Below are 230,686 nucleotides of genomic sequence, written 5' to 3'. Positions count from 1 at the left end.
CCCCCATCCTTGAGTATTGCACCATCTGGTATGGCTAATTCGCCATAAGAGTAAACATGTACTTTAAAGCCGTTCTTTACGAATGACTCAATACACTTGGCTTCGTACAGTGATAGCGAATTCCCCACCCATAAAAAATTTGCAATATCTGCGTGCATGTTAAATATTCCAAGTCATCTAAATTAATTCACTCAAACCGTTTAAATTTTTTCAGAACTGTTGTTAAAACTTTCAAGAGTTCTGATTCAGGACCAGATGGCTTATTCATCAGTAGCCATAACAATAAATTCAAACCGGCATAAACAAGAAAAGCAGAGAGCACCATACCTATGACCTGTAGTGCTAACTCAAATGTGCTACTACTCTCAAATGAGGCATTTGTTTGAATCACTAAGAGAAAATACGCCATACCAAGCACACTGGCGATAGCTCTAGCATTTGAGTTCACTTGCTCCCATATGCTGATCCCTAACATCTTACTAATCAAATGCATATTAATCAGTAGCGATATTGACCCACTGATGGCACGGCCGAAAATAACGCCCATTAGTCCAAAATAAAACAAACCGCCGATAATTATTGGAAGCCTAATAATGAAGTTAAGCATATCTCTATAAAAAAGAGTTTTTGTTTTACCAACAGCCATTGCAATTGGGTGCACTTGGGAGCCAATTGTCTGCAAAACATATATACATGAAATAACTTGAATGACCTGAACTGAAGGCAGCCACTTTGCCCCCATAAGTAATAAAACCAAGGGGTAAGAAATCGCAGCAAAACCAATGCCGAGTGGTAATGCGATGGCTGTAATAAGTGTTTGAGATTTTACATATGCATTTCGCAATCTCTCCTTATCTTCAGCAATATGAGAGAACCCCGGAAAGAGAGTGTTTTCAAGTGGCTGGATGGCTTCACGTGTTGGAAGCCCAGCCAAGTTGTCGCCCACAGTATAGAAACCTAAAGATTTACTTCCTAGCTGACTTCCAATTAACAGTTGATCAAATTTCCAATTTAGGGTGTTTACAATTTTACCAAGTGTAAGCCAAATCGAAAAAGACCAGATATCACGAAGGTGCAGATAAGTAAACTTAGGTTTATAACTTATGATGAGATAAGAAACTAAAACCCCAACAAGTTGAGAGGTAATAACGCCAGCAATCAATGCCCAATAGCTGCGGAACAAAAAGGCAAAAACTACTGAAACAATAACTGACATTAATTTCTGCGAGACTGTGACCACAAATTCTTGCCAAAAAATTAACTTTTTAGTCAATACAACCATCTTAGGGTTTGTAAAGCCCGAGATCAGAATTGAGCCACTAATAATCCACATGATATTAGTCAGCCTAACGTCATGATAATAGTTGGCTATAAATTCAGAAGAAAGCCAAAATATAAAAGCAAGGAAAACGCCTCTTGTCAGATTCAGACTCCAGGCTGTGTGAAAGTGCTCCTCTGATGGTTCTTTGATATGAATTAAAGCAGATGCCAAAGATAAATCTGTTACTGCCTCTATAATTGCAAGTAAGGCTAGAACAATTGCAACTAAACCAAAGTCTTCAGGTGTTAATAATCTGGCAAGTATTATCGTGCTGATCAGGGCCAGAAAATTAATAATTAGTTTCGCGGCACCCAGCCAGAAAACTCCAATAAAAAGCTTTTCTTTCATTTATACCTGTCAGGAGTTTAAGTATCGGGCTCCCCTAAAAGCCAATACTTAATATTCAACTAATTTTATTTTTATGGAACGAGTAAACCGGGGCTTTTCTGCTCGACTGCCAGAACAAACTCTTTGATAAAGCGCTCTTGCAGCGCATAAGCCTCGCTAGCCTTCGCTTCATCAGAAATCGCTGAAGAAACCCGGACTAGAATGCCATCATCCAGACGTCCTTTAAGTAACCCGTCTTCAATAATTTTTGAGCGCATCTGCAATCCAGATGTCATGGTTCTATCACCGACTCGAATCCAATAACTGACAGCCTCAAGATGGTTTTGACCATAATAGAGCTGCTGCTTGCCAATAACTTGTGTACTTTTGCTTAGGTTGGAAAACACTTTCTCTTTAGACTTAAGCATTTGATAGCCTTGCGCCGGATAACAGATATCTGGCTGGTGTATTTTCACATCCTGGCGTTGCTCTTTGGCATAAGCTAGCGCAACCATTACTTGCTGACCATCCTTGTTTACATAAGTACGCATTAAGGTGTCATCGTACAACTGGTTAATCAAGCTTTTTTCATCACTAACCATACTGACTTGTGGTGCTGACTGTTGAATTTCCATCCAGTCGTTAATCACGCGTGGAATATTCTCTTCAAAATTGCTCTCATTCTTTGCAAAATGCGCATGTGGCTTTAGAAACGTTGCTAGCCCTGAAAATACGAGGCTAATTAGCAATAACTGTAGCGCTGATATCAGCTTTACATGTGGTAGTTTGAGGTACAGGTCTTTCATTGCTATCGCTAATCCTGGCTCAGCAAGCTCTTAATGTTAAATTTTTCAGCAATCTTTTGAATCACGGAATCAATCACGATAATCAAAATGAGTGCAGTCAGAAAAAGCACCATACCAGAGAAGTTATGCAAGAAACCCTGCCCTGCTTCGTCGCCCATGTGGTATGTAATCAGTGCCAGTGTGCAAACACGCAGCACATTGGATGTAAAAGATACAGGCACAATTAACACTGCCAGCAAGACATTTCGCCAGAAGGCCTGATGATTAATCACATTAATATACAGCAAGCCTATAGCCTCTAATGTGAACAAAGAGTTAAGCCCGGCACAGGCATCAGCGACCAGCAGTTTATATTGGCCAATTTGCAGAATTACCCCTGAACGCGCGATCGGGTAATCAAGCGCATAGAGCAGATGATCGGCAGCATAGGAGACGGCAATCTTCATGGGCTGAGTCAATATATCAATGACTGAGGCTGGCCATGGCATTAAAAATATAAAAAAGAATAATGCAAACCAATATTTGTAAGCGATTTGCAAGCCAAATAACAGGCAAATCACCCCGCACAATATTAAGACCAGTGACAGGATAGAAAAGATATAAACGCTTTGTGAATATCCAACAATGTAGATACTGGCGCCAATCAATATTAAAAACCAACCCAATATTGGAGATGGCTTAAAAGCCTGAGGCTTTTCCAAAATTTGTTTAGTTTTAAAATAAAAAAACCAGATACCAATACCAAGAACAATCGGGCCATGTGATTGGGTATCGTTATTCCAAACCGTGGTGAACAAATCATAAAAGACCGGTACAAACAGCACAAGGATTGACAGTAATATTGCCAAGTAGCCTAACAGTTTTTGGCGAGCGCCATTGTTGCCAGTCATTGGCAGGGACGATAGCGACATATTAACTAGTCCACATTCAATGCGACTTGCACTTCAATGCCTAACCCACGGCACGTTTCAATCGCATCTTGGGTATCTTTGAAGCTGGTTTTATGTTGTTGGGTGGAAACTAATACCCCACCTACTTTTTTGGCGACAATCTGTGCGTCAGAGGATTCGAGTATAGGGGATGTATCAATAATAATGACATCGAATTGCTCTGAAAATGTAGCTAGCAGTTCATCAAGTGTATTTTTATTTAGCAACTCTTGCGGGTTGGGTGGTACAGCTCCCGCAGTTAACACGCTCAGATTGAGCAAAGATGAAATCCTTACGACCACATCAATAGAAGCGCGACCAACCAAGATGTCTGACAAGCCATGATTATTATTGAGTTTAAATAATTTATGTTGTTGTGGTGATCTCAGGTTGGCATCAATAAGTAAGGTACGTTCACCAAGCTGAGAGAATACCACTGCCAAATTACCTGCAAGGTTACTCACACCATCGCCACCTTTGGGTGAGGATATGGCGATGGTTTTAAATCCACGCTCAAACCAGCGTAGCATCAAGTGTGTCCGTAATGAACGCAAAGACTCAACTTGCTTTGAAAAAGGATCAAAAGCGGCCACAAGGGTGTTGCTAAAAGAAGTTTTTTCCGGTGTTAAATACGGATAATCAAACTGATAAGATAAAGCTTGATTGATATCTTCCATCGTAACAAAGCCCAATGCCAGTGCCGCCTCTCCAAAGCGCATAGACTTTTCTTTCTGGAATTTCAATATGCGCTCAGCGTCTTTATCCGTGATTTTCCCCATATCAAGCAAGAGGTGCCCAATACTGGAAGACACCGTTTTCAACGGCGCTTTGTTTTCTGTTTCAATAATATTCATACGCGATCACTTTGCTTGATAAATTGTTTTGATGACAAGTGAGCCTTTAGGCGGTTTTGATACTGTATTCATAAACTGGAATTTCACCCAATGAAAGGATGTCATCTTTACTGCGCACACGGCGATCCAAAAACTCGGCCACTAACGCAAAAAAACAGCCTAGCATTGTGCCTACAATCAGTGAGAATGGAATAATCAGCAGTAAACTCGGGTTGTTAGGTGAGGATGGCGGTGTAGCCGTTTCCAATACGGCAATATCCGCCTGATTTGATTGGCCCTCTAATATGGTCTGACTGAAGCGGTTATTGACAGAGGCGAGTGCATTTTGAGCGATTTCAACCTCTTTCTCCATAATTGAAAGTTCTGAGCGGGATCTGTTTAACGTCAGCACCTTTTGTTTTTGGCGTTCCAATTGTGTTTTAACATCACCTAAACGCTGAGAGTTAATATTTGCACTGTTACTCAAACCAACAACAGTCCTGTCAATTTCTGTTTGCAGCTGGCTTCTGAGTTTTGAGGCCTCGGCTTCGGCAGCAATGTAGGATGGATGGTTTTTGCTATATCGCTGGCCCATTTCGGCCAGTTTTGACTCGGCCGTGACTAGGTTTACTCGCAAATTCTGGATGATGGGGTTGAGCGCAACATCAGGTGAGTCGCTCATATTTTTTGCGGCATCGTTTCTTCTGGAGTTAGCCTCAATAGATTGCGATTGCATCAAACTATACTGAGTGGATAAGTCCCTTAATTTAGAGCTCTCCACATCGTAAGTATCTAATATACTCGTCAACCCATGCTCCTGTTGATAGTTTGAAAGTTTTTCCTGAGCTTTCTGCAAGTTATCACGTAATACTTTGGTTTGCTCAGACAAATAATGTGAGGCTTTAATCGCTGGATCCATCTTTAACTTCAGGCTTACATTGATATAGGATTCAGCGAATGCATTTGCCATCGTTGCTGCAAATGTAGGCTCTACACCTTTATAGGAAATGTTAATGACACTACTCTCCCTTGAAGGTGTTACATCCAATTTGCTAGATAAGCGATCAGCTAACCAGTCGACAATGTCCGATTTAACATTGCCACTCTTAGTGGCATTGGCGTAGTCACGCTTGATAGAGTCTATCTCTATCAGATTTAAATGCTTAACTACATCAACTGCTACATTCTTACTTTTAATAATGTCAATTTGAGTACCCATATAGCCTGGTAATAATTGAGCCGGCATGGATACGCCAGTCACTGGATCTACCCCTTTGTAGTTAAGCAGTACTGTCGCTGTCGCTAAAAAGTTTTTCGGCAACAGCATGCTCACTGTCACTGCTGTCAGTAAAGTAATCACCGCTACCAGTAAGATGATGTAACGTCGAACTTTTAAGATTATTGCTAGTTGTAAAAAATTCATATGGCTGCCTGATTAAATTAAAGCAAACTTTCTTCGATGAACAACACATCTTCGTCCATCAGGGTGCTTGTGAGATCGGATGATTGTTTGACCAATGCGCCTTCCGCATTTTTACGATGCAACTTCACTGAACGTTGTGTTCCACGTACGGTTAAACCGCCTGCTTTTGCAATTGCTTGCATTATCGTCATATTCTTATCAATCTTGTACATGCCAGGGCGTTGTACTTCACCATAAATGTAAACTTGCGGCGCTTTCGGAATATAAACGACATCACCAGGCGTGAGCTCTTTATTTAATTCACTGGCAGGAGATCTAAACAAGTCATCGATATTGATCTCCTGAGTAACTGCCGTGCCAGATCGAGAGGTCGTAAAAAACAACGTTTCGCCAGCTGTTTCGTTTGCACCGCCAGCCAATGCGACGAAATCACTAATTTTACGCGTACCACCTTGAATGCCGTATTTACCTGGTCTCAATACCTGACCAGCAACAGCCACATCGCGCACACTAATATAAACGGTCTCTCCACCAACCAATCCTAGATCTTGCACATTCAAATTACGATGCTCAATTACTTCATTCAAATCATATTCGCTACGTTTTTCACCGCGCACTACAGTGATAATTTCTGAGGCTTCAGAGGTTAAACCACCAGCTTCCGCGAGAATATCTTTCACATCAGTTGGGTGCGTGATGGGATATCTGCCAGGTTTAAGGACACCACCCAATACAGAGACTGTTTTGCTTTTAAACTCGAGAATTAACACCGAAACCTGAGGATTGGCAATAAAGCCGCCACGTTTCAATTGCTCTGCAATTCTTTTTTCCGCTTGAATGGTAGTTAAACCACCTACACCAACCTCACCAATTAAAGGTAGTGTAATTTCACCAGTTTCAGCTACTCGCGTTTCCCGCGTTAAATCAGCATCGCCATATACAACTATTCTAAGAGAGTCCCCTGCACCGAGCGTATAGTCTGCATGGGCTAACGCACTAAACAGCGTAAACACCGCTACTAATAAATATTTAAAATATCGCGTCATACTCTTGTTCTCTTCAATTTAAAATTTCGGAATAGTTAACCACGAGAAGATTAACTTTTTATTTACTTTATTGGACGACTACTTTTTTTGAATCACTTGCAACTGAACCTGCTCTAGTTTCGAATACCTCAACTTTGGCAAGCGCCTTTAACCGATTAATTTCTTTTGCAACATACTCCTGCTGACGTTTGTCTGTGAGCATATGAGTCGCAATTTGTTCTGCTTGTGATGCTTGAACAGAGTATGGCTCAATTGACGATATAGACTTTACGATCACCTTATTAGTATCGTGAGCAAATAACAAATCCCCCGTTTTAAGATTTTTTATTTTGTCTAACAACGGGAGCGGTAAGCCATCCGTAGAAAATCGATTATTCACAGTCTGATATTTAATCCCTTTTTCATCCAGCAACTGACGCAGTAAGTCCAAGCTCGTCACTTCAGACTCTAACCAATGTAAGTCCAATTGATCAACGTTGTTCTCGAATACAGTGTCAACTGTATTAAATATTTTACGCTGAGAAAAGTATTGCGGATGTTCGCCAATAAACTGCTGTATTTCCTTATCGTTAGGAGGTGGCAATTTAGCCAGTTTTTTAGCAATATAGGCCTGAGCATAAACCTGAGCTTTGGCGGAGGTGATAGCCTCTTGCACCTCTGGGGTACGATCTAAATTTAATTTTAAAGATTCTTGTACCAAAAGCTGCCTGTCAATTAAACCAGTTATCAATTTTTGAGACAACTGCACAGGGTCATTTACTTTGGTTTTAATTTTCTGCAACTCTATCTTGAGCTGAGCAACTGTAATTTCATCTCCGTTAACTTGGGCAACTATTTGCGACGTTTGTTTAGTTGACTCATCTGATGAGCAAGCCGCCAGAAACACAGCATATGTGGCAGGATTAAGTAATATTTTAATTATTATTCTTTTATACAAAATGAATCCCATTAGTAAAGATTAAATTTTCAACTCAATATTCACACTGGTCAGTGTGTCATCAAAGTTGAATCTGGAGACATTTGAATTACGGCTAGACTTCGTACTTCTTAAGGAAAAACCTATGTTTTTTGTTGGATTCCATCCAATAAAGCCTGCAAAAGCATCCTCTTTATCCAACCGGCTAGAGTCAAATTGTCCTCGGCCACCAAAATCCCTTTCAGTGTATCTAAGATTGATACCTGCTTGAATTTTAGAAGTGACTTCATAAGAAATTTGTGCAGTAACCGTGTCTGAAATTGAGTACGCGGTAGATTCAGTTTCAAATGGGGCTAAAATTCTCGTCAAACCAAAACTCGACTTAATTTTGCCTGTAATCATTAAATCATAATTCAAATATCCAACATAAGATTGGTAGTTTCGAATAGTGAAGTTATCATATTCTCTTTCAAGATAGCCTATCTTGCCAATTAGTTTGCTCCTACCTGGATCCTGCAAAAATAAATCTACCTCATATTCCCTTTCAGAGTATCCATTATCAAAAGCAATTATAGGGTCAAGAGGTCGTTTTTTATATTCCCCCTTCCTTGAGTGACCAAGGAAGGTAATCATTGCTCCAGAAGGAAAGCTGTAAGCGGCTCCGTAATCTAAACCGGTAGAGTCAAAATCAGAGATTGCCGTAAATGTTTCAGTATTCTCAAGGCTTGCTTGGCTAACGCCTAATATCAAGCTCCAAACTTTATGAGGTGAGTATTGTGCTCTGAACTGATTATCTGTCAGCGTTCTAATATTTCTTGTGGTATTTAAGAAATCACCAAAGCTGTTGAGAGATTGGGTTCTTTGGGACGACAAAGTGCCAGTTAAATTTGGAGTTAAAGACCAAAGCCATGATCCATTGTAGTTGGTGGCTGCAAAGTCAAGATAGTCGTTTTCATTATATTTATTATCCACATACGAAATATCCAAAACGAATCGCTGCAAAGAATATGTTTTGTCTAATTTCACCCCAAAAATTGAAGTCGTGATTTGCTCAGCAACCTCATTATTAGAGCGTCTGAACAAATTACTATCATAGGTTTTATTCATTGAGGCTTTAAACTGTAGCGTATCTAGCTCATCAGCCATACTTATAAGTGGCATTGCAACAAAGATTAGTGCGGCCCAGTATTGAATTGGTCGATGTAGATTTACTTTATGGGATTGCTTGCAGGGTGACATGAGTTTTTAAGCAATAACAAATATGATATTTGAGTTACATTCTAACCTGTAAACATGCATTTATTGCTACCAAAATTTAACTTTTTGGTAGCTGCAATGAGAATTATTAAATCAGCTTTACAGTATACGCAAGCTTTCAAGTCGGTTTTATGACATTTAGGCTGCATTCGCACTGCCATTCGGCGATTGATGTTAAGCATTAATTTGGTTAAACTCAAACGGTATATAGAAATAAGTAATCCATGAAAAAAACTATCAGACCGCCAATTAGAACAATCTCCGGATTATCTTCGGGGCCCCGAAGCCCCCTTTACTTCATCGAATCCATTGTAGAGCCCCTCGTATTAGTCTTTTTTATGTGGGGCATTTTTATTTATTTCGAAGACAGAATTCCCATCTCTATCTTCTTCACCTCGATATTGCTGTTTTCGGTGACTTTTCCTAGCGGTGCAAAAATTCGCCTGGGATTTTGGAAAATGGTGCGGGATGTCATTTTTCAATGGCTTTTGCTTGCGGGCATGGTACTGGTATTTGCGCGGATTACGGGCTACATCACGCTGTATACCCCAGAAATTATATACACCTGGTTAATAGGAACGCCGATTGCCCAGATTCTTGCGTTAACGGCGCTGAAGGAGCTCTCTCCGTTCTTTATCAGCCTGCAGGGCCCTATCAAAAATGCAGTCATTATCGGCCTCAATGAACAAGGCCTGGCCGTAGCAAACAACTTGCTGGCAGATGAGTATAGCCGTGTTTCTGTATTAGGCTTCTTTGAGGATCGTGCGCCGGAACGTGCGCCGCAAGACCATGGCTTTGAAATTCTGGGCGCCCTGACGGACATTCCTGCCTATTGCAAGAGCAACCAGATTCATACGATCTATATTGCGCTGCCAATGTCTAGTCACCCGCGTATTTTGAAATTGTTGGATGATTTAAAAGACACCACCGCTTCCATCTACTTTGTGCCGGATATTTTCGTCACAGACTTGATTCAAGGCCGTGTGTCTGACGTCAATGGTATTCCGGTAGTGTCGGTATGTGAAACACCTTTTACCGGCGTGGATGGTTTAATTAAACGTACAGCAGATATTTTGTTCTCGCTGTTTGTATTGATATTGATTTCACCTATCTTGTTAGGGGTCGCCTTAGGGGTGAAGCTCACCTCCCCTGGCCCCATTATTTTCAAGCAACGGCGCTATGGTTTGGATGGTGAGGAAATTCTGGTCTATAAGTTCCGCTCAATGACTGTTACGGAAGATGGCGTTACAGTCACTCAAGCAACAAGGAATGACCAGAGGATTACTCCGCTGGGTGCCTTCCTGCGTAAATCGTCATTAGATGAGTTGCCGCAGTTTATTAATGTGTTGCAAGGACGCATGAGTGTGGTTGGCCCACGCCCGCATGCCGTGGCGCATAACGAAGAGTACCGCAAGCTGATTAAAGGCTATATGGTGCGTCATAAGGTAAAACCGGGCATTACCGGCTGGGCACAGGTCAATGGCTTCCGTGGCGAAACCGACACGCTGGAAAAGATGGAGCAGCGCGTGCACTATGACCTGGAGTATTTGCGCAACTGGAGCCCGCGTCTGGACATGCTGATCGTGGCTAAGACCGCATGGTTAACGATCGTCGGCCAGGATGGCGCTTATTAGTAATTAGTATATATCGTTAAAAATGCCCGCCGCATAATGGCGGGCATTTTTATTTAATCAAGCCCAAATAAATCTCGTGTATAGACTTTACTCATCACATCCTCTAACTCATTCGTTTTTCGGTTAGTGACAATCACATCAGCCACTTGTTTAAAGTGGTTTAAGTCACTTATCACCTTGGAGTGATAAAACTCTTCAGCCTCCAATGCAGGTTCATAAACAACCACCTCAATGCCACGCGCTTTTATGCGCTTCATAATGCCCTGAATAGACGATGCCCTGAAATTATCTGAGCCTGTTTTCATCGCCAGTCGATAGATACCTACCACCTTGGGGTTTTGTTTAATAATACTCATAGCAACAAAATCTTTGCGCGTCGTATTGGCATCCACAATGGCATTGATGAGATTCTGCGGTACCTGCGAGTAATTTGCTAACAATTGCTTGGTATCTTTAGGCAAACAGTAGCCGCCATAGCCAAATGATGGGTTGTTGTAGTGATTGCCAATACGTGGATCCATACAAACGCCTTCAATAATCTGGCGCGTATTCAAATTATGTGTCTCGGCATAAGTGTCCAGCTCGTTAAAATAAGCGACACGCATGGCAAGAAAGGTATTGGCAAACAACTTGATAGCTTCGGCCTCGGAGCTATTGGTTAACAGGACAGGTGTATCTGGCTTGAGGCTGCTATCTTTAAGTAAGTTGGCAAACTTCTGTGCTCGCTCAGACACCTCGCCAACCACAATGCGCGATGGATGCAAGTTATCGTATAGCGCTTTGCCTTCACGTAAAAACTCCGGCGAGAAAATCAAGTTGCCACAGTTGAGCTTGGCACGGATTTTTTCAGTATAGCCAACAGGAACCGTCGACTTGATTACCATGACTGCCTCAGGATTGATGGCCATCACATCTTTAATCACCGCCTCAACAGATTTTGTATTGAAGTAATTGGTTTCTGCATCGTAATCGGTGGGGGTAGCAATTACCACAAACTCGGCATTTGTATAGGCTTCGTTTTTATCAGTAGTTGCTTTGAAGTTTAATGATTTGTTAATCAAGAAATCTTCAATTTCATGATCAGCAATAGGAGATTTCTTTTGGTTAAGTAGTGCCACTTTCTCCGCCACAATATCCAGCGCGACAATTTCATTTTTTTGCGATAACAAAACCGCAAGCGACAAGCCCACATAACCAGTACCAGCAATAGCAATTTTCATTAGGACAGCTCACAGATCGTTAATAAAAAGTTCACAGATAATAACAATATAAAATATTTATGTTATTTAATTAGAATATGTGATGCCATTGCATTCAACATTCCCCCCACCCAATCCGTACGCAAGCAATCCAATACCTGCACATCGTCCATGCCACGTAACCAGGTGAGCTGGCGTTTGGCGAGCTGGCGAGTGGCGTATACACCATGCTCTCCCAAAGTAGCTAAATCAATATCACCATTCAAATATTGCAACGCTTGCCGGTAACCAACGCAGCGCATACTGGGACTATCCACCGTGAGTTGCGGATACTCAAGCAACAAGCTTTTGACCTCATCTACAAAGCCATGCTTGAGCATGATCTGAAAGCGTTCGGCAATGCGCTGATGCAAGACACTGCGATCACTTGGCATCAAGGCAAGTTTAAGGATATTGAACGGTAACGATACTTTTTGCGACTGCGCACGTAAAGCACTCATGGATTTACCGCTGATGCGGTAAACCTCTAATGCGCGTTCTATGCGCTGCGAGTCTGTGGTGTGAATCTTGGCGGCAACGGCCGGATCGATGCTAGCCAATTGCGCATGCATTGCTGGCCAGCCTGCAGCATTCGCCTCCGCTTCAATCTGGGCACGGATGGTTAAATCGGCTTCTGGCAGATCACTCAGGCCATGTTGCAAGGCATTGAAATACAACATAGTGCCACCGACCAGCACTGGGATACGACCATGAGCAGTCGCTGTATGCATCAGTGCCAGGGCGTCTTTGGCAAATTGTGCCGCAGAGTATTGTTCCAGCGGTGAAATAAGATCGATTAAGTGATGCGGCGCCTGGCGCAAGGTCTCGGCGTCGGGTTTAGCGGTGCCGATATCCATGCCGCGATATACCAGTGCGGAATCGACACTGATAATCTCAACCGGAAAGCGCTGTGCTAAAGCAATGGTCGCCGCGGTTTTGCCGCTGGCAGTGGGACCCATTAAAAAGATTGCCGGTGGCAAACCGGCATGATGATTGGTGCGCATACAGTTGAAACTGGGCTAACGAAAAATAGTGACGCAGAACACTGAAACTAATCGTATTTGACGTAGCTGAAGCGCAGGTCACTCTGTGGCGTACCTTCCAGTGCAGAGCCTGCTTGTAACTGCGGCTGCCATTGCACCACTTCTTCAATTTTGCGTGCCAGTTCGATGTCTTTCATCGTAATGCCTTTGGCGCTGTGTGTGCACAGTTTGACGATGACAAAGGCATAGGACACGGTTAAGTCTGGATGATGCCAGGCAGCTTCGGCCAGATGACCAACGGTGTTGACCACCATCAGTGTACCCTTCCAGCTGTTGGTTTTATATTTACGGCGGATCCAGCCATCCTCATACACCCAATGCGGTAATGATTCAGAAAAATGTTGCTGGATTTCTTGCTCGGTGAGTACCTGGTCGGTCATAACGCCCTCCTGACTATAGGCTACTAAAGCGTGACAGTATACCTCAGCTCGCCGTCGAGCTTAAGCGCGGCTTTCGTCCAGTAATGAAAGCATGGCGGTGATCACCGTCAGGTCGGCACTGGTGCCTGGATTAATTTTTTCCTGCTTGAGAGCCTGATCCCATTTTAGTAAATCAGGCATGTAGTGTTTCGGGTTCTCCAGGGCAACAAAGACCTGGTAATGCGCACTGGCGGCCTGCTGTACTTCTACTGCTCTGGCCTGGCCATATTTTCTGGCGATATGGCTGTCTGGTACGCTCGCCAGCCAATATAAATAAACGGCCGTTAACGCCCAGGCAGGCCGCTGCCAGCGCTGGTAACAATCAGTGTAAAGCGGTATCGCAGCCGTAAAAATACTGGCATAGCCATCCACGTACTGGCGTGCCACCATGTCATTCGCGCTGGCTAATTGCATGGCTTGCAGCAAGGTGATTTGCGGCGCCTGTGATACGTCATGCTCGTCGCGCTGACCCATGCCGGCCGGGCTGACCAGGCGGATGCCCTCATAGACCGAGGCTGCATCGTCCACGGTGGTTTGCTGTAACACTTGCTGCAAACCAGCTGACAGCGATAACTGTGGATATTGCAAATAAGCTTGCACCACGGGCGCAGCCAGCAAAATAATACCCAAATTGGTATTGCAACCTACTTTGGCGTGGGTCGCCTGCAAAGCGTGCAAGATACGCTGGCCCAGTGTCCGCGTGCCGAATAGCTGATCATCACACAATGCTGGCGCAGAAACTTCGGCGCTATGGATAAAGTCCTGTACCCGCATGCCATGGCCATCGGCAAAAATATGCACATTGCCAGACTTGAGGGCTTCCAGTTCGGCCAGGCAGGCGTTCAGGTAGGCTTGCTGTACGCCTGCGCTCATGGCTGGCCTTCTGCCACGTTGGCCAATTGCAGTAAATCATTCACCAATACATCGGCAATCTCAAAATGGGTAATACTTTGCAGGCCGCGCCAGGCTGGAATACTGTTGACTTCGATCACCCATAACTTGCCATGTTTATCGCGCATCACATCTACACCTGCATAATCAATGCCTACAGCCTGCGCAGCTTTGACGCCAATGTCAGCCACATCGACCTCATCACATGCGCTGCAGCGTGCACCACGCGCCACGTTATGCAGCCAGCTATCGCCCTGCCGTTTCATGACCGCAATGGGCTCGCCGCGCACTACAAATACGCGGTAATCATGCTGATAAGGACCGCAATCAATCTTCTCTTGCAGGTAATAAACGCCATCGACAAACTGGTCTTGCGGTAGTGCAAACTGCGCACGTGTTTCGATTAAGCGTACGCCCTTGCCTTGTGAACCGAATAGCGGCTTGATCACCAGTGTTTTTCCGGCATCCAGCGCTTGCTGCATAATGCCATGCGCCACGTCACGGTGCTCGCACACCCACGTATTAGGCGTGGCCACGCCCTGCTCAGCCAGCAATTGGCTGGTCAGGCCTTTGTCCACAGTGGTTTCAATGGCACGCGCGTGGTTATAAATGGTCATCCCCTGGCGTTGCAAGGTATGCAAAAGATTCATGCGCGTGATAATTTGCTGCGTAGTACCGGCAGCGACACCACGTACAAATGCCAATGGTGCGCGCTGACTCAAACCGGGAATATGTACAGTGACCTGCTGTTGAAGGATGCTGATATGGCAACTATCGAGTGACACCATATGTGCATGCCAGCCGCGGCGTGCAAATGCCTGTGCCAGGCTTTGGCCATGCCAGCCACCAGCCTGGGCCACTTCGTCAGTGAAAATGGGAATAACTTGCATGATAAAAATGACTGCGTGGGCGAATAACAGCGTTACGCGGTACTCGAAATCCTCATGTACTCAATGTACATTCCGGTTTCTGCGTTCCGTGCGCCTTGTTCTTCATCCCACTCGTACATTTTAATTAAGAAAATACGTTATAACTACCCACCAAATGATTGATTCAAAAGGTCTTCATTGAATTTTCCGGTAAAGAATGTTTTGCCGGATTTAAGGTTAGTCACGCTTACTTTGGCTGGCGAGAACAACATCGGGTCAATCTGGTAAAAGTCCATATTCACCGCTTTAAACACGTCGGCAAACGGACGACCATAGTCTTTAGAGGATGAAGAAGGTAATTGTTGTGCCAGCTGCTCAGCAGCGGCATCGTCAGTATTGACGAACAACTGCACAAAACCACCAAACAGGATGGCGTCATTGGTACGGCCCATGCCGACAATAAAGTCTGGCGATGGCGCAGGGATAGGTGCAACGCCATAGCCATCGACAATGGCACTCAAGTCAAAATGCAAGGTGTGGCATTTGTGCAATGCAACCTCCAGCACGCGCGCGGTCACTTGCAGTGAACCGGCAACGCTGCGTGTGGGCGTCAGAATAAAAGTCAGCTTGTTGGCAGCTAAACCGGTGTCCCTGGCGACTTTTTCAATAACTTGCACTGGCGGCACTTTATCGGTTTCCAGTACTAATACCGTTTGTTCGCCTTTGTCGCTGTAGTTGATATCCTTAAACACCTCTTCGCGCTGGGCAATGGCACGTGCCGGGCCGCTACCGAGTGAGAAAAATTTTTCGTGTGACAATGCCCAACCGGCATACTGACTGCCTAAACAGGCAATCACCGGCTGTTTGGCCGTCACCACGACACTCAGTGGCCAATTGGCAAACTGTGGCACATGGCGCAAAGCAACACTGCCCAAACCACCCATGCAAATCTCGGCAATAATACGACCAGCTTCCAGCCCGCCCGGCGCCTGAATGCCGGCGTCAACGATGGTCGCGCCGCTTTCATGCGTAGATACCGCACAGCCCAGGGCTGGTGCGTTGGCAATCAGCCCGGCCACCAGCGGTGCACTATATTCTTGTACGCTAATGGATGTTGAATTCGATGTTGTCACAGACATAAGTCCCCCATAATTTTTCTAAACGTGTTTTTTTATCCAGCAAAGCCTGTTGTACTTCGCGGTCTGATTGCCCTTCTGCATAGACACTGCAAATGGGCTGCCCAGCGGTGATATTGCCACCACAAGGCCTGTCTTCCAGCCAGTCTGGAAAGCTTAACTGGCTGACATCTATCGTTTTTCTCGCATACATGATGCAATGACTGGCCGCGTTTCTTTGTTGCGCTAGCGCAGGCACAGCCTCATGCAAGAAACTGGCCATATGCGCTTGTATTAATGGCAGCGCCATATATAAACGCATACTGGCACTCAGCCTTGGATTGACTTCAATGACATGTAATGTGCCTTCATGCCAAATCGCATCAATACTATTGATGCCAACCAAACCTAATGCTGGCACCAGTGCCTGCAATACATGATTTGCGGCTTCATATAGCAACGCATCATGCAAACGTGTGGCGCCAGCATAAGCGTAACTGCCTGCATGTTGCCTGAGTGCATGCACACCTATCAAGGTGACAGACTGCGCATGCGCTAAAAATAATATACCTATTACCTGCCCCGGCTGGAATGCTTGCCAGTAGCCACGCTCAACTTCATTTATCTCGGATTGCCAATGTTGTACATGGCAGCCACCGCACTGCCCTGCCTGCTTATATAACCACTGCCCTGTTGTTGGTTGAGTGTCAGCAATTGACGGCGATTGCACACTATGTGCATCGCAACATGCCTTTAGCCATTGCGGGGTTTTCACACGACCAACCGTTGCGGGCAGATTAGCAAGTAAAGCATAACGGGCAGACAACACACCGTAGCTTGCCAGATTGGCTTCCAATCCCGAGCCGATCAAGACTGCATCGGGCTGAAAAGCATCTAATGCTGCAAACAAACCTGCCATTTCATCGCCAGGCTGCTGTTCGCATAGACCTGGCCATTGATATACCGATTGTGCGGCCTGCCGCGTATCCGCATCTGCAAACGCATCGACGGCGAATACGCTAAATCCTTCTTGTTGCGCCATCTGGCTATAGATGCGCGCACTTTGAGACAAGATTGCCAGCCGCAAGAATCACCTTATTCTACGTGTGCACAGGCATATTCATAGGCCTGATGATAATCAATATGCATCGGGCTTTCGCTTTGCAGCATCTGCTCCAGCAATTTGTTCTGTGTGACATACTTCAGTTGACCAATGGCCAACGCGCCAAACCCTGCCACTTGCGTGCCTTCAATCAGACCGCCATTAGAGAAGGTATCGACACCCTCAATCCCGGAGGGCGGCACAGCGTTGACATCAGCCACGACTTTCAGTGTTTTGGAGTTGGCAAACTGGGCCACTTCCAGCACACGAATGCCTGCTGGTGTGGCGCACAACGCAACGGTTGCTTCATTTAAGACGGCAATTTTGGCGGCTTCAGTACTGCCATCAACGACTTGCAATGTCACGCCATAGCTGGAGGACAATTTATCCACATAGGCTTGCATGCTCTCTACGCCAGCATGCGCCACCATAAATACCGTTGATCCCTGGCGGGCAGCAATCAATGCGGCGGTGGAGCCAACGGTGCCACTGGCACCAAAAATAGCGATTTTTTCTTTGCCCAGGCCGCTGCCAGATTTTTGCAAATAGAAATCAACCTTGGCCAGCATGGCTGCCGCGGTAGTAAATGCACCAGAAGGATCAGAAAATGTGTGGCATTCAAATGGCTTAAACATGGCACTGCGTGCCTGTTTCTGCATCTCGAGGGCAACCTGGATATCGCGGCCACCAAAGAACAGCGCCTGTTGCTTTAAACCACTCGGACTGCGGGAGAAAATCGCATCTTGCGTCAGCGCAACGATTTCATTCAAGGTCACATCGGTGTAAGAAATAATTTTTTCGTAGCCGGCATCAAACGCCATATTCACATCAAATGGGCTGGCATTTTTTGCGGCTGTAAACAAATGCATAATACTGGTTTTTTTCATTATTCCCCCCGGAACCGTTCGTTAATCAAACCTACAGCCAATATACACACTTCCAGCGCAGTTCAAAATAAAGAGTAGACCGTGAAAATCATAACTTTTCAAAATTATCTTAAAAAGTTTTAATTTGCCACATCTTCTATCTTAATACATGCAGGCTGATTCACTGCCGCGCTGACCAGAAAACCGAGCGTGGTCTGCTCTGCATATTTTTTAAGGAATTGCATTTGCATGGCGATCGCCTCGGCACGCGATGGTAGCAGCACAAAACCTGTCGGCCCCCAGGAGGTTTGCCCGACACCGGCATAGCCCTGCTGCTGCAATGTTTGCAAGATGCCGGCGACCGCTTTGCTGGCATAGGCGCCGCCTTGTGCAGGCGCAAAGTACTCAGCATTGTAGGCTTGCAGTGCACCGATAAACTGGCTGAACCCGGCAAAGTCTTGCTCGATGAGTGCTGGCAGGCCCAGGCTCAATAACTGTTGCTGTATCGCTTGTGTGGCCGCCAATGATTGTGGTGCCAACTGTTTGAATGCGGTTTTCTCGCCTTGTCCATGCAAACCGTCGCGGCTGTTGTCCATAATCAATAAAAAATGCCAGTCAGACGGAAACGCATGACGCGCCAGCATAGGCGGCACTATCGTTTGCGCATTGCGGCCGCCATCAATCACCAAGCCACCATGTTTAAATGTGGCTATGCCGATGCCTGAACGGGCGCCACGCTGGTGAATCGCAGCAATCGCGGCGGCTTCTACTGGTCTATCTAATAAACTGTTGGCTGCTGCGCCTAACGCCAGGGCCATTTGTGTGCCTGAGCCCAGGCCGCCATGACGTGGAATCGCCTGTTGAATGGTCACGTTCAGCTCGGCTTGCGTTTCGCAGACAGCTAAATGGCGTTGCAAGATGGCAGAGGCCCATGGATCCAATGCCAGCTGTTGCGGGCCGCCACTAATACTTAATGAAGTTTGAAAGGCATCAATCGCGACGCCGACGCTGCCAAACTGACGTTGAGTCTCTCGACTCAGGTTGAAAAAACCGAGATGTAGGCGACCATAAGTGGTCACACTGACCCTGCGCTCTGCGGGAATTACTGCATTCATGGCGTTTTATTATATTGATGCTAAAAAAAATGAATTGCCACCCTTATGGCGACGTGACATTAAAACATGATTTTGGCATAATGACCGTTATAAAAGTCATTCTGTAATCAGACGATGTCCGGCAAACAGCCTCTATTTATCGAATTCAATCCGTTGCATTCCGCGATAGATTACCACCAGTTTTAAAATAATTAAGGGTTTTATATGGTAAGTCATGTTATTCCATTTGAGAATCTACGAAACACTGATGTGCCGTCCGTAGGGGGCAAAAATGCTTCTTTGGGCGAAATGATTTCTCAACTCACAGCCAAGGGCGTACGCGTACCTACCGGCTTTGCGACCACCGCAGATGCTTATCGTGAGTTTTTGGCGCAAGGTGGATTAAACAACAAGATCAACGACTTGCTTGATAAACTGAATGCAGACGACACTCAGGAATTGGCCCGTGTTGGCTCACAAATTCGCCAGTGGATTATGGAAGCCGAGTTTCCACAAGCCCTGCAAACAGCGATTGCTGAAAACTATGCCAAACTGATTGAAAGATCAGCACAAGGCACTACCTTCGCGGTGCGTTCATCTGCGACGGCAGAAGACTTGCCAGATGCCTCTTTCGCTGGTCAGCAAGAGTCTTTCCTGAATATCCATGGCCTGGAAAACATTAACCACGCCATTAAAGAAGTATTTGCTTCTTTGTATAACGACCGTGCGATCTCCTACCGCGTACACAAAGGCTTTGTGCATGCAGATGTGGCTTTGTCCGCAGGCGTGCAACAAATGGTGCGTTCAGACATCGGCTGTGCCGGTGTGATGTTTACCATTGATACTGAATCTGGTCACCGCGATGTGGCCTTCATTACCTCCTCTTACGGCTTAGGTGAAACCGTGGTGCAAGGTGCCGTCAACCCGGATGAGTTCTATGTGCATAAACCATTGCTGGCACAAGGCAAGCCAGCCATCGTCCGCCGCACTATGGGTTCAAAACTGATCAAAATGATCTTTTCTGATGCCACCCAGGCAGGTAAATCCACGCATACCGTGGACGTTGATGCTGCAGAAAGCAATCGTTACTCCCTGACAGACGCAGATATTCTGGAACTGGCTAGCTACGCGATGACGATTGAGCAACACTATGGCTGCCCAATGGACATTGAGTGGGGTAAAAACGGCCTGGATAACAAGCTGTACATCCTGCAAGCACGTCCTGAGACTGTGAAATCGCAAGAAGCGGCTAAAAACATCACTGAAACCTTCAAACTGCAAAAGCATTCCTCCGTGCCTGTGGTTGCCGGCCGTGCTGTGACGCAGAAAGTAGGCGTGGGCCCGGTACGTATCGTGCTGGATCCGGCCGATATGCATGAAGTTCAACCAGGCGACGTGCTGGTTGCCGACATGACCGACCCTAACTGGGAACCCGTGATGAAGCGTGCCAGCGCACTGGTGACCAACCGTGGCGGCCGTACCTGCCATGCGGCGATTATTGCGCGTGAACTGGGTATCCCGGCGATTGTCGGCTCAGTGAATGCCACAGATTTGCTGCGTGATGGCGAGATGGTGACAGTGTCTTGTGCTGAAGGTGAAACTGGTTTTGTTTACCATGGCGCCCTGGACTTCGAAGTGTCTACGCAATCTAACAGCGCACTGGCAAAACCGCCTTGCAAGATTATGATGAACGTCGGTAACCCTGACATGGCGTTTACCTTTGCTCAAACACCAAACGACGGTGTAGGCCTGGCACGTTTAGAGTTCGTGATTAACAACATGGTTGGCATTCACCCAAAAGCTATCTTGAATGTCGATGCCATGCCAGCGGCCATCCAGGCAACGATCAAAAACCGTGCACGTGGCTATGCCAGCCCGAAACAGTTTTATATTGATAAAGTGACAGAAGGTGTAGCGACCATTGCCGCGGCTTTCTATCCAAAACCAGTGATTGTACGTACCTCAGACTTCAAGTCTAACGAGTACAAAAAACTGGTTGGCGGTGACATTTATGAGCCGGACGAAGAAAACCCGATGATCGGCTTCCGTGGTGCGGCGCGTTATATGGCAGAAGACTTTAAAGAGTGCTTTGCCATGGAATGCCAGGCCATGAAAAAAGTGCGTGATGAACTGGGCCTGACCAACGTTGAGTTGATGATCCCATTTGTACGTACGCTGGAAGAAGCGCGCGCTGTGACTGAAATCATGGCAGAGAACGGTCTCAAACGCGGTGAAAACGGCCTGCGCCTGATCATGATGTGTGAAATCCCGGCCAATGCCTTGCTGGCAGAACAGTTCCTGGAATACTTCGATGGTTTCTCCATTGGCTCTAACGACCTGACCCAGCTGACATTAGGCATGGACCGTGACTCCGGCATTTTGGCAGACGGTTTTGACGAGCGTAACGATGCGGTGAAAGTATTGCTGAAAATGGCGATCAACACCTGTAACCGCTTGGGCAAATACGTCGGCATTTGTGGTCAGGGCCCTTCTGACCATGAAGACTTTGCCGAATGGCTGGTGGCTGAGGGCATCCAGTCTGTGTCACTCAACCCTGACACAGTGGTTGCCACCTGGCAGCGTTTGACCAAGAAGTAAACCTAGGCAGTAAACTTTAGCAATCAACTCAAGGCGTTACCATGAATCACCGTTCTGTTTTTATTATTTCTGATGGCACGGGGATTACAGCTGGCGCCTTGAGCAAACTGCTGGAACACTTTCCGAATACCAAGTTCACCACTACTCGCCTGCCCTTCACGGACAATGACGAGAAAGTGCAAGCCGCTTTTGAGCATATCCAGAAAGTGGCTGCCCAAGATGGTATTCGCCCGATTGTGATCATGTCTGTCGGTAATGGCGAACACCGCAATCACCTCAAGCAGGCCAATGCCTACTTTATTGATTTATTCCACCGCTTTATTTACCCGCTAGGCTCAGAGCTTAATCAGGAGCCACTGACTGGTGCCAGCATTGCGTATAGCGCCATGGGCAACAGCTACTCTGAGCGCATGGAAGCCATTAATTTCACGCTCAATCATGATGACGGCATGACCAATACCGGTCTGGATGAAGCTGAAGTGATCCTGATTGGTGTGTCCCGCTGCGGTAAAACACCGACCAGCATTTACCTGGCCATGCAGTTTGGCATTAAAGCCGCCAACTACCCATTGATTCCAGAAGACTTTGAACGTGGCGCCTTACCTGCGGCTTTGCAAAAAAATATCGACAAGATTTTTGGCCTGACCATCAAGCCCGAGCGTTTGCACTCTGTGCGTAACGAACGCCGCCCTGATAGTTTTTATGCCTCACTGGATAACTGCCGCAAGGAAATTGAAATTGCTGAAGGCATGATGCGCAGTGCAGGCATTCCCTGGGCAGACTCCACCAGTCGTTCGATTGAAGAACTGTCTGCGCTGATCCTGCAAAAAATTCGCCAGCGCTAAGGCTGGCGTTTTTTAAACCCTGACGGCGGCTTCTCGCCGCCTGACTTATCATGCAAATATTACGCTGCCATCGCCATTTCACGCATTGGCGTTGCTTGTACTCTTGCAGTTTGTGGTTTCAACATATCCCCACGCCAAAAGTAATAAAACTCACGACAAACACTGAGGAAAGTGTGCTGTGAACCCAGCGCATTAAACAATGGCAGGTTTCTGTCCACCATCTGGCGGTAACTATGGGATTGTTTGTGCGAAATATGGCGTAGCGACAGCAGCAGGCATTTTGCCATGCGCATGCGCTCTTTAAATACCGCGGGCTCAAAACCGCGAACCAGCGTGACTTGTTCAAAAGCATCCATGACTTGTGTTTCGTGGAGAGTCATCGCCGTCTTATCCAAATCATACCAATGCTTGAATAATTCATCCTGCGTGACCATGGCGACAGGCGTGCTGCCATTAAATACTTTGGCCTGGCTCATGGCCGCAATGGCTTTGATATCGCGCACCCAGAATGAGAAGAATTCGCGAATCACCGGCAAGATACTTGGAATTTCAGCAGGATCAATGCTGGCAATAAAACGGTCGACCGCATGTCGGTAATGGCTGCCATCACAAGGAATATCTTTCAGGAAAGCACTGACACGAATAATGATGAACTCGCGCTGTACCAGCACACGCTCACTCACACCCTGCCCGGTCAGCAACTTGACGTAAGCTTTTTGAGCTTCTTCTTCTCTGGTCATTTCCATGATTGACTCCCTTGTCGATTCTGAATAATGTCCTGCAAGCTCGCAGGCATTGACAGCTTTATATTAAAACAGGCAGTCCTTGTTCAAACATGTAATGAAATCGGTAAATGCCCCATATTTCGGGGCTTGCGCTTAAGTGGCAGTCGCTGCGACAGGCGGCTTGGGTTTGCGTGCCAACAGCAGTAACAGGCTGCTAAGCACCGTCATCCCCAGCATGGCGGCCGCCAAGGTGAAGGTCGAGTGCCATACCAAGGGGACAATCAATGCCGAGCTCACGGTAGAGCACAGCATTTGCATAAATGCCTGCGCCGAGGCGGCAGTACCGCGCAGGGTCGGATAGCAATCAAGGGCGGCGATTGATAACACAGGCATGGCTGCCGCCATACCCACGTTAAACAAGGCAATCGGTAAAATGGCTAGCCACCAGTCGCTGTGCGTGGTGGTGCTCGCCCACCATTGCACACCCACATTACAACTGGCAATGAATACCATCCAGGCAAATGCCCAGTGCAGAATGCGCGCTGGCGCCACTTTACCCGCTGTATGGCGTGAGATCCATGACCCAAGCATCATGCCAGTCACCGTAGGAATAAACAGATAGCCGAATTGCTGGCTGTTTAAATGCAAATGCTTGACCAGGAAAACCGGGCTGGCCAGCACATAAATAAAAAATGCAGAGAAGTTCAAGCCCAGGCAAGCGATGAGGCCAAGAAATACCTTATGCCTCAGCATCTTGCTATAGGTGGCGATAATCCCTTTCACCGAGAATACGATACGTTTTTCCGGTGTCATGGTCTCCGGCAGGTAGCGCACCGCCATCCATAGCGCAATCGCAGCATAAACAGATAAGAAAATGAAAATCGCTTGCCAGTGTATGCCCAGCAATACGCCGCCTAAAATGGGGGCCACTGCTGGGGCGATGCCGAATAATAACTGTACAGTTGCCATCACCCGTTGCGCTTGTGCACCAGAAAACAGGTCGCGCACCATGGCGCGTGCCACCGTGTTGCCCGCCCCGCCACTCACGCCTTGCAAGGCGCGGAACAGCCACAAGGTCTGCACGTTGGGGGCAAATGCACAGCCCAGGCTCGCCAGCGCGAAAATGGCCAGTCCCCATTTAATAGTGGTGATGCGCCCGATAGCATCTGAAATGGCGCCGTGACACAGCGTCATCATGGCATAGGGTAGCAAATACAAGGTCAGGCTCTGCTGGATCGCCAGTTCATCCGTACCAAACTCAGCGGCCATGACATGAAACGCAGGCAGATAGGTGTCAATTGCAAATGGCGCTAACGCAGCCAACCCAGCCAAGACCAGCACCAGGGTAGAAGAACGGGATTTCAACATGAACAACCTTGTAAAAAAGCAAAGGTGCCCTCAGGCACCTTTAAGATTATAAGCCACAATGGCAGGCATGCGCAGCCTTAAGGCAAGGCGTGAAACTGCTCGATTCTTTCCTTGCCACCTTCGACATATTTTTTGGAGTTTTTGTCCGTTCTGAAAATGATGGGCTGCTCACGTACCAACGGATTTTGTGAGTTGATCAACGCTTCATCAATCAAATGGCGATTAGGCGATTTAGTGCATACCGGATCCGCCATTTCAGCATCACCACTTAGCAAGTAGGACTGGCAACGGCAACCGCCCAGATCATTTTCTTTTTCGTCACAACTGCGGCAAGGCTCTTTCATCCACTCCATGCCGCGGTATTTGGTAAATGCTGGTGACTCTTTCCAGGCCCATTCCAGGCCATTTTCGCGCACATTCGGGAACGTCATACCGGGTAAGACTCGTGCCGAATGGCATGGCAAGACATCGCCATTGGCGGTCACAATCATGAATACTTCGCCCCAGCCATTCATACATTTCTTGGGCCGGTCAGCAAAGTAGTCGGGGACCACAAAGAATACCTTCATTTTATTGCCCACGCGCTCCCTGAACGCATTGGTAGCCGCTTCCGCACGATCTAATTGTTCGCGGGTAGGCATCAGTTGGTCACGGTTGACCAGGCTCCAGCCGTAATACTGCGTATTGGCCAGCTCGACATAGTCAGCCCCCAAGGCTTCAGCCATTTCCAGGATTTTGCCCACCTGGTCAATGTTATAACGGTGTATCACTACATTCAACACCATGGGGTAGCCATGCGATTTAATCATGGCTGCTACTTTTTTCTTCAACTCGAAAGTGCGCGTATTGGTAATAAAGTTGCTGATGTCTTCAGTAACATCGTGCATGGAGAGCTGGATATGGTCCAGGCCGCCTTCTTTAAACGCCTGGATACGCTTTTCAGTCAGGCCGACACCTGAGGTGATCAGGTTGCTGTAATAGCCTAACTTATGCGCTTCGGCGACAATCTCTTCAATATCATCACGCAACAAAGGCTCGCCACCAGAAATCCCCAACTGGATGGCACCCATTTTACGCGCATCACGCAAGGCGCTGATCCATTGCTCAGTCGTTAATTCATTTTTGGTGTGCTTGTCATAATCGGTCGGGTTATAACAAAACGCGCAATGTAGCGGACAGCGATAAGTGACCTCAGCCAACAACCATAAAGGCTGCTTCTGTGTGACGCTTGCTGCAACACCATTATTTAACTGTGCCATGATGCCCTCGTTTCGGATTAATTCAGCTTGCGCAACCAGGCTTTACCAACGGCCAGGTCAAACATGCCTAAAATATCATTCTCAATGTCTTCGGCATCGGGAAAGCTTGTTTTCAAATCAACAACAATCTCTCCGACCGTGGTTTTACCATCCACACGCTTCAGTATTTCACCGGCGCCCCCATGCAATTTCACCATGCCCTCAGGAAACAGGATGACGTAGCTTTGCTGCGCTTCTTCCCATTGAAAACGATGGTGCAAGGCGATGGCGTAGATATCTGAATGTTGAATGTTATTTTCCATAGAATTACTTTCGTCACTTATCTAAACTTGATCACGGGTTGACGTGTGTAGTCGCGGTCTTCCACCTTGATCTGGGTGCAGGCCAGCATAATGGCATCGGCCACTACCCATAACACATCCAGCTTGAATTGCAGGATATCCAGCGCACGCAGCTGCATATCGCGGCTCACACTGAAGTAATCCAGGGTAATGTCCAGGCCTTGCTCTACGTCGCGTCTGGCTTCTGTCAGGCGTTTTTTAAAGTAAATAAAGCCTTCTTCTTTGACCCAGGGATACATGGTTGGCCAGGAGCTGATGCGTTGCTGGTGAATATGCGGTGCAAACAGCTCGGTCAGGCTAGAGCAAACGCTTTCCTGCCAGGGGCGCTGACGGGCGAAGTTGACATAGGCATCCACCGCAAAACGCACGCCTGGCGAAACCAGCTCCAGTGAGGTGATCTGCTCGCGTGTTAAACCAACGGCCTCACCCAGCTTAACCCAGGCCTCGATGCCGCCTTCAGAGCCTTCGTAACCATCATGGTCGGTAATCCGGTGTATCCAGCCTTTACGCACCTCTTTGTCCGGGCAGTTAGACATGACTGCCGCATCTTTTTGCGGGATCATGATCTGGTAGTAATAGCGATTCGCCACCCAGCACTGTAACTGCTCTTTGCTTAACTTGCCTTCATACATCAGCACATGAATCGGGTGGTAGATATGGTAACCCTTCCCTTTTTCGCGGAGCTTGGCTTCAAACTCTTCACGGGACCATGGCAAGTTGTCGTTGCTGACTGCGTTCATATTGCTCTCCTATAGAATGATGTCCATGCCGTCGTACGCCACCTCAATCTTGTGTTGATCAAGCGTTGCGCGTTCGGCGGAATCTTCCCTTAAAATCGGGTTGGTGTTATTGATATGAATCAGCACCTTACGTACAGGCTTATCCTGACCAAACTTGTCCAACTCTTCTATCATACCGCCTGGGCCGGACTGTGGGTTATGACCAATACTGCGTGCAGTCTTGGTCATCAGGCCCATATCCAGCATCTCGGTATTGGTCCAGAACGTGCCATCGACCATAATGCAATCGGCCTGGTTCATCAAAGGCGGTAAATGTGGCTCGATTTCAGCCAGGCCAGGTGAGTACCAGCATTTTTTGCCGGTAGAAATTTCTTCAATCAACACGCCGATGGTGTCGCCAGGATGTGGGTCGTTACGGTGTGGTGAATATGGCGGTGCCGCACTCTTCAAGGCCACTGCAGTAAAGCGCAAGTTAGGCACGCCAGGGATTTCAAAACTGTGCGCGTTGCTGACATCATTGGCATCGATGGCAACTTCATGATGGTTAACGCCACAGTAATGGCCAAGGATATTCAAAATCTGGTTACCGGTGGTCAGGTCTTCGTAGACCATCTTAGTGCAGTAAATTTCACGTTTGACCTGACCCTCACGCAGCATGAACAGCCCGGTAGTATGGTCGATTTGCGCGTCAATCAATACAATGCCCTGAATGCCGGAATCACGAATGCCACGGCCAGGTTGCAACGGGGCAAATTCCTGGATTTGTTGCAATACATCAGGCGAAGCATTAAACAACACCCAGTCCACGCCATTGCTGGAGACACAAATCGATGATTGGGTGCGGCGTTTAGCCTTAATCGTGCCTTTGCGCAAACCATCACAGTTTTGACAATTACAGTTCCACTGCGGAAAGCCACCGCCAGCACCAGCCCCTAATACGTGTATATGCATAATCGCTCGTTATTCAATTCTATTCATTCATGTAAAGTTGCAAGACAGTTTCAAACTTCATCATACAACAATTGTTTGTGACTACTATGTGTTCATTGCAAGTCCTGTACAAGCTGCGTTTGCAATGTCTGTTAAGTAAGACTGGCATCATACGCATGCGTTGCATGAACAGCCTGCAACAGACAATGATTCCCTGCTCATGATTTTCATGAGCAGGCGTCAAATGGGATCATAACAGGCATAAAAAAGCCGCGCTCACTGGCGCGGCCGGTGTTTTGCCTGCTGATCGCTTACTCTTCAGCGGCCCGTTTTTCGCGACGTGCTTTGACAGATGCTGCCAGGATTTCCAATACAGTCACCGAGTCATCCCAGCCCAGGCAGGCGTCTGTAATCGATTGCCCATAATTCAGGCTGCAACCTGGCGAATGATCCTGGCGGCCTTCGTTCAAATGTGATTCCAGCATCACGCCAATAATGCGCGCATCACCCGCAGAGACTTGGCTGGCAACATCATCGACCACCGCGATCTGGTTTTTATATTGTTTTTGGCTGTTGCCATGACTGCAATCTACCATCAGCACAGGCGCCAGGCCGGCGTCCGCCAACTGGTCACACACTGCCGCCACACTTTGTGCATCATAATTAGGCGCTTTGCCGCCACGCAAAATCACATGGCAGTCTTCGTTACCCCTGGTGGCAAAAATGGCGGATTCGCCTTCTTTGGTCATCGACAAAAAGTGATGCGGGCTGGCAGCGGTTTTAATTGCATCAATGGCGACTTTGGCGCCACCATCCGTGCCATTTTTAAAGCCTACCGGGCAGGATAAGCCAGAAGCCAGTTCACGGTGGATTTGCGATTCTGTGGTGCGTGCACCAATCGCGCCCCAGCTCACCAGGTCGGCCGTATATTGTGGCGACACCACATCCAGGAACTCAGTCGCCGCCGGCATGCCAATCTCGTTCACATCCAGCAAGAAACGACGTGCTTTTTCCAGACCCAGATTAATGTCGTAAGTGCCATCCAGGTGCGGATCGTTGATCAGGCCTTTCCAGCCCACGGTAGTGCGCGGCTTCTCGAAATAAACGCGCATGACGATCAACAACTCACCTGCCAGGCGTGTGCGCACGTCCAGCAGGCGTTTAGCGTACTCCATACCGGCTTCGGTATCATGGATAGAACACGGGCCAACAATCACCAGCAGGCGGTCATCGCCCTGATGCAAAATGTGATGAATCGCAGTGCGTGTCTTCAGGATATTTTGCGTGCTGACCGTACTTTCCTGCAGGCGTGACAATAGTTCTGCCGGTTTCACTAGCGGCTTGATCTCCAGCACCCTTACATCATCGGTGGCTAATTTTTCGTATACAGTCATGACTTTAAAATCTTTTCCAGCACGTCTAAAAAGCGGGCATTTTCGCTAAACAACCCAATGCTGACGCGTAAATAATCCGGCATCTCGTAATTGGCGACCGGGCGCACAATCACCCCCTGCTTGAGCAAAGCCTGGTTCACCGCATTGGCATTGGTCACTTTAAAGCTGACAAAGTTGCCGTAGGATGGGATATAGCTCAAGCCCAGTTGCTCCAGCCCTTGTGTGATCTGTGTCATGCCCGCCTGGTTGGCAGCATAACTACGTGCTACAAAGTCCTCATCCTGCAAGGAGACGGTGGCAGCCACCTGCGCCAGGCTATTGACGTTAAATGGCTGCCGCACGCGGTTCATTAAGTCAGCCAGGGTGGCATGCATCAGGCCAAAACCCACGCGCAAGCCAGCCAGGCCATAGGCCTTGGAAAAGGTACGCGAAATAATCAGGTTTTCAAATTCTGCCAGCCAGCCAATCGCCTCAGACTTATCGACAGAAGACAAGTACTCGTCATAGGCTTCATCCAGCACCACCAGGATGTGCTTGGGCACTTGTTGCAAAAAGGCTTTTAAATCTGTTTTGCTGATCAGTGTGCCTGTTGGGTTATTTGGGTTGGCCACAAAAATCAGCTTGGTTTTAGGCGTGATCGCCTTAAAAAAACCTTGCAGGTCATGGCCAAACTCAACCGCAGGCACCACCACGCCAGTGGCGCCAACGGCTTGCGTCACCAACGGATACACCGCAAAAGCATGCTGTGAATAAATCGTTTCATCGCCTGCGCTTAGAAAAGCACGTGCTGCCAGTTCCAGAATATCGTTTGAGCCGTTACCGAACACAATCTGTGCCGGTTGTACGCCGTATTTCTGGCTCACGGCATCGCGCAAGGCAAAGCTGTTGCCATCCGGATAACGGGCAATCTCACAAATGGCTTCTTCTAATGCCATTTGTGCCTTTGGGCTCATGCCCAAGGGATTCTCATTAGAGGCTAACTTGACGATATCAGCTTCATTGAGCCCCATTTCGCGGGCTAATTCACTGATAGGTTTGCCACCCTGATATGGCGCGATGGCACGAATATTGGCAGGGGCTAATTCTGATAAAGACATAGATTGAATTAAATAATAGCGGTTGGGTAAGAGCCCAACACTTTGAGTAATGTGGCGCGTTCAGCGAGATCTTTGAGCGCTGCCTGTACGGATGGTTGCTGCTGGTGCCCTTCAATATCGACGAAAAACACGTAATTCCATAGATTTTGACGGGACGGACGGGACTCCAGCTTGGTCATGCTCACGCCATGGCGTGAAAATGGTTCCAGTAACTGCAATACCGCGCCAGGTTTGTTTTGTGCGCTCATGACCAGCGAGGTTTTGTCCTGGCCGGAAGGTGCCACGGCATGATTACCCACCACCAGGAAGCGTGTGGTGTTTTTCGGATCATCTTCGATGTTTTCGGCCAGGATATGCAAATCGAATAAATCGGCCGCACGTTTACTGGCAATCGCCGCCGCAAACGTGCCTTCACTCGCCACCAGCTCGTGGATCATTTGCGCCGCACGTGCATTGCTGGTCACCGCTTCACGCGCAGCATTTGGCAGGTGTTTATTTAGCCACTCATGGCATTGCGACAATGATTGTGCGTGAGAGAATACATGACTGATCTGGCGGATATCCTGCTGTGCGGACAACAAGCAGTGATGCACAGGCAAGGTAATCTCGCCAATGACCTGTAATGGACTGGACAACAATAAATCCAGTGTAATGCCAACGGCGCCTTCGGTAGAGTTTTCTACCGGCACCACGCCGTAATCGGCCTGCCCCGCTTCTACGGTACGAAACACTTCATCAATGCTCGCGCACACCACAGCCTGACGGCCTTCACCAAACTGCTTGAGTGCCGCCTCTTCGCTATAAGTGCCCAAGGGGCCCAGAAAAGCAATCGACAGCTCTTTTTCCAGTGCGCGACAATTGGACATCACGGCACGAAAAATATGACTCACCGCCTCAGGCGCCAATGGCCCCTGATTCTCTGACTGCAGGCGTCGAATCACTTGTGCTTCACGCTCAGGGCGATAAATCACCCCGTCATCTTTCAAGTGCCCGATTTCGCGTGCAAGCGCTGCGCGCTCATTGACAAGCGCCAGCATCTGCGTATCAATCGCATCAATTTTGTCTCTAAATTGTTTTAATAAATCAGACATTTGAAATTAATATTTAATGTAATTTATGAATGACTTTTTTCGAATTCTTGCATGAATTCGACCAAGGCTTTCACACCTTCAATTGGCATGGCATTGTAAATGCTGGCCCGCATGCCGCCTACTGAGCGATGGCCTTTTAATTGCAGCAAGCCACGTGCATCAGCTGCTTTCAAAAAGGCGTCATTGAGGCTTTCGTCACGCAAACGGAATGGAATATTCATGCGTGAGCGGTAAGCATGTTCGATGTTATTGTCATAAAACTCGGTTTGATCCAGGTAGTTGTATAACAAATCAGCCTTGGCAATATTGATTTTCTCAATCGCCTCTACGCCACCCTGCGCCAGCAACCACTCAAAGACCAGGCCAGCAATATAAATGCTGTAGGTTGGCGGTGTGTTAATCATGCTCTGGTTATCCGCCTGCGTTTTCCAGTGGAATACCGCCGGTGTTAACGGAGAGGCTTGCGCCAGCAAATCTTCACGCACAATCACCAGGCATAAACCTGCCGGGCCGATATTTTTTTGCGCACCACCATAAATCACACCATATTTGGAAACATCAATCGGGCGTGACAGGATATGTGAGGACATGTCCGCCACAATCGGCACGCCATGCGTGTCAGGGACATCCAGAAACTCGACACCGTTAATCGTTTCGTTGGTGCAGTAATGCACATAGGCCGCGTCTTTATTAAGCGTCCAGTCAGCAAAAGCGGGCACCGTCGTAAAGCCACCGACTTCAGCACTGGCGGCGATATTAATCTGACCGTAGGCTTTGGCATCTTCTACGCTGCGCTTGCTCCAGGAGCCTGTCACCACGTAATCCGCAGACTTACCGTTAAGCAAGTTCATCGGAATGATGGCATTTTCCCCAATTGCGCCGCCCTGCAAAAACAAGACTTTGTAATTGGCCGGGATGGACAGCAATTGGCGCAAATCAGCTTCGGTTTTTTCCAGGATACTGGTGAATTCTTTGCCGCGATGCGACATTTCCATCACGCTCATGCCAGAGCCATGCCAGTCAAGCATTTCGGCTTGCGCGCGCTCCAGCACTGGTTTAGGAAGCACTGCCGGTCCGGCAGAAAAGTTAAAGATCTGTTTCATGCGTGTGTTTATTCTTCGTTCTCGTCGCTCTCGACACCATCATCGTCAGTTTCTACAATTTTCTCCAGTCCTGACAACTTCTCACCTTCACCCAGGTTGATCAGGGTGACACCTTGTGCAGCACGACCCATATCGCGGATTTCCTTGACGCGGGTACGGATTAATACGCCACCGGTGGTAATCAGCATAATTTCATCTTCTGCCGTCACTAGTCTGGCCGCAACAGCCAAACCATTGCGTTCACTGATGGCAATCGCTTTCACGCCTTGTGTGCCGCGACCAGAATGGCGGAACTCGGACAATACAGTACGCTTGCCGTAACCATTTTCTGTTGCCACCAACACAGACTGTTGATCATTCTCAGCAATCAGCAAGGACAATACCTGCTGTTTGACCGCCAGCTTCATGCCGCGTACACCACGTGTTGCGCGGCCCATTGGACGGACGTCATCCTCCGTGAACCAGACGGCTTTACCACCATTGGAAACCAGCACAATGTCGTTCTGACCATTGGTCACTTCGGCACCGATCAGGTAATCACCTTCATCCAGGTTAATAGCGATAATGCCGGACTTACGTGGGTTAGCGAATTCCGTCAGCGCTGTTTTCTTCACAGTGCCCTTGGCTGTCGCCATAAATACGTAGTGACTCTCGTCGAACTCTTTCACCGGCAGGATGGCGTTGATTTTCTCGCCCTCTTCCAACGGGAACAGGTTTACAATCGGTTTGCCACGGCTGACACGGCTGCCTTGCGGTACTTCATAAACTTTTAGCCAGTAAACTCGGCCACGGCTGCTAAAACACAGGATGTAGTCATGCGTATTCGCGACAAACATCTTGTCGATAAAGTCGTCTTCTTTAGTCGCAGCCGCCTGTTTGCCACGACCGCCACGACGCTGTGCACGATACTCATCCAGCGGCTGGGATTTAACATAGCCAGTATGCGATAACGTCACCACCACATCTTGTGGCGTAATCAGGTCTTCGAGTGACAAATCTTGCGTGTTCTGCTCAATCTCGGAACGACGTTTGTCACCAAACTGTTTCTGGATTTCGTTCAGTTCTTCGACAATAATCGCGGTCACGCGCTCTGGCTTGGCCAGGATATCCAGCAAGTCGGCGATGACATCCATTACTTCTTTGTATTCGTTGACAATCTTGTCCTGTTCCAGGCCTGTCAGGCGTTGCAAGCGCATTTGCAGAATTTCCTGCGCTTGTACATCAGACAATCTATAGCCTTTTGGCGTCATGCCAAAATCGACAGACAAGCCCTCTGGACGCGAAGCTTCCATGGCAGCACGTTTGAGCATTTCCTCAACTACCGGAGAGTTCCAGCTGCGCGCCATCAACTCTTTTTTCGCTTCTGGCGGTGTTGGCGCGGCTTTGATGATGGCAATCATCTCGTCCACGTTGGCCAGTGCTACAGCCAAGCCTTCCAGCACGTGGCCGCGATCACGCGCCTTGCGCAGTTCGAACACGGTACGACGTGTCACTACTTCGCGGCGATGACGCAAGAATGCTTCCAGCATCTGCTTCAGGTTGAGCAAGCGTGGCTGGCCGTCCATCAGCGCCACCATGTTCATACCGAATGTATCTTGCAGCTGTGTCTGTTTGTAGAGGTTGTTTAGAATCACCTCTGGCACTTCGCCACGCTTCAGCTCAATGACGACGCGCATACCTGACTTGTCAGATTCGTCACGCAGATCAGAGATACCTTCAATTTTTTTCTCGTTAACCAGTTCGGCGATTTTTTCAATCAGCGTTTTCTTGTTAACCTGGTAGGGCAATTCATCAATAATGATGGACTGGCGCCCGCCTTTTTCCAAATCTTCAAAGTGGGTGCGGCCACGCATCACCACACGGCCACGGCCAGTGCGGTAACCTTCTTTCACCCCTACCGTGCCATAAATAATACCCGCAGTCGGGAAGTCAGGCGCCGGAATCAACTCGATCAACTCATCAATAGTGATTTCAGGATTTTTCAACAACGCGAAACAGGCATTCAGCACTTCATTCAGGTTGTGAGGCGGAATATTGGTCGCCATACCCACCGCAATACCCGAGCTGCCGTTAATCAGCAGGTTGGGAATACGCGCCGGCATAATCAGAGGCTCATGCTCACTACCATCGTAGTTAGGGCCAAAGTCGACGGTTTCCTTGTCGATATCTGCCAGTAACTCGTGGGCAATTTTGGACATGCGGATTTCGGTATACCGCATCGCCGCTGCATTGTCGCCATCAACCGAACCGAAGTTACCCTGGCCATCGACCAGCATGTAACGCAGGGAGAAATCCTGCGCCATACGTACGATGGTGTCATACACCGCAGTGTCGCCGTGCGGGTGGTACTTACCGATCACGTCACCAACAATACGGGCAGATTTTTTATAAGGCTTGTTGTAGTCATTGGACAGCTCGTGCATGGCAAACAGCACGCGTCTGTGCACAGGTTTTAAACCATCACGCACATCGGGAAGCGCACGGCCCACAATCACGCTCATGGCGTAATCGAGATAGCTGCGGCGCATCTCGTCTTCTAAGCTGATAGGCAGGGTTTCTTTAGCAAATTGATCTGGAGACTGACTCATTCTTGACCCAATTTATAGTTAAAAGTTATCACGCGATTTTAGCATATTTAGCGCAATCCGGCGCGCCTAATCGCGGCTGACAGGCCAATCGGGCAAAACTGAAAGGGAGTGATGATGCAAACCAGAGACGCGGACAACATTGAGGATGCACTGACGAACTATTTCTGTCAGCGCCAGTGAATGATGCTAAAAAAGGAATTTTAGAAAGCCGCGCAAATGAATGCGCGGCGCCATGAATTTAAAACTGGGTCAGCAATTGCAAATCAGCTTTTAAATCTTCAACATGCTCCAGTCCCACGGCAATCCGGACCAGGTTATCCTTGATGCCAGCTTCGACCCGCGCTTCGGCACTGACGCGACTGTGCGTGGTGGTAGCAGGATGCGTAATCGTCGATTTGGCATCGCCCAAATTGGCGGTGATGGAAATCAGGCGTGTCGCATCAATAAGAGCCCATGCAGCTTCTTGTGCTGTTTGGCCAGCACGTGGCTTCACTTCAAAGGTCACAATACCGCCGCCCAAGCGCTGCTGCTTTTGCGCGAGTGCGTATTGCGGATGCGATGGCAAGCCGGGGTAATAGACGCGCGCTACCCCAGGCTGTTGCTCCAGCCATTGCGCCAAAGCCAGGGCACGTGCGGCATGTGCGTCCATGCGCACTTGCAAGGTTTCCAACCCTTTGACGAACACCCAGGCATTAAAGGCACTCATGGTCACGCCTGCCGTGCGCAAAAAGGCATACACCGGCTCAATCAGCGCCTTGCTGCCTAGCACCGCGCCTCCCAATACCCTGCCCTGACCATCGATATATTTGGTGGCAGAATGGATGACAATATCAGCTCCCAGCTTGAGCGGTCGTTGCAATGCTGGCGTGCAAAAGCAGTTATCAACCGCCAGATAGGCGCCAGCCGCATGCGCAAGCTCCGCCAGCTTGGCAATATCACCGACTTCGGTCAGCGGGTTTGAAGGTGTTTCAGCAAAAAACAGCTTGGTATTCGGCTTGGCAGCCGCTTTCCAGGCATCCACATCTGTCAGGGAAACCAGCGTCACTTCCAGACCCCAGCGTTTCAGGATATTGGTGAATAATTGCACCGTTGTCCCAAAAATACTGCGCGATGCCACAATATGATCACCTGCACTGCAAATGCCCATGATGCAGGCGAGAATTGCAGACATACCACTCGAGGTTGCCACACACTGCTCTGCGCCTTCCAATGCGGCCAGTTTATCCTGGAACATGGTGACTGTCGGATTAGTAAAGCGTGAGTAAATATTGCCGGGCTCGGTGCCGCCAAATCGCGCTGCAGCTTGCGCTGCATTTTTAAAGCGGAAGCTGGAATTTAAAAACAGGGCCTCTGAGTTTTCGCCAAACTCGGTGGTCAAAGTGCCAGCACGCACAGCCAGCGTTTCCAAATGGTATTGATCGTTCATGATTCCTCAAACTTCTGTCCGGTGCGGACATTCCTGCACAAGCATCCTGACTTGCGCTCTGGACAATAAAAAACCCGTTTCAGCATTGCGCTAAAACGGGTCTTTGGGGCTCTCGCTTTAGCGGTATTTATAATGCGCTCGCAAGCTGAGTTTGGCTTCGTTTAAAGTTCGCCACTCAAATCAGCGCAATTTCATTAAACGCCTTTTGCTGGCGCCTGTCAACTTTTACTCGGCACCGACCAGGTCTGTAGATAACAGATTCAAATCCAGCTGCGTGGTCGAGTTAGGCGGCAATTGCTTTTTATTCATATCACTGCGCGCAGACTCAATACGGTTTAAGTAAGCCGCATCAATATCGCCAGTGACATACTTGCCATCAAAACAACTACAGTCAAATTCAGTCATGTGCGGATTGGACTTGGCAATGCTTTCACGCAAGGCATCCAGGTCCTGGTAAATCAGCGCATCAGCACCGATTTCGGCACAAATCTCTTCATCGGTACGATTAGTCGCCAACAACTCATGACGGCTAGGCATATCAATGCCATATACGTTTGGATAACGCACTGGCGGCGCCGCTGAAGCGAAGTAAACCTTGTTTGCGCCTGCATCACGTGCCATTTGCACGATTTGCTGCGAGGTGGTGCCACGCACAATAGAGTCATCTACCAGCAATACGTTTTTGCCCTTGAACTCAATGCCGATCGGGTTCAGTTTCTGGCGCACGGATTTTTTACGCAAGGCCTGGCCCGGCATAATAAATGTGCGGCCGATATAGCGGTTTTTGATAAAGCCTTCACGGTAATCCAGACCCAAGGCAATCCCTAATTGCAATGCACTCGGGCGGCTGGTATCCGGGATAGGAATCACCACATCAATTTTTTTATCCGCCCATTCGCGTTTAATCTTTTCGGCCAGCAAGGTACCCATGTCCAGGCGGGTCTGGTAAACAGAGACACCATCGATCACTGAGTCAGGGCGTGCCAGGTAAACGTATTCAAAAATACAGGAGGTCAGTTTTGGATTCGTTGCGCATTGACGACTGAATAAATTGCCGTCCATATCGATAAATACCGCCTCACCTGGCTCAACATCACGCACCATGGTGAAACCCAGTACATCCAGTGCGACGCTTTCAGAGGCGATAATATATTCAGTCCCCTTGTCGGTCACTTGCTTGCCAATCACCAGAGGGCGAATACCATGTGGGTCACGGAAGGCCAGCAAACCAAAGTTGGCGATCATCGCCACCACGGCATAAGCCCCCTTACAACGTCTGTGCACGCCAGCAACGGCATCAAACACCATATCGCTATTGAGCAAGGCGTTTTTGGATGTGCTCTCAATTTCATGTGCCAGCACGTTTAACAACACTTCTGAGTCAGAGTTGGTGTTGATGTGACGCAAGTCTTGCCTGAACATTTCAGACTTGAGTTGCTCGGAGTTGGTCAGGTTACCGTTATGGCCCAAGACGATACCGAAGGGTGAGTTGACATAGAACGGCTGTGCCTCAGCAGCACTAGACGAGCCTGCTGTCGGATAACGCACATGGGCAATACCCACATTACCGACCAGATTGCGCATATGGCGTGTGTGAAATACATCTTTCACCAGACCATTGTTTTTATGCATGTGGAAAGTGTTGCCATCACAAGTGACGATACCAGCGGCATCCTGACCACGGTGCTGTAATACCAGCAATCCGTCATACAACAACTGATTCACCGGGTTCTTGCCTACAATACCGATAATTCCACACATAGCGACATCCTATCAAACACTTGATTACAAATTAAATGGCAGATTCATCTACCCGCTGATGATCCAAATGTACGTGCCTAGCAATACTAGATGGCATCCATGGCAGTAATTTCAAGACCAACGCTTCTACTGGCGCACTGAATGTTGCATTTGTCCAGCGCGGATCCTTGGGCAAATCCGTCATGGCAGCCAGCATCACCAGGATACAGACCACCAACACGCCTTTAACAATACCAGCCAAACCGCCGAGTACTCTGTTCAGCCCGCCCAAACCGACCGCCTTGATCAAGGTAGTCAGCAACAAGGCGAGCAAGGCACTGACAAACAGCACCAGTAAAAACACCACTAAAAAAGCCGCCATGGCTTTTACCGCCTCGCCAGGAATCTGCTCTGGCATATAGGTGATGACCTCACCGTTAAAACGATTCGCCAGGTAAAAAGCCAGCACCCACCCCACTACAGAAAACAGCTCACGGATGGCGCCGCGCATCAGCCCGACCAAAATGGAGAAGCCGATAATGCCTAATACCAGATAATCAAAAACAGTCATGGCCTATATCAGGATTTGCTGGCCACAATACCGCTAAACCCGGCCGCTTCCAGTTTTTTCAAGGCAGCTGCCGCATCATTACGGGTAGCATAGGTACGCGTACGCAAGCGTAGTTTCTGACCAGCTGCATCCACTTTTTCGGTGGCTGACTCGAATCCTGCCTGCTTCAGCTTGCCTTGCAGGGTTTCCAGGTTTTTCGGGTCAGAGAACACGCCAAACTGCACAAAGAACTTACCAGTTTTTTTATCGGATGCAACAGGCTCTTCTTTAGTTTCAGGCTTGATTGCCGCAACTTTGGGTTCAACTTTGGGTTCAACTTTGGGTTCAACTTTGGGTTCAACTTTGGGTTCAACTTTGGGTTCAACTTTGGGTTCAACTTTGGGTTCAACGGTTGGTACGGGTTTAACTGGTGCAGGCGCGACAACAGGCTTGGCAGGCTCTGTTTTTACCTGTTTTTGTGGCGTTGCTACTACTGCGGGCGCAGAAACTGGCGCTTCTTCAATATTAGCCTCAGCCACTTCGGAAGCATTATTTTCTGATGTATTGGCCGCTGGTGCAGCTTCGTTATCCAATACAACTTCATCATCAGGTAACTCAAGGATAGGCTCACGGTTGGCCTGGCGATTCACCACCGTAATTTCAACGTTATCATGGCTGGATTCGATCACCCGGTCTTTAAGCACAAAGGGCAATACAATCAGCATCAAAACCACCAGGGTGATCGCACCTACCAACCGCCTGCGGGCAGTTTTCTTGAGCAACAGTTCGTTGTCTGTCAAAGCATCTCTCGCCATACTGTTTTGAGGTTCACATTCAGTTCTATGTATACACGTGGCGTTTTTACGCAACCCACTGATCAGGCGTTAATTCGAGTATTGCAGCTACAGTGAAGAATGAGCCGAACACAATAATTTTATCATTTTTTGCCGCATTTTTATAAGCCGTTCGCAATGCGGCGGGTAAATCAGCATGCAGGTGAATATGGGCCCGCGGCACTTTCTGACTTAAGCACGCTTGCAAGTAATCAAGCGCTGCTGCGCGCGGATGCTGGATGGGGGCAATATGCCACGTATCAATTACCGGGTGCAGGATGTCCACTACGCTGGCAATATCCTTATCAGACAACATGGAGAATACAGCAATCACCTGGCCGCCATCGGCACTCAGGCGCTGCAAGTTGTCACATAATGCGCGCGCAGCATGTGGGTTATGTGCCACATCCAGAATAACATCCGGCGCGTGCTGCAAGTATTGAAAACGGCCAGTGACCTCTGTGCCGGTTAACGCCTGCAACAGTTGACCTTCCGTGACTGGCAATGTTGCTTGCAAAGCACGCCCGGCAAATATTACGCTCGCGGCATTATTCCACTGGTAATGCCCAAACAAGCGCAGGTTGCCTATATCCAGCTGCCCTTGTGCATCCCGATAGTGTGCGTATTGGGTATCCGAGATATCAATCTGGTAATCCACGCCAAAACGGTTTAACTTTACCGCCAGCGTATCGGCATGCGCCAATAATGACGCTGGCGGCGCCACATCGCCGCAAATGGCAATCTGCTGCTGGCGATAAATGCCCGCCTTTTCGTGACCGATTAATTCGCGGGTATCGCCCAGAAACTCCATATGATCGAGATCAACATTGGTGACAATGGCGCAATCGGCATCGACAATATTCACCGCGTCCAGGCGCCCGCCCAGACCAACCTCAAGAATAACGACATCCAATGGCTGTTGCTCAAAGGCCCATAATGCCGCCAACGTACCCATTTCAAAATAGGTCAGTGTGATATCCCCACGTGCCTGCTCTACGGCGGCAAAGGCCTCACACAGCAACGCATCGGTAATGACATTGCTATTGAAACGAACACGCTCCTGATAATGCACCAGATGTGGCGAGGTATAACAGCCTACCTGGTAACCGGCAGCGCTATAAATACGTTCCAGCATGGCGCAGGTAGAGCCTTTGCCATTGGTACCACCAACGGTGATAACGGTAAACGGAAATTCTAGCTGCAGGCGTGCAGCGACTGTTTGCACCCTGCCCAAGCCCATCTCGATGGATTTGGGGTGCAGGGATTCGATGTAGCCGAGCCAATCCTCAACTGTTTGGGGAAGCTCGGGTATCACAAGTGGCATCAGGCAGCTTTGGTAATATTCAAGAAACTGGACAATACCTGGCTCAGTTTGGCACGCATTTCACGGCGATCAACAATCATATCGATGGCACCATGCGTCAGCAGGAACTCTGCGCGCTGGAAGCCTTCAGGCAAGGTCTCACGTACCGTTTGCTCAATCACGCGCGGGCCGGCAAAACCAATCAGCGCATTCGGTTCGGCCACAATCACATCCCCCAGCATGGCAAAGCTGGCTGACACACCGCCCATGGTCGGATCCGTCAACACGGAGACATATGGCAATCCGGCTTCAGACAGCTTGGTCAACGCGGCACTGGTTTTAGCCATTTGCATCAACGACAACAGGCCTTCTTGCATACGTGCACCGCCACTGGCAGAAATACAGATAAATGCAGACTTGTGCTGAATGGCATCTTGTACACCGCGTACGAAGCGCTCGCCAACAACAGAGCCCATGGAGCCGCCCATAAACTTGAATTCAAATACGGCAGCAACCACCGGCACGCCCTCAACCGTGCCACGCATCACAATCAGCGCATCTTTTTCTTTCACATCACGCTGGGCAGTTTTCATGCGCTCGGCGTAAGTTTTACTGTCTTTAAACTTTAAGGCATCCACCGGCGTGACGTCAGCGCCAATTTCAACACGGCCTTCTGCATCCAGCAATACATCCAGGCGAGCACGTGCGCCGAGACGGTGGTGATGACCACACTGCGGACACACTTCCAGGTTGGCATCCAGGTCAGTACGGTAAAGTACTGTTTGGCAGGCATCACATTTATGCCATAAGCCTTCTGGCACATTACGTTTTTGTACCGAGCCAACAGCACGTTTAATTTTTTGTGGAATCTTGTCTAACCAACTCATAGCTTCTCCTGCTTTTATATTGCGATATGCTGAAAACCTGAATACACCGGTCTATACAGAATCAATCGCCGTACGCAATTCTTTCGTTAATGTCTGCACATTGGCAATCAGGTTGTCGGCATTAGCGCTTTCAATCGCCAATACCATACGACTACCCACCACCACCGCATCGGCAATCGCCGCTACTTCACGTGCAGTCGCCGCGTCTTTGACACCAAAACCCACACCAATCGGCAAGCTGGTCTGCTGACGAATTTCTGCCACGCGTTTTTTCACCTCGACAATATCCAGGTTAGCCGCCCCCGTCACACCCTTGAGCGAGACATAATACAAAAAGCCTGTCGCCTGCTTCACGATCAATTCAGTACGTGATGGCTCGGTGGTAGGTGACAGCAGGAAAATACTATCAATATCCGCGCCTGCCAGTTCCTGGTTAAAGACTTCACACTCTTCAGGCGGATAATCAACCGTGAGCACGCCATCGACACCAGCCTCTTTCGCCAAGGCAACGAACTGGGTACTCCCCATCGCTTCAATCGGGTTGGCGTATCCCATCAGTACGATAGGCGTTGTTTGGTTGGTTGCGCGAAACGCTTTCACCATGGCCAATACTTTACGCAAGCCCATCTTGTGTACCAATGCACGTTCACTGGCGCGCTGGATTACCGGGCCATCCGCCATTGGATCAGAAAACGGCACACCCAGCTCAATCATATCGGCACCCGCTTCTACCAACGCATGCAACAAAGGCACCGTTTGATCAGGATGCGGATCGCCCGCTGTAATGTAGGGAATCAGTGCCTTTTTACCTTGTGCCTTGAGGGTGGCAAATACAGATTGAATGCGGGACATAAGAATGCTTTTTTAATTAATTCAAATAATGACAGTGGATCTGCAATGCATGGCTGCGCGGATGCGTTCGACAAGCGCAGTCATGCAGGCAAAAGGTCACAGGGTAATATTAGCCAAACGTGCCACGGTGTTAATGTCTTTGTCACCACGGCCAGACAGATTTACCAGCACCACCTGATCCGGAGACATGGTTCTGGCCAGTTTCTCAGCATGCGCCAAGGCGTGACTGGATTCCATCGCGGGGATAATGCCTTCAGTACGGCACAGGTTATGGAAAGCCGTCATGGCTTCCTCATCGGTAATCGCCACGTATTCAGCGCGCTTGATGTCTTTTAACCAGGCATGCTCAGGGCCAACGCCAGGATAATCCAGGCCGGCAGAGATCGAGTGCGTTTCAATAATATTGCCATCTTCATCTTGCATCAGGTAGGTACGGTTACCGTGCAACACACCGATCGGGCTATTCGCCGTTAATGGTGCCGCATGCTGGCCAGTGCTCAAACCATGACCGCCCGCTTCAACGCCAATCAGGCGCACACCTTCGACGTCAATATATGGATAGAAAATACCCATGGCATTGGAGCCGCCGCCGACACAGGCGACGATGGCATCTGGCTGACGCCCTATCATTTCCTGCATTTGATCTTTCGCTTCGATACCAATGACGGCCTGGAAATCGCGCACCATCATCGGGTAAGGATGTGGACCTGCCACAGTACCGATAATGTAGAAAGTATTGGAGATATTGGTCACCCAGTCACGCATGGCTTCATTCAATGCGTCTTTCAGGGTTTTTGAGCCACTTTCGACGGGCACCACAGTGGCGCCCAGCAGCTTCATGCGGAACACATTTGGCGCCTGGCGTTTGACATCCTCGGCTCCCATATAGACCACGCACTCCAGGCCCAGGCGGGCAGCAATCGTCGCGGTCGCCACGCCATGTTGCCCGGCACCGGTTTCCGCAATCACACGCGGCTTCCCCATGCGTTTGGCCAGCAACGCCTGGCCAATCGTATTATTGATTTTGTGCGCGCCGGTATGGTTTAAATCTTCACGCTTAAGATAGATTTGTGCTCCGCCCACTTTTTCAGACAGGCGTTTAGCATGGTAAATCGGGCTGGGACGGCCAACGAAGTGCTTGAGATCATAAGCAAATTCAGCCAGAAACTCAGGATCGTGACGGTATTTTTCATACATTACCCGCAGTTCTTCCAAGGCTTCCACCAGGGTTTCTGCGACAAAAACGCCACCAAAAGGGCCAAAATGACCGCGCTCATCTGGCATGTCATAGACTTGCATGCGTTACTCCGTATCTCGTTTTCTACTCAAACCGCCCATTACGTGCAGCATCACACTGCACCACCTGCTGCATGAATGCAGCTATTTTTTGCGGGGATTTTATCCCCTTTTGTGCTTCTACCCCGCCACTCACATCCAATGCATAAGGCTGCACCTGACGCTTGGCTTGCATGACATTTTCCGGATTTAAACCACCGGCCAATATCAATGGCTTTTGCAAACCTGCAGGGATTAGCGACCAGTCAAATGCCTCCCCTGTACCACCCACCGCTTTCTCAGAGTAGGTATCCAGCAACAAGGCTGAAGCTGACGCAAAATCAAGCTCGCATTGTACCAAATTTACCCCTGGTTTGACGCGGATTGCTTTGTAATATGGCAGATTAAATTGTGCGCAATAGTCTGCCGTCTCATCACCATGAAACTGCAAACAATCCAGCGCTGCACTTGCGATCACTTGCTGCACGTCTTCAACCGATGCATTTACAAACAGGCCAACTTTGCTTACAAAGGGCGGGAGCACTGCCATGATTGCCTGTGCTTGTGCCGCCGTGACCGCGCGTGGGCTAGGCGCATAAAACACAAAGCCCAACGCATCCGCGCCTGCAGCAATCGCTGCCAATGCATCTTCCAGGCGGGTGATTCCGCAAATTTTTACCCGGGTTCTTGTCATATGATTAATTACTCTCTTTAATCCCAGTGTGCCTCACACATTGGCAATTGCCAACTGTCGTCGTACTCGACACCGGTAAAATACAATCCATCCGGCATAAACGTGGGCGGTGACAGGCGCCTGTCTTTATGTTGCAGCAAATCGGTAAACGCGGCCGGACTTAACTTGCCCTGCCCGACATAGACTAACGCGCCCACCATATTACGAATCTGGTGCTGTAAAAAGGCATTCGCCTTAAAACTGAAAATGATGTATCGCCCATGTTGTGTAATATCGGCACGATGCATCGTGCGTATTGGCGTGCTGGCCTGGCACTCACTGGCACGAAAAGCGCTAAAATCATGCTCGCCCACTAAGCCAGGCACTGCCTGTTGCATCAATGCAATATCCAGCGGCCTGTGGTACCAGCCCACACGCCCGTGCTGGCTGGCTGGCGCCACAGCATGATTATGCAACACATACTGGTAGCTGCGCGCACGGGCACTAAACCTGGCATGAAAATCCTCAGCCACCTCAACCGCCCACAATATACGCACCCAGGCTGGCAAGTGCGCATTTGTGCCACGCACCCAGGCACTCAATGGTCTGACAACTGAAGTTTCAAAATGCGCCACTTGCATCAAGGCATGCACGCCTGAGTCGGTACGTCCGGCCGCATGTAAACGGACTTTTTCACCGCCGACCTGCTCAATGGCTCGCTCGATGGCATCTTGTACGCCTGCGGCATTTGGCTGACTTTGCCATCCTTGAAAATAGGCGCCGTGATATTCAATGCCAATCGCAATTTTCATGGCGCCTAGTATAAGGGCTGTCTGTAATTACGCCAAATCAGGCCACACTGCCGGTGAGTGGCAGTGAAAATGAACAAGGCCGGGAACCCGGCCTTGATTTACACTAATTTTGCCAGTAATTCGCTGGCTCGTTGCCGCTGACGCTCGCCACCTTCTGCGATCACCTCATCGATCAGTTCCTTGGCGCCCACCACATCTTCCATGTCAATATAGGCTTGAATCAAATCAAGTTTGGTGTTCACTTCTTCCGGTTCATCGGCGATCTCCTCAGCACTTGCCGTACCGCGATCGGCGACATCCAGGGATATCTCAGGGAAAGCAATACTATCGGCTGCGGCCTCTACGGCAGGTGTTTCATTTAACGCAGCATCCGCAGAGCCCAGGCTAATTTCCTCAATTTCCAGAGCATCGTCACTCACACGCTCGCCAATCGCATCATTCGGGCCGCCCAGCTCCAGTGACAACTCAGGCAATGAGTCAAACACGGCATCCTCACTCGACAGCGTTTGCTCACCAGTGGTTGCTGACAATGGCTTGCTGCTTGCAGCCTCTGCACTTTGCGGAACATCATCCAGGTTTAGCGAAGGCAAATCCAGGGCTTTAGGTGTCAGTGCGAGGTCATCATCAACATTTAAAGTATCGCTGACATCATCACTGGTTGGCTCTACACTTGCCACTGAGGCTGGTTCAACCTCAAAGCGTAGCGAATCCGCAGTACTGATAGCATCCTCTGAGAACGCAAGCGTTGTGTCATCTGCACGCTGAGTGGCTGGTTCGCTCGTAAACGTATCAAGCGCTAACGCATCGTCATCGCTTGTGGCAGGTAACGCATCAGCACTGGCAGCCGCCACGGCTTCTGAAGCCCCATCAAACTCCAAGGCAGGCGCTTCAAAGTTAAAGTGATATGCATCTTCTTCATTTTGTGTTTCTGCGACTGGCAGCACGGTTGCATCAGCTAAAGGTGCAACATCACTGACTGCTGCTGGCGTGGCCTGATATAGCGTGTTCTCAGGATCCAGTTTCTGCCCCATGGCGCTGACTTTGGACCAGGCAGCATCTGCCGGACCAGCTTTGGCATAGACATCACTGGCCAGGGACTCAAACGCAGCTTTATTACCCGTTGTCTGATAAATTTCCAGCAACTTCAACTTGAGCTCCTGACGCTCGGGATCTTTCTGAATCGCGTCTTTCAGAATCTCCTCAGCTTGTGCATCACGACCATAGGCCATGTACACTTCTGCTTCGGCAATCGGATCCACATCGTGCGAATCTATCATGCCACCGACACCGCTTTGCGAGAAATCCGTTAGGAAAGAAGTGTCGCCAGAAGCGGCAGCTTGCGTATCCCCGAACACCGTATTGTTCTGCATTTCGGTGGCTGGTGACGTGACAATCACATCTTCAAAATTATCGATTTGTTTTTTACGGCGAATACGGATCAATGCCCAGACACACAACAATACTGGCAAGGCGATCAATGCCAATGGCAACACCGGGCTGATGTTTTTCAGGCGTTCCAGCAATACATGCATAAACGAAGGCTGCTGTACAGTCTCTGCTGCGGGTTCCTCTACAGGCAACTCAGGCTTGGCTGGCTCTGCAGTTGGTGTCGGTTTTTCCGGCACAACCGCGGCTGGTGGCACTTTGGTTTGCTCTGCAGGCGCTTTGGCAGCCTGCTCCAACGGTTTTGGCTCTACTTTTGCATCAGGTTTTACTTCTGCTTTTGGCTCAGTTGCTGCCTGCGCAGCATTTTTCTCAGCCTGCGCCATGGCGCTATTCTTCATTTCCATCAGCTTTTTCATGTCTGCGACTTGTTTTTCAAGCGCCGCAGCACGAGACTGCTCCTCTTTGATGGCATTCGCTTTAGCGGTCGCATCCTCTGCTGCCGCTGATGCTTTAGCTGCGGCCTTGTCAGCTTGCGTGGTTGACTTAGCGTCACCGGCAGACAGCTTCAATACATCTTTGCCTGGTTTGGCTTGAGGCGCTGGTTTCTCACCTGCTGCACCAATCTTGCCTGCAGATTGCTGTGTATTGCCACCAGTTTGGCTAGCTTCGCTTTCCTTGACCACTTTTGCCAGTGAATTTTTATAGGCCTGCCAGTTGGTCGCATGCTCGGCAATCAGGCTTTTTGCCTGCGGGCGACTGACACTATCCAGCGTAGCCTGATCTGGCATGCGAATAATCTTGCCCACCTTAAGGCGATTCATGTTTTTACCATCAAACGCCTGCTGGTTAGATTGGTAAAGTGCCACCAGCATTTGCTCCACGCTGACGTTATCAGGCTTCATTTGCCTGGCAATGGCATAAAGCGTATCACCACGCTCAGTAGTCAACGCTTGCTCGGCGTTCGCAGCCTCATCCGCTGCCACCTGTTTCGGTGCGGGCACCGCTGCAGGCTTAGATTGTCGAGGTTTACTGGGTTCGGACCTGGGCTCTGGGGCGGGCTGCTGACTTGTCTCTGGCACTCGCGCCGTATTATTGGTAGTGGCTGGTGGCACTGACTGGCCTGTCACAGGTAATCCGGCCGATTCAGAAACATAATTAGAGTTAAAACCAGGCGGATCCAGTAACAAGGTGTATTCCTTGACCAGACGTCCGGTCGGCCAATCTACCTGAATCAACATATCCAGGAAGGCTTCGGTAATCGGCTGTGAGCTTGTCAGCTTAAGGATAGGCTGACCTTTGGTGTTGTTACCCACTTCAATTTTAATAAACGGATAAGAAGCCGGCTTTTCCAGCATCTGGTCCTGATAGACCTGCTCGCTGGCCAGTGTCGCCTGAATGCTGTTGAGCTCGGCTGGTGTCACCGCCAACAGCTCAATTTCCGCATTGAGCGGCTCACCAAGTTTTGAGCTGGAAATCATGCTACCCAAACCGGCAGCATGCGCCGAGAGGGCCGTACTCAAACTCAAGGCAAAGGCTATTTTTTTTAATTGAAATTTACTCACCGATTAACCCTTATTCATTCATGGCGCTTGTCAAAATAGCATCATTCACACAGCCACGCAAGCACGCCCAGGCGGCTTGGGAGCAATAAATACACCGATTTGAGGCTATAGTCCCCATTAAACCGCATTATATAAAAAGCAAAAGCCCGAAAAGACCATGATTTCATTAATAAATCATGGCTTTACGGGCCGCTATTTAATCAATTACTTAAGCTTCTACCAGAATTCTCAACATTCTGCGCAAAGGCTCTGCTGCCCCCCACAATAACTGGTCGCCCACCGTGAAAGCGGACAGGTATTCGCCACCCATCGCCAGTTTGCGCAAACGGCCTACCGGCGTGGTCAGTGTGCCGGTAATCGCCGCTGGCGTGAGCTCGCGCATACTGATCTCACGCTCGTTAGGAATCACCTTGGCCCATTCGTTGGCTTCGGCCAGCATCTGGTTGATTTCATCCAGTGGCACATCTTTGCGCAGCTTGAGTGTCAACGCCTGCGAGTGGCAGCGCATGGCACCAATGCGTACACATAAACCATCGATCACGATCGGGTTGGCTTCACGGCCTAAAATCTTGTTGGTTTCAACGCCGCCCTTCCACTCTTCTTTGCTTTGGCCATTACCCAGGTCTTTATCAATCCATGGGATCAGGCTGCCAGCCAGGGGCACACCAAAATTAGCGGTTGGCAGCGCTTCACTACGAATCGTCTCCGCCACCGTTTTGTCGATTTGCAGGATCGCAGAGGCAGGATCTGCCAGCAAGCCAGCCACAGAGGCATTCACCACCCCCATCTGGCTAATCAGCTCACGCATATTCTGAGCACCTGCACCTGAAGCCGCCTGGTAAGTCATGGATGTCGCCCACTCCACCAGATCAGCCTTAAACAGGCCGTTTAATGCCATCAGCATCAAAGACACGGTACAGTTACCGCCAACCCAGTTATTGCCGCCATTGGCTAATGCATCTTTAATGACATGCATATTGACCGGGTCTAAAATGATCACGGCGTCTTGCTCCATGCGCAAGGTTGAAGCCGCATCAATCCAGTGACCACGCCAGCCAGTCGCACGTAATTGCGAGAACACCTCACTGGTGTAATCGCCACCCTGGCAAGTCACAACCACGTCCATCTGACGCAAAGCGTTGATATCCCTGGCATCTTTTAATGCAGGAGAATCTTTACCCACTTTAGGTGCAGCACCACCTGTTTGCGAAGTCGTGAAAAATTGCGGCTCGATATCCGCAAAATCATTTTCCTGCATCATGCGCTGCATCAGCACGGACCCAACCATGCCGCGCCAGCCTACAAACCCTACTTTTAACATAGTGACTCGATATTTCAGCCGGATCATCCGGCATTAACAATAAATTATTTGGACGATTTCTGAACAGCTTCACCCGCTTGTTCAATATCTTTACCCATGCCATTAATGGTGTTGCAGCCTGCTAACACCAACACCGTCAATACTAATGTCATCCATTTCGCCATATTATTCTCCCAATGACTAATCCCTGAAGTTACCGTATTTCAATGGGAAATCGGTAATACTTTTTTTCACAAATGCGATCGCCTCTTGCAGTACATCGCGCTTGGCACCATTGACACGTACCGTATCCCCCTGGATGCTCGCCTGTACCTTCATGCCGCTATCTTTAATCAGCTTGGTGATTTTCTTGGCCAGGTCGCTATCAATGCCATCACGCACATGCAGCTCTTGCTTCACCTTGTTGCCTGAGACTTTTTGCACATCCTTGTGCTCCAGGCGCTTGGATGACTCAGGCTCTTTTTTTTCCATGGCTGGCAACAAGATGTCTTTCACCTGATCCAGCTGAAAGTCGTTGTCACCAAATAAGGTAATCACTTTGTCTTTTTCGTTAAAATCGACTTTGGCCGACGTGCCCTTGAAGTCATAACGATTGGTGATCTGCTTGACAGAAGCATCAATCGAATTTTTCAAATTGACCATATCGACTTCAGACGTAATATCAAAACTTGGCATATTTTAAAACCTCACAAGCGACGGCAGGACAAGGCGCAAGCGCGCAGACAGTACATTCAGTACGGCAAGCGCTTGCAACGCGGCCCTGCCGAGCAATCACAATTACTCGAAGTGGCAGACGTAGTCTACTGTCTCCAACACTTCAATATCGAAGCTGGAGTTACCAGGCACGGTGAATTTCTCGCCGCCCTTATAGGTTGTCCAGTTATCTTCGTCTTTTTGACGGACTTTGCACACGCCATCATTAATTTCCATCAACTCTGGTGAGCCGGTGTTAAAGGTCAATGTGCTAGGAAAAATCACGCCCACGGTACAGCGTGTGCCATTCGGGAACAACACCGTGTGGCTCACACATTTACCATCGAAATAAACGTTGGCTTTCTTTTTTACGCTGACATTATCAAATTGTGCCATTTTTAAATTCCTAATCAATACTAGTTACGACTATATCTTAAAACTGAACGGGCGGCATGAACAGCGCCGCCCGCAGAGCCTGCTTTACATGGCAGCGACGATCTGGTCACCCATTTCAGAGCAAGAAACTTTCTTGGTGCCCTCTTCGTAGATATCACCCGTGCGGTAGCCTGCTGCCAATACTTTTTTCACTGCATTTTCAATGCGGGTCGCGGCCGCTTCATTATCAAAGCTGTAACGCAACATCATCGCCACTGACAGAATCGTCGCAATCGGGTTGGCCAGGTTCTTGCCAGCAATATCCGGCGCAGAACCATGTGATGGCTCATACAAGCCTTTTTTGCTTTCATTCAAGGAAGCAGACGCCAGCATGCCGATAGAGCCGGTCAGCATCGAAGCTTCATCAGACAAGATGTCACCAAAAATGTTGCCGGTAACCATGACATCAAACTGCTTAGGATTACGAATCAGCTGCATGGCGGCATTGTCGACGTACATATGGCTCAACTCCACTTCCGGATACTCTTTAGCCACATCAATGACGATCTCTTTCCAGAACTCAGTGGTTTCCAGCACGTTGGCCTTGTCCACAGAACACAACTTCTTGCCACGCTTCATGGCGATGTCAAAAGCCACATGCGCAATGCGACGCACTTCAGGCTCGCTGTAAATCATGGTGTTGAAACCTTCACGCACGCCCTGCTCGTTAGTGCGCATGCCGCGTGGCTGGCCGAAATAAACGTCACCAGTCAGTTCACGCACGATCATGATATCCAGGCCTGCCACTACTTCTGGTTTCAAGGTAGAGGCATTCGCCAGCTCAGGAAACAGTACGGCAGGACGCAGGTTAGCGAACAAACCCAAGTCCTTGCGGATAGCTAGCAAGCCGCGCTCAGGACGCAATGGGCGGTCCAGGTTGTCGTACTGCGGACCACCGACGGCGCCCAGCAAGACGGCGTCAGCTTTACGACAGACCTCTTGCGTAAACTCAGGGTATGGATGACCGAACTGGTCATAAGCCTGGCCGCCCAAAGGCGCTTCCGTAAAGGTCATGTCCAGGCCGTCTTTTTTCAATACTTCCAGTACGCGCAACGCTTGCGCAATAATTTCCGGGCCAATGCCATCACCTGGCAATACAGCAATATTTAATGCCATTTAAAAATTCCTTTTATTTTTTGATGCATTCTCTTTGCGAGAGAAGACACGTTCCATTAAGCAAATAACCAGGGCTGACTTTGTTTGTGCTTTTCTTCAAAAGCACGGATCTCATCCGTATGCTGTAAAGTCAGGCCGATTTCATCCAGGCCGTTCAGCAGGTTGTGCTTACGGGTAGGCGTAATTTCAAAACTGAATGACTGGCCAGAAGGCGTGGTCACCGTTTGTGCGGCCAAATCGACATTCAGTGTATAGCCTTCATTGGCCAGGCATTCTTTGAACAGGCTATCGACTTGCTCAGCTGAGGCCACAATCGGCAAAATGCCATTCTTATAGCAGTTGTTAAAGAAAATGTCGGCAAAGCTAGGCGCAATAATTACGCGAAAGCCTTGGTCCTCAATCGCCCATGGCGCGTGTTCGCGCGAAGAGCCGCAACCAAAGTTATCACGCGCCAGCAGCACTTGTGCGCCCTGATAACGTGGCTGGTTCAGGACAAACTCTGTGTTAAGCGGACGGGTACTGCAATCCATGCCAGGCTCGCCATAGTTGGTATAACGCCACTCATCAAACAAGTAAGGGCCAAATCCAGAACGTTTAATCGATTTCAGAAACTGTTTCGGGATAATGGCATCGGTATCGACGTTGGCACGATCCAGCGGACAGGCCAGCCCATTTAAAGTAGTAAATGCTTTCATGATGTTCTCCTCTTATGCGCTGCGCACGTCCACAAAGTGACCGGCAATCGCAGCAGCGGCAGCCATTTCCGGACTGACCAGGTGCGTACGACCACCCGGGCCCTGGCGGCCTTCAAAGTTACGGTTAGAGGTAGAGGCACAGCGCTCACCCGGGCTCAAACGGTCTGCGTTCATGGCCAGGCACATGGAGCAACCTGGCTCACGCCACTCAAAACCAGCCTCAATAAAAATCTTGTCCAGGCCTTCAGCCTCTGCCTGGCGCTTCACCTGGCCAGAACCGGGCACGACCATCGCCAGTTTGATATTGCTGGCCACTTTTTTACCTTTGGCAACACCAGCCGCAGCGCGCAAATCCTCAATGCGGGAATTTGTGCATGAACCAATAAAAATCTTATCCAGCTGAATTTGATCAATCGGCGTATTCGCTGACAAGCCCATGTACTTCAAAGCGTTTTCGATACTGGTGCGCTTGGTTGCATCCACTTCTTTCGCCGGATCCGGCACCGTAGAGCCGATTGGCAGCACTTGCTCGGGTGAGGTGCCCCAGGTCACTTGCGGCGCAATTTCAGCACCATTCAAGGTCACCACGGTATCAAACTCTGCGTCAGCTTCAGAGTTCAGCGTAGTCCAGTAAGCCACTGCCTTGGTCCAGTGGTCACCTTTAGGCGCATGCAGACGACCTTCGAGGTAGGCCGCTGTTTTCTCGTCTGGCGCGACCAGGCCGGCACGTGCACCAGCCTCAATCGCCATATTACACAGCGTCATACGGCCTTCCATGGACAAGCTACGAATCACTTCGCCACCGAATTCAATCGCATAGCCAGTACCGCCAGCAGTTCCGATTTTGCCAATAATAGCCAATGCCACGTCTTTCGCGGTCACACCTTTGCCAAGCTGGCCATCAACACGCACCAGCATGCTTTTGGATTTTTTGGCTACCAGTGTTTGTGTTGCCAACACGTGTTCTACTTCTGAGGTACCAATACCATGCGCCAAGGCACCGAAAGCACCATGGGTAGAGGTATGGCTATCGCCACAGACCACAGTCATGCCAGGCAATGTCGTACCATTTTCAGGCCCGATGACGTGGATAATGCCCTGATCTTTGTTTTTAAACGGGAAATACACCAAAGCACCAAACTCTTTGATGTTATTGTCCAGGGTCTCTACCTGCAGACGCGAGATCGGGTCTTCAATACCTTTGTCCCAATCTTTGGTCGGTGTATTGTGGTCAGGGTTCGCCACAATACTGGAGTTACGCCATGGCTTGCGGCCAGCCATACGCAAGCCTTCAAACGCCTGCGGGCTGGTGACTTCGTGTACCAGGTGACGGTCGATATAAATCAAACAGGTGCCATCAGATTCCTCATGCACCACATGCGATTCCCACAATTTGTCGTACAGCGTTTTGCCTGCCATGACTGTTCCTTTCTTACCACGCAAATATTGATAAAACTCGCGCAGAATACCTAAGTTTTAATACCCTTACAAGAAGATAGTTTATACTAGTATTAAGACTAATAGGATAAACAAATCAAATGGATACGAGAAGGCAGGAACTGGCAGAATTTCTGCAAGCCATGCGTCAGCGTGGCACCCCGGAAGAATTCGGATTCCCTTCTGGTTCACGCCGCCGTACACAAGGTTTACGCCGCGAAGAAGTCGCACAACTGGCCAGCATCAGTGCGACCTGGTACACGTGGATAGAGCAGGCACGCGAAGTCAATGTCTCAGCCGAAGCGCTGGACAGGCTGGCAACAGCCTTGAAACTCAGTAAGTCTGAACGCAGTTATTTGTTTGATATGGCCGACAGACGTGATCCACAAGCACATCAAAACGAAGTCGATACGGCCCCGGAAACGCTGGTCGCCATGCTGAACCAGATACAGATTCCCGCCTATGTGATGGGCCGCACCTGGGATATCCTGGCCTGGAACCAGCCAGCAGGGTCATTATTTACCGGACTGCTGGACGTCGCCTGGCCAAAGACCCAGCGCCCAAACCTGCTGCGCTTTGTCTTTGCAAACCCGCAAGCCCGGCAGTTTGTCGTTAATTGGGAGATGCGTGCACGCCGCCTGGTGGCTGAGTTCCGCGCAGACTGCCGCTCGAGATTAGAGGAACCTGAGGTCAAGCAACTGGTCAGTGAGTTAAGTACCGCCAGTGTAGAATTTACCCAATTCTGGAAACAACATGATGTGCTGGAAAGGCAAGGCGGGCAACGTGAGTTCCAACACCCAGTCGATGGACTAATACATTTTCAACAGGTGACATTAAAACCCGTCGAGCAAGAGCAATTGAAATTGGTACTGTTACAACCAGCAAGCACCGCCATTTTGTGAGAAGATGTTAAGTTAACATTCAAGCATTTAGAAATATGATGAAAATAACCATACTCTTATTGATCAGCACACTCAGCCTTTGTGCAAATGCTGAAGATTCGGGCTCAGATATCCAAAACGGCTGGTATGCTCAGCTCAAAAACCACCTAACTGACGTGTGGCAAAAGGCTGATCAAACCGACTTATATGTCCCGCTGGTGACCTATCACAACAGAAGCATGTACTCGAAAGAGAAGATCGACTCGTTTAACGAGCGGCCATGGGGACTGGGCATCGGCAAGTCATACCGCGATGCTGATAGCAACTGGGATGGTTACTATGTGATGGCATTTAAAGACTCACATGACGACTGGGAACCCATTGTCGGTTATGGACATGTCAAAAATCTGGTCGGCCAGGCCAGTGGCTTAAATGCCGGCGTGGGATTAACGGCCGGGTTCACAGCCAGAAGTGATTACAACTACAAGCCGCTGCCTGTGCTGCTACCGATTGCAGCCATGGGATACGATAAAGTGATTGTCAACGCCACCTATGTGCCTGGCACAAAGGGCAATGGTAATGTGCTGTTTATGTGGTCAACGGTGGCATTTTAACTGGCGCGCAGATTAAACGCGGATCAGTTTATATTCAATCGCATCTTTCAGCGCCAGCCATGAGGCCTGAATAATGTCAGAAGAAACGCCCATGGTGGCCCAGGTGGTTTGCTGATCGGTAGACTCAATCAATACCCTCACCTTGGCCGCAGTCGCCAGGTTAGAGTCTAGCACGCGCACTTTGTAATCCACCAGCTTGATGTCCTTGATAGCCGGATAGAATGGCTCCAGCGCCTTACGCATGGCTTTATCCAGGGCATTGACCGGACCATCACCTTGCGCAGTGGCTGCCGCATCCTTGCCTTTGACGCTCAAATGGATGCTGACAGACGAGTTCAAACCATCTTCCGAAGGCTCGTAAATATTCACTTTGTAATGTTGCAAGCTGAAAAAAGGCTCAAACTTGCCCAGCAATTTTTGCATCAGCAAATCAAAAGAGCTTTCGGCATTTTCAAACTGGTAGCCTTCGTGCTCCAGCGCTTTGAGATGCTCCAGGATATTGACTGCAGCGTCAGACTCTTTGGTCAAGGCAGGATCTATTTGTTGCAATTTGCGCAAAATCGCGCCGCGCCCTGCCACCTCAGACACCAGGATATGGCGCTCATTGCCGACCGTCCCGGGATTAATATGCTCGTAAGATTTAGGGTTTTTATTCACCGCATCAATATGCATGCCGCCCTTGTGTGCAAAGGCATCATGACCCACATACGGCGCTTTATCGTTAAATGCCACATTGGCCACTTCACTGACAAAACGCGCCGCCGCCGTCAACTCAGACAATTGCGCCGGTGACACACACTCCAAGCCCAGTTTGAGTTGTACATTCGGGATAATTGATACCAGGTTGGCATTGCCACAACGCTCACCAATCCCATTGATGGTGCCTTGCACCTGTACTGCGCCTGCCTGCACGGCCGCCACTGAGTTCGCTACGGCCATTTCGCAATCGTTATGGCAATGAATACCAATTTGAACGGACGGGAAATGCTTCACCACGGTCTCTGTGATCGCAAACACTTCGTTCGGGAAGGTGCCGCCGTTTGTATCACACAATGCCAGCACATCAGCCCCAGCATCCACTGCGGCTTGCAGGGTTTGCATGGCATATTCGCGATTGGCCTTGTAACCATCGTAGAAGTGTTCAGCATCAAACACCACCTCTTTGCCCTGCGCTTTTAAATAGGCAATGGTGTCACCTATCATGGCCAGATTTTCCTGCAAGGTCGTGCGCAGGATATCGGTGACCTGGTAATCCCAGCTTTTGCCAAAAATGGCCACGGCTTGTGTGTTGGCAGAAAGTAGCGATTGCAAGTTCTTATCTTCGGCCGCGGCAATGCCGATGCGACGCGTACTGCCAAAAGCAATAATTTTGGCATGCTGCAATTGCAACTCACCGACGCGTGCGAAAAACTCAAGATCTTTAGGATTAGAACCCGGGTTTCCCGCTTCAATATAGCCTATGCCCAACTGGTCCAGGCGTTGCACGACCTTGAGTTTATCTTCAACGGAAAAAGACACGCCTTGCGCCTGCGCGCCATCACGCAACGTGGAGTCGTAAGCAATGACGCGTCGATTGGCCATAAAAATTATTTTTTACGGTTGTGCAAATTAGCCGCAATACGCATACGCAAAGCATTCAGCTTGATAAAGCCGCCGGCATCTTTTTGATCGTAAGCGCCTTTGTCATCTTCAAACGTTGCAATGGTTGAATCAAACAAGGAGTCGGTCTTGCTGTCACGACCCACGACAATCACATTGCCTTTGTAAAGCTTGACGCGCACCCAGCCATTCACCGTCGCCTGTGTATGGTCGATCAGCGTTTGCAAGGCAACACGCTCAGGGCTCCACCAGTAGCCGTTGTAAATCAGGCTGGCGTAACGTGGCATCAAGTCATCTTTCAAATGCGCCACTTCGCGGTCCAATGTGATGCTTTCAATCGCACGGTGTGCTTTGAGGATAATGGTACCGCCAGGCGTTTCGTAGCAACCACGTGACTTCATGCCCACATAGCGGTTTTCCACCAGATCCAGACGGCCCACGCCGTGCTTACCACCAATACGGTTTAATTCGGCCAGAATCTCGTGTGCTTTCATGGCTTTGCCATTCAAGGCCACGATATCGCCATGTTTGAACTCAATATCCAGGTACTCGGCAGCATCAGGTGCCTTTTCCGGTGAAACCGTCCAGCGCCACATATCTTCTTCAGCTTCAGCGGAAGGATCTTCCAGGTGACGGCCTTCATAAGAGATATGCAACAAGTTCGCATCCATGGAATATGGACTGCCGCCTTGTTTATGCTTCATTTCCACCGGGATACTGTGTTTTTCGGCATAAGCCAGCAGTTTTTCACGGGACAACAAATCCCACTCACGCCATGGCGCAATAATCTGGATATTCGGGTTGAGCGCATAAGCGCCTAACTCAAAACGGACCTGGTCGTTGCCTTTACCTGTTGCCCCATGCGAAATGGCATCAGCTTTGGTTTCATTGGCAATTTCAATCAGACGCTTGGCAATCAATGGGCGTGCAATCGAAGTACCCAGCAGGTATTCGCCTTCGTACACGGTATTGGCACGGAACATCGGGAACACAAAATCACGCACAAACTCTTCACGCAAGTCGTCGATATAAATCTCGCTCACGCCAAATTTCTTGGCTTTTTCACGTGCCGGTTCCAGCTCTTCGCCTTGACCGAGATCAGCGGTAAACGTCACCACTTCACATTGATAGGTATCTTGTAACCACTTCAAAATCACGGAGGTGTCCAGACCACCGGAATAAGCCAACACCGCTTTTTTAATATCGCTCATCTAAATTATCCCAAACTGAATTCATCTGGCTTGTGAAATCAAGCCACTTTTCCTAACAACAAATACTCCATGAGTGCCTTCTGCGTGTGCAATCTGTTTTCTGCCTCATCCCACACCACGCTTTGCTTGCCATCAATCACTTCGGCAGACACTTCCTCGCCGCGGTGCGCTGGCAGGCAGTGCATAAACACCGCATCGGCCTTAGCCACTTTCATCATGTCTTCATCGACTTGCCAGTCAGCAAAATCTTTACGACGCTCTTCGTTTTCGGCTTCAAAACCCATCGATGTCCACACGTCAGTGGTCACTAAATCTGCATCACGAGCCGCTTCCATCGGATCAGCAAAAGACTCAAAGTGCGAGGTGCCATACAAATTGGCGCGCTCAGGCTCAACTTCATAGCCCGGCGGCGTAGAGACATGTACATTAAAGTCGAGGACTTCTGCCGCTTGCAACCAGGTATTGCAGACGTTATTACTGTCACCAATCCAGGCCACGGTTTTGCCTTGAATCGACCCACGATGCTCGATAAAAGTGAAAATATCAGCCAGTATCTGGCACGGGTGGTATTCGTTGGTCAGGCCATTGACCACAGGCACACGCGAGTTTTGCGCAAAGCGTTCAATAATGCTTTGCTCAAAAGTACGGATCATAACGATGTCGCTCATACGCGAAATCACTTGTGCTGCATCTTCTACCGGCTCACCGCGACCCAGTTGTGAGTCACGCGTATTGAGATAAATCGCTGAGCCGCCCAATTGCTGCATACCTGCCTCGAATGACAGGCGCGTACGCGTACTGGCTTTTTCAAAGATCATGACCAGCGTGCGGTCGACCAGCGGCCAGTATTGTTTGTAGTCTTTAAACTGCGATTTAATCCATTTGGCACGCGCAAAGATATGTTCAATCTCGTCGCGCGTCAGGTCATTAAATTGCAAAAAGTGTTTAATACTCATAATGTGTTGGGCACTTGTTCAATCAAGCGCTTGCCTTTAAAAAATTCAATATCAGTGGCGTCAGCCTGCTAACCAGTTCATCCGCTTCTTGCTTGTTCATCACCAGGGATGGCAGCAAACGAATCACTTTTTCAGAAGTCACGTTAATCAGCAATTTGGCCGCCAATGCCTGCTTGACCAACTCTGCACAAGGCCTATCCAGCTCGATGCCTATCATCATGCCAGCATTGCGGATGTTGATGACGCCAGCTTCACCTTTGAGCGCGGCAGTAAATTGCTGGCGGATGTAATCACCCACCGTGTCTGCATTTTCGCGCAGTTTCTCTTCGGCAATAATATCCAGTGTGGCCAAACCAGCAGCTGTCGCTAACGGGTTGCCGCCAAAAGTAGAGCCATGCTTGCCTGGGGTGAAGGTTTCAGCCGCAATGCCACGCGCCACACAGGCGCCAATCGGCACACCTGAGCCCAGGCCCTTGGCCAGGGTCATGACATCAGGCACGATGCCAGTATGCTGGAACGCAAACCAGGTACCGGTTCTGGCAATGCCGGATTGCACTTCGTCGAGCATGAGCAACCAGCCATTGGCATCACAAATCTCGCGCAAGCCTTGCAAATAGGCTTTGAGGCTGGCCGGAATATGCACGCCACCTTCCCCTTGCACGGGCTCGACCAGGATGGCAACCACGTTGTTTTTGTGTGAAGCGATGGTTTTTACTGCCTCAAGATCATCAAATGGCACACGCAGGAAACCACTCACCAAGGGCTCAAAACCGGCCTGCACCTTGCGATTGCCAGTAGCAGACAAGGTTGCCATGGTCCGGCCGTGAAAGCTTTGATCCATGACAATGATTTCCGGGTGGTCTATGCCTTTGTTATGGCCATACAGACGTGCCAGCTTAATGGCCGCCTCGTTGGCTTCACAACCAGAGTTACAGAAAAACACACGGTCCATGCCGGACAATTCAGCCAGTTTATCGGCCAGCGCAGATTGCTCGGCGATCTGGTAAATATTGGAGACATGTATCAACCTGGCAATTTGCGCATTGAGCGCAGCCACAAACTTTGGATGGGCATGGCCCAAACCATTTACTGCCACGCCTGACAGCGCATCCAGATAGCGATCACCGGCAGTGTCTGTCAGCCAGACGCCCTCGCCTTTGACAAACGTCACAGGCTGCCTACCATAGGTGTTCATTAAGTGTTCCGAATGCATTTCAAACCCTTTTTCAAAAAACAAAAACGGCGGCTTAAGCCGCCGTAAACGCCTTAAACCCGCTAAAAACCTAATACTGCGCGATGACTCAATCCATTCGCCATAAAAAACAACATTGGCAATGAAAGCATCAAATTGGTACGCGATGCCAGCATGGCCACACGTCGCGCTTTATTTTTTGCCGCATCATCCGCGGCAACCATACCCAGAATCTTTTTCTGGTTGGGCCAAATCAGTGCCCAGACATTAAACAGCATAATCGTACCCAACCAGGCCCCTACGCCTATCAGCTCAAATCCGTTACGCAATGCAAAGGCATCAACAAAATGTGGCCCCAGCAAAGCCGCACCGGCCAGCCAGGTCACGACAGCCGACCAGCGAAACCATAACAAGGCGCGTGGGGCAATATGTTTATTAATCCCGGCGGCTGTTCCATCCGCAGCGGCAGCCTTCAGGCCTGCCATTTGTACCAGGTTGAAGTAATAAAGCAGGCCGACCCAGGTAATGCCTGCCAGAAAATGTATCCATCGCGCGAGTGCCGGTACCAGTTCCATGGATTAGCCCCCTGCCACAATGAAATTTTTAAGGAAAAAAACCAGAGCCAGGGTTAACAGCAACCCTGAAATGACGGACCCGACAACTGATTCCAGCGGATTTTTCATACGCACCCCAATCATGTGTTCCACAGTGAGCCTGACTACTTGTCACGCTTAGGGAAAACTTGCCGCATTACGACTCGATGACGCTTGCGAACTGTTTGCCCTAACTTCAAGTCAGGATTCGTTTTTTTCTAGTTTTAAACCATTTCTGGTGAATGTCAGAGATTACCGCAAAAGCCTTTTGTTGACAAGTTCGTGCAATCACGATTGCAGCGGCTTTACAGGCGATTCAATGTCGTCTATGCAGCGTGTTTTTCGATTTATATTATAATGCGCGGCGGCATTATGATTGTGCGTTTGACATCCAGGCGCCTCAACACGGGGGAATCACAAACCATGGCAACAACTGATCTCGATGTATTGTTGGTTGGTGGCGGCATTATGAGCGCTACGCTGGCAGTTCTGCTACATCGACTCGACCCAACCCTGCATATTTGCATGGTAGAGCAACTCGATGATGTTGCCCTCGAAAGTTCAGATGCATTGAACAATGCCGGGACCGGTCACGCCGGTTATTGTGAGCTCAACTACACCCCCAAAGATAAACATGGCGACATTCAGATTCGCCGCGCCCTCGAAATTAATGCGGCCTTCGAGGTCTCGCTGCAATGCTGGTCTAGCCTGGTCAAAGAAGGCGTGTTAAATGCGGCTGATTTTATTCAGCGCGTGCCACATTTAAGTGCCGTTTGGGGCGAAGAAGATACTGCATTCTTACGCAAACGCTTTGAGACATTACAGGCGCATCCACTATTTGCCGAGATGCAATGGAGTGACCAGGCCAGTCAATTAAGCGACTGGATGCCGCTGATGATGGCGGGTCGCCAGCCTGCCGGAAAAATGTCTGCTACCCTTGTCGCACATGGTTCGGATGTGAACTTTGGTGCCCTGACACGTCAACTGGTTGCCTATTTAAAAACACGCCCAAACTTCACCTTGCTGACGCAATCGCGCGTCACCAAACTCAAGCAGCAACAGCAACGTGAACAAAGCAGCTGGCAACTGCATATCCAGCATTTACCTTCAGGACACACGCAAACCTATCAATCCAAATTTGTCTTTTTAGGTGCTGGCGGTGGTGCTTTACCTTTACTGCAACAATCTGGCATCCCGGAAGCACACGGTTATGGCGGCTTCCCGGTCAGCGGCCAATGGCTGATTTGCAACAACACGAAACTGATCAACGCGCATCATGCAAAAGTCTATAGCCAGGCGGCTGTTGGCGCACCACCCATGTCCGTGCCGCACCTGGACACACGCATGATACAAGGCCAGCCCGCGTTGCTGTTTGGCCCCTATGCCGGGTTTACCACGCGCTTCCTTAAACAAGGGTCGCGTTTTGACCTGGCCAAATCGGTCAAACTGAAAAATATCAAAAGCTTGCTCGGGGTTGGCCGCCACAATATCGACTTAACCAAATACCTGATTAAAGAAGTCTTTCAGAACCACGAGCAGCGCATGGAATCCTTGCGCGTGTTTCTGCCCGAAGCAAACAGCAATGACTGGCAGCTCGCGCATGCCGGACAGCGCGTACAAATTATCAAACGCTGCCATCAGCATTGGGGCAAACTCGAATTTGGCACTGAAATTGTTGCCAGCGCCGATGGCAGCTTAGCTGCCCTGCTTGGCGCCTCACCTGGTGCCTCGGTTAGCGTGAAAGCCATGCTGGATGTACTGCAACGCTGCTTCGCCAACCGTATGCAAAGCCAAGATTGGCAAGACAGCCTCAAATCACTGATCCCTTCTTTTGGCGAATCACTGATTGATGATGCCGCCTTGCTGGCACGGGTACGCCGCGACACATTGAGTACTTTAAATCTGGGCTAATCCCTCGGAATCTGGGCCAGCCTCGCGCTGGCTGCTTGCAGCATCAGGGTGTCACAACGGCATGACACCTTGCATAAAATGAGGATAGAAAATGAAAAAAGTTGAATTTCATCCTCGCTATTGCGGTCATGTATAAAATGATTTTTCTTGGAAGCCACTTGTTTATGCGTTCTTTTTTGTCAGATCACTCAAGCTTTAATAGCGCCATCTTTAAAAAAACAATTGCGTTTAAAACACTGAGTGCGATGCTTGCCACCCTATTGCTTGGTTGCCAGGCGACTGAGGCGCAAAAAAACCAGCCCGTTACACCCGATTTTGGACAAAATGTCCTGATCCTGGACCCCGGCATGTCCTCGACGGATATCCAAAGCAAGCTGGATGCGCTATTTAAACAACAGGAAAGCAACCAGTTTGGCCCAGAACGCTATGCCGTCCTGTTTAAGCCTGGCGTTTATCACAACAAAGTCAAACTCGGCTTTTATACGCAACTGCTAGGCTTGGGACAGTTTCCTGATGATGTGATGCTGCAAGGTGGCATTCAGGTAGAAGCACGCTGGCATGAAGAAGATGCCACACAAAACTTCTGGCGCAGCGTAGAAAACCTTTCGGTGACCCCAGACAACGGCACCATGCAATGGGCCGTGTCGCAAGCTGCGCCCCTGCGCCGCATTCATGTGCGCGGCAATATGCTGCTCGATGACAATGGCGGCTGGTCCAGCGGCGGCTTTATTGCGGATAGCCTGATTGACCAGCAAATCAATTCAGGCACGCAACAACAGTGGTTGACCAGAAATTCAACCGTTGGCAGCTGGACCAATGCCAACTGGAATATGGTTTTTGTGGGCGTTAAAAATGCACCCGATGGCGGGCACTGGCCTACCCCGCCTTACACGGTGGTCGAGAAAACGCCCCTCGTGCGTGAAAAACCATTTCTCACCATAGACGGCACAGGTGCTTACCAGGTATTCGTGCCTGCCTTGCACACCGACACGCAAGGCATCTCCTGGCAACAAGCACACGTAGCAGGTGAAACTTTGCCGCTTTCGCAGTTTTATATTGCCAAAGCGGCGGTTGATACTGCAGACAGTATCAATACCGCGCTAAGCAGTGGCAAGCACCTGTTGCTAACGCCTGGCATTTATACCTTGAACAAGCCTTTGCAAGTCACGCAACCCAATACCGTCGTTCTGGGCTTGGGCATCGCCACCCTGAAACCCGTAGCGGGTAATGTTGCCATGTCGATTGCCGATGTGGACGGCGTAAAACTGGGCGGCGTGTTATTCGACGCCGGTGAAAAAAATTCTGACGTTTTGCTGCAAATTGGCGAGCACAAGGGTGCGGTCAGTCACGCCAACAACCCCACCACCTTACATGATGTATTTTTCAGGGTGGGCGGTGCGGCCGTTGGCAATGCCACGCACAGCGTCATCATCAACAGTAATCATGTGATTGGTGACAATTTGTGGGTATGGCGTGGCGACCATGGTAATGGTATCGGCTGGGCCAGCAATAAAACCAAGCACGGTATCGTCGTCAACGGGGATGATGTGACCATGTATGGCTTGTTTGTAGAACACTTTCATGATTACCAGACCGTGTGGAACGGCGACAATGGTGCGGTCTATTTCTACCAGAGCGAGGCACCTTATGATGTGCCTGATCAGCAAAGCTGGATGAATGGGAGTGTCAATGGTTTTGCTTCTTACAAAGTGGGGGACCAGGTGACGCGCCACAAAGCGATAGGCATGGGCGTATATTGTTTTTTCAATGACAATACCAGCGTCAAACTCAATAGCGCAATTGAAGCACCGGTGAATGCGCAGATTCAATTCCAGCGCATGACCAGCGTGTCATTAGGTGGTACCGGGGAAATTACCCATATCCTCAATAACCTGGGCGATGCCGCCAGGCCAGGTAATGAAGTGGTGAGATACGCTGACTAAACATCAGTGACCTGACACAGTTATATCAATGCTAGGGTGACGAGCATTATTTTCTGAGTGCATCAGAGTCAACCATCCATTTAGGCCATGACGCCAGCCAGCAACAGTGATGATCAAATGCTGGCACAATAATAACGGTTGGCTGTTTTCCTTCAGGAAAACGCTGCTGAAACGCGATGGTCAGCAAGGGGTCAATCACACGATCATGCTCACCAATCAGATGTAATTGAGGCACGGATAATAATGCCTGCCAGAAATCTGCCGGATTGAGTGATCCGGTCAACGGACTTAAATGTTGACTCGAAGCCCAGGCTGTCGTGTCCAAATTACCGGCAATTGTCATTAATTGTGCAATGTCATGTCGCCTTGCCGCAACGAGCGCTGCTACCGCCCCACCCCCTGAATATCCAACCAAAATCAGATGCTGTGCGCGATAACGCCGCTTGAGCTCAGCGATGGCTTGATCACTCGCCTCAATCACTTCAGGCGAGAAACGATGACTAGTCCAGTATTTTGTATCACAATGACGTTGTGCCTGTACCATCACGTACTGGCAAGGTCGCGCCAGATAAACTGCCGGATGTGCCGTGTCGCTTAAAGCCAGCTTTAATGCCAGAGGGTTCTGTGGGGTGGGATCAAACGATGGGGTATGCGCATTGAGCCAAGCCAAACCATCTCCTTCAATATAAATCGTAAGCGTTTCGGTCTGTACAAGCTGGGGCGGAACAAAAGCAGCCAGTACAAAACTACCAACATTCAGATCCATGCGCTGCCAACCTGCATCGGCAACCAACTGCCCTGCAGCCATATGCCTATCATTCACAGAAGAAAATACGGCACAGGCTGTCAGCACGCCGCTGCATAGCCAAATTAAGAAATATTTCTGATAACGCATTGCGACGAATCTTTCGGTATTTAATGCAAAAAAGTCTCAAACAAAAGCCCGCATTTGCGGGCTTTTGTTATCAAGTCAGAAACTAAAAAACATCAGAATGCCATGCGAACATTAATCGATGCTGTTTGCCCAACAAAGTCACTGCGACCATCGACATCGTAACGCGCAGTAATCTCTGCAAGCTCTGTCGCATGTACCGAAACACCTACACCTGCACGAGCAATCCATGGACTCAAACCAAGCCCTTGCGTACGGAAAGAAGGGCCGCCACCCACATAGCTGGCTGCAATGCTATTCTGATTATCAAGCAAATCATAGCCCAAACCCACGTTAGCAATCAATGCCGCACGCTCCGTCAGAAGGTGTCGCAAGCGCCCTTCTACCATGGCAATAAGTTGCTCACTGGTTGCGCTATCGACTTTAAGATTCAATGCTGATGCCCCTTTCTCGGTATAAGCATCATTGCGGATCCAGAAATAATCGGCACGCACAGAAGGTGTAAATGTCGTTTTTTCATTAAGTTGAATACTACGACCAACGCCTGCGCCAATATGCGCTGTTGTGCTATCAAAATCTGATTTGGCGACGCGGTTCAAACCACCAAAATTGATGCGACGATGTCCGTCATTTTTGTTAACCCCAAAGTCAGCCTGCCAGTTAATTTCAATATCAGGATTTGATAGCAGATTGAAGCTACCATAAGTGATCAGTTGGTAAGCATCAATATCTGCACGGTTATAGTGTGCAGTTGACCTCCCGTCGACATTGCTGTTCATATATGCAAAAGCCACACCCAAGCGATGGGTATCATTCAGCTCTGCATCAGCACCAGCAATAAAACCATAGGTATTCGCCTGATAGCCTGCTACCCCATTATGATTTCCCTGATTAGCATGTGAGGCGATCGGCTTCAACCAGACATATTTGTCTCCCAGAAACTGATCTCCGGATGCTCGACCGACATTTGCCTCTTGGCGAGCCTGAATAATGCGGTTAGTCGCTCGCATGCCATTGGTGGTAACCTGATCGATACTTGCGCTCATCAGCGGCAGGGTTTGTCCCACCGCATTCGAGACTTCACGCTCAGAGCCCAGATTGGCGAAAGCATCGACGACATTCACCATATCCCCGCTTGGAGTACCCGCCACAAAAGCATCCAGCACGCGTGCGGCACCTGTCGCCTGTGTAAACCCCTGTCCAATGATACTGCTGGAAACAGTGCGTCCAAGCACCGTTTCCAGATCAATGTTATTGCCATTAATGATGACATTAAAATTAAACAATGCACTATTGTCGCTCACACTAAAAGTATTTGCAGTCGCATTATGACCATTAGTCGTGATAACTGAGGAGATAACATCATTGACTGCCAAAGTATTCGCCTGCGATACATTGATAAACAATTTAGTCCCTGTTGCAAAATTAGCATTGCCGCTAATCCATAAGGCGCTGTAGTCATAAGCGTTAGCACTATTTACACTGATGGATAAAGTCCCGGAAGCTAATTGAGTGTAGTTACCAGCAATGATTGCTGCAGGGTTTGCAAGCGCCATCGTACCTGCGTTGGTAAATCCATTGCTGGTGGTAAATTCATGAGCCATATTGAAAATAGCGCCATTGGCAACATTGAACGACCCTACGTTAAAGTCACTTTCCGCTGTAAAAGTACCATTGACGGTCACGGAGGAACTTGTACCTCCGCTGACGTTACCGGTGATGCGTCCACTATTGCCGTTAAGCGCTAAAGCAGCGCTACCCAAACCAACAAGACCATCTAGCGTACCCGTATTAATAATACCGTTGGTGACTGTACCAAAACGATTGTCAACGGCATAGAAAGAGATTGATCCTGAAGTAATGGTGCCATGATTAGTGATCGAATCAATAGTACCCTGGTTAACAAATGCTGCATCTTGTTGACTGGTAATAGTGGCCCCCGCATTATTGACAAACGCCCCCATGGTTTGCAAGTTAACGAATGTCTCGAAATACGATACGTTGTTGATACTGCCATTATTGATGAAACTGTCAATGTTACCCACATTGACAACTGCACCAAAATCACGACTATCCATACTGCCATTATTGATAAAACTATCTATATGGCCGTAATTTTCGAGTGCAAAACGATCAGAAATAATGCTTCCATTATTAATAAAGGACACGCCAGTCGCTGATGACGGTGACTCTATCGCACTCCGATTAGTGTTAGCAGGTATATTGATCCCGCCTGTGCTAGTAATCGTAACCGTTTCGTTTGCAGTTGGCGCGCAATAGTCTGTTTCGATACTACTGATCTGTATGCTCCCGCCTGCGCCACAAGAACTGGCCGCCAGAGCATGACCAGCCAGCATAGGCATGGCAGCTATAATGGCTGAAGCCAGCAATGCCTGGCGGCTGAGTTTAGCCGTGTATCCGGCATCCGTCAGCGCTTGCTGGCGGATGTGATGTATTTTTTTCATTATGACTCCCCGAAAATGGACCCTTGATATAAGGCAATGCCAGAAAGGCATTGTGGAGAGACTCTAGCAAAGTCAAAAAATAAAACCCTACGAAACCCTACAAAAAGCAGGGTTAATCGAGCGCAGTCATCTTGATACAGAGCTGGTAACCATAATTACGGATGGAGCGGATAGGATTTTCAGTGTTAATGACTGGGAACATCAGCTTCTTTCTTAGACGTACAATCGTCACCTCAAGCGAAGCTTTGCTGTATTCAAGATGCTCATGGCTCAGCAGGTCTAGTAATTGCCATGTTTCCAGGCGTTGATCTGGCGCACGCAACAAAGCATGTAGCAGTATGGTTTCCTGCTGGCTGACTTTAACCGCCGTGTTGCCATGTTTCAACACCATTCCCTGCAAATGCAGGCTGATTGTAGTACTGGCTATCACCGCCGACGTACGCTTCAAGCGACGTGACAAAGCTTGAATGGCAGCATTAATTTCATCTAGCGAAGCTGGTTTGGTCAGGTAGAGATCAGCGCCACTGTCATAACCCTGCATTTTATGGCTGGGCAATTGATTGGCGCTGATCATAATAATACCAATATCAGGATATATATGGCGCAGACGTTGTGTGAGAGTGAGTCCACTTTCCCCTGGAAGATTTACATCAATAAGCATGATATCAATACTCCCCACTTGCTTTTGTTCCGGCAGTGCCTCAGCTGACTCTAGGCCAATCACTTGATGACCTTTATTACGCAAGGTGCTGACAGTGACCTCGCGCAAAATGTCATGATCCTCTACAACAATAATATTCAAGCCGGTAGCCATAAGTGAAATCGAATCTGCGGATTTTGCATGCTGGCTGTCAGCTTGCCGCCTAATGCCTGCGCGACTGCCCTGGATAAATACAAGCCAATACCAAAGCCACTATGCTTGCGCGATGCAGGTGCCCGGTAATACTTATCAAAAAGCTGCGGCATATCTGGCAGGCTATCTACATCGTTTTCAAAAATAAAGCTGACCCCAGCAGCGTCACCAACGCCTGCTTCAGCACGGATAACAATCGAAATTCTGCTACTGTTTGGCGCGTATTTAAATGCATTCTCGAGTAGATTGCGCAAAACAAGCCGAAGCATCAATGGGTCACAGAAAAAAGGAGGGATGGCATGTACCGAAAAATCGATGCGATCCAGGCAAGCATACTCCTCTGCCAGTATTTTCAACATAGTCAATGGATCACAATGCTCAGCACTGACTGAAATTACCTGCTGCTCGATTTTTTCCAACTGGGCACAGCGATCTATCATACTGCTGATATCTACCACGCTTTGCTCCATATGCCGTCTTGACTTGTCCTGCAATGGCACTTCCCCTAACAACAGGCGAATCACCGATAATGGCGTCTTTAACTCATGGGTAATCATAGACATAAAATAGCCCATTTCATCACGCTTCTGCCGTTCCAGCCCCAACTGCTGCTGGCTTAGCTGTAGCGCAAGCTTTGCATTAGTGGTTTCGGTATAAATAGCCGCTGAGCGTTGCTGCAAAACGATATACATCAATAAAGCAGCAATCAGGCTATGCACCAGGATTGCACTGAGACTCCATTCACTGGCTGGCGACCAACCCATCATAGGGAGGATGGAAATCAGTAGCGAGAGTGTATGCAAGGCATAAATCACTTTCAAAGTTCTGCGGCTGGGAACAACCTCAGCAGGCGTATCACGGCGTGCAGTTAGCGCCAACGGCAGCAGAAGTAAAGAGACCGCAAGTACGATATGCGCATTCAATCGTAACACCTGCGAGGCATAGCCGCTAAAAAGGCCAAGTAGCAAGACTGGATAAAACCCTGCCAACCCAATCAACAAGCGCATACCCCAGCGATTAGGTTGATAAGGGGTGAGCAATACATAATGAAAAAAGATGCTAACCCAGACGATGGTTAATACTGCAATACTGGTAAATTTGTCATTCAATGCAGAGTATTCCGTGGGAATCATGGGGGCGAAATAGCCCATGATGGCAACGGCATAAATCATGTGAGATATCTGATAAAGAATGAATAGTCCGGTGAGCCACTCGGGTTTTCCGAAAAACTCGTTGGCGGCCCAGAAGGCCAGCCATAGCATGATGGCCAGGTAAAACATGATCAAAACATGCTGACGAATTTCTTTCAGGTTAGCCTCCTTGCCGGAGAGGACCTCGACATACATTAGTGCCGTGCTACTGGTCTTTAACTTGAGGTAATACACCTTGGGAGTAGGCTGCCCCTGAATCACAAATCCATGTGTAATCGCATGCCGACGCTCCCTATCCTGATACGCATAACGATCTCCAGTAGTTCTTGACAACCATTTCCCAGGATGTCCAAGATCTGCCTGATATAAGGTAATTTGGTCGAGATAGGTCGGACGTATCCTGAGCTCAAGATGCTTTTCAGCCGTGCCAGCAACAGTGATACGCAGCCATTGCGTATTCGTCGTGTAGCCGGCGATCAGTAATTGGTTAATGGGCTTGAAGGATTGGTGGCTGACCTCATCAATCCCCATGTGACCAGTCGAATCACTAAATGCAGCACGCTGCAAAATAAAATCATCTGCTCTGCTTATGTTTGGCAGCAACAAGCCAAACCACAGCACTGCGAGAAATAATAATCGACTTAACAACACAGCAGACTTTTACAATCAAGCACACTGGCATTACGCCGTTTGCTGTCCATACAAACGTTGATAAACGCTGCCTGCTTGCTTAACCAGTGTCTCATGCTGCCCTTCTTCGATAATACGACCACCGTCAAATACCAGCACACGGTCAGCCTCTTTCACCGCCGATAAGCGATGGGCAATGATAATGGTGGTGCGGCCACGCAAAAATGTGCGCATGGCTTGATGCAGCAAAGCTTCGGTGTGTGTATCCAGCATCGACGTCGCTTCATCCAAAATCACGATTTGTGGCTGCTTAAGCATCATACGAGCAATCGCCAGCCGCTGACGCTGACCGCCAGACAGGCGTACGCCGCTGCGCCCAAGTTGGGTGTCCAACCCTTCGGGCAGATCACGAACAAATTGTGCTAACTGCGCGACCTCCAGCGCTTGCCATAACGCATCATCCGCATAAGGCTGATCCAGACTCAGGTTTTGCCGCACGCTATCGTTAAACAGCATGGGTTGTTGTAACACCACGCCCAGATGCTCGCGGATTTGTGCATAGCCCAATTGTTCAATGGCCTCGCCGTTGAACAGAATCTGCCCACGGCTGGGCGCATATAAACCGAGCAGTAATTGCACTAGCGTGGATTTGCCTGCGCCTGACACACCAACCAGCGCCACCTGTTCGCCCGGCGCAATATCCAGGGTCACATCCTCCAGAATCGGGCTGCCTTCACCATAGGCAAACGTGACCTGCTGCAAACGAATCGCCGCCGGACTTTGTGTAGAAAACCCATTGACCTGCGCGGGATAATGCGGCTCTTCGTCAGCGGCCAGCACCTGGTTAATCCTGCCTAGCGCGGCTTTGGCGGCGTAATAAGATACTTGCACCGACAACAGCTCTTGCACCGGCCCCATCATGAACCATAAATAACCAAACACCGCAATCATCTGCCCAACGGAAAGGTTGGAAAACACCACCATCAGCATCGCCACTGCGCGAAAAATTTCAAAGCCAAACAGGAAAATGCCAAACGATAACCGTGATAAAGCATCTGATTTCCAGCCGGAAGCGGTCGCCGCAGCCCTCACCGCTTCGGCAGCCTGTTTGGCTTTATCCAGAAAGCGTTTATCGCTGTTGCTGGCACGTAATTGCTGCATGACTTCCAGCGTTTCAGTGACAGATTGTGACAGCATTTCAAAGGCACTGTTTTCACGCTGCTTCCACACCTTGACCTTTTTACCCAGCACCATCGTCAGCCCGATCACAAACGGGTTCAACAGCAGGATAATCAGTGCCAGTTGCCAGTGCATCCACAGCAAAACGACGGCCACACCGATGACACTGAGGATGGCCACCAGCACTTTAGCGATGGTTTCACCCAGAAACTTGTCCAGTGTTTCAATATCTGTCAGCAAGCGTGCCGTGATCTGGCCTGCGCCCAGGCTTTCATAGACCTGCATGCGGATACGGGAGAGCTTGTCTAACAGTGTCTGCCGCACGCCCAGCGTCACCTGCTTGGACAGGCCGACAAAAATACGCGTGGTGGCGACGCCTAGCAGCACACTGCCCAGACGCAAGCTCATGGTCAGCAGCGTCACCAGCAGAATGATGGCAATCGGCCCCAGCGAATCCGCCGGCAGCAGCCAGGTCATGAGTTGCGTGAGTTTGCCTGGCTGATGCAGTAGTACTTCATCTACCAGCAAGGGCATCAGCAAGGGAATAGGCACTGCCACAACGGCGCCCAAAAACGCCAGCCACTGCCCCAGCCACAAACGCCGGGATTGCAGACGCAGCTGCTGCCACAAATCACGCAATGTCAACATCACAACGACCGGAAATTAAGCTTTACCGCCAGCCAACACACGCTGACGACGAATCTCATATAAGGCAATACCACTGGCCACACTGACGTTCAGGCTTTGTACCGAACCGAACATCGGGATGGTGATCAGTGCATCACAAGTTTCCTGGGTCAAACGGCGCATGCCATCGCCTTCAGCGCCCATGACGAGTGCGATGGGGCCTTCCAGCTTGGTATTATGCAAGGAGCCTGGCGCGTCCATGGTAGTGCCAATGATATACACCCCAGCCTCTTTCAATTCGCGAATGGTGCGGGCAAGGTTGGTGACCGAGATAAACGGCACGGTCTCTGCCGCACCACTGGCGACTTTACGTACGGTGCCATTGAGGCCGACAGAACGATCTTTAGGCGCAATAATCGCGTGTACGCCCATGGCATCAGCCACGCGCAAACAGGCACCCAGGTTATGCGGGTCCTGCACGCCATCCAGAATCAGGAAAAATGGCGGCTCATCAAGGTCTGACTCCAGCACATCATGGATGTCCTTGTACGGCATAGGCGTTTCCACCACACGGGCAATCACGCCCTGGTGACGGCCATGCGCGCCAATAAAACCATCCAGACGATGACGCTCGGCCTGAATGACACGAATATTTTGCGACTTTGCCATGTCGAGTAAATCGCGCATACGCGCATCGACACGGTCTTGATCAATAATAATTTCCTGAATGCTGCTGCCATGCTGACGCATGCGACTCAACACCGCATGAAAACCAAACAGAATGCGGGTTTCTGACATAGTAACTCCTAATTTTTCTTAATGACTTTTGCTAACCTATCTACAAAAGATAAACCGCGCAAAAGATAAAACACGAATCGCGCAGGCCCAGCAACATTTTAATATTTGCTGCGCACTGCGCGAATAAATGACAAATTAACTCCAGGCGCTATTATCGTGCTTTTGCCTTGGGTTTGCCTTTATTTTTTTGTGCCGAGTGGCGACCTTTATCCTTGGCTGAACGTGATTTTCCTGCTGTCGCTTTGCCTGTCGTGGGCTTATCGCCCTGGCTACGCGGTAATTTTGCGCCTGCACTGGCAGGTTTGGCTTTTGTAGTCGCAGACTTGGCCCAAGCCGCTGGCGCTGCTTTAACAGGCGTATTCAATCCTGCCGTTTTAGCAGACCGGCCTCTTGTACCGGCCGGTTTCTCATCATCAGCGGATAATCCACCTTCCAGCTCTGCCGAGCCTTCTACGGCGCCAACCAGCGTAAAATCGATACGCGAAGTCTCCAAATCAACCCGCACCACTTTCACGGTTAAACGATCGCCCAGCCGGTAACGTACACCCGTACGCTCGCCCACCATTTCGTGACGGGCTTTATCATGAATGAAATAGTCATTGCCGAGGTCAGTCACGTGTAACAAGCCTTCAACGTAGACCTCATCCAGCGCCACAAACAAACCAAAGCTGGTCACACCAGCCACCGTGCCGCTAAATACCTCACCAACCTTATCCTGCATGTAAAAACACTTCAGCCAGTTGGTCACATCACGCGTGGCATCATCGGCACGGCGTTCGGTCATCGAGCAATGCACACCCAGTTGATGCCAGTCTTTGGCTTGATAACGCTTGCCTTCAACCACAGCCTTGATGGCACGATGCACCAGCAAGTCCGGGTAACGCCTAATTGGTGAAGTAAAGTGGGTATAAGCCTCATAAGCCAGGCCAAAGTGGCCGACATTATCCGGGCTATACACCGCTTGCTGCATAGAGCGCAACATCACGGTTTGCAGCAACTGAGCATCTGGCCGTGTCTTGATACGCTGCATGAGTTTGGCATAGTCTTTGGCACTTGGATTTTCGCCACCGCCAACACCAAAGCCAAACTCGCCCATAAACAAGCGTAAGGCTTCCAGTTTTTCAGGCGTCGGACCTTCGTGGATGCGGAACAAACAGGTTTGTTCATTTTTCAGCAAAAAGTCGGCCGCACAGACGTTGGCCGCCAACATACATTCTTCAATCAGCTTGTGGGCGTCATTACGCACCACGGGCACGATTTTGTCGATTTTGCCATTGTCATTGAACACCATCATCGTTTCAGTCGACTCAAACTCGACTGCACCGCGCTTTTCACGCTGGGTCAGCATTAACCGGAACAGGCTATTCAGGTTTTGCACATGCGGCAATAACCAGGCATATTCTTCGGTCAGGGCAGGATCTTCACCTTGTAACAAGGCATGTACCTTGGTGTAAGTCATACGCGCTTTAGACAACATCACCGACGGGTAAAACTGGTATTGTTTGACCACGCCCTGTCCGTCCACCTGCATATCACACACCATACACAAGCGCTCGACATCCGGGTTCAGCGAACACAAGCCGTTAGACAACGCCTCCGGCAGCATTGGGATCACACGGCGTGGAAAATACACGGAGTTGCCGCGATCGTAAGCGTCTTTATCCAGCGCATCGCCAGGTTGCACATAAAAACTGACATCAGCAATTGCCACCACCAGACGCCAGCCTTTGCCTTGCGGCTCAGCAAATACGGCATCATCAAAGTCGCGCGCGGTTTCGCCATCAATCGTAATCAATGGTAAATCACGTAAATCTTTGCGACCTTTGTAATCCCTGGCTTGCACGGTTCTGGGGAAATCTTCGGCCTGCTTGACCGCTGCAGGATTAAACTGATGCGGCAAATGATGTTTACGCAAGGCAATCTCGATTTCCATGCCACTGTCGGCATAGTTACCTAGGATTTCCACAATTTTGCCCATGGGGCTGGAGTGCGAAGATGGATACTCCGTCAACTCAACCGTCACGATCTGGCCGACCTGTGCGTCCATATCCAAATGATAAGGAATCAGCACATCCTGGCTGATGCGCTTATCTTCTGCGGCAACAATCGTCACGCCTTGCGCACGAATCACACGCCCTACCAACGTTTTGTTCGCGCGTTCCAGCACCTCGACCAGCTTGCCTTCGGGGCGACCTTTACGATCCACACCCGCCAGGCGCACCATGGCACGATCGCCATGCATGACCAGGGTCATCTCTTTCGGCCCCAGAAAGATGTCTTCCGGGTTCTTGGTTTTATCATCGGGCACTAAAAAGCCATAGCCATCGGTATGGCCAAACACCGTGCCAGCAATCAGGTGGATCTTATCCGGCAGGCAAAATGCCCCCTTGCGATTACGCATTAACTGGCCATCTCGCTCCATGGCGCCCAGCCTGCGATTAAAAATGTCTCGTTCATCATGGCTAATGTCGAGTAATACATAAATCTGGTCGGCGCTCAGGGGGACTCCCTGGTCCGAGAGCAATTGCAACACCAACTCGCGACTCGGTAATGGTGTTTGATATAACTCAGCTTCACGCTGGGCCTGCGGGTCATTTGCACGCAGGGATTTTTTCGTTTTTCTGGTTGACAATATTTATTCTTCCTTTAAAATGCACAGCTTCTTTAGCCCAGATGGCGAAATTGGTAGACGCGCTAGTTTCAGGTACTAGTGTTTAACGACGTGGAGGTTCGAGTCCTCTTCTGGGCACCATCAAGCAGCTTACAAGCTGCGCCAAATACAGATTCCCAAGCACTCAATTTTTTGCGTTTTTGAATAATTGCTTTTGCTTCGTTCTGAATCACCATGGCCACAGTTTAACATCTTTCATGTTTGCGTCAGATTAAACTTTAAGGCTCTTCGGCAACAACGTTACGCCCCCTCCTTAGCTTTTAAATAGTACTTAGCAATACTTGTCGTTTTGTGACAACCATGGCTTAGCCATCCTTGCCCAACACTTGTCTGCAGCATTCTCAGCAACATTTCTTTTGTATCTCTGCTTCGCGCGTAAATCATCACACCGACCTAATGAAAAGTCTCAGCATTACTTAACGCTGATCAAACTGATATCTCTTTGCCATGTCGTAATCACCTTAAATGTGAATAGCGCTTAAAAATTAACTTGTTTTAATTTAAGTTTATAATTAACATTAATTAACACTTCGTCCATTAAGTAACGAAGTGTAGTGCGTCAGACATCCACGCGTTTCAACTGAGCGTAAAAATGACGTTTAAAGGTAATTCTCTCAGCAATGGCAGTCAGTGAGAAACAAGCACCACTGCCAGCAGATTGAATTCATGTTAACTTTTAAAGAGATCTAATATGGCGATTAATCAACTTTCCCAATCTGAAACACAAAGCATTTCTGGCGGCTCCGAGTTTTTTCCAGGTTATGCATCCAGCCCTTATATTACGGGTAGCGTCTTTAGTTACTTCAACCAACCCGGTCTCGATTACCGCCCGATTTCCTGGTATCACCCAGGGTATACCCCCACACCAAGCCCATCACTTTAACGTTACTGAGACTGACGTCTGAAGCATGATTTGGCAAGCCAGATCGAATGAATATTAACTTTTGAAAGGTAGAATATGGCCATCAATCAACTTTCCCAATCTGAAACACAAACGGTTTCAGGCGGATCACAATTTTTTCCAGGCTATGCCTATAGCCCTTTTATCATGGGCAGCGTCTTTAGTTACTTCAATCAACCCGGCCTCAATTACGGCCCTATCTCATGGTACAACCCTGGATATCACGGTGGATGCATACCAGCACCTAGCCCATGCACACCACCGCCTCCACCGCCATGCGGCAGCTGCCAGCCAAGTAACCACGACCACGGCTAATCAACGATCGTGTCATTAAAAGCGCTTATAAGCGCTTGAATGCTGACAGCCAACACCTGGTGCTTCACATATCAGGTAAAACAAAAAGCCCCCTGAGTTTAGGGGGCTTTTTATATCACCAGCTTATATCAGGTCAATTACACGCGGCGACGTGAAAGTGCCATGAGCGCCCCTAAACCGAGCATCATCATTAAAGATGAAGAAGCCTCTGGCACCGGAGTCACTGTCAGCGACGCATAGGAATGCCCAACCGTAATGCACAAATCGGTGGTGGCTGAAAGACTCGCAGTCCCTAACAGGCCTAATGAGTTGATACCGATATCATCCAGCGTAATGCTCAAGGCATTGGTTTGCACCGCGCAACTAAATGTGGCCGCACTGCAACTGCTGGCAAGCACGCCATCTGCCCAGTATTTACTTTCATTGGCCCAGATGGAAGCATGCCCCAGCGGCCCCAGGTCCAAATCAACGCCCCCCGAGGCTGCCGCCGCCAGGTCAATCGAATGCCCCAGAATGCTCAGACTGGCGCCCGTAAAAGTGCTATCCCCGTTTGCCGTGAACAAGCCAGTGCTTTCATTCACCGTGACGGTGGATATTGAACTGATTAAATCCGCTTTCAGCGCCAATGCGCTAGACACATGAAGATCCAGATTCTCTACGCTCCCAGTACCGATAGCGCTATTTGACCCAGGCACAGGATTGTTTTCAAGATAGGCCCCAGAACCTGAAAAAGTGGCAGACCCCGCTTGTGTTGGCATCAGCAGTGCCAAAATCGGGTTCAAGCTTGATAACACACCGTTGCCAGCGCCACTCGTGCTCAGGCCTAGATTCAGGGTTGAATTTGTTTGCGTTGGGATTGGCGTGCCTGCGCTTGCGACACTGATATCGCCCAGCGCCACCGGTGTTGTAATGCCCACGGTTGCCTGGCCTACGATGATAGAGCCGATTGGAAATAGATTGGCTTTTGCTGTCACCTGGGCGCTTAAATCCAGGTACATGCCATAGCCGTCTGCGGCATCTGCGCTGACAGCGACTGGCGCAGCAGATGCAGCGTGGCTAAAAGCGAATAAAATGGCTGTGGTAATCAGGGAATGCTTCATCATCAATACTCTCCTAAACAAAAATAAAAACAAACGTCAATACAAATATTAACATTTGTTTGTCCTTATGTTTACATTTTTTATCAATTAAAGGAGATTTAATGTCTTACTGTGATGAATGCACCCGGTATTCAAAGATGACAATTAATCCGCTCTGGGATGGTTTATTCTCGAGGCGAACGCTAGCCTGATGCTTTAAAGCTATTTCCTTTACGATTGCCAGGCCCAGGCCAGAGCCCATGATCTCGGATTGCTCTACGCGATAAAAGCGATCAAATACTTTTTCCAGTGCATCCGGATCAATGCCCGGGCCACTATCTTCTACTTCAAATCGTAATCCATCCGCTAAGGCCGTGAGTGACAGATTAATCACGCCATGTACAGGCGTGTAGTGAATCGCATTGACGATGAGATTATTGAGCAGGATTTCAACTTCATCTGGCAGCCCCATCATGGTCACCTCGTCGGCGCGCGTGAAGCCAATATCCAGTTGTTTCTTGCGATATAACGGACCTAAATCATTCAATACTTTGATCACCAAAGGGTTTAAATGCACAGACTGCATTTCTTGTTGCCTGGCATCAGGATCCACTTTCGCCAGCGTGAGCAGCTGGTGTACCAGACGCTCCATACGTGCAACCCCACCCTGCGCTTGCTGCAGGCAATGATCTAACTCAGCTTTGTCGCCATGCTGCATGGCACTGATTTGCAGCTTGAGCGCAGTCACCGGCGTCCTGAGCTCATGTGCTGCATCACCGGTGAAGCGTTTCTGCATGGCAATGGCATTACTCACTCTTTGCATCCAGCCATTCAGCGCCTGAATAATCGGCTTCAGCTCATCAGGCGGCTGGGCGATGGTAAGCGGCGTCAGTTGATCCGCGCGTCTAATATCAATTTCAGACGATAGCGCCAGCAATGGTTTAAAGGTTTTTCGTATCACCAGCAACGCACCCAAAATCAGAAACGGCACGATCAGCAACTGCGGGATAATCAGGTGGATAGCCACTTCGCGGATGGTACGTTGCCGTAGTTTAAAGTCCTGTGCGACCACACAGATAGTGTCGCCACGCTTGGCAACAAATACCTGCCAACGCTTTTGATTTGCCCATTGCGTGGACAACCCTAGCCGTGCCGTATCGACATCAAACGCACGCTGGTGCGACTGGTAAATCACCTTTCCCTGTTGCTGTAGTTGAATCAGGTAATCCTGCTCGCCACGCATTTTGGATGGAATACTGTGTTTTGCTGGGTCGTAACGCGTCGCAAGGCTTGCTAGTTGGTCACTGCCTATGATGGTCTCGGCCAAATGCTGTAAATTGGCATCATAAAGCTCACCCAGTTCGTCCGCCGTTGACTGGTAAGATAAAAAGGACAGCAAACCGATAATGCACACGATGGCAATCGACAGGTAGACGGCCAGCTCGACCCTAATCGACCGCATCATGGTGTTTTTTGCCCAGGGAATGCGTAGCCTATGCCACGAACGGTTTGAATAATCTCTGCGCCAAATTTTTTGCGTATGGTATGCACATGCACTTCGACGGCATTGCTGTCGACCTCTCCGCCCCAGCCATACAGTTTTTCTTCCAGTTGTGTTTTTGAAAAAATCATTCCCGGCTGTGACATGAGCGCGTGCATGATGGCAAAAGTCTTGCTAGAAAGCCGCTGACTGATATCGCCCATGGTTAAGGTATAACTGGCAATATCCAGCACCACATCATTAACCCGTATCTGGTTGGAGTGCCGCTCCTCTTTACGCCTGAAAATAGCGCGTAACCGGGCCTCAATCTCTTCGACAGAAAAAGGCTTTAATACATAATCATCAGCCCCAGCATCCAGGCCTTGAATGCGGTGTTCAATCGCATCCCTGGCGGTAATAATGATCACGGGCAGTGCATTGCCTGCTTTTCTTAAAGCGGACAACAAGGCCATACCAGACTTTCCAGGCAGGCCAAGATCAAGCAACATGGCATCAAACGTTTCACCGGCCAATGCCGCTTCAGCCTGAAAAGCATCTGGCGCCCAGTAAATCGCATGCGCCCGCATGGCCTGCTGCAGGCTTTCTGCGATCATGCGGTCGTCTTCTACCAGCAATAACTTCAACGGCTCATCCTCTCTTTGAATACTGCCATTCTAACCAAGCTAGCTTAAGGGATTCTTAAAAAATCGCTTAAGTTTGCCTTAAGAAACCGCAGGCAAGATGCAACCCTGTCATCATTCACAGGGATTTATCCATGCCCAATCAGTTCAAGCAAGCAGCAAGCATGAGTATCGCATTGCTACTGGCTGCCTGCCAAACGCCACAGACGATACGGCCAGCGCAAGTCGTCGATAACATCGTCGCTGCAGACTCAACGCTGCAAGCCAACCGTAACAACGATCAAACAGGCAACGCAACAACCTTATCTGAGTATGATGCCGTGCTGTTGGCACTTAAACAGAATCCGGCCTTCAAGTCGCAGCTCAGTGATCTGGAACTGTCAAATGCGGACGTACAACAAGCCAACCAGATCGCTAACCCATCACTTTTTTATGCCTTTAGCGCCGCCAACAAACCTTATCGTTACGCAATCGAGTTTCCGATTGAAGCCTTGTTGTTGCGCCCCATGCGTCTCAAGCAAGCCCAGGCGCAGGCACAAGTCACGCAGTACCAATTGATGCAATCCGGCTTTACCCTGATTCGAGATACCCGCGTGGCCTATGCCCAGGCCGTCATTGCAGCAGAAAAACGCGAGCGCTTAAAGCAGGGACTGCAACTCAACCAGACCATCGCCAGCCTGACCAACACACGTGAACAATTAGGCGATATCAGCGCACAAGAAACCTTGCTGGCGCAAAACGAAGCCCTGCTTGCAGCCAGGGATTTGCAACTGGCCGATATGGATGCGCAACTGGCACAGACCCAGCTCATGCATATGCTGGGCTGGATGGATGGACACAAGACATTATCCCTCAGCGAGCAATTGATACCAGCCTGTTCGGCCGTCGATATTGCGCAGCTTAAAAGCGTGGCACTGAATAGCCGCCCTGACATCCTCGCCGCAGAAGCAACGATGGCCGCGGCCAAAGAAAAGCACACCCTGAGCAAATTCAACTGGTTAGGCCCATCAGTCATTGCAGATGCAACCAGCGGCCAAACCAATGGCCATGTGCTTGCCCCGGCCATCCGCATGAACTTGCCGTTATTCAACCAGAACCAGGGCCAAATTCAACGCGCCGATGCCGAACTTGCAAAGGCCCAGCAAGATGCCGAGGCGGTCAAACTCAAAGCGTCACTGGAAATCAACACAGCGCACCTGAAGTACCAGCGCGATTGCCAGGAGTGGCAGCAATTGCATACGCAACTACAACCTAATGCGCGGCAAACCATACAGTACGCAGAAAGTGCCTACCGCGATGGCGAGATTGCCTATTTAAATGTGCTGGAAAGCAGTAAACGCTTTATCAGCCTGCAATTGCGCGAAACACAATTAAAGGCCGACCTGATCAGCAATTGGTCAGACTTGATGCGCAGTACCAGCCATGCCGCCACACGCCCCTGATTCCCTATAGAAAGTCACTCTTCATGCAGATTACTCAGCGCTTGCTTCACAGACAGTTGTTTCACCTACACAAGCCCCTTCCCCTGCTCATACTGATGGCGTTCCTGGATGCTGGCGCGGTCAGCCCGGTCATGGCCGCTGACACAGGCAAGCCTCAACAGACCACGATCGCTGAAAGCCAGTTAAACCAGGTCACCCTGTCGGCAGAAGCCATTAAAAAACTGGGACTGACGACCACGCAAGCCACCGTGTCACGCCAGACCGGCATACGCAACTACCCGGCACAAGCCAGTTTGGCTCCCGAAGCCCTGGCAGCTTACAGCACCCCCATGAATGGCTATGTAACTTTTACGCCAGGCAAGCATTTACAGGTCGGCAGCCAAGTGAAAGCCGGGCAAATTTTGTTGACGATCAACCCGGTAGTGACCCCGGAAACCCGCTTAGGCCTGATGACCAGCCTGGCAGATGCAGAAGGACAATTGCAGGCTGCAGATAAACAATTGTCGGCACATCTGTTAACCCTGGGTCGTACCCGGCAACTCTGGCAACAGCATGTCGGCAGCCAGAGGGCTGTAGATGACGCACAGGCGAATGTCGCGATGGCAGAGACTAGTCTGCGCACTGCCACACAAAAGCGCGACCTGTTAAAACAAGCGGTAGAGCAAGGCTCGGCGGGTACATATCATATTAAGGCGGCCAATGATGGCATCATCAGCAACATTTACTTCAGTGCCGGCCAGCTCCTGGTTGCCGGTGCCAAGCTGGTCGACATTGTGCAACCCGGACGTTTATGGGTCACCGCCTATGTCCCCTATGCGCAAGCAGGCCAGTTAAACCTCAATGCAGAGGCGTGCCTGGCGGGTAGCGCCGGAGTATCTGCTGACTATGCACTGAAACCGGTGGTCAGCCCGCAAGAAGCAGACCCGCTGACCGGGACCCGCAAGCTGCTATATACGCTGCAATCTCAAGGTGACATTGTGCCCATGCAGCGACTGACCGTGCAGATTCCACAACGTGGACAGGCACAAACACGCCTCAGCGTGCCTTGCTCGTCCACCATTGTCGATATGAATGGCAACACCTGGTTATACGTGCAGCAGGATGAAACACACTTTGCCCGCCAACTGGTGTTTGTCACCCAGTCCGGCAAACAAGGCTGTTTATTGGCTGATCAACGCCTGGTCGGCAAGGCGGTCGTCACGCAGGGCGCACAGGAACTGTTTGCCGTAGAAACCGGTTATACCCACTAAATACAACGGGATACACTATGTTAAAAAGATTCACCATGCGCGCCATCCAGGCGCGCTACCTGGTTATTGTGCTAGCTGTGCTGCTGATGCTGGCAGGCTTTAAAACCATCCCCAATACGCCTATGGATGTTTTTCCAGAATTTGCGCCTGTCAAAGTCGAAATCCAGACGGAGGCACCGGGGCTTTCCAGTGTTGAGACTGAGCAACTGGTTTCTATTCCGATTGAGCATGCCATGAATGGCATTCCGCATATGAAAACCTTGCGTTCAAAATCGGTGCTCGGCTTATCCTCCGTCGTCATGCTGTTTGAACAAGGTACTTCGCTGGCCGAAGCCAGGCAGGCGGTACAGGAAAGACTGCTGCTGGCTGCGCAACGCTTGCCTGCCATCGTCAAACCGCCGGTCATGCTGTCCCCTTTATCCTCCATGTCACGCGTATTGAAAATTGGCTTGAGCAGTACGCAATACAACATCGCCGAACTCAGCACCAAAGCTTTATGGACCGTGCGCCCGCGCCTGATGGCCATTCCTGGCGTTGCCAATGTGGCCATTTGGGGCTTGCGTGACCAGGAACTGCATGTACGTTTTAATCCGGTCAAACTGACGCAGCACCAACTCACTGCGACGCAGGTCAGCCAGCGCCTGGCCTCAGCCATCCGCCCGGACAGTGGCGGCTACCTGGATACTGCACAGCAACGGTTGGCCGTGGCATACGACAGGCCAACGCTAGATAAAGAAGATTACCTGCAAATGACCGTCGGACTGAGCAATGGCATCCCGGTCAAACTGGGCCAGGTTGCCGAGGTGGACTGGGCACATGCACTACCGATTGGCGATGCCGTGATTAACCAGGGCGACGGTTTGTTGCTGATTGTAGAAAAACACCCTGATGCCAATACTCTGAGCGTGACACGGCAAATAGATCAGGCGCTGACTGAGTTGACACCGGCACTACATGGCGTCAATGTCGATGCCGCCATCTTCAGGCCCGCCACGTTTATTGAACAGGCACTGCATCACCTGAATCAGGCATTGGTGCTTGGCATTGGCCTGGTAGCCATCATTTTATTCCTCTTCTTGCGTAAACCAAGGGCCGCCATCATTAGCCTGGTGGCCATCCCCTTATCTTTAGTCACCGCTATGCTGCTGCTGACCTGGCTCAATGTCAGCATCAATACCATGGTGCTGGCCGGGCTGGTGATTGCCCTGGGCGAAGTAGTGGATGACTCGATTATCGATCTGGAAAACATCCTGCGGGCCATGGCGCTAAATCAGCAACAACTGCAACCCAAGCCCCTGATCAAAGTGATTGCGCAGGCGTCCTATGAAGTCCGTGGCTCGGTGATTTATGCCACGCTGATTGTGATGTCAGTCTTTATTCCGGTGTTCTTTTTACAGGGCGTCGCTGGTGCATTTTTCAAACCACTGGCCTATGGCTATTTACTGGCTATTTCTGCCTCATTACTAGTCGCACTGATCGTGACACCGGTACTAGCCTATTGTTTTTTAAAGCAGATGCCACCGCAAACGGAGCACGCATTACGCTTGCCACACCGGATGGAGCAGTGGCTGGCAAGTCGTTTAGCGAAACCCAAAATGGTGCTTGCCAGCGCCTGCCTGTTTTTGTTTGGCACACTGGCTACCCTGCCCTTTTTAGGCACAGAGTTTCTGCCAGCCTTTAAAGAAACCGACTTCCTGATGCACTTTGTGGCGCGCCCCGGTACCTCGATTACCGAGATGAAAACCATGAGTTTACGCGCCAGCCATGAACTGATGCAGATTGATGGCGTACGCAACCTGGGGGCGCACATTGGGCGCGCTGAAGTTGCCGATGAAGTGGTTGGCCCTAACTTTGGCGAGCTTTGGGTCAGTATCTCGCCAACGGTCAACTATGCAGACACCATGCAGAAAATTAACCAGGCGATTGCCGGTTACAGTGGCATTTTTACCGATGTACAAACTTACCTGAAAGAACGCACCAAGGAGGTGATGTCGGGCAACAGTGCCAGTATTGTCATTCGGCTGTTTGGTGATGACCTGGATAGCCTGCGTGAAGAGGCTGAGCAGATCCGGCAAACCATCGCCGATATTAATGGCCTGACCGACCTCAAGGTGGAATCCCAAGTCCTGATTCCGCGCATTCATGTCCGCCTCAAAAACACCGCCGCAGATCATTATGGCGTGACTGAAGCAGATATCAAGCAAGCGCTCGCCTTGATGACGCAAGGACAGGTACAGGGCGAAGTGACGGTTGGCCAGGCTCGCTTTAATGTACGCCTGATCGGTGATAGTCCGGCACAAGATAGCGTGCAGGCGCTCCGGCAAATAGCCATCCAGAGCCCGGCCGGTGCCGTCATCACCCTGGCCGATGTGGCAGAAGTCTATGTGCAAGCCACGCCGAATGAGATTAAACGCGAAGGGGCTTCCAGAAAAATTGACATTTCAGCCAACGTCGCAGGGAACGATATCGGTAGCGTGGCGAAAGAAGTTGAGGCCCGCATCAACCGACTCAAGCTGCCCGAGGGCAATTACGTCAAATTCATGGGGGAATATACCGAGCAAAAAACGGCCACCCTGACATTAGTGATATACACCTTATTAGCCTTGCTGGTGGTCTTTTTGCTGATATGGATGAGCCTGAAATCCATGCGCCTCACCGCGCTATTGTTCGCCGTGTTACCGGTCGCAGTCGCTGGCGGCTTGATCGGTATTTGGTTCATTGGCGGCGTCATGTCACTGGGCGCCATGATCGGCCTGATCGCCGTCATGGGCATTGCCGCACGCAATGGTATTTTACTGATTTCACGTTATCAGCAACTGCGGCTGACTGACGGTATCACCACGCCGCGTTTATTACTCAACGCAGTGTCAGACCGTTTCCGTGCCATCAGCATGACCACCCTGGCAACGACCATGGCCTTATTGCCTATCATTTTAAAAGGCCCGGTGTCAGGATATGAAATCGAGCACCCTTTAGCCGTGGTGGTATTTTGCGGCTTGCTGGCGGCGATGGTCGTTAACCTGGTGTTACTGCCTGCACTGATTTTGATATTTCACCCGGGAGAACACCCACACTAGCATCAAGTAGGCTGTTTTGTGATCAAGCAACACGCATCATGGCACCAAGCACCTGAATAGCCGACAGTAAAATGGCAGCGACTGCCAGAGTTGTCGGCTTTCAGCGTGTGCCCTAGAAACCCTAGAAAAAACATGCGTACTGCGTTGACAAAATGGGAGAAACACCCATTGCGAGCCGCGTCCCTGCTCGAAGTTCAAAAAACGTACACTTGGCTAAAAACGCATAAAATCATAAACTTATCGTTTCTACCAAGATGCAATCCACCGTGTTATCCACAGTTTTTGTGGAAACGAAAAATCATCAAAATGAAAATAAGGCACAAAAAAAGCTGTGTATCACTACACAGCTTTTTCAACACAAGCCCAAATTAACGGTTATTGAAAAAACCGATATTCATTACGCGGTCATTGACAAAAGTCACTTCAGTTTCTTTATAAGTGTTTTTGTCATCATATTTCACCAGGTTTTTGTAGTACCACATTTCAACCTGCACTGGCTTGGAGTTATCTTGTTGTTTGCCCATGTTGCCTATCATATTATTGGCATTGCTTGGCTTGACTGATTGCTGCTTTTTAAACGGCTGTCCCAGCTTTTCTATGACCAGTTTTTTTGATTTGCCGCTAAAGCCGCTGATAAATTCGTTTTCATCATAGGTTTTGCCAGCAAACGCGGCCGTGGCTGCAAACAGTAATGAGGTGGCAACCATCACCGCTGAAATTCTTGCGTATAACTTCATGTTTAATTCCTGTTATCCAAAATCAAAATAGCAAATTATTTTTTTGTGTAAGTATAACGCTTTATCATCAATACCGGTTGACCGTTATCGTGCGCTGGCGGCATATCACACCATGGGCGCAGGCATTAGAAATCAAGTTTCAAGCCGTCATAACCCACTTGCACATTGGCTGGTACACGCGCCTGTAAAGCCTGGTATTCCAGCTCGTGCGTCATGTGTATTAATACATTACGCTTGGCCCCTATACGCGCGATCAGTGCCAGCGATTGCTCGACACTGACATGGGTCGGATGCGGTTTTTCGCGCAAACAATCAATGAGCAATATGTCCACGCCCTGCAACAATGCATAAGAGCTTTCCGGAATCTCCGACACATCGGTCATATACACCAGGTTAGCAATCCGGTAGGCGTAAATGCGAATCTTGCCATGCATGACCGGGATAGGCGTAATCGTTTGTCCGGCTGCTTCAAACGGCGCTTCGACCACATGTGCGGCTAACACAGGCAAGTCCCAATATTGTGGAATAGGATCACGTAAGGTATAGCCAAATTTTTCCTGTATATGTGCGATCGACTCCGGGTAGCTATACAGCGGAATCTGGCAGCGGTTGATCTGGCAAAACGCGCGCAGGTCATCAATACCATGCAGGTGGTCCGCATGTGTGTGGGTATATAACACCGCATCCACGCGGTGCATGTTTTCCCGCAACGCTTGTTGGCGTAAATCCGGTGAGGTGTCGATGAGGATGACGCGGCCATCATCCAGCGTGACCATGCTGGAGCAACGCGTACGTTTATTGCGGGCATCTGTTGAGGTACACGTCGCACACGTACAGCCGACGGCAGGCGTCCCCGCGCTGGAGCCTACGCCTAGAATAGTTAATTGCATGGCTGCGCGTGTTTGAACAGGGTGAAAAAATTAACCGTCGTCGCATCAATCACCTGCTGTAATGGCACATCACGCAAACGGGCGACTTCCTCGGCCACATGACGCACATACGCCGGCTGGTTGGTTTTGCCACGGAAAGGGATAGGCGCGAGGTAGGGAGAATCAGTCTCGACCAGTACTCTGTCTAACGGCACTTTTTGCGCCACCACTTTGAGGGCTTGCGCATTTTTGAATGTGACAATACCCGAAAACGAGATATAAAAGCCCATGGCGATCGCCGCCTGTGCCACTTCCCAGCTTTCGGTAAAACAATGCATGACACCGCCAACCTCAGCTGCACCCTCCTCTTGCATGATGCGCAGGGTATCTTCGGCAGCATTGCGGGTATGGATAATCAGCGGTTTACCAGTGGATTTGGCGGCGCGGATATGGGTACGGAAACGCTCGCGCTGCCACTCCAGATCACCAGTCAGGCGGAAATAATCCAGGCCGGTTTCACCAATGGCAACCACGCGGTCATGATCAGCCAAGCTGACCAGGCCATCTACGGTGGGCTCCTGGATATCCTCGTAATCAGGATGTACGCCGACTGAGGCGTAAATATTGGGATACTGCTCGGCAATCGCCAGCACTTCGGGAAACTTGTCCAGCGTCACTGACACACACAGGGCATGGCCAACCTGATGGCTGCGCATGCTCTCAAGCACCTGGTCCATATTCTGGACCAGTTCAGGGAAATTAAGGTGGCAATGCGAATCAACTAACATGTTTTTCAACCAAGACTAAATTCAGCGCGATTCAATAGGCGCTATATCGTATTTGAAGGACGGCTGGATTTAAGCGCAGCGCCAAGAATCGCTTCTATGCGTTTCTTCGCCTCGGCACCACCATCTTTATCAGTAAACTGGATTCCGATGCCCTGCGGCTTGTTATTGGCTGCCTGCGGCGTAATCCAGATCACTTTACCGACGACTTTGAGCTTATTCGGATCATTGAGCAAGGTCAGCAGCATAAAAACCTCTTCGCCCATTTTAAACGGCTTGCTGGTCGGAATAAACAAACCGCCGCCTTTGACAAAAGGCATGTAAGCGGCGAATAAGGCTGCTTTTTCGCGAATCGCCAGCGACAAAACCCCGGGTTTTGCGGCGGCTGGTGGTAGTGTATCTGTCATAGCCCAGGCTCCAGAATGTTTACTTTAATCACCATCAAACAAGCTGGCCTTAAGCAAACATTTTTTTGTATTGCAATAATAACTGCTCCAGCTGTAACTCCTGATTGAGTGGATGCTGTGCTGTCATTTTAAAACGATTTAGCTGTTGTTGAAACGCCAGTAAGCGTGACATATTGACCGCGCCCGCCAATACCTGCAATGGTGCAGCCTCACTGGGGTGATAACGCAAGGGTTGCTGGTGGCTAGAGAGCCAGACATCCAGCAGCCATTTCTGTAACACCTGGATCGCCTGCTCCATGCCCTGCTTGATCAGCACCGGCACAGCTGCGGCAATATCGATGGTCGCGCCGCCTACCAGGTGCGGGCGCAATTGCTGGTACCAGGCATGCCAGTCAAACTCATCTTGCTGTATCGTCGTTGGTGCACCACCGCTGTAATGCCAGATCCATTCAGGATTCGGCACAGACTGGGCTTGTAACCACTGCAAACCCTGCTCGCGGCTGGGCACCGGCATTTCTACCTGCATACAACGGCTTAAAATAGTCGGCAACAAGGCCTGACGCTGATGCGAGACCAGTAAAAACTGCGTGCGCTGCGGCGGCTCTTCCAATAGTTTAAGTAAAGCGTTAGAGGCCGCTACATTCATCGCCTCCAGGGGGTGAATCAACACCACACGAATACCATCGACACGATGGGAGGTCAGCGACAAATAGTCATGCAAGGCGCGAATCTGGTCTATGAGGATTTGCTGCCGTTTGCGTGTTTTTTTCTTGCCACTATCAGCAGCATCGTCATCTTCAGGCGTAATCTCCCTGAAATCAGGATGCGCGCCTTCAGATAGCCAATGACAGGATTCACATTCACCGCAGGCAAAGCCCTGTTGTGGTCGTAAACACAGCAAAGCCGCCGCCATCGTCTGCGCAAAATGCAGTTTACCAATACCGGTTTTACCATGCAGCAATAAGGCATGGTGACGCGTATCCCCCGCTTGCATCCAATGCGAGAACAGGGAATCCTGCCAGGGATAAAGCTTATTAATCATAAAGATGAAATAATTTCTTCAACTGACTTCTTCACTTCTTCAAGTGATCGATGCGCATCTATGACATGAAAACGCTGCGGAAATTCGGCAGCCCTGGCCAGGTATTGTGCACGCAATCTGGCAAAAAATTCAGCGCCTTGCGCTTCAAATTTATCTGGCGTCCGAGCCCCGGCCAGGCGCTGCAAACTCACCTCAACCGGCACATCAAACAACAGGGTGGCATCGGGCTGCAAATCACCCTGCACCCATTGTTCTAATTGCTGCATTTTTTGCAAAGGCAGGCCGCGTGCACCGCACTGATAGGCATAAGACGCATCGGTGAAACGGTCTGACACCACAATCGCATCGCGCCGTAATGCGGGCAAAATGACTTGCTGCAAATGCTCGGCACGCGCAGCAAACATCAACAAAGATTCTGTTTCCACATGCATCTCTCTATGCAACAGGATTTCGCGCAACTCTTCCCCCAATAGAGTACCGCCGGGCTCACGTGTAGAAACCACTTCGCGGCCGCGACTGGCCAGCATTTGTAAAATCGTCGGAATATGCGTGCTCTTACCGGCACCATCCATTCCTTCCAGCGTGATAAACAAGCCCGCCATTATTCAAGATTCCCCGTATGTATATCTTGGTGCATATCGTTAGTGTTTCTTTAATTGGTAGGCGCGCACCGCCTGATTGTGTGCGTCCAGCGAACTGGTAAACACATGCCTGCCCTGGCCGTTCGCCACAAAATACAAAGCATTGGTTTTGGCCGGATGCAAGGCCGCTTGTATAGAGGCCAGCCCTGGCAAAGCAATCGGCGTCGGCGGCAAACCACTGCGCGTATACGTGTTGTAAGGCGTATCCGTCAGTAAGTCTTTTTTGGTTATATTGCCCCGGTAACGCGTACCCATGCCATAAATCACTGTGGGGTCAGTCTGCAATCGCATGCCTTTACGCAGGCGGTTAATAAACACACCGGCAATTTGCGGCCGCTCTTCTTCCACCCCGGTTTCTTTTTCGACGATGGATGCCATCACCAGCGCCTCATACATGGAGCGGTAAGGCAAGCCCGCCTCTCGTGCCTCCCAGGCCGCCGACAAATGCTGCGCCATTTTCTGGTAAGCCCGCTTGTAAAGGTCGGCATCACTGCTCTGCGCATCCAAAAAATAAGTGTCTGGAAAAAACCAGCCTTCCGGGTGCATGGCTTGCCCGCTGATTTGCTGCATCAACTCGCTATCAGACAACATCACGGTGTCATGGCGGATGCCTGGCATCTGTGCCAGTTTCTGCCTGAAGTCGGCAAACGTTTTACCTTCAATCAATTGCAGTTTAAATTGATCAAACGTGCCATGCTTGAGGATATCTATGAGCGACATCACCTGCAATGGCGTATTTAAAGCATAATCACCGGCCTGCAATTGACCACCACTGCCTGTCACTTTCACCGTCAGCAGAAAGCTATACGGTTCAGTCAGCACGCCTGCGGCAACCAGCTGATCGGCAATGCCGCGCACACTGGCCCCGGCCGGAATCTGCAGGCCTATGGTTTCTGATGCCATGGGCAATGGCCGAATCATGAAAATCACCATCCAGACTACCAATGCCACAGCGCCCAGCACCAACATGGCGACACTGTATTTCACACACTGCTTAATGAACAACATAGTTTAAATGCGCTCTTAATTCTTTGGCCCAATCATTGCTGGCAATCACCTGGTCGTCAATCTGCGTCACCTGTAATACGCCATAGACGCTATTGGCTACCACCACAGCATCGGCTGCCAGCAGGTTTTCCATAAACAAGTTGGTCGAGACCACCACCTGGCCGTGCGTTTTATACCAGTCGAGGATTTTTTGTCGCATCACGCCTGACACGCCACACTGATCCAGTGCCGGGGTCATCACCAGGCCGTCTTTGCTGATAAACAGATTACCGCTGACGGCCTCAACCACCTGGTCATAGTAATCACGCAGCACGCCATCAAAAAAGCGTGGATCTTTGAGCTCTGCACGAGCCAATACATTTTCCAGGCGATTCAGGTGCTTGATACCAGCCAGCAAGGGCTGGGAGGCCAATCGCGTCTGGCAGGTATATAAAGCCACGCCCGTCGTATAAATTTCAGGCGCATATACTGGCAGCGCACTGTGTATAAATACCCGTGTCGGCTCACAGATGGCGGGCGGCGCGTAACCACGCGCACCGTCACCGCGTGTAATCATAACCTTCACAATCCCGTTTGATAACTCTTCGCCGTCAGCAGAGGCCATCAAGTGCCTGAACTCCTGCATCAGCAACTCGGCTGAGGGGCATACAATCTGGATTTTGCTGCAATCGGCCACCAGCGTCTGATAATGCAATGGCCAGTCCTGCAATTCGCCGCCCAGCAGGCGCATGGTGCGGAAAATGCCATCGCCATAAGCAAAGCCGCGGTTGGTTGGCGCAATGCCAGATACCAATTTACCGTTGACGCAATAGCGGACTGAGCTCATGTGATGCCAGAGAAAAGAGTGATGTCGAACAAGGCTGAAACCATACCATAAATCGACGCTAACTGACGCGCTATCTGACGAAAAACCAGCCACGAACAACGGCCTAAACGCTGAAATAAAGGATTTTTGAAAGTTTATTGTAGTGATGCCGTTAACAAGATTAGCAGTAATGTATCTGTATTCTTTTTGACGAGGCATGGCGATGTCAGTTTCCAATATTCAAAGCAATGTCTCAGCCCTGTTAAACAAGGCCTACAACACCGAGACCAACGCAGCGAGCAGCGGCGATGCCGTCAGCACGCTTGCCAAAGAAAGCACCACTAACAATGACAGCGGCACAAACGCCTCGGCCAGTGCGCAAGTGACACTAGGCAGCACCGACACGGCCCCTGAAACCTATACCGCAAAAGGCTTAATGCAGCAGTTGCGCCAATATCAGCTGAGTAATGCATCGCTGATCTTTGGTAATGGCGATGCGTCGAATGACGATAGTACGGGCTTGACCAGCTTACCAGGCACATCTTCGAGCAGTGACCTGGAAAGCATGAGCCAGGACTGGGTAAGCACCATCAGCGAAAGTCCTGGTAAAGCGTCGGTCATGGTGGAAAGCAGTAAAAATAACTCCTTAAATACGATCTTTGGCGGATAAACACCCGCAGATAAGTATTTAGACAGTACCAGCAATCGCCATAAAAACGCCCGACTTCCGGGCGTTTTTATTTTTGTGGCAACCATTCGACGTCGCATATACAATTGTTAATAAATGATAAAAAACAACAATTGAAGGAGTGATGCGATGAAACCAAAAATCTTTATAGGCTCTTCACGCGAGGGTCTGGATATTGCCAATGCCATACACGCCAATTTAACCCGCGATGCCGAATGCACGGTGTGGAGCAATGGCGTGTTCCAGATTTCAGGTTCTACCCTCTACAGCCTGATCAACGCCCTGCGCAACTCGGATTTTGGCGTATTTGTATTTAGCCCGGATGACCTGACGATTATGCGCGGGCAGCAAAACCCGGTGGTACGTGACAATGTGATTTTTGAGTTAGGCCTGTTTATCGGCCGCCTGGGCGTTGAACGCTGTTTCTTTATCACCCCTGACCATGCCGCTGATTTACGGCTACCGACTGACCTGATGGGCATACTGCCCGGGCAATATGAAGCAAACCGGCACGACCAGAACTGGCTGGCCGCCACCAACCCGGTCTGCATGCAAATCCGTGCCAAGCTGATAGAGCTTAAATCGTTTCAAGATGCCACCGTGAACGCCTCAACAGCGGTGGACTCAAGCACGAACCATGAAATAAAGCATGTAATATCACATGATCCCACGGCAACAGATCAACACTTAGGACTGGAGCCACACGGCAAGGCCTATGCACTGACTGGCAATACGCATAAGCATAAAGACGCTATTAAACAAGCCGGGGCCAGCTGGAACAAAGGTTTAAAGAAATGGATTATTCGCGGTAGCGATAAAATCAAGTTTGAACGCCTGATCGCAGACGTGAACGGCAGCACACATTAACAGCGTGTGCCCAAACTCAGTTACGCTTTGACAAAATGACCGCGTGCTTTGCCACTGAGGCACTGCAGCAAGTCTGCGGTACGCAATGCCAGTGCGTAGCCCAGTACGCCACTGCCTATCACCACGGTGTCATAGCCGGCGACACTGTCATCGACCAATACCGTTAAGCCTTCAGGCAAAGCAATTGGCGGTACAGCACCGACCACATAGCCGGTCGCTTCCGGCACTTCGTCATATTCCGCCATGCGGCATTTGCGCTCACCCAAGTGGGCGCGCAATAACGCCCAATCTGCACGGCCACCACCAGCAACGGCCAGCAGGCAAAAACCACTATTTTCACCCTTGAACACCACACTGCGTACCACAGACTGCGGATCTAATCCTTGGGCGGACAGTAACTCCTCCAGCTGGCGGATCGGTTTCTGATCGTCACTCAGGGGAATTTCAATCACTTCAAATTGAATCTGCTGCTGGACTAGCAAATCAATCACCGGCGAGGTTAGATGCGTCGTCACGAACAAACTCCTTAATTAATAAATAGCTTTAATAAATGAATATAATTTATTGATATTCAGTGTATTTTGCATTGCTACCCTTGCATTTTTCGGCCGGGTATTTCTGTGCATTTAGCGCAATCTTGGCATTGGTGGCGGCGATCAAATCAATGCCACACACCTCGGCAATCCGCATCAGGTACACAAAGGTATCTGCCAGTTCCTGCCCAACCTTGTTTTTGGTTTCGGCATCCAGTTGGCGACTGTCAGACTCTGTCATCCATTGAAAATGCTCAACCACCTCAGCCGCCTCTACAATCATGGCCATGGCCAGGTTTTTAGGGGAATGAAACTGCGCCCAGTCACGCTCTTCTACAAAGGCATTCACACGTGCCCGCAATGCATCAATTGAATCAGTCATCATTTCTCCAGCATATCCGCTAACCGCGTCACGCAATTGATAGCCACAGAGGTCACAGAGATAAGCGCGAGGAAACGGATTCTCCTCTGTGCGCTCTGTGATCTCTGTGGCTTTAAATCAGATACTTTCTTCACCGCTATTTTTTTCGCGCCGATTGCTGCCTGCCACCATTTTAATCTCAAATAAACGGCATTCTAGTGGTCCGTTATACAGCAGCGTTTTCTTGCTCGGACTTAAACGCATGAGCTTAGGCATACGCAAATCATTGGTCAGGAAATAGGTATTCCAGCCGGAGAATTTCTGTTTCAGTGCTGCCGCCATTTGCGGATACAGCTCGGCCAGTGTGTCATCTTCACCGATACGCACCCCATAAGGCGGGTTCGCCACCAGCACGCCGCTGTCTGCTGGCGGTGCTACCTTGGTAAACTCCCAGTGCGACAATTGCACGGCGTCCAGCCAGCCAGCCATTTCCAGATTCTGCTTGGTGACGCGTACAGCGCGCAAATCCATGTCTGAACCGTAAATACTTTGGAAACTCACCGGTTTAACAGCTTTGGCCGCTGCGTTACGCACTTTCTTGAATGTATCAGATTCAAAGTTTTTAAGTTTTTCAAAGCCAAAGTTGCGGTTCAAGCCTGGTGCAATATTCAGCGCAATCATCACGGCCTCAAGCAGAAACGTACCGCTGCCGCACATCGGGTCCAGCAGTGCCTGGCCAGGTTGCCAGCCTGTCAGCTTTAAAATGCCTGCCGCCAGGTTTTCACGCAATGGCGCTTCAATACTGTTTTTACGGTTGCCACGCTGGTAGAGCGGATTACCGGAAGTATCCACATACAACTGGTAGCTGTCAGCCGTCAGGTATACATGTACACGCACGCCAGGCTCACGCGTATCAATATTCGGGCGGCTACCCACACTTTGGCGGAACCGGTCACAAATGGCGTCTTTGACGCGCAAGGTGATGAATTCCAGGCTTTTCAATGGGCTGCGCACCGCCGTGACTTTGACCATCATGCTGTGTTTGACATCAAACCAGTTCGGCCAGTTGATTTTGAGTGCACCCTGGTAAATATCGTCTTCTGTCAGGTATTTACCACGCCCGACCTGCATCAAAATGCGTGTCGCCACGCGTGAGTGCAAGTTAGCGTGGTAGCAGACCGAAAGCTCGCCGCTAAAACTGGCGCCGCCTTCGGTGGCTTTGATCTCACGCGCCCCGCCCTGTTTGAGTTCATCGACGAGAATAGCTTCCAGGCCACGTGGACAGGTTGCGAAGTATTGATTCATGAAATTAGCCACCGAGGGTGAACTCCTTACCGTTGTTAGGATTCGCGCCTTGCAGGCGGTCTATCAGGTCGAGAAAATTAATATTGTGGGTTTGCATGGCCTCTTGCGCGCGTTTGCGCAAGGTAGCCAGGTCTGGCATGGCTAAAGCGGATTTAAAACCAAATACGATGATATTGCCGGGTTTGCCCGTCGGCATCATGAGTACGCGTTGCTCAAAGGTTTGCTCCATGCGCTGCATATAGATATCAAACTTTTTGTCCGAACCCCACAGGTTAATGGTAAACAAGCCATCTGGCGTTAGCGCGTCTGCACAGTCATCAAAGAATGACTGGGTACAAAAATCTGGTGGCAAGCCATTGCTGCCAAAGGCATCCATCATCAGCCAGTCACAGGCACCCGGATGCTGCTGGATATGGGCAATGCCATCGCCTTCAATAATCTGCAAGCGCTCGTCATCATCTGGCACAAAGAAATGGCTGCGGGCGACCTGGATCACCTGCGGATTGAGTTCGATCACGGTTTGCTGAATTTGCGGGCAATATTGCCACACGTATTTGGCAATGGAGCCGCCACCCAGGCCGACCAAAGTCAATTGACGGCTATCCGGCTTGAATAACAGGCTGCTCAGCACGCCCCATGAATAAGCTAGCACCAGCGCGTAAGGGTCTTTGACCTTCATGCTGCTCTGTATCGTCGGCGAACCCAGATGCATGGAGCGCACGCCATCGGTCTCGGTGACTTCTACCATCTCAAAGTCAGACACAGCCTTATGGATTTTGCGGTTAAATTTAAACATTATGCACTTTCCGTCACGTCAGGCTGGGCATCATCTGTGGCCGTTACTTCAAGCGCAATTGCTTCGTCACTGGCAGCCACGTCATCACCGGCAGCGGAACTCACCTCTTCGATCACGCCCAGAAATTTGCATTCCAGCTCCATGAGTAAAGTATCTATTTTCTGTATCGCCAAGCGTACTTTACTGCCAGGCTTGGTCGCCGGCAAACTGTGTACCTTGGTCATATAAGGCAATCGTTCCAGGCGCACCAGATTTTCGCGCCACACCGTGGCATCTATTTCAGCAATGTTTTCCTGAATCAGGTACTGCAGGCACCAGTAGCGCTCCATACGCGTCTGGAACTCGTTATAGGCATTGTAAGTTTGATCAAAATTACGCATATGGCCGACAATCTCATCGCCATTGGCGGCGTAGACCGGCGCTTGCAGGGTCAATACACTGATCAATTGCCGCTGGTTAATCAAATCCACTGCACGACGTAAAGGCGAGGTACACCAGGCATATTGCGCCACGCCGAGCCCTTGGTGACCTTCGGCCTTGGTGGTCATATATACTTTACCGCCGTTTTGCGCACGGTAAATACCAGGCACATCGTGCTCAGCCAGTAACAAGCCCCATTGGCTATTGGCCGCAATCATGAGCTCAGCGACCAGTTTATCCATGGGCGAGCCGCGCTGACGATTCACAATATCAACGATGCCATCCGTCACGTAAAAATTGTAATCCACCGGCTGTGGCCGGGTCGGGTCATATTTGCCACGGGCTTTTTCCAGGCTTTCGGCAAAGTTAAACAGAAACACCAGTGATGCCCACAGCGGATGACCGCTATCTTGCGCTAAAGTGGTTTCATTGAAATAAGGTTCCAACGTGTCATGCCGCAGGTTTTCTGCAATCTGTACGCGCTCCAGGCAGCTATGCTGGTGCACAATGCTAAAGTCAGGCGCCACTTCCAGATACAGCGACAGAGCAGGCTTGGTTTCGCCTGCATCCAGGCTGAATGGCCGAATTGCGACTTCAGGCAGCATGGTAATTTTGTGCCCCGGCATATACACCGTAGACAAACGCTTCATCACCTCGTGATCCAAGGCCTCATGTGGCGCCACGCCTAATGCAGGCGCGGCAATATGAATACCGACTTGCGTATTGCCATTGGCCAAGGCCGTCACGGATAAGGCATCATCAATCTCAGTGGTAGTACTGTCATCAATACTAAACGCCTGTACTGCCGACAATGGCAAGTCATCAGGTATGTCAGCCAGCGAAAATGCCGGAAACGCGGTGCCATGGGCAAAATACTCACGTAGAAATGCCCCGAGGTGGTAATCATGCACTGAAGCAATAGCGCCTGTTGCGTACAAGACTTGCACGGGCAATTGTTTTAGCTCCGCCGCTGCCTGCTCCAGCGCCTTCCACTCCAGGCTGTTTTTATCAGGCGCATATAACAATGCATCCAATTTAGTCGCAAAGCTTTCAGGCAAAGCTTGTGCCTTGAGCTGCGCCACCATCTGCGCCATGAATTCGGCTTGCTGACGCTTCTTTTCCAAGCCAGCCAAGGCGGCTTTCAACGTATCTTCCGGCGCTGCTTTATAGCGGCCTTTGCCTTTGCGGTAAAAATACATGGGCGCCGCGTGCAACTTGAGCGCAATCGCTGCCGCTTGCTGGCGACTCGGTTTGCCACCGTAATATTCTTGCGCCAGGTCCTCGAAAGCAAACTCTGGCTCACCACAGCATTCCCATAAAAAGTCGGTATCCAGGGTGTCGGACTCCGCCTGCGCCGATTCGAGAAAGCCTGACAAACCGCCGTCAAACCGCATCAATACATTGGCGGTTTTAATTTTGCTGCGTTTGCCGGTGCTGGCCTCGACTTGCATGCTGCTATCGGCCTCAGACATGATGGAAGCGACCTTAAAGCCACCGTCTTCTTCGTAAAAAACATTCATGTGGGGAAATTAAACGTGTGGAAATCACACTTGCGCGTATTAAAACGCTATTTTACCCGAGAAGCGCAGAGTTTTTTGGCAGGCACTGAACTTTAGCCATGGATAATGACTAAAATAGCATGATGAAGCCCCTGAACTTTGACAACCGTTTTACCCGGGAACTGCCCGGCGACCCGATCTCAGACAACTATACCAGGCAGGTCAGTGACTGTTTATGGTCACCTGTGCAGCCGACACCTGTAAAAAACCCGCAATTGCTTGCTTATAGCGCTGAAGTCGCCCAACTGCTTGGGCTATCAGCTGAAGACATGCAAGACCGCGACCTGGTCCAGACATTGGGCGGCAATGGCGCCCTAGATGGCATGTTTACCTATGCCACCCGCTATGGCGGTCATCAATTCGGGCATTGGGCCGGGCAACTGGGGGATGGCCGCGCCATTTACCTGGGGGAATTGGTTCACGCGGGCAAACGCTATGAGCTACAGCTCAAAGGTGCAGGTGAAACACCCTACTCCCGCTCAGCCGATGGCCGGGCAGTACTCCGCTCCAGCTTGCGCGAATTTTTATGCTCGGAAGCCATGCATCATCTGGGGGTACCGACCACACGAGCGTTAAGCCTGGTGACTACCGGCAACCAGGTGGTGCGGGATATGTTTTACAACGGTAACCCGCAACTGGAACCAGGAGCGATTGTCTGCCGTGTCGCACCTTCATTTACGCGTTTTGGCCATTTTGAAATACTGGCCAGCCGCAACGAGTTACCGTTACTGAAACGCCTGATCGGCTTTACGCTGGACCGTGACTTTGCCGACTGGTGGCCATCCACCGGTTTGGCCTTAGACATCAACGACCCAGCACCGGCCTTGATAGAAGCATGGTTTGAAGAGGTCTGCTCACGCACGGCCGTCATGATCGCGCACTGGATGCGTGTTGGTTTTGTACATGGTGTGATGAATACCGACAATATGTCCATCCTCGGCCTGACCATCGATTATGGCCCGTATGGCTGGGTGGATAACTTTGACCCTGGCTGGACGCCGAATACCACCGATGCACAAGGCCGCCGCTATTGTTTTGGCCGCCAACCGGATATAGCGCGCTGGAACCTGGAACGGTTGGCCGAAGCGCTCGGCACCTTACTGCCGGAGACACAAGGCCTGGGGGATGGCCTGACCACTTACGACCAGACCTATATACGCGCCCTGACATCCAGCCTGGCTGACAAGTTTGGCTTTGATCACTGGCAAGACGGCGATGGCGAGCTGATTAACCATATTTTTGAGTTGATGCAACGCGCGGAAGTCGACCAAACGCTATTTTTCACACGACTGGCGAAGCTGGATATGGCGCAGCCACAACTGGCAACACTGGCAGATACTTTTTATACTGAGTCAGGGCAGCAACAATTTGGCGCCGATATTCAAACCTGGCTACATAACTACAGCCTGCGCATACAACAATCGACATTAACCCCAGAGCAACGTTTACAAAAAATGGCGGCGGCGAACCCGATTTATGTGTTGCGTAACTACCTGGCGCAAGAAGCGATTGACCTGGCAACCCAAGGTGACAACAGCCGCTTGCTGACATTATTGCAAGTATTGCGTCGCCCATATACCGAACAAGCCGGCATGGAGGCCTTTGCGCAAAAGCGCCCGGACTGGGCCAGACAAAAGGCCGGTTGCTCGATGTTGTCGTGTAGTTCATAATTTTGGCCATGCAAACTGCCGAACAACTCATCACCGATGCGGGCCTGCGCTCAACCAAAGCGCGGCTAGCCGTGTTGAACACCCTGCTCAACTCGCATACGGCACTTAGTCATACCGATATTTTAACCACGCTGCAAGGCGTCAAGGAAATTGACCGGGTAACGGTATACCGGGTGCTGGACTGGTTACAGGAGCATGCCCTCATCCATAAAATATCCACCGATGACCGCGCCTGGAAATTTCAACTGAACGCCCCTAAACGCAGTTACAAAGCCGCAGAAGCCAGCGCTAGCAGCGGTTTGTTAAGCAATCACGGCCATGCCCATTTGCAATGCCAGCGCTGTGGCACAGTCCTTTGCATTCATGAATTGGCTGCGCATATTCCGCAAGCCATTTTCGACACCTACCAAATATCCCACATCGAAATCAACCTTAAGGGCCTCTGCCCACAATGCCAACAAGCGTCGGCCCAAGACTGACTATAATAAAATAGCCACGCGACTTTCTTTTACTACTCGATTACTATCTAATAATTTTGCAACTTAGTTGCAAATAACAACAACACCCCTTAAAATGCAACTTTATTGCATTGCAACAAAGTTGCTTAAATGGTTACTCACGCACAATTATTAGCGATGCCAGCGGATGCTTATATGAATGAAGCGCAACTGGCCTTCTTTCGGCAGTTGCTGCAGGCACAACTTCAAGCCTTGCAAGACAATATGCGCCAGACCAGTGAACATCTCTCAGATCAGCAAGAAACACCAGACCCGGCCGACCGCGCCACCCAAGAGGAAACACACAACCTGGAACTGCGCACACGGGACCGCGAACGCAAGCATTTAAAAACCATTCAATCAGCCTTGCGCCGCATCCAGGATGGCAGCTATGGCTATTGCGAAGACACCGGCGAGCCGATTGGCCTGGCGAGACTATTAGCCAGGCCAACCACCAAGTTGTGCCTGGAAGCACAAGAGCGGCATGAGCGCCGCGAACGGCAATTTAACCACTAAAGGATGACCTATGAAAAAACTGCCAGTCACGGTACTTTCCGGCTTTCTTGGCGCAGGTAAAACCACCCTGCTCAACCATATCCTCAATAACCGCGAAGGCAAGCGCGTCGCAGTGATTGTCAATGATATGTCCGAGGTGAATATCGATGCGCAACTGCTGCGTGACGGCGGTGCAGCCTTGTCACGCCAGGAAGAAAAACTGGTTGAGATGAGCAATGGCTGCATTTGCTGCACCTTGCGCGAAGATTTATTGATTGAAATCACACGGCTGGCCAAAGAAAACCGCTTTGATTACCTGTTGATTGAAACCACCGGTATTTCCGAACCATTGCCTATTGCAGAAACCTTTACCTTTGCAGACGAAGACGGCGTCTCGCTGGCAGATGTCGCCGAATTGGACACCATGGTCACCGTAGTTGATGGTTATAATTTTCTCCAAGACTATGGCTCACAAGATATGCTGGGCGACCGCGGCCTATCGCTGGGCGAAGAAGATGAGCGCACGGTGGTTGACCTGCTGGTTGAGCAAATCGAGTTTTGCGACGTGTTAGTGTTGAATAAAACTGACTTGTTAACCCTGGAAGAAGTCTCAAGACTGGAAAGCATCCTCAAAACGCTCAATCCACGTGCGCAAATCATACACAGCAGCTTTGGCAAAGTGCCATTAAATCGCATCATGCATACCGGCTTGTTCGATTTTGACCAGGCCGCTGAAGCGCCTGGTTGGCTGCAAGAGCTACGTGGCGAGCATGTGCCAGAAAGCGAAGAATACGGCATCTCCAGCTTTGTTTACCGGGCACGTAAACCGTTTCATCCACAGCGTTTGTGGCAATGGCTCAACACAGAATGGCCCGGTGTCATCCGCTCCAAAGGCCGTTACTGGATCGCCTCGCGGCCAGAGTTCTGCGCCACCTGGTCGCAAGCAGGCGCAGTCACCCGCACCGAACTGGCGGGCATGTGGTGGAGCGCAACACCTCAAGAATACTGGCCACAAGATGAAGAAAGCCTGCAACACATCCACTCGCGTATGCAGACCCCTTATGGGGACCGCCAGCAAGAACTGGTGGTTATCGGCATGGGGATGGATAAAGCCACACTCACCAGGCAGTTTGATGCCTGCTTGCTGACAGAAACCGAGATTGCGCTTGGCATACAACAGTGGCGGCAATTGCCGGATCCATTCCCAGCCTGGGCGCCCAATATACAAGACGAGCAGATTGCAGCTACCGTTTGAAATCGAATCAGGCCAGGCATCAAAGCGCCTGGTCGTATATCGCCAAACGATCATGTACGAGAGGTGAGGTAAAGCAAAAGTGACACACTGTCTACCGGGTGTTTTTTATCGATGTGAAGCGGACGCTTTTCAAAACAAGCCAGATATACTCAACCTAAATGAAATAATCTAAACGGTAAAAAACACATCCAGTTCACACCGGCTGGATACATGCATACTCACAGGGAAGAAACGCATCATGCATAAAAAAACCATTGCCAGTTTCATGGCGCTGATATTGCTGCCTATGCCTGGCTACGCTGAAGAAGCCAGGGGGCAAGAGAAAGAAAATGAAGCTAGCAAGCAACGAAAAACATTCACGGATGATGAAGCCCCTGTAGAGCTAGATAGCGTAGTCGTCATCGGCAATCAGGCGCAAATCTCATCCGTGGATAAAGGCTTGGCTGGTTCGGTAGATGTCATTACCAGGCAAGAACTTGAATACGAACATGTGACCGACACGCTGGAACTTTTTAACAAAACGCCTGGCGTCGTACTGTCACGCTACAGCCAGGGCATTGTGAATACAGAAATTTCCATTCGCGGCTTTAGTGGTGATGGCGAGACACCCAATGCCAAATTGCTGGTTGATGGTATTCCTTCCAACCTGTTTTCCGGCTTGACTGAGCTGGATTATCTGTTCCCGACCAACATTCAGAGCATTCAAGTCTTTAAGGGCACCAGTGATGCCAGCACAGGTTTGTTTGCGACTGCCGGGAATTACAAAGTGGAAACGCGTAAAGATGCTGGCAAGCAGTTGCAATTCGGTTATGGCAGCTTTAATACCCGTGAAATGCAGGGCTATTTTGGTGACAAGCAAGACAATTTCACCCAGAACTATGCAATTGGCTACCGCAAGGGCAACGGCTTCCGCGACCATACCGAAAATGAAAAAATTGCGTTATCCGGCCGCTGGCAATTGGACTTTGACCAATCTACGCTGGCGCTGAGTGCTAAATACGGCAAATATAACTCGCCAGAGGCCCCTGGCTACATGCCTAAAGCACAGGCCCGCGCCAATCCAACCGGCGTCGCGCCTAATGCACTCAATGACAGGGGGGAAAAGGAATTCAAACACCTGAGCCTGCATTATGACTATTTTTTCAATAATGACCTGGATGTGAGCCTGAAGACTTACTGGCAGAATTTTGACCGTGAACGGGATGTGCGTTTTGTGGGTTCGCCGAATGTCGAACACAGGCTGGATGATCAAACATCAACAGGGCTGATTGCAAAACTAAACTGGAAAATCAATCCGCAGTGGGCTGTTGAGACGGGCTATGATATTGAGCATCAGGAAGTCAGCCAGTTTAATCAAAGGGTAAATGCGGTAGGTGTCAATATCATTCGTATCAAAGCGGATTACGACTTTACCGCACAAGGCATCTATGCCAAATTGGAAAATACACCGCTTGAATGGCTACGCTGGAACTTTGCCCTGCGCGCGGATCGGCTGGATGCAACAGCGAATGCGCCTATCATCATTGGTACAAACCTGATTCCGGCCAGGCAAATCAATACCGACTTGTACGACTCACCGACGATTGTGCAACCCAAATTCAATGCGTTTGCCAATCTGAACGCACAGCACACCCTGTTTGGCAATGCAGGTCGCAGCTTCCAAACGCCGACGGGGATCAACTTGAACCAGTTCGATACTAATAGTGGCGCAAGAATCCCAATAGATGTCGCTGTGAATGATGGCTGGGAAATTGGCCTTAAAAGTGGCTGGAGCAGTGCGCTCAATACACGAACTTCCTACTGGCAGCAGAAAGCCAAGCATGAGTTCATCAATATTGATAACTTCCGTCGCCCTTTAGGCGAGACACTCCGGCAAGGCCTGGATGCCAGTTTTGATTACAGATTGAATGACTACTTCAGCTTCTGGGGCAATGTTTCTAAAGTGTATGCCAAAATTGAAGAGCCCAATCCGCAAAACCCAGAGTTTAAAGGGCATAACATACGCGGCATTCCTGACCACACGGCTTCACTGGGTCTGCAATTCACCCCTGACTCCGACTGGATTGCGCGTATTCATATCGACCGGCAAGGGGCTTATTACATCAATGAAAGCAACTTGGGTGGCAAATACGGCGCCTACACACTGACTAGCGCGAATATTGATTACAAAACCCATTGGGGACGAGTCAGTTTGCTGGCCAACAATATTTTCGACAAATATTATGAGTATGTATACGACTTCAATTCCAATGGCAACCCAGCAGGCGTCAATTTTGCTCCCGGCGCTGGTCGCAACTTCATGCTCACCGCAACAGTGGATTTCAAATGACCGCATTATTATCCATCCAACAACTCAGCCTGCGTTTTGCCGGGCGTGAAATTTTGAAACAGCTTGATTTCAGTTTACCTGCGGGGGAAGTCGTCTCGGTACTTGGCAGCAACGGTGCAGGGAAATCTACCCTGCTCAAAAGCATCCTCGGCTTGCACACTGCGGCGCATCAAACCGGCACGATTCAAATTGCTGGCGTGAACCTTGAGCATTCACGCCACCAGGCGCTGTCGCAATTGGCTTACGTGCCTGAGCAACCGGCGGTTTACGGTCACCTGTCTGCGATTGAAAATATCCGTTATTTCCTGAGTCTGGGCGCGATCAGCCAGCCAGCGGATATCACGAGCTGTTTAACCATGGCAGGGTTGCCTGAGCATGCCTGGCAACGGCCTTGCAGTGAGTATTCCAAAGGCATGAAACAAAAAGTGATGCTGGCATTTGCACTGGCAAAACAGGCCAAACTTTTACTGCTGGATGAACCAAACTCAGGGCTGGATCCGCAGGCGACCGAAGAGTTGAACCTGTTGATTGTGCAGTGCAAAGCACGCGGCATGGGCATACTGGTGGTGACACATGACGTATTATCGGCGATGGCGTTTTCAGATCGCTTGCTGATGCTGGCAAACGGGCAATTACAGCCAGTGACCATAGACCAATCGTCACTGACCTTGGAGAGCCTCAAACGACTGTATCAGGGGCAGGCATGACTTCACTTGTCTGGAAAATCGCCATCAACGAATGGCGCCGTTTATGGCATGCGCGTATTCCGGCCCTGTTGATGCTGGTATTAGTCGTGCTGTGGGCGATTGCCGCCCTCGCCGCCCATCACCACTGGCAAGACCACGCCAATACAGTGGCAGAAGTCACACAACGCAGCCAGCAGGACTGGCAATCGCAACCCGATCGCCATCCGCACCGGGTATCCCATTTTGGTGATTTTGTGGCCAAGCCGTTGCACCCGCTCAGCGTCATTGAACCTGGTATCATCGATCAATCGGGGCACCTGGTTTACCTGGAAGCGCACAGGTTGAACAGCGCCAATTTTAATCCGGCCACTGAGGCGACCAGCCTAGGCCGTTTCCCGCTCATTACGCCCGCCATGATCGTGCAATGGTGGATGCCGCTGTTTTTGATCATGATTGCTTATGCCACCATCACCGCAGAAAAAATGACCGGCATTTTGGCTTTTATGCGCGGCAATGGTACGCCTGTCTGGGCGATCGCAACGGGGAAGTGGCTGGCACTATTCCTGCCATTTTTCACCCTGCTTTGCCTGCAAGCTTCCCTGACACTGGCCTGGAGCTGGGGCAGTGACCAGGTTTTGTTACGGTTATCACTGATGCTATTGGCGCAGGCCATGTACATTGCAGGCTGGTGCCTGCTGGTGCTTGCGGTTTCCTGGTTTAGCAAGCAACTGCATGGCGCCTTGCTGACGCTGCTGCTGTGCTGGGTATGCATCTGCATTATTTTCCCGCGCGGATTAGCCAACCTGGCGCAGATGACCTACCCGACCCAGCCGCGTACAGAGGCTGAGCATCACGCAGAAATCAAACTGAAGACCTTGGGCGACAGCCATAACCCGGACGACCCGCATTTTGCGGCATTTAAAGCAGGTATCCTCAAAAAATACCAGGTCACAAGCGTTGAAGATTTGCCGGTTAACTATAAAGGCCTGCTGATGCAGGAAGGGGAGCGCCTGACCACTGACGTCTACCGCGAACAGCAAGCCCTGCATAATGCACAACTGAACAGACAAAACATCAGCATCCGGCATTGGCTATGGCTGACACCGGCACTGGCATTGCAATACGTGCAGATGGCCAGTAGCGGCAATGACCTGGCGCATCACCAGGCGTTCATCCGGCAAGCAGAAAGCCGCCGCTATCAATTGATTCAATACCTGAATCAAATCCATACCATGAAGGTCGACCAGCACCACGATCACGACACACGCGTGTCTGCCGACTTCTGGAAAAAAGCCCCGCGCCCCGTCGTCACCCTGGCACCAGTTTCAGTGAGCCGCCACAGTGTTGAAGCAGCGCTGCTGGTCTTGCTGGGCTGGCTATTGATCCCGGGCGTACTGCTGATAAAGGTTGCAAAACGCACATGAAACAAGAACTCATTTTATTACTCAAGCAACGCAGCATATTGATACTGCTGTTGCTGAACCTGTTACTGACAGGCTTTAGTCTGTTTAATGGCTGGCAGAATATCAGCCATATACAGGCACAAATCGGTCACGCCAAACAGCAAGAAATCCTGCGCAAGCAGGATTACCTCAAGCAGCACAACCAACATGATTCACTAGATGTAGGAGAAGTTGGCTATTACGTGTTCCATAATGTTTACCACACGCCTGGCGAATGGAGCTTTATCGCGCTGGGTAACTGGCTGGTGACGCCTTATCTGCAACGCATACGCCTGTTGGGTTTGCAGGGGCAGCTTTACGATGGCGAATCGCATCATCCTGAATATGTCATGCTTGGTGGGTTCGATTATGCTTTCTGGTTAGTGTTTTTTGCGCCTCTAGTCTGTATCGTACTGTTGCATGACCTCAAAGCCAGTGAGCACCAAGCACAACGGCTGCTGTTTTTACAAAGCCTAAGCGCCCAGCCCACCCGCTTCTGGTGGCAACGTGTGGTGTCCCGCTGGCTGTTGATTGCATTAACGTTCTCGCTGCCAGTCATTGGATTTACGACCATACACGGTTTTTCGCTGACCCCGCTGCTGCAGGTGCTGATGATCACGCTGTTATATACCCTGCTGTGGACAGGGCTATGTGCAGCATTCAGCCTGCGGACGCGTGCGCTGGATGCCAATTTGAACGCACTCGCTTTAACCAGCCTCTGGTTATTGTCCTGTATCGTGTTACCTAACCTGGCGCAGCTGTGGTTACACCACCGCTACCCGGTACAAGATGGCAGCCAGATTGCTTTGCAACACCGGCAGGCCGTGCATAGCGCCTGGGACTTACCCAAAACCGACACGCTGACCCCGTTTTATGCACTGTATCCGCAATGGCAGGACACCGCGCCAGTCACCGGCCGCTTTCACTGGAAATGGTATTACGCATTTCAACATATGGCCGATGTGAAGCTGGCGCCACAAGTTGCGGCACGCGAACAGACACTGATGCAACGCGACCAGTTGACCGGCATGCTAGGCTATTTTTTACCGGCAGTATGGGTCCAACGCAGCCTGGAAAACATCGCGCACAGCAATGTCTCGGATTTACTGGCACATAGACAACGCATCACGGCCTTCCACACGCAGTTACGGCATGAGGCCTATCCTTACCTGTTTGCAGAAAAACAGTTTACGACTGAGTCGTTTGGCAACATGCCTGTGTTTGAAAATACGAATAAATAGCTGAAAAAGAGGATTCAAACTACGTAAAATCATGAGCCGCTTTTACGGATTCGCTTCAGGGTGGTTTTGAAACACTGGCGTATAGTGACAGTTATACAAGTACATCAAGCACGATGTACTACCAAACAACCAAAGGAGACTATCATGTGGACTAAACCAGCTGCGACTGAAATGCGTTTTGGCTTTGAAGTGACAATGTACGTCATGAACAAATAATCAGGATTCATCTCAAATTTTGAGATGTACCTGAACAAAAAACCGCCGAATTCCGGCGGTTTTTTATTGCCTAACAGCAATGTTCCTCTCTAAAACTGCGCCCACTCACCATCATCCGTGCCTGTACGTAATTTTCCTGAGCGCTGCACATTCACACTGACAGGTGCTTTACTGGCGCGCGCATGGATATGGCTCACGGTAGAACGTTTGTCGGCACCGCTTTCATGCCCCAGTCGAAAGGCACTTACGGCACGGACAAGGCTTTCAGCCTGATCAACCAACGACTCTGATGCCGCTGCAGCCTCTTCAACCAAGGCAGCGTTTTGCTGCGTGACCTCATCCATGGTCATCACTGCCTGATTCACCTGGTTAATACCGGTGCTTTGCTCAACAGAAGCGGCAGCAATTTCACTCATAATATCCGTCACCTGTTGCACAGAAACAACTACCTCCTGAATCGTTTTTCCGGCCTCCTCCACCAACTGACTACCTTTTGCAGTCTGGACGACAGAGTCATCAATCAGCACTTTAATTTCCTTGGCAGCCTCGGCAGAGCGTTGGGCCAAATGGCGGACTTCGGCAGCCACTACCGAGAAGCCACGCCCCTGCTCGCCAGCACGGGCAGCTTCAACCGCTGCGTTCAAAGCCAGAATATTCGTTTGAAAAGCGATGCCATCAATGACCGAAGTGATATCCTCGATCCTTTTCGCGCTTTCATTCATGGCGCTCATGGTTGTCACCACCTCACCAACCACATCACCGCCTCTCACAGCAACTTCTGAAGCTGCAGTTGCCAACTGACTGGCTTGTTTTGCATTGTCAGCATTCTGTTTAACCGTCGCTGCCAACTCTTCCATGCTGGCAGCCGTTTCCTCCAGGCTTGACGCCTGTTGCTCAGTGCGGCTGGAAAGGTCATTATTACCAACGGAAATTTCATCCGCAGCCGTATTAATCATCACCGTCGCTTCACGCACTTGCAAGATCACTTCGCTCATCTTGTCGATCAGCGCGTTCACGCCATCACACAAAGCAGCAATATCGCCTGTTTTACCCTCAAGCGACACGCGACTGCTTAAATCACCAGCTTTGGCGCCTTCAATAATCGCTTTGGTCTCTTGTACAGCATGGGCTAGTGCTTGTGCACTTTCATGCTGTGCAGTGATATCTGTCGCATACTTCACCACTTTAAAGGGTTTGCCATTCATATCCAGAATCGGGTTGTAAATGGCCTGCATCCACACAACAGCCCCACCTTTGCGGATACGCTTCACTTGCCCGACTTGTGCCTCACCACGGCGCAAAGCATCCCAAAACGCCTTGTAATCCTGGCTAGAGCGGTAAGCGGAATCGACAAACATACTGTGGTTTTTGCCTAACACTTCACTTTCGGCATAACCGGAGAGTTGCAAAAACAAGTCGTTTACCGATGTAATGGTGCCATCAAGGTCAAACGAAATCACGCCCTGGGTTCTGTGAATGCCTGAGATTTGACCGGCATTATCGGCGGCGATCAACTTGGATGCGGTGATGTCCATGGTGTAATTAACAATCTTATACGGCTTGCCTTTTAAATCGTAAATCGGATTATAAGAAGCCTGTATCCAGACTTCACGCCCACCTTTGGCAATCCGCTTGTACTGCCCCATGTCCGAGCCGCCGTGCACCAGCTTGTTCCACAAGGTCGCATAAGCTTCGCTACTGGCAAAGGTCGGTTCCAGCACTTTGCTAACATGTTGCCCGAGCAACTCGTGCTCGCTATAACCCAGCATATCCAGGTAGGTTTGGTTCACTTTAAGCACAGTGCCATCAAGGCCCAGTTCAATCACGCCCTGTGATTTGCCAATCGCCGTAATCTGGCCTTCAAAATCGGCATTTCTGAGCTTTTGTGCAGTGATATCTGCTGCATACTTCACCACTTTATAAGGCTTACCATCTGCATCTAAAATGGGGCTATAGGTCGCATCCAGCCAGATCTCCTTGCCATGCTGGCCAATACGCAAAAACTCACCGCTGACTGATTCGCCACGTGTTAACTTTTGCCAAAAGGCATGATAGTCACCACTACTGATAAATGCTGGCTCAACCAACTGACTATGCAACATGCCAACCAGCGCATCGCGTGTATAACCCAACACAGACAATAAAATATCATTGACAGCAATGATTTTGCCATCCAGGTCAAACTCTATTGACCCGGTAGAACGGTTAATCGCGGCCAATTGATTTTCAAACAATGCGGCTTGCTCGCGGGTTTCAATGGCAGACTCTTTTAAGGCATTTTCGCTGACACTGAGCAACGTCTGCATCTTTTTCAGTGCTTGCAATACTTCACTCAGCTCGTTGCTACCCTGCGCATCAATATAGGTGCTGTAGTTGCCGATGGTGATTTCCTTCACCGCACTCAGCGTTTGCGCCAGCGGCTGGGTCACTGAACGAGCAATGATCATCGCCAAGCCTAGCAGGACAGGTAATGCCAAGCCCAGGCTGGCAAAAGACCGTGCAGTGGATTGATGAGTAAAATCCAGCCCTACTTGTACGGCCAGCAATGCAAAAGCCATAGCCGCCAAGCCTATCAAGCGCTGTTTGACAGTAATGGCGCCCAATATATTTTTTAATTTATTCGCCAAGGACACGCTCACCACTTTGCCATCTACAATTGCCAGACCTTTGGCGTTGCCAGTATTAAACAATTGATAAGCAGCGGAGGCTTCGTTAATTTGTTGCCGCGTAGGCTTTCTGCGCGCGGATAAGTAACCCACGACCTGATTGTTTTCAGTTACCGGTGTTGCATTAGCCACCACCCAATAAAAGTCACCATGCTTGGTGCGGTTTTTTACTAAGCCTGTCCATGGTTTACCGGCTTTCAAGCTACGCCACATATCGGCAAAAGCGGCCGCAGGCATATCTGGGTGGCGCACAATATTGTGGCTGCTGCCAACCAACTCAGATTCACTAAAGCCACTGACTTGAATAAAGTCTTTGTTGGCATAGGTAATCACACCCTTGAGATCTGTTCTCGTCAACATAAACTGGGCATCATCAAACTGGATTTCTGTGGCCGTCACTGGCAAATTTAATTTCATAATCAATCGCTTTCTATCCCTGAGTCATTGAGACAATTTAATTTAATAATGCAGAGTCAATTCGCTACAGATTCTGGCTAGGCCACGGGCTTGCTCTTCCAAAGGCAACCCAAAAAGGACGATTTGACTCTGTGCTTCTCCCAGTTGGATAGCAGTCACACCGTACACGACACCTTGTCGCCTGATATCCATTTTGTCTGCTGGCCATGTCAGAATTTGTCTTACAAGAAACATGATTTTTATTTTTATATACAATAACTTAACCAACAAAACGAATATTGAGATAGATCAATAAAATGGCTGAATTATTTTTTTAGGATGCCGATGGCTGATCGTTAGCGCGTCAGGAACCTAATGCCGTTGTCGCTTACTAATCAAGCAATCAACAACGATTGATAATGACCGGTGAGTATTAAGCCCGAAGACATTTTGGCTTTATAATCGTTTTGAAATTTTGTTATGACGTTTTTATGGAGTCTCGCATGCGTTTACAGTCCCTTTCTGTTTTATTCCTGATCGCCACACTGAGCCAGCCAGTGTTTGCCCGCAATATTCTTAATGAACAAACAGATGCCGCTTCTGCACGGGATGCCGTGGGCGATGCCATGAGCAAATTGAGTGACCTTGAGCAAAGAATCAAATCTCAGGAAGCCCTGGTTGCACAGGAACAGGCAAAGTTAAAGCAATACCAATCCGATAAAGTGCAAGCGGAAAAAGACCTGGAAAATAAAAAAGTGATTTTCGAGCAGAAATCCAAAGTACTGGATGACGCCTGGAAGCAACGTAACGATTACTAACGGTATGTCGGCGCGTTTTATCTAAACTGTCACACGCACAGATACTTGCGAATCCGCGGGTATCTGCCTCTCCCGCTTTACGCCTCCATTAGCCCTCGACACACATCACAAACATGTGTCGAGTTGATTTGGGTCAATACCCGCTTTAGCCAGCAAACCTACAATGGTCTCAAATCAATGCACCTAATGGAGTGACCACAATGAAAAAAACCGCAATCAGTTTAATGTTGGCAGCCTTATTGCCTGCCATGAATGCCAATGCAGAACAAGGTGACTGGGTTGTACGTCTGCGTGCAACCAATATCAGCCCGAACGAAAGCAGCCGCTTGGGCAGCACCGTCAACAAGGCGGTGGGTGCCAATGTGATGACACCAAGCGCAGACCTGAAACTAGACAGCAACACAATTCCTGAATTGGATATTAGTTACTACTGGACCAAAAACATTGCGACCGAGCTGATACTGGCGCTGGGCAGCAAACACGATGTAAAAATCACTGGCGACAGTGCCGGTGTGGTTGGCAACCAGCATCTGGGCAGCATTGATGCGCTGCCGCCCACATTGACGGCGCAATGGCACTTTAACCCCGATCAAACGATTGACCCTTATGTGGGTGCTGGTATCAATGCGACATTTATGCTGGACCGCAATCTGCGTTTTACCTCCGGTGCAACCGCTGGCGAAAAAATCAAAATTGACCGCAATAGCATTGGCCCGGCCTTGCAAGCTGGTGTAGATATCAACCTGAAAGATGGCTGGTTATTGAATGCGGATGTGAAATATCTCTGGATTGATACCGACGTTGAAATGAAAAGCGCTACCACCGGCAACCGTTGGGCCAAAATCGACTCCCTCGACGTCAATCCATGGGTAATTAGCCTGGGTATTGGTAAGCGCTTTTAAGCGACAATCGTCAACGCTCTTCCCTGGGGCATTTAACGCGCTCCATTCACCTCTGATGCCACCCCAGTATCAGAGGTTTTTTTATATGCGGAGAGACTTAATTACTGAAAGTTGAAGCGCGCAGAAAGACTGGTCAAATTGAGTTGCTCTAGCAGTTGCTGCCCACGCTCACGCGCACTGCGTTTACGCTGGCCAGTATATTTGGCAATGATGAGTTCATTTTTCATCGAGTGCTCCCAGCCCACCAGTTCCGTCACTGTCACCTGGTAGCCATGCGCCTCCAGTTCGAGGCAACGCAACACATTGGTGACCTGGCTGCCAAACTCACGGGTATGGATAGGATGCCGCCACAACTCGCTTAAAAAGGTTTGCGCCAGCGTTTCAGCCTTGTGCTGACGCATGACCTCGGCCACCTCGGCCTGGCAGCAAGGCACAAGCACCATAAACTGCGCTTGTTTTTGCAAACCAAACTGAATCGCATCATCCGTGGCCGTATTACAGGCATGCAAGGCAGTGACAATATCCACGGTTTCCGGCAGTTGCTGTGACTGCATGGCCTCCGCCACAGTTAGATGCTCAAACTGCATGCGGTCAAAACCACACTCTTGCGCCAGTTGGCGTGATTTCTCTATCAACTCGCCACGGCTTTCAATGCCAATCACCTGGCCGCCTGCGTGTTGTTTGAGCAATAAGTCATAGAGAATAAATCCCAGATAAGACTTACCTGCACCATGGTCGACCAGCACAGGCTGCGACTGTTTATCCATCACTGCCTGCATCAAGGGCTCAATGAAATTGACCAGGTGATAGACTTGCTTGAGCTTGCGGCGGCTATCCTGATTCAGTTTGCCGTCGCGTGTCAGAATATGCAGCGCCTGCAACAAAGGAAGAGATTGACCGGGTTTCACTTCGGGCGGCAATTGTGTTTGGACCATGGATATTGCTGTTTTAAAATACCAATATGCCAGTTTAACATGTGCCAGCTTTCACAGCATTGGTTACGGTTACCATGCCATATTCGGGAACTCAAAGACCACTTTATGAATCATGTTAATAATGGTCTTTAATCATTGGGGCGGTTACCACACTGCCCTTGCAGCCATCAATGCTGCATTCAATCCGCTGTTTTACAGCGCTGTTGTTCAATCGCACGGGAGTATGTATGCCGCACAGTTTAATCAAGCAGGGCTCTTTGACCGCCAAAGCCACCCTATTTTTTCTCGCCAGCCTACAGGCACATCTGGCAGCGGCGGATACCATATGGATGAAAAATGGCGACAAAATTACAGGTACACTGGGCGTTAAAATTTCTAATAAACTTACCGTCAAAACCAGTTATGCCGACGAGGTTAAAATCAACTGGAACGATATTCACAGTATCGATGCCGACAAGCCCATCCTCATGCAACTGTCTGATGGCAGCATCGTCAATGGCCGCTTGATTCATACTGATGAAGGCCAGGTGATTCTGGATGAGGAAACCAACACGCCACTAGTAGATACCGAGCTAGACGAAATCCATTACATCAATCCCAGCCGCGACCTGATTGGCGAGGGTTATGTCTGGACCGGCAATCTGAGCCTGGGCGGTGCGTTTAACAATGGCAACAGTACCAACCGCAACATGCAATTTAACGGTGAGTCGGTATTACGCGGCCTGGATAATCGTTATACGGTACAAGGCTATTACTACTGGGCAGAAGATAACGACGAACAAACACAGAACAACGCGCGCGTGCGCGGCCAGTATGACCACTTTTTTAGCAAAAAATGGTTTAGCTACCTCAACACCATTCAGGAAAAAGACCGTTTCAGGGATATCAAGTTACGCAGTACCTACGGTGTCGGTACCGGTTACCAGATTTTTGAGGGCGAAAAGCTTAACCTGTCGGTGGAAGGCGGTGTCTCGCTGATTAAACAGGATTACTACGAAGAGCGTGATGACAGTCATGCCGCCTTGCGTTGGGCGGTCAACTACAACCAGTATTTATTTGATTCTTTTGTGCAGGCATTCCATCGCCATGAGGTGTTATACACCGCGAGATCTCCTTCACAAATCCTGGTTTACAGCTCAACCGGTCTGCGCTTTCCGTTTATTTTTGGCTTGAGTGCGTCTACACAATTAGACTACAACTATGATAGCCGCCCGGTAGATGATCGCGTCAAAGGCGATACACGCGCCCTGTTCACACTGGGCTATAGCTGGAAATAACGCTGGCAATGCCTGCAATATTTAAGGAGTTGCCGCTTAAATGTTAAAATGATCGCTGCATTGTTTTAATCCGCCCTGAATTTCATCATGGGCAGCATGGACAAAAACAATATGGGGTACGGCAAGGGACATTGATACCGTATTTTTTGAGTTGAAGATGGAGCAAAAATATGGCGATACAATGGTTTCCGGGACACATGACTTCTGCCCGCAAAAAGGCAGAAGAAACACTGGAACATATCGACGTCGTGATTGAGGTACTGGATGCACGCGTGCCTGCCGCCAGCCACAACCCCATGATTGAGGAAATGCGTAATTTTCGCCAGCGGCCTAACCTGAAAATTCTCAACAAAGCCGATTTGGCCGACCCGCAAGTCACCCAGGCCTGGTTGAATTACTTTAATAAGCAGCCCAATACCAAAGCCGTCGCCTTATCGTGCAAAAAACCTGGTGACGCAAAAAAAATCCCGGGATTGTGCCGCCAACTGGCATCACATCGCGGCACGCCGCTGAAACCCTTGCGCATGATGATCATGGGCATCCCTAACGTCGGCAAATCCACCCTGATGAACGCGCTGTTGAATCGCCGGGCGGCCAAAGTGGGCGATGAACCAGCCGTGACCAAAAGCCAGCAACGCTTTGATTTAAATGACAGCCAGAACATCACCGATACCCCCGGCATGATGTGGCCAAAAATCGAACATGAGTCAGACGGCTATCTGCTGGCTGCCAGCCACGCCATTGGCCGCAACGCGGTGATCGATGAAGATGTGGCCGAGTTTTTGGGCAATGTGTTATTAAAACAATATCCGGCGCTCATGAATACGCGCTATAAACTGGATGTCATGAAGCTGGATGTGACTGCTATTGATGGCATAGACCTGCTGCAAGCAATCGCCAAACGCCGCACTTACAAGCGTAACGATGGTGAATGGGATATGGAGCGTACCGCCATGGCCTTGCTCACTGACTACCGCAGCGGCGCCATTGGCCGCGTGAGCCTGGAATCACCACAGAGCCGGGCCGAGATGATCGCGCTGGCTGCGGAACAGGCCGCGGCAGCGAAGAAAGCGAAAGAAGACCAGGCAGCGCCTGAGCCAGATACCTTGTAAACTGGCTGTTATCCTCAGGCAATCAGGCTGGCATGCCGTTTGGCTGGCTTGCCGGGCTCTGGTGGTTTATTCAGTAACTGATCAATATTGCTTGCAATGCGATTGCGGCCATTCTGCTTGGCTTTGTACAGGTTTTGATCGGCACCAGCAAACAGACCTTCCAGGCCGTAACCAACGGTTTCAGAGCTGACTGAGCCGACACTGACTGTGCATTTAATTGCCTGTGTATCGCTACTCATACTCTCCACGCCTGCAATGCTTACCGGCGTCACCTCAATAATACGGCGGATACGCTCCGCCAAGATCATTGCTTCATGTTCGCCGGTATTAGGCATTAAAATACAAAACTCTTCCCCGCCATAACGGCCAATCACATCCCCGCCACGCAAGGCCGCGCGTATCGTCCCTGCACAAGCTTTCAGCACCACATCGCCCACCAGGTGCCCATACACGTCATTGACCTTTTTAAAGTAATCCAGGTCGACAATCAGCATCCCCATCGGCAGGCGGATACGCTGCGACACCGCCTGCATACGCGTAGCCGCTTCTTGTAAGCCTCTACGGTTTAATACGCCAGTCAGACCATCCAGTGTGGCAATGGCCTGCAGCCCGGCCTGCGCCCGCACATGCATCACCAGCAACAGCAAGCTGGTCACTGTCGTCATGGCCAGCATAGTCGCCGTCATCATATAAGCATGCATGCTCCACTGTGAAAACGTCTGCAAACTTTCCTGATCGCCCAATATGACCTTCACCGCCAAAAAAGCCAGCATTAAACTCACCAGGGCAAACAGGCTGCAACATAACCAGAATACGTGTGCCACAAAATCTTTGCCATGGCCGACCAGGCTACGGCTGCCGTAGCCAAATACCCACATCAACACCAAGAGGTTGCTTAACAATATCCATCTATCCGGCGTATGCATATTCAACATCACGGCATTACACGCGAGCAAGGTGGTCACCACCAGCAAGGCCCAATAACGGTAAACACGATAACCTCTGAGCAAACGGATACCGTTAACAAACAGGCTAATGCCGAGCGCAATAATGGTGACTGAAGTAGCCACATAAACGTTTTGCGGGCCATGTATCAAAGAGGTTTGTGAAAGAAAATAAATGGCGAGGCCAACACCGAATACCAACAGGCCGCGTACCCAATGCATAATCAGGCTGCGTTGCTGATGGGCGCCAAAAATCAACAAGACCAGAACCAGCGTTAAGGTAAGTCCAATTGATGATAGAATGACACTGTTGAGATCAAACACAGGGGCGGACAAAGTTTGTTTACCTGAAAAACATAATACTATGGTTGAGCGACTATACCCATATAAATGAAGGGGTTAAATAGTCCATACAGGCTAATTCCTCTACCGCTTTGTTGTTTACCACAAACCTCTGAAGTCCCATGCAGCATCTTTTAAATCCCCCACAGCGCGAAGCAATTCACTACTTGGATGGCCCCTTATTGGTGTTGGCCGGTGCCGGTAGTGGTAAAACACGCGTGATTACGCAAAAAATTGCCTACCTGATTAACCAGGCCGGCTATAAAGGCAACCAGATTGCCGCCATCACCTTCACCAATAAAGCCGCCCGCGAGATGCAGGAGCGCGTCACGCCATTGCTGGAAGGCAAAAGCGGCAAAGGCCTGACGGTGACCACGTTTCACTCCCTGGGGCTGCAGATACTGCGCCAGGAAGCCGCCCTGCTCGGCTATAAACCGCAATTCTCGATTCTGGATGCGTCAGACAGCTTTAAAATCCTGAGCGACATTCTCGCCACGACAGACAAGCAATTGCTGCGTAAAACCCAATGGCAGATTTCCAGCTGGAAAAACGCGTTTGTCAGCCCTGACCAGGCAAAAGCGCTGGCGGATGAAGAAATGGCGCATGCCGCAGCCCGTGTTTACCAGCTTTACCAGCAAACCCTGCGTGCCTACCAGGCAGTGGACTTTGACGACCTGATCAAGGTCCCGGTTGAACTCTTTGACCAGCACAGCGAGATGCTGGATAAATGGCAACGTAAACTGCACTACCTGCTGATTGACGAGTACCAGGATACCAACGCTTGCCAGTACAAACTGATCAAGCAACTCACCGGCCTGCGCGGCCAGTTTACCGCCGTGGGTGATGATGACCAGGCCATTTACGGCTGGCGTGGCGCCGACGTGGAAAACCTGCGCCAGCTCACCACAGACTTTTCAAAACTCAAAGTGATTAAACTGGAGCAAAACTACCGCTCCACCGTGCGTATTTTGCGCGCAGCCAACCAGGTGATTGCCAACAACCCAAAATTGTTTGAGAAAAAACTGTGGAGCGAACTTGGCACCGGCGAGCTATTACATGTCACCGCCACACAAAGCGAAGAACACGAAGCCGAAACCGTGGTCATGAAATTGCAGGCGCACAAATTCGAGCATCGCACCACCTACAAAGATTATGCGATTCTCTACCGCAGCAACCACCAGGCGCGCATCATCGAAAAGTTTTTGCGCAACCACAAAATCCCCTACACAATCTCTGGCGGCTCCTCGTTTTTTGATAAAGCCGAAATTAAAGACATCATCAGCTACCTGCGCCTGGTCGCCAACGAAGATGACGATCCTGCGTTCATCCGTGCTGCAACCACGCCAAAAAAAGGCATAGGCAACACTACATTGGAGCGTCTGGGTGAATACGCCAGCGCGCATAAAATGTCGCTATTTGCTGCCGCCTTTGAAGGTGGTTTTCAGCACGACGTCGGTGCTAAACAGCTCGAAGACCTGCTCACCTTCTGCCGCTACATCCAGACGCTACAAGGCCGCGCCGTCAAAGACCCTGCCAACGAAGTGCTCAACGACCTGCTAACCGCCATTCAGTACGAAACCTATTTGTACGATGGTGAAGAAGCGCGCGCAGCCGAAACACGCTGGGGCAACGTCATCGAATTTGTCTCCTGGCTCAGCAAAAAAGGCGAAGGCTCTACCGAATACGGCAATGAGTCCGAAGGCAAAAACCTGCTCGAACTCACACAAATGGTTTCGCTCATCACCATGCTCGAAGGCCGCGAAGACAGCGAACCCGATGCAGTCAAACTCTCCACCCTGCACGCCTCCAAAGGCCTGGAGTACGGCCACGTGTTTTTAATCGGCTGCGAAGAAGGCATCTTGCCGCACACCAACTCAATCGACGCCGACCAGATTGAAGAGGAGCGCCGCCTCATGTATGTAGGCATCACCCGCGCGCAAAAATCACTCAACATCACCTGGTGCAAAAAGCGCAAACGCGGCGGCGAAATGCAAGCCTGTGAACCAAGTCGGTTTATCGGTGAGTTACCAAAAGACGATGTCAAACACTTTGGCAACCCGTTTAACGGGCCGGATCAAGTGCTGAGCAAAGACTATGGCAAGAGCAAGATGGCGAATATTAAGGCGATGCTTAGTCAAAAAGCGCAATAATCATTACTAAATGGTATTCTGTTTTTTGTTAATCTCTATTAGCATTTAATTTTTTAACATCTCGCAGATATTGCAAAAACGATAAGAAATATATGAGTTTGGAATCAAGTGCTATACACAGTGAGAAAACACTACATATTTGTAGGCTAGATAAATTTATCCCACCTTTTATCGACCTGATTAAAGAAAACTTTGCATTTTCAAAACACGACTTCTTATTGTTTGGAAACTTAAAGACTTTCCCAACCATATTAGATAAAAACGTTATTCACTTTAAGCATTTTTATCAAATATTTGAGCTCATTGTGAAAATGAACTCGTCAAAAAAAATCGTTTTACACAGCTTATTTAACCCGTTAATCGTATTGTTATTATTTTTACAGCCTTGGCTACTAAAAAAATGCTACTGGATTATGTGGGGGGGCGACCTATATTGCTTCCAAAACAAGAGGAATAGCATAAAAGCACACACTTACGAAAAAGTGCGTGCTTTTATTATCAAGAATATGGGATTCCTCGTCAGCGGAACAACGGGGGATTACGAGTTAGCCAAAGCATGGTATGGCGCAAAAGGTGCTCATATCAGGTGTTTTAATTATCCAAGCAACATTTATAAACACTATGACCTGAGTAGTAATGCTCACTCGACTATCAACATTCAGGTTGGCAACTCTGCTGACCCATCGAATCGGCATTTACTCACGCTAGAAGCACTTATTCCATTTAAACAAGACAATATAAAACTATTTTCGCCTCTTTCTTATGGTGACATGGAATATGCTAATGTTGTCATTAATAAAGGATATGAGCTATTTGGCAATCAATTTCAGCCATTGCAAGACTTATTGCCATTTGAAGATTATCTAGCTTTCTTAGCAAATATTGATATTGCTATTTTCAATCACAATAGACAGCAAGCATTAGGCAATGCTGTTACGCTACTGGGTTTAGGTAAGAAAGTTTACATCAACCCGGACTCAACGTTGAACGGCTTATTTAAAGAGTTTGATTTACAGGTATTTGATGTATCACAATTCAACATTCATCCGATTGATCGTACAATTGCCAACCAAAACATGCAAAATGTTAAGAAGCATTTTTCCAAAGAGGGGTTATTAAAGAGCCTTGGCTCCTGGATTGAATAACGAGAATATGTTGTTAAGACTCATTACTCCAATCCCTAGCACTTTCACGTTACAACGACTCTAATTAACAGTCATTAAAACAAAACACATAGCAAATCATTTTCTGGAAAAGATTACTTTATGAATACATATGGAAAACGTCCCAACCAAACATATGGAGTTTTACAGAAAAACACCGCTAATAATGACGAAGAAATAATTATTGAAAGTCTCCACCGCAATGGTTTTGCGTTATTGGATTCAGGCTATACGGATCAAGAGCTTAATGAACTGGATACAGTTTTTAATCGTTTGCGAAAGCAATACATTGAACAGTATGATCAACACCTACTATCCGAAACAGGTGAACTATATACAATAAGGTCGCCACTCACTCAAGAGATTGAAAACCATTTTTTGAATCTTGCTTTAAATAGTAGACTAGCAACCGTTATCGGCAAAATGATCCAAGGAAAATATATACTAAACCAGCAAAATGGCGTTATTTTTCCATCAAGCAAAGACTATGACCAAGGTCAGTGGCATAGAGACTTACCATATCAACATTACGTATCCTCATCTCCCCTTGCTCTAAATGCATTATTTTGTTTAGACGATCTCACTTTTGAGTCTGGCGCAATGTGGGTTGTACCGCACTCACACAAAGATATTGTGTGCCCATCAGAAAACTTTATTAAAGAATTTGGCATCCAGATAGAATCAAAGCGTGGACAATTTGTCATTCTTGATTGCATGGTATATCACTGTGGGGGCTACAACCAGTCGTCAAGTGATGTCAGAGCCGTCAATCATGTTTTCACGATACCCTATTTCAAACAGCAAATTAATATCCCTCAAAACATTCAAGCAAAATACATTTCGCCAAATATGCGCGAAATTCTCGGCTTTAACTTTGAAGAGCCAACCAGCATCGAGTCATACCTACAGAGTAGACAACTTAAAAAATTAAAGAAGTAATTTCAAGCAACTTTTAGGACACAACCTCTCATCGAGAATGAGTGAGGAATGATTATCATATGACAAACAATGCTCTTCTTAATGATGTTGCAAACTATTACTCCCAAAAAGTAGAGGCCTTTGGTACCACGCCACAAGGGGTTGATTGGAATGGCGAAGATAGTCAGTTTTGCCGATTTGAACAACTTCTTAAAGTCATAAACAAAGAGTCAGAATTTTCTTTGATTGACGTAGGTTGCGGATACGGTGCAATGCTAGGTTATATGCTAGAAAAATTAAGCACGCCATTCGACTATATCGGTTTAGACATTTCAGAGGAAATGATTCAGGCAGCCATCAAGACACATCCTAAATCTGACCACATCCAATTTTTTAATGGATCAACGCCTCCGGCAAATGTTGATTATGCAGTCGCCAGTGGAATTTTTAATGTCCGGCTTGAGCAAAATGACGAGCTTTGGCTTGCACATATCATGAAAACCATAGAGCAAATGAACGCCTACACTCGCAAAGGGTTCGCATTTAACTGCCTAACTTCATACTCAGATGAAGATAAAAAGCGGGATTACCTTTACTATGCTGACCCTGGATTATTGTTTGATTTTTGTAAAAAGCATTGCTCTAAACAAGTAGCACTGCTGCATGATTACGGTTTATACGAATTCACAATCATCGTTAGGAAATAAAATGACAAAACGTCTTGTGATCTTTGGCACTGGTGATATTGCTCAACTTGCCCATTACTACTTTACAAATGACTCTGAATATCAGGTTGTAGGGTTTACTGCAGATAGCGCCTACATAGAAAAGAATGATTTTTGTGATTTGCCCGTATATCCATTTGAACAGCTTGAGTCTCATGTCAAACCATCAGACACGTCTATTTTTGTAGCGCTAAGTTATTCAAAACTAAATGAAGTTAGAAAAGAAAAATATTTAACCGCAAAACAAAAAGGGTATGAAATAGCGTCTTATATAAGCAGTAAAGCAACGATTCTCAACAATAAAAACATTGGGGAAAACTGTTTCATTCTTGAAGACAATACAATTCAACCGTTTGTGACCATTGGTAATAATGTGACTCTTTGGAGTGGAAATCATATTGGCCATCACAGTACAATTCACGACCATAACTTTATCGCATCTCAAGTAGTTGTTTCAGGTGGTGTCGTGATTAAAGAGTCTTGCTTCATTGGGGTGAATGCAACATTAAGAGACCATATTACTGTAGGTGAAAAATGCGTGATCGGTGCAGGCGCTTTATTACTGAGTGACGCTGACGCTGAAGGTGTTTATATTGGTCAAGAAACGGTCCGGGCCAAAGTACCTAGTACGAGACTCAGAAAGATTTAAGTAGAATGCGTTGGCGAAAACTGGGGCAACTTTATTCCCATGAAAATCATGCTCATGAAAAACTAATCAGCCATGCAGCCAACCCTTTGGCTGTAGCACTAAATGATAGAATCATACGAGTTTATTACAGTGCGCGCGATAGCCTTAATCGATCATCAGTATCGTATGTTCATTTTGATATCCACACTTTAGAAGTAACTTATGTTCATCCAGAGCCAGCATTTCAACATGGTGAAGACAACAGCTTTTATTCACATGGTGTCAGTATAGGTAACATTTACCAGGCCCAAGGTAAGTCTTACATGCTATTTATGGGTTGGCAGAATCATGCGAGTAGTCATTGGAGGGGGGATATCGGTCGTTTATTGGTCTCTCCTGATGGTCAACTATCTCTAGATCCAGAAAATGCTTTCATAGGCCTAGATGCAGAAGACAATATTAGTCTCTCATATCCATGGGTAGAGAAAATAGGTAGTCATTACCAAATGTGGTATGGCAGTACCAACACATGGGATGCAGGCAATCAGGAAATGGAGCATGTAATTAAAAATGCTTATTCAAGTGATGGTCATCACTGGAGTAAAAATGGCATAGCAGTGCCTAGTATAATTGGTCAAGCTCAGGCCTTCTCGAGACCAACGGTTCTATTACTAAACAATCATTATTTCATGTGGTTCTCTTATCGAGGTGGTGACGGCAGGACGTATCGCATTGGACGCGCCGACTCAATTGATGGTATGCATTGGGAGCTAAACCTAAAAGAGAGCGGCATTGATGTATCAAATGAAGGCTGGGATAGTGAGATGATCGAATATCCTTTTGTATTCAAGCATGGTGACAGTATTTATATGCTTTACAACGGCAATGGCTACGGCCAAACAGGTTTTGGTCTTGCGGTATTGGAGGATGTATGAAGAAGGTAGCAATTGTTCAATCCAATTACATCCCTTGGAAAGGCTATTTTGACCTAATCAATAGTGTAGATGAGTTTGTCTTATACGATGACATGCAATATACGCGTAGAGATTGGCGCAATCGTAACAAGATAAAAACACCGCAGGGATCCTCGTGGCTTACCATACCTGTAGAAGTCAAAGGTAAATACTTTCAAAAAATAAATGAAACCCGTATTTCAGATCCTCTATGGGCTAAACAACATTGGCAAACCATCAAACAGTTTTACTCCAAAGCCCCCTACTTCAAACAATATAGTCCGCTATTTGAAGAGGCTTACCTGATGATGAAAGAAGAGTATCTTAGCCAGGTTAACTTTACATTGATTCAAATCATCAGCAATATTTTGGGTATTCAAACAAAGCTTTCGTGGTCTAGCGAATTTGTTTTAGAAGAAGGACAAACCGAGAAATTATTAGGGATTTGCAAGCAAGCTCACGCAGATGTGTATATCAGCGGGCCGGCAGCGAAAGATTATTTTAACGAAGATATTGCGCAGAATATGGGCATAAAAGTTGAATGGATGGATTACTCAGGGTATAACGAATATCCTCAATTGTTCGAACCATTTGAGCATGGTGTCAGTATTTTAGATTTGATTTTTAATGTAGGGCCCAATGCCCAAAACTTCATGAAAAGTTTTAAAAAATGAACGTTGGATTTAACAAACCGCCCTTAACAGGCAACGAACAAAAATATATTGCTGACGCATTGCAGAGCGAAAAACTCTCTGGTGATGGTAAATATGGCGAAAAATGTCAGCAATGGTTTGAGACGCATCTGAAGTGCGCGAAAGCATTGCTCACCCCCTCCTGTACCCAAGCTCTGGAAATGGCAGCAATTCTTCTGGATATTCAACCAGGCGATGAAGTCATTATGCCAAGCTATACGTTTGTGAGTACTGCGAATGCATTTGTCATCCGCGGAGCCAAAATTGTATTCGTTGATATTAGGCCAGACACGCTAAATATTGACGAGCGTCTGATTGAAGCCGCCATTACACCGAAGACTAAAGCCATTGTCCCTGTGCATTATGCTGGTGTTGGATGTGACATGGATATCATCATGGATATCGCGAATCGTCACCAGCTCTACGTTGTTGAAGATGCGGCCCAAGGCATGATGTCGACTTACAAAGGCAGACAACTGGGCTCTATTGGCCATTTGGCAGCATTCAGCTTTCATGAAACTAAAAACTTCACCAGCGGTGGCGAAGGTGGGTTGTTAATTATTAATGACCCTCAGTTTGTCTCTCGCGCTGAAATTATTCGAGAAAAAGGCACGAATCGAAGCCAGTTCTTCCGTGGCATGGTCGACAAATACACCTGGGTGGATATTGGTAGTAGCTATTTGCCAAGCGAAATACAAGCGGCTTACCTGTGGGCGCAATTAGAACAGGCCGATCAGATTACAGACAACAGACTTTCAAGTTGGAACAATTATTACGAGCAGCTAAACTGTTTGGCGCTTGCGCATAAACTTGAACTTCCCGTTATCCCTGAGCACTGCCAGCATAACGGCCACATGTTCTACCTGAAAACCAAAAACTTGGTACAGAGAACTGAACTTCTCTCTCACTTGAAGAATGAGGGAGTCAATGCAGTTTTTCATTATGTGCCACTGCATAATGCCCCTGCTGGAAAAGAGTTTTCACGCTTTAATGACACTGATCACTACACAACTAAAGAGAGTGAACGTCTAATTAGACTACCAATGTGGTTTAACCTTGATCAGAAGTCATTGAACCATGTGGTCAACAGCGTTGTGAAGTTTTATGAAAAAAATCAACAGCAAGACTTCAAGACTCTTTAAAATTAAAAGAACAGTTCCATTTGCATAAGTTCATTAGAGCACTGAGAAAAGGAAATCCTTTTCTCATTCGCGAAAATCATCATAAATGAATCTAAGACAAAAAACACTTTCTGCTGCGCGATGGACTACATTCTCTTTAATTACGAGGGCCCTGCTCCAATTCTCACAGATCGCCATATTGGCAAGAATACTAACGCCATCAGACTTTGGGCTTGTAGCGCTCGTGACATCAATCATGGTGTTTTTGCAGATTTTTGCAGATGCCGGTATTAGTAACGCAATTATCCATCACCAGAAAATCTCGGCATCGCAACAATCCAGTCTTTATTGGCTCAATGTTGGTGTGAGCGTAATCTTAGCTTCAATACTTTGGCTTTCCAGTAGCTGGTTAGCAGCATGGTACAAGCAACCCAGCCTCAGTACCTTAATCACATTGGCCGCGCTAGCTATGCTTATCAACTCACTTGGGCTACAGTTACGCCTAAGGGCTCAGAAGAATCTTAACTTTTCTCAGCTTGCGAAAGTAGATGTTTTAGCCGCACTAGCCGGTTTCGCTGCAGCGATCATCTGCGCAAATCTTAACTTTGGTGTTTACTCGTTATTGGTCGGCACTGTTGTTACATCAATATTCAGCAGCACGATGTCATGGATTTACTTATCTGAAGGCTGGAGACCATCAGCAAGCTTCGATTTACAAGAGATTAGCCAATTTTTACAGTTTGGCGGCTACATGATAGCGAATAACCTTGCAACCTCACTCAACGCACAAATTGATGTGTTACTTGGCAGCAAAATGATGTCTGCACAAGCGATCGGGCAATACAGCATAGCCAAAAATCTTAGCTTAAATATTGCCATGGTTGTTAACCCTATCGTTACACAAATTGGTCTACCAGTAATGGCCAAAGCTCAGGATGACCTTTCCCTATTAAAACGCATTTATTTACAAACGATGCTAATGACTGCATCAATAAACGCGCCGATTTATGTTTTTCTTACTTTATTTGCCCCTGAAATTACTATTTTGTATTTGGGCGACCAATGGACCACATCAATAATATTTATGCAGATATTTCCTGCTTGGGCACTATTGCGCTCAATTGGTAATCCTGTAGGAAGTTTACTCATGGCTCGCGGCAGGGCTGACTTGAGTTTCAAATGGAACCTCGTATGGTTACTTATTACCCCTCCAGCAGTTCTACTAGGAAGTCAGTATGGGGTAACAGGGATGTCCATATCCATGGTACTGCTTGGTATAACAGGTTACTGGCCGAACTGGTATTTTCTTGTCAGGCCCCTTTCAGGCATTACTTTCGCAGAATATGCATTACATTCAATCAAGCCATTGCTGATTTCAATCTTTGCAGTTTGTACCGGATATTTAAGTATGGGACTTACTGACACACCAATTTATAGGCTGCTAGGAGGATTTTTGCTATCTTCAATAAGCTACCTGATCGCAAGCTTTTATTTGAATAAGAAATGGTTCACCACTATCATGGACTTTATCAAAGGAAAGTAAATCCACATTCATGCAACTAAAGCTGGTTTAGAAGTGCTGCAACAATAATTTCAAATCAGAACATAATTTCTATTTTTTACCAGGCAATACTTTAATAAATGCACCCCCCTCTTGTTAGCATCATCATTCCATACTTTAACGCAGCCTCATATATTGAAGAGTGTGTTAATAGTGTATTGAATCAAAGCTATTCAAACATTGAAATCATAGTAGTAGATGATGGTTCAACTGATCACGGCGTGGACAAAATATCCCACATGGAGCAGTTAACAATCATCCACCAGCAAAATGCGGGAGCTTGCGTAGCAAGGAATCAGGGGCTGGAGGCTGCACGTGGTGAGTTTGTTAAGTTTTTAGATGCTGATGATTATCTGGAAAAGGACTGTATCGCATTACAGGTGGAAGAAGCGCTTAAACACGATAACAACACGATTGTCTATGGCAACTTTACGATAGTGAGCAAAAACACGCTCAAACCAGTCAACACACGTATTGCACCTAAAAATCAAACAGCCACGCTACTGTTTTCCGATTTGCTAACCACGACCCCTTTGCATCGCAGGTACATGCTAGAAGCCATTGGTGGCTTTGATACCAGATTTAAAAATGGGCAAGAGTGGAATCTGCATGTCAGGCTTGCGGGCAAGGGTTATAAATTTGTACACATGGATAAGAATATTTACTTTTACCGTGTACATACGGCTGACGGTAGGATCTCCAATAAAAGAAAAAGGCATACCGGGAGCTCAATTGCACATGAAATAGACAAAGTGCGTCTGACTAATGAGGCCCTACAAAGTACATTTGCAGAAGATATGCGCCCATATATTGCGATGAGGTATTGGTGGGTGGGTAGACTGGCATTAAGGCACGGTCTTATAGCTTTTGCGAACATTGCGTTTAATGAGTCTAAATTAACTTATTCAGACTATCAGGAAAAGTGGCCGTTGTACTACAGGTTTTTGCATGGCGTCCTTGGTGCCCATCTAGCGGAGAAAGTTATGTCACCCATTTATGAGCGACTTGGCGGAAAGTACCACAAATAAATATGAGAGTTTCTATCATTACGCCGATGTACAACTCGGCTTTGTATATTGAAGAGACGATTCAATCGGTGCTGTCTCAAACATTGCCTGAATGGGAAATGATCATAGTCGACAATCACTCCTCTGATGAATCATGCACGATTGTTGAACGCTATGTTCAAAATGATCCCAGAATCAAACTAATCCGAAATCATCATAATGGTGGTGCCGCCGAAGCCAGAAATAAAGGAATGGATATCGCACAAGGCGACTATATTGCTTTTTTAGATAGCGATGATTTTTGGTATCCAACATTTTTAGAGGAAATGTATTCTTTTTCTAGCAAAAATAACTACAGTTTTTCTTACGCCTCCTATGAAATTGCTATCAACAGTTTATCCAATATCAAAAAAGAGTTTACAGTTCCAGCGACGGCCACGTATGAAAGTATGCTTAAAGTATGTGTTATCTCATGCCTGACTGCCTTTATACGCCGTGAACTGATTGCAGATACAAGAATGGAAGGAAAGATTAACGAAGACTACTTCTTCTGGCTTTCACTGCTAAAAAAGACACAGCAGGCTTATGGTCATCAACCTGCGCTTGCCATCTATCGCTTGAGAGAAAACTCTGCATCCCGCAATAAACTCAAGGTTGTTTATCAAAAATGGCTAGGATTTAGAACAAGAGAACACATTTCTTTTTGGAAATCCGTTTATTATTTTTCACACTACTTTTGGCATGGCTTTAAGAAGTACGCCTTTAGTCTAAAAAAACATTGATAGCACATATTCTGATGATAAAACGCTTGTTTGACATTATTGGCTCCTTATTATTGTTACTCCTCTTATTAGTCCCTATTGTGTTAACCGCTATAGCAGTCAGGCTCACATCCAAAGGAGAGGCACTATATTGGTCTCGCCGCATCGGCAAAGGTAATACAATTTTTTTGATGCCCAAGTTTCGCTCTATGCAAGTCGGCACACCACAAATTGCCACGCACTTAATGAACCAGCAAAGCAATCCAAATAGTTTTCTCACTCCCATTGGCAGTTTCATTCGTAAAACCAGCCTGGATGAATTACCGCAATTATGGAGTGTGCTAAAAGGGGATATGTCGCTTGTCGGACCGCGCCCTGCCCTGTTCAATCAGGACGATCTGATCGTTTTACGTACAGAGTATGGTATTCACAGATTGAAACCAGGCGTGACTGGTTGGGCACAAATTAATGGCCGAGACGAAATTCCTATCCCGCAAAAAGTAGCATTAGATACATACTACCTAGTCAATCAGTCTACGTATTTGGATATCAAGATTATTCTAATGACTGCAATCAAAGTGTTAAGACGTGATAACATCACGCATTAACCCTAGGTAGTTAAGCATGCCTAAATTTCTGGCTCGTTTTTTATCATTACTCGCCTTTACTCATGACGCAATCGTGGTAATCATTGCGTGGTGGATGGCGTTTGCATTGCGCTTTAACTTTCATATTCCTGAAAAATTTATTGGATATATCTGGGAAAGCCTGCCGGTCATTTTTATTTTCCATAGCATTGTTTTTTATAGCTTTGGCTTATACAAAGGCGTATGGCGCTTTGCCAGCCTGCCAGATTTAAAACGCATCATGCGTGCTGTTGCTTTTGCAGCACTGCTTTGCGCAACATTTGCACTGTTAGTACACCCCTCAATTATTATTCCGCGCTCAGTGCTCATTACAAACCCCATGTTACTGCTATTAACCATGGGCGGTAGTCGATTCTTATATCGCGCGTGGAAAGAGCGTCGGCTATTCAATACACTCGCGGTACAAGGCAAGCCTGTGATTGTGATCGGCGTCGAAGACGCATCTTTTAACTTGATTAAAGAACTCAGCAAAAACCCTGAGTGGCGCGTGGTGGCGATGATAGACCCGAGCAATAAGCTGGTTGGCCGTGAGATCATGCATACCAAGGTCGAAGGCGGCCTGGAGGATATGGCGCGGATTGCAGAACGCCATGCTTGCCAGCATTGCATGATTGCGATGCCAGGTAGCAGACATGAGAAACGGCGCCTGGCAGTTGAAGCCGCACGCAAGGTAGAAGGCATGGAGGTGCTGACTTTACCTGCTATGTCAGACCTGATCAGTGGCCGCGTCAGTTTGTCGCAGATTCGCAAGATTGATGTGGAAGACTTGCTAGGGCGTGATGTGGTTCAGCTGGATACCCACGGTTTAAGCAGTATGCTGGCGAATAAAGTGGTGCTGGTCTCGGGTGCCGCGGGCTCGATTGGTTCTGAGCTTTGTCGCCAGATATTGAGTTTTCACCCTGTGCAATTGATTTGCCTGGATATTTCTGAATATGCACTTTATACGCTGCAACAGGAATTTGGCCAGTGGGTAACAGATACGGAACTCGTTTACCTGGTGGCAGATGTGAAAAACCAGACGCGTATCCAGCGCATTTTGCAAAGCCATCAACCTGACGTAGTGCTGCATGCGGGGGCTTACAAGCATGTGCCAATGATGGAACATTTTAATGTGGTGGAGGCCTTGCAAAACAATGCACATGGCACTTACCAGATTGCTGCAGCTTGCCAGGCGGCTGGCGTGCCGACGTTTGTCTTGGTTTCAACCGACAAAGCAGTGAATCCGACCAATGTGATGGGTGCCAGTAAACGGCTGGCCGAATTGATTTGCCAGGGATTGCAGCATGCTGACAATAGCCACACGCGTTTTATCACGGTGCGTTTTGGCAATGTACTGGGCAGCAGTGGCAGCGTGATACCCAAATTCCGCGAACAGATAGCGCATGGCGGCCCGATAACCATTACCCATCCTGAAATTACACGCTACTTTATGTCCATCCCCGAGGCGGCACAATTGGTGTTACAGGCTGCGACCATGGGCAACGGTGGTGAGGTATTTGTGCTGGATATGGGCACCCCGGTCAGGATTATCGACCTGGCGCGCGATATGATTAAATTATCGGGTCTGCAAGAACAAGATATCCGCATTGAGTTTACCGGCTTGAGGCCAGGGGAAAAGCTGTACGAAGAGTTGTTGGCAGATGATGAAAATACCCTGTCCACCAGCCATGAAAAATTACGTATTGCACAAGCGCGCAGTGCAGATGCACGCTGGCTGGCTAATTTGCTGGAATGGTTAAGCAATATTCCACATTTGCAAGAAGCACAAATCAAGCAAGACCTGCAGCGTTGGGTGGAGGAATATCAACCCGATACCCGCCCTGCACCTGATGTTTCGCTGCGCGGTGGTGCATTGTCGCTAGACACCCTGCCCTCGCCTTCACAACAGATACACTGATAGATTCTTTTATTTACGCATTAAGCTTAGTGTATGGTTTGATGTCGTTTACAATATCGAATCGATTCAACAACCTCTGCCACATCCCCCTTTATGCCTCATATTACGCTTGATAATGCCAGCCTGGCATTTGGTCATCATGCCTTGCTTGCCCAAGCCTCATTTCAGTTAGATCCGGGTGAACGCGTCGGTTTGATTGGCCGCAATGGTGCCGGTAAATCCAGTTTACTGAAAGCCATTGCCGGTACCATCAAACTGGATGACGGCACTGTATGGCGCGCACCGAACGTACGCGTGGTCTATGTACCACAGGAACCTGAACTGGATAATGCGCACACCGTATTTGAAGCCGTGGCAGAAGGTTTGGGCAGCTTGCAGCAAACCATCATTGATTACCATCAGGTCACCCATGATATGGGAATGCCGGATGCCAACATTGAGGCCTTGATGGAGCGCATGCAGGCATTACAGCATGAAATGGATGCACAAAATGGATGGGTAGCGCAATCACGTGTCGAAACCGTGCTTAGCCGCTTAAAGCTGGATGCGGATGTATTGGTCTCAACACTTTCTGGTGGCTGGCGTAAACGCGTTGCGCTTGGGCGGGCGCTGGTGGCAGAGCCTGAGGTACTACTACTCGACGAGCCAACCAACCATCTGGATCTGGAAGCGATCGAGTGGCTGGAAGATTTGTTACTGGGATTTAATGGCAGCGTGTTGTTTATTACCCACGACCGTCGCTTTTTAGACAAATTGGCCACACGCATTACCGAACTTGACCGTGGCAATCTGACAGACTTTGTTGGCAATTTTTCACAATATCAAATTAAAAAAGAAGAGCTGCTCGCCGTTGAAGAAACGCATGCGGCTAAGTTCGATAAATTTTTAGCACAGGAAGAAGTCTGGATCCGGCAGGGGATTAAAGCACGCCGTACACGTAATGAAGGGCGCGTAAGAAGACTGGAAGCGCTACGTTTAGACCGTGCAGCCAGACGTGAGCGCCAGGGCGATGTCAAACTCAACCTGGATGCTGGCGAACGTAGTGGGAAACTGGTGGCAGAGCTTGACCAGGTCTATAAGTCCTATGATGATAAAACCTTAATTAAAGGCTTCAGTACCCGTATTTTACGTGGCGATAAAATTGGTTTACTGGGTCCAAACGGGATTGGAAAATCCACGCTATTGAAACTTATTTTAGGGGACATTGAAGCAGATAGTGGCGACATTCAGCGCGGCACAAAAATCAATGTCGCTTATTTTGACCAGATGCGGGAGCAGCTGGATGAAGAAGCCACATTGGCCGATACCATTAGCCCGGGTTCAGACTTTGTTGAAATCGGCAATGAGCGTAAACATGTGATCAGTTACCTGGAAGACTTCCTGTTTCCGCCACAACGCTCACGCTCACCAGTGAAATCACTTTCTGGTGGTGAACGCAACCGTTTACTGTTGGCACGCCTGTTTGCACGCCCTGCCAACGTCCTGGTGCTGGATGAGCCGACCAATGACCTGGATATTGATACGCTGGAGTTATTGGAGACGCTATTACAGGATTACTCAGGCACCCTTTTCCTCGTCAGCCATGATCGGGCTTTTCTGGAAAATACCGTCACCCAAGTGATTGCGTTTGAAGGCCAAGGCAAATTAACCGAATTCGGCGGTGGTTACGATGACTGGTTAAGATTTAGCCAGAATCGTAGTAGCAAACCAACCTCTACGTCAAAAGTATCTGCTGCCGCTTCAGCATCAAATACACCCGCGCCTATAGTCACAACCCAAACGGTCACTCCCCGAAAAACGTTGAGCTTCAAGGAACAGCGTGAGCTGGAAGCATTACCCGCAGAAATTGAACAACTGGAGCAAGAGCAAGCCGAGATCCAGGCCCAATTTGCACAAGGTGATATTTATAAACAGGCGCCTGAGCGAGTGAAACTACTACAGGACAGGCTAAGCGAAATTGAGCTGCTGGTCATGCAGAAGCTCACGCGCTGGGAAACGCTAGAAAATTCGATTTAAGGCAATTTGCCAGCGTTAAAAGCAAAACAGCCGAAGAGCATCTCTTCGGCTGTTTTTTTATCGTGTGAACAGTGTCTAGACTGAAAAGCCGCTACGACTGCTGTTTGCCCGGTGGGCTTGACCATTTTTGCCATAAAACTGTGGTGCAGAACTCTTACCATTCAATGCATCCAGCTTTTCCTGATTGCGCAAAAAGTGCTTGTTAATCAGGATACCGTTCAAGCGATTTAATTCTTTTGCCTGTGTCAGCTCTTGCTGAAAAGTGACCCACGCACTATCTAATAACTGGCTGGATTGCTTTTGTAACCAGACCGACATGCCCTGCTCATTCGGCTCAAAGCCTGCTGCGGCCAGCGCGTCATAGCGTGAGTTGGCAGCGGCACCTAATGCTTGTAGCAGCTCAACCCGCTTGTCTACCATGCGCTCAATCACGTCCAGGTCAGCAGTGACCAGGGCCGACTGCTCAGACTGCAAATCACTCAATAACTCTGATACCAGCGCGGCGTCTTTCTCAAACGTCACTGGAGAAGATAAATGATTTGCAGTAGTCATAATTGTCAGCCTTTATTCGGTTGTATCAAGTCTTTAACAGTTTGCAACAAGCCATCAGCCACTTTGGCGGTATCCACCGAAAAATCGCCACGCGCGATTGCGGCTTTGATTTCTTCGACTTTATTGGTGTCAAACACCTCGCCAGAGGCCAATCCAGCTTCTAATGACTGCAACTGCACGGAGGCAGAAGATAAAGTCACATTGTCTGAAGAGGCAGTAGATGTGCTCGCTGCTTTCTCGCTGCTTTTATTCGCAGTCCCTTTTTCCAATGTCGGCTTGTCTACGCCAACACCCATTTTTTTAATCGAATCTGAAATGTTCATGCCGTACCTCTTCTGATTTTGAATTGTTTCAGGGCTTATCAAAGTCAAAACCCTCATTCGTTAACAGTACTATCGGCATAGTTTAAGCGAACTTTAGTGCTTAATACACTTTTTATCGCATGTTTATAATTTTCAGACATTTTTCAATTAAGCTATTTTTTAATTAAAAGGGTTGTCCATCTGACTAAAAGCGCACGTCCACCTTACCGGAAGACTGCGCGACGCCTTTTACAATCTGGCCACTGCTGACTTTCACATCAACCACCTGGCCAACATTTGCGGTTTGCATGGCAGTGCCATCAGCCGAGATCACAAAGCCATCACCACGACTATTTAACTGTACAGTTTGCCCTTGCATAATCACCGGCACCGACTTGAGCAATTCAGGTCTTAACACCGTGCCCAATGGCAAATTTAATGCTGCCTGTTTACCAGCCAACATAGACAAGTCAGTAATAATGCCTGCTGGCAATTTGCTTAAATCACCAGACTGCATGACCACGTCTGTGGGTTGCACTGGTGAACCCTGGCCAACCGGCAAACCGGTGACGGCATATTCTCCCCATACCTGCACATCGGCCTGAACATACAGTGTCCATGGCTTAGTCTCAGATTGCAGGCAACGCACGCCAATATGGGTTTTACCCCACAAACGCGCGCCTTGTACGGTAAAGCCTTCCATCAATGCACACTCTGCAATGCGGATATGGCTGTCCAGCGGTTGAATCTCGATATTGACTTTGCCCGGATAGCCTTGTGTCTGGCTTTGTACATACTGCATCACTGTTTGATAGAGGCGGCTGTGCATGTCATTTCCTGCAGAGGCTGCGCCGACCGCATGCTGATTCGCAATCACAGCACGGTCTGCCGCGTACGCAGACACGCTCATCAGCCATAACAGGCTAACAATAAGCATCATCACAATCTGGGGCTGGTGTTGTTTCATGTGCCCTATTCTACGCATCACGGGCAAGTTTAATCCCGGAATTAAAGGGGATTTCCCCCGTTTAATTGCAGAATCATTGCATAGGCCGCGGCGTACACTAGGCATAGCTAGTAAAAGTCATATGCGTGAAAGCAGACCTGCTTATTCGGGTTAACGGTCGCAGAGGACAAAACTTTAGAGGTTCGAAAGCAACAAGTTTTGAACAGGGCTTTCGAACAGGGCTTGAGAAACAGCCAGGAAAGGATAAAACGATGATAAACAAACTGGACGCCGCACTGAATTTCCATCAGACGGCATTGCGCGTGCGCAATGAACGTCAAGAGCTGTTGGCATCGAATATTGCCAATGCAGATACACCGCAATATAAAGCGCGTGACATCGACTTTCAGTCTGCCATGAAGGCAGCGCTGCAACCGAATGCTTCTGCCGGCACCACAACAAGCAATGGCGCATTGCAACAAACCAATGCTGGCCATATGAATGGCACGGGCGGCAGCGGCTATGTCAGCACAGGCGACCCGCTGTTCCGCGCAGTGGTGCAAGGCTCTGCTGATGGCAACACCGTCGATATGGATGTGGAGCGTAATGCTTATGTCGATAACGGCATCCGTTATGAGGCCAGCCTGACCATGATAGGCGGCCAGATTAAGAAAATGCTGTCCGCAATTAACGGCCAGCAATAATTAAAGGAGGTCTGTCATGTCTCTGTTTAACGTATTCAAAATTTCCGGCTCAGCCATGAGTGCGCAATCCATGCGCCTGAACACGGTGGCCAGCAACCTCGCCAACGCCGACAGCGTGGTGAGCTCCGATGGCAAGCCCTACCAGTCTAAACAAGTGGTGTTTAAGGCAGTTCAGGATGCAGCCAACCAGAGCAGCACGGTTGAAGTGGATCGTGTCATTGAAGATAACAAGCCAGGCAAAATGGTCTACGACCCCAAACACCCGATGGCGAATGCCGATGGCTACATCACCATGCCTAATGTCAATGTGACTGAGGAAATGGTGAACATGATTTCAGCGTCACGCGCTTATCAAAACAACGTGGAAACCATGAACGCGGCAAAAACCATGTTGCTTAAAACATTGAATATCGGTCAATAACCTGCAGAAAGGACTTCAGCATGACCACCGTTAATACCAACAACCAGGTGTCACAAGATTTACTGAATTCAGTGAACACACGCAACACGGCCAGCACGACAGATGAAACACAAGACCGTTTCATGACCTTGCTGGTGACGCAGATGAAAAACCAGGACCCGTTGAATCCGATGGATAACGCCCAGGTGACCAGCCAGATGGCGCAGTTGAATACCGTGACTGGCATCAACAAGCTGAATGAAACCATGAGTAGCCTGATCGGCAGCGTACAACTCGGCCAGGCCTACCAGGCCACCAGCATGATAGGCCGCAATGTATTGGTAGAAGGCAAAACGCTGACCCATACAGAAACCGGCGGCTATTTCGGCGTCAATGTGCCTAATGGCGCAGACAGCCTGTCAGTCGCGATCAAAAACGGTTCTGGCGCCACCATACGCACACTGACGTTCGGTAAACAAGACGTAGGTGTCAATGCGTTGAGCTGGGATGGAAAAATGGATGATGGCACCGTCGCGCCTAGTGGTGACTATAGCTATGAAATCACCGCAAAAACTGGTGACACCACCGTCAGCAGTACCGCCCTGAGTCTGGCACAGGTACAAAGCGTCACCACCAGCACCAGCGGTGCCAAACTGAATTTGAGCAATAACACGACTGTGTCTGCCTCAGACATTTCAGAAATTTTCTAATTTTAATACCGACATTTTTAGTCCTTACCAAGGAGAGATAACATGGCTTTTTCACAAGGCTTAAGTGGTTTAAATGCAGCGTCCAAGGCGCTGGAAGTGATTGGCAACAACGTTTCTAACGCCAACACTGTTGGCTTTAAACAGTCTCGTGCAGAGTTTTCTGATGTGTTCGCGGCCTCCCTGAGTGGCGCGGGTACGACACAAATCGGTATTGGTACCAAAATTTCTGATGTGGCCCAGCAGTTTACACAAGGCAACATTACCGCGACCAATAACACACTGGATGTGGCAATTAACGGTGCCGGCTTCTTCCGTTTGAGCAACAACGGTGCGGTGACCTATACCCGTAACGGCCAATTCCAGATGGATAAGAATGGCTACATTGTCACCAGCGACGGCAAACGCCTGATGGGTAACAGCGCAGACAACCTCAACGGTTCCAGCCCGGTAGAAATTCAGATTGATACCAGTGATTTGCAACCAGTCGCCAGTTCCAAAATCACAGGTACCTTGAACCTGAACTCAGCCAGTGCTGATATTGATCAGACCGTCACCCCATTTAGCTCCACAGACCCGACCAGCTACACTAACTCAACCGCGATTACGGTCTATGACAACCTGGGTAATTCACACAATGTACAAAACTACTATGTGAAAACTGCCGCTAACAACTGGAGTGTCTACACTACGGTAGATGGTACGGATGTTACACCAACACCAACACCAACCATGGTATTTAACGCGGGTGGCTACGATTCAACTAACTCCAGCGTGACACCGATAACATTCACGCCTACGACGGGTGGCGCCGCCATGAACATCAGCTTTGATTATTCAAAAAGCACACAGTATGGCTCGTCTTTCAGCGTCAACAAGCTGAGCCAGGATGGTTACTCTTCAGGCCGTATTGCCAGCTTCACTATTGGTGATGATGGCATTATTCAAGGCCGCTACACCAACGGTCAATCCAAAGACCTCGGCCGTGTGGTCCTGGCTAACTTTGTGAACCCGAATGGTTTGCAATCACTGGGCGGTAACCAGTGGGCATCGACTTACGAATCTGGCGACGAGCTGATTGGCTCACCAGGCAGCAGTACACTTGGTGTGCTGCAGTCATCTGCGGTAGAAGATTCAAACGTAGACCTGACCGCAGAACTGGTCAACATGATTACTGCACAACGTATCTACCAGGCCAACGCGCAAACCATCAAAACGCAAGATCAGGTCATGCAGACTTTGGTCAACCTGCGTTAATACAGGTTTGATTAACTTTTTGACAAGGGCAGCTTTATGGATCGTCTGATATATACCGCAATGACTGGCGCCAAGCACATTCTGGAGCAACAGGCGACCACAGCCCATAACCTGGCAAACGCGACCACTACCGGCTTCAAAGCCCAGGTGGATAGCTTCAGGGCCGTGCCGATTTTGGGTGACGGCCTGCCTACACGTGCGTTTGTCGTCGATGCCACCGTCGGCACTGACTACAAGCCAGGCAGCATCCAGCATACCGGCCGCGACCTCGATGTTGCCGTACAAGGTGAAGGCTGGATTGCCGTACAGCGTGCAGATGGTTCAGAAGGTTATACCCGCAACGGCTCGCTCAAAATTAATGAGAACGGCCAGTTGCAAACCGAATCCGGCCTCAATGTGATGGGCGACGGCGGCCCGATCAGCATTCCGCCCAATGTGATTGTCAGCATCGGTGGTGATGGCACGATTTCCAGCGTCAACGACCTGAGCGTGCCTGGTGCGACCACGATTCTGGGGCGAATCAAACTGGCTAACCCGCCAGCAGCTTCACTCAAACGTGCAGAAGACGGCTTATTTGTGACCAGTAATGGTCAGGCTGCGCCCTTGGATCCGAATGTCAAAGTCACCGGTGGTGCCCTCGAAAGCAGCAATGTGAACGTGGTCGAAACCATGGTGAATATGATCGGCCTGGCACGCCAATTCGAAATGCAAATGAAAATGCTGGAAAACGCGCAAAACAACGCTGGAAAAGCAGATCAGCTCTTCAGTATGAATGGTTAATGCTTGCACTACTATTGCAGTATGAAAACGGCTTTAAGCCCAAGGAGTGAACGATGATACGCTCATTATGGATTTCCAAAACCGGTCTTGATGCACAACAAATGCAGATGGATGTGATTTCAAACAACCTGGCCAACGTCAGCACCAGCGGCTTTAAAAAGTCGCGCGCGGTGTTTGAAGACTTGCTCTACCAGAACATTCGCCAGGTAGGCTCGCAAAGCTCACAACAGAGCCAGCTGCCTAGTGGTTTGCAATTGGGTACTGGTGTGAAGCCGGTGGCGACCGAGCGTATTTTCACTCAAGGCAACCTGCAACAAACCAGTAACGATAAAGACGTCGCCATCCAGGGCCAGGGTTTCTTCCAAATTCTGATGCCAGATGGCACCACGGCGTATACCCGTGATGGCTCATTTCAGGTCGATAGCCAGGGACAACTGGTCACCGCCAGCGGTTTCCCGGTGCAGCCCGCAATTACCATTCCTGCCAATGCGCAAAGCTTGTCGATCGGCAGGGACGGCGTCGTATCCATTACCACGCCTAACTCCACAGCCACCACGCAAATTGGCCAGATTCAGCTGGCTACCTTTATCAATCCGGCCGGCATGCAAGCCAAAGGTGAAAACCTGTTTGTTGAAACAACCGCTTCCGGCAACCCGAATACCAATACACCCGGGACCAATGGCGCTGGTTTATTGTCACAAGGCTATGTTGAAACTTCCAACGTCAATGTGGTGGAAGAGCTGGTGAGCATGATTCAAACCCAGCGCGCCTATGAAATTAACAGCAAGGCGATTACAACGTCGGACCAGATGCTGCAAAAACTGTCGCAGATGTAATCCCTGCTTGAGGGTCACTCAAATGATGAATAGAACGATCATGAGCTTACTACTTTGTTTGGCGTTTTCTCAATTACTGAACGGCTGCTCTATCACGCCGTCCACCATTGTGCAAAAACCGGAAACGCCGCGAGTAGCGATGGCACGTCCAGATGCGCGCACAGAAGGCGCCATCTTCAACAGCGCAGGCTTTCGTCCACTGTTTGAAGACCGCAGACCGCGCTATGTAGGCGATATCGTCACTGTTCGTATTGCAGAAAACACCACCGCTAACAAAGCGTCTGATAACGAGCAAACCAAAGATGGCTCAACCGCGGCTTCTGTGACCGGCCTGTTTGGACACAATGTGCCTAAAGCCGCTTTCAACGCCAGTTCAGCGCTGTCATTTAAAGACAAAGCGGCTGCAGATGCCAGCAATACCTTTAGCGGCTCTGTGACAGCCACAGTGACCGATGTGCTGCCAAATGGCTACCTGGTCATCAGCGGCGAGAAACAGATTGGCTTTGACAAAGGCACTGAATATGTCAGGTTCTCTGGCATCGTCAACCCGGACATGATTACCATCGGCAACGAAGTGGTTTCGACCAAAGTGGCGGATGCACGTATCGAATATCGCAGCAACAGCAAAATGGATGCCGCTGAAGTGTTATCCATGTTCTCGCGCTTCTTTCTCAGCATGATTCCATTGTAGGAGAGTTGATCATGCCTATACTGACACACAGCTTAGTTCACACCGTACAGCGCGGCCAACGCGCTGTTGCCTATGGCCTGCTGGCATGCGGCTTGTTACTGGCCACGCCTTTCGCTCAAGCGGAACGTATCAAGGACATCAGCAATATTCAGGGCGTACGCGCCAACCAGCTGATTGGTTATGGCCTGGTCGTCGGCCTCGATGGCACTGGCGATATGACCACGCAAACACCATTCACCGTGCAAAGTATTATCAGCATGATGAACCAGATGGGCATTACCCTGCCACCTGGGACCAACCTGCAACTGAAAAACGTGGCAGCGGTGATGGTCACCAGCTCCCTGCCCGCTTTCGCACAGCCAGGGCAAACCCTGGATGTGACGGTGTCTTCTATGGGTAACGCCAAGAGCTTGCGTGGCGGTACCTTATTGATGACGCCGCTGAAAGGTGCAGACGGACAAATTTATGCCATGGGCCAAGGTAACCTGGTCGTGGGTGGTGTCGGTGCGGCGGCCAATGGCAGCCAGACCCAGATCAACCATTTAAGTGTCGGCCGGATTTCAGAAGGTGCTACCGTTGAACGCGCATTGCCGAATACCCTGCTACACCAGGATATTGTCAAACTCGAATTGAAAGAAAGTGACTTTTCAACCGCCAATAATGTGGTTGAAGCCATTAACAAGAAATTTGGCCCGATGACGGCCCAGGCCGAGAGTGGCCGCGTGATTCAGGTGCGCCCGCCTGAAAGCATGAGCCGCGTTTCTTTCCTGGCTAACCTGGAAACCATTAATGTCGCCCTGGCCGCGACACCAGCCAAGATTATCCTCAATGCCCGTACCGGCTCCGTGGTGATGAACAAGGCAGTGACGCTGGATAGCTGCGCAGTCTCACACGGCAACCTGTCGGTGGTGATTAATACCTCACCGGTAATTAGCCAGCCTGGCCCATTCTCGAATGGCCAGACCATCTCCACCGCAGTGTCTGAGATCAACATCAACAAAGAGCCTGGCAAGGTACTGAAGCTGAATAACGGCGCTAACTTGTCTGATGTCGTCAAAGCACTGAATGCGATTGGCACCACACCACAGGACTTACTGGCGATTTTGCAAGCCATGAAAGCCGCTGGCGCGTTGAATGCCGAGCTTGAGGTGATTTAAGCGAGAGACGACCATGCAACCACGTGTCGATCCTACTACGCAAAGCCTGGCTATTGATGCTAACTCGCTCAATAGCCTGAAGCGCGCCAATAACGATTCGCCAGAGGCGATTCGGGCAGTGGCACGCCAGTTTGAAGCCGTGCTGATGAACATGATGTTAAAAAGCATGCGTGAGACCGTGCCGCAAGATGGCATCACCGATAGCGAACAAGGCAAGATGTTCATGGGCATGCTGGACCAGCAACTGAGCACCAACCTCAGCCAGAAGGGCATGGGGCTGACTGATGTGCTGGTCAGGCAATTAAGCAAGTTCAGCCAAAAGCCGGGCGATGCGACCGATGGCAGTAAAGACAGCAAATCTTCTGGCAAACTCGATAGCAGTGCTGCCCTGCCCCACACCAGCCAAACCAACCAACTAACAAGCAATAGCAATGGTAAAGCCGTGCTGGCGCAAGCCGCACAAAAAATCCGTGAGGCTTACCAGCAGTGGGAAGCCACTGACAGTACTTCCGATAGCAATACCGATACTGCCTGGGCACGCGGGATTCCGGAACTGCCGCCACTGGTTGAAGAAACCCAGGCCAACGTCCAGAGCTTTACCCTGCCGCAAGCGCCATTAGCCACGGCCATGCGTGAAGTGGCAGGTAAAACCCAACAATTCATCCAGAGCATGTTGCCACATGCACAAGCAGCCAGCAGTACTTCTGGCATTCCAGCTAAATTCATGATTGGCCAGGCCGCCCTCGAAAGCGGCTGGGGCAAACATGAAATTAAAACGGACAATGGTGTGAACAGCCATAACCTGTTTGGTATCAAGGCTGATGCCAACTGGAAAGGCAAAGTCGCAAGCAGCACTACCACCGAATACATCAATGGCGTCAAGCAGACCCGCGTGGAGAAATTCCGTGCTTACGATAGCTACAGTGATGCCTTCAAGGATTACGCCAAACTGATTTCACAGAATCCGCGCTACCAGCAAGCCATGAGTAACACCCATGATGCCAGTGCGTATGCCAATGCATTGCAACGCGCAGGCTATGCCACCGATCCGCAATATGGCAAAAAACTGACGCAAGTGATCAAGAATTTACAAGGCTAAGCAGACGCAACCCTAAAGAAACAAAAAAAACTGCCGATAGGCTACTTAACCACACTTTAAAGTCGTGTCTGACTCTCTGCAGGGGGCTGACACATGAGGAAATCACATGTCAAATGTACTCAGCATTGGTAAAAGCGCCCTCAATGCCGCGCAAATAGGCATTGCCACTGTTGGCCACAACATTGCCAACGCCTCTACCGCAGGCTATAACCGCCAGGTAGTCGTACAAGCTGCCGCCGAAGCGCAAAACTTTGGCTATGGCTATGTCGGCCAGGGCACCAATGTGGTCGGGATCCAGCGTGTGTACAACGAGACGCTGGCCAAACAGCTGATCAATGCAACCTCTACCGCCAATGCCAGCGGTGCCTATTACAGCAATATCAGCCAGGTCAACGGCTTGTTATCAGACAGTACCGCCGGGTTAAACCCGGTGATTACCAGTTTTTTCAGCGCGGTGAGTGCCGCTGCGGCCAACCCTAGCGATACAGCCACGCGCCAGACCCTGATTTCTTCTGCCCAATCGATGGTCAACCGCTTTAATGCGGTGAACACGCAACTGGATCAAATGCGGGAGAGCATTAATACCCAAATTACAGCCAGTGTAGATACCATTAATAGTTATTCGTCACAAATCGCTAACCTAAACGACACTATCAGCAAAGCCATTAATGCGACGGGCAATGTACCTAATGACTTGATGGACCAACGTGACCAGTTGGTGGCAAAACTCAGTGAACAAGTGAAAACCACCGTCATCAAGCAGGATGATGGGTCCTACAACGTATTTGCCGGTAGCGGTATGCCTCTGGTCGTCGGTACGACGCAGTATTCGCTTTATACTCGCGCCAGTGATACCGACCCCTCACGCGTAGAGGTGGCTTACGGCAACCCGGACAGTCCAAAAATCCTGAGTTCAGACACGCTGTCTGGCGGCACCCTGGGCGGAGTCTTGCAGTTCAGGAGCGAAACCCTGGATGCGGTGCAAAGCCAGGTGGGCCAATTGGCAATCACGCTGGCCAGCCAGTTTAATGCCCAACAAACCCAGGGCTATGATTTAAATGGCGTATTGGGTACCAACCTGTTTAATGTGGGCGCACCGACCGCCATCAGCAGCGCTTATAACACCGATCCGACCAAAGCCGCCTCGGCCTCCATTGTGGATGCCAGCCTGCTGACCAGCAGTGACTACACGGTTAAATATAACAGTGGCCAATACACGATTACGCGCCTCAGCGATAAATCCGTTATGTGGCAAGGTGCCTCACTGCCTGCTACCGTCGACGGCATGCAAATTGATGTCAATACCAGCACACCGACAGAAGGCGACTCCTACCTGATCAAACCGACGCAGTATGCTGCGGGTCAATTGTCACTGGCGTTTACCAACGTTGACAAACTGGCGCTGGCTGGCTCAGCCACCGGTGGCCCGAACGACAACGAAAACGGTCTCAAACTGGCGGCTTTGCAAACTGGCGCCAATGTGCGTGTGGCAGGCAGCAGTACTAACAGAACCTACGCGCAAGCCTTTGCACAAATGGTGAGCGCGGTGGGCACAAAAACCAACGAGCTCAGCATTACCAGCAAGGCCGATGCCACTGCCCTGGAAAATGCAACCAGTGCCATGCAGTCAGAGTCAGGCGTCAACCTGGATGAAGAAGCGACAGATTTGTTGCGTTACCAGCAAGCCTATCAGGCAGCAGGCAAAATGATGCAAATCGCCAGTCAGCTGTTTGAAGTGTTGCTGCAGCTAGGTCAATAAGTTTTTGAAGGATAGGCCATCATGAGAATCAGTACCAATACCATCTATCAATCTGGCACCAACCAGTTAATGAATCTGCAATCAGACTTGAACAAGCTGAGCATTCAAACTGCGACCGGTAAACGCGTCAACTCGCCAGCAGACGATCCGGTGGCAGCGGCACGTATCCTCGAGCTCAATACAGCCAAAGACCAGAACGCAAATTACACCAGCACGCGTAAAACAGCAGAAACCCTGCTGCAAACCTACGAAGCCAACCTGAGCAGTGTGACCGACACCATACAGTCGATCCAATCATCACTGATTGCTGCCGGTAATGGTGCTTATACCGATGCTGAACGTGCCAAGCTGGCCAATGAATTGCAAGGTAGCCTGGATACGCTGAAGGGCTTGGCAAACACCAAAGACTCGCAAGGCAATTACATGTATTCCGGCTATGCCTCGTCTACGGTGCCTTTTGATGGTAACTATGACTTTGTCGCCAGCTCAGACCGCACCAAGTTGCAGATTGATGTGCAAAGCCAGTTGCCAGTGACCTTCACCGGCGACCAGGTATTTGGTGCCAATGGCGACAATGTATTCACCAACTTGCAGGATATCATTGCGCTGTTAAAAACACCGATCACGGACAGCACCACTCAGGCGACATTTAATACCGGCCTGGCCACCAGTATCGATAAGATGAAAGGTTCATTGAATTCGGTATTGGATGCGCGTTCAGAAATCGGTAGTAGCCTGAATTTACTGGATACCTTGAACACGACTGGCGATAGCCTGGATCTGCAATACGATGCGTCTATTTCAACGCTGCAAGATCTGGATTATGCGCAGGCCTTGTCTGATATTTCCAAGAAAACCACCATCTTGCAGGCCGCACAAAAAGCATTTGTGGCCACGTCGAATATCTCGCTATTTAGCCTGATTTAAGCGGTGAAGGCCTTGCAAGCACACGGGCCTGGCCTGGCACTGCTCTAGCGCAGCACTTGCAACATCAGTTGCTGCGCATCAACCAGCCAGCGACTGACGGGGCTGACCAGAGAAGGCAGGCTTAATAATGTCATCAAAAAGCCGACTGAAATCGTAATTGGGAAACCAATACCGAAAATATTGAATTGCGGTGCTGCCTTGGTTAACACGCCCAAGGCCATGTTGGTAATCAGCAGGCTGGCAACCACCGGCAATGACAGCAACAAGCCTTGTGAAAAAATATGGCCGCCCAGGCTTGCAATGGCCTGGCTATTCAACTGCCAGTGCTCCATACCGATCGGCATGGTTTCAAAACTTTGCAGCATGACCGCGACCACAATTAAATGACCGTCCAGGCTCAAAAACACCAACAGCGCCAGCATGGTCAGAAACTGGCCGACGGCAATCGTTTGGCCATGTGCCTGCGGATCATAAAAACTGGCAAAGCCTAGCCCCATACTCATCCCCATCATAAAGCCGGCCATTTCGACTGCTGTAAACAGCAGCCGCATGACAAAACCCATGCTGATACCAATCAGAAACTGGGCTAGTAATGACAATAAGCCTTGCCAGGAAAGCACTTCAATGGGCGGCACCTGGATCGCAGGCACAATGGCCAGCGTAACCACAAAGCCAATAGCCAGTTTGATGCGTTTGGGAATAGCTGGATGGCTGAACAGCGGAACGACAGTGAGGCAGCCTAGTACCCGTGTGAGTGGCCACAGCAGCTGAACAATCCACAATTGCAGATCTGAAGCATGGATGGTCAGCATGTGATCAGGCGCTTAGTTCACCAATTGCGGAATCATGGTGAAAATATGGTGCATATAATCCACCATGGTCATCAGCATCCAGTGGCCTGCCAGTAACAGCACCGCCATGACGCCAACCAGCTTGGGGATAAATGACAAGGTTTGTTCGTTGATTTGCGTGGCAGCCTGAAAAATACTCACAATCAAGCCGATCATCAGCGCAGTGCCCAACACCGGCGCGGCCACCATCAACGTGGTCTGCATCGCTTCACTGCCTATGGTCAATACCTGTTCCGGACTCATGGTTTACTCCTGAAAATGAATATGTGCCTATTTAAATCAAAAGGTTAAATCACAAAGCTTTGCGCCAGCGAGCCGATAATCAGCTGCCAGCCGTCAACCAGCACAAACAGCATGAGCTTAAACGGCAGCGACACAATTGCCGGTGAGACCATCATCATGCCCATGGCCATCAAGATACTGGCCACTACCATATCGATAATCAAAAACGGGATATAAATGGCAAAGCCAATCTGGAAGGCTGTTTTGAGTTCACTGGTCATAAAAGCAGGCACCAGTATCCGCAGTGGTACTTCTTCCGGCGTTTGAATCGCTTCTGTATGTGCCATATTGGCAAACATGGCCAGGTCATTCTCGCGGGTTTGTTTGAGCATAAAGCCTTTGAGTGGCAACACGCCGCGCTCTAACGCTTCCTGCATGGTGATTTTGCTTTCAGACAAAGGCTGGTAAGCGTCGGTATAAATCTTGTCGAACACCGGGCCCATGACAAAAAAGGTAATAAACAGTGCCAGGCCAATCAATACCTGGTTGGAGGGTGCAGACTGAGTCCCCAATGCCTGGCGCAGTAAAGACAACACGATTACGATGCGCGTAAAGCCGGTCATCATCAGCATCGCGGCCGGGATAAACGTCAACGAGGTGAGTAAAATCAGGGTTTGCAGGCTCAGTGTATAGTCCTGGCCACCGCCTGCTCCAGGGCTGACCGTACCAATCGGTAATCCGCCAGCCGCGCACGACAATAGCGGGAAACCAAGCAGCAAGCCGACCGGCAGCAACAAGGACAATATAGACTTTAACACTGAAAAAACACGCATGTGTATGGCACCCGAAACTTGCTTGCAACTGCGCACGGCAGACACAAGGCTATCAATAAGTTAGGGCTATAGTACGCCCGACCAGGCTAAATCAAAGGTCGGAAATGAGCGACTCAAGGCTTGTTTTTGAGGGATTTGACTGTTTGCTGCAACGTCGCTTGCATGGCTTGTTGCAAACGCACAGCAAAAGAAGCTTGTGGATCAATACCAGAAGCCGGGGACTGAGCAGCACTTGCGCCCTCTTCCACTGAGGACTCCGTCGCAGGTGGGGCGACTTCGCCGAGGGCGGTCATTTGGCCTGCATTGATGCCCACTACCAGCCAGCGGCCAGCCACTTCAAGCACCACCACACGCTCCCTGGGGCTTAGCTGCAAACCACCGACTTGTTTAATCACACCGCGCTGAGCCATGGTTTGCCCAGGCATCACGCGCCGTAACAACCAGGCAATTGCTGCGATCACCAGCAAGACAATCACCGTGCCATACACCATACGGCCTAGGCTATCACTCGCACTCGGTGCTGCTGCGACAGTCGCCGCAGGCACAACGGCCCACGCCACGCCGGTAACCAGGCTGCTAAACAAGGCGATCAACAACTGGCTGATAATTTTCATGACACTCTAAATAAAAAGGCATTTTAAAAACAATTAACGATTCAGTTTGCGAATACGCTCGGCCGGGGTAATGATATCGGTTAAGCGAATACCAAACTTGTCATTCACCACCACCACCTCACCTTGGGCAATCAGGCAGCCATTGACCAGCACATCCATCGGTTCACCCGCCATGCCGTCCAGTTCAACCACAGAGCCCTGTGCCAGTTGCAACAGGTTCTTGATCGAAATTTTGGTGCGGCCTAGCTCAACGGTCAGTTGTACCGGGATGTCCAGAATGAAGTCGATATCATTCTGCGTGCCTTCCAGTTTATTGTTGCTGCTAAACTCGTTAAAGACAGCCGTCTTGCTGGTTGGCTCCTGCAACGCCGAAGACTCAGCCTGGGTTTGCTCAGCCAAGGCTGCTCCCCAGTCATCTTCCGCAATCGTCTGCACATCACCGGGATCAGACACTCCCATGGCAGCCATCGCTGCATTCATATCATCATCTGCACTATTAGTGGCGGGATCCATAGCCATTATGACTCTCCTTGCAATTGCTCCTGACTACCGTCAGCGCGAATTAACTTTTCAACCTTGAGGGCGTATTGCCCGTTAAATACTCCATAACGACACTCCATCACCGGAATGTTGTCAATTTGTCCTTCGATGCTGTCACTGATATTAATCGGGATCACATCGCCTTCTTTCAGCTCCAGCAAGTCTGCCACCGTCAATTTACGCGTGGCCAGATTAGCGACAATCTCGACTTCTGCGGCTTGAATTTGCTGCGTCATCAATTTGACCCAACGCTTATCGCCGCCCAGGTTTTCGCCTTGCAACGGTGATGTCAGCAGGTCTTTAATCGGCTCAACCATGGAATAAGGCACGCAAAAATGCATTTCGCCACTATTCGGGCCCAGCTCAATATTGAAAGTAATGGCCACTACCACCTCATTCGGCGTGGCGATATTGGCAAACTGCGTATTCATTTCTGAACGCAGGTACTCAAACTTGATCGGATATACCGGTGCCCAAGCCTTTTCATACGATTCGAACATGATGCCCAGGATGCGCTGGATAATGCGCTGTTCGGTCGCGGTAAAATCACGGCCTTCGACGCGGGTGTGAAAGCGGCCATCGCCGCCAAACATATTGTCCACCACCAAAAACACCAGGGTAGGATCTATCACGAGCACACCGGTGCCGCGTAAGGGACTAATGTGAATCAGGTTGAGATTGGTAGGTACCACCAGGTTACGGATAAAGTCGGTATATTTGATAATCCTGACTGGCCCGACCGAGACTTCAACGGTGCGGCGCAGAAAGTTGAACAGTTCAACACGCAATAAACGCGCATAGCGCTCATTAATCATTTCCAGCGTGGCCATGCGGCCGCGCACGATCCGTTCTTGCGTGGCCAGGTTGTAGTTACGAACGCTAGCATCGTCTTTACCAGACGATTCACTCTCGTCATCGCCGTCTACGCCTTTGAGCAGCGCATCAATTTCGTCTTGTGATAAAAACTTGTCAGCTGACATGATGACTCACTTTAAACTACCGGGCTCATAACATTACTGAATCACGAACGAGGTAAATAATACCTGGGTGACTTTCAGTGGCTTACCGTGTGCAGCGAGCGGTTTTTTCAGTTCAACCAGCAACTCTTGACTCAGTTGTGCTTTGCCTTCCGGCGTAGAAATATCGGAAGCTTTTTTGCTGGTGAGCAATAACAGTACGCGGTTACGCAAGGCAGGCATCTGTGCTTTCATTTTTTCTGCCAGCTCAGCGCCTTTCACTTCCATGGTCAAATCGAGCTGCAGGAACTTGTCATCCGGGTCTGGTAACAAATTCACCGTAAATGTTTCAAATGGCACATAAGTCAAAGCCGTTTTCGGATCAGCATGACCACCAGACTCTTCTGGCGCTTCCTCTTCTGCAGACTCCTCGCTAATTGCTTCGCCCTCAGCATCTTCGGCGTGCTCAGCCTTATCGCCCGCCTTGCCTTTTGCCTGATGCGCTTCTGGTTTCTTCATCAAAAAGAATGCGGCAGCACCGCCACCGGCAGCTAATGTCAGCACGACGGCCAATATCAAAATGAGTTTTTTCTTGGATTTTGGCGCCGCTTCTGCGGCACCAGCTGCTTTCGCCGGTTCTTGAGCCATGACACAAACCTTTCTTACATTAAACCTAGAGTGTTTATGGTGTCATTATGCGCAAAACAGCGCGCTGGAGATTGACGGATAAAAGGGTTAAATCAGCGTTTAATCGAAATTTATACCCACTGGCAGGCAGATTGCCTGCCCGCAGTTTAAACAAAGGTGTCAACCAGGCCACGTGCGACCGTGGTTTTAATGGCTTGCGGCGCAAGCACAGCGTCCGTTTCGCCTGCTGCGCCCGATGACTGACCACCTTGGCGTGACGTTTGTTGCTCAAAATGCTGTTGCGCCTGCTGACCATCACCGACAAAGGTTTGGCCCAACTGCAAGCCTTGTGACTGCATGCGTTCACGCAAATCCTGCATGCCATCTTCCAATGCCTGACGGACCAGCGGGTTATCAGTAATAAAGCTGGTATTCACAGACTGGTTATCCACTTTCAGCACGACTTGAATGGGACCCAAGTCGGGTGGTGACAAGGTCAGGCTGGCCACATCGTCGCCACTGCCTACCATATTCATCACATGCTGGTTCATGGCGGTTTGCCAGCGCTCATTGCCAAACGGCGCCGCAATTTGCGACATCGCCACAGAGCTGCTTTGCGCCACACCAGCCGCATTCAGCCATGTGCTATTGGATAAGGCTTGCGCCGCTGGCTGCTGTGGTAAATTCAATATATCGGCTTGTGCATCCGCCCCACGCATCTCATTAAAAGCCTGCGTTGTACGCCCTGCTTCGCCTGTCGCCTCTGCCATTAATTTAGCATTGACCAAGGTTTCAGAAATACCAGGTGACTCTTTAGCCGTTTCAGCCTGTGCATTGCCAGCCAGCAATTGTTTGAAATCGGCGGCCTGATCATCCTGCTCTACATTCACAGCAGGCCCGGTCGGTATCTGTGCAAGTGTGGTTTTAGCCGTTGCCTCAGTTTCCAGTGGCAAAGCCAAGGCATTGCCATCAACAGCAGGCAATTGCTCGCTATCTACTGTCACGGTAGCACCATCGGTACTCAATTCAGCTTTAGGCTGGCTATCGGTTTGTGCTGTGGTTGGACGCATGGCAATCATGGTTTGCATCCACGGCGAAATGCCTGGTGGCAGTTGATCATTCGCGGCCAGGTCTGCCAATAAACGTTTTTTGCGCTCTTGCGCTGTTTCAATCACGTCGGCAGGGTCTTTTGTATTGCTGGTCGTTGCGGACGCAGCAGTCTCTTCAGTGCTGGCTGCTGCTTCAGCACTCGTATGTTCGTCGCTGCTATCAGCCGCGGTCTTTTGTGGGCTGTCTTCTGACTTGACCGTATTGTTTGGTGCAGCTGGCGCTTTTTCTGCTGTCGCGGATTTTGTCGGCTCAGGTTTAGGTGCATCGACCTTATCTGTCGCCTTATTGGCAGTAGGGATCACAGGCTTGCTACTTTGCTGCATTTGCTTGCGCAACGCCTGTGCAAACTCATCAGAACCATTGCTCTGTGCGTCTTGTGACACCTGATTGGCTGATGCTGTTTTCACGGCATCGGCCCCCATATTCAGTAAAGTTGCGGAATTCAAAAACGCCATATGACTCTCCCGGTCAACATTTGTTTTACAGACGCGTGCGCTTGGCACGGCTTGCAAACTCATCCATCAGTTTCTGATCACGCTTGCCCTCTGCTTTTGCTTGCATCGTTGCTGCTCGCGTCATCAGAACTTCAAAGGACTTTTGTTTGCGCTGTTTTTCCTGCAATAGCTGTCGTTTTTGCAGGACATTCGCCTGACATTGTTCGATTTGAGCATTTTGACTGCGCACGGCCAATTCCAATTGCGAGAAAAAGCCCTGAAAATTGCGGTATAAATCGGCTTTGAGGCCTTTTTGTGATGCCAACTGCCATTGCTGCTCATACTCTTGCTGATATTGTTCCAGCATGGTGCGCTGCTGTTGTGCCTGTTCAAGCAGTTGCATGGCTTGCGCCAGGTCTTGCATGGCAGCGTCCACCTCGTCTGTCGCCAGTTGAATCAGCAGTGTCAGCGTTTGTGTCGACTGTTTGGCCATAGCGTATTACAGATGGCCTCAGGAAATGGTTTGCACCAATTGCTGCAAACAGGCTTGCATATAGGCACTTTCATCAATGTCCTGCTGCAAAAATGCATTGATCTGGTCACGCTTTTTAATCGCCACATCCAGCATAGGATCAGAGCCTGGCTGGTAAGCACCAACGGCAATCAAGTCCTGATTACGCAAATAACGCGAATATAACTGCTTGAGCAAACGTGCGGCCTGCTGATGTTCCTTACTGGTGATGTTGTGCATGGCACGGCTGATCGACTGTTCAATATCAATCGCCGGATAATGCCCGCTCTCAGCCAGGGTACGGTTAAGTACGATATGGCCATCGAGAATGGCACGTGCAGAATCGGCAATCGGATCCTGCTGGTCATCCCCTTCGGTCAGCACGGTATAAAAAGCGGTAATTGAACCCTCGCCCCTGGCGCCGTTACCGGTACGCTCAACCAGCGCAGGTAATTTGGCAAACACTGAAGGTGGATAGCCTTTGGTGGCTGGTGGTTCACCAATCGCCAAGGCGATTTCACGTTGCGCCATGGCATAGCGTGTCAGTGAATCCATGATTAACAATACGTTTTTGCCTTGCTGGCGAAAGCGCTCGGCAATCGCAGTGGCGTAATTGGCCCCTTGCAAACGCATCAGTGCCGAAACGTCTGCCGGGGCAGCCACCACCACTGAGCGTGCCAGGCCTTCTGGCCCTAAAATCTGTTCAATAAACTCTTGTACTTCGCGGCCCCGCTCACCAATCAGGCCAACCACAATCACATCGGCGGTAGTGTAACGCGCCATCATGCCCAGCAATACGCTTTTACCCACACCAGAACCCGCAAACAGGCCCAAGCGTTGCCCGCGACCAACAGTTAACATGGCATTGATTGCACGTACGCCTACATCCAGCGTATCCTCAATCGGTGCGCGCATCAGCGGGTTAATCACACGCCCACTTAACGGCGCCATGACTTCAGTGGAGATCGGGCCCAGGTTATCCAGCGGATTACCCGCAGCATCAACCACGCGGCCGAGCAAACCATCGCCTACCGGAAAATGACGTGCACGGTCTTGTGCACGACGGCGTGGCGGGCGACCAAATTGCGGTTTAGGCAAGGTCTCGGTGACTTCCATACTGAATACTTTGGCGCCAGGCACGACACCATCAACGGCTGACTGTGGCATTAACAGCAAGTTTTCGCCATCAAAACCAACCACTTCGGCTTCAACGCGGCCGCCATCTTGCAGCGGAATAAAACAGGCGCCGCCAATCGGCATTTTGATACCGGTTGCAACCATGATCAGGCCGGTGACTTTGACGATACGTCCAGCCACTTCCAGTGGTTCAACCAAATGAATCAGTTCTCTACAATCTTTGAGGTAACTTTGCCAACGCTGGTTATGCACATTGGGTGGCAAGTCCTGTTCGGCAGGCGCGGCAATTTCTGCCTGGTCTGCCATGACATTGGCATCTGCGGTTGGCGTCACATCCGCATCATTAACCAAGTCTTCTGCCAACACTGGGCTGGCATCTACGGCGCTATTAGGGTCTGTCATGCTTGCATCAATCACAATCGCTGCTCAATAGGCTGCACACATTATTCATTGCTAGCGACAGGTTTATGCCAGTCATCCACGCGTGACAAGCCTTGCACCAGGCGTTTCCAGCGCATTTCATTGCTGGCATCAATCTGGTTTTCTGCGGTTTCCACCAGGCAGCCACCACGCTCAATCTGGCTATCCTCAACCAGTTGCCAGCCTTGTTCTTTCAATTGCTCACCAATATGGGCACGCAGTACTTTGGCATCTTCATGATGCACGATTAACCTGGCAGGCTGTTTGACTTGTGGCAGGTAATGCATGGCATCGAGTACCACAGGAATCACCGCTTGCGGATCCACCTGCAATTTGGTTTTCATCATGGCTTTTGCCAGGTCCAGCGCCAGGCTCAACACAGACTCGGCCACGCTGACATCCTGCATGGCCAATGCCTGTTGGAAGCTGGCAGCCATTTGCGACAATTGCTGGCGCTCAGTGTCAATTTGCGACTGGGCATGTGTCATGCCATCGCCGTAACCGGTTTTAAAGCCCTCTTCATAAGCTTCTTGCCTGACCTGCTTCAGAATCTGGCTGACCGTGCGTGCATTTTCCTCGGCCTGCTCGCGTTCACGTTTAACACGCTCACTGGAGATGGAATCATCAAAGCTGGCCATCTCCCAGCGTTGATAGGCGCTCATTTGTTCTTTTGGAATTGCAGAAGCTACCATGAGACACTTTCCTTATATCATGCGTTTATAGATATTGCTCACTGTCGCCTTTGCCAGCCAGCATGATCTGACCTTCATCTGACAAGCGACGGATAATTTGCAATATTTGTTTCTGCTGGCCTTCAACCTCTGACAGCTTGACTGGCCCACGGCTTTCCAGGTCTTCACGCATCATGTCAGCCGCTCTGGAAGACATATTGCGGAAGAATTTTTCTTTCATTTCATCTGAGGTGCCTTTCAGAGCCACGATAAGCATGTCTGACTGTACTTCACGCAGCAGCACCTGAATGCCTCTGTCATCGATCTCCATGATGTTGTCAAACACAAACATCTGATCCATGATTTGCTGCGCCATATTGTCATCGTAGCTTTTAAGGCCATCCATCAGTTTGGCCTCATGTTCGCCACTAATGTAGTTCATGATCTCGGCGGCAGTTTTGACGCCACCGATCGCCTGCCGCTTAATGTTGTCATTACCGGCCAGCATTTTCAGCATGCCTTCATTCAACTCTCTCAACGCGGTTGGTTTGATACTGTCCAGCGTGGCAATACGCAAAATCACGTCCTGGCGCAAACGCTCGGTAAAATGCCCCAAAATTTCTGCGGACTGTTCTGCCTCCAGATGAGACAAAATGGTGGCAATAATCTGTGGATGCTCGTTCTTGATAAAATCCGCCACACTAAAGGCATCCATCCACTTCAGGCTTTCTATGCCCGCCGCATCTTGTGATTGCGGAATACGGTTCAGCAAGTTGGACGCTTTGTCGTCACCAAAAGCTTTGATCAGCACCGAGCGAATATAGCTGTCCGAATCGAGGCCGAAATCACTGCTGCTGGCAAAGTCCAGCATGAACTTTTCCAGCACCTGCTCAACCTCTTCGCGTGGCACTGGCTTCATCGACGCCATGACAATCCCTAGGCGCTGCACCTCTTTCGGTGACAAATGCTTCATCACTTCAGCCGCCTCGTCTTCACCGAGCGCCAGCATCAAGATTGCACTTCTGGTTAATCCCTGGTCACTCATGCACTACTTCTCCGCGGAGGTCCAGCTGGACACAACATTAGCCACCATACGTGGGTTATCTTTCGCTACCTGTTTTGCCGCCTGCAGGGTCTGGTCCAGACCACTTGGTAATGCTGTCGCATCACCACTCAAGGTCACCAACGTATCATCCCCTTCTGCACCGGTGGCGCCTGCAATAGGCAGTCCGTCAGGGCCGGTCAGTGCGGCAGCACCTGCAGCCAGCGCTTGCTCTTTCTTGTCAGCACCTGTCAGTTTGTTGGCCATTGGTTTGAGCAGTTTTTTGTAAACCATCATCAACACAATCACCCCTGCCAGGAAACGCAAGGCATCTTTACCATACTCGATCACCAGTGGGTCTTTCCACAATGGTGGCTCCACCAGTTTGTCCTGTGCTTCAGCAATAAACGGGGTGTTGACGACAGAAATCGTATCGCCACGCTCTTTGTTAAAACCCATGGCCTGCATGGCGAGGTCACTCACTTGCTGCTTCTCGGCATTGCTCAAGGCACGATAAGTCGTTTTACCAGTGCTATCAACCACAGGGATATGATTCACCACCACCGCTACGTGCAGGCGCTTGATACCGCCTTTGGCTTGCTGGATGTAGCTGACTGTTTTGTCCAGCTCGTAGTTGGTCGTGTTATCTTTTTGCGTATTTTGTGGTGGTGCTGGTGGCGCAGCAGGTGGCGCATTTTCACCTGGCGCTTGCGCACCCGGGGCATTAATCGGTGCAGTAGACTCACCTGGTGGCTGGTTAGACAAGGCACCAGGCACTGCGCCATTACTGCCGCTGGCATTTTGTGACTCATGGCTTTGCGCACTGCGAATCGCCATGTCATCAGGTTTGGTATTGGGTTTGTAAGACTCGTTGGCTTGCTCAGTCATCGAGAAGTCAATCTCCGCACTGGTTTCAGCGTGCACATTTTTGGCACCAACAATAGGGGTAATAATCGACTCCACGCGGCGGGCAATGCTGTTCTGCATATTTTCCACGTAAGCCATTTGCTCTGGATCCAGGCCGTTTTGTTTGACCTTGTTGGTCGTGTCAGACAGCAAATTACCGTTCTGGTCGACCACAGTCACATGGTCTGCAGACAAGTTAGGCACGCTACTGGCGACCAGATGAACCACCGCAGCGACTTGCTGACCGTCCAGGCGACGACCATTATGCAGGTTTAATAACACGGAAGCCGTTGGGTATTGTTGCTCGCGCACGAATACGCTTGGTTTTGGAATCGCTAAATGGATACGGGCGGCCTGCACAGCAGAAATGGACTGGATGCTACGTTCGAGCTCGCCTTCCAGGCCACGCTGGAAGTTGACTTGTTCAACAAACTGCGACACACCAAACTTCTGGTTTTCCAGTAATTCGAAACCGATATTGCCGCCTTTTGGCAAGCCTTGTGCGGCTAATTTCAAACGCACCTGATGCACCTGGTCAGCAGGGACCAAAATCGCATTGCCGCCTTCAGCAAACTGATAAGGGACACTTAACTTGTCGAGCTCAGCGACAATGGCACCACCATCTTTATCGGCAAAGTTGGAGAACAACACACGGTAATCCGGCTTCTGACTCCACAGCCAGAACACAATCATCACGGCAACCACGGCCGCAATGCCTGCGACCAATAGCAGCTTCTGTCCGAGTTGACCAAACATATTCGGTGTACCGTTGGACTCACCAGTTGATGTAAGTAAGGCAGCGTCAGCAGCCATCTGAACCTCCATGTTTACTACCGCAGGCTTTCTGAATTTAGCGCCCGATCCGGGTTGGCTGACTCAAAAACACCTTTTTGAACTCGAATGCGTTTTAAGGACACACTCACATGGATCACATTATGCGCTTACTGTTTATTTTCAAATTGGCAAATAAGACGGATTAATGTTGCCTATTTTACAAAGCACCCGGTAGCACAGAATGCTAAAGTGTCTACCATGACAATTAAGGGCTTAATCTGCCCAGACGATGAAAGGAGCCCACCATGAACGCAGGCGGTATTGATGCACAACGCATCTCGTCCATGCTGGCACAATTGCGTGCTGCCGCTCAAAAACCTGAAGGTTTGGGTAGCGCGGCCATCGCAAATCCAGTGCAGAAAACCAATGCAGCGGCCCCGACCAGCCAGGTAAGCTTTAGCGATGCATTGAAAGCTTCACTGGACCAGGTCAACAATATGCAACTGCAATCAGAAAAACTGGGGCAGGACTTTGCCATGGGTAATGACAATGTCAGCCTGTCTGATGTCATGATTTCTGGCCAGAAAGCCAATATCGCTTTCCAGGCAACGGTGCAGGTGCGTAATAAGCTGGTCACCGCCTACCAGGACATGATGAACATGCAAGTCTAAAGCGGCATATCCTGCTTCAACTGCCTACACAGCAGGCGGTTCCCGCGTTTCACCCTGCTCTAATTGATATAACCATGCCAGTATCTCGGCGATCGCCTGATACAACTGCGGCGGAATATGGGCATCCAGTTCTACCTGCATCAACAGGCCCAATAAGGCCTGTGACTCATGCACATACACCTCGTGTTCTTTCGCCAGCGCAATAATGCGCTCAGCCAGCAAACCATTGCCTTTGGCAACCACGCGTGGCGCCAGGTCACCGGCTTCATAAGCCAGGGCAACAGCAGACTGCGTATACAGTTTATCCTGCTGCATACTGCCGCCTGTCTTGCGCTGTGTCATCCTGGCTAATCTGTAAAGACTCCAGTTTTAAACCCGCAGACTGCAAACTCATGGCCAACTGGCTACGGCCAGACTGCATCTCTTTCAAAGTCTTGGCATCCTCCGTTTCAACACGTACGCTGAAACGTCCGTTAACCATGGTGATCTTGACTGACACCTCACCCAGGCGCGGCAAATGCAAGGTCAGGTCGCTCTGCAAACTGTTCAACACCGGCTCGTCTGACGAATGGGCCGAGTTCTCCTGCTCATTCACTTGCCATTGCATGGTTTGCCCTGGCCACACCTCGCCATGCCACACGACGCGCTGCTGTTCCAGCACCTGCAACTGCTGCGCGACCATCTCGGGCGGCACCAGGCCGGGTTTGTTTTGTGGCTCCTGCAATAACTGGTGCCAGGGCCGGCTCCCCAGTGTGGCTTCTTTCAGGTGCGACTCATAAAACAGGCCAGAGCTATCCAGCGCATGTTTCAGGTCTTGTGCCAGTACTTGTGGTTTTTGCGGGCTATGACTGACCACGGTTTGTGCTTGCAAAGCGGTGGTTTGTTGCTGAAATTCAGACGAACTTAGCCAGCGTTGCAAATGCTTGGCCGGGCTACTTAGCTCAACCAGGCTGGCTTGGCCAGCCGCTGTTTTCACCATGTCCTGCAGATGCTCGCCATGATCGGACTGCGACATATCTGTCAGCAAGGCGGTCTCAGCCAAGCGCACTGTGCCGGTGTTGGCCTGGCTATTGCCTGGCTGCACCCCCCATTTCACTTGCGGCAGGATCTCTTTGCCTGCACCTTGCTGCGCCAGGCCCATAAACTGCATATGCAGGGTTTGCTGTTGTGCCAGGTGGGCAGGCAGCTGCATCTGTACCGTTGTTGGTGCTTGATTAGGAAGTTGGATTTGAACCTTGAACTGTGCCAGTTCTGAGGCTTTGGCGGCCCCTGTTTCTTTTTGCAGAATCAGGCCGGTAAACTGCATGCCAGGCCGCATGCGCTCCCATAAAGGGGCTTCAGACTGCGTGCCTTCGACCGGCATGATCGAAGAAACTGCACGCAAGTTCTCTGTTTCACTCGCGATAATACGTTGTGAGAGAACTTGCGGAATCGGTAACATCTATATCACGTCCGGGGGGATGCGCGCATGTAGTTGCGCATCAAAGATCATATCGGTGATGCGGTGCATGACCGGATAGAGCAAATTTCTGATTTCACCATCATCAGCCAAAATCTTTTGCACCAAGGCCTGCTTACGGGCATTGAGTTCTGGTGTCAGTGCCTGAGACTCCAGACGCATGGTTTGCTCCAGGCTTTTGACCACTTCGAGTTTGAGCATATAAGACTGCTCCAGCTCGGTGACTTTTTCCCAGGCATCCTTGCGTGCCGCAATCAGCATCTGCTCCATCAGTTTTGCGGCAGATTCGTAAGTATTAATCAGTGCTTGTGACATCTTAGGCTCCGGCAGTGGCCAAACGGTTAACTTGCCCCATCTGTTGCAATTCATTTGTTTTCTGGGCGACCATCTGGCCCAAAGACATATCTGCTTGCACTGGACGCGCCATGGCTGACTTTTCCAGTGTTTCCCACGCGCTCTTTAATTCCATCAGTAAATGTTGAATTTCTTGTACTTTTTTCGCATCCTGACGCACGCTGGCTTCCATCAGCGTACGTGTCATGTATTGATAAAGCTGATCCAGATTTTGTGCAATGTTGCCACCGGCACGCTTGTCCAGGCAGGCACGTAAGCCGCTATCGACGATAGTCACTGCTTGTGTCAGGTACTCGCCTTTTTTGGCAATATCGTGCTGTGCCATCGCTTGCTGGGCATGAATGCAGGCTGAAATTGCACCGTCATACAGCATGACGATCAGTTTCAACGGGCTGGCATCCACCACACCGGTTTCCAACCCTACGCTTGCATAAGCATTAACACCTAATTTTTTCATCCCGAACATTTTTGACTCCTGAATTCTGCTTTAAAGCGTATGGTTTACGATAATTTGCCAGCCGCTCGCTACAGACATCTACCGCTTCAACTAACTGTTAGCGCTAATCGCGGCCAGTTGTGAAGTCAGGTTACTGCTGGTGCTCTGTAAGCTACTGAGCAGTGCATCCAGTTTTGCGTACTGGGCGCGGTAACGTGCTTCAATTGCAGGCAGCTTGGCACTTATATCATCGGCCTTTTTGTTCAAATCTTTAATGGAACTTGAAATACCATCTGTTTTTGTGGTCAATGCGCCTTCGCTATCCAGCCAGCCGTCCAGCAAGCTGCTGAGCTCCCCTGCCAGGCCCTTGCTGAAGGTCACCGTGCCACGACTGCCAGTCGCAGTGCCTGTGACGCTCAATTGCAGGCCATAACTGGCATTACCGCTGGCGCCAGTCAGAATAGAGCCGGTCGTAATCGCCGTCACACCATTGATCGTGCCGTTGGCATTCACCCCATTACCGCCTAATTGCGTGATATTCACCGCATAGGTACCCGAGGCCGTGTCATCCTTGCTACTGACAAAAGTCACTTGCGGATCGGTGGACGTCGCCGATGGTGAAAACAGCTTTGCCACATCACTAACGTTATTGGTGACAGCTTTTTGCAATTTAGTGCTATCCAGCGACAAGGATCCATCAGAGCCCATGGTGACCCCAATGTCGGTCAACGTTTTATAGGTTGTGGCCGTGGGCGAGGATGCGGACAACATGGATTTCAATTTGACCATGATGTTGCGTGCCGTCGAATCACCGAGTAAGGCCCCATTGGAGCTAGACCCTGCCGATACGAACTTGGTCAGGTTGCGCATGCTAGTATTCAATGCGTTATAAGCATCGACAAAGCTTTGTACCGAGGCTTGTATCGTATCGGTATCGGTGCTGACACTTAGCGTATTGCTGGCCGAAGTGACCGACTTCAACGTCAGAGTCACCCCCTGGATTACATCAGACACCGTGTTGCTGGATTTACTGATGCTCATGCCATCCACGGTCAGCAAGGCATTCTTCGCCGCCGTCATTTGCGTCATATTATTGCTGCTGGCCAAGGGATCGTAGGCTAATGCAGACAGCCCGCCAGTATCCGTATTGTTACCATCATCATCTGCCACCGATATTTTGAGGCTATTCACCTCGCCGGTATCTTTAGACGTAATCACCAGGCGATTGCCAGTACCATCATTGACAATAGAGGCCGAGACCGACGCATTTTTTGCATTGATCGCATCACGGATGCCTGCCAGCGTATTGTTGCTGCTGGTGATATCGATGGTGATATCGGACTTATCGCCATTGGCTGTAAATGAAGCAGGCGTCGCGCCAGCTGCTGCCGTATAGGTACCAAAAGAGATCGTAATTTTGCCGGTGCCGACGATGTCGGTGGCACTGCTATAAGCCGAAGTGGCCAGTTTTTGTGAAGTCGCCAGCTGGCTGACCGTCACATTGTAGTTACCGAGAACGGCTGTGCCATTCGCGGTTGCGCTGATACTGGTGCTGTCACTGGCGGTGACGGCTTGCGCATTAAACTTGGCTGCGGTAGCCAGTTTATCAACGGCCGTTTGAAAAGTGCTTAAGCCGCTTTTCAGCGTGCTGTACGCGGAGAGCTTGGTATTGTAAGACGATATTTTGGTTTTAATATCGGTAATGGGTTGCTGTTCCGCCTGCATCTGCGCCGTGACTAATGAGTCAATAGGCAGGCCAGATGCGCCAGTAGAGGATACAATCGATGCCATTTCTTAATCTCCCAACCGAATTAAAACGCAATATCAGGCTGTCTGTCGTACCACCAGCCCGCGTAATTTATCCAGCGTTTTACTGATGGCCAACACCTCTTCATTGGGAATTTGGCGTAATACCTTTTGTGTTTCGGTATCCACCACTTTCACAATGATGCGGTCGCTGTCATCATCGATAGAAAACTCTATCGTTTGTAACGCTGGTGCTACATACTCATTTAACTTTTTGACTGCACCGCTAATCGCAGCTTTGTCATTCACATCGGCCGTCACTTTATCCGCAGCTGATTCAGCATATTTCACCAGTTTCAAACTACTGGCTGCCTGTACACCCTGCAAACTGCCACCTACACCATTTATAGATGAGTCACTCATGATGTTGCTCCTTTTACCTAGGCCAAATCCACAGGGTCTAGGCCTGTGGATTTAGCGTTACCGTGTGATGTATTAACCTCTCAGCAATGTCATCACTTGGTTAGGCAACTGGTTCGCTTGAGCCAGCATCGCAGTACCAGCTTGTTGCAGAATCTGTGCACGTGTCATCTTGGCTGTTTCTGAAGCGAAGTCAGCATCAGTGATACGTGACTTGGCAGCAGACATGTTCTCAGACGCTACGCCCAGGTTGCTTACTACTGAAGCAAAACGGTTTTGGTAAGCACCCAATGTCGCACGGCTAGTGTTTACAGCAGTCAATTGTGCGTCAATCGCAGTAATCGCATCTGATGCAGCATCTGCTGAAGACAGGGAACCAGACAGAGAAGCCGCTGAAACAGAAGACACGCTAATGGTATCGCCACTGTCTGCACCAATCTGGAAGTTGTAACCTGCACCGAATGCTGCCTGGCCGTTAAACTTGGTCGCTGTACTCAAGCGAGTCAATTCTGACTTCAGTTGAGAAAATTCTGTATCCAGGTTTGCACGGTCACCAGAGCTGTAAGAACCGTTGGCTGCCTGTACAGCCAGTTCACGCATACGTTGTAATGAGTCAGTTGCGCTGCTCAAACCACCTTCTGCAGTTTGCAAGAAAGAGATCGCATCGTTAGCGTTACGTGTTGCAACATCCATACCGCGAACTTGTGAGTCCATACGTGTTGCAATCGCCATACCAGCCGCATCATCTTTAGCGCTGTTAATACGCAGACCAGAAGACAAGCGTTGAATAGAAGTATTCAGGCTGCTTTGTGAAGCGTTTAAGTTACGTTGTGCATTCAAGGATGCCAAGTTGGTGTTAATTACTGAAGCCATGTTAAATCTCCTTTAGAGTCGTATACCCAGTTAAGTGTCAAATCGTCATGTTACTTTCAACGTTGATCGCTATTTACCACTTAATGTTTGCTATCTAGCGTTGTTAGTTGTGTTATCGACCGCTTGCGAAATTTCTTTAATACTTCTTGCAAATTTCTTTTTTCGATCAATCATGCACTTGAAACTATTTACGACCCCTCCACCAAAATCTTTAGCCTTCTATCAAGAACTGCACAAAATTGTTTATACCAATCTATTTTATAAAAAGATGCGTCGTGACCATTAACCGAGCTAAATAGAGAATCTGTCTTAATTCTGCTTTTAAAGCACACCGCTTTCAGAGCCTGTTCATGACCGCTGTATCACACAAGATATAAGGCCGGTTTTCCGCGTTTATCTGCAAATCATTCTTAGGCATTGCCAACGATAATCAGGCTATCCAATTCGCATACCTTATATAAGGTATCCAAAAGACTACGAAGGAGTTTTGCATGGCATCCGTTTATGTAGGTATGACCGTAGACATTCTGCACCATGGCCATATCAATATTATTGAGCAGGCCAGAAAGTACGGCGACGTCACCATCGGCCTGTTATCAGACGCAGCGGTCGCAGACCATAAACGCCTGCCCTACCTGACGTATGAGCAACGCAAACAGATCGTCGAGAATATTCGCGGTGTGGTCAATGTAGTGCCGCAAGAAGAATGGGACTATGCGCCCAACCTGCTTAAATACAAACCAGACATCATGGTGCATGGCGACGACTGGCTGGAAGGCCCGCTGGTGCCCTACCGTGACCGTGCGCGTGCCGCATTGGCCGAGTATGGCGGCCACCTGATCGAGATTCCTTATACACGTGGCGTGTCTTCGAATGAAATGCTCGGCCAGATCCAGGCCCTGGGTACCACGCCGGATATCCGCCGCCGTACCTTGAAGAGATTGCTGACGGTGAAACCGATTTCACGTTTTATTGAGGCGCATAATCCGATCTCTGCCCTCATTGCCGAACATGTGACGGCGCAACGTAATGGCAAAATTTGCCAGTTCGACGGTTTCTGGTCCAGTTCACTGACCGACTCTACCGCACGCGGCAAACCAGATATTGAAGCGGTTGAAATCAACAGCCGCCTGTCTAATATTAATGACATCTTTGATGTCACCACCAAACCTTTAATTATGGATGCCGATACCGGCGGCAAACTGGAGCACTTTGAACTCAATGTGCGCAGCATGGAACGCCTGGGTATTTCCGCCACCATTATTGAAGACAAAATTGGTTTAAAAAAGAATTCCTTATTTGGTAACGAAGTGCCGCAGTTGCAGGACGAGATTGAGCCCTTCTGCGAAAAAATCATGGCAGGCCGTGCTGCACGTGTGAGTGATGACTTTATGGTGATTGCGCGTATCGAAAGCCTGATCCTGGAAAAAGGCATTGCCGATGCAGTTAAACGCGCACAAGCTTACGTAGGCGCGGGCGTCGATGGCATCATGATCCACAGCCGCCAGAAAGCACCGGACGAAGTGTTTGAGTTTGCCAAAATTTTCAAATCCGAATTCCCAACCATTCCCTTAGTCTGCGTCCCCACCAGTTACAACAAAGTGACTGAGGAAGAACTGGCCGCACACGGCTTTAACCTGGTGATTTATGCCAACCATATGATGCGTGCCGCCTATCCGGCCATGCAGAATGCCGCCATGGAAATCCTCAAAAATGGTAGGACCGCAGAAATTGAAGCCAGCCTGATGTCGATTAACGATGTGCTGGAACTGATTCCAGGCACTAAATAACCGTAACCAGATAAGCGGAGTATTCTGATGATACATGCCGAGGATTTTTTAAACGCTTTGCAAAGCGAACAAGTACAGTTTTTTGCGGGCGTGCCCGACTCACTACTCAAAGAATTGTGTGCCTGCTTTTCAGACACCCTGGCTACCGGCCAGCATGTGATTACCGCCAATGAAGGTGGTGCGATTGGTTTGGCTATTGGCCACTACCTGGCAAGCCATCAACCGGCGCTGGTCTATATGCAAAATTCCGGCCTGGGCAATGTGGTGAACCCGATTGCGTCATTGGCAGATCCGCAGGTGTATGGGATTCCTATGTTATTGGTCATTGGCTGGCGCGGAGAGCTGAATGCACATGGCGAACAGATCCATGATGAACCGCAGCATGTCAAACAAGGCCAAATCACCCTATCACAACTCGACGTTCTGGGCTTGCCTTACCAGGTGATGGCTGATGATATAGACAGCGCCCATGCGCAAATGCGAACATTGTTGCAGCAGGCGATGACACGTCAGGGCCCCGTCGCACTGGTGGTGCGCAAACAAAGCTTTGCGCCGTATAAGCCAGTGAAAACAACAGCAGCCCCCGCCTCTGCCCTGGCAGATAAGTTGCCCGTGCTGGAAAGCCGTGAGCACATGATCGGGCAGATTGTGTCAGCCTTGCCACAAGAGGCTGCCGTGGTGGCCACCACCGGCATGGCCTCACGTGAACTGTTTGAGCTGCGCAAAGCACAACAGGCCGGACATGGCCGCGATTTTCTCACCGTGGGTGGCATGGGCCACGCCTCGCAAATTGCCTGCGGCATTGCACTGGCACAGCCAGACCGGCAAGTGATCTGTATTGACGGTGATGGTGCCATGCTGATGCATATGGGCAGCCTGACCATCAGTGCCCAGCAATCCAATCTGCTGCATATTGTGTTGAATAATGGCGCGCACGACTCTGTGGGTGGCCAGCCAACCGTGGCCGCGCAACTCACACTCTCAGACATTGCCAGTGCTGCCGGCTATGCACAGGTCTACAGTGTGTCTGGCGCAGAATCATTAAACACAGTGTTGCAACAAGCCTTAGCCAGCGGCAAAAGCAGCTTTATTGAAGTACTGTGCCGCAAAGGCGCACGGGCTGACCTGGGGCGGCCGACGCGTACCCCGGCACAAAACAAACAGGACTTTATGCAATTTTTAACCGAGGTGGAATATGCCTGACACCACCATACACGCCCATGTTGCCACGCAAAACCAACACAAGGTATTGTTTACCGCTGGCCCGGCCAGTCTGCTCGAAGAAAACCTGCTTGGCCTGCGACCATGCTTTGGACGCGGTGACCAGGATTACAGCCAAGTCGAAGATGTGGTCTTAAGCGCCCTCAAAACCATGACTGGCCATGCCCATATTGCACGGCTACAAGGCTCTGCCAGCCTGGCACTGGAAATTGCCAGCCTGAACTTTCTATACGGCAAGGTGTTGGTGATAGACAGCGGTTATTACGCACAACGCCTGGTCAGCTTCGCACAAATGGCTCAACGCAATGCTGGTGAGGTGTCATTAGTCACCGTCTGCGACTGGCAACAATTGGCAAACGTAACCGGCCACTATGACTGGGTCGTCGCCTGCTATACCGAAACCAGTGCAGGTTTATTGTTACCAATTGCAGACTTGCGTGCCCTGGCTGACCGTGTCGGTGCGCAACTGATGCTGGATGCCACTGCTTCTATCGGACTGGAAAATGACCACGGCCTGGCCGATGTGATTGCCTATAGCTCCTGCAAAGGCTTGTTTGGCCTGACCGGTGCCTCTTTTATTGCTTTCCACCAATCGCCCAGACACGCAGTCGATTCGTTTTACCTGAATCTGACCACGCATCTGGAACGCCGCATGACGGGCCCTTACCATGCCATCGCCTCTTTGTATGAGGTATTGCCCAAGCATGATGACTTGCGTGAAGCGGTGTTTATCAACAAGGCACAGATGCTGAAAAAGATTGCTGCTTACGCGACTCATCCGGTGAACTACCAGCCAGTACTATGTACCTGGGTTGACGCCAAGGTCAGTAGCCAGCATGCACGTGCTGTACTGTATCAACCACGCGGCATCAGCCGCGGCAGTGTCGTTTGCCACTTGGGCGAAGCACACCTGGGCAGCACGGCACGCGGCGCCATTCTTGATTTACTGGAGCTACAGCCATGACGCAGCCACCAAAGCGCATTATGGTCGATATGTCCGCCACGCTGATCCATCACGGCCACGTGCGCCTGTTAAAAGCCGCCAGGCAATTGGGCCATGTAGTGGTGGCCTTGACCACCGACGAAGAGATTCGCGCCAAAAAAGGCTATGAGCCTGAGCTGGATTATGCCGCACGCGCAGAAGTGCTACTAGCCATGCGTGACGTGGACGAAGTAGTGCCCAGCCCCTGGCTGCTAGACGAGGCCTTTTTAACCCTGCACCAGATTGACCTATTGGTGCATGGCCACGATAACAGCAATCCGATTGCCGCAGACAAATTACATATCCTGCCGCGCACCGAAGGCATCAGCAGCACTCAATTGCGTGCCCGTGTACTAAAAGCCGTCAGTCAGAAAATGGAAGCAAACACATGAGTAACCTTTGGCAACAGATTTGGGAAAAGCGCACGCTGCAACCGCAGCATGCCATCACACTGGATACCTTGATTGCCCTGGATGGTTTTGACAGTGGTGCAGGCAAAATCGGTCCGGCAGACTGGCAGGAATATACCCGCCGCATCAGTGACAAACTGGGCCTAAAGTCTGGGGATTCTGTATTTGAAGTCGGTTGTGGCGCCGGCGCGTTTTTATATGCCTTACGTCAGCAACATACCCTGACTGTGGGCGGCCTGGATTACGCTGCCGGGCTGATTGAAGCCGCACAGCAAGCCATGCCTGATGGCGACTTCCAGGCACAAGCTGCACAAACCATGGCCACTGACCCCCAATATGACTTTGTGATTGCCAACAGCGTATTTCATTATTTTGATGAAGCCATGGCCGCCGAAGTGCTCCAGGCCATGTGGCAAAAAGCCAAGGTTGGCATAGCAATCCTCGATATTCCGCATGCAGCCACCCGCGAAGCCTGCGAGCACGCACGCCGCGATGCGCTGACGATTGCCGAATATGAAGAAAAATACCGTGGCTTGCACCACACTTATTACACCCCTGAATGGTTCAGCCAGCAACTGCCGGAAAAACCGCATCAGGTATTTGAAAGCTGCGTGCCCAATTACGCACAAAGCCAATATCGTTTCAGTGTTATTTTCACCAAACGCTTGCATGGATAGACCATCATGACGACTACCAACTCACACCAGCCCGTGTTCACTTTCTTTTATACCGACAACTGCGAGCGCCAGGCATTGGCACCGGTTGCCGATGAAATTGCCAGCAGAGGCTATGTCATTCAATGGAGTACCAACTCCAAGCAATATGCTGAAGTTGGTGTGTATTGCGAACATGCCTGCAAACCGAATGCCGGATTTTCAGTAATTTTGCTGCACGACCTGGCGCAGCGCCATGATATCTGGCCGCACTTCTGGCATCACGAGCCATGGTCAGCCTTTGATATCGGCGTTATACCAGGCCCAGCCTGGGTTGAGCGCTGGCAAACGCAAGCCAATTTCAAACAAGCACAGCCAAAACTGGGCATGTTTGACCTGGGTTGGCCCAAAGCCGACCTGGTCTACCGCAATCAGGACACCTTTAAACAGGAAGCACAAAAGCTGCGTGAGCAACTAGGACTGAAATACGAGCATTCCATTCTCTATGCGCCATCATGGGAAAACCATGGCAAACAGGATGAGTTTGTCCAAGCGCTAAAAGACTTGCCGGTCAACCTGCTGCTGAAACAGGCCCCATGGTCAGACAAATACCGCTGGGTGCTGAATAACATTGACGCAATGGATGCCTTGCATCGCGACTGCGCCGACAACGTGTATGTGGTCGATCGCGAAGTCAGCATCATGTATTGCCTGGGTTTGGCCGACGTGATGGTGTCAGATGAGTCCAGTGTACTCACAGAAGCCTTGTTGCTGGATGTGCCTGGTATTGCCGTCACCGACTGGTTGATTCCGGACACTAACCCGCCGCGCCCAGCCAGTGTGCCTTATGACTATGTGATTAAAACCGTGAAAGCCGACTTGCGCCGCACGGTTGAAGACGTACTGCAAAACGCCGCCGTCTATCAACAACAGATCACCGAGAACAAACAACATCAATTTGCCCACCTGGGCCAAAGCGCGACCTTGATTGCAGATAATATTCTCGCGGCACTGGCAGGCGCCACTGAATTACCTACGCCAGCCATCAAATCTCAGGTAGAAATTGACCGCAATACCTATCACTACGCCGAAAAGCTGGCCGCCGAAGGTGATATGAAATTATCGACACAAGTCATGCTGGAGCTGATAAAAAAAGAAAGCTGCTGCTGGGAGCCCTACAATGACCTGGGCACCTTGTTAGTCAGCCAGGGCCAGTTTGAAGATGCAGAGCTGCTGCTAGAAAAAGCCGTGCTGTTGGCGCAAGAGAATCCGGCGATTCCACTCAGCAACCTGACTGAAGTCTATTGCCTGCAACAAAAGGCTGACAAGGCCTTGTTAACCCTGGCCAAACTCAGCAAATATACGCCCAATCCGGTCGGCTCTATCCCGCATATCCGCCGTTGCATGGAAACCATGTTTTAAATAATTCAGTGTTTTAAACAATTCAACACGCTCACTTAAAAATCCGGCCACTGTATAGTCGCCGGATTTTTTATTGCCCGCCGTTTCCACAGACAACAAAAAAGCATGCACATCGCTGTGCATGCTTTGGTATTGATACGCCCCGTGTTACGTAAACAGCTGACGTACCGGCAACTCTGCCCGGGTAAACTCAGTAGTCAGCCCATTCACCACATGCTCAGGCACGCCTTGTGTCATATTTTGCAGGCGGTTAAACACGCTGATAAACGCTTGCAACTGGTCATCGCGGTAGTGATAGCCACTCTGCTCCAGCACTGCCAGCGTCAAGCTGCCAATATTAGTTGGTGTGCTAGCGTGTGGTTTGCCGCAACTACGGACGCGATGCAGGGTGAGGAACAGGCCTCGCAAGGCCACGAAAGCCACCGGCAATGGAATGGCAAAATCCCACTCCAGATCAAAGAAATGGCCCTGTCCGGCTTTGTCCATCACAAAGTTGGTTGGTGTGGCATCAAAATACTGAGAAGGCAACAAGGCGGAATAGCCTGCAAACTCCGGCAAGGTTTTGCCACCGGTCAGTGCTGCGGCTTCCAGGCCTTGCAACCATGGGGCAGTCCATGCCGCCAGGTCTTCCACGCGCCAGCCAGGACGGTTCATCAACTGCGTCAGCTTGTCCATCCACAACTGGCCACCATGGTAAGGCGCATGCTCCCAATCTGCCTGCAGCAATTGCGCCGTTTCGCCGGTATTACGTGTACGCGTTGCCAAGCCTTGTGCATCATGTACAAACTGGGTTTCCTTGCTAAACACGGCCTGGCGCTGGCAACCATAATGCGCTGCCAATACGTCCGGATGCAATTTGCCAGCCTGGTGCTGCGGATACGCAACAAACATAAATGAGTTTGCGACATCTTCCACCAGGTTATTACGCGCAATCACCTGCCAGGCATTTTCCAGTGAGAATGTCGGGTGACGCGGCGATTGCCTGTCATGCACCACCGAGCCTGCCGCGAGAGCGCCCACATCCCAGCCTGCCGCACGATGGGCCTGGTTAAAGCCTTCCGGGTAAATCACACTAACGGGTGTTTTGTAATCTGGCAGCGGCACATACAACTCTGTGGTTTCAAAACCGGCACTGCGGATCAAGGCATCCAGCTCTACGCGGCCAAATGTGATCGGGCTGGTGCTGCTGTAAGAATCATTAATGCCATACATGGCCTGACCCATATGGTCTTCAGGCGCACCGCAGAAATACTTGAGGCCAAGCTGGTTCTCAATCGCCACAATCAGCATGCCGTCTTCTTTGAGGAAAGACTTGGCGGTTTGCAGCAAGAAACGCAAAGGATCGGCTTCTTTCACATAGACCTGCGCATATTCAAGCACGCCGATCAAGGTCACGACATCGAATTTCTCGTCGGTTTCAAACGATTGGATCAGGTCAGAGTAAATCGTCACATTGTTCAGATCGGCACAACGTTGGCCGATCACACGTGCACGGTTGGGGCTGCCTTCCAATGCCACCACTTCGCCGCCCAGCTCACCGAGAAAACGCGTAATCGCGCCACAACCGGCGCCCAACTCCAGTACCTTACCGTTAGCAATTTTGTCCGCAAACGGGCGCAGTAAGTTGGCGCGCTGCGAAGTCAGGTGGTAGTAGCTTGGCCAGTCGGTGGCTTTGGCTGCCAGTTCGCTGGAGAATACGCTTTTGTCACGTGACTGGCGGATCATGTCATACAGGCGCTGTTCGGCATTGCCCACATCCTGGTAACCAAAAGCCTCTGTCTGCGCGCGCTGGTAGAAGTTATCTTCAGTACGGTAGATATAAGGCCCTTTGCGCACGACATCAGCGGCAACCGCTGGCTGGCTGTATTGGCGTTGCAGTGCATCGGCATCCGCTGCGGCCAGGCCATTCTGGCGGGCAAAAGTGATCACGTCCAGCACTTCATTTTTGGGCGCGGTCAGCGACAGTTCGCCAATATAGGCTTGCCAGTACGCAGGCTGCTGCGGTGCCAGAATCACGGCTTGCTCCAATAGCGGTAATACCTCTTCGGCCTTACCCGCTTGCTGCGCCAACAAGCCTAACTGGAAATACGTCGCTGCATGCTTGTCATCAATGCGCAAGATTTCCTGATAAAAGCTCATCGCTTGTGCAAGGTCGCCTTTTTCCTGCATTTGCAGCGCCAGCTGAAACACTTCAGCAATCGAATCGTGCAGCGCATTAGCCTGTGCAGTTTGTGGGTTAAGTGTTGTATTCATAGAGATACCTTTATCAGAGGGTTCAGTCGCGCCCGGCGCAACAGAAGATTCTTTCAGCGTTAAAGAAGGAATAGCAAAACTGCTTGCGGCCTGCTCCTGGCACCAGCGTTGCCACATCTGGCGCATTGCCTGTGACAAAGCCTGCGCCAATGGTGCCGCTTGTGCCAGCGGAGACTGCGTAAAACGGGTGCGCATATTGGCGCGTAAATCAGCCAGTGCCGACAGGTCAGACAACACATGCGCGGCCTGTTGGAAATATTGCTGTGGGTTGGCCGCGACCCAGTCGGCCAGGCCAAGATGCTGCATCAAGGCCATGGCACCGCGGCTGGCCAGGCGATCACCTGCCACGCATAGCGTAGGCACACCCATCCACAAAGCATGGGCGGTGGTGGTCACGCCATTAGATGGGAAGGTATCCAGGCAAATATCCACCATGTGATATTGCTGCAAATAGCTCAGCATATCGGTGCGGGCATAAAACGATAAGCGGTCGGCGGAGATACCTGCTTCGGCAAACCATTGCTCCACATGCGTGCATGCGCCCGCTTCTGCCATACCGCCTAATACCATGCGACTGGCAGGCGTGGCCTGTATGACAGCAGCCCATTGCTGCACGGTAGCCTGGGTAATTTTATTGGGGCGGTTAAAGCAGCCAAAAGTCACATAGCCATTGCTGAGCGCAGGCAAGGCATTGACGGCTGGTGCTTGCGGATGCGGTACAAATGGCGCATTCACCGGCAACTGCACGAGCTGCTCGGTAAACTGCTGGTCGAACTGCCCGGCAGGTAACAAGGCATTATCAGCTAGGTAATAGTCTATGGATGTCAGCCCGGTGGTATTCAGGTAACCCAGCCAGCTCGCCTGAACGGGTGCCGGTTTCCTGGCAAATGTCAGCAAACGGTTACCGGAGGTGTGGCCGGACAAGTCGATCAGGATATCAATCTGGTCTTGCCTGATAGTCTCTGCCAGCGCATCGTCAGAAATATTGGAAACAACACGCCATTGTTTGAAATACTGGCGCATCTCCGCCGAGACATCGTCTTCCAGCGCATAATTGGCATAAGCAAATAAAGCCAATGAATTATCTTGGGCCAGCGCAGGTAACAAAGGCAGCAGGAAATGCGCGACTGAATGCGCACGCAAATCGCCAGAAACAAAGCCTACGCGCAACGGACGTTGCGCATCGCGCGAATTGCCATGAGGCTGCCAATGCGGTTTTAACGGTGCTTCGTACAGGGCGGCATACGCGGTATGCGCTTGTAACAAGGCATCGTTATCCACCTGCGCTGCATGCGTCATACAAAACAGCAGATTGCTGAAGCAATCAGCATATTGCGGCTGTAATATCAGCGCCTGTTTAAACTGCTTGATCGCTTCATCCACTTCGCCCAGGTCTTTGAGCACAATACCCAAATTGTTATACGCCGCAGCATAGTCCGGTTTCAGGTGTATGGCCTGGGCAAAGGCATCTGCGGCTGCCGTGAGGTCATTTTGTGCCTTGAGCACCAACCCATAGTAGCAGTGCTCTTCAGCGCTTTTATGATTCAACGCAAGCGCCTTACCGGCCGCTACGCGGGCATCTTTCTTCTGGATCATCAATACGTCAGACAACATTTTCCAGCCACTTAACCAGGCAGGATATTGCTGTAATAGCGTGTCTAGCTCACGTTCCATCTGCGTATATTGCTGTTGCTCAAACAAGGCCAGCAATGCCTGTTGTGCTTGATCTGATGGCTGCTCTGGCGCAAGCGATGGCAACTGCCAGTCTTGCATCAATGTTTGCAAGGCTTGTGTATGCTGGCCGCTGTTAACGGCTTGCGCCAATACCTGCTCCAATTCGGCTGTCGCACCACTGTGTTTGAGTGCAGTCAGGTAGCTGCTTAACAACTGCCACTGCGTTGGCGCCAGCGCATAAGCCTGTGCCAGTAAGTGCAATGCCTCTGCCGGCTGTTGGCTATGCCAGTAAATCAAACCCAGATTATGCGTAGCGAGTGCATGCTGTGCATCTACGGCCAGAATCTCCTGGTATAGCTGTTTCGCGGTATTTAAATCGCCTTGCTGTTGCGCTTGTGAAGCCTGGTCAAATACCTCGGCCATTGCGTCCTGCAAGGCCGTGGACGCTGGCTGCTGTGGTACGCTGGCCGGCTCCCATTTCTGGCGATAGCTCAGGTATTTATCACGCCAGCGTGCGCTACCAAACGCACCACCACTCTGGTGCGTCATGCGCACTGGCCATACACCCAGCTTGAGGCCTGCACGGGTGGCTGTACGGCAAAAATCCAGGTCGTAAAAATGAAAGTCAAATTGCTGGTCAAAACGTACTCCGCTTTGCAGCAAGGTCTGTTTATGCGCCGCCAGGAATACGCCATCCATCAACTGGCATTCGCCAGACACATCACCATAACTGGAGGCAGACCCAAACGCATGCTGGCCATGGCTCACCGCACCGCGCAAGTATCTGGCATCGTCCCAGGTGAATTGCAAATCGACAAAACACCAGCCAGGCTGCCCAGCTTGAATCCTTGCATTGCCTGCAATACCAATCACATCATACTGATCCAGGCCACGCTGTATGCTATGAACAAAAGTGTTTTCGTCCAGCCAGACATCATCGTGGATCAATACCAGCAATGCCTGGTCTGGCGCGGCGGCAATTGCCTCATTAAACACTTCAGACAGGCCACGCGTATTTTCATAAGCCACGACGGACACCAGGCGTTTATCCTGCTGCATATGGCGTTTGAGTGATCTGCCAAGTGCAGAGTCACGCCAGAAAATTTCTGCAGTCATGCGCGTGGCGCTGACCACCCAAACCGGCTGCTCGCCGGAAAAAGCCTCTTGTACCGGTGACTCGGCTAACAATTGCTGTGGCGCCAATGTGGCCAGGGTTTGTTGCCATAAGCTAAACAGCAGCTGTTCAAAATCCTGTGCGAACTGCTCAGCATGCATTAATGGCGAAGCCAACACTTGCTGGCGCAGTTGCGCGCGTAATGTTGCCAAGGCGCCAAGATCACTGGTCAATGCAATGGCTTTGCTCACATACTCATCACGGCTGGTGGCCACCCAGTCAGCCAACCCCACGCAATGCATAAAGCTGGCACCCTGGCGGGCAATCAATGTGTCGCCCAGTAAGGTCAGCGTCGGTACGCCCATCCATAAGGCTTCACACGTCGTGGTGCCACCTGTGAAAGGGAAAGTATCCAGGATCACATCAATCTGGTGATGGTTACGCAGGTATTCTTCTCTGGGCACCATGCCATGCAAGGTACAACGCGCAGCAGAGATGCCGTATTGTTGCAATCTGTCCAACGCCTCTTCACGTACCAGGGCATCATTGAATGCTTTGCTCTGCCAGAACAATGTAGCCGTCGGCAAGGCCTGCAATACCTCGCCCCAGCAAGACAATACGTCATCACTGACTTTGCTGTAGTTTTGAAAGCAGCCAAAAGTCACAGCACCGGTGGTGAATGCTGGCAAATCATTGACAGCGACATCACAAGGCGGCGCCGTGAAGCACATACGCGTATGTGGCAGGTGCACGACCTGCTCGGTGAACTGGGTCGCCACCTGCGCATCAATACTCACCGGATCAGCGATGACATAATCCATCGTTGGCAAACCGGTCGTGCCCCAATAGCCGAGCCAGGTGGCCTGCACCGGAGCAGGTTTATGGGCAAAAATCGGCAAGCGTGTACCGCCAGACAGGCCGGATAAATCCAGCAGAATATGAATACCATCTTCACGAATCTGTTTGGCGGCTTGCGCATCCGTCAACCCGGCCAGTGAGCGCCATTGGTTGCATAAGTCTTTCAGCTCGTGCGAAAACGCATCTTCGCGACCATCGGTCGAGTAGCCATAAACCTCCAGGCGGCTGGCATCAAATGCCTGCAACCACTGGTGCAGAAAATAGCCGACCGGGTGTTTACGCAAATCAGCCGATACCAGGCCGATGCGGATACGTTGCTCTTGCGCATGGACATTCCAGCTGTCGTACGGCGTCACTTCGTGCATCATGGCGGCGCCCAGTCTATGCGCGTAATCCAGGCTTTGGGCAGGCGGCAAGCTATTACTGTAGCTATTAGCAAACAACAGGTTTCTAAGCGCCATCATATGCGTGGGCTCGATATGCAAGGCTTGCTTCAAGGTTGCAATCGACATTTCAATCTGCCCCATGTCCAAATAGACATTGGCCAGGTTGATATACCCAGGCATGAATTCAGGCTTGATGCGCAAGGCGGTTTCCAGGCAGGCAATTGCTTCGGTATAGCGGCCCAGCATGCGCAAACTGATACTGTAATTGCTCAAGATACTTTCTGACTCAGGCAACTGCGCTAATGCCTTTTCACAATACACACACGCTTTGTCATAAGCATTTCTGGCATTTTCAATCAAGCCAAGATTGCCCTGCACATAAGGACTTTCCGGATCCAGCGCCAGCGCCTTCAGGCAATAATTCTCGGCCTCACCGTATAACTGCTGATTCAACATTTCGGTGGCGAGGTTATTCAGCGTCTCCGCACTCACCTCTTGCGCCTGCATGATTTGATCAATATAGGCTTGGTATTCTCTGGTGCGGTGCGTCACGCGGTAAAGTTTGGCCAGATTTTTAAGCAGTGATAACTCGGTTGGATTCAATGCCATGCCCGCCAGCAACCACTGCTCAGCTTCTTCCACGTCACCATGTTTCAGGTATAAGGCACCCAGGTAGCTGTAGGCCTCAACATAGTCTTTTTGAATCGCAATCGTTTGCTGATAGGCAGCAATCGCTTCAGTCGTATTGCCCAGTTGATCCAGTGCCAACGCCATATTGAAAAAAATCACGGCATTATCAGGCTCAATCGACACCGCTTCGCGGTAGTATTGAATCGCCTCCAGCGGTTTCTCTGCCTCGTGTAACAAGGCCGCCAGTTCAAAATTGACGCGGCCATCCTGCTGGTGAATATTCAATCCCCGGCGCAGTAGTTTTTCCGCCTCTTTTACTTGCCCTGCTTGCTTGAGCACACTGGCCCAGTTGGCATAAGCCTGGCTAAAAACCGGGTTGAGTTTGAGCGTTTGCCGGTAATATTTGATCGCCTGCGTGGTGTCTTGCAATTGCGCATACACGTTGGCCAGGTTATACAACACCTCAGCATCTTTCTTTAAGCGCTTGCTCGCCTGCAAGAAAGCATCGGCAGCCAGCGCCAGCGTCTCTTGTTGTTGATAAAGGCTGCCTAACAACTTCCAGGCCAAGCCTTCTTCAGGAAACTCACGCGTGATCTTCTGCGCCAGGGTCAAACACTGTGGCCAGGCACCCTGCTTCCAGGCCTGGGTCAGTGCTTGCATCCAATCGCTGCAATCCTGTGCGCTCACCGCGTTGGACTGCATATGGCCTGACGAGAGTTTCATAACAAGAGAATTCCAAAAATTTTCTCTTATTATTCAAAACTCTCAGGCATTTGCATTGCTTAAAAAAAGCAACAAAAACCAGCTATCTTCGCTGTTCGCTTAATACACACCTCACGCGCATTGCCAGCCAGCCCGCATAGGCATTAGGATTGCCGCTCAATCAATGCTTTTAGCGACAATGGTCACGCCAAAATATTTATTCAAGAATCAGGGAAATGCGCCGTAAACTTTGCCCCAATAAAAAACCTCCGGGAATATCGGAGGTTTTTTTCTAGGCGACGTGCTCTTGCGGCACGACAATATCGGGGACCCAGCGCACCAGGCTATATAAATCACACTGCAAATAAGCACACAGCTTATTCAAGTGATCGGTGCTGGCATTATAGGATTGATCTTTTAACATGCGATGCAAGGTCATGCGACTGATACCGCTGGCATCGGCAATTTCGGTAATCGTAATGGTCCTGCCCCACTCTAATTGTTTTTTAAGAATAACCGTTTTTAACTCTACGTAAATCACACAACGTCCTGACTTCAATGGGAATGCTTGTCCGGCGAAAAAGTATCTCAACACAGCTTAGGCAGTATTGATTTGCAAGCATTGATAGACATCAAACTACATTGACAAATTCTGCGCGCCGAACATGACAGGGACATTATACAATTTTATATAGTGTTTAATATCAGTGAAATAACGCAGAAGGAATGATTTTTTGCCAAAGCAATTGGCAAATGCAAGGATATGAAAAGTCTTTGCAGGATTGTATTAATAGCTTGATCGGACTATTGGCAAACTAAAACAATATAGATAATAATCAATCAATTATTAAAAAAATGATGATTGATTGGGTGGATATCATGGGATTACTGAGTGGATACTTGTATTTTTTTAGTGGCGCCAAGGCAACGGTCGCTACTGATCACGCCTTGTTACAGAAATGCTACGACGAAGGTTTACATGCATCAACCGCTGGCTTGAAGCACACTGAAAACCCGTATGCACAAGGCAGTGATGAAGCTCAGGCGTGGAATCGTGGTTTCTGGGTTTGGTAAACGCTCATCTGGCGCCAAGTTCATGTGCCGTTTGATTATTTGAGAATGCCTTCGCCAAATCCCGTGGCGTATCCTGCTGCTTGCGTGAGCCAAACAGATGGGAATATGCCCAGGTAAATTCAGCGCCCATCAGAAATATCTGCGCGGAGTAATAAATCCAGATTAACAGCGCCAGCAAAGAGCCTGCAGGCCCATAGCCACTGGCAAACGCACTTCTGCCAATATAAATACCGATCAGCCATTTACCTACCGTAAATAAAGCGGCTGTCATCGCAGCGCCAATCCAAACCTCGCTCCAGCGAATACTGACACGCGGCATGATTTTGTAGATCAACGCAAACATGCCCGTCGTCAATAAAAAGCCAAACACAACATTCACCACACTGGCAACCGCCAGCCATCCCGCAAAGACAGGCGACCACCATTTATTGATCGCAGATAAGCCTGCGCTAAAAACAAGCGAGACCATCAGCAAAAAGCCAATCCCCAGAATCATGCCAAATGACAACAATCTGGCACGCATCAAACTCCACACACCGCTGCTTATCCTCGCCGGCGCTCTCCAGATACTATCCAGCGCAGTCTGCAATTCGCCAAAAACAGTGGTTGCCCCTACCAATAACAACACTATACCAATCGTGGTCGCAGTAATCCCCTCGGTTGGCTGGTTGGTGCTTTCCAGCAGATTTTGCACCACCAGTGCGCCCTGCTCACCTACCAGATGGGTCAATTGCGCATAAATTTCACCACGTGCCGCTTCTTGTCCAAAAATAATGCCGGCAAGGGAAATCACAATCAGCAATACCGGCGCAATGGAAAACATGGTGTAGTACGCTAAAGCAGCGCCCATACTTTGCGCACGGTCATCATGCCAGGCGGTAAAGGCGGCTTTACTTAATATCCAGAGTTGTTTGATTGTCATCTCGTTGCCCTGCTTTGTGAGCATTGTTCAATGATGATAAGGGTATAGGAATGGAACTGCTCTATACATCAGACGACACCGCACCATCCTGTCAGAAATCTCTGATGAGAGGCGTTGAACTGCAAGTAGGAGTAGATTGAAAGTGTGAAATGAAAAAACCAGCTTTTCAGCTGGTTTCTTATTTTGGTGCCGGAGCCTGAACCGAATGTTGCGTTTAACACTAATATTTAAGCCACTTTAGTAAATATAAAAATATTTGTTACCCCCAAAGTTACCCCATACTATGGAAAGTGAGCACATGTACGTCGAAGCGGATATTGAATTTAGATAATCTGAAATATCTCATTGGTATTTGCAAATACAACGTCAACATCTCTTTGCGTAATTGTTAAATCGAGTTTGTAATCGACGTTTCTCCGGCAAAAGAGTTGCCCCTTTAAAAAATGGGCCACTAATTTTGATTTTTTATAATCCGGATCAGTATTGGGCAAGGTCGGGTGATCAAGCATATGCTGCAAATTTTCATGAACACCACAATTAGGCTTTTGCACGCCTGGCTGAGTTAGTTTTCCATGAAATTCATTGGCTCCATGATAACAGGCATAATATGCCCGAGAAATGGATCCTCTAAAGTCAGCTTCTGTTGCATTGCATTTACTCTTAATGTCAATCGCCGAGGATTGCAGTTCCTTTGGATTCACAGGCATTAGGCAACCTCGATACTCATGTGTAGAGCCTCGGGGAACCCGCCGAATTTATCAATAGCACGCATTACCGATTCTCGATAAAGGCCCGCAGCCGTTTCAGGATCAGTCTTAACCTTGAAAATAATGAAAACAGTGTGTGGGTGCCAATTATTATCATCATCACCAATTAAGACTGTAGGGTGATAGCCTGCTATCATCAGTTCATGCTCACGCAATACTTCACCAAAGACATCTGCATATTTTGCAACATCAGTGTCGATGATTTCGGCAGTCTCAAGTATTGCACTAGCTTTTTCTGCTAAAGCAATATCTTTGTCTTCAAATGTTAGGTTTAGCTTCAAAGATTCCTTGATAAGCTTATTTAATTTGATAAAGGCAAGACAATTAAAGCCTCCGCCCGTAATTTGATAAGGTTCCAATCCACTCGCAGCATTAACACGCTGAAAATACTCTATAGCCTCTGAGTAAAAGTAACAGTTTGATAGAACAATTGAGGTGTTGTAATAAAGATCCTGATAACTTTCTGGGGGTATGCCGTTCATCACACGTAAGTGATACTTAGCACCCTCAAAATCACCAATTAAAAAATGCAAGCTAGCTTGATGAAGGTGAGCGCGGCTTGCATTCACCTTCATAAGTTTTTCTGTTTCTGCGTACAGTTGCTTGAAAACAAATGTGTCTGCAGATATGTGTTCAAATTGAAAGATCAGCTTTGTGATTTTATCTGTAAGATCTTTATCAATTGTTTGCGGTGCTATTGCTACCATATTAAGATTGTTTGTTTTTTTTATGCTAATTTGAACAATTTAATATGCTAAGCATTAATTGTGATTTAATCAATAGTGATGACATGCTATTTTCCCTTTAAGTTCAATGTTTTACATGTGTGACAATAACCTTTATGAATCAATATCGGTAATTTCATTTAATGCTTTAGGTGCCGAACTAATAGGATTGAGCATTGATAGCCGTATCATTAATTTAATTTTTACACTCCTCATATGCAATCAATGCCTTTGATCCAACTAAGAAATGTTCAACCAATTTCTCGCCTAACCAGAGAGGCGAACTATACTGTGAAAAGTAAAGAATATTTTTGCTGGCCATCTAATCAGTCAAAAGAAAAAAAAACTTATTTACTACCATTTTTCTCAATTACTTTTCTCAACCTTTCTAACTCCTCTACTAATGGATCACGCTCCCCTTCGCTCCCCATGTAGCCTCGCAAATCAATATAGTGTTGCTCATTGATTGTTTTTCCAGAGTATTCATATTGAACGCTAATAGTAAATTGTGTTGGGCATTTCTCTGACTTACCATCTCCTTGAAAAAGCATCCAACCTTGGGCTAAGCCAAATATCAGTTCAGCGCTAGGCGGAAAACTATCCAACGGCAAATTAAAGGCAGTGGCATTTTTTAAGTTTCGATTGCCCATTTCCTCTCCAAATTGAAAGAAGTCTTTATCAATAGACAATCTAAGGTTGTGGGCTGCGCTTTTTCCAGTATTCGAAATACGCAGATATATTAAAGCTGTGTGTGACCTCACAAAATGCGTAATAACAACATATGGCCTCGTAGCCGCTTCCGACTGCTGTCGCATCTCCTGAACTGATGCCTCGCTCATTTTTGCCATCCGATATGTCAAATAGGAATAAATGCCAGTGATCAAAACAAGAATTGCGGTTAGTGTTTCATTGACCATATGTAACCCTTTTTGAGTTTAATTTTAATTAACTATACGAATAGCGCTGAGGACACAGCACTCTCAATACATATACTCCAGCATTTACTAAATTTACATTAAGATTGTCTCTAAAGTTAAGACAGTGACAGAATGACGACTTATAGTGAATTTATAGAAGATGAAAGCACCTAAGACATTTTATAAATATAGAGCATTTGATACGAACACTATTTCATCGCTGTGTTACGACAAGCTTTACTTTTCCAATCCAGGTGACTTCAATGATCCATTGGACTGTAGTCCGACAATCCATCGCGACCGCGACTCCTCAATTGTAGATTTAGAGCGGCTGTTTGCATTCTTTACACAAAAAAGAATTGCTACTGAAGCTTTAGAACACATCAAAAGTTCAAAGATTAAAGTTAGTGATTCTAAAGGACTTGCATACCGAATTGGGCTTAGACAGACAGATAAGGAGCTTGCTCGAATTGCATACATGGCAACCGATTTGAATTCTTTTGGCGAAAATGTTGATGAGAATCTGGCCCACCTTTTGATCAATGCAATTCAAGAGGAGTTAAGTAGCTTTTACGAGCGTGGTGTTTGTTGCTTCTCAACTACTTTTTCCAGCCCTCTATTATGGAGTCATTACGGTCAACAGCACAAAGGGCTTTGTATTGGCTATACAACCGAGAGATTACCAGCACCAAAGCCAGAAAAAGTTGTGTACGGTGGTAAAAGATCCATTAGCACATCTACGCTATGTAAGGCTTTTTTAGAGGGTGACAAAGCAACACAAACCATCGTAGATCGTGACGTGCTTCTTAGAAAAGCAACCGGCTGGAAATATGAAGCAGAATGGCGCCTCATAGATAAGCAAGGCTTACAGGACTCTCCAATGCTTATGACTGAAATAACATTTGGCTTGAGATGTGAACCATCCATCATACACAGTGTAATAAAAGCATTGGAAGGTCGAAACAACGTTAAATATTATGAAATGTATACGGTTGCTCATTCATTTGCTCTGCGCAGAAAACTGGTAGATATTGATGAACTACAACACTACCTTCCAGTCACCGCTATGAGCGGATATGAAATGTTTGGCGACATTTAAACTCTGTAAGTTAAAAATGAATCATCATACGAAACTTTCAACCTGTACCCTTTGCTCTCTCAGCAAAGCATTTAACTCTCGCAAAGCCCCCCGTACGTTCCCCTTATAGGCATTGCGTGCGGAAATCGCCTTACCTTCTTCGGTCTTTGCGCCGGTACTTTGCTCCCACGGCTTCCACTGCTTGATTAGCCTTGCTTGGCGTTGCCGCTCCTCTAATGTCCACTGCCTCATTTGCACTCTCGCTTAATAGTTCGTTTTGTTGGTTTTGTTTTTCCGCGTGCGCGTGCGGGCTTTCCGATTGCGACACACCGTTATTAATTTGCTGATGGCCATTTGCAATATTTGCCTGTCTTGCATAAATGACAGGAGGGTTCTTGATATTTGATAAAATCTCAATCGTTCTAGCGCATTGTGACTGAGCCTTGAGGGCAAGCCTCATATATGTCTCAGTGGCATTCAGATGCTCGCCCATATTCATATGTGCCCTTCTGGCCAGTTCTACAAAGATGGCATCCAAAGACCCGACCTGAGCTGATAATGTTGCCTCAAGCTCTGAAGTATTGTTGACCTGGACTCTTTTTGCTTTATCTATGACTACAGAAAGAGCTTCACCGAAATCAACTTCTCCAGCTGTTCCTTTGGCATAAAGCATAGAGGTGCAAGTATTCAATAGTGCCGAGGACAATCCAGCCTCAGCTAATTGCTTTCCGCCTCCACTCTGCGTATCACTTAACTCAACAGCACTACGGTTTTCATTTGAATGGTCACTCATAATCAATTAAACCCCAACTGCTTGAGGGCAGTTTCTGCTTGTGCTCTGCTAATCTTTCCAGACCTATATTCGCTGCGAATTTCCTCAGGCGTTTTACGAGGGGAAGTTCGATCCTCATTCAGTGGTAATGTCTTAAAATCAAAAGGATCAATGCGGTAATAGTCGCCCTTGTTGATGTTATATTTTTCGATCTGTTGAGACTCGTAATCATCAAATGCTGGGGCATTTTTTGGTCGTCTTCCAGTTAGTTTGCTTATTGGATACTCTAGATAATAATTGCGTCGAATATCATTTCGAATTTGGGACATATCACGCGACATAACGTGTGAACCATCTCCCCTTCCGACCTTAATGCTATTGGCACGTACATTAGCCAGTCCCGCCTGTGCGTTATTCTCTTTAGCACCAGCATACGCCTGTGCCGCCTGGCCTTTACTTTTATCGGCCTCAGTGGTGCCGATAAGATTCAGTTTTTGCAAACCGGTTAACAGGTCCATGGTTCCCACGTCACCAGTATTGTCATAACGCGACTTGCCTTGTGATAACAGCAAGGCATTTTGCGCCTCCAGCGAGTTATCGCCGTGAGTAAGTCCGAAAGTTAAAGCGGCTTTCTGCATTTCAAGCGGATTAACATTACCTTCAAGGGCTGCCGTACGCTGACCAATCACTGCCGCTTCTTGCGGCGTTGCTGTTCCAAGGTTAGCGGTGATAGCGTTGCGCTGATCGCCTTGAATAGATTTTTGCAAGTTTGAAATGTTCTTGTCGCCAAGAGCTATCATTTGCTTGAGCGTTGAATATTTCTGCTGAGCTTCAGGGAACCGGCTAACATAATCCGGCGCTGGCAGCTGTGTTCCGCCATCGGTAAACGCTAACGGGCGTGTTGGTGGCTGATAGTTGCCAGCCAATGTGGCTTTAAAGTCACGCAAGCCATCCTCACTATCAGCGCCTATTCCGGCCAGTAATGTCCGGGCAATACCATCATCGCTGCGCGCATTATTCTGAAACTCCTGGTCTGCGGCATCTGCAAGAAGCTTCTTTGTGGCAGCCTGGCGATATTGGTTTTCATAGCCGTCACGCTGGCCTTGTCGGAAAGCATCGTTGCCACCGACACCGGATGCAAGCATCTGGCCAATTGACATTCCAAGATTTGTTCTAAGTTGCATCACACACCTCCCCACATTTTGCTGTTTGTATAACTTCCAATAGCAGGCGCTCCCGCCACCAATAACCCACCTAGTACAGAACCCTTATTGCGAACAGAAGCGGCACCGGTTCGAGTGGCGTTATTGTTGCGTTCAGCCTCCGCATTAATCCCCATAAGGTCGCTAGCAAGAACACTGCTTTTCAATGCCTCGTCGTTGTACATCAAGCCGGTGGCATTACTACGTGCAAGTAGCTTTGCCCGGTTCATAATGTCTTGGCCTGCTTTTGCAGTTGATTCTGCTTTTGCCCGCTCATAATCACCAGACAAATTACCTTCTGTTCCCTGGTAAACCTGCCCTTCACCGCCCTGCGCTGAAAGCAAGGCATCCTTTAACGTGCTTTCATTCTTTGTCGCGGCTGCCTCATACGATTGATCTCGTTTTGCGGGATCAAAGGTATCTTTAGCGAAGTCGGTAATGGTGTCGGCCTTCTTGGCCTGAAGCCTTGCGTTCTCTTCAGCACCTTGATTAATGATCTTTTGTTGGCGTTCGGCAGCATCATCTGCGGCTTGCTGTTGCAAGTAGGTTCCGGCAAGAGCCGAGCCGATTGCCATAATTGTTCCTGGATCTGCGCACATAATTAATCTCCTATTTCATAAAACTAAACAGTAATTCAAGTCCAATAACTCCATGGTTAGCCTGTACCAATACCCTTGCAAAACTCGTCAGCTACCCCTGTCATACAGCACCCCATAAATTTGATGTATAGATGGTTAATCTATAAAGGTGACCCGTGGGGGGACAATCCAATATGGCAAAAGTGGTGTTTTTGTACCGTTGGGGGACAAAGTGACCAAGTTCAGCATTTTCAGAATCTGAGTTCGTCCCCTGATGGGACAAAGTGCCAATACTTCGTCCCGCTATGGGACATCTAAAATTAATTTTCTTGGCTGTCTCCATTTGGCCGGATTGGCCGCCGTTGGAGGTGATGCAAGCTGAATATTTGCCCCCATGTAGTCGGTTTTTTTGTAACTCTCCGATGACACGTCCAGCTTGTTCATGTCGCAACTTAATGGGTAAAGTGTGATAGCAAAGAGACTGCAATCTAAGCGCCCGCCCTGCCTTGTCTTTACGATTAGGCCATACGCGATTAACTCGTTCATGGCGGCGTTTAGGCTGCTGCGGCTTGTCCAGCCTCTTGGTGCCATAAGCTTTGGAGCTATCGATATGTCTCCGTTCTTGGTTGCATTGGGTCCAAGGCTTGCCAGCATATCCATCAAAAGCTTGAGGCTTAATGGAGATAATTCCGCGCAAGCCTTGGACTTGAGAAAATCGAGCGATATTGGCAACCAGCTCCCAGTTACTGCTATTCCGCGCTTTTTGGATCGCTTCATACATCACGCTGCCTCCTTGTCCGAATCATGGCGATTCAGAAGAACGGAAGCACGGCGCAAATTAGGCTCTGATTGCTCAAGCCAGTAACGGCAAACGTGAGTCGGTATTCCTTGATACCCTGGCACAGTCTCAAACTCACGAAGAATGGTCACACCTTTAGCTTGTAGGCTGCTAACAGTGCTATGCAAAGCATGGTCATTAAGCTGGCGCTCAGCCTCAAAAAGGTTAAATGTGCGGCCATCAAGCAAAGCGGATAAGACACGTTGCCATTTCTTAGGGATAGCAGTATTATTTGAATCACCGATGTTTCGTTCTACGCTCTCGCCCGATGCCAGTCGGGCGTTTGCATTTCTGAAATCAGAATGTGTCATATTAAGCCGCCTTTCTTTGGGAAATGCGGGACTTAATCCAGCCATCTACCTCTGAAGATAGCCAACCTACTGAGTGTGTGCCTAATGGAACAGGCCTTGGAAATTCGCCTTTTGAAATGCGATCATAGATTGTGCTGCGACCTAAACCAGTAATAGCTTGAACTGCTGGCAATTTAAGAATGACATCTGACATGTAGTTTCTCCTAGTCAATTTCCAAAGAAATCCGGCTGGACTTTCGTCTAACCGTTCGAACAAGGGTAAGCTGATGCTTAATTTTCCATGCGATATTGGTTTTTCAATGAAATAGAATTTCAATTAATATTTAAAATCAAAATATATTTTTGTATAAGTTTTTATTAATATACTGGCGAAAAAAAACCGCCTTTTGGCGGTATCTTGGTATTTGTGATTATTGGCAGCGCATGCCGCCAAACCCATTGGGCACACAATTTACAGAAGGTTTGGGGGCAAATGCTTTACTCATTCCGCCAAAGAAGTCGGCCCAAACTCTGCTTTTTTGCGCGGCTTGCTGTTGCTGAATCTGCGTATTGTTTGCATTAACTTCAGCATCAAGTTTTGCAAACTTCTGATCAGTTAAAGACTTATCTCGCTGCCTTGCCTGAATGTACTGGCCATAGGATATTTTTCTGTTATAAAGGTCGATTAAAGCGGCCTGCCTGTGGCCCATATCCTCTGAAATGATGGTTGCATAGCCCTTATGAACATCTGCAGGCATTTCTTTCAGCTCTTCATCAACGCATACCTTAAAGCCTTGAGCATACTTTGCAATTACTGCGCGTTCTTCATCTGTTGCAGTGTCTTGGTTTGCTATTTGTTCAAAACTGGCCTTGGTAATATCTGGAAGCCCGATTTTTGTGCTTATTAGGTTTAAGTCAGGGAATGAAAACAGCGCCTTGTAGCACTCGTCTGCCACCGGGCCCGCAGACACAGCCAAAGTAAACAAAGAGCCACAAATAGTAATTGCCAGCCTCATATTTCCTCCCCTTAATTTGTCTTTCTTATAGCTACAGGTATCTCCGTACCGGCATCAACCAAGCCTTTAAGCACTTTGTAATGGCTTTCAAATAACTGCGGCCAATATTGGCAATCAAATTTCCTGATCATTGGCCCAATCGGGCGCAAAAACTCCAAAATAAAGTAGGCATCAGGATCCGTGGCGTGCCAATAATCAATTAAGGCTCCGCATAGCTCTATACTTTCCGCTTCAGTGAGCGGCGGAGAGTTTTCAAGCGTTTCAAAATTTGATGTCATAACTTTAGTATACTGAATCGTTCGCAACTTCATCAAATCGCCTTGCAGACCAGGCACGTATCTTTAGCAACGCATGTGCCCATTCCGTAGGCTCAAGCCGCCGCCATTCCCTGTCAGGCTTAGGCCAAAGTCGTTTGATTCTGAAATGAGAAATATCTGGCATGAGTGGGTTAGCCGGATTAGGATCATTGGCGCACTTGTAAAGAACGCAATAACACGGCAAGCCTGACATCCTGGCAAGGTTCATCAATACACTTGCCGCTTTGTATTTCTGTCCGACATCTATGGCTGTTTCTATGAGTGCTACCGGACTTTTAGAGCCGTCGTCATACTCAACGTATAACGCACCATCTAAATCGATCATAGCAAGAGATTGAGCCTTCTCGATGCCCACAAAGCGACGTGTTGAATGCCTTCTATGCCATGCTGAATAAGTTAGGTCACGGGTGTTAAAGCGCTCTTCTTGCATATTACGCTCCAAGCAATTTGTGTTTAACGCTTTGAATCTCAGACAGAAGTCCTTTTTTTATTAACTCAAACGGATTAAGGACTTTGGCTTTTTCAGCTACAAAGTTTTCAAATGTCACCCTCTCTTCGGCAGTCATTAGCCCAAACTCATAAGCACTAAAGGCACGCTCTAGTATGTTTTCGGCTACAGTCACATTACCTCTGTATCCCTCAAAATCATTTAATCTGCTTAATACTTCTTTCAGCCCAATGCCTAGCCAGCTTCCTTGGTCATCAATGACGTCTTCGCTGATCGGCATATCAAACCCCATATTTCCACCAAGCCACTTTAATTTACTAGGACTTGGTAACCGTATAGACCTTCCTTGAAAAACTGGATGTTGAATATATCGCAAAGAACTATACCCAGTATCGGTATCAGATAGGTGCTGAGTGTTAGAATTAGCGTCAGCCATGATGTAATACTCCTTCTTAGTGTTACGTTGTGGTTAGGCTGCGCTGGTGCTCCGCCAAGATGAACCAGTTCAGCCGCTTTACTCATGATCCGCATGAGTTACGGTGTTACACTTTAGATATGCTTATCCTTGGTATCGTTGTTTCTCTTCTTGCTTATTACTTCGCTTTAAAGTGGGGAGAACGCTTGCTTGAAAACAATGACATCGAGCTACCAAGGTTCACCCGTTGGCTAGTACTCAACACATTTGCTTTTATCATTGCAAATATTGCTGCCTTGCCATTCCCGTCTATTATTTAATCAAGCCACTCGGTCACCCAACGGTATTACTTTAGCTCCAGCCTTCAGTTCGTCCAGGTAATCAGCCCATTTTTGCATCATCACTTTACGGTCTTTCAGGAATTGTGCGCGTTCATAGGCAGTGCCCAGCGGATTAGCGACTGAGTGCGCAAGCTGACGCTCTATATGTTTAGGGTCTAAGCCCAGCTCTTGCTCGCCTAGTGTTTGCGCTATCGCTCTAAAACCATGGCCCGTGATCTCTACTTGGGTGTCATATCCCATGTTACGCAATGCCGCATTAATCGCATTTTCACTCATCGGACGTTCATGTGTACGGCCACCCGGGAATACATATATGCCATTGCCTGAGAATGGCCGAATGGTCTCGATAATAGCTACCGCCTGGCTGGATAAAGGCACAATGTGCTGAGTCTTGGTTTTGGTGACAAAGTAACGCCACTCGCTTTTTTCAAAGTCCAAGTCAGCCCATTTCATATGACGCAACTCACCAATGCGCTGAAACAGCAAAGGCGCAAGTTTGAGAGCACATCTCACGGTGAGGGTGCCATTGTATTTATCAATGTTTCTCAACAAGTCGGCAAAGTCTTTCGGCTCAATCATAGCGGCCATGTTCTTCACTACAGGGGGAGGCAATGCCCCTTTAAGGTCTGGCGCTGGGTTATAGGCAGCAAACCCTTTTTGAATGGCGTAGCGGAAAACCTGCCCGGCAGTTTGAATAATACGATGTGCGGTTTCTAGCTTGCCTTGCTTCTGCAATATGCTGGTTGTCTCTAACACCATAGGCGCTGTTATGTTCGATATAACCTTCTGGCCTAGGCTTGGATATAGGTAAAACTCTAACCAGCGTTTAACGCGCTGCTGGTGACGTTCTGATTTGCTTTTGTTGTGAAGGGAGTGCCATTCATTAGCGATAGCCTCAAAAGTGTTTTGAAGTGATAGCTTGGCTTGGATTTTGGTTTCTTTTCTTGCTTCGCTTGGGTCCTTTCCTTCTGCCACCAGCGCACGGGCATCGTCTCGCTTTGTGCGGGCCTGTGCCAGGCTGACATCAGGATATACACCCAGTGATAGGGTTTTCTCTTTACCGTCTAAACGATACTTCAAACGCCACCATTTACCGCCATTAGGATTGACGATCAAATACAACCCACGTTCATCATAGAGCTTGTATGGCTTATCGGCGGGTTTTGCATTGCGCAATGCTGTGTCTGAAAGTGCCATTTTGGGGTAACTCCAAATGGGGTAAGTTTTGTTACCCCATAAGTTACCCCTATTTAATGCCGGATGTCAAACGACGACTTTGGACTGCTATGGACGTAAAAAAACCCGCAAGTCATTGATTTACGGGTTTTTTTGGACTACTTTGGACTGCTCTGTACTATTAAGTGGTGCCCGGAGCCGGAATCGAACCGGCACAGCCGTTAAGCCGAGGGATTTTAAGTCCCTTGTGTCTACCAGTTTCACCATCCGGGCGGCAGGTCAACAAGCTTTATATTTTAACACTCTGTTCTACTTTGCGTAGCATCCAGAATGAGTGCTTGAGAGAAATTTGGAGCGGGAAACGAGTCTCGAACTCGCGACCTCAACCTTGGCAAGGTTGCGCTCTACCAACTGAGCTATTCCCGCATATTTGCTACATGAGACTGGAGGCGCGAGCCGGAGTCGAACCGGCCTAAACGGCTTTGCAGGCCGCGGCATAACCGCTTTGCTATCGCGCCAGAACCAACAACATAAAAACTTCTTATGTTAAAAAGGGAAAGCGGCGCTTTCCCCGAAATTTGGAGCGGGAAACGAGTCTCGAACTCGCGACCTCAACCTTGGCAAGGTTGCGCTCTACCAACTGAGCTATTCCCGCGTATTTCCTTACGCCATGTGTCGTAAAGAAGCTGGCATTTTAATGATTTTGAGACCGGTGTCAAGGACGATTTTGAAAATAATGTTTCTTTTTTATGATTGCTTTTTTAGATGGTTTCGCGTATTGCCGGCCAGGCTGCGCGCAGGTAGTAACCCATGGAAATCAGGGTCAGTAACGCGGCCAATACAATCAGCCACTCACCCAACCATTGAATGTCTAGTCCAAACAGCGGGTCGTACCACAGCAATAAGGTAATGGCGGCCATTTGTGCGGCAGTTTTGACCTTACCCACCATGGCCACGGCCACGTTAGCACTTTTGCCTATGCTGGCCATCCATTCACGCAAGGCGCTGATCGCAATTTCGCGTCCGATGATAATCAGCGCCACCACAGCCCCGGCGCGATTTAATTCGACCAGCACGATCAAGGCCGCAGCCACCATGAGTTTGTCAGCCACAGGGTCTAAAAATGCGCCAAATTTAGACATCTGGTGATATTTGCGCGCCCAGTAACCATCCAGCCAATCGGTGAATGCGGCGAGGATAAACACACTGGCTGCCGTTAAATTGACCCAGTGTGCTGGCAGACCGTCAGCGGTGACAGCGTTGGCAGGCAGGTAAAAGATACCGACAAACACCGGAATCATGCCGATGCGCAATAAGGTAAGTATATTTGGAATATTCCACATTTTTATTCGTCTATGGATGCATACAAAGGTCTATTTACACGCTATTAATGCAAGCGTTCGTAAATGGTTTGCGCCAATACCAGGCTAATGCCTTCGACTTGGGCAATCTCGTCTATGCTAGCACTTTTTATCCCATCCAGGCCACCAAATCGCGTCAGCAAGGCTTTGCGGCGTTTGGCGCCGACGCCTTCAATCTCTTCCAGGCTTGAGGTAATTCTGGCCTTGGCGCGCTTGGCGCGGTGGCCGGTAATGGCAAAGCGGTGTGCTTCATCGCGGATTTGCTGTAATAAATGCAAGCCCTGGTTATCGCTAGGCAAATTCAGCATTTCGCCGGTGTCAGAAAAAATCATGGTCTCAAGACCAGGTTTTCGCTCTTCACCCTTGGCAATGCCGACCAGTAGAATATCGTCCAGACCCACTTCCTGCATCACCTCAATGGCGACGCCAAGCTGGCCTTTGCCACCATCAATAAAAATCAGGTCTGGCCGCTTGCCCTCGCCTGCTGCCACTTTTTTATAGCGACGCGTCAACACATCGCGCATGGCGGCATAATCGTCGCCTGGCGTAATGCCAGTGACGTTATAACGGCGGTATTCGCTATTTTGCATGTCACCGCGGTCAAACACCACGCAGCTGCCCACCGTGGCCTCACCCATGGTATGGCTGATATCAAAACACTCAATGCGCTCGGTGTTTTCTGCCAGGTTGAGCGCTTCGCGTAATGACAACAAGCGTGCCTGCTGGCTGGCTGAGGTCGCCTGGCGTTGCTGCAAAGCCAACTCAGCATTGGTTTGTGCCATCTTAAGCCATACTTTTTTATCGCCGATGGCATTGGTCAGCACACGGATCTTGCGCCCGGACTGCTCGCTAAGCATGTCTTCAAATTCGGTTTTATCAATCTCGGCACCGCACACCAGCAATGGCGGCGTATTTTGCGACAGGTAATACTGGGTGATAAACGCTTCTACGGTTTCAGCCAACTCTGCATCCTGGCTGTTCTTCGGGAAAAAGCTCTTGTCACCCAAATGACGGCCACCACGGATCATGACCAGGTTAATGCAATGCTGGCCCTGCACTTCTGCGCAGGCAATCACATCGGCATCACTGACGCTAAAATCACTGACAAACTGTTTGGCCTGCACCTGGCGCAGTGCCTGGATACGGTCACGCAAAATGGCCGCCTGCTCATACTCCATCGCCTCAGCGGCCACATTCATGCCATCCGCCAGTGAATCAATGACCTCACTGGTCTTACCCAACAAAAACATCGCGGCATGGCGTACATCACCGGCGTAATCCTCTTGGGAAATCAACTTCACGCAAGGTGCTGTACAACGGGCAATCTGGTATTGCAAACAGGGGCGCGAACGGTTGGCAAACACGGTGTTTTCGCAGGTACGCAATTTAAATACTTTTTGTAGCAGCTGTATGCTCTCGCGCACGGCTGGCGAGCTGGGGAAAGGCCCGAAATACTGTGCGCCCTTGCGCTGTGTGCCGCGGTGAAACGCTAATCGAGGATAAGCATCGCCAGTCAACGCAATATAAGGGTAAGACTTGTCGTCGCGAAACAACACGTTGTAACGCGGCATGAGTCCTTTAATCAGGTTGTTCTCCAGCAACAGCGCTTCCGCTTCGGAACGCGTCACCGTGGTTTCGATATTGGCAATCTGCGACACCATCATCTTGGTACGCGGACTGGCCAGGTTTTTATTAAAGTAGCTGGAAACCCGTTTTTTCAGGTCTTTGGCCTTGCCAACATAAATCACGGTATTTTCCGCATTGAGCATGCGATAAACACCAGGGAAGTTAGGCAGGTTTTTGAGGATGGGTTTGGGGTCAAACATGACGGCATTTTAGCATCAGATATTCATTCGAGTTTAAAGCAAGCTTACAACACTACTGTACAACTCACTTCAACAGGTATTACAATTAAAATAAAGTATTACAATTTAAAAATTGAAATACTTAAAACCAAACACCATACCAAAAAGGATAGTTATGGACATAGTGACTGTTTCACCTAAGTTTCAGGTAGTGATTCCCAAAGAGTTGCGGCAATCACTTAATATACAAGCAGGCCAAAAACTCAGAGCACGCATCCAGGGCGAGCATATTGAGTTGATTCCCGAACAGCCGATGAGCGCAGCACGCGGCTTTTTGGCAGGCATAGAGACACAAGTGAGTCGTGAAGAAGACCGGGTATGAATGTGGTAGATTCATGTGGCTGGCTAGAGTATTTTGCCAATGGCAGCAATGCCGATTTTTTCGCACCAGTGCTTGAAGATACAGAAAACCTGCTGGTTCCAGCCCTGATTGTGTTTGAAGTGTGTAAACGTGTCACGCTACAGCGTGGTGAAAAAGCCGCCCAATCCGCAGCTGACTTTATGGCGCAAGGCACCTCTGTGACCTTTGACGCACAAACTGCGCTGAATGCCGCTTTATACTCGGCAAAACATCAACTCGCACTCGCTGACAGCCTGATTTTGCAAATCAGTAAAGAGCATCATGCAACCTTATGGACGCAAGACGTCGACTTAAAAGGACATCCAGGCGTGCAGTACAAAGCAAAAACTGATAAACCATAAAAACTTTTAAGACTCTTCAAAATTTTTCAGTTAAGTGACTAACCCTGTAAGAACGTTGTAGTCATGAGAAAGTGATCTAATGGTACAACCTTCACTGCTATAGTCTTACCAACTTTAAACTTCGTATTTTTCTTATTTGGTATTAAGCCAATATTGATCAACTCATATTGCAATGAAGGCCTATTATATCTTGTGCCAAATATGACTAATGACTGCCCTTCATCCTCAAAATAAACCATTTTAAGGCCATTATCACCCCTTTGAATTGCATCAATCGCATCTTGATTATCGAAAGAAATATTGCCCGTAACTTCTAAATTACCATAATCATTTGATGTAACTCCGGCAACGACATTGGCAATTCTCAGCAACTCATAATACTCATCGGCTTGTATGTCATGCCTGTTATTAAAGACTATAGGCACCTTAAGATGTTTAGAGATTTTTCTTGCTGCATTCGTATATTCAAACGTTGAAGAAATATAGCGAATATATTGGCTATCATTGACAATATTCTTGGTACTAATTGCATGATTCCCCTCAATTTCCAAATCAAAACCAAGACTACACCCTTTTGAAAGCCCGGTAAAAAGTGAGTAATACTTCTCAAAATATGGAAGTTTACTAACATCGACTTTATCCCACTTCTCAATGTCAAAAAAAATACTACAGGTTGCTATCCCAGTTTGGACGTCAGTAATTATCAACTCAATACTTAAAAGTGCTGAAGTCGAAACTCCTTTAAACTTGAAGCCAGTTTTTCCTGCCGATACATATCCACTTAAATCTTCAAAATGTAATTTATTTTGATTTTGATCTTTAAGCGATACTTTTAAAGTTGCCGCTTTACGATGTGGAGAAATTGTTAATCGACCACTTTGACTGAAAACCTTTTTCAGAAGCTTAGATCCATTGACATCAAGTCGAGATGTGTCGATTACTAAATCTTCACCATAATTAATCCACTTAGTAAACTCTGCTTTAAACAAATCTGAATTTTCAGGCTTAACAGAAAAATCTACCGATACCAACTCTTTAGCTAATAATTGAAACTGTTGACATTCATCAACATAAGATGATTTGACTTTAAATCTAGGATCTAAAACTTCTAATGCGTTAGCCGAGGCCATGTGAACATTTTCAATCATTGATGGAATTTGTGTGACCGAATGGCCCATAGCAACCATTAGAGTCTCAATAGCATCTTTTTCATTAGGGAGCTTACGACCCTTTTCTCCTCTTGCTAGAGATAAAGCATGCATTTTCCAATCCACTAAATCCTCTTTTGTGTAGCGAGAATAATCAGAATCAATTTCACTTGCGTGATTAGCACATAACCATATCCCGTTTTCAAACGAGCGTATTTGCTCTGGTGTTAAGGAAGGATCGAATCGAGGACCGCCTGGAGAAGCGGCACAGATATGAGCAGCTCTACCAATAGAGTCACAGTCCTTATTGTTTGCTCTAGGACCAATCGTAGGGACTCTGCAGTCAGGTTTGGAGCAGCGGTAGGCCACACTTTGGGCCAACTTATCTCTAACGGGCCTAGTAAAATTATTCTCTTTAGGACGAGCCATTATGACTTTCTATCCTGACAAACCCTATCCCAACAACTCCCCACCAATCGCCCAATCCTCATACTCCACTTCTTCAAATACAATGTAGGTGTAATTAGCAGGTTTTTGAGCATGTTTTTGCAGGGTTTCAGTGATTTCCTTGGCAATCAGTTTCTTTTGCTCTTTGGTCACAGAGCCGGCAAGTTTGACGTTGACGTAAGGCATATTGGCGCTCCTTTTAATGTATCGGACAATTAAAGAAAACTAGTGATGATGGCCTGTCTTACCGCGATAGATATCGCGGATGAGATTAAGGGTCACCACCAATAACAACAACGAAATCAGGATAGACAGAATCGGGTCTATGGTCATCCAGCCAGTAAAGTAGATGACGACACCGGCGGCGACGGCTGTCACCGACCCGAGTAGATCACCCAGTACATGCAAAAATGCGGCGCGGTGGTTCAAGCTGGCATCGCCGCCGTGATGTTCGTGCTGGTGATGCATATGCTTGGCGACGAACAGATTCACCAGCAGGCCCATCAGCGCAATCACACTAACATAGCCCCCCGCCACAGAGACCGGATGTTTGAGACGCTCAATGGCTTCTATGACAATGCCTGCCGTTACCAGCAACATGGAGACAGCATTGACCATGGAGACGCGAAGCTCGGTTTGCTGCGACGCCGGGTGACCGGTGCGTGCTCTGTGCGCGGCCCACATGGCCAGGCCGAGTGCCAGCACGTCAAACAACATATGCCAGGCGTCACTGAGCAAGGCCAATGACTGCGTCCAGATGCCTCCCGCGAATTCTACGACGGTGAAGAGTGCAATCGCCAGAAAAGGGATCCAGAAAGGATTGCCATGTGCATGGTCATCATGCTCATGATCGCCATGCTGGTGCTGGTCATGCGTTGTGTGGTCAGTTGCGTGATCGTGCGCGCACCCCTCATGGGAGCCTCCATGTGAGTGGTTATGCGCATGCGTGTGTTCAGAGTGTGTATGACTAGGTTTCATATTTGCATGCTAATGCAAATTGCCCGGTTTTCACAAGAGCGCGCAAATTTTGTAGCTTATAATGACGGCTTATTGAGAATATATGCATGCTAAGTTACCGTCACGCCTTTCACGCTGGCAATCACGCCGACGTTTTAAAACACTGGATTTACAGCCTGGTGCTGGATTATTTTAACCAGAAAGATAAAGCTTACTGGGTGATAGACACCCACGCCGGTGCTGGTCTGTACCGACTTGATAGTTCGGTGGCCAACAAAACAGCTGAGTATGTAGACGGTATTCAACGTTTGCAGCAAGCCCAGCCGCCTGACATCTTTGATGGTTACCTGCAAGCAGTCACAGCGGCTGATCAAGGCAATGCAACACTTTATCCTGGCTCGCCTTGCATCGCCAGCCACTTTTTAAACCCGGTGGATAAGTTGCGTTTGTTTGAGCTACACCCAGCAGATGCCGCCTTGCTGGAGCAACAGTTTTCTGCACAAAAAAGACAGGTATCCATCCAGCAAAAAGATGGCTTTGAAGGCATTAAAGCCTGTTTGCCGCCCCCGACCAAGCGCGGGATTGTGCTGATAGACCCGCCTTATGAGGTAAAAGACGATTACTTGCGGGTGGTCGATTGCATTAAAGACAGTTTAAAACGCTTTGCCACCGGCACTTACCTGATCTGGTATCCGCGCTTGCAACGGCCTGAGCCACAGCAAATGATAGACAAGCTACGCAGCCTGAATACAGATTATTTGCACGTGACGCTGGATGTGCAACAACCGTCTTTCGATGGTTTTGGCATGCACGGCAGCGGCATGTGGGTGATTAACCCACCGTGGACCTTGCGTCAGTCTGTAGAGCCGCAGCTGGACTGGCTGGCAGAGACGCTAGCGCAAGATGCCACCGCACATGCATCATGCGAAGGCCAGCAACGTTAACCAGGCATTAGTAGCGGATACGTGTCCGATGTTGCGGATCTAAAGTCGTGCTCACAGAAACATTAAATGCGCTCACAGCAATCGTTTGCCGGGTAGCGGTCTGGATACGTACCCGCCACTCGCCTGCGGTCAGATTTGTTTTATAGGTATAGCCGCGGTAGCCGCTATCGCGGCCACCAGTGAGCGAGAAGCCAGGCATGGAGACACTGACCCACTCCCCTTTCACTTTCTTCTGCCAGTCATGCAACAGTTTGGTCTGTAGGCCTTGTGGCGCAAACACCGCCGAAAAACACACCAGCTTTTGCCCGGGTTGCAGGTAAAAATGGTCTCTGTCCACGCGCCAGAACTGCCACCAGGGCGATTTCTCAACAGTCATCCAGTAACCTTCCGGTGACTTTTCCAGGTCATAAGCCACCACAACCGCTTGCTTGACCAGCGGCACCGGCGGAATCATGTCTGCACGGTAGGCGAGCATCAACAACCCTGCTATCACCCACACCGGCCAGATACGGCCTGCATGATGTGGTGCACGCTGGTATAAGACATAGGTGACCGTAGCACCCAACACCGTGCTCAAATAGAACCAGGCCGCATGCACACTGCCAAACAAAAACGGAAAAGCAAAGTTGCACCACAAAATGGTACACAGGCCAAACATGCTCCAGCACAAACTTAAGCGCCTGTATTCGCCCTCCATAAACTCATTGGCCACTAGCAATACGCCCAATACCAAGGTGATGACCCATGCCAGGCCATAGCTGGAACTTTTAAAATAGAGAATGAACAAGGCACTGAGCAGGCTGCCAAACAAAAACTGCAATATCCAGTAGGGCCAATCTTGTACTGGCCAGCTAGAAACCCTGTTTTGCAACCATTGCCAACGTAACAAGCGCTCCCCCAGTCGCCTGACGGAAGAGGAAGGTTCGGCCAACTGGTACATGAGCAACGCTGCCAGTAACAAGTAGCCGGCAAAGATCGCCATATCGGACAGCGCCACTTTTTTGCCGATGGTAATGGCATCCCAGGCAAAACCACCGACAAAAAAGGAAATCGGCAATATCATGCGGCTACGCGCCAGCCAGCGCGACAATCTCGAGGGTTGCTCTGTATCAATAGGGGTCGTCATGCAGATAAATCGTTAATAAGGCAAGAATATCGGCATTTTTATCACAGATGCCGTCAACCACACTATTATTTTGCGTTGTGAAAAGTAAACTTTCTTTGATAATCAAATCGAGCCTGCTAAAATTTAAGTTATCTTAAGAAAAGTCCGTTAACTATCAATATAGGTTAGATTTTCAATTAAAGATTAGATTTTCCCTGCGCAAGTATCGAGTAAGCGTATAACCCTGAAACATGATTAAGCATGCGAGATTTCGTTAGACAGTTAAAGCAGAAAGTGACAGAAATAAAGTCTATCAGTTATGAAACTGAGCAGGCTCTTATCCGTGTTGCTTTCGTCAGCTTTATCACGCTCTATCTCCTCGTCAATCACAGCAGCTTCGAGCCCGTATTACTTTGCCTGATTTATTTGTGCCTGGGCTTTTTGATGTTGTATAACATCCTGCAGAATCCACAAAAAAATGAAAAGCGCCAGTGGACAGCGATGGTGATGGACATTACGGCGACCTCACTTGAACAAATGATCTCAGGTGCCATGGCAGGCGTATTTATCGGCATTTACCTCTGGCTCATCATCGGTTATGGCTTGCGCTACGGTACCAAATTTTTTAAAGGCTGCTACGTCTTCAGCCTGATCGGCTTTAGTCTTACCCTGTATTTAAATCCCTACTGGAACCAGCACCAGCATTTAGCCTACGGCTTTTTACTGACCCTGTTATTGATTCCACCGCATGCATTGCGTTTGCTGGTCAGCCTGGAAAAAGCGACCAAAGAGGCTGGTCAAGCCAGTGAGGCGAAAACCAATTTCCTGTCGAATATCAGCCATGAAATGCGTACCCCACTTAACGGCATTATTGGTGCCAGTGAGTTAATCGCGCAAACCAAGCTAGATAGCAAACAATCCGAACTGCTTAAAATGGTGGGCACGTCGGCCTCTAGCCTTAAAAAGCTGATCAATGACGTGCTGGATATTAGCAAAATCGAAAAAGGCAAAGTCGAGCTGGAAGAGATCACCTTCTTCCTGCCTGACCTGATTCAGCGCTTGCACCTGATGTTCCAGATTGAAGTCGAACGCAAGCAATTGTGGCTGAGATTTCACCTGGATCCTCTTGTCGAACGTCACTATGTCGGCAGCATGCACCACATTGAGCAGGTATTAACCAACCTGATCGCCAATGCCATTAAATTCACCCAGCATGGTGGCGTCGATGTAGTGGTCAGCGTCGTACAAGGCCATGCCGACATGAGTAAGCTCAGCTTCCGTATTCGAGATACCGGCATAGGCATTAAAAGTGATGCTTTGCCGCTGATTTTTGATAGTTTCACCCAGGCGGACAGCAGTATCACCCGACGCTATGGTGGCACCGGCCTGGGCACCTCTATTGCCAAGCAACTGGTCGAAGTCATGGGCGGTAAAATCAGTGTCGCCAGCCAGGAAAATGTCGGCACCACCTTTGTGGTGAGCCTGCCGCTGACACATGCAGTGGCACCCGCACCACCAGCTGTGAACGAAATCAATCTGGATGGCCAGTCAAATGTGGTCCCGTTGAGCAGCCACACCAAATTCCGCAAGAAAATTCGTGTATTGATTGCTGATGACAATGTGGTCAACCGCTTGATTCTGAATGAAACACTGCAAAGAATGCACTGTGTGGTGAAAGCCGTAGACAATGGTGATGCCGCACTGGATGCGCTGGAACATCACCAGTTTGACTTGATGATTCTGGACTACAACATGCCAGAGATGAATGGCCTTGAAGTGTTTAATATCCACAACGCCCTGCCTGGCAGCAAACCGATCAGAACCGTGATCCTCACGGCGGATGCGACTAAAACCACACAAGACCGCTGTTTGCGCGCTGGGGTATATCAAGTATTAACCAAGCCAGTGGTCTCAAGGCAAATTCAAAGCCTGATTGAAGCCATTGCGAGCACCATTGAAACTGAACAGGTTGCGCAAGTCGCGCCCGTCAGACGCAAAAAACCTAAAGCCACGTCGCCTGAAGTACCATTAGCGGTCACACCGGCCGAACCCACGTTTGTAGACGCACGGTCACCACACTCACCGATGAGAACCGGGAAACCCACGTCTGTACCCATCCCTAAAATTGCCAACATCATTCCAACGCTTGAACCATTGCTGGATGATGACCGTATGGCGCACTTGTTAAAACTGGGTGGCGGTGAAGCGTTTTTACACAAACTCATCACAGAGTTTATTGACTCGACCGATGTCTTGCTACGCGCGCTCGGGACGGCAAGCCTGGATTTAAATTTCGAGCAGGTACATAAACTGGCGCATGAGCTGGCTGGTGAATCTGCCAACATGGGCTTGATCCCACTCAGTAAACTCAGCCGCCGTTTATTGAGCTTGAGCATGGAAGATGCCCAGACTATTTCCGGCCTTTATCAGGCCGTTGCGGATTGTTATGAAGAGACGCGTACGCAACTGCAACAACATCGCAGTAAGCTCTCATCCAAACGCTCGCATAAATAGCCGGGCACCTGCTCTGCTGCACACTACTGATTCACTGCGATATGATGATCTGTTGGTAACACCAGCGGCTGTTGCGGTGCAACCTCACTAGCAAGCGCTTCATTTGGGAACAAACGTGACTGCGCGCGATAAAACCTATCCATCACCTTGAGATCACGCTCAGTCAGGCGTAAGGCATTTTCTACCCATACATCGACAATATCCTTAAGCTCGTCGTAGGTTAAAGGATTGATTCTGGCCTTGGCCTTTTGCGCAGACAAAAAGCCTTCTGCGCGCTTATTGTTTTTGTGAATAAAGTCTTGCACGGCCTGCTCACCCTCGCCCTCTTCGACTACGATGTCAATCAGCCCCATTTGCAGGCATTCTTCAGCCGTGTAACGCTCGCAACCCAAAATCATTTTATCGGCCACCGCCATGCCTGCCTTGCGTGCAATAAAGCTGTAAGCACCCATGCCAGGAATCATGTTGAAAAATAGCTCAGGAAAGCAGAACACGGATTGTTTTTCAGCGATAAGCACATCGCTGGTCATCGCCGCCTCAATACCAGCGCCTAGCACCTCGCCTTGTAGCAGCGAGATCTTGGTCACATGATCCAGCTGAAAACGGAATGCGCGCTGTGCAACCACATCAATACTCAGCTTGGCATAGGCTTGTAATTGTGCTCGATCTTGCAACCGGATAGCGGCAGCCATTTTCTGCAAGTCACCGCCCATATTGAAATAGCCGGGTGTGGCTGACGCAAACACAGAGTAACGGATAGGCAGCACTGTCTCGCTGTCAGTCTGGACATAACCACCACTGCGCTGGATATCCGCATGGTGCTGATGCAAGTTCATGAGTAACTCATGATTGATGCACGGAATGCGCTGTGGTTGATGTATATAGCTCCATAACGCCTGTTGCTCTGCATCAAAACGGCAAAATACCTGACCGTAATCATGTGACAGTAAACGTTGTTGATAATTAACCAACCCTTGTTCGAACGGTTTCATGAGTTTCTCCTTGGACATTAAAAATCTGTTGAATTGAATCAGTGGTATTGACGTGCATGTACATCGAGTCGTTGACGTCAGCCAGTACATCATAATCAAAACAGAAGGTCGCGGTGAGAGAGCCTCTCAGGTTTTACAGTTGCAAGGATATGTCCTGCCTTAAAAACAACAAAGGGAGCGAATGCTCCCTTTGTTGTGTCTTAAACCATCAACTGTTAGGCGGTTTCTTGAATCGGAATGACTTTCTTCACATTCTCCAAAGAGCCTGCATATTGGGTCATCTGGTTAAAGTTGAGGTATTTGTAAATCTCTGCTGTATTGGTCAGTTTGCTACCCAGGGTGTCAAGGTATTCTTGCACCGTAGGCATGCGACCCAGCTTGGCACACACAGCTGCCAGCTCGGCAGAGCCCAGATACACGCGCGCATCTTTACCCATACGGTTATCAAAGTTGCGTGTGGACGTCGAGAATACTGTTGCCTTGTCAGCCACACGCGCCTGGTTACCCATACACAGCGAGCAGCCTGGCACTTCAGTACGCGCACCTGCCACGCCAAAAGTTGAATACACGCCTTCGGCACGCAGCTGTGCCTCGTCCATACGAGTAGGTGGCGCAATCCACAAACGGGTTGGAATACCACCCGCGCCTTCCAGCACTTTACCTGCCGCGCGGTAATGGCCGATATTAGTCATGCAGCTACCGATAAACACTTCGTCAATCTTGTCACCGACCACTGCGGTCAATGGCTTGATATCATCCGGGTCATTCGGGCAAGCGACCAGCGGCTCTTTAATATCTGCAAGATCAATTTCAATCACGTGCGCATACTCAGCATCCGCATCCGGCTGCAACAGTTCCGGTTTTTCCAGCCAGGCTTTCATGCTGGCGATACGACGTTCCAATGTGCGTGCATCGGCATAACCATTCTCGATCATATTCTGCATCAGCACGATATTGGAATTGAGGAACTCAATCACTGGCTCTTTGTTCAACAGCACGGTACAACCATTGGCAGAACGCTCGGCTGAGGCATCCGCCAACTCAAACGCCTGTTCGACTTTCAGGTCTGGCAGGCCTTCAATTTCTAGCACACGGCCGTTAAACACGTTTTTCTTGCCCTGTTTGCCCACCGTCAGCGTACCCTCCTGGATCGCCGCATAAGGAATGGCGTTGACCAAGTCACGTAAGGTGATACCAGGCTGCATTTCGCCTTTAAAACGTACCAGGACTGATTCTGGCATATCCAGCGGCATGGCGCCCGTCGCCGCAGCAAATGCAACCAATCCGGAGCCCGCCGGGAAACTGATACCAATCGGGAAGCGGGTATGCGAGTCACCACCTGTACCCACCGTATCCGGCAACACCAGGCGGTTTAGCCAGGAATGGATCACGCCGTCACCAGCACGCAGGCTCACACCACCACGGCTAGACATAAACTCAGGCAACTCATGTTGCAATTTAATATCCACTGGTTTTGGGTACGCAGCCGTATGGCAGAAACTCTGCATCACCAGGTCGGCACTAAAGCCCAGGCAAGCCAGCTCTTTCAACTCGTCACGCGTCATGCCGCCAGTGGTGTCCTGTGAGCCTACCGTCGTCGCCTTGGGCTCACAGTAAGTACCTGGACGCACGCCAAATCCCTCAGGCAAACCACAGGCACGACCCACCATTTTTTGCGCCAGCGTGTAACCCTTACCGGTATCTTTCGCCGGGATAGATTTGATAAAGATATCCGTGTCGCCCAATCCCAATGCCTTACGTGCATTGGCAGTCAGGCCGCGACCAATAATCAGGGGAATACGACCACCGGCACGCACTTCATCGGCCAGGGTCACTGGATTCATTTCAAACGTAGCCAGCACTTCCCCGGCTTCTGACAAGACCTTACCTTCAAAAGGCTTGATGACAATGACATCCCCCGTGTTCAGCTTGGAAACATCACACTGAATCGGCAAAGACCCGGAGTCTTCAGCGGTATTAAAGAAAATGGGCGCAATTTTGTTGCCAATCACCACGCCGCCCGTACGTTTGTTAGGGATAAACGGAATATCGTCGCCCATCCACCACTGCACAGAGTTGATCGCCGATTTACGTGAAGACCCGGTACCGACCACATCACCGACATAGGCTAATGGCAAGCCTTTCTGCTTCAGGCTTTCAATCGTCGTCAAACCATCGGCCATGCGGTTAATCAACATGGCTTTCGCATGCAATGGAATATCCGGACGGCTCCAGGCATCTTGTGCCGGGCTCAGGTCATCGGTGTTGGTTTCGCCATCCAGCTTGAATACGACCACTTTGATGGCTTCTGCCAGCGCAGGTTTACTGGTGAACCATTCGGCAGCTGCCCAGGACTCAATCAGCTTTTTGGCATGCGCATTACCCGCCTTCATCTTGGCGTCGACATCATGAAACGCGTCAAACATCAAAATCGTCGTCGACAGCGCTGTCACGGCATGGGCTGCCATCGGCGTATCCAGCAAAGCGACCAATGCCTGTACGTTGTAACCACCAAGCATGGTACCTAGCAATTCAACCGCTTTTTCAGCGCTAACCAAAGGTGAACTGGCCTTGCTGTTGGCAATATCAGCCAGAAAAGCGGCTTTCACATAAGCGGCCTGGTCAACCCCCGCCGGAATACGGTTTTGTAGCAAATCGACAAGTAAAGCCTCTTGGCCCGCAGGCGGGGCTTTCAACAGTTCAACCAATGCGGCGACTTGTTCCGCATTCAGGGGCAATGGAGGCAGGTTTTGCGCAGCGCGCTCTTTTACGTGGGTTTCGTATGCTTGTAACATGATGTAGGCTCTATCAAAAAAACTAAAGTCGGGGAATGGGCTGGTGTTAACCACAGGCCGCGAGGATTCTTCTCGCTTGATTATAATCCAGTCCATTCACCAGAATGTTAACTGCTTGTAACATTCCGGCAATTGATCAAAATGACCGCCGCCAACAGCAACAAAACAACACTGCTCCATGTCACCGTTATCTTGTCAGCGGTTACTGTCTCCATATAACTCTTTGGCAAATGGCGTACTGCAACTTTTTCCGTAAGCAGACGATTCCCATTTATCCAGTAATTCTTTTTGATAACCCTTGCCGTGCTGTTTTTCCAGGTAGGCACGCACTTCAAACACATCGGCAAAACCGTTGTGATCGCTATCCATCAATGCCACCTGGTCTTCCAGCGTTGGCCCGCTATAACGGCCAGTGCTATCGGTAAAATACTCCAGGGCGGATTCGGCATGCGCAGGCAAACTAATACCTACTGCCAACCCGGCTGTGAACCAAATTACCCCAGTGTTTATTTTTATCATACTCACTCCATAATGACGCTTAGTAGTATGACGTATATTTCCCCAATTCGTGCCCGGCCTCAGTGATGTCGCTCACATTGCAGGCCCGCTATTTACACCGCGTGTAAAGCAATGGTTTTTTTCCATTGTGCCGGCCCGGTCTGGTGCACAGACTCCCCATCTGCACTCACCGCCACCGTCACTGGCATATCCACCACTTCAAACTCATAGATGGCTTCCATACCTAATTCCTCAAAAGCCAATACACGTGACTTTTTAATCGCCTTGCTCACCAGATAAGCCGCGCCACCTACCGCCATCAGGTAGACCGATTTGTGCTTGGCAATCTCGACCAAGGCTTCTTCACCCCGTTCGGCTTTACCGATAGAGCCCAGCAAACCAGTGTTCAGCATCATATCGGTATAGCTATCCATACGCGTTGCTGTCGTTGGGCCTGCTGGACCAACGGCCTCATCGCGCACCGCATCTACCGGGCCGACGTAGTAAATAAACTTGTTGGTGAAATCAACCGGCAGCGGCTCACCCTTGGCCAGCATGGTTTGTATGCGTTTGTGCGCAGCATCACGCCCGGTCAGTATTTTGCCAGTCAACAGCAAGGTATCACCGGTTTTCCAGGTTTGTGTTTCTGCACGCGTGACGGTTTCCAGGTTCACGCGTTTGGCTTGTGGGCTCGGCGCCCAATGCACGTCAGGATACACATCAGGATTCGGTGGTGTCAGTTCAGCTACGCCGGAACCATCCAGCGTAAAGTGCACGTGGCGCGTTGCCGCGCAATTAGGAATAATCGCCACCGGCAGACTGGCTGCATGCGTCGGATAATCCAGGATTTTCACGTCGAGCACGGTGGTCAGGCCGCCCAGGCCTTGCGCCCCAATGCCTAATTGATTGACCTTTTCATATAGCTCCAGCCGCAGTTCTTCAATGCGATTTTGCGCGCCACGTGCCTGCAACTCCTGAATATCAATCGGCGCCATCAGCGACTCTTTGGCCAGCAGCATGGCTTTTTCCGCGCTACCACCTATACCTATGCCCAGCATGCCGGGCGGGCACCAGCCCGCGCCCATCTCTGGTACGACTTCCAACACCCAGTCGACGATGCTTTCATTAGGATTCAGCATTGCCAGTTTGGATTTATTCTCAGAACCGCCACCTTTAGCCGCAATCTGGATATCGACGGTATCCCCGGCCACCATCTCAACATGGGTAATGGCTGGCGTATTATCGCGCGTATTTTTACGTGCCCCTGCCGGGTCGTTCACAATAGAGGCTCGCAGCATATTGTCTGGATGCAGGTAAGCGCGGCGTACGCCTTCATTGACCATCTCTTCCAGCGTCATATCGCCTTCAAAACGCACCTGCATGCCTACCTTGATAAAGGCCACCACAATGCCGGTATCCTGGCACAAGGGGCGCTTGCCTTCCGCGCACATACGCGAATTGGTCAGAATTTGAGCAATGGCATCCTTGGCGGCAGGAGAAGCTTCTTTTTCATAGGCAGCCGCCAACGCCTGGATATAGTCTTCCGGATGGTAGTAAGAGATGTATTGCAAGGCATCAGCAACACTCTCGATAAAGTCTTGGGTTTTAATCAGGGCCATTGTGTGTTCTTTAACGCGGCATCTTTCAGCGGGCATTGCTTTTTAAATAGGCAATGGCGGGGCTTACATCTTTACGCAAGATTTTACCATTTTTGGTGCGTGGAAACTCTTTGGCCAGATACACAGTTTTAGGCGCCTTGTAAGCGGCCAAATGCTGTTTGCCAAACGCCATCAGTTCTTCCGGCGCAATCTCGGCATCCGGTTTGGGGATGACATAAATCACCACCAGCAATTTGTCTTTTTCAAGCTCTTCGCCCACAGCCGCACAATCTGCCACGGCTGGGTGGCCTTTATACACGCGCTCAATCTCATACGGCGACACGCGATAGCCAAAACTCTTGATAATGTCATCCTTGCGGCCCAGGAACCAGATATAGCCATCTGCATCGTATTTGGCATAGTCGCCGGTAAAGAAATAGCCATCGTGTTTATATTTGGCGGTTTCTTCGGGCAGGTTCCAGTAATTAAGAAACAAGCCAGGGTCGGTATCAGGGACGCAAATCATCCCCTCCTCACCCTCTGCCACTGGCTCAAGTGTTTCAGGGTTCAGTAACTCAATAGCATGACCAGGTTGTGGAAAGCCCGCCGAACCGGCACGAATGGGCCGAAAAACGCTTTGCGACAGATAGTAAGAAAACTCACTCATGCCCACGGCTTCATAAATATCCAAGCCAAATCGTTCACGCCATTGCGTCAGCACTTCGTCTGACAAATGCTCACCGGCACTCATAAAATGACGCACGCTGGGAATATCTGCTTGGGTAGCCTTGGTTTTTTGTAACAACTGCCGGTAAATCGTTGGCACACCGATAAAAATGGTCGCCCCATGTTTCGCAATCAACTCCAGCCATTTTTGCGCATCGTTTTTACCTTCATGCACAATCACCGTTTTACCCAGGTACAAGGGATCCATCAGGCCAGTACCCAGCACATAGGTCCAGTTAAACTTGCCGGAATGCATGATACGGTCCTGGGCAGTGTCGCTATAGTTAAACCAGTATTGCGCAGCCGTTTGGCGACCCAGCAACGCGCGGTGCGCATGTAATACACCTTTGGGATAGCCGGTCGTACCGGAGGTATAGACCAGGTAGGCAGCATCTTCACCACGCGTGGCATACGCAGGCGCAAGCTGCTGCACAGTAGCTAATGCAGCTTCCAGTGACAATACGTTAAACACCGTTGAATCTTCAACCTCGCCTTGCAATTGTGTCAATACAATGTGTCTCAGATTAGGCGTTTGCGAGATATTCTGCTGCATCTTGGCAGACATCCCCGCCCAGGCAGCGGCATCGGTAACAAGCACCACGGCACCTGAATCCTTGGACAGGTAAGCCACCTCTTCCGCAGTCAACAATGTTGAAGTCGGCACCGAAATCGCACCGATTTTCATCGTGCCTAAAAAAGCAGTCGGATAATCCAGGCTGTTAGGTAAACGAATCAGGACACGGTCACCCGGCAGCACACCCAGCTCACGCAACACCTGGGCAAAACGATCTGTCCTGGCCGCGAGTTCGGCAAAGGTGATGGTACTGGTGCCAAAGGTGTCATCTTCCACAATCATGGCAATTTCATCGGCTTTTGGCGTGCCCAAGTGGCGATCACTACACGCCACCCCGATATTGAAAAATTCAGGGATTTCCCATTGCCATTGTGGATAAGGGGCCAACTGTGTCATGTTCAAACCTTTCCATTCGCTCTGTGCATGCATGGTTTATGCGATGCTGATTTTGCATTTCTTTTGAAAATGCTTTTTTTAAATCTTTCAATACGCGTATCAATACGCGAGCGGGATGAAGCACAAGACGCACGGAACACAGAAACCGGAATGTACTTAAAGTACATGAGGATTTCGAGTACCGCGCAACGCAGTGATTCGCCCGCGCAGTCATTGATCTATAACAAAATGCCGTAGGGCCAGTTTTGTCGCACTACTTGCGCCGGCATCAACTGCAATACATGCAATGCAAACTCCATGTCGCTCACTTTCAAGGTACGCAAGGCATGTGCGCGCAACAGCGTCTGCAAGGCTTTACCAAACATGGGGGGATCCAGCATTTCACCCTCAAACTTGATCGCCCCACCGAGCAAGGCATCCGCTTCAATCGCCGCTTTCAAAATCGCCACTTTCTGGTTGATTTCAGTCGGTGACGGGGTGTATGCGGTTTTGCACAAATGAATATGGCCGGGGTGAATCACCTGCTTGCCGGTCAGCCCCATGGCAGCCTCCTGGCAGGCGTGCTTGTACACCACACGCGACTCATTATCGCCATGCAAATCCAGCCAGCGGCGTACATCATGTGGCTCGACGAATTTGTCCGGCATGATGTTGCTGCCAATCAGGGTTTCCACGCCGCCAATCACGCCTTTACCGGCGATCCTGGCTTCAAAAATCAACTGGTTGATAAAGTAAAACAACTCTTCAATCCAGTGCTCGGGCGTGATATGTATGCCCAGCGCTTTGGAGAAGTCATGAATACCAAACACCACGTGTTTAACCGTGTCGTATTGCATCAACTCCGGCGCAATTTTGAGCGACTTCGGGTGCTCGATAATCGGCTGTATGGTGATATGCGGATTGATACTGAGCAAAAAGCTGGACAGATCACGCACCTCAGCCGCACCGTAGGACTCACCGGCCTTGGCCAGCATGACAACATCGATATACTCGCCCATGTCGCGCACCAGCTTCATATCCTCTTCGTACTCGTCGGTACGGAAAGAGTTGGCACGGATGGCAATGGTCACGCGTTCATTCACCTTACGCAGCTTGGGCAACTCCTGGCGCAGCAAGGTACGGCTCATTTCCTTCTGCCTACAGCCATCTTCCAGGTCAAAAATCAGCGTATGCGCATTGGTGAAATGCGCATGTTTGACCATGCGGTTGGCCGCCTGCTCCATGTCCTCATAAATGCCCAGGCTGGGCGCATATTTCACCGGTGGGTAATACAACTGTATCCCTGGCCAGTAATCTCCCAATGCGCTGGCATCCAGTGCAATTGGCTCTTCTCCCATGTGCTGACTCATGCGGTTTCCTGTTCTGCCGTGGGCCGGCTTGCTCTTAATTTTTCAAGGATGGCAGCGACCTGTGTTGCCGCAGGTTGCGGATTCAGGCCCTGGATCAAATCCCAGAACACGTTGTCCGGTAGCTCAAGCAAGGCATCCAATTGCTCCATTTCCGCCAGAGTCAGCCCGCTAAAGTGTTCGCTGACAAAACGTTGCAACACAATATCCAGCTCCAGCATGCCACGGCGGCAACGCCAGGCCAGGCGCCGCTGCTCTGCTTCCCGTAAAATCTCAGCATTCAACATACGTCGCTCCTATAACACCTTGATACCAAAGATCTTCTTGCCGGGCCCTTTTTTGCCAGACTTGGCTTCGTTATGCGCTTTGGCCTTTTCAATCTTGAGGTCTTTAATCGCCGCAATCGCCGCATTCGGATTGAGTTTTTTCGGGCACACATCAGTACAGTTCATAATGTTGTGGCAGCGATACAAACGATATGGATCTTCCAGGTTTTCCAGTCGTGCATCCTGTTCCTGGTCGCGGCTATCAGCAATAAAGCGATAGGCCTGCATCAGGCCAGCCGGGCCGACAAACTTGTCTGGATTCCACCAAAAGCTCGGGCAGGAGGTGGTACAGGCGCCGCACAAAATACATTCATACAAACCATCCAGCTTGGCACGGTCTTCCGGGCTTTGCAGGCGTTCGGTATCTGGCGGCGTATCATGGTTTTGCAAATAGGGCATCACCGAGTGGTAGTTATCAAAAAACTGCGTCATATCGACGACCAGGTCGCGAATCACCGGCAAACCAGGCATGGGGCGCAATACCACAGGCTCCTGTAACTCACTGAGTTTGGTGATACAGGCCAAACCATTTTTACCATTAATGTTCATGGCATCACTGCCGCACACGCCTTCACGGCAGGATTTGCGCATGCTCAGCGACTCATCCAGTTCTTTAATCCTCATCAAGGCATCCAGCAGCATCTGGTCGCTGTCTTCCAGCGTGACGTCGTAATCCTGCATATAGGGTTTTTTGTCTACGTCCGGGTTAAAGCGGTAGATAGAGAAACGCATATCAATACACCCTTTTCTTTAACTCAAATGTTTCTACGGTCAATGGTTGCAGGCGCACTGGCTTGTAAGCCAGTTTTTGCTCGTGGGCAAAATACAGCGAATGACTGAGCCAGTTGGCATCGTCACGATCAGGATAATCTTCACGTGCATGGGCACCACGGCTCTCCTGACGGGCATGCGCGGCTTGCATGGTGGCCAGTGCCACTTGCATCAGGTTATCCAATTCCAACGCTTCGACGCGCGCGGTATTAAAGACTTTGCTTTTGTCGGTAATTCTTAAGTGCTGTGCTTGTTGGGCGACTTGCTGAATCGCACTGACGCCCTCCTCCAGTAACTCGGGGAAGCGGAACACACCGCAGTGCTTTTGCATGGTTTGGCGCATGGTCAGACCAACCTCGGCCACTCTCTCACCGTGACCATCACTTTCCAGCCGGTTTACACGTGCCAGCGTGGGATCAGCAACATGCGCTGGTAATGGTTTATGCGCTTTGCTGCTTGCAATATCGGTTGCCATTTTGTCACCCGCGGCTTTCCCGAATACCACCAGGTCGAGCAAAGAGTTCGAGCCCAAACGATTGGCCCCGTGCACAGACACACAGGCGCACTCCCCCACCGCATACAAACCATTCACCACGCGCTCTGACTGGCCATCGTGCACGACCACCTGACCATCGAGGTTGGTTGGAATACCGCCCATCATGTAATGCGCAGTCGGCACCACCGGAATAGGATGATTGGTAGGATCAACCCCGGCAAAGGTTTTAGCGATTTCGCGGATGCCAGGCAAACGCTTGCTGATAATGTCTTCGCCTAAATGATCCAGCTTCAGGAACACCGCATCTTTATGTTTGCCGATGCCGCGGCCTTCTTTAATCTCAGTCGCCATGGCACGCGACACTACGTCGCGGCTGGCCAGATCTTTGGCGCTGGGCGCATAACGCTCCATAAAGCGTTCGCCTTCACTATTTACGAGGTAACCGCCCTCACCACGCACGCCTTCAGTAATCAGCACACCGGCATTCAATACACCGGTCGGGTGAAACTGCCAGAACTCCATATCCTGCAGTGGCAAGCCTGCGCGGGCCGCCATGCCTAAACCATCACCAGTATTGATATAAGCATTGGTACTGGCCTGGAAAATACGGCCACCGCCACCCGTCGCCAACATCGTGGCCTTGGCATGGATGACATGAATATCACCGGTTTCAATTTCCAGGGCGATCACCCCCAGCACATCGCCGTCCGCATTGCGGATCAGGTCCAATGCAAACCACTCGATCAGAAATTGGGTATTGGCTTGCACGTTGCGCTGATACAGCGTGTGCAACATGGCATGTCCAGTACGGTCCGCCACAGCACAGGTGCGTGAAATCGGTTTTTCGCCAAAATTGCGCGTCATGCCGCCAAATGGGCGCTGAAAAATACGACCGTTTTCCAGACGGTCAAACGGCATACCAAAGTGCTCCAGCTCGATAATGGCTTTGGCTGCATTGCGGCACATAAACTCAATCGCATCCTGGTCCCCGAGGTAGTCCGACCCCTTGATGGTGTCGTACATATGCCACAACCAGTTATCATCAGACACATTACCCAGCGCTGCCGCAATACCACCTTGCGCCGCCACCGTATGTGAGCGCGTCGGAAACACTTTGGACAGGACAGCAACATCTGCGCCCGACTCAGCCAGTTGCAGCGCGGCACGCAAGCCGGCACCGCCGCCGCCAATAATGACGGCATCCACCTGATGATGCTGGATATTGCTTGCACCTGTCATATTAGTTACACCAGCCATGCCACTCACCTTAAAAATTCATTCCAAATAAAATCCATATCACCGCTATGGCATTGCCCCATACTGCGAAATTCACCAGCCATTGCAGCACGGCCCGGATACCTAAATGCGGCACATAATCGCGCAACACATCACGTACGCCTAACCAGGCATGCAACAGCATGCAGGCAAAAAACCACACCGAGAGCAGACGCCACCACAGCGGTGCAAACAAAGCCTGCCATTCACTGTAATTCTGTGGCGACAAGCACATCACTCGTAACCACAGCAGTAGCAGGACAACCGCCATCGACAGTGCACATAAGCGCTGTGTCAGCCAGCGGCGCATGCCTGGGTATTTGGCCGTCAGTAACTCAAACAACATGCTAGCCTCTCACCCAAATCGCCCAGATCACAAACACCATGGTGACTGCCACCAGCCACAACACCACCCGGCTGGAAAAGCGTGCCTTTTGTAACGTTGTCATCCAGTGCACATCCATGGCCAAATGACGGATGCCCGCATAAAAATGATGGAAGAAAGCACAGGCCAAGGCGGTGACTAGCAACTTCACAGGCCATTGCTGGAATTGCTTAGCCACGGCGGCATAGCCTTGCGCACTGGACAAGGATAAATACAAGGTCCATAACAACAGCGGCTGGATCAGAAACAGCACCACGCCGCTGGCGCGGTGCAGAATCGACACCACCGCATTCACCGGCAGGCGGATCGTGAATAAATCCAGATTCTTCGGGCGCTGTTTTTTTTGCTTCTTTACAATCATGCTGAATAACTCTTACTCACCTGCATTAGCCGCACGCGCCACGGCACCGGCCACGTATTCCATCAAGCGTGGATCAAATGGTTTGGGGATAATGTAGTCTTTACCAAACGACAAAGACTGTAACTGATAGGCCTCCAGTACTTGTGGTGGCACAGGCTCACGTGCCAACTGGCTCAGCGCTTTGGCAGCAGCCACTTTCATCTGCTCGGTAATCTGTTTTGCCTGTGCGTCCAGTGCACCACGGAACAAGTAAGGAAAACACAAGGCATTATTGACCTGGTTAGGGAAATCACTGCGGCCAGTCGCCATAATCACGTCATCACGCAAGGCAAATACCTGGCTGGGCAGGATTTCAGGATCAGGATTGGCCAGGGCAAAAATAACCGGGCTCGCGGCCATCAGTGGCACCAGTTCTGGTGGCAAACCATTTTTAGCCGAGACGCCAATAAATACATCCGCCCCTTGCATGGCATCTGCCAGCGTTTTGATATTGCCAACCTCAATTGCCAACTCGCGGTTGTTATCATGTAAATCGTCGCGGCTGTGATCGAGCACCCCTTTGCGATCGACCATGGTGATGTTGGTGGCACCCATTAACTTGAGCAGCTTGGCACAGGAACAACCCGCTGCACCCGCGCCTAAAAACACAATTTTGGCGCGGGGCAACGTTTTGCCTTGGAGATCAAGCGCATTCAACAAAGCGGCCGCCACAATCACGGCCGTGCCATGCTGATCATCATGAAATACCGGGATATCCAGGCGTTTCTTTAATTCATTTTCAATATAAAAACAGTGCGGCGCAGCAATATCTTCAAGATTGATGCCGCCAAACGTCGGCGCAATATTCACCACAGTCTGGATAAACTCGTCCGGCGTCGCGGCATTGACTTCAATATCAAACACGTCAATATCCGCAAAGCGCTTGAACAACACGCCCTTGCCTTCCATCACTGGCTTGCCTGCCAGCGCCCCCACATTGCCTAAACCCAGCACCGCAGTGCCATCGGTAATCACTGCCACCAAATTACCCTTATTGGTGTACTTATAGGCATTGGCCGGATCTGCCTCGATTTCACGCACAGGCTCGGCCACACCGGGCGTATAGGCCAATGATAAATCCTGCTGCGTGGCACAAGGCTTGGACGACTCCACGCTCAGCTTCCCTGGCTTGGGAAACTGGTGGTAATCCAGCGCGCGTTGCTTTAAATCGTCCATGACTTCTCCTTGGGTTTTCTATTCTTTTGAATGATTCAAAAACTTCAGCAGCAAGGCGGACAAGCGCAGACAGTGCATATGGCACGGCAAGCGCAGTCCAACGCCGCTGATGAAGATTTTTCAATCATTCTAATTCGCTCATGTAGTGGTGATCGTCAGTCAGACACAAACCCAAACGCCACTCCATCGGCTTATCGCCATAAGTAAATGACACGCGCTCTATACTCAGCAGCGGATACCCTTCTTTCAAGCCCAAAGCCTTGGCCACTTCCGCATCCGCCGCCACTGCTTTAATACGCTCTTCCGCCCGGATCATGCGCACACCAAACTGTGATTCATACATGCTATACATGGAGCCATTACTCTCTTCTACCTTGGCGCGGTTCAATCCTTTAAATGGTGCGGCAGGCACAATAATGTGGTCATAAATCAGAGGGCGACCCGAGAACGTCAGCAAACGCTTCACATCTATGGTGGTTGCGCCAGCCTTCATTTCCAGCACCTTACCGATATGCACACTGGCTTTACCTTTAATGCAGGAGATAAACTCATTCTGCAGCATTTCTTTCTGGCCATTTTCTGCGGTCAGACGCAAGAAACGCAGCTTGACGTCATCCTGATTGTGCGTAGCAACAAAAGTACCTTTGCCCTGGCGCCGAATCAGGATGTTTTCTGTCGCCAGGCTATCAATCGCCTTGCGCACAGTGCCCTGACTGACTTTAAACCGCTGCGCCAGGTCAATTTCGCTGGGAATCATATCTCCGGGGCGCCACTCCCCGCCGATCAGGCTTTGCGTGATCAGCACTTTAATTTGGTCATACAGCGGCCGGTAACTCGGCGACCCTAACTGCTTATCCATAGATTCGACTCCATTCATGATTGGCACCATCAATTGCACCTGAAACAAGGTTTTTAATTTATATCACAGCGCTTTTTTATTGTCCACTATTTTATATCTTATATAAGACATAAGATATTTGTTGACACAGTTTTTTTATTCATGAATAATGAATCTAATTTCTTGCCGTAACAAAGGAAAACCCATGTCATATGCACTCAGACCCAGACGCTCGATGCTATATGTTCCTGGCTGTAATCAACATTACCTGGAACGTGCACGCTCACTCGCGGCAGACTCTGTCATTCTGGACCTGGGCGACCCTATTCTGGTCGATGCCAAAATTCAATCACGCCACAACGTGGTGAATGCGGTGCAGCAAGGTGGCTACGGCAAAAGAGAAGTCGTGGTGCGCGTCAATGACTTACACTCCATCTGGGGCCATGACGACATTCAAGCAGTGGCTAATATTGGTGCAGATGCCATTTTGTTCCCTAACATTGAGTCGCGCGAAGATGTATTGCAGGCGCAGCAGTTACTAGATGAGGCTGGCGGCAAAAATGTACCCATGATGGTCATGATAGAAAGCCCGCTGGCCGTATTGAATGCCAAGGAAATTGCCGCAGCCTCAGACCGCGTCATCTGTATGGTGATGGCAACCTCAGACCTGATTTCACAACTGCACGCACGTGTGACGCACGAACGCTCAGCCATCCTGACCTCATTATCACTGGTGGTGCTGGCAGCCCGCGCTTACGGCAAAGGCGTGATTGATGGTATTACTTCAGATTTCAAAAACATGCATTCGTTTGAATATGCCTGTCGCATAGGCCGAGACATCGGCATGGATGGCAAATCGCTGGTGCATCCGGCGCAAATTGCTTATTGCAATGACGCGTATACGCCGCAACGCGCAGAAGTCGAACATGCGCGGCTGATTATCAAAGCCCTCAAAGAAGCCAACGAGGGTGGGCGCGGCACGGTAGTGGTGAATGACAAGCTGGTCGAACACCACCATATCAAAGCCGCACAACGCTTGATTCAACTGGCAGAGGCCATTGCCGAGCTGGAAGAAGAGTTTATATAAAGGAGTTGAAAATGAGCACAAAAATCAACACCGGACGTTTTTTCGAACATTTTGTACTGGGTGAAACTATCCAGCACGCCACGCCACGCACCATCACGACAGGTGACACGGCGCTGTATATTGCGCTAACGGGCGCACGTAACCCCTTACATTGCAGCACGCCGCTGGCACTGTCGCTGGGTTACCCGCAGATGCCAATTGATGACCTGCTGGCGTTTCATATTGCTTTTGGCAAGACCGTCCCAGATATCTCAGTCAATGCCGTCGCCAATCTCGGCTACGCAGATGTACGCTTCATCCAGCCCGTATACGTGGGCGACACGCTGACAACCGCCAGTGAAGTCATCGGCCTTAAACAGAATTCCAGCGGCAAAAATGGTGTGGTCTGGGTGCGCTCAACCACGATCAACCAGCATCAGCAACCAGTACTCAGCTGGGTACGCTGGGTGATGGTGCACAAGAAAAACCAGGAGGCGCCCGCGCCGGACACTGTCATTCCTGAGCTGCCGGAATTTGTCAGCCCTGAATCATTAGCCGTGCCAGCCCACTTCAAGCTAAATAACAGCCTGGGCACAGCCACAGCTGGTCAATACTGGTGGGACGATTACGAAGTGGGTGAATGCATGCGCCACCCTTCTGGCCTGACCATCAATGAGAGTGACCATACCATGGCCACGCACCTATATCAGAACAATGCGCGCCTGCACTTTGATGCACACCTGATGAAAAGCACACCGCAGGGCCAGTGCCTCGTATACGGCGGCGTAGTGATTTCGGCCTGTCGTGCCCTCAGTTATGAAGGCCTGGAAAACGCCATTGCGATCCTGGCGATTAACGGTGGCACCCATGCCAATCCAAGTTATTCGGGTGACACCATTTATTGCCTGACCAAGGTATTGGATAAATGGGCCCTGCCCCATCCTGAGTTAGGCGCATTGCGCTTACGCATGGTCGGCGTCAAAAATATGCCGCCAGCTACCCTGGAAAACATCAAAACCACGCAGGGCTATCACCCGCACGTGGTGCTTGATCTCGACTATACCGTTCTTATTCCACGCAAAGGAAACTAAACATGGCTGTTCATCCAAATCAGGCACTTTTTGGCGGTGAAAAGCCGTTTCCGGTGATTCCGGCTTGTGAACATTTTGCCGGTAGCGAAAAGTTGATCCTGAAAGCCTTGTCACTCCAAGACCCGGCCACGCCTAACGCTGCAGGCCCGGTATTTGATATTACCTGTGATTGCGAAGATGGCGCCGCCAGCGGCCAGGAACAAGCACATGCAGAAATGATCGTCCGCATACTGAATTCCGAAGCCAATAAATACAAAATGGCCGGGGCACGTATTCATGACTACACGCACCCGCACTGGAAAAAGGATATCGACATTCTGGTCGGCGGCGCGGGTGAAGTGCTGAGCTATATCACGATTCCTAAATGTACCGATATCGCCCAAGCCCATGAAATGATCACCTATATTCAGCAAGTCGCGAAGCAACACGGCATTCGCCGTGAGATTCCGGTACACATCCTGATTGAAACGCATGGCGCACTCAGACAAGTGCATGAGATTGCACAACTGCCCTGGTTACAGGTGCTGGATTTCGGCCTCATGGACTTTGTCAGCGCCCACCACGGCGCTATCCCCGCCGCAGCCATGCGCAGCCCCGGCCAGTTTGACCACCGGTTGCTGGCACGCGCCAAGACTGAAGTCGTCTCTGCCGCGCTGGCTAATGGCGTGGTGCCTGCACACAACGTCACGCTGGACCTGAAAAATGTAGAGGTCACCTACAGTGATGCATATCGCGCACGCAACGAATTCGGCTTTATGCGTATGTGGAGCATCTATCCGACGCAGATTCAGGCCATTGTCGACGCCATGAAACCTAATTTTGACGAGGTGACAGACGCCGCCAATATCCTGCTGGCAGCGCAAGCAGCCGATTGGGGCCCGATTCAGTATGCGGGCGAGTTGCATGACCGTGCCACCTATCGTTATTTCTGGGAAGTGCTGCAAAAAGCCAAGCAAACCGGTGTTGCCATGCCGGAAGATGCTGAACACGCTTTCTTTTAATCGCTGATCAACAGGAAACCAACATGACGCAATTCAATACGCCAGGCGGTCGTTTCCGCGCAGCACTGGCCGCAGAAAAACCATTACAGATTATCGGTGCCATCAATGCCTATCACGCCATGCTGGCCACACAATCCGGGTTTAAAGCCATTTACTTGTCCGGTGGCGGCGTAGCGGCAGGTTCTTTAGGCTTGCCTGACCTCGGTATTTCTGGCCTCGAAGATGTATTGGTCGATGTGCGCCGGATTACCGATGCCGTGGATACACCACTACTAGTCGATATTGATACCGGTTTTGGCGGCGCCTTCAACATTGCGCGCACGATTAAAAGTGTCGCCAAAGCGGGTGCAGCGGCCGTGCATATTGAAGACCAGGTCAGTGCCAAACGTTGTGGCCACCGCCCCAACAAGGCGATTGTCAGCCTGGACGAAATGGTAGACCGCGTCAAAGCAGCAGTCGACGCCAAACCTGATGATGACTTTGTCGTTATGGCGCGGACAGATGCGCTGGCCGTGGAAGGCTTGCAATCCGCCATAGATCGCGCCTGTGCCTGCGTGGAAGCTGGCGCCGACATGATTTTTCCGGAAGCGATGACAGACCTGAATATGTACCAGCAGTTTGTCGATGCAGTTAAAGTGCCGGTACTGGCAAACATCACCGAATTTGGTTCTACACCGTTGTTTAGCGTAAGCGAACTTGCCACTGCTGGCGTAGGCATGGTGCTATACCCCTTATCAGCTTTCCGCGCCATGAACCAGGCCGCGCTTAAAGTGTATCAAGGCGTGCGCCAGGATGGCACACAAAAAAATGTACTGGACCTGATGCAAACGCGTGCCGACTTGTATGAGCACCTGGGTTATCACGCTTTTGAACAAAAATTAGACGCGCTGTATAAATAATCAACACACGCGACCAGAAACAAGGAGGTTAGTTATGAACACCACCACTGATCCAACTATTGCAGCCACCGAAGCCCCAAAACGCAAAAAAGGCGTCGCGCTGGCGGGCGTGGCTGCGGGCACCACGGCCATTTGCACCGTGGGCCATAGCGGTAATGACTTGCATTACCGTGGTTACGATATCATCGAGCTGGCTAAACATGCCACATTCGAAGAAGTCGCTTATTTGCTGATCCACGGTGAGTTGCCCACCCAACCACAACTCACCGCTTATCACCAAAAGCTCAAAAAGCTACGCGGCCTGCCCAGTGCACTTAAAGCCGTACTGGAACAGATTCCTGCCAATGCGCACCCTATGGATGTGATGCGCACGGGTTGCTCTATGTTGGGTACATTAGAGCCAGAAGCCGTTGACCGCAACACGGCAGGTGCACAGGCTTTGGGTGACCGCCTGATTGCCTGTTTTGGCTCCATCCTCATTTACTGGTATCACTTTAGCCACCGCGGCGTGCGTATTGAAGTAGAAACCGATGACGACTCCATCGCCGCCCACTTCCTGCATATCCTGCATGGCAAAAAACCGTCTGAGTTGCATATCAAGGCCATGAATACCTCACTGGTGCTGTATGCCGAGCATGAGTTTAACGCATCGACTTTTACCTCACGCGTGATTGCCGGCACCCTGTCTGACTTGTACTCCTGCATCACGGGGGCCATTGGTGCTCTGCGCGGCCCGAAACATGGGGGTGCTAACGAAGCGGCGATGGAAATTATCGAGCGCTACAAAACGCCTGATGAAGCCGAGGCCGACATCATGGAACGTATGGCACGCAAGGAAATCATTATTGGCTTTGGCCATCCGGTCTATACCATCGCCGACCCTCGCAATGAGTCGATTAAAGCTGTCAGCAAATCACTCTGCGAAGATGCAGGCAATATGACATTATTTGATATCTCTGCGCGCATTGAAGAAACCATGTGGCGCGAGAAAAAAATGTTCCCCAACCTGGATTGGTACAGCGCCTCCAGCTATCACATGATGGGCATTCCAACCGGCATGTTCACGCCTATTTTTGTGATTTCACGTACCACCGGCTGGGTAGCTCATGCCATTGAGCAACGTATAGACAACAAGATTATTCGCCCGAATGCAGAGTACAACGGCCCGGATAACAGACCGTTTGTACCTTTGGAAAAACGTTAATTTTTGCCACAAAGGACACAGAGAGCACAGAGAAAATCCTTTTCTCGACCAGCTCTGTGCTCTCTGTGTCCTCTGTGGCTTAATCTTTTATTTGAAAGAAACACATTATGTCCGCCCATATTTCCAACGTTCGCCCTGACCCAGATCAGGTGATTGTTGATATTGCCAATTACGTGGCAGATTTTGAAATCAGCTCGGCTGAGGCCTTTGACACCGCCCGTAATTGCCTGATGGATACCTTGGGCTGTGGCTTCGAAGCCCTGGATTACCCCGCCTGTACCAAAATGCTGGGGCCAGTCATTGCCGGGACAGTGGTGCCGAACGGCGCCAAAGTGCCAGGCACCTCTTATCAGCTGGACCCTATCCTGGCGGCCTTCAACATCGGTGCCATGATCCGCTGGCTGGATTTTAACGATACCTGGCTGGCGGCAGAATGGGGTCACCCTTCTGACAACCTGGGCGGCATTCTGGCATCTGCCGACTATATGTCGCGTAAAAACGTCGCCGAAGGCAAGCCGGCACTGACGATGAAAGACGTACTGACCGCCATGATTAAGGCGCATGAAATTCAAGGCGTGCTGGCACTGGAAAACAGTTTTAACCGTGTGGGCCTGGACCACGTGATCCTGGTTAAAATCGCCTCAACCGCCGTGGTGACCAAACTATTGGGTGGTAACAAGCAAGACATTATTAATGCCGTGTCTAACGCCTTTGTTGATGGCCAAAGTTTGCGTACCTACCGTCATAGCCCGAATACAGGCTCACGTAAGTCCTGGGCGGCTGGCGATGCCACCTCACGTGCGGTGCGCCTGGCCTGGATGACGCTGCAAGGCGAAATGGGTTACCCAAGCGCACTCACGGCCAAAACCTGGGGCTTCTACGATGTCCTGTTTAAAGGCAATGCCTTCAAATTCCAGCGCCCATACGGTAGCTATGTCATGGAGCAGGTATTGTTCAAAATCTCTTTCCCGGCCGAGTTCCATGCACAAACGGCGGTGGAATCTGCATTCCAGCTGAACAAAGAATTCGGCAATCGCCTGCAAACGCTGGAAGATATCGCCAATATTGAGAAAATCGTCATCACCACCCATGAGTCGGCGATTCGCATTATTGATAAAACCGGCCCCATGAATAACCCGGCCGACCGCGATCACTGTATTCAGTATATGGCTGCCGTAGGCTTGCTCAAAGGCAGTTTGACGGCGCTAGACTACGAAGATGCCGCAGCAGCCGACCCACGCATTGATGCCTTGCGCGATAAAATGCACTGTGTCGAAAAAGCAGAGTACACACGAGACTACCTCGACCCGGAAAAACGCTCAATTGCCAACGCCATCCAGATTTTCTTTAAAGATGGTTCACAATCCAGCAATATCGTCGTGGAGTACCCAATTGGCCACCGCCGTCGCCGTGGCGAGGGCATCCCGGAGCTGGTGAAGAAATTCCAAATCAACCTGGCGCGCCGTTTTGATCCAGCCAGACAAGCCGAAATTCTGGCTTTGTGTCAGGACCAGGCCAAACTGGAAGCCACTTCAGTCAACCAGTTTGTCGATATGCTGATGGTTTAACCACAGCCGAAAGCACGGACTGCTGACACAAAAATAGGCAGTCCGTTTTACCGTTAAAAGCTTTCCCGCATATAAACGATCGGTGACTTATAGATGCCGAACGTCGCCCGCGCCTCAGGATCGACACCAAACCAGGGCATCACACCATCAATAGCCGGCGTTTCTGCCTGACTGACACAGGTTTTATCATTGTTTGAGGCCACACCGAGATTCACCTCTACGTCGACACTGCCTGTATTAGGCTGGCCACCGCTCACCCCTGGTGCTGTTAATCTAAGACCTAACAAGCCATTCACCATTGTAGCGTTACCGGCCAAATGTGTTTCACAGGCATTTAACTGACCATGGTAGTTTTTCATGACAACACTTGATAACGGAACCGTTGTACAGCTATCGCCCACACTTCTGACATAAGCAACAACACTATCACTCCAATACTGCGCCTCCAGTTGTAAAGGCAGTGGCAACAACTCAGAACCATGCGCAGGAGATAAATATAACCGCCCATAACGAAATGGACTGCTGCTCGCAGAGACAGCCACCGCACTGGATATGGTGACGCCATCATCATCCACCGGCTGTGCCTCCACGCTGATATTAGTCACAGGTGTGCGATTACCGGGTCTGCTCACCTGGTGGGCAACTTGAATCGTTGCCTGACCTTGACTCCATACGCCTGCGGATCCATTGACCTTGGGGATTAAAGTAAACGTGTGAGGAGAAAGATTAAAATGATAGGCAGCATAACTGTTGAGATTCAGTCGGGCAAAGCCACCATAAACACCCGTATAGTTCTGGGTAGTCACTCCGCTGGAATTTAGCGCTTTAATCTGGAATCGTGTCAACAATCCATCCTGGCCAAAATATGAAAACTGGTTGCTGCATGCGGGGGTGACTGATTGCGGGCTAATCGCAAAATGGTCGGGCACAAAGCGCCCCATATATACATTAGTGCTCGGCGCATAGCCAAAGGCACAGGCCTGTTTGTTATTGCTGGCAGTAAACCCTGCCACACAATCGCCAACACTGGCATCCACCAGGGTAAACGTGTCATCGTAAATACCCAGCGCACTAAATCTAAAATAGCCGACTTCATCATAGCTAAAGCTTGTACCGGTGCTGTTGCCATAGCTGTCTTGGCTAAACGTCCCAGAGACTGCACCGGTATGTACAGCGCCCGTATGTGCTATGAGTTTGCTGGGATCTATTTTGGCCGTGCCGTTATAGTTAGATAAACCGGTGCTGGCGGTCATGTTAAATCGGCCACTGCCCGCTTTAATGATAGGCGTATTGCTAGTACTGATACCAGTAGCAACATCTGCATTGGCATTGCTTGAACTCACACTGCTAAAATTTGCAGGCCGCACTGCAAAATTATCTGTCGACAGCGAAGTCTGCTGAGTAGCATTGGTGTCAGTCACTGTGCAACGTACATTTTTATAAGCATTGCTAATTGTGTTAGAGAGTCGCTTACGGCCAGCATCACTATTGCTGAAAGTGAGACTCTGCGTTGAAAGGTTGGTTGTCGTGCCGCCACAGCTTTGATTGATCAATACAGCAGGATCACCGCAGTCAATCAGCCTCACTTCTACAGTTTGATTACCCTGCCCTGTCGCGACATAATCAGTATTGACGCTATTATCAGCGGCAAGCGCGACCACATCGACATTAAACGCACTATTCGCAATCTGGGTGAATAAGTGACCATTAGCCGCGTTCGGGTTGCTGACTGAAGGATCAATACAATTGAATTTATTGGCCGGTGTTGAGCATCTGTTTGTCGGATAGCCAAAAGGGTTGATGACACAAGATGTTTGTGAGCAGCTACCTGAACTGGCACAGCATATTCCCGCGGTATTAGAGCCCCATTGCAGTTGGATAGCTGCCGGATAACTCGAACTCGTCCTGGCACAGCCGTTAATCCTGCCGTTATTGATAATAACGCCAGTCACGGACACCGAATTGTTGATGACTGAATTGCTATCCAGATAAACGTTATTATTAGCATATGCTGCCATCCCGCTATTGGTGACCTGCACACGGCCATGAATGATAGAGCCGTTAAACAGATTGACACTGGCACTCGCCTCGGAACTGACGTTCACCGTTCCATTGATAACACTTTGATAAACTGCCACGTTACTGGTGGTAAATCCGCTGGATAAAGCAGTGATATCCCCGTACACGATCGAGCCAGTCCCGAGTGCAATATAACCAGAAACTGCCTGTATGGCGCCATTATAATGGCTATTTTGTGCTGAACTCGCATATACATTCGCCACGCGTATATCACCACCAATGGTGTTATTTTGACCGTATAAATAAAGATTGCAGCTGTCACAGTTGACCCATGAGTCGACAATGTTAAATCCGTAAAGTGTTACCGTACCAGAGGTCGTACTGAGGCTGCCATGAATCATGGCACTGTCGTATAACGTGACCAGCCCCGTTCTCGCCGCTACATGGCCATTAATCACTGTATTTTGTAATAGACTGATTGCACCGTAACTGCTCGCAGAGACATCGCCTTGTATCGTGCCACGCGCCGTGATGCTACCTGTTGACGTCAACAGGTTACCGCGGATATAAGGCGCGCCGGTGAGTGTCATGGAATAAATGCCAGAGTTGATGGTCGCATGCACCGTGGCGGCGTTAACGGTGACCAAACCATTCACCAGAAAGCTGACATTTGCATTTTGTGTAGCACTGCCTATGCTATAGATGCCGATATTCAGTGAGCCATTAACGGTAATGCTGACATTGCCGGTATCGAGAAATTGTACGTGGTCTTGAATATTGGTGTAGCCCGTACAGGTATACGTCCCCGCGCTACCAACACAGCCTGGTGGCATAGGCGCACCTGAAACAGCCGGAAAGGAGTACATGGCATCGACAGAACCGCTGGCAAGTAGTAGCAAAAAACCGAGAATAATCTGGAGGATGCGTACGCGATAAATCCACTTCTGAACGCTTAAAACAAAACCTGCTAGATGCATACAAGAAAACCAAATAAAACATTAGTTAACTTATTTTACCAATATTAATAAAAGAAACATAAATATGTTAACAAATGTTTTTGTGCCTCTTATTGCAATATGCAAGTAAATTGGTCCATAGAGAATGGGGACCGTCTCATGATCAATAGAAAATAAAAAAGCGACCCGAAGGTCGCTTTTTTGACAGACACTGATAATTAATCAGTAATCAGTTTTTGCTGTGACAACAAGTTAGAGATAATCGCTGCATCAGAGGTCTGACCTGTGGTCAGGTCCACACCACTCAGCACAATCTGCTGGGTCGTATTACCGCTGCTGAAGCTGCCAGACACATTGTGTGCATCCGTTGCGAAACCACCATTAGAGCTGATATGGATAATTGTATCGCTGCCGGATTTTTCAAAGTGCAGGTAGTTCACCAGGTTGCCAGCATTCTCGCCTTGCAGCAAGTCACGCACATCCAGGATATCGCCGCCCTGGCTGACAGAGCTCTTGTCGAAACTATTGATCGTGTCACGTGCGACACTGCCATTGACAAGAGCATCATCACCGCGATCCCACTTGAACACGTCTACGCCAGCGCCACCAGTCAGGGTATCGTTACCTTTACCACCGATCAGGATGTCGTTGCCATCACCGCCATTCAGCTTATCGTTGCCAGCACCACCGCGCAGGATGTCATTACCAGCGCCACCATTCAAGGTATCGTTACCGGCATAGCCGTAGATAATGTCATTGCCAGACGTACCATTCACTGTATTGTCAGCGCTATCGCCGCCAATAATTGGCGTACCCTTGTTGCTGTTCAACAAATCAATATTGATCAGGTTAGAGGCTGATTCGCTGTCCTGCAAGCCAGTGCTGTCCACTGCAGTGATTTTGAAGTTCTGGAACAAGCTCAAATCAACGGCCTGCTCATTGGTTTTAACCGTTGACAAGAACTCATTGAGCGCAAGGTTATCCACTGTGCCACCATCAGCAGCAGTGATCACCATTTTGCCATTAGCACCGATCAAGCCGAGGAAACCACTGCTTTGCGTGTAGCTCACATTCAGGCCCAACTCATTCGCAACGGCTTGTGAATAAGTCAGATAGGCCGTGCCTAATGTCACACCAATAAAGGTGTTATAGGCAATCGTCACAGAGCTGATGTTGTTATTCACATCACTTGCAGTGAATGCCTGACGGCTTGAGAAGTTGAGCAAGTCTACATTTAACAAACCTGGCAAGGTCAACAAGCCAGCGGCCCCCATACCATTGCTGACTTCTGGCGCCACTTGTGGGATAGAGGTTATCTGCTTAGCCACATTCACAGTCAGCGTTGCAGAACTGGTATCGCCATCATTGTCGCTTAATGTGTAATTAAACGAGCTGGTGCCAGCAACGCTGGTGTTTTTCGGTGTGAATGAGAATGAACCATCATCCATATCAACCAGCAAAGTGCCTTGTGCAGTCGTGATCACCAGTTTATGGCTGGTAGCATCATACGTACTGTTATTGGTACCCGTCACGGTAATGGCACCGGTTGATGAGTTGAAGGTATAAGTAGAACCGTCAACCGCAATCGATTTCACATAACCACCATCTGCACCAAAGCCACCACCTGAGGTCAAGCTACCGGTAATTGGGCTGCTCACAGTCTCATTCAGGACAGAGTCTAACTGGTTAAACGATGTCACACGTACACCATCTGTATTCGTACCCGTTTGGCCATCATAAGCAATCGGATTCAACTCAGTGTTTGAAGTGACGCCGGAACCGATACCAATCGAGTAAGACTTGATATGGTTGTTATTCAGGAAGTTAATCCATGTCGCCTCTTCTGCTTGCTGGATACCTCTGTCTCCATTATTGCTATTCTCTTGACCAGTCAAGCTACTATCACCACCGACACCACGGTTAGGTTGGCCATCAGTGAAGAAATAGGACACGTTTTGTGCATTATCCAGCTTACCGGATGTACCAAACGCATTCATGGCCGTGTTCAACGCAGAGTCATAGTTGGTATTACCATCCGCTGACAGATTATTCAGGTAAGCCTTGGCTTGTGCAACGGTCAACCAGCCATTACCCAATTGTTTGGTTTGATCCAAGCCTGCAAATACAACCAGTGAGACTTTCACGTCACCCATGTCGTCATATTTATCCAGCAAGTTCTTAATTGACTGAATAGCACTGGCCAAACGGGTCTGATTATTCACACCATCAGTGGTCGTCATACTGCCAGAAATATCTAGCGTAATCATGAGGTTGGTATTGGCAGAGTTGGTAGCCGTCACGGTTTGGTTAGTCGCTGTTGGCGCATCATCTGAAACATTAACAGTGATAGAGCCTTTAGTCGTCGTGTCAGCATCGTTGGCGTTCACACCGAACTTGATTGCCAAAGTATCTTCCTGACCAGCCACTGGATGATCAATCGGGCCTGACAACTGCACCGCATAGTCACCTTTGCTGTCGATCGTGACACGAATCACTTCTTTACCATTGGCAGAACCAATCAAAGTACCTGTGTTATTGCCTGACCAGGTGATGGTTGTACCACCAGAGGTGTAGGTCGCTGTTGGCTCTGTCAGAGTCACGCTCTTCAAATCGCCATCAGGATCAGAAATACCCATGGAACCGGTAGCGATCACATTAGAAGGGCCAGAGTCTAGCAAACCATGTGGCAAGCCATCCTCAGACACTGAGGCAGATGCATCCACGGTCACAAAGACTGGTGACTGATTCAATGTGTATGCATAAAGGTTACTTGAGTCGCTAACGTTACCTGCATTATCTGTGGCTGTAACAGTGTAATTATGTAGGCCTTTGGCAATATCCGTTGCAGGCGTGAATGTCCATTTACCATTACTATCCGCAACAGTAGTACCAACTTTTGTAGCGCCATCATAAATAGTCACCGTGCTACCAGCTTCGGCCTTACCTGTTAAGGTTGGTGTTGCATCATCAGCGACACCACCACTAGCAACATTGCCTTTTACTGTACCAAAGTCATCATAGATATTATCAATGGTTGGTTTAGTTGGCGCAGTAGTATCTACTTTCGCTGAGTCAGAACCTGTCTCACCCAGGTTACCAGCCACATCCTTCACTTGTGCTGTGACCGTCAGGGTCTGGCCGCTGGCAGGTACTGCAACACCAGGCACGCTCACGCTACCTTTGGTAATGTCAGCCTGCGTCAGCACGATCGCTGTCGGCGCACCACCATTCACGCTCACCAGTAACTGGTCACCTGGCATCGCTGTCGCTGGCAAGGTCACTGAGACTTTAGCTGTGGTGTCTGCACCCAACTCGGCTTTGTTGATGTAGCCGTCGTTGTTCGTATCTGTGTCGATCGTGACGATCGGCGCGCCTGGCGCAACCAGTTGCAGTTTCGCTTCATCTTGTACCGGACCTGAGGCGTTACCAGCCGGGTCTTTGATCGATGCTGTCGATACAAAGTCGGTGCCATTCAAGGTCGGGTTGAATGAGACATCTACATAGCCTGTTTGAATCTGGGCGGCTGTCAGGATGATGGTCTGTGGTACGTTGCCTGAACCAGTCACGGTCAGGGTGTCTCCAGCTACCGCACCTTGCGGTACGGTCACACGCACATCAATCTTGTTGTTGGTCAGTTCACTTCTGTTGATGAAGCCGTCGTTGTTGGCATCTGTTCTGATTTCAACTGCCAGGCCGCTAAATACAGTGGTGT

Annotated in this window: 210 protein-coding genes and 5 tRNA genes (1 of these 215 cut by a window edge); 72 read left to right on the top strand and 143 right to left on the bottom strand. The window is 49.4% G+C overall.

The window, feature by feature from the left end; translation table 11 throughout:
- From OH31_RS13965 to epsL, 9 genes are all read right to left on the bottom strand, one after another.
- On the bottom strand, positions 1-158 hold the 5' end (the start) of the coding sequence (locus OH31_RS13965; RefSeq protein ID WP_024931214.1) for a hypothetical protein. Its footprint begins 736 nt before the window's first position; 158 of the gene's 894 nt are visible here — the first part of the coding sequence; its start codon is at positions 156-158; its stop codon lies off the left edge, out of view.
- A gap of 29 nt (positions 159-187) precedes the next feature.
- Positions 188-1,669, bottom strand: a complete 1,482-nt coding sequence (locus tag OH31_RS13960; RefSeq protein WP_024931213.1) for a lipopolysaccharide biosynthesis protein — start codon at positions 1,667-1,669, stop codon at positions 188-190.
- Between the two features lie 71 nt (positions 1,670-1,740).
- Positions 1,741-2,454, bottom strand: coding sequence for an exosortase C-terminal domain/associated protein EpsI (locus OH31_RS13955; RefSeq protein ID WP_024931212.1), 714 nt, complete (start codon positions 2,452-2,454; stop codon positions 1,741-1,743).
- A gap of 8 nt (positions 2,455-2,462) precedes the next feature.
- A complete protein-coding gene (gene xrtB, locus OH31_RS13950; RefSeq protein ID WP_024931211.1) occupies positions 2,463-3,365 on the bottom strand; it encodes an exosortase B in 903 nt (300 codons plus the stop codon).
- A 5-nt stretch (positions 3,366-3,370) separates the two neighbouring features.
- On the bottom strand, positions 3,371-4,237 hold the full coding sequence (gene epsG, locus OH31_RS13945) for a chain length determinant protein tyrosine kinase EpsG (RefSeq protein ID WP_024931210.1): 867 nt from the start codon (positions 4,235-4,237) through the stop codon (positions 3,371-3,373).
- 46 nt (positions 4,238-4,283) lie between these two features.
- Complete coding sequence (gene epsF, locus OH31_RS13940) at positions 4,284-5,639, bottom strand: chain length determinant protein EpsF (protein WP_024931209.1); 1,356 nt, start codon at positions 5,637-5,639, stop codon at positions 4,284-4,286.
- A 17-nt stretch (positions 5,640-5,656) separates the two neighbouring features.
- Entirely contained in the window at positions 5,657-6,685 is a 1,029-nt protein-coding gene (locus tag OH31_RS13935) for an SLBB domain-containing protein (protein ID WP_019882398.1), read from the bottom strand.
- A gap of 67 nt (positions 6,686-6,752) precedes the next feature.
- Positions 6,753-7,622, bottom strand: coding sequence for an EpsD family peptidyl-prolyl cis-trans isomerase (locus OH31_RS13930; RefSeq protein ID WP_242402302.1), 870 nt, complete (start codon positions 7,620-7,622; stop codon positions 6,753-6,755).
- 21 nt (positions 7,623-7,643) lie between these two features.
- Entirely contained in the window at positions 7,644-8,840 is a 1,197-nt protein-coding gene (epsL, locus tag OH31_RS13925; RefSeq protein ID WP_369751524.1) for an XrtB/PEP-CTERM-associated polysaccharide biosynthesis outer membrane protein EpsL, read from the bottom strand.
- A gap of 356 nt (positions 8,841-9,196) precedes the next feature.
- Between epsL and OH31_RS13920 the strand changes: the two genes are divergently transcribed.
- Positions 9,197-10,492, top strand: coding sequence for an undecaprenyl-phosphate glucose phosphotransferase (locus OH31_RS13920; RefSeq protein WP_019882402.1), 1,296 nt, complete (start codon positions 9,197-9,199; stop codon positions 10,490-10,492).
- A gap of 53 nt (positions 10,493-10,545) precedes the next feature.
- Here OH31_RS13920 and OH31_RS13915 read toward each other — a convergent pair whose 3' ends face one another.
- From OH31_RS13915 to OH31_RS13875, 9 genes are all read right to left on the bottom strand, one after another.
- Positions 10,546-11,712 (bottom strand): nucleotide sugar dehydrogenase, encoded by a 1,167-nt coding sequence (locus OH31_RS13915; RefSeq protein ID WP_024931206.1) that lies wholly within the window; start codon positions 11,710-11,712, stop codon positions 10,546-10,548.
- 62 nt (positions 11,713-11,774) lie between these two features.
- A complete protein-coding gene (miaA, locus tag OH31_RS13910; RefSeq protein WP_024931205.1) occupies positions 11,775-12,734 on the bottom strand; it encodes a tRNA (adenosine(37)-N6)-dimethylallyltransferase MiaA in 960 nt (319 codons plus the stop codon).
- Between the two features lie 47 nt (positions 12,735-12,781).
- The gene (locus OH31_RS13905) at positions 12,782-13,153 is read right to left on the bottom strand and encodes a 4a-hydroxytetrahydrobiopterin dehydratase (RefSeq protein WP_024931204.1); all 372 of its coding nucleotides are present in this window, start codon (positions 13,151-13,153) and stop codon (positions 12,782-12,784) included.
- Positions 13,154-13,213: 60 nt separating this feature from the next.
- Positions 13,214-14,065 (bottom strand): triphosphoribosyl-dephospho-CoA synthase, encoded by an 852-nt coding sequence (locus OH31_RS13900; protein ID WP_024931203.1) that lies wholly within the window; start codon positions 14,063-14,065, stop codon positions 13,214-13,216.
- The gene (locus OH31_RS13895; RefSeq protein WP_024931202.1) at positions 14,062-14,973 is read right to left on the bottom strand and encodes a RimK family alpha-L-glutamate ligase; all 912 of its coding nucleotides are present in this window, start codon (positions 14,971-14,973) and stop codon (positions 14,062-14,064) included. Before OH31_RS13895 ends, OH31_RS13900 begins: the two co-directional genes overlap by 4 nt.
- Positions 14,974-15,116: 143 nt before the next feature.
- Positions 15,117-16,091: a methenyltetrahydromethanopterin cyclohydrolase gene (gene mch, locus OH31_RS13890; RefSeq protein WP_024931201.1), complete on the bottom strand. Its 975-nt coding sequence runs from the start codon at positions 16,089-16,091 to the stop codon at positions 15,117-15,119.
- On the bottom strand, positions 16,057-17,139 hold the full coding sequence (locus OH31_RS13885) for an ATP-grasp domain-containing protein (protein ID WP_242402301.1): 1,083 nt from the start codon (positions 17,137-17,139) through the stop codon (positions 16,057-16,059). The genes mch and OH31_RS13885 overlap by 35 nt, the downstream gene beginning before the upstream one ends.
- Positions 17,140-17,162: 23 nt before the next feature.
- Complete coding sequence (locus tag OH31_RS13880; protein ID WP_019882412.1) at positions 17,163-18,056, bottom strand: NAD(P)-dependent methylenetetrahydromethanopterin dehydrogenase; 894 nt, start codon at positions 18,054-18,056, stop codon at positions 17,163-17,165.
- A gap of 119 nt (positions 18,057-18,175) precedes the next feature.
- On the bottom strand, positions 18,176-19,150 hold the full coding sequence (locus OH31_RS13875) for a hypothetical protein (protein WP_024931199.1): 975 nt from the start codon (positions 19,148-19,150) through the stop codon (positions 18,176-18,178).
- A gap of 204 nt (positions 19,151-19,354) precedes the next feature.
- On the opposite strand from OH31_RS13875, the gene ppsA reads away from it, so the two are divergent.
- A complete protein-coding gene (ppsA, locus tag OH31_RS13870) occupies positions 19,355-21,727 on the top strand; it encodes a phosphoenolpyruvate synthase (RefSeq protein WP_024931198.1) in 2,373 nt (790 codons plus the stop codon).
- Between the two features lie 41 nt (positions 21,728-21,768).
- Positions 21,769-22,572, top strand: coding sequence for a pyruvate, water dikinase regulatory protein (locus OH31_RS13865; RefSeq protein WP_019882415.1), 804 nt, complete (start codon positions 21,769-21,771; stop codon positions 22,570-22,572).
- A 59-nt stretch (positions 22,573-22,631) separates the two neighbouring features.
- Here OH31_RS13865 and OH31_RS13860 read toward each other — a convergent pair whose 3' ends face one another.
- The 29 genes from OH31_RS13860 to leuC all read right to left on the bottom strand — a co-directional run bounded on the left by OH31_RS13860 (position 22,632) and on the right by leuC (position 54,186).
- Positions 22,632-23,318 carry a hypothetical protein gene (locus OH31_RS13860; RefSeq protein ID WP_024931197.1) on the bottom strand — a complete coding sequence of 229 codons (687 nt, stop codon included), beginning with the start codon at positions 23,316-23,318 and terminating at the stop codon, positions 22,632-22,634.
- 132 nt (positions 23,319-23,450) lie between these two features.
- A complete protein-coding gene (locus OH31_RS13855; RefSeq protein WP_024931196.1) occupies positions 23,451-24,665 on the bottom strand; it encodes a multidrug effflux MFS transporter in 1,215 nt (404 codons plus the stop codon).
- A gap of 77 nt (positions 24,666-24,742) precedes the next feature.
- Positions 24,743-25,924, bottom strand: a complete 1,182-nt coding sequence (gene pqqE / locus OH31_RS13850) for a pyrroloquinoline quinone biosynthesis protein PqqE (RefSeq protein ID WP_024931195.1) — start codon at positions 25,922-25,924, stop codon at positions 24,743-24,745.
- A 17-nt stretch (positions 25,925-25,941) separates the two neighbouring features.
- On the bottom strand, positions 25,942-26,226 hold the full coding sequence (gene pqqD / locus OH31_RS13845; protein ID WP_024931194.1) for a pyrroloquinoline quinone biosynthesis peptide chaperone PqqD: 285 nt from the start codon (positions 26,224-26,226) through the stop codon (positions 25,942-25,944).
- Between the two features lie 17 nt (positions 26,227-26,243).
- Positions 26,244-27,005, bottom strand: a complete 762-nt coding sequence (pqqC, locus tag OH31_RS13840; RefSeq protein ID WP_019882421.1) for a pyrroloquinoline-quinone synthase PqqC — start codon at positions 27,003-27,005, stop codon at positions 26,244-26,246.
- Between the two features lie 9 nt (positions 27,006-27,014).
- Positions 27,015-27,956 (bottom strand): pyrroloquinoline quinone biosynthesis protein PqqB, encoded by a 942-nt coding sequence (gene pqqB / locus OH31_RS13835; protein ID WP_024931193.1) that lies wholly within the window; start codon positions 27,954-27,956, stop codon positions 27,015-27,017.
- A gap of 290 nt (positions 27,957-28,246) precedes the next feature.
- Positions 28,247-29,329, bottom strand: a complete 1,083-nt coding sequence (locus OH31_RS13830) for a 3-deoxy-7-phosphoheptulonate synthase (protein ID WP_024931192.1) — start codon at positions 29,327-29,329, stop codon at positions 28,247-28,249.
- The gene (gene hisC / locus OH31_RS13825) at positions 29,326-30,426 is read right to left on the bottom strand and encodes a histidinol-phosphate transaminase (RefSeq protein WP_024931191.1); all 1,101 of its coding nucleotides are present in this window, start codon (positions 30,424-30,426) and stop codon (positions 29,326-29,328) included. Before hisC ends, OH31_RS13830 begins: the two co-directional genes overlap by 4 nt.
- An 8-nt stretch (positions 30,427-30,434) precedes the next feature.
- Positions 30,435-31,517: a prephenate dehydratase gene (gene pheA / locus OH31_RS13820; RefSeq protein WP_019882425.1), complete on the bottom strand. Its 1,083-nt coding sequence runs from the start codon at positions 31,515-31,517 to the stop codon at positions 30,435-30,437.
- 23 nt (positions 31,518-31,540) lie between these two features.
- Complete coding sequence (gene serC / locus OH31_RS13815; RefSeq protein ID WP_024931190.1) at positions 31,541-32,620, bottom strand: 3-phosphoserine/phosphohydroxythreonine transaminase; 1,080 nt, start codon at positions 32,618-32,620, stop codon at positions 31,541-31,543.
- Positions 32,621-32,628: 8 nt separating this feature from the next.
- Entirely contained in the window at positions 32,629-35,208 is a 2,580-nt protein-coding gene (gene gyrA, locus OH31_RS13810; RefSeq protein WP_024931189.1) for a DNA gyrase subunit A, read from the bottom strand.
- A gap of 238 nt (positions 35,209-35,446) precedes the next feature.
- Entirely contained in the window at positions 35,447-36,634 is a 1,188-nt protein-coding gene (locus OH31_RS13805; RefSeq protein WP_024931188.1) for an O-succinylhomoserine sulfhydrylase, read from the bottom strand.
- Between the two features lie 225 nt (positions 36,635-36,859).
- Positions 36,860-38,395: an amidophosphoribosyltransferase gene (gene purF, locus OH31_RS13800; protein ID WP_019882429.1), complete on the bottom strand. Its 1,536-nt coding sequence runs from the start codon at positions 38,393-38,395 to the stop codon at positions 36,860-36,862.
- Positions 38,396-38,426: 31 nt separating this feature from the next.
- The gene (locus OH31_RS13795; RefSeq protein ID WP_019882430.1) at positions 38,427-38,945 is read right to left on the bottom strand and encodes a CvpA family protein; all 519 of its coding nucleotides are present in this window, start codon (positions 38,943-38,945) and stop codon (positions 38,427-38,429) included.
- An 8-nt stretch (positions 38,946-38,953) separates the two neighbouring features.
- Positions 38,954-39,724 (bottom strand): SPOR domain-containing protein, encoded by a 771-nt coding sequence (locus tag OH31_RS13790; protein ID WP_242402300.1) that lies wholly within the window; start codon positions 39,722-39,724, stop codon positions 38,954-38,956.
- Positions 39,725-39,785: 61 nt separating this feature from the next.
- Positions 39,786-41,081: a bifunctional tetrahydrofolate synthase/dihydrofolate synthase gene (gene folC, locus OH31_RS13785; RefSeq protein WP_024931186.1), complete on the bottom strand. Its 1,296-nt coding sequence runs from the start codon at positions 41,079-41,081 to the stop codon at positions 39,786-39,788.
- Positions 41,081-41,947 (bottom strand): acetyl-CoA carboxylase, carboxyltransferase subunit beta, encoded by an 867-nt coding sequence (gene accD, locus OH31_RS13780; protein WP_024931185.1) that lies wholly within the window; start codon positions 41,945-41,947, stop codon positions 41,081-41,083. Before accD ends, folC begins: the two co-directional genes overlap by 1 nt.
- A 51-nt stretch (positions 41,948-41,998) precedes the next feature.
- Positions 41,999-42,799: a tryptophan synthase subunit alpha gene (gene trpA / locus OH31_RS13775; protein ID WP_019882435.1), complete on the bottom strand. Its 801-nt coding sequence runs from the start codon at positions 42,797-42,799 to the stop codon at positions 41,999-42,001.
- Between the two features lie 96 nt (positions 42,800-42,895).
- Positions 42,896-44,098: a tryptophan synthase subunit beta gene (gene trpB / locus OH31_RS13770; RefSeq protein ID WP_019882436.1), complete on the bottom strand. Its 1,203-nt coding sequence runs from the start codon at positions 44,096-44,098 to the stop codon at positions 42,896-42,898.
- Between the two features lie 22 nt (positions 44,099-44,120).
- Positions 44,121-44,768, bottom strand: coding sequence for a phosphoribosylanthranilate isomerase (locus OH31_RS13765; RefSeq protein ID WP_024931184.1), 648 nt, complete (start codon positions 44,766-44,768; stop codon positions 44,121-44,123).
- 17 nt (positions 44,769-44,785) lie between these two features.
- Positions 44,786-45,559 carry a tRNA pseudouridine(38-40) synthase TruA gene (truA, locus tag OH31_RS13760; RefSeq protein WP_024931183.1) on the bottom strand — a complete coding sequence of 258 codons (774 nt, stop codon included), beginning with the start codon at positions 45,557-45,559 and terminating at the stop codon, positions 44,786-44,788.
- Between the two features lie 98 nt (positions 45,560-45,657).
- Positions 45,658-48,507 carry a FimV/HubP family polar landmark protein gene (locus OH31_RS13755; RefSeq protein ID WP_024931182.1) on the bottom strand — a complete coding sequence of 950 codons (2,850 nt, stop codon included), beginning with the start codon at positions 48,505-48,507 and terminating at the stop codon, positions 45,658-45,660.
- Between the two features lie 208 nt (positions 48,508-48,715).
- Positions 48,716-49,828: an aspartate-semialdehyde dehydrogenase gene (gene asd / locus OH31_RS13750; RefSeq protein ID WP_024931181.1), complete on the bottom strand. Its 1,113-nt coding sequence runs from the start codon at positions 49,826-49,828 to the stop codon at positions 48,716-48,718.
- 44 nt (positions 49,829-49,872) lie between these two features.
- On the bottom strand, positions 49,873-49,980 hold the full coding sequence (locus OH31_RS13745) for an entericidin A/B family lipoprotein (RefSeq protein WP_019882443.1): 108 nt from the start codon (positions 49,978-49,980) through the stop codon (positions 49,873-49,875).
- Positions 49,981-50,008: 28 nt separating this feature from the next.
- Complete coding sequence (locus tag OH31_RS13740) at positions 50,009-50,503, bottom strand: YajQ family cyclic di-GMP-binding protein (protein ID WP_019882444.1); 495 nt, start codon at positions 50,501-50,503, stop codon at positions 50,009-50,011.
- 102 nt (positions 50,504-50,605) lie between these two features.
- Entirely contained in the window at positions 50,606-50,917 is a 312-nt protein-coding gene (locus OH31_RS13735) for a pyrimidine/purine nucleoside phosphorylase (protein ID WP_024931180.1), read from the bottom strand.
- A gap of 84 nt (positions 50,918-51,001) precedes the next feature.
- Complete coding sequence (leuB, locus tag OH31_RS13730; RefSeq protein WP_024931179.1) at positions 51,002-52,072, bottom strand: 3-isopropylmalate dehydrogenase; 1,071 nt, start codon at positions 52,070-52,072, stop codon at positions 51,002-51,004.
- 56 nt (positions 52,073-52,128) lie between these two features.
- The gene (gene leuD / locus OH31_RS13725; protein ID WP_019882449.1) at positions 52,129-52,767 is read right to left on the bottom strand and encodes a 3-isopropylmalate dehydratase small subunit; all 639 of its coding nucleotides are present in this window, start codon (positions 52,765-52,767) and stop codon (positions 52,129-52,131) included.
- Positions 52,768-52,779: 12 nt separating this feature from the next.
- A complete protein-coding gene (gene leuC, locus OH31_RS13720; RefSeq protein WP_024931178.1) occupies positions 52,780-54,186 on the bottom strand; it encodes a 3-isopropylmalate dehydratase large subunit in 1,407 nt (468 codons plus the stop codon).
- A gap of 119 nt (positions 54,187-54,305) precedes the next feature.
- Here leuC and OH31_RS13715 point away from each other — a divergent pair, with 119 nt between their 5' ends.
- Positions 54,306-55,106 (top strand): helix-turn-helix transcriptional regulator, encoded by an 801-nt coding sequence (locus OH31_RS13715; protein WP_024931177.1) that lies wholly within the window; start codon positions 54,306-54,308, stop codon positions 55,104-55,106.
- Positions 55,107-55,141: 35 nt separating this feature from the next.
- Positions 55,142-55,699, top strand: coding sequence for a lipid IV(A) palmitoyltransferase PagP (gene pagP / locus OH31_RS13710; RefSeq protein ID WP_370576187.1), 558 nt, complete (start codon positions 55,142-55,144; stop codon positions 55,697-55,699).
- Positions 55,700-55,711: 12 nt separating this feature from the next.
- Here the strand turns inward: pagP and cimA are convergent, their stop codons facing one another.
- The 5 genes from cimA to OH31_RS13685 form a co-directional block, all read right to left on the bottom strand.
- Entirely contained in the window at positions 55,712-57,280 is a 1,569-nt protein-coding gene (gene cimA / locus OH31_RS13705) for a citramalate synthase (RefSeq protein ID WP_024931175.1), read from the bottom strand.
- 5 nt (positions 57,281-57,285) lie between these two features.
- Positions 57,286-58,509 (bottom strand): argininosuccinate synthase, encoded by a 1,224-nt coding sequence (locus tag OH31_RS13700; RefSeq protein ID WP_024931174.1) that lies wholly within the window; start codon positions 58,507-58,509, stop codon positions 57,286-57,288.
- A gap of 38 nt (positions 58,510-58,547) precedes the next feature.
- The gene (gene argF / locus OH31_RS13695; RefSeq protein WP_019882457.1) at positions 58,548-59,465 is read right to left on the bottom strand and encodes an ornithine carbamoyltransferase; all 918 of its coding nucleotides are present in this window, start codon (positions 59,463-59,465) and stop codon (positions 58,548-58,550) included.
- Between the two features lie 22 nt (positions 59,466-59,487).
- Entirely contained in the window at positions 59,488-60,678 is a 1,191-nt protein-coding gene (locus OH31_RS13690; RefSeq protein ID WP_051089062.1) for an aspartate aminotransferase family protein, read from the bottom strand.
- Between the two features lie 62 nt (positions 60,679-60,740).
- Complete coding sequence (locus OH31_RS13685) at positions 60,741-61,232, bottom strand: urate hydroxylase PuuD (protein ID WP_024931173.1); 492 nt, start codon at positions 61,230-61,232, stop codon at positions 60,741-60,743.
- A 375-nt stretch (positions 61,233-61,607) separates the two neighbouring features.
- Between OH31_RS13685 and mqo the strand changes: the two genes are divergently transcribed.
- Positions 61,608-63,161, top strand: coding sequence for a malate dehydrogenase (quinone) (mqo, locus tag OH31_RS13680; RefSeq protein ID WP_081755166.1), 1,554 nt, complete (start codon positions 61,608-61,610; stop codon positions 63,159-63,161).
- Between the two features lie 164 nt (positions 63,162-63,325).
- On the top strand, positions 63,326-65,104 hold the full coding sequence (locus OH31_RS13675; protein ID WP_242402299.1) for an adenylyl cyclase: 1,779 nt from the start codon (positions 63,326-63,328) through the stop codon (positions 65,102-65,104).
- Between the two features lie 46 nt (positions 65,105-65,150).
- Here the strand turns inward: OH31_RS13675 and OH31_RS13670 are convergent, their stop codons facing one another.
- The 7 genes from OH31_RS13670 to rnr all read right to left on the bottom strand — a co-directional run bounded on the left by OH31_RS13670 (position 65,151) and on the right by rnr (position 76,331).
- Positions 65,151-65,999 (bottom strand): hypothetical protein, encoded by an 849-nt coding sequence (locus OH31_RS13670; protein WP_024931170.1) that lies wholly within the window; start codon positions 65,997-65,999, stop codon positions 65,151-65,153.
- 92 nt (positions 66,000-66,091) lie between these two features.
- On the bottom strand, positions 66,092-68,461 hold the full coding sequence (locus OH31_RS14530) for an autotransporter outer membrane beta-barrel domain-containing protein (protein ID WP_024931169.1): 2,370 nt from the start codon (positions 68,459-68,461) through the stop codon (positions 66,092-66,094).
- Positions 68,462-68,573: 112 nt separating this feature from the next.
- Positions 68,574-69,263 (bottom strand): response regulator transcription factor, encoded by a 690-nt coding sequence (locus OH31_RS13660; RefSeq protein WP_081755167.1) that lies wholly within the window; start codon positions 69,261-69,263, stop codon positions 68,574-68,576.
- Positions 69,260-71,032 carry a 7TM-DISM domain-containing protein gene (locus tag OH31_RS13655; RefSeq protein WP_148296221.1) on the bottom strand — a complete coding sequence of 591 codons (1,773 nt, stop codon included), beginning with the start codon at positions 71,030-71,032 and terminating at the stop codon, positions 69,260-69,262. The genes OH31_RS13660 and OH31_RS13655 overlap by 4 nt, the downstream gene beginning before the upstream one ends.
- 114 nt (positions 71,033-71,146) lie before the next feature.
- The gene (locus tag OH31_RS13650; RefSeq protein WP_024931166.1) at positions 71,147-72,922 is read right to left on the bottom strand and encodes an ABC transporter ATP-binding protein; all 1,776 of its coding nucleotides are present in this window, start codon (positions 72,920-72,922) and stop codon (positions 71,147-71,149) included.
- A 15-nt stretch (positions 72,923-72,937) separates the two neighbouring features.
- Positions 72,938-73,699 carry a 23S rRNA (guanosine(2251)-2'-O)-methyltransferase RlmB gene (rlmB, locus tag OH31_RS13645; protein WP_019882464.1) on the bottom strand — a complete coding sequence of 254 codons (762 nt, stop codon included), beginning with the start codon at positions 73,697-73,699 and terminating at the stop codon, positions 72,938-72,940.
- 151 nt (positions 73,700-73,850) lie between these two features.
- Complete coding sequence (rnr, locus tag OH31_RS13640) at positions 73,851-76,331, bottom strand: ribonuclease R (protein WP_024931165.1); 2,481 nt, start codon at positions 76,329-76,331, stop codon at positions 73,851-73,853.
- A 35-nt stretch (positions 76,332-76,366) separates the two neighbouring features.
- Between rnr and OH31_RS13635 the strand changes: the two genes are divergently transcribed.
- Both OH31_RS13635 and OH31_RS15050 read left to right on the top strand, forming a co-directional pair.
- Positions 76,367-76,451: transfer RNA gene (locus OH31_RS13635), tRNA-Leu, on the top strand.
- A 610-nt stretch (positions 76,452-77,061) separates the two neighbouring features.
- Complete coding sequence (locus OH31_RS15050; protein WP_148296220.1) at positions 77,062-77,253, top strand: hypothetical protein; 192 nt, start codon at positions 77,062-77,064, stop codon at positions 77,251-77,253.
- A 470-nt stretch (positions 77,254-77,723) separates the two neighbouring features.
- Here the strand turns inward: OH31_RS15050 and OH31_RS13630 are convergent, their stop codons facing one another.
- The 3 genes from OH31_RS13630 to OH31_RS13620 form a co-directional block, all read right to left on the bottom strand.
- On the bottom strand, positions 77,724-78,689 hold the full coding sequence (locus tag OH31_RS13630) for a PEP-CTERM sorting domain-containing protein (RefSeq protein ID WP_024931164.1): 966 nt from the start codon (positions 78,687-78,689) through the stop codon (positions 77,724-77,726).
- Positions 78,690-78,792: 103 nt separating this feature from the next.
- Positions 78,793-80,130, bottom strand: a complete 1,338-nt coding sequence (locus OH31_RS13625; protein ID WP_242402298.1) for an ATP-binding protein — start codon at positions 80,128-80,130, stop codon at positions 78,793-78,795.
- A complete protein-coding gene (locus OH31_RS13620) occupies positions 80,127-80,789 on the bottom strand; it encodes a response regulator transcription factor (protein ID WP_024931162.1) in 663 nt (220 codons plus the stop codon). Before OH31_RS13620 ends, OH31_RS13625 begins: the two co-directional genes overlap by 4 nt.
- Positions 80,790-80,950: 161 nt before the next feature.
- On the opposite strand from OH31_RS13620, the gene OH31_RS13615 reads away from it, so the two are divergent.
- The 3 genes from OH31_RS13615 to OH31_RS13605 all read left to right on the top strand — a co-directional run bounded on the left by OH31_RS13615 (position 80,951) and on the right by OH31_RS13605 (position 86,555).
- Entirely contained in the window at positions 80,951-82,228 is a 1,278-nt protein-coding gene (locus OH31_RS13615; protein ID WP_242402297.1) for a TolC family protein, read from the top strand.
- 95 nt (positions 82,229-82,323) lie between these two features.
- The gene (locus tag OH31_RS13610) at positions 82,324-83,478 is read left to right on the top strand and encodes an efflux RND transporter periplasmic adaptor subunit (RefSeq protein ID WP_242402296.1); all 1,155 of its coding nucleotides are present in this window, start codon (positions 82,324-82,326) and stop codon (positions 83,476-83,478) included.
- 17 nt (positions 83,479-83,495) lie between these two features.
- Positions 83,496-86,555, top strand: coding sequence for an efflux RND transporter permease subunit (locus OH31_RS13605; RefSeq protein ID WP_024931159.1), 3,060 nt, complete (start codon positions 83,496-83,498; stop codon positions 86,553-86,555).
- A 368-nt stretch (positions 86,556-86,923) separates the two neighbouring features.
- Here OH31_RS13605 and OH31_RS13600 read toward each other — a convergent pair whose 3' ends face one another.
- The 8 genes from OH31_RS13600 to pabC form a co-directional block, all read right to left on the bottom strand.
- Positions 86,924-87,292: a DUF2845 domain-containing protein gene (locus tag OH31_RS13600; protein ID WP_024931158.1), complete on the bottom strand. Its 369-nt coding sequence runs from the start codon at positions 87,290-87,292 to the stop codon at positions 86,924-86,926.
- Between the two features lie 125 nt (positions 87,293-87,417).
- Entirely contained in the window at positions 87,418-88,182 is a 765-nt protein-coding gene (locus tag OH31_RS13595; RefSeq protein WP_024931157.1) for an MBL fold metallo-hydrolase, read from the bottom strand.
- On the bottom strand, positions 88,173-88,949 hold the full coding sequence (locus tag OH31_RS13590) for a TatD family hydrolase (RefSeq protein ID WP_024931156.1): 777 nt from the start codon (positions 88,947-88,949) through the stop codon (positions 88,173-88,175). Before OH31_RS13590 ends, OH31_RS13595 begins: the two co-directional genes overlap by 10 nt.
- Positions 88,950-88,990: 41 nt before the next feature.
- Positions 88,991-89,353 (bottom strand): PilZ domain-containing protein, encoded by a 363-nt coding sequence (locus tag OH31_RS13585; RefSeq protein ID WP_024931155.1) that lies wholly within the window; start codon positions 89,351-89,353, stop codon positions 88,991-88,993.
- Between the two features lie 49 nt (positions 89,354-89,402).
- Positions 89,403-90,395 (bottom strand): DNA polymerase III subunit delta', encoded by a 993-nt coding sequence (holB, locus tag OH31_RS13580; protein ID WP_024931154.1) that lies wholly within the window; start codon positions 90,393-90,395, stop codon positions 89,403-89,405.
- Positions 90,392-90,997, bottom strand: a complete 606-nt coding sequence (gene tmk, locus OH31_RS13575; protein ID WP_024931153.1) for a dTMP kinase — start codon at positions 90,995-90,997, stop codon at positions 90,392-90,394. The genes holB and tmk overlap by 4 nt, the downstream gene beginning before the upstream one ends.
- 39 nt (positions 90,998-91,036) lie before the next feature.
- Positions 91,037-92,044, bottom strand: coding sequence for an endolytic transglycosylase MltG (gene mltG / locus OH31_RS13570; RefSeq protein WP_024931152.1), 1,008 nt, complete (start codon positions 92,042-92,044; stop codon positions 91,037-91,039).
- Entirely contained in the window at positions 92,031-92,870 is an 840-nt protein-coding gene (gene pabC / locus OH31_RS13565) for an aminodeoxychorismate lyase (RefSeq protein WP_024931151.1), read from the bottom strand. The genes mltG and pabC overlap by 14 nt, the downstream gene beginning before the upstream one ends.
- 202 nt (positions 92,871-93,072) lie before the next feature.
- Between pabC and OH31_RS13560 the strand changes: the two genes are divergently transcribed.
- Both OH31_RS13560 and OH31_RS13555 read left to right on the top strand, forming a co-directional pair.
- Positions 93,073-93,519: a hypothetical protein gene (locus tag OH31_RS13560; protein WP_242402295.1), complete on the top strand. Its 447-nt coding sequence runs from the start codon at positions 93,073-93,075 to the stop codon at positions 93,517-93,519.
- A gap of 147 nt (positions 93,520-93,666) precedes the next feature.
- A complete protein-coding gene (locus OH31_RS13555) occupies positions 93,667-94,404 on the top strand; it encodes a nucleotide-binding protein (protein ID WP_024931149.1) in 738 nt (245 codons plus the stop codon).
- A 20-nt stretch (positions 94,405-94,424) separates the two neighbouring features.
- Here OH31_RS13555 and OH31_RS13550 read toward each other — a convergent pair whose 3' ends face one another.
- The 5 genes from OH31_RS13550 to OH31_RS13530 form a co-directional block, all read right to left on the bottom strand.
- Complete coding sequence (locus OH31_RS13550; protein WP_036299349.1) at positions 94,425-94,925, bottom strand: YbaK/EbsC family protein; 501 nt, start codon at positions 94,923-94,925, stop codon at positions 94,425-94,427.
- A 40-nt stretch (positions 94,926-94,965) separates the two neighbouring features.
- A complete protein-coding gene (locus OH31_RS13545; protein WP_024931147.1) occupies positions 94,966-95,319 on the bottom strand; it encodes a nucleotide pyrophosphohydrolase in 354 nt (117 codons plus the stop codon).
- 117 nt (positions 95,320-95,436) lie between these two features.
- Entirely contained in the window at positions 95,437-96,603 is a 1,167-nt protein-coding gene (locus OH31_RS13540) for a class I SAM-dependent RNA methyltransferase (RefSeq protein ID WP_024931146.1), read from the bottom strand.
- 4 nt (positions 96,604-96,607) lie between these two features.
- Positions 96,608-97,399 carry a polyamine aminopropyltransferase gene (locus OH31_RS13535; RefSeq protein ID WP_019882490.1) on the bottom strand — a complete coding sequence of 264 codons (792 nt, stop codon included), beginning with the start codon at positions 97,397-97,399 and terminating at the stop codon, positions 96,608-96,610.
- The gene (locus tag OH31_RS13530; RefSeq protein ID WP_024931145.1) at positions 97,399-99,339 is read right to left on the bottom strand and encodes a ribonuclease catalytic domain-containing protein; all 1,941 of its coding nucleotides are present in this window, start codon (positions 99,337-99,339) and stop codon (positions 97,399-97,401) included. Before OH31_RS13530 ends, OH31_RS13535 begins: the two co-directional genes overlap by 1 nt.
- 119 nt (positions 99,340-99,458) lie before the next feature.
- Between OH31_RS13530 and OH31_RS13525 the strand changes: the two genes are divergently transcribed.
- The 9 genes from OH31_RS13525 (at position 99,459) to pqqA (ending at position 109,209) form a co-directional block, all read left to right on the top strand.
- The gene (locus OH31_RS13525; RefSeq protein WP_024931144.1) at positions 99,459-101,048 is read left to right on the top strand and encodes a YdiU family protein; all 1,590 of its coding nucleotides are present in this window, start codon (positions 99,459-99,461) and stop codon (positions 101,046-101,048) included.
- Positions 101,049-101,056: 8 nt separating this feature from the next.
- Positions 101,057-101,527 (top strand): Fur family transcriptional regulator, encoded by a 471-nt coding sequence (locus OH31_RS13520; protein WP_024931143.1) that lies wholly within the window; start codon positions 101,057-101,059, stop codon positions 101,525-101,527.
- A 129-nt stretch (positions 101,528-101,656) separates the two neighbouring features.
- The gene (gene dksA, locus OH31_RS13515; RefSeq protein ID WP_024931142.1) at positions 101,657-102,061 is read left to right on the top strand and encodes an RNA polymerase-binding protein DksA; all 405 of its coding nucleotides are present in this window, start codon (positions 101,657-101,659) and stop codon (positions 102,059-102,061) included.
- Positions 102,062-102,071: 10 nt separating this feature from the next.
- Positions 102,072-103,295: a zinc metallochaperone GTPase ZigA gene (gene zigA / locus OH31_RS13510; RefSeq protein ID WP_024931141.1), complete on the top strand. Its 1,224-nt coding sequence runs from the start codon at positions 102,072-102,074 to the stop codon at positions 103,293-103,295.
- Positions 103,296-103,533: 238 nt separating this feature from the next.
- On the top strand, positions 103,534-105,624 hold the full coding sequence (locus tag OH31_RS13505; protein WP_024931140.1) for a TonB-dependent receptor: 2,091 nt from the start codon (positions 103,534-103,536) through the stop codon (positions 105,622-105,624).
- The gene (locus OH31_RS13500; protein ID WP_024931139.1) at positions 105,621-106,331 is read left to right on the top strand and encodes an ABC transporter ATP-binding protein; all 711 of its coding nucleotides are present in this window, start codon (positions 105,621-105,623) and stop codon (positions 106,329-106,331) included. The genes OH31_RS13505 and OH31_RS13500 overlap by 4 nt, the downstream gene beginning before the upstream one ends.
- The gene (locus OH31_RS13495; protein WP_019882498.1) at positions 106,328-107,734 is read left to right on the top strand and encodes a DUF3526 domain-containing protein; all 1,407 of its coding nucleotides are present in this window, start codon (positions 106,328-106,330) and stop codon (positions 107,732-107,734) included. The genes OH31_RS13500 and OH31_RS13495 overlap by 4 nt, the downstream gene beginning before the upstream one ends.
- Positions 107,731-108,993, top strand: coding sequence for a DUF3526 domain-containing protein (locus tag OH31_RS13490; protein ID WP_024931138.1), 1,263 nt, complete (start codon positions 107,731-107,733; stop codon positions 108,991-108,993). Before OH31_RS13495 ends, OH31_RS13490 begins: the two co-directional genes overlap by 4 nt.
- Positions 108,994-109,137: 144 nt before the next feature.
- Positions 109,138-109,209 carry a pyrroloquinoline quinone precursor peptide PqqA gene (pqqA, locus tag OH31_RS15360; protein WP_081624291.1) on the top strand — a complete coding sequence of 24 codons (72 nt, stop codon included), beginning with the start codon at positions 109,138-109,140 and terminating at the stop codon, positions 109,207-109,209.
- A gap of 89 nt (positions 109,210-109,298) precedes the next feature.
- On the opposite strand, the gene OH31_RS13485 is transcribed toward pqqA, so the two are convergent.
- Positions 109,299-112,292, bottom strand: a complete 2,994-nt coding sequence (locus OH31_RS13485) for a PAS domain S-box protein (protein WP_024931137.1) — start codon at positions 112,290-112,292, stop codon at positions 109,299-109,301.
- A gap of 482 nt (positions 112,293-112,774) precedes the next feature.
- Between OH31_RS13485 and OH31_RS13475 the strand changes: the two genes are divergently transcribed.
- Together OH31_RS13475 and OH31_RS13470 are read left to right on the top strand one after the other, a co-directional pair.
- On the top strand, positions 112,775-113,089 hold the full coding sequence (locus tag OH31_RS13475; RefSeq protein WP_019882501.1) for a hypothetical protein: 315 nt from the start codon (positions 112,775-112,777) through the stop codon (positions 113,087-113,089).
- Positions 113,090-113,289: 200 nt separating this feature from the next.
- Positions 113,290-113,991: an OmpW family protein gene (locus OH31_RS13470; protein ID WP_024931135.1), complete on the top strand. Its 702-nt coding sequence runs from the start codon at positions 113,290-113,292 to the stop codon at positions 113,989-113,991.
- 101 nt (positions 113,992-114,092) lie between these two features.
- On the opposite strand, the gene OH31_RS13465 is transcribed toward OH31_RS13470, so the two are convergent.
- Entirely contained in the window at positions 114,093-114,926 is an 834-nt protein-coding gene (locus OH31_RS13465; RefSeq protein ID WP_024931134.1) for an SAM-dependent methyltransferase, read from the bottom strand.
- 227 nt (positions 114,927-115,153) lie between these two features.
- On the opposite strand from OH31_RS13465, the gene OH31_RS13460 reads away from it, so the two are divergent.
- Both OH31_RS13460 and ylqF read left to right on the top strand, forming a co-directional pair.
- Positions 115,154-116,203 carry a YdiY family protein gene (locus OH31_RS13460; protein WP_051502179.1) on the top strand — a complete coding sequence of 350 codons (1,050 nt, stop codon included), beginning with the start codon at positions 115,154-115,156 and terminating at the stop codon, positions 116,201-116,203.
- Between the two features lie 170 nt (positions 116,204-116,373).
- Positions 116,374-117,315 carry a ribosome biogenesis GTPase YlqF gene (gene ylqF / locus OH31_RS13455; protein WP_024931132.1) on the top strand — a complete coding sequence of 314 codons (942 nt, stop codon included), beginning with the start codon at positions 116,374-116,376 and terminating at the stop codon, positions 117,313-117,315.
- A 14-nt stretch (positions 117,316-117,329) separates the two neighbouring features.
- Here ylqF and OH31_RS13450 read toward each other — a convergent pair whose 3' ends face one another.
- Positions 117,330-118,520 (bottom strand): GGDEF domain-containing protein, encoded by a 1,191-nt coding sequence (locus OH31_RS13450; RefSeq protein ID WP_242402294.1) that lies wholly within the window; start codon positions 118,518-118,520, stop codon positions 117,330-117,332.
- A 203-nt stretch (positions 118,521-118,723) separates the two neighbouring features.
- Between OH31_RS13450 and OH31_RS13445 the strand changes: the two genes are divergently transcribed.
- From OH31_RS13445 to OH31_RS13380, 14 genes are all read left to right on the top strand, one after another.
- Complete coding sequence (locus OH31_RS13445; protein ID WP_024931130.1) at positions 118,724-120,751, top strand: UvrD-helicase domain-containing protein; 2,028 nt, start codon at positions 118,724-118,726, stop codon at positions 120,749-120,751.
- Positions 120,752-120,843: 92 nt separating this feature from the next.
- Positions 120,844-121,896 (top strand): TDP-N-acetylfucosamine:lipid II N-acetylfucosaminyltransferase, encoded by a 1,053-nt coding sequence (locus OH31_RS13440; RefSeq protein WP_024931129.1) that lies wholly within the window; start codon positions 120,844-120,846, stop codon positions 121,894-121,896.
- A 120-nt stretch (positions 121,897-122,016) separates the two neighbouring features.
- Entirely contained in the window at positions 122,017-122,853 is an 837-nt protein-coding gene (locus OH31_RS13435) for a phytanoyl-CoA dioxygenase family protein (protein ID WP_024931128.1), read from the top strand.
- 59 nt (positions 122,854-122,912) lie between these two features.
- Positions 122,913-123,539 carry a class I SAM-dependent methyltransferase gene (locus OH31_RS13430; protein WP_024931127.1) on the top strand — a complete coding sequence of 209 codons (627 nt, stop codon included), beginning with the start codon at positions 122,913-122,915 and terminating at the stop codon, positions 123,537-123,539.
- Position 123,540: 1 nt separating this feature from the next.
- Positions 123,541-124,206, top strand: a complete 666-nt coding sequence (locus tag OH31_RS13425; RefSeq protein ID WP_024931126.1) for an acetyltransferase — start codon at positions 123,541-123,543, stop codon at positions 124,204-124,206.
- Between the two features lie 5 nt (positions 124,207-124,211).
- Positions 124,212-125,120: a hypothetical protein gene (locus OH31_RS13420; RefSeq protein WP_024931125.1), complete on the top strand. Its 909-nt coding sequence runs from the start codon at positions 124,212-124,214 to the stop codon at positions 125,118-125,120.
- Complete coding sequence (locus OH31_RS13415; protein WP_024931124.1) at positions 125,117-125,812, top strand: WbqC family protein; 696 nt, start codon at positions 125,117-125,119, stop codon at positions 125,810-125,812. Before OH31_RS13420 ends, OH31_RS13415 begins: the two co-directional genes overlap by 4 nt.
- Positions 125,809-126,972, top strand: a complete 1,164-nt coding sequence (gene rffA / locus OH31_RS13410; protein ID WP_024931123.1) for a dTDP-4-amino-4,6-dideoxygalactose transaminase — start codon at positions 125,809-125,811, stop codon at positions 126,970-126,972. The genes OH31_RS13415 and rffA overlap by 4 nt, the downstream gene beginning before the upstream one ends.
- A gap of 85 nt (positions 126,973-127,057) precedes the next feature.
- Positions 127,058-128,494: an MOP flippase family protein gene (locus OH31_RS13405; RefSeq protein ID WP_024931122.1), complete on the top strand. Its 1,437-nt coding sequence runs from the start codon at positions 127,058-127,060 to the stop codon at positions 128,492-128,494.
- 98 nt (positions 128,495-128,592) lie between these two features.
- The gene (locus OH31_RS13400; RefSeq protein WP_024931121.1) at positions 128,593-129,540 is read left to right on the top strand and encodes a glycosyltransferase family A protein; all 948 of its coding nucleotides are present in this window, start codon (positions 128,593-128,595) and stop codon (positions 129,538-129,540) included.
- 2 nt (positions 129,541-129,542) lie between these two features.
- Positions 129,543-130,301 carry a glycosyltransferase family 2 protein gene (locus tag OH31_RS13395; protein ID WP_024931120.1) on the top strand — a complete coding sequence of 253 codons (759 nt, stop codon included), beginning with the start codon at positions 129,543-129,545 and terminating at the stop codon, positions 130,299-130,301.
- A gap of 14 nt (positions 130,302-130,315) precedes the next feature.
- Positions 130,316-130,888 (top strand): sugar transferase, encoded by a 573-nt coding sequence (locus OH31_RS13390; RefSeq protein ID WP_305079943.1) that lies wholly within the window; start codon positions 130,316-130,318, stop codon positions 130,886-130,888.
- A 16-nt stretch (positions 130,889-130,904) separates the two neighbouring features.
- On the top strand, positions 130,905-132,824 hold the full coding sequence (locus tag OH31_RS13385) for a nucleoside-diphosphate sugar epimerase/dehydratase (protein ID WP_024931118.1): 1,920 nt from the start codon (positions 130,905-130,907) through the stop codon (positions 132,822-132,824).
- 93 nt (positions 132,825-132,917) lie between these two features.
- Positions 132,918-134,840 (top strand): ATP-binding cassette domain-containing protein, encoded by a 1,923-nt coding sequence (locus tag OH31_RS13380; protein ID WP_024931117.1) that lies wholly within the window; start codon positions 132,918-132,920, stop codon positions 134,838-134,840.
- A gap of 75 nt (positions 134,841-134,915) precedes the next feature.
- On the opposite strand, the gene OH31_RS13375 is transcribed toward OH31_RS13380, so the two are convergent.
- The 3 genes from OH31_RS13375 to flgA form a co-directional block, all read right to left on the bottom strand.
- A complete protein-coding gene (locus OH31_RS13375) occupies positions 134,916-135,392 on the bottom strand; it encodes a flagella synthesis protein FlgN (protein ID WP_019882523.1) in 477 nt (158 codons plus the stop codon).
- A 5-nt stretch (positions 135,393-135,397) separates the two neighbouring features.
- Entirely contained in the window at positions 135,398-135,715 is a 318-nt protein-coding gene (gene flgM / locus OH31_RS13370; RefSeq protein ID WP_019882524.1) for a flagellar biosynthesis anti-sigma factor FlgM, read from the bottom strand.
- Positions 135,716-135,899: 184 nt separating this feature from the next.
- Positions 135,900-136,661: a flagellar basal body P-ring formation chaperone FlgA gene (gene flgA, locus OH31_RS13365; protein WP_024931116.1), complete on the bottom strand. Its 762-nt coding sequence runs from the start codon at positions 136,659-136,661 to the stop codon at positions 135,900-135,902.
- Between the two features lie 251 nt (positions 136,662-136,912).
- On the opposite strand from flgA, the gene flgB reads away from it, so the two are divergent.
- From flgB to flgL, 11 genes are all read left to right on the top strand, one after another.
- Positions 136,913-137,344, top strand: a complete 432-nt coding sequence (gene flgB, locus OH31_RS13360; RefSeq protein WP_019882526.1) for a flagellar basal body rod protein FlgB — start codon at positions 136,913-136,915, stop codon at positions 137,342-137,344.
- Positions 137,345-137,360: 16 nt separating this feature from the next.
- Positions 137,361-137,765, top strand: a complete 405-nt coding sequence (flgC, locus tag OH31_RS13355) for a flagellar basal body rod protein FlgC (protein WP_019882527.1) — start codon at positions 137,361-137,363, stop codon at positions 137,763-137,765.
- A gap of 20 nt (positions 137,766-137,785) precedes the next feature.
- Complete coding sequence (locus OH31_RS13350) at positions 137,786-138,454, top strand: flagellar hook assembly protein FlgD (RefSeq protein ID WP_019882528.1); 669 nt, start codon at positions 137,786-137,788, stop codon at positions 138,452-138,454.
- Between the two features lie 42 nt (positions 138,455-138,496).
- Positions 138,497-139,708: a flagellar hook protein FlgE gene (gene flgE / locus OH31_RS13345; protein ID WP_019882529.1), complete on the top strand. Its 1,212-nt coding sequence runs from the start codon at positions 138,497-138,499 to the stop codon at positions 139,706-139,708.
- A 36-nt stretch (positions 139,709-139,744) separates the two neighbouring features.
- On the top strand, positions 139,745-140,488 hold the full coding sequence (gene flgF / locus OH31_RS13340) for a flagellar basal-body rod protein FlgF (RefSeq protein ID WP_024931115.1): 744 nt from the start codon (positions 139,745-139,747) through the stop codon (positions 140,486-140,488).
- Positions 140,489-140,541: 53 nt separating this feature from the next.
- Positions 140,542-141,324: a flagellar basal-body rod protein FlgG gene (gene flgG, locus OH31_RS13335; protein ID WP_024931114.1), complete on the top strand. Its 783-nt coding sequence runs from the start codon at positions 140,542-140,544 to the stop codon at positions 141,322-141,324.
- Between the two features lie 40 nt (positions 141,325-141,364).
- The gene (locus OH31_RS13330; protein WP_019882532.1) at positions 141,365-142,015 is read left to right on the top strand and encodes a flagellar basal body L-ring protein FlgH; all 651 of its coding nucleotides are present in this window, start codon (positions 141,365-141,367) and stop codon (positions 142,013-142,015) included.
- Positions 142,016-142,026: 11 nt separating this feature from the next.
- Positions 142,027-143,172, top strand: coding sequence for a flagellar basal body P-ring protein FlgI (locus OH31_RS13325; protein WP_019882533.1), 1,146 nt, complete (start codon positions 142,027-142,029; stop codon positions 143,170-143,172).
- A 13-nt stretch (positions 143,173-143,185) separates the two neighbouring features.
- Entirely contained in the window at positions 143,186-144,271 is a 1,086-nt protein-coding gene (gene flgJ / locus OH31_RS13320) for a flagellar assembly peptidoglycan hydrolase FlgJ (protein ID WP_024931113.1), read from the top strand.
- A 106-nt stretch (positions 144,272-144,377) separates the two neighbouring features.
- Positions 144,378-146,030 carry a flagellar hook-associated protein FlgK gene (flgK, locus tag OH31_RS13315; protein ID WP_024931112.1) on the top strand — a complete coding sequence of 551 codons (1,653 nt, stop codon included), beginning with the start codon at positions 144,378-144,380 and terminating at the stop codon, positions 146,028-146,030.
- Between the two features lie 21 nt (positions 146,031-146,051).
- The gene (gene flgL / locus OH31_RS13310; protein ID WP_024931111.1) at positions 146,052-146,957 is read left to right on the top strand and encodes a flagellar hook-associated protein FlgL; all 906 of its coding nucleotides are present in this window, start codon (positions 146,052-146,054) and stop codon (positions 146,955-146,957) included.
- A 44-nt stretch (positions 146,958-147,001) separates the two neighbouring features.
- On the opposite strand, the gene fliR is transcribed toward flgL, so the two are convergent.
- From fliR to fliF, 13 genes are all read right to left on the bottom strand, one after another.
- The gene (gene fliR / locus OH31_RS13305; protein WP_019882537.1) at positions 147,002-147,769 is read right to left on the bottom strand and encodes a flagellar biosynthetic protein FliR; all 768 of its coding nucleotides are present in this window, start codon (positions 147,767-147,769) and stop codon (positions 147,002-147,004) included.
- Between the two features lie 12 nt (positions 147,770-147,781).
- Positions 147,782-148,051: a flagellar biosynthesis protein FliQ gene (gene fliQ, locus OH31_RS13300; protein ID WP_019882538.1), complete on the bottom strand. Its 270-nt coding sequence runs from the start codon at positions 148,049-148,051 to the stop codon at positions 147,782-147,784.
- Between the two features lie 44 nt (positions 148,052-148,095).
- Complete coding sequence (gene fliP / locus OH31_RS13295; protein ID WP_024931110.1) at positions 148,096-148,863, bottom strand: flagellar type III secretion system pore protein FliP; 768 nt, start codon at positions 148,861-148,863, stop codon at positions 148,096-148,098.
- A 113-nt stretch (positions 148,864-148,976) separates the two neighbouring features.
- The gene (gene fliO, locus OH31_RS13290; protein WP_024931109.1) at positions 148,977-149,477 is read right to left on the bottom strand and encodes a flagellar biosynthetic protein FliO; all 501 of its coding nucleotides are present in this window, start codon (positions 149,475-149,477) and stop codon (positions 148,977-148,979) included.
- A gap of 33 nt (positions 149,478-149,510) precedes the next feature.
- Positions 149,511-149,996, bottom strand: coding sequence for a flagellar motor switch protein FliN (gene fliN, locus OH31_RS13285; protein ID WP_019882541.1), 486 nt, complete (start codon positions 149,994-149,996; stop codon positions 149,511-149,513).
- Entirely contained in the window at positions 149,996-150,997 is a 1,002-nt protein-coding gene (gene fliM, locus OH31_RS13280; protein WP_019882542.1) for a flagellar motor switch protein FliM, read from the bottom strand. Before fliM ends, fliN begins: the two co-directional genes overlap by 1 nt.
- Before the next feature lie 33 nt (positions 150,998-151,030).
- Entirely contained in the window at positions 151,031-151,621 is a 591-nt protein-coding gene (locus OH31_RS13275; RefSeq protein WP_024931108.1) for a flagellar basal body-associated FliL family protein, read from the bottom strand.
- 146 nt (positions 151,622-151,767) lie between these two features.
- Positions 151,768-153,165, bottom strand: coding sequence for a flagellar hook-length control protein FliK (locus tag OH31_RS13270; RefSeq protein ID WP_024931107.1), 1,398 nt, complete (start codon positions 153,163-153,165; stop codon positions 151,768-151,770).
- 25 nt (positions 153,166-153,190) lie between these two features.
- Complete coding sequence (gene fliJ, locus OH31_RS13265; protein ID WP_019882545.1) at positions 153,191-153,637, bottom strand: flagellar export protein FliJ; 447 nt, start codon at positions 153,635-153,637, stop codon at positions 153,191-153,193.
- A gap of 18 nt (positions 153,638-153,655) precedes the next feature.
- Positions 153,656-155,098, bottom strand: a complete 1,443-nt coding sequence (fliI, locus tag OH31_RS13260; RefSeq protein WP_201768577.1) for a flagellar protein export ATPase FliI — start codon at positions 155,096-155,098, stop codon at positions 153,656-153,658.
- Positions 155,099-155,235: 137 nt separating this feature from the next.
- Positions 155,236-155,904, bottom strand: coding sequence for a flagellar assembly protein FliH (locus OH31_RS13255; RefSeq protein ID WP_019882547.1), 669 nt, complete (start codon positions 155,902-155,904; stop codon positions 155,236-155,238).
- Positions 155,905-155,929: 25 nt separating this feature from the next.
- Complete coding sequence (gene fliG, locus OH31_RS13250; protein WP_024931105.1) at positions 155,930-156,928, bottom strand: flagellar motor switch protein FliG; 999 nt, start codon at positions 156,926-156,928, stop codon at positions 155,930-155,932.
- Between the two features lie 3 nt (positions 156,929-156,931).
- Positions 156,932-158,644, bottom strand: a complete 1,713-nt coding sequence (gene fliF / locus OH31_RS13245; RefSeq protein WP_024931104.1) for a flagellar basal-body MS-ring/collar protein FliF — start codon at positions 158,642-158,644, stop codon at positions 156,932-156,934.
- 266 nt (positions 158,645-158,910) lie between these two features.
- Here fliF and fliE point away from each other — a divergent pair, with 266 nt between their 5' ends.
- Positions 158,911-159,276 (top strand): flagellar hook-basal body complex protein FliE, encoded by a 366-nt coding sequence (gene fliE, locus OH31_RS13240; protein ID WP_019882550.1) that lies wholly within the window; start codon positions 158,911-158,913, stop codon positions 159,274-159,276.
- Positions 159,277-159,300: 24 nt separating this feature from the next.
- Here the strand turns inward: fliE and OH31_RS13235 are convergent, their stop codons facing one another.
- From OH31_RS13235 to OH31_RS13200, 7 genes are all read right to left on the bottom strand, one after another.
- Complete coding sequence (locus OH31_RS13235) at positions 159,301-159,591, bottom strand: EscU/YscU/HrcU family type III secretion system export apparatus switch protein (RefSeq protein WP_024931103.1); 291 nt, start codon at positions 159,589-159,591, stop codon at positions 159,301-159,303.
- Positions 159,578-160,717 carry a flagellar hook-length control protein FliK gene (locus tag OH31_RS13230; RefSeq protein ID WP_024931102.1) on the bottom strand — a complete coding sequence of 380 codons (1,140 nt, stop codon included), beginning with the start codon at positions 160,715-160,717 and terminating at the stop codon, positions 159,578-159,580. The genes OH31_RS13235 and OH31_RS13230 overlap by 14 nt, the downstream gene beginning before the upstream one ends.
- The gene (locus OH31_RS13225; RefSeq protein WP_019882553.1) at positions 160,718-161,050 is read right to left on the bottom strand and encodes a flagellar protein FliT; all 333 of its coding nucleotides are present in this window, start codon (positions 161,048-161,050) and stop codon (positions 160,718-160,720) included. It lies immediately after the preceding gene.
- 1 nt (position 161,051) lies between these two features.
- The gene (gene fliS / locus OH31_RS13220; protein WP_024931101.1) at positions 161,052-161,555 is read right to left on the bottom strand and encodes a flagellar export chaperone FliS; all 504 of its coding nucleotides are present in this window, start codon (positions 161,553-161,555) and stop codon (positions 161,052-161,054) included.
- 81 nt (positions 161,556-161,636) lie between these two features.
- Entirely contained in the window at positions 161,637-163,316 is a 1,680-nt protein-coding gene (fliD, locus tag OH31_RS13215) for a flagellar filament capping protein FliD (RefSeq protein WP_024931100.1), read from the bottom strand.
- Positions 163,317-163,349: 33 nt separating this feature from the next.
- On the bottom strand, positions 163,350-163,694 hold the full coding sequence (locus OH31_RS14525) for a flagellar protein FlaG (protein ID WP_019882556.1): 345 nt from the start codon (positions 163,692-163,694) through the stop codon (positions 163,350-163,352).
- A gap of 72 nt (positions 163,695-163,766) precedes the next feature.
- The gene (locus tag OH31_RS13200) at positions 163,767-164,564 is read right to left on the bottom strand and encodes a flagellin (RefSeq protein ID WP_024931098.1); all 798 of its coding nucleotides are present in this window, start codon (positions 164,562-164,564) and stop codon (positions 163,767-163,769) included.
- 491 nt (positions 164,565-165,055) lie between these two features.
- Here OH31_RS13200 and aepX point away from each other — a divergent pair, with 491 nt between their 5' ends.
- The 6 genes from aepX to OH31_RS13170 are packed head-to-tail and all read left to right on the top strand — an operon-like array spanning position 165,056 to position 171,042.
- Entirely contained in the window at positions 165,056-166,354 is a 1,299-nt protein-coding gene (gene aepX, locus OH31_RS13195) for a phosphoenolpyruvate mutase (protein ID WP_024931097.1), read from the top strand.
- A 27-nt stretch (positions 166,355-166,381) separates the two neighbouring features.
- A complete protein-coding gene (aepY, locus tag OH31_RS13190; RefSeq protein WP_024931096.1) occupies positions 166,382-167,557 on the top strand; it encodes a phosphonopyruvate decarboxylase in 1,176 nt (391 codons plus the stop codon).
- The gene (locus OH31_RS13185) at positions 167,550-168,539 is read left to right on the top strand and encodes an aminotransferase class V-fold PLP-dependent enzyme (protein ID WP_019882560.1); all 990 of its coding nucleotides are present in this window, start codon (positions 167,550-167,552) and stop codon (positions 168,537-168,539) included. The genes aepY and OH31_RS13185 overlap by 8 nt, the downstream gene beginning before the upstream one ends.
- On the top strand, positions 168,536-168,949 hold the full coding sequence (locus OH31_RS13180; protein WP_024931095.1) for an adenylyltransferase/cytidyltransferase family protein: 414 nt from the start codon (positions 168,536-168,538) through the stop codon (positions 168,947-168,949). Before OH31_RS13185 ends, OH31_RS13180 begins: the two co-directional genes overlap by 4 nt.
- Positions 168,946-169,644: a trans-aconitate 2-methyltransferase gene (locus OH31_RS13175; RefSeq protein ID WP_024931094.1), complete on the top strand. Its 699-nt coding sequence runs from the start codon at positions 168,946-168,948 to the stop codon at positions 169,642-169,644. The genes OH31_RS13180 and OH31_RS13175 overlap by 4 nt, the downstream gene beginning before the upstream one ends.
- Positions 169,645-169,650: 6 nt before the next feature.
- A complete protein-coding gene (locus OH31_RS13170) occupies positions 169,651-171,042 on the top strand; it encodes a CDP-glycerol glycerophosphotransferase family protein (RefSeq protein WP_024931093.1) in 1,392 nt (463 codons plus the stop codon).
- A 147-nt stretch (positions 171,043-171,189) separates the two neighbouring features.
- Here the strand turns inward: OH31_RS13170 and OH31_RS13165 are convergent, their stop codons facing one another.
- Positions 171,190-178,680: a tetratricopeptide repeat protein gene (locus OH31_RS13165; protein WP_242402293.1), complete on the bottom strand. Its 7,491-nt coding sequence runs from the start codon at positions 178,678-178,680 to the stop codon at positions 171,190-171,192.
- 271 nt (positions 178,681-178,951) lie between these two features.
- Complete coding sequence (locus tag OH31_RS13160) at positions 178,952-179,200, bottom strand: helix-turn-helix transcriptional regulator (protein WP_019882565.1); 249 nt, start codon at positions 179,198-179,200, stop codon at positions 178,952-178,954.
- Positions 179,201-179,538: 338 nt separating this feature from the next.
- Here OH31_RS13160 and OH31_RS13155 point away from each other — a divergent pair, with 338 nt between their 5' ends.
- Entirely contained in the window at positions 179,539-179,733 is a 195-nt protein-coding gene (locus OH31_RS13155) for a hypothetical protein (protein WP_242402292.1), read from the top strand.
- Between the two features lie 4 nt (positions 179,734-179,737).
- Here the strand turns inward: OH31_RS13155 and OH31_RS13150 are convergent, their stop codons facing one another.
- From OH31_RS13150 to OH31_RS13135, 4 genes are all read right to left on the bottom strand, one after another.
- Positions 179,738-180,655: a YihY/virulence factor BrkB family protein gene (locus OH31_RS13150; RefSeq protein ID WP_024931090.1), complete on the bottom strand. Its 918-nt coding sequence runs from the start codon at positions 180,653-180,655 to the stop codon at positions 179,738-179,740.
- A 323-nt stretch (positions 180,656-180,978) separates the two neighbouring features.
- Positions 180,979-181,362 carry a hypothetical protein gene (locus tag OH31_RS13145; RefSeq protein ID WP_024931089.1) on the bottom strand — a complete coding sequence of 128 codons (384 nt, stop codon included), beginning with the start codon at positions 181,360-181,362 and terminating at the stop codon, positions 180,979-180,981.
- Complete coding sequence (locus OH31_RS13140; protein WP_024931088.1) at positions 181,362-182,129, bottom strand: hypothetical protein; 768 nt, start codon at positions 182,127-182,129, stop codon at positions 181,362-181,364. The genes OH31_RS13145 and OH31_RS13140 overlap by 1 nt, the downstream gene beginning before the upstream one ends.
- A 365-nt stretch (positions 182,130-182,494) precedes the next feature.
- A complete protein-coding gene (locus OH31_RS13135; RefSeq protein ID WP_024931087.1) occupies positions 182,495-183,064 on the bottom strand; it encodes a hypothetical protein in 570 nt (189 codons plus the stop codon).
- Between the two features lie 160 nt (positions 183,065-183,224).
- Between OH31_RS13135 and OH31_RS13130 the strand changes: the two genes are divergently transcribed.
- Positions 183,225-184,163, top strand: coding sequence for a DUF2971 domain-containing protein (locus tag OH31_RS13130; protein ID WP_024931086.1), 939 nt, complete (start codon positions 183,225-183,227; stop codon positions 184,161-184,163).
- Positions 184,164-184,293: 130 nt separating this feature from the next.
- On the opposite strand, the gene OH31_RS14960 is transcribed toward OH31_RS13130, so the two are convergent.
- The 10 genes from OH31_RS14960 to OH31_RS13080 all read right to left on the bottom strand — a co-directional run bounded on the left by OH31_RS14960 (position 184,294) and on the right by OH31_RS13080 (position 190,039).
- Positions 184,294-184,935, bottom strand: a complete 642-nt coding sequence (locus OH31_RS14960) for a hypothetical protein (protein WP_024931085.1) — start codon at positions 184,933-184,935, stop codon at positions 184,294-184,296.
- Between the two features lie 2 nt (positions 184,936-184,937).
- A complete protein-coding gene (locus OH31_RS13120) occupies positions 184,938-186,098 on the bottom strand; it encodes a hypothetical protein (protein WP_024931084.1) in 1,161 nt (386 codons plus the stop codon).
- Positions 186,098-186,691, bottom strand: coding sequence for a hypothetical protein (locus tag OH31_RS13115; RefSeq protein WP_024931083.1), 594 nt, complete (start codon positions 186,689-186,691; stop codon positions 186,098-186,100). The genes OH31_RS13120 and OH31_RS13115 overlap by 1 nt, the downstream gene beginning before the upstream one ends.
- 124 nt (positions 186,692-186,815) lie before the next feature.
- Positions 186,816-187,475, bottom strand: coding sequence for a hypothetical protein (locus OH31_RS13110; protein ID WP_201768575.1), 660 nt, complete (start codon positions 187,473-187,475; stop codon positions 186,816-186,818).
- Positions 187,475-187,843 carry a hypothetical protein gene (locus OH31_RS14520; protein WP_024931081.1) on the bottom strand — a complete coding sequence of 123 codons (369 nt, stop codon included), beginning with the start codon at positions 187,841-187,843 and terminating at the stop codon, positions 187,475-187,477. Before OH31_RS14520 ends, OH31_RS13110 begins: the two co-directional genes overlap by 1 nt.
- A gap of 1 nt (position 187,844) precedes the next feature.
- A complete protein-coding gene (locus tag OH31_RS14895; protein ID WP_024931080.1) occupies positions 187,845-188,036 on the bottom strand; it encodes an AlpA family transcriptional regulator in 192 nt (63 codons plus the stop codon).
- Positions 188,037-188,253: 217 nt separating this feature from the next.
- Positions 188,254-188,838 (bottom strand): hypothetical protein, encoded by a 585-nt coding sequence (locus tag OH31_RS13095; protein WP_024931079.1) that lies wholly within the window; start codon positions 188,836-188,838, stop codon positions 188,254-188,256.
- An 11-nt stretch (positions 188,839-188,849) separates the two neighbouring features.
- On the bottom strand, positions 188,850-189,149 hold the full coding sequence (locus tag OH31_RS13090) for a hypothetical protein (protein WP_024931078.1): 300 nt from the start codon (positions 189,147-189,149) through the stop codon (positions 188,850-188,852).
- On the bottom strand, positions 189,121-189,585 hold the full coding sequence (locus OH31_RS13085) for a hypothetical protein (RefSeq protein ID WP_024931077.1): 465 nt from the start codon (positions 189,583-189,585) through the stop codon (positions 189,121-189,123). Before OH31_RS13085 ends, OH31_RS13090 begins: the two co-directional genes overlap by 29 nt.
- A 1-nt stretch (position 189,586) precedes the next feature.
- Positions 189,587-190,039 carry a hypothetical protein gene (locus OH31_RS13080; protein ID WP_024931076.1) on the bottom strand — a complete coding sequence of 151 codons (453 nt, stop codon included), beginning with the start codon at positions 190,037-190,039 and terminating at the stop codon, positions 189,587-189,589.
- Positions 190,040-190,098: 59 nt separating this feature from the next.
- On the opposite strand from OH31_RS13080, the gene OH31_RS14515 reads away from it, so the two are divergent.
- A complete protein-coding gene (locus OH31_RS14515; RefSeq protein ID WP_024931075.1) occupies positions 190,099-190,338 on the top strand; it encodes a hypothetical protein in 240 nt (79 codons plus the stop codon).
- On the opposite strand, the gene OH31_RS13070 is transcribed toward OH31_RS14515, so the two are convergent.
- From OH31_RS13070 to uvrC, 7 genes are all read right to left on the bottom strand, one after another.
- Entirely contained in the window at positions 190,339-191,556 is a 1,218-nt protein-coding gene (locus OH31_RS13070; protein WP_024931074.1) for an integrase arm-type DNA-binding domain-containing protein, read from the bottom strand.
- 165 nt (positions 191,557-191,721) lie between these two features.
- Positions 191,722-191,808: transfer RNA gene (locus tag OH31_RS13065), tRNA-Leu, on the bottom strand.
- A 77-nt stretch (positions 191,809-191,885) separates the two neighbouring features.
- Positions 191,886-191,961: transfer RNA gene (locus OH31_RS13060), tRNA-Gly, on the bottom strand.
- Between the two features lie 18 nt (positions 191,962-191,979).
- Positions 191,980-192,053, bottom strand: a tRNA-Cys gene (locus tag OH31_RS13055).
- A gap of 61 nt (positions 192,054-192,114) precedes the next feature.
- A tRNA-Gly gene (locus OH31_RS13050) sits at positions 192,115-192,190 on the bottom strand.
- A 106-nt stretch (positions 192,191-192,296) separates the two neighbouring features.
- Entirely contained in the window at positions 192,297-192,878 is a 582-nt protein-coding gene (pgsA, locus tag OH31_RS13045) for a CDP-diacylglycerol--glycerol-3-phosphate 3-phosphatidyltransferase (RefSeq protein WP_024931073.1), read from the bottom strand.
- Positions 192,879-192,922: 44 nt separating this feature from the next.
- Positions 192,923-194,722: an excinuclease ABC subunit UvrC gene (gene uvrC / locus OH31_RS13040; RefSeq protein ID WP_024931072.1), complete on the bottom strand. Its 1,800-nt coding sequence runs from the start codon at positions 194,720-194,722 to the stop codon at positions 192,923-192,925.
- A gap of 154 nt (positions 194,723-194,876) precedes the next feature.
- On the opposite strand from uvrC, the gene OH31_RS13035 reads away from it, so the two are divergent.
- Together OH31_RS13035 and OH31_RS13030 are read left to right on the top strand one after the other, a co-directional pair.
- Entirely contained in the window at positions 194,877-195,083 is a 207-nt protein-coding gene (locus tag OH31_RS13035; protein ID WP_024931071.1) for an AbrB/MazE/SpoVT family DNA-binding domain-containing protein, read from the top strand.
- Positions 195,080-195,463, top strand: a complete 384-nt coding sequence (locus OH31_RS13030) for a type II toxin-antitoxin system VapC family toxin (RefSeq protein ID WP_024931070.1) — start codon at positions 195,080-195,082, stop codon at positions 195,461-195,463. The genes OH31_RS13035 and OH31_RS13030 overlap by 4 nt, the downstream gene beginning before the upstream one ends.
- A gap of 38 nt (positions 195,464-195,501) precedes the next feature.
- Here OH31_RS13030 and OH31_RS13025 read toward each other — a convergent pair whose 3' ends face one another.
- The 3 genes from OH31_RS13025 to OH31_RS13015 are packed head-to-tail and all read right to left on the bottom strand — an operon-like array spanning position 195,502 to position 198,036.
- Positions 195,502-197,040 (bottom strand): hypothetical protein, encoded by a 1,539-nt coding sequence (locus OH31_RS13025; RefSeq protein ID WP_148296219.1) that lies wholly within the window; start codon positions 197,038-197,040, stop codon positions 195,502-195,504.
- Positions 197,041-197,064: 24 nt separating this feature from the next.
- The gene (locus OH31_RS13020) at positions 197,065-197,244 is read right to left on the bottom strand and encodes a 4-oxalocrotonate tautomerase family protein (protein ID WP_019882571.1); all 180 of its coding nucleotides are present in this window, start codon (positions 197,242-197,244) and stop codon (positions 197,065-197,067) included.
- A 39-nt stretch (positions 197,245-197,283) separates the two neighbouring features.
- On the bottom strand, positions 197,284-198,036 hold the full coding sequence (locus OH31_RS13015) for a cation diffusion facilitator family transporter (protein ID WP_024931068.1): 753 nt from the start codon (positions 198,034-198,036) through the stop codon (positions 197,284-197,286).
- Positions 198,037-198,122: 86 nt separating this feature from the next.
- On the opposite strand from OH31_RS13015, the gene OH31_RS13010 reads away from it, so the two are divergent.
- Positions 198,123-198,959 carry a 23S rRNA (adenine(2030)-N(6))-methyltransferase RlmJ gene (locus tag OH31_RS13010; protein WP_024931067.1) on the top strand — a complete coding sequence of 279 codons (837 nt, stop codon included), beginning with the start codon at positions 198,123-198,125 and terminating at the stop codon, positions 198,957-198,959.
- A 7-nt stretch (positions 198,960-198,966) separates the two neighbouring features.
- On the opposite strand, the gene OH31_RS13005 is transcribed toward OH31_RS13010, so the two are convergent.
- The gene (locus tag OH31_RS13005; protein WP_024931066.1) at positions 198,967-200,085 is read right to left on the bottom strand and encodes a DUF2914 domain-containing protein; all 1,119 of its coding nucleotides are present in this window, start codon (positions 200,083-200,085) and stop codon (positions 198,967-198,969) included.
- A 240-nt stretch (positions 200,086-200,325) separates the two neighbouring features.
- On the opposite strand from OH31_RS13005, the gene OH31_RS12995 reads away from it, so the two are divergent.
- On the top strand, positions 200,326-202,578 hold the full coding sequence (locus OH31_RS12995) for an ATP-binding protein (protein WP_024931065.1): 2,253 nt from the start codon (positions 200,326-200,328) through the stop codon (positions 202,576-202,578).
- 23 nt (positions 202,579-202,601) lie between these two features.
- Here OH31_RS12995 and OH31_RS12990 read toward each other — a convergent pair whose 3' ends face one another.
- The 13 genes from OH31_RS12990 to OH31_RS12930 form a co-directional block, all read right to left on the bottom strand.
- Positions 202,602-203,570, bottom strand: coding sequence for a crotonase/enoyl-CoA hydratase family protein (locus OH31_RS12990; protein ID WP_019882577.1), 969 nt, complete (start codon positions 203,568-203,570; stop codon positions 202,602-202,604).
- A gap of 215 nt (positions 203,571-203,785) precedes the next feature.
- The gene (acnB, locus tag OH31_RS12985) at positions 203,786-206,365 is read right to left on the bottom strand and encodes a bifunctional aconitate hydratase 2/2-methylisocitrate dehydratase (protein ID WP_024931064.1); all 2,580 of its coding nucleotides are present in this window, start codon (positions 206,363-206,365) and stop codon (positions 203,786-203,788) included.
- Positions 206,366-206,560: 195 nt separating this feature from the next.
- Positions 206,561-206,884, bottom strand: a complete 324-nt coding sequence (locus OH31_RS12980; RefSeq protein WP_024931063.1) for a hypothetical protein — start codon at positions 206,882-206,884, stop codon at positions 206,561-206,563.
- 92 nt (positions 206,885-206,976) lie between these two features.
- Positions 206,977-208,482: a fumarate hydratase gene (locus tag OH31_RS12975; protein WP_024931062.1), complete on the bottom strand. Its 1,506-nt coding sequence runs from the start codon at positions 208,480-208,482 to the stop codon at positions 206,977-206,979.
- A gap of 25 nt (positions 208,483-208,507) precedes the next feature.
- Entirely contained in the window at positions 208,508-210,157 is a 1,650-nt protein-coding gene (locus OH31_RS12970) for an acyl-CoA synthetase (protein ID WP_024931061.1), read from the bottom strand.
- A 218-nt stretch (positions 210,158-210,375) separates the two neighbouring features.
- A complete protein-coding gene (locus OH31_RS12965; RefSeq protein WP_019882582.1) occupies positions 210,376-211,506 on the bottom strand; it encodes a CoA ester lyase in 1,131 nt (376 codons plus the stop codon).
- A complete protein-coding gene (locus OH31_RS12960) occupies positions 211,503-211,790 on the bottom strand; it encodes a succinate dehydrogenase assembly factor 2 (RefSeq protein ID WP_024931060.1) in 288 nt (95 codons plus the stop codon). Before OH31_RS12960 ends, OH31_RS12965 begins: the two co-directional genes overlap by 4 nt.
- A gap of 9 nt (positions 211,791-211,799) precedes the next feature.
- Positions 211,800-212,561, bottom strand: coding sequence for a succinate dehydrogenase iron-sulfur subunit (locus OH31_RS12955; RefSeq protein ID WP_024931059.1), 762 nt, complete (start codon positions 212,559-212,561; stop codon positions 211,800-211,802).
- 1 nt (position 212,562) lies between these two features.
- Positions 212,563-214,353 (bottom strand): succinate dehydrogenase flavoprotein subunit, encoded by a 1,791-nt coding sequence (gene sdhA, locus OH31_RS12950; RefSeq protein WP_024931058.1) that lies wholly within the window; start codon positions 214,351-214,353, stop codon positions 212,563-212,565.
- A 10-nt stretch (positions 214,354-214,363) separates the two neighbouring features.
- Positions 214,364-214,717 carry a succinate dehydrogenase, hydrophobic membrane anchor protein gene (gene sdhD / locus OH31_RS12945; RefSeq protein ID WP_024931057.1) on the bottom strand — a complete coding sequence of 118 codons (354 nt, stop codon included), beginning with the start codon at positions 214,715-214,717 and terminating at the stop codon, positions 214,364-214,366.
- A gap of 1 nt (position 214,718) precedes the next feature.
- Positions 214,719-215,117 carry a succinate dehydrogenase, cytochrome b556 subunit gene (sdhC, locus tag OH31_RS12940; RefSeq protein WP_024931056.1) on the bottom strand — a complete coding sequence of 133 codons (399 nt, stop codon included), beginning with the start codon at positions 215,115-215,117 and terminating at the stop codon, positions 214,719-214,721.
- Positions 215,118-215,129: 12 nt separating this feature from the next.
- A complete protein-coding gene (locus OH31_RS12935; protein ID WP_024931055.1) occupies positions 215,130-216,332 on the bottom strand; it encodes a malic enzyme-like NAD(P)-binding protein in 1,203 nt (400 codons plus the stop codon).
- 124 nt (positions 216,333-216,456) lie between these two features.
- Positions 216,457-217,191, bottom strand: a complete 735-nt coding sequence (locus OH31_RS12930) for a GntR family transcriptional regulator (protein ID WP_019882589.1) — start codon at positions 217,189-217,191, stop codon at positions 216,457-216,459.
- A gap of 184 nt (positions 217,192-217,375) precedes the next feature.
- Here OH31_RS12930 and OH31_RS12925 point away from each other — a divergent pair, with 184 nt between their 5' ends.
- The 6 genes from OH31_RS12925 to OH31_RS12900 all read left to right on the top strand — a co-directional run bounded on the left by OH31_RS12925 (position 217,376) and on the right by OH31_RS12900 (position 223,999).
- Positions 217,376-218,257 (top strand): CoA ester lyase, encoded by an 882-nt coding sequence (locus OH31_RS12925; RefSeq protein WP_024931054.1) that lies wholly within the window; start codon positions 217,376-217,378, stop codon positions 218,255-218,257.
- An 11-nt stretch (positions 218,258-218,268) separates the two neighbouring features.
- Positions 218,269-219,327: a MaoC family dehydratase gene (locus OH31_RS12920; RefSeq protein ID WP_024931053.1), complete on the top strand. Its 1,059-nt coding sequence runs from the start codon at positions 218,269-218,271 to the stop codon at positions 219,325-219,327.
- A 2-nt stretch (positions 219,328-219,329) separates the two neighbouring features.
- A complete protein-coding gene (locus OH31_RS12915; RefSeq protein WP_024931052.1) occupies positions 219,330-220,328 on the top strand; it encodes a CoA ester lyase in 999 nt (332 codons plus the stop codon).
- 23 nt (positions 220,329-220,351) lie between these two features.
- A complete protein-coding gene (prpB, locus tag OH31_RS12910; RefSeq protein ID WP_024931051.1) occupies positions 220,352-221,227 on the top strand; it encodes a methylisocitrate lyase in 876 nt (291 codons plus the stop codon).
- Between the two features lie 34 nt (positions 221,228-221,261).
- The gene (gene prpC, locus OH31_RS12905; protein WP_024931050.1) at positions 221,262-222,431 is read left to right on the top strand and encodes a 2-methylcitrate synthase; all 1,170 of its coding nucleotides are present in this window, start codon (positions 221,262-221,264) and stop codon (positions 222,429-222,431) included.
- Positions 222,432-222,538: 107 nt separating this feature from the next.
- On the top strand, positions 222,539-223,999 hold the full coding sequence (locus OH31_RS12900) for a bifunctional 2-methylcitrate dehydratase/aconitate hydratase (protein WP_024931049.1): 1,461 nt from the start codon (positions 222,539-222,541) through the stop codon (positions 223,997-223,999).
- Positions 224,000-224,052: 53 nt separating this feature from the next.
- On the opposite strand, the gene OH31_RS12895 is transcribed toward OH31_RS12900, so the two are convergent.
- Entirely contained in the window at positions 224,053-226,995 is a 2,943-nt protein-coding gene (locus tag OH31_RS12895) for a DUF6701 domain-containing protein (protein ID WP_242402291.1), read from the bottom strand.
- Positions 226,996-227,192: 197 nt separating this feature from the next.
- A partial coding sequence (locus OH31_RS12890) for an Ig-like domain-containing protein (RefSeq protein ID WP_024931047.1) occupies positions 227,193-230,686 on the bottom strand: 3,494 nt, incomplete at its 5' end.

The sequence above is a fragment of the Methylophilus sp. OH31 genome (assembly GCF_000576615.1).
Lineage (GTDB): Bacteria > Pseudomonadota > Gammaproteobacteria > Burkholderiales > Methylophilaceae > Methylophilus.
Note: the sequence above shows the minus strand (reverse complement) of the source record. Positions and strands in the feature narration are given on the sequence as shown.

Bases quoted from the DNA above. Each gene is read 5' to 3' on its own strand.
- OH31_RS13960 (WP_024931213.1), bottom strand. From the start codon at position 1,669: ATGAAAGAAAAGCTTTTTATTGGAGTTTTCTGGCTGGGTGCCGCGAAA.
- OH31_RS13955 (WP_024931212.1), bottom strand. From the start codon at position 2,454: ATGAAAGACCTGTACCTCAAACTACCACATGTAAAGCTGATATCAGCG.
- xrtB (WP_024931211.1), bottom strand. From the start codon at position 3,365: ATGTCGCTATCGTCCCTGCCAATGACTGGCAACAATGGCGCTCGCCAA.
- epsG (WP_024931210.1), bottom strand. From the start codon at position 4,237: ATGAATATTATTGAAACAGAAAACAAAGCGCCGTTGAAAACGGTGTCT.
- epsF (WP_024931209.1), bottom strand. From the start codon at position 5,639: ATGAATTTTTTACAACTAGCAATAATCTTAAAAGTTCGACGTTACATC.
- OH31_RS13935 (WP_019882398.1), bottom strand. From the start codon at position 6,685: ATGACGCGATATTTTAAATATTTATTAGTAGCGGTGTTTACGCTGTTT.
- epsL (WP_369751524.1), bottom strand. From the start codon at position 8,840: ATGTCACCCTGCAAGCAATCCCATAAAGTAAATCTACATCGACCAATT.
- OH31_RS13920 (WP_019882402.1), top strand. From the start codon at position 9,197: ATGTGGGGCATTTTTATTTATTTCGAAGACAGAATTCCCATCTCTATC.
- OH31_RS13915 (WP_024931206.1), bottom strand. From the start codon at position 11,712: ATGAAAATTGCTATTGCTGGTACTGGTTATGTGGGCTTGTCGCTTGCG.
- miaA (WP_024931205.1), bottom strand. From the start codon at position 12,734: ATGCGCACCAATCATCATGCCGGTTTGCCACCGGCAATCTTTTTAATG.
- OH31_RS13905 (WP_024931204.1), bottom strand. From the start codon at position 13,153: ATGACCGACCAGGTACTCACCGAGCAAGAAATCCAGCAACATTTTTCT.
- OH31_RS13900 (WP_024931203.1), bottom strand. From the start codon at position 14,065: ATGAGCGCAGGCGTACAGCAAGCCTACCTGAACGCCTGCCTGGCCGAA.
- OH31_RS13895 (WP_024931202.1), bottom strand. From the start codon at position 14,973: ATGCAAGTTATTCCCATTTTCACTGACGAAGTGGCCCAGGCTGGTGGC.
- mch (WP_024931201.1), bottom strand. From the start codon at position 16,091: ATGTCTGTGACAACATCGAATTCAACATCCATTAGCGTACAAGAATAT.
- OH31_RS13880 (WP_019882412.1), bottom strand. From the start codon at position 18,056: ATGAAAAAAACCAGTATTATGCATTTGTTTACAGCCGCAAAAAATGCC.
- OH31_RS13875 (WP_024931199.1), bottom strand. From the start codon at position 19,150: ATGAATGCAGTAATTCCCGCAGAGCGCAGGGTCAGTGTGACCACTTAT.
- ppsA (WP_024931198.1), top strand. From the start codon at position 19,355: ATGGTAAGTCATGTTATTCCATTTGAGAATCTACGAAACACTGATGTG.
- OH31_RS13865 (WP_019882415.1), top strand. From the start codon at position 21,769: ATGAATCACCGTTCTGTTTTTATTATTTCTGATGGCACGGGGATTACA.
- OH31_RS13860 (WP_024931197.1), bottom strand. From the start codon at position 23,318: ATGGAAATGACCAGAGAAGAAGAAGCTCAAAAAGCTTACGTCAAGTTG.
- OH31_RS13855 (WP_024931196.1), bottom strand. From the start codon at position 24,665: ATGTTGAAATCCCGTTCTTCTACCCTGGTGCTGGTCTTGGCTGGGTTG.
- pqqE (WP_024931195.1), bottom strand. From the start codon at position 25,924: ATGGCACAGTTAAATAATGGTGTTGCAGCAAGCGTCACACAGAAGCAG.
- pqqD (WP_024931194.1), bottom strand. From the start codon at position 26,226: ATGGAAAATAACATTCAACATTCAGATATCTACGCCATCGCCTTGCAC.
- pqqC (WP_019882421.1), bottom strand. From the start codon at position 27,005: ATGAACGCAGTCAGCAACGACAACTTGCCATGGTCCCGTGAAGAGTTT.
- pqqB (WP_024931193.1), bottom strand. From the start codon at position 27,956: ATGCATATACACGTATTAGGGGCTGGTGCTGGCGGTGGCTTTCCGCAG.
- OH31_RS13830 (WP_024931192.1), bottom strand. From the start codon at position 29,329: ATGACTGTATACGAAAAATTAGCCACCGATGATGTAAGGGTGCTGGAG.
- hisC (WP_024931191.1), bottom strand. From the start codon at position 30,426: ATGTCTTTATCAGAATTAGCCCCTGCCAATATTCGTGCCATCGCGCCA.
- pheA (WP_019882425.1), bottom strand. From the start codon at position 31,517: ATGTCTGATTTATTAAAACAATTTAGAGACAAAATTGATGCGATTGAT.
- serC (WP_024931190.1), bottom strand. From the start codon at position 32,620: ATGAAACAGATCTTTAACTTTTCTGCCGGACCGGCAGTGCTTCCTAAA.
- gyrA (WP_024931189.1), bottom strand. From the start codon at position 35,208: ATGAGTCAGTCTCCAGATCAATTTGCTAAAGAAACCCTGCCTATCAGC.
- OH31_RS13805 (WP_024931188.1), bottom strand. From the start codon at position 36,634: ATGAACGATCAATACCATTTGGAAACGCTGGCTGTGCGTGCTGGCACT.
- purF (WP_019882429.1), bottom strand. From the start codon at position 38,395: ATGTGTGGAATTATCGGTATTGTAGGCAAGAACCCGGTGAATCAGTTG.
- OH31_RS13795 (WP_019882430.1), bottom strand. From the start codon at position 38,945: ATGACTGTTTTTGATTATCTGGTATTAGGCATTATCGGCTTCTCCATT.
- folC (WP_024931186.1), bottom strand. From the start codon at position 41,081: ATGCCACTTGTGATACCCGAGCTTCCCCAAACAGTTGAGGATTGGCTC.
- accD (WP_024931185.1), bottom strand. From the start codon at position 41,947: ATGAGTTGGTTAGACAAGATTCCACAAAAAATTAAACGTGCTGTTGGC.
- trpA (WP_019882435.1), bottom strand. From the start codon at position 42,799: ATGTCCCGCATTCAATCTGTATTTGCCACCCTCAAGGCACAAGGTAAA.
- trpB (WP_019882436.1), bottom strand. From the start codon at position 44,098: ATGCAAGTCTATGACATGCCAGATGAGCGCGGTCATTTTGGCCCTTTT.
- OH31_RS13765 (WP_024931184.1), bottom strand. From the start codon at position 44,768: ATGACAAGAACCCGGGTAAAAATTTGCGGAATCACCCGCCTGGAAGAT.
- truA (WP_024931183.1), bottom strand. From the start codon at position 45,559: ATGAAAATTGCGATTGGCATTGAATATCACGGCGCCTATTTTCAAGGA.
- asd (WP_024931181.1), bottom strand. From the start codon at position 49,828: ATGTTAAAAGTAGGGTTTGTAGGCTGGCGCGGCATGGTTGGGTCCGTG.
- OH31_RS13745 (WP_019882443.1), bottom strand. From the start codon at position 49,980: ATGACATTAGTATTGACGGTGTTGGTGTTAGCAGGCTGCAACACCATT.
- OH31_RS13740 (WP_019882444.1), bottom strand. From the start codon at position 50,503: ATGCCAAGTTTTGATATTACGTCTGAAGTCGATATGGTCAATTTGAAA.
- OH31_RS13735 (WP_024931180.1), bottom strand. From the start codon at position 50,917: ATGGCACAATTTGATAATGTCAGCGTAAAAAAGAAAGCCAACGTTTAT.
- leuB (WP_024931179.1), bottom strand. From the start codon at position 52,072: ATGGCATTAAATATTGCTGTATTGCCAGGTGATGGCATTGGCCCGGAA.
- leuD (WP_019882449.1), bottom strand. From the start codon at position 52,767: ATGAAAGCATTTACTACTTTAAATGGGCTGGCCTGTCCGCTGGATCGT.
- leuC (WP_024931178.1), bottom strand. From the start codon at position 54,186: ATGGCAGGCAAAACGCTGTACGACAAATTGTGGGAATCGCATGTGGTG.
- OH31_RS13715 (WP_024931177.1), top strand. From the start codon at position 54,306: ATGGATACGAGAAGGCAGGAACTGGCAGAATTTCTGCAAGCCATGCGT.
- pagP (WP_370576187.1), top strand. From the start codon at position 55,142: ATGATGAAAATAACCATACTCTTATTGATCAGCACACTCAGCCTTTGT.
- cimA (WP_024931175.1), bottom strand. From the start codon at position 57,280: ATGGCCAATCGACGCGTCATTGCTTACGACTCCACGTTGCGTGATGGC.
- OH31_RS13700 (WP_024931174.1), bottom strand. From the start codon at position 58,509: ATGAGCGATATTAAAAAAGCGGTGTTGGCTTATTCCGGTGGTCTGGAC.
- argF (WP_019882457.1), bottom strand. From the start codon at position 59,465: ATGAGTATTAAACACTTTTTGCAATTTAATGACCTGACGCGCGACGAG.
- OH31_RS13690 (WP_051089062.1), bottom strand. From the start codon at position 60,678: ATGCATTCGGAACACTTAATGAACACCTATGGTAGGCAGCCTGTGACG.
- OH31_RS13685 (WP_024931173.1), bottom strand. From the start codon at position 61,232: ATGGAACTGGTACCGGCACTCGCGCGATGGATACATTTTCTGGCAGGC.
- mqo (WP_081755166.1), top strand. From the start codon at position 61,608: ATGCGCGGCGGCATTATGATTGTGCGTTTGACATCCAGGCGCCTCAAC.
- OH31_RS13675 (WP_242402299.1), top strand. From the start codon at position 63,326: ATGCGTTCTTTTTTGTCAGATCACTCAAGCTTTAATAGCGCCATCTTT.
- OH31_RS13670 (WP_024931170.1), bottom strand. From the start codon at position 65,999: ATGCGTTATCAGAAATATTTCTTAATTTGGCTATGCAGCGGCGTGCTG.
- OH31_RS14530 (WP_024931169.1), bottom strand. From the start codon at position 68,461: ATGAAAAAAATACATCACATCCGCCAGCAAGCGCTGACGGATGCCGGA.
- OH31_RS13650 (WP_024931166.1), bottom strand. From the start codon at position 72,922: ATGTTGACATTGCGTGATTTGTGGCAGCAGCTGCGTCTGCAATCCCGG.
- rlmB (WP_019882464.1), bottom strand. From the start codon at position 73,699: ATGTCAGAAACCCGCATTCTGTTTGGTTTTCATGCGGTGTTGAGTCGC.
- OH31_RS15050 (WP_148296220.1), top strand. From the start codon at position 77,062: ATGGCGATTAATCAACTTTCCCAATCTGAAACACAAAGCATTTCTGGC.
- OH31_RS13630 (WP_024931164.1), bottom strand. From the start codon at position 78,689: ATGATGAAGCATTCCCTGATTACCACAGCCATTTTATTCGCTTTTAGC.
- OH31_RS13625 (WP_242402298.1), bottom strand. From the start codon at position 80,130: ATGATGCGGTCGATTAGGGTCGAGCTGGCCGTCTACCTGTCGATTGCC.
- OH31_RS13615 (WP_242402297.1), top strand. From the start codon at position 80,951: ATGAGTATCGCATTGCTACTGGCTGCCTGCCAAACGCCACAGACGATA.
- OH31_RS13610 (WP_242402296.1), top strand. From the start codon at position 82,324: ATGGCGTTCCTGGATGCTGGCGCGGTCAGCCCGGTCATGGCCGCTGAC.
- OH31_RS13605 (WP_024931159.1), top strand. From the start codon at position 83,496: ATGTTAAAAAGATTCACCATGCGCGCCATCCAGGCGCGCTACCTGGTT.
- OH31_RS13600 (WP_024931158.1), bottom strand. From the start codon at position 87,292: ATGAAGTTATACGCAAGAATTTCAGCGGTGATGGTTGCCACCTCATTA.
- OH31_RS13595 (WP_024931157.1), bottom strand. From the start codon at position 88,182: ATGCAATTAACTATTCTAGGCGTAGGCTCCAGCGCGGGGACGCCTGCC.
- OH31_RS13590 (WP_024931156.1), bottom strand. From the start codon at position 88,949: ATGTTAGTTGATTCGCATTGCCACCTTAATTTCCCTGAACTGGTCCAG.
- OH31_RS13585 (WP_024931155.1), bottom strand. From the start codon at position 89,353: ATGACAGATACACTACCACCAGCCGCCGCAAAACCCGGGGTTTTGTCG.
- holB (WP_024931154.1), bottom strand. From the start codon at position 90,395: ATGATTAATAAGCTTTATCCCTGGCAGGATTCCCTGTTCTCGCATTGG.
- tmk (WP_024931153.1), bottom strand. From the start codon at position 90,997: ATGGCGGGCTTGTTTATCACGCTGGAAGGAATGGATGGTGCCGGTAAG.
- mltG (WP_024931152.1), bottom strand. From the start codon at position 92,044: ATGTTGTTCATTAAGCAGTGTGTGAAATACAGTGTCGCCATGTTGGTG.
- pabC (WP_024931151.1), bottom strand. From the start codon at position 92,870: ATGAGCTCAGTCCGCTATTGCGTCAACGGTAAATTGGTATCTGGCATT.
- OH31_RS13560 (WP_242402295.1), top strand. From the start codon at position 93,073: ATGTCAGTTTCCAATATTCAAAGCAATGTCTCAGCCCTGTTAAACAAG.
- OH31_RS13555 (WP_024931149.1), top strand. From the start codon at position 93,667: ATGAAACCAAAAATCTTTATAGGCTCTTCACGCGAGGGTCTGGATATT.
- OH31_RS13545 (WP_024931147.1), bottom strand. From the start codon at position 95,319: ATGACTGATTCAATTGATGCATTGCGGGCACGTGTGAATGCCTTTGTA.
- OH31_RS13540 (WP_024931146.1), bottom strand. From the start codon at position 96,603: ATGAATCAATACTTCGCAACCTGTCCACGTGGCCTGGAAGCTATTCTC.
- OH31_RS13535 (WP_019882490.1), bottom strand. From the start codon at position 97,399: ATGTTTAAATTTAACCGCAAAATCCATAAGGCTGTGTCTGACTTTGAG.
- OH31_RS13530 (WP_024931145.1), bottom strand. From the start codon at position 99,339: ATGAATGTTTTTTACGAAGAAGACGGTGGCTTTAAGGTCGCTTCCATC.
- OH31_RS13525 (WP_024931144.1), top strand. From the start codon at position 99,459: ATGATGAAGCCCCTGAACTTTGACAACCGTTTTACCCGGGAACTGCCC.
- OH31_RS13520 (WP_024931143.1), top strand. From the start codon at position 101,057: ATGCAAACTGCCGAACAACTCATCACCGATGCGGGCCTGCGCTCAACC.
- dksA (WP_024931142.1), top strand. From the start codon at position 101,657: ATGGTTACTCACGCACAATTATTAGCGATGCCAGCGGATGCTTATATG.
- zigA (WP_024931141.1), top strand. From the start codon at position 102,072: ATGAAAAAACTGCCAGTCACGGTACTTTCCGGCTTTCTTGGCGCAGGT.
- OH31_RS13505 (WP_024931140.1), top strand. From the start codon at position 103,534: ATGCATAAAAAAACCATTGCCAGTTTCATGGCGCTGATATTGCTGCCT.
- OH31_RS13500 (WP_024931139.1), top strand. From the start codon at position 105,621: ATGACCGCATTATTATCCATCCAACAACTCAGCCTGCGTTTTGCCGGG.
- OH31_RS13495 (WP_019882498.1), top strand. From the start codon at position 106,328: ATGACTTCACTTGTCTGGAAAATCGCCATCAACGAATGGCGCCGTTTA.
- OH31_RS13490 (WP_024931138.1), top strand. From the start codon at position 107,731: ATGAAACAAGAACTCATTTTATTACTCAAGCAACGCAGCATATTGATA.
- OH31_RS13485 (WP_024931137.1), bottom strand. From the start codon at position 112,292: ATGAAATTAAATTTGCCAGTGACGGCCACAGAAATCCAGTTTGATGAT.
- OH31_RS13475 (WP_019882501.1), top strand. From the start codon at position 112,775: ATGCGTTTACAGTCCCTTTCTGTTTTATTCCTGATCGCCACACTGAGC.
- OH31_RS13470 (WP_024931135.1), top strand. From the start codon at position 113,290: ATGAAAAAAACCGCAATCAGTTTAATGTTGGCAGCCTTATTGCCTGCC.
- OH31_RS13465 (WP_024931134.1), bottom strand. From the start codon at position 114,926: ATGGTCCAAACACAATTGCCGCCCGAAGTGAAACCCGGTCAATCTCTT.
- OH31_RS13460 (WP_051502179.1), top strand. From the start codon at position 115,154: ATGCCGCACAGTTTAATCAAGCAGGGCTCTTTGACCGCCAAAGCCACC.
- ylqF (WP_024931132.1), top strand. From the start codon at position 116,374: ATGGCGATACAATGGTTTCCGGGACACATGACTTCTGCCCGCAAAAAG.
- OH31_RS13445 (WP_024931130.1), top strand. From the start codon at position 118,724: ATGCAGCATCTTTTAAATCCCCCACAGCGCGAAGCAATTCACTACTTG.
- OH31_RS13440 (WP_024931129.1), top strand. From the start codon at position 120,844: ATGAGTTTGGAATCAAGTGCTATACACAGTGAGAAAACACTACATATT.
- OH31_RS13435 (WP_024931128.1), top strand. From the start codon at position 122,017: ATGAATACATATGGAAAACGTCCCAACCAAACATATGGAGTTTTACAG.
- OH31_RS13430 (WP_024931127.1), top strand. From the start codon at position 122,913: ATGACAAACAATGCTCTTCTTAATGATGTTGCAAACTATTACTCCCAA.
- OH31_RS13425 (WP_024931126.1), top strand. From the start codon at position 123,541: ATGACAAAACGTCTTGTGATCTTTGGCACTGGTGATATTGCTCAACTT.
- OH31_RS13420 (WP_024931125.1), top strand. From the start codon at position 124,212: ATGCGTTGGCGAAAACTGGGGCAACTTTATTCCCATGAAAATCATGCT.
- OH31_RS13415 (WP_024931124.1), top strand. From the start codon at position 125,117: ATGAAGAAGGTAGCAATTGTTCAATCCAATTACATCCCTTGGAAAGGC.
- rffA (WP_024931123.1), top strand. From the start codon at position 125,809: ATGAACGTTGGATTTAACAAACCGCCCTTAACAGGCAACGAACAAAAA.
- OH31_RS13405 (WP_024931122.1), top strand. From the start codon at position 127,058: ATGAATCTAAGACAAAAAACACTTTCTGCTGCGCGATGGACTACATTC.
- OH31_RS13400 (WP_024931121.1), top strand. From the start codon at position 128,593: ATGCACCCCCCTCTTGTTAGCATCATCATTCCATACTTTAACGCAGCC.
- OH31_RS13395 (WP_024931120.1), top strand. From the start codon at position 129,543: ATGAGAGTTTCTATCATTACGCCGATGTACAACTCGGCTTTGTATATT.
- OH31_RS13390 (WP_305079943.1), top strand. From the start codon at position 130,316: ATGATAAAACGCTTGTTTGACATTATTGGCTCCTTATTATTGTTACTC.
- OH31_RS13385 (WP_024931118.1), top strand. From the start codon at position 130,905: ATGCCTAAATTTCTGGCTCGTTTTTTATCATTACTCGCCTTTACTCAT.
- OH31_RS13380 (WP_024931117.1), top strand. From the start codon at position 132,918: ATGCCTCATATTACGCTTGATAATGCCAGCCTGGCATTTGGTCATCAT.
- OH31_RS13375 (WP_019882523.1), bottom strand. From the start codon at position 135,392: ATGACTACTGCAAATCATTTATCTTCTCCAGTGACGTTTGAGAAAGAC.
- flgM (WP_019882524.1), bottom strand. From the start codon at position 135,715: ATGAACATTTCAGATTCGATTAAAAAAATGGGTGTTGGCGTAGACAAG.
- flgA (WP_024931116.1), bottom strand. From the start codon at position 136,661: ATGAAACAACACCAGCCCCAGATTGTGATGATGCTTATTGTTAGCCTG.
- flgB (WP_019882526.1), top strand. From the start codon at position 136,913: ATGATAAACAAACTGGACGCCGCACTGAATTTCCATCAGACGGCATTG.
- flgC (WP_019882527.1), top strand. From the start codon at position 137,361: ATGTCTCTGTTTAACGTATTCAAAATTTCCGGCTCAGCCATGAGTGCG.
- OH31_RS13350 (WP_019882528.1), top strand. From the start codon at position 137,786: ATGACCACCGTTAATACCAACAACCAGGTGTCACAAGATTTACTGAAT.
- flgE (WP_019882529.1), top strand. From the start codon at position 138,497: ATGGCTTTTTCACAAGGCTTAAGTGGTTTAAATGCAGCGTCCAAGGCG.
- flgF (WP_024931115.1), top strand. From the start codon at position 139,745: ATGGATCGTCTGATATATACCGCAATGACTGGCGCCAAGCACATTCTG.
- flgG (WP_024931114.1), top strand. From the start codon at position 140,542: ATGATACGCTCATTATGGATTTCCAAAACCGGTCTTGATGCACAACAA.
- OH31_RS13330 (WP_019882532.1), top strand. From the start codon at position 141,365: ATGAGCTTACTACTTTGTTTGGCGTTTTCTCAATTACTGAACGGCTGC.
- OH31_RS13325 (WP_019882533.1), top strand. From the start codon at position 142,027: ATGCCTATACTGACACACAGCTTAGTTCACACCGTACAGCGCGGCCAA.
- flgJ (WP_024931113.1), top strand. From the start codon at position 143,186: ATGCAACCACGTGTCGATCCTACTACGCAAAGCCTGGCTATTGATGCT.
- flgK (WP_024931112.1), top strand. From the start codon at position 144,378: ATGTCAAATGTACTCAGCATTGGTAAAAGCGCCCTCAATGCCGCGCAA.
- flgL (WP_024931111.1), top strand. From the start codon at position 146,052: ATGAGAATCAGTACCAATACCATCTATCAATCTGGCACCAACCAGTTA.
- fliR (WP_019882537.1), bottom strand. From the start codon at position 147,769: ATGCTGACCATCCATGCTTCAGATCTGCAATTGTGGATTGTTCAGCTG.
- fliQ (WP_019882538.1), bottom strand. From the start codon at position 148,051: ATGAGTCCGGAACAGGTATTGACCATAGGCAGTGAAGCGATGCAGACC.
- fliP (WP_024931110.1), bottom strand. From the start codon at position 148,863: ATGCGTGTTTTTTCAGTGTTAAAGTCTATATTGTCCTTGTTGCTGCCG.
- fliO (WP_024931109.1), bottom strand. From the start codon at position 149,477: ATGAAAATTATCAGCCAGTTGTTGATCGCCTTGTTTAGCAGCCTGGTT.
- fliN (WP_019882541.1), bottom strand. From the start codon at position 149,996: ATGGCTATGGATCCCGCCACTAATAGTGCAGATGATGATATGAATGCA.
- fliM (WP_019882542.1), bottom strand. From the start codon at position 150,997: ATGTCAGCTGACAAGTTTTTATCACAAGACGAAATTGATGCGCTGCTC.
- OH31_RS13275 (WP_024931108.1), bottom strand. From the start codon at position 151,621: ATGGCTCAAGAACCGGCGAAAGCAGCTGGTGCCGCAGAAGCGGCGCCA.
- OH31_RS13270 (WP_024931107.1), bottom strand. From the start codon at position 153,165: ATGGCGTTTTTGAATTCCGCAACTTTACTGAATATGGGGGCCGATGCC.
- fliJ (WP_019882545.1), bottom strand. From the start codon at position 153,637: ATGGCCAAACAGTCGACACAAACGCTGACACTGCTGATTCAACTGGCG.
- fliI (WP_201768577.1), bottom strand. From the start codon at position 155,098: ATGGCAGACCAGGCAGAAATTGCCGCGCCTGCCGAACAGGACTTGCCA.
- OH31_RS13255 (WP_019882547.1), bottom strand. From the start codon at position 155,904: ATGGTAGCTTCTGCAATTCCAAAAGAACAAATGAGCGCCTATCAACGC.
- fliG (WP_024931105.1), bottom strand. From the start codon at position 156,928: ATGAGTGACCAGGGATTAACCAGAAGTGCAATCTTGATGCTGGCGCTC.
- fliF (WP_024931104.1), bottom strand. From the start codon at position 158,644: ATGGCTGCTGACGCTGCCTTACTTACATCAACTGGTGAGTCCAACGGT.
- fliE (WP_019882550.1), top strand. From the start codon at position 158,911: ATGAACGCAGGCGGTATTGATGCACAACGCATCTCGTCCATGCTGGCA.
- OH31_RS13235 (WP_024931103.1), bottom strand. From the start codon at position 159,591: ATGCAGCAGGATAAACTGTATACGCAGTCTGCTGTTGCCCTGGCTTAT.
- OH31_RS13230 (WP_024931102.1), bottom strand. From the start codon at position 160,717: ATGTTACCGATTCCGCAAGTTCTCTCACAACGTATTATCGCGAGTGAA.
- OH31_RS13225 (WP_019882553.1), bottom strand. From the start codon at position 161,050: ATGTCACAAGCACTGATTAATACTTACGAATCTGCCGCAAAACTGATG.
- fliS (WP_024931101.1), bottom strand. From the start codon at position 161,555: ATGTTCGGGATGAAAAAATTAGGTGTTAATGCTTATGCAAGCGTAGGG.
- fliD (WP_024931100.1), bottom strand. From the start codon at position 163,316: ATGGCATCGATTGTATCCTCTACTGGCGCATCTGGCCTGCCTATTGAC.
- OH31_RS14525 (WP_019882556.1), bottom strand. From the start codon at position 163,694: ATGAGTGACTCATCTATAAATGGTGTAGGTGGCAGTTTGCAGGGTGTA.
- OH31_RS13200 (WP_024931098.1), bottom strand. From the start codon at position 164,564: ATGGCTTCAGTAATTAACACCAACTTGGCATCCTTGAATGCACAACGT.
- aepX (WP_024931097.1), top strand. From the start codon at position 165,056: ATGGCATCCGTTTATGTAGGTATGACCGTAGACATTCTGCACCATGGC.
- aepY (WP_024931096.1), top strand. From the start codon at position 166,382: ATGATACATGCCGAGGATTTTTTAAACGCTTTGCAAAGCGAACAAGTA.
- OH31_RS13185 (WP_019882560.1), top strand. From the start codon at position 167,550: ATGCCTGACACCACCATACACGCCCATGTTGCCACGCAAAACCAACAC.
- OH31_RS13180 (WP_024931095.1), top strand. From the start codon at position 168,536: ATGACGCAGCCACCAAAGCGCATTATGGTCGATATGTCCGCCACGCTG.
- OH31_RS13175 (WP_024931094.1), top strand. From the start codon at position 168,946: ATGAGTAACCTTTGGCAACAGATTTGGGAAAAGCGCACGCTGCAACCG.
- OH31_RS13170 (WP_024931093.1), top strand. From the start codon at position 169,651: ATGACGACTACCAACTCACACCAGCCCGTGTTCACTTTCTTTTATACC.
- OH31_RS13165 (WP_242402293.1), bottom strand. From the start codon at position 178,680: ATGAAACTCTCGTCAGGCCATATGCAGTCCAACGCGGTGAGCGCACAG.
- OH31_RS13155 (WP_242402292.1), top strand. From the start codon at position 179,539: ATGGGATTACTGAGTGGATACTTGTATTTTTTTAGTGGCGCCAAGGCA.
- OH31_RS13150 (WP_024931090.1), bottom strand. From the start codon at position 180,655: ATGACAATCAAACAACTCTGGATATTAAGTAAAGCCGCCTTTACCGCC.
- OH31_RS13145 (WP_024931089.1), bottom strand. From the start codon at position 181,362: ATGCCTGTGAATCCAAAGGAACTGCAATCCTCGGCGATTGACATTAAG.
- OH31_RS13140 (WP_024931088.1), bottom strand. From the start codon at position 182,129: ATGGTAGCAATAGCACCGCAAACAATTGATAAAGATCTTACAGATAAA.
- OH31_RS13135 (WP_024931087.1), bottom strand. From the start codon at position 183,064: ATGGTCAATGAAACACTAACCGCAATTCTTGTTTTGATCACTGGCATT.
- OH31_RS13130 (WP_024931086.1), top strand. From the start codon at position 183,225: ATGAAAGCACCTAAGACATTTTATAAATATAGAGCATTTGATACGAAC.
- OH31_RS14960 (WP_024931085.1), bottom strand. From the start codon at position 184,935: ATGAGTGACCATTCAAATGAAAACCGTAGTGCTGTTGAGTTAAGTGAT.
- OH31_RS13120 (WP_024931084.1), bottom strand. From the start codon at position 186,098: ATGCAACTTAGAACAAATCTTGGAATGTCAATTGGCCAGATGCTTGCA.
- OH31_RS13115 (WP_024931083.1), bottom strand. From the start codon at position 186,691: ATGGCAATCGGCTCGGCTCTTGCCGGAACCTACTTGCAACAGCAAGCC.
- OH31_RS13110 (WP_201768575.1), bottom strand. From the start codon at position 187,475: ATGTATGAAGCGATCCAAAAAGCGCGGAATAGCAGTAACTGGGAGCTG.
- OH31_RS14520 (WP_024931081.1), bottom strand. From the start codon at position 187,843: ATGACACATTCTGATTTCAGAAATGCAAACGCCCGACTGGCATCGGGC.
- OH31_RS14895 (WP_024931080.1), bottom strand. From the start codon at position 188,036: ATGTCAGATGTCATTCTTAAATTGCCAGCAGTTCAAGCTATTACTGGT.
- OH31_RS13095 (WP_024931079.1), bottom strand. From the start codon at position 188,838: ATGAGGCTGGCAATTACTATTTGTGGCTCTTTGTTTACTTTGGCTGTG.
- OH31_RS13090 (WP_024931078.1), bottom strand. From the start codon at position 189,149: ATGAAGTTGCGAACGATTCAGTATACTAAAGTTATGACATCAAATTTT.
- OH31_RS13085 (WP_024931077.1), bottom strand. From the start codon at position 189,585: ATGCAAGAAGAGCGCTTTAACACCCGTGACCTAACTTATTCAGCATGG.
- OH31_RS13080 (WP_024931076.1), bottom strand. From the start codon at position 190,039: ATGGCTGACGCTAATTCTAACACTCAGCACCTATCTGATACCGATACT.
- OH31_RS14515 (WP_024931075.1), top strand. From the start codon at position 190,099: ATGAACCAGTTCAGCCGCTTTACTCATGATCCGCATGAGTTACGGTGT.
- OH31_RS13070 (WP_024931074.1), bottom strand. From the start codon at position 191,556: ATGGCACTTTCAGACACAGCATTGCGCAATGCAAAACCCGCCGATAAG.
- pgsA (WP_024931073.1), bottom strand. From the start codon at position 192,878: ATGTGGAATATTCCAAATATACTTACCTTATTGCGCATCGGCATGATT.
- uvrC (WP_024931072.1), bottom strand. From the start codon at position 194,722: ATGTTTGACCCCAAACCCATCCTCAAAAACCTGCCTAACTTCCCTGGT.
- OH31_RS13035 (WP_024931071.1), top strand. From the start codon at position 194,877: ATGGACATAGTGACTGTTTCACCTAAGTTTCAGGTAGTGATTCCCAAA.
- OH31_RS13030 (WP_024931070.1), top strand. From the start codon at position 195,080: ATGAATGTGGTAGATTCATGTGGCTGGCTAGAGTATTTTGCCAATGGC.
- OH31_RS13025 (WP_148296219.1), bottom strand. From the start codon at position 197,040: ATGGCTCGTCCTAAAGAGAATAATTTTACTAGGCCCGTTAGAGATAAG.
- OH31_RS13020 (WP_019882571.1), bottom strand. From the start codon at position 197,244: ATGCCTTACGTCAACGTCAAACTTGCCGGCTCTGTGACCAAAGAGCAA.
- OH31_RS13015 (WP_024931068.1), bottom strand. From the start codon at position 198,036: ATGAAACCTAGTCATACACACTCTGAACACACGCATGCGCATAACCAC.
- OH31_RS13010 (WP_024931067.1), top strand. From the start codon at position 198,123: ATGCTAAGTTACCGTCACGCCTTTCACGCTGGCAATCACGCCGACGTT.
- OH31_RS13005 (WP_024931066.1), bottom strand. From the start codon at position 200,085: ATGACGACCCCTATTGATACAGAGCAACCCTCGAGATTGTCGCGCTGG.
- OH31_RS12995 (WP_024931065.1), top strand. From the start codon at position 200,326: ATGCGAGATTTCGTTAGACAGTTAAAGCAGAAAGTGACAGAAATAAAG.
- OH31_RS12990 (WP_019882577.1), bottom strand. From the start codon at position 203,570: ATGAAACCGTTCGAACAAGGGTTGGTTAATTATCAACAACGTTTACTG.
- acnB (WP_024931064.1), bottom strand. From the start codon at position 206,365: ATGTTACAAGCATACGAAACCCACGTAAAAGAGCGCGCTGCGCAAAAC.
- OH31_RS12980 (WP_024931063.1), bottom strand. From the start codon at position 206,884: ATGATAAAAATAAACACTGGGGTAATTTGGTTCACAGCCGGGTTGGCA.
- OH31_RS12975 (WP_024931062.1), bottom strand. From the start codon at position 208,482: ATGGCCCTGATTAAAACCCAAGACTTTATCGAGAGTGTTGCTGATGCC.
- OH31_RS12970 (WP_024931061.1), bottom strand. From the start codon at position 210,157: ATGACACAGTTGGCCCCTTATCCACAATGGCAATGGGAAATCCCTGAA.
- OH31_RS12965 (WP_019882582.1), bottom strand. From the start codon at position 211,506: ATGAGTCAGCACATGGGAGAAGAGCCAATTGCACTGGATGCCAGCGCA.
- OH31_RS12960 (WP_024931060.1), bottom strand. From the start codon at position 211,790: ATGTTGAATGCTGAGATTTTACGGGAAGCAGAGCAGCGGCGCCTGGCC.
- OH31_RS12955 (WP_024931059.1), bottom strand. From the start codon at position 212,561: ATGCGTTTCTCTATCTACCGCTTTAACCCGGACGTAGACAAAAAACCC.
- sdhA (WP_024931058.1), bottom strand. From the start codon at position 214,353: ATGGCTGGTGTAACTAATATGACAGGTGCAAGCAATATCCAGCATCAT.
- sdhD (WP_024931057.1), bottom strand. From the start codon at position 214,717: ATGTTGTTTGAGTTACTGACGGCCAAATACCCAGGCATGCGCCGCTGG.
- sdhC (WP_024931056.1), bottom strand. From the start codon at position 215,117: ATGATTGTAAAGAAGCAAAAAAAACAGCGCCCGAAGAATCTGGATTTA.
- OH31_RS12935 (WP_024931055.1), bottom strand. From the start codon at position 216,332: ATGGACGATTTAAAGCAACGCGCGCTGGATTACCACCAGTTTCCCAAG.
- OH31_RS12930 (WP_019882589.1), bottom strand. From the start codon at position 217,191: ATGGATAAGCAGTTAGGGTCGCCGAGTTACCGGCCGCTGTATGACCAA.
- OH31_RS12925 (WP_024931054.1), top strand. From the start codon at position 217,376: ATGTCATATGCACTCAGACCCAGACGCTCGATGCTATATGTTCCTGGC.
- OH31_RS12920 (WP_024931053.1), top strand. From the start codon at position 218,269: ATGAGCACAAAAATCAACACCGGACGTTTTTTCGAACATTTTGTACTG.
- OH31_RS12915 (WP_024931052.1), top strand. From the start codon at position 219,330: ATGGCTGTTCATCCAAATCAGGCACTTTTTGGCGGTGAAAAGCCGTTT.
- prpB (WP_024931051.1), top strand. From the start codon at position 220,352: ATGACGCAATTCAATACGCCAGGCGGTCGTTTCCGCGCAGCACTGGCC.
- prpC (WP_024931050.1), top strand. From the start codon at position 221,262: ATGAACACCACCACTGATCCAACTATTGCAGCCACCGAAGCCCCAAAA.
- OH31_RS12900 (WP_024931049.1), top strand. From the start codon at position 222,539: ATGTCCGCCCATATTTCCAACGTTCGCCCTGACCCAGATCAGGTGATT.
- OH31_RS12895 (WP_242402291.1), bottom strand. From the start codon at position 226,995: ATGCATCTAGCAGGTTTTGTTTTAAGCGTTCAGAAGTGGATTTATCGC.